214 protein-coding genes, 1 tRNA gene, 2 rRNA genes and 13 pseudogenes (2 of these 230 running past the window's edge) are annotated in these 230,686 nt (G+C 62.1%); 82 read left to right on the top strand and 148 right to left on the bottom strand.

What is annotated here, in order from left to right; translation table 11 throughout:
* A protein-coding gene (locus G7067_RS06560) for an agmatinase family protein (protein ID WP_166322912.1) crosses the window boundary here: on the top strand, positions 1-757 show its 3' portion. 260 nt of this gene lie to the left of the window's left edge; only the last 757 of its 1,017 coding nucleotides appear in the window; its start codon lies beyond the left edge, outside the window; the stop codon is at positions 755-757.
* Here the strand turns inward: G7067_RS06560 and G7067_RS06555 are convergent.
* From G7067_RS06555 to G7067_RS06545, 3 genes are all read right to left on the bottom strand, one after another.
* Entirely contained in the window at positions 754-2,049 is a 1,296-nt protein-coding gene (locus G7067_RS06555; protein ID WP_166322910.1) for an ATP-binding protein, read from the bottom strand. The two genes, G7067_RS06560 and G7067_RS06555, sit on opposite strands and share 4 nt — an antisense overlap.
* Positions 2,050-2,182: 133 nt before the next feature.
* Positions 2,183-2,887: a uracil-DNA glycosylase gene (locus tag G7067_RS06550; RefSeq protein WP_166322908.1), complete on the bottom strand. Its 705-nt coding sequence runs from the start codon at positions 2,885-2,887 to the stop codon at positions 2,183-2,185.
* 2 nt (positions 2,888-2,889) lie between these two features.
* Complete coding sequence (locus tag G7067_RS06545) at positions 2,890-3,660, bottom strand: SDR family oxidoreductase (protein ID WP_166322906.1); 771 nt, start codon at positions 3,658-3,660, stop codon at positions 2,890-2,892.
* 223 nt (positions 3,661-3,883) lie between these two features.
* Here G7067_RS06545 and G7067_RS06540 point away from each other — a divergent pair, with 223 nt between their 5' ends.
* Complete coding sequence (locus G7067_RS06540; protein WP_166322904.1) at positions 3,884-5,209, top strand: bifunctional o-acetylhomoserine/o-acetylserine sulfhydrylase; 1,326 nt, start codon at positions 3,884-3,886, stop codon at positions 5,207-5,209.
* 48 nt (positions 5,210-5,257) lie between these two features.
* Positions 5,258-6,463 (top strand): homoserine O-acetyltransferase MetX, encoded by a 1,206-nt coding sequence (gene metX, locus G7067_RS06535; RefSeq protein ID WP_166322902.1) that lies wholly within the window; start codon positions 5,258-5,260, stop codon positions 6,461-6,463.
* 218 nt (positions 6,464-6,681) lie between these two features.
* On the opposite strand, the gene G7067_RS06530 is transcribed toward metX, so the two are convergent.
* A complete protein-coding gene (locus tag G7067_RS06530; protein ID WP_166322900.1) occupies positions 6,682-7,665 on the bottom strand; it encodes a type IV toxin-antitoxin system AbiEi family antitoxin domain-containing protein in 984 nt (327 codons plus the stop codon).
* A 497-nt stretch (positions 7,666-8,162) separates the two neighbouring features.
* Between G7067_RS06530 and G7067_RS06525 the strand changes: the two genes are divergently transcribed.
* The 6 genes from G7067_RS06525 (at position 8,163) to G7067_RS06500 (ending at position 14,686) form a co-directional block, all read left to right on the top strand.
* Positions 8,163-9,071, top strand: a complete 909-nt coding sequence (locus G7067_RS06525) for a hypothetical protein (RefSeq protein WP_166322898.1) — start codon at positions 8,163-8,165, stop codon at positions 9,069-9,071.
* Between the two features lie 5 nt (positions 9,072-9,076).
* On the top strand, positions 9,077-10,549 hold the full coding sequence (locus G7067_RS06520; protein ID WP_244301307.1) for a peptidoglycan-binding domain-containing protein: 1,473 nt from the start codon (positions 9,077-9,079) through the stop codon (positions 10,547-10,549).
* A 5-nt stretch (positions 10,550-10,554) separates the two neighbouring features.
* Complete coding sequence (locus G7067_RS06515) at positions 10,555-11,247, top strand: ABC transporter ATP-binding protein (protein ID WP_166322896.1); 693 nt, start codon at positions 10,555-10,557, stop codon at positions 11,245-11,247.
* A complete protein-coding gene (locus tag G7067_RS06510) occupies positions 11,244-12,527 on the top strand; it encodes an ABC transporter permease (protein ID WP_244301306.1) in 1,284 nt (427 codons plus the stop codon). The genes G7067_RS06515 and G7067_RS06510 overlap by 4 nt, the downstream gene beginning before the upstream one ends.
* An 83-nt stretch (positions 12,528-12,610) precedes the next feature.
* Positions 12,611-13,198: a hypothetical protein gene (locus G7067_RS06505; RefSeq protein ID WP_166322894.1), complete on the top strand. Its 588-nt coding sequence runs from the start codon at positions 12,611-12,613 to the stop codon at positions 13,196-13,198.
* A gap of 279 nt (positions 13,199-13,477) precedes the next feature.
* Entirely contained in the window at positions 13,478-14,686 is a 1,209-nt protein-coding gene (locus tag G7067_RS06500; RefSeq protein ID WP_166325516.1) for an IS110 family RNA-guided transposase, read from the top strand.
* A gap of 42 nt (positions 14,687-14,728) precedes the next feature.
* Here G7067_RS06500 and G7067_RS06495 read toward each other — a convergent pair whose 3' ends face one another.
* The gene (locus tag G7067_RS06495) at positions 14,729-15,775 is read right to left on the bottom strand and encodes a hemolysin family protein (protein WP_166322892.1); all 1,047 of its coding nucleotides are present in this window, start codon (positions 15,773-15,775) and stop codon (positions 14,729-14,731) included.
* A complete protein-coding gene (locus G7067_RS06490; RefSeq protein ID WP_166322890.1) occupies positions 15,772-17,118 on the bottom strand; it encodes a hemolysin family protein in 1,347 nt (448 codons plus the stop codon). Before G7067_RS06490 ends, G7067_RS06495 begins: the two co-directional genes overlap by 4 nt.
* 330 nt (positions 17,119-17,448) lie before the next feature.
* Here G7067_RS06490 and G7067_RS06485 point away from each other — a divergent pair, with 330 nt between their 5' ends.
* The 3 genes from G7067_RS06485 to G7067_RS06475 are packed head-to-tail and all read left to right on the top strand — an operon-like array spanning position 17,449 to position 22,967.
* Positions 17,449-21,147 (top strand): multifunctional oxoglutarate decarboxylase/oxoglutarate dehydrogenase thiamine pyrophosphate-binding subunit/dihydrolipoyllysine-residue succinyltransferase subunit, encoded by a 3,699-nt coding sequence (locus G7067_RS06485; RefSeq protein WP_166322888.1) that lies wholly within the window; start codon positions 17,449-17,451, stop codon positions 21,145-21,147.
* A 21-nt stretch (positions 21,148-21,168) separates the two neighbouring features.
* Complete coding sequence (locus G7067_RS06480; RefSeq protein ID WP_166322886.1) at positions 21,169-22,476, top strand: FAD-dependent oxidoreductase; 1,308 nt, start codon at positions 21,169-21,171, stop codon at positions 22,474-22,476.
* Between the two features lie 20 nt (positions 22,477-22,496).
* Positions 22,497-22,967, top strand: a complete 471-nt coding sequence (locus G7067_RS06475; protein ID WP_166322884.1) for a flavodoxin domain-containing protein — start codon at positions 22,497-22,499, stop codon at positions 22,965-22,967.
* Positions 22,968-22,986: 19 nt separating this feature from the next.
* Here G7067_RS06475 and G7067_RS06470 read toward each other — a convergent pair whose 3' ends face one another.
* Positions 22,987-23,337 (bottom strand): nuclear transport factor 2 family protein, encoded by a 351-nt coding sequence (locus G7067_RS06470; protein ID WP_166322882.1) that lies wholly within the window; start codon positions 23,335-23,337, stop codon positions 22,987-22,989.
* A gap of 72 nt (positions 23,338-23,409) precedes the next feature.
* Here G7067_RS06470 and G7067_RS06465 point away from each other — a divergent pair, with 72 nt between their 5' ends.
* From G7067_RS06465 to G7067_RS06450, 4 genes are all read left to right on the top strand, one after another.
* Positions 23,410-24,381 carry an ornithine cyclodeaminase family protein gene (locus tag G7067_RS06465; RefSeq protein ID WP_166322880.1) on the top strand — a complete coding sequence of 324 codons (972 nt, stop codon included), beginning with the start codon at positions 23,410-23,412 and terminating at the stop codon, positions 24,379-24,381.
* An 11-nt stretch (positions 24,382-24,392) separates the two neighbouring features.
* Entirely contained in the window at positions 24,393-24,890 is a 498-nt protein-coding gene (locus G7067_RS06460) for a DUF2510 domain-containing protein (RefSeq protein ID WP_166322878.1), read from the top strand.
* Positions 24,891-24,976: 86 nt separating this feature from the next.
* Positions 24,977-26,011: an agmatine deiminase family protein gene (locus G7067_RS06455; RefSeq protein WP_166322876.1), complete on the top strand. Its 1,035-nt coding sequence runs from the start codon at positions 24,977-24,979 to the stop codon at positions 26,009-26,011.
* A gap of 33 nt (positions 26,012-26,044) precedes the next feature.
* Entirely contained in the window at positions 26,045-26,443 is a 399-nt protein-coding gene (locus G7067_RS06450) for an META domain-containing protein (RefSeq protein WP_166322874.1), read from the top strand.
* Positions 26,444-26,449: 6 nt separating this feature from the next.
* On the opposite strand, the gene G7067_RS06445 is transcribed toward G7067_RS06450, so the two are convergent.
* The 6 genes and pseudogenes from G7067_RS06445 to G7067_RS06420 all read right to left on the bottom strand — a co-directional run bounded on the left by G7067_RS06445 (position 26,450) and on the right by G7067_RS06420 (position 32,364).
* Complete coding sequence (locus tag G7067_RS06445) at positions 26,450-26,803, bottom strand: hypothetical protein (RefSeq protein ID WP_166322872.1); 354 nt, start codon at positions 26,801-26,803, stop codon at positions 26,450-26,452.
* A 171-nt stretch (positions 26,804-26,974) separates the two neighbouring features.
* Positions 26,975-28,637 (bottom strand): annotated as a pseudogene (purH, locus tag G7067_RS06440) (bifunctional phosphoribosylaminoimidazolecarboxamide formyltransferase/IMP cyclohydrolase).
* A 65-nt stretch (positions 28,638-28,702) separates the two neighbouring features.
* Entirely contained in the window at positions 28,703-29,308 is a 606-nt protein-coding gene (gene purN / locus G7067_RS06435; RefSeq protein ID WP_166322870.1) for a phosphoribosylglycinamide formyltransferase, read from the bottom strand.
* A 44-nt stretch (positions 29,309-29,352) separates the two neighbouring features.
* On the bottom strand, positions 29,353-29,874 hold the full coding sequence (locus G7067_RS06430; protein WP_166322868.1) for a nucleoside/nucleotide kinase family protein: 522 nt from the start codon (positions 29,872-29,874) through the stop codon (positions 29,353-29,355).
* Positions 29,871-31,430, bottom strand: coding sequence for a cell division protein PerM (locus G7067_RS06425; protein ID WP_166322866.1), 1,560 nt, complete (start codon positions 31,428-31,430; stop codon positions 29,871-29,873). Before G7067_RS06425 ends, G7067_RS06430 begins: the two co-directional genes overlap by 4 nt.
* Positions 31,431-31,441: 11 nt before the next feature.
* Positions 31,442-32,364 (bottom strand): annotated as a pseudogene (locus G7067_RS06420) (LysR family transcriptional regulator).
* 90 nt (positions 32,365-32,454) lie between these two features.
* Between G7067_RS06420 and G7067_RS06415 the strand changes: the two are divergent.
* Positions 32,455-36,034, top strand: a pseudogene (locus tag G7067_RS06415) (bifunctional proline dehydrogenase/L-glutamate gamma-semialdehyde dehydrogenase).
* On the opposite strand, the gene G7067_RS06410 reads toward G7067_RS06415, so the two are convergent.
* The 5 genes from G7067_RS06410 to G7067_RS06395 form a co-directional block, all read right to left on the bottom strand.
* Positions 36,031-37,305: an alpha/beta fold hydrolase gene (locus G7067_RS06410; protein ID WP_166322864.1), complete on the bottom strand. Its 1,275-nt coding sequence runs from the start codon at positions 37,303-37,305 to the stop codon at positions 36,031-36,033. The pseudogene G7067_RS06415 and the gene G7067_RS06410 overlap by 4 nt on opposite strands.
* Before the next feature lie 9 nt (positions 37,306-37,314).
* Positions 37,315-38,013: a uroporphyrinogen decarboxylase/cobalamine-independent methonine synthase family protein gene (locus G7067_RS06405; protein WP_244301305.1), complete on the bottom strand. Its 699-nt coding sequence runs from the start codon at positions 38,011-38,013 to the stop codon at positions 37,315-37,317.
* Positions 38,010-38,348 (bottom strand): hypothetical protein, encoded by a 339-nt coding sequence (locus G7067_RS14210; RefSeq protein ID WP_244301304.1) that lies wholly within the window; start codon positions 38,346-38,348, stop codon positions 38,010-38,012. The genes G7067_RS06405 and G7067_RS14210 overlap by 4 nt, the downstream gene beginning before the upstream one ends.
* Before the next feature lie 131 nt (positions 38,349-38,479).
* Positions 38,480-38,707, bottom strand: coding sequence for a hypothetical protein (locus G7067_RS06400; RefSeq protein WP_166321981.1), 228 nt, complete (start codon positions 38,705-38,707; stop codon positions 38,480-38,482).
* A 25-nt stretch (positions 38,708-38,732) separates the two neighbouring features.
* Positions 38,733-40,082, bottom strand: coding sequence for an IS256 family transposase (locus G7067_RS06395; RefSeq protein WP_166325648.1), 1,350 nt, complete (start codon positions 40,080-40,082; stop codon positions 38,733-38,735).
* Between the two features lie 52 nt (positions 40,083-40,134).
* Here G7067_RS06395 and G7067_RS06390 point away from each other — a divergent pair, with 52 nt between their 5' ends.
* Positions 40,135-40,437, top strand: coding sequence for a transposase (locus G7067_RS06390; protein WP_205881214.1), 303 nt, complete (start codon positions 40,135-40,137; stop codon positions 40,435-40,437).
* A gap of 13 nt (positions 40,438-40,450) precedes the next feature.
* Here the strand turns inward: G7067_RS06390 and G7067_RS06385 are convergent, their stop codons facing one another.
* The 11 genes from G7067_RS06385 to arsB form a co-directional block, all read right to left on the bottom strand.
* Positions 40,451-40,921, bottom strand: a complete 471-nt coding sequence (locus G7067_RS06385) for a hypothetical protein (protein ID WP_166322862.1) — start codon at positions 40,919-40,921, stop codon at positions 40,451-40,453.
* 71 nt (positions 40,922-40,992) lie between these two features.
* A complete protein-coding gene (locus G7067_RS06380; protein ID WP_166322860.1) occupies positions 40,993-41,283 on the bottom strand; it encodes an mAFB alternative in 291 nt (96 codons plus the stop codon).
* 788 nt (positions 41,284-42,071) lie between these two features.
* Positions 42,072-42,974 carry a succinate--CoA ligase subunit alpha gene (sucD, locus tag G7067_RS06375; protein ID WP_166322858.1) on the bottom strand — a complete coding sequence of 301 codons (903 nt, stop codon included), beginning with the start codon at positions 42,972-42,974 and terminating at the stop codon, positions 42,072-42,074.
* Positions 42,975-43,004: 30 nt separating this feature from the next.
* Complete coding sequence (sucC, locus tag G7067_RS06370) at positions 43,005-44,171, bottom strand: ADP-forming succinate--CoA ligase subunit beta (RefSeq protein WP_166322856.1); 1,167 nt, start codon at positions 44,169-44,171, stop codon at positions 43,005-43,007.
* Positions 44,134-45,288, bottom strand: a complete 1,155-nt coding sequence (locus G7067_RS06365) for a GGDEF domain-containing protein (protein WP_166322854.1) — start codon at positions 45,286-45,288, stop codon at positions 44,134-44,136. The genes sucC and G7067_RS06365 overlap by 38 nt, the downstream gene beginning before the upstream one ends.
* Positions 45,275-46,270, bottom strand: coding sequence for a GGDEF domain-containing protein (locus G7067_RS14665; protein WP_166322852.1), 996 nt, complete (start codon positions 46,268-46,270; stop codon positions 45,275-45,277). The genes G7067_RS06365 and G7067_RS14665 overlap by 14 nt, the downstream gene beginning before the upstream one ends.
* 59 nt (positions 46,271-46,329) lie before the next feature.
* Complete coding sequence (locus tag G7067_RS06355; protein ID WP_166322850.1) at positions 46,330-47,391, bottom strand: permease; 1,062 nt, start codon at positions 47,389-47,391, stop codon at positions 46,330-46,332.
* Between the two features lie 38 nt (positions 47,392-47,429).
* Positions 47,430-47,717, bottom strand: a complete 288-nt coding sequence (locus tag G7067_RS06350) for a thioredoxin family protein (RefSeq protein WP_166322848.1) — start codon at positions 47,715-47,717, stop codon at positions 47,430-47,432.
* Between the two features lie 110 nt (positions 47,718-47,827).
* Positions 47,828-48,229, bottom strand: coding sequence for an arsenate reductase ArsC (locus G7067_RS06345; protein ID WP_166322846.1), 402 nt, complete (start codon positions 48,227-48,229; stop codon positions 47,828-47,830).
* Positions 48,226-49,242 carry a metalloregulator ArsR/SmtB family transcription factor gene (locus G7067_RS06340; RefSeq protein WP_166322844.1) on the bottom strand — a complete coding sequence of 339 codons (1,017 nt, stop codon included), beginning with the start codon at positions 49,240-49,242 and terminating at the stop codon, positions 48,226-48,228. The genes G7067_RS06345 and G7067_RS06340 overlap by 4 nt, the downstream gene beginning before the upstream one ends.
* Positions 49,239-50,354: an ACR3 family arsenite efflux transporter gene (gene arsB, locus G7067_RS06335; protein ID WP_166322842.1), complete on the bottom strand. Its 1,116-nt coding sequence runs from the start codon at positions 50,352-50,354 to the stop codon at positions 49,239-49,241. Before arsB ends, G7067_RS06340 begins: the two co-directional genes overlap by 4 nt.
* 359 nt (positions 50,355-50,713) lie before the next feature.
* Here arsB and G7067_RS06330 point away from each other — a divergent pair, with 359 nt between their 5' ends.
* The 4 genes from G7067_RS06330 (at position 50,714) to G7067_RS06315 (ending at position 55,390) form a co-directional block, all read left to right on the top strand.
* Positions 50,714-51,766: an IS630 family transposase gene (locus G7067_RS06330; RefSeq protein WP_166325863.1), complete on the top strand. Its 1,053-nt coding sequence runs from the start codon at positions 50,714-50,716 to the stop codon at positions 51,764-51,766.
* Positions 51,767-51,855: 89 nt separating this feature from the next.
* Entirely contained in the window at positions 51,856-52,530 is a 675-nt protein-coding gene (locus G7067_RS06325) for an FHA domain-containing protein (RefSeq protein ID WP_166322840.1), read from the top strand.
* Between the two features lie 7 nt (positions 52,531-52,537).
* Complete coding sequence (locus tag G7067_RS06320) at positions 52,538-54,364, top strand: ATP-binding cassette domain-containing protein (RefSeq protein WP_205881213.1); 1,827 nt, start codon at positions 52,538-52,540, stop codon at positions 54,362-54,364.
* Positions 54,365-54,958: 594 nt separating this feature from the next.
* Positions 54,959-55,390, top strand: coding sequence for an Hsp20/alpha crystallin family protein (locus G7067_RS06315; protein ID WP_166322836.1), 432 nt, complete (start codon positions 54,959-54,961; stop codon positions 55,388-55,390).
* Between the two features lie 169 nt (positions 55,391-55,559).
* Here G7067_RS06315 and G7067_RS06310 read toward each other — a convergent pair.
* Positions 55,560-58,111, bottom strand: a pseudogene (locus G7067_RS06310) (ATP-dependent helicase).
* Between the two features lie 68 nt (positions 58,112-58,179).
* Between G7067_RS06310 and G7067_RS06305 the strand changes: the two are divergent.
* The 3 genes and pseudogenes from G7067_RS06305 (at position 58,180) to G7067_RS06295 (ending at position 60,959) form a co-directional block, all read left to right on the top strand.
* A complete protein-coding gene (locus G7067_RS06305) occupies positions 58,180-59,181 on the top strand; it encodes an asparaginase domain-containing protein (RefSeq protein ID WP_166322834.1) in 1,002 nt (333 codons plus the stop codon).
* 100 nt (positions 59,182-59,281) lie between these two features.
* Positions 59,282-60,114 (top strand): annotated as a pseudogene (locus G7067_RS15190) (Bax inhibitor-1/YccA family protein).
* Between the two features lie 128 nt (positions 60,115-60,242).
* Positions 60,243-60,959: an iron chaperone gene (locus G7067_RS06295; protein WP_166322832.1), complete on the top strand. Its 717-nt coding sequence runs from the start codon at positions 60,243-60,245 to the stop codon at positions 60,957-60,959.
* Positions 60,960-60,985: 26 nt separating this feature from the next.
* On the opposite strand, the gene guaA is transcribed toward G7067_RS06295, so the two are convergent.
* The 7 genes and pseudogenes from guaA to groES form a co-directional block, all read right to left on the bottom strand.
* A complete protein-coding gene (gene guaA / locus G7067_RS06290) occupies positions 60,986-62,569 on the bottom strand; it encodes a glutamine-hydrolyzing GMP synthase (RefSeq protein WP_166322830.1) in 1,584 nt (527 codons plus the stop codon).
* Positions 62,566-63,078, bottom strand: coding sequence for a DUF3817 domain-containing protein (locus G7067_RS06285; RefSeq protein ID WP_166322828.1), 513 nt, complete (start codon positions 63,076-63,078; stop codon positions 62,566-62,568). Before G7067_RS06285 ends, guaA begins: the two co-directional genes overlap by 4 nt.
* Before the next feature lie 21 nt (positions 63,079-63,099).
* On the bottom strand, positions 63,100-63,960 hold the full coding sequence (locus G7067_RS06280) for an SURF1 family cytochrome oxidase biogenesis protein (protein WP_244301303.1): 861 nt from the start codon (positions 63,958-63,960) through the stop codon (positions 63,100-63,102).
* Between the two features lie 8 nt (positions 63,961-63,968).
* Complete coding sequence (locus G7067_RS06275; RefSeq protein WP_166322826.1) at positions 63,969-65,090, bottom strand: GuaB3 family IMP dehydrogenase-related protein; 1,122 nt, start codon at positions 65,088-65,090, stop codon at positions 63,969-63,971.
* A gap of 53 nt (positions 65,091-65,143) precedes the next feature.
* Positions 65,144-66,645 (bottom strand): annotated as a pseudogene (gene guaB / locus G7067_RS06270) (IMP dehydrogenase).
* A gap of 71 nt (positions 66,646-66,716) precedes the next feature.
* On the bottom strand, positions 66,717-67,640 hold the full coding sequence (gene rarD, locus G7067_RS06265) for an EamA family transporter RarD (protein ID WP_166322824.1): 924 nt from the start codon (positions 67,638-67,640) through the stop codon (positions 66,717-66,719).
* Between the two features lie 96 nt (positions 67,641-67,736).
* Positions 67,737-68,033, bottom strand: coding sequence for a co-chaperone GroES (groES, locus tag G7067_RS06260; protein WP_166322822.1), 297 nt, complete (start codon positions 68,031-68,033; stop codon positions 67,737-67,739).
* Positions 68,034-68,230: 197 nt separating this feature from the next.
* On the opposite strand from groES, the gene G7067_RS06255 reads away from it, so the two are divergent.
* Both G7067_RS06255 and G7067_RS06250 read left to right on the top strand, forming a co-directional pair.
* On the top strand, positions 68,231-68,725 hold the full coding sequence (locus tag G7067_RS06255; RefSeq protein WP_166322820.1) for a DUF4190 domain-containing protein: 495 nt from the start codon (positions 68,231-68,233) through the stop codon (positions 68,723-68,725).
* A 4-nt stretch (positions 68,726-68,729) separates the two neighbouring features.
* Positions 68,730-69,953 carry a THUMP-like domain-containing protein gene (locus G7067_RS06250; protein ID WP_166322818.1) on the top strand — a complete coding sequence of 408 codons (1,224 nt, stop codon included), beginning with the start codon at positions 68,730-68,732 and terminating at the stop codon, positions 69,951-69,953.
* 53 nt (positions 69,954-70,006) lie between these two features.
* On the opposite strand, the gene G7067_RS06245 is transcribed toward G7067_RS06250, so the two are convergent.
* Positions 70,007-71,305: a dicarboxylate/amino acid:cation symporter gene (locus G7067_RS06245; protein ID WP_166325857.1), complete on the bottom strand. Its 1,299-nt coding sequence runs from the start codon at positions 71,303-71,305 to the stop codon at positions 70,007-70,009.
* Positions 71,306-71,740: 435 nt separating this feature from the next.
* On the opposite strand from G7067_RS06245, the gene G7067_RS06240 reads away from it, so the two are divergent.
* Positions 71,741-72,949 (top strand): IS110 family RNA-guided transposase, encoded by a 1,209-nt coding sequence (locus tag G7067_RS06240; protein ID WP_166325516.1) that lies wholly within the window; start codon positions 71,741-71,743, stop codon positions 72,947-72,949.
* Positions 72,950-73,013: 64 nt separating this feature from the next.
* Here the strand turns inward: G7067_RS06240 and G7067_RS06235 are convergent, their stop codons facing one another.
* The 12 genes from G7067_RS06235 to glmS form a co-directional block, all read right to left on the bottom strand.
* On the bottom strand, positions 73,014-73,241 hold the full coding sequence (locus tag G7067_RS06235; protein WP_205881212.1) for a hypothetical protein: 228 nt from the start codon (positions 73,239-73,241) through the stop codon (positions 73,014-73,016).
* A 137-nt stretch (positions 73,242-73,378) separates the two neighbouring features.
* Complete coding sequence (locus G7067_RS06230; RefSeq protein WP_166322816.1) at positions 73,379-73,840, bottom strand: YgdI/YgdR family lipoprotein; 462 nt, start codon at positions 73,838-73,840, stop codon at positions 73,379-73,381.
* 83 nt (positions 73,841-73,923) lie between these two features.
* A complete protein-coding gene (locus tag G7067_RS06225; RefSeq protein ID WP_166322814.1) occupies positions 73,924-75,534 on the bottom strand; it encodes an HNH endonuclease signature motif containing protein in 1,611 nt (536 codons plus the stop codon).
* 442 nt (positions 75,535-75,976) lie between these two features.
* Positions 75,977-76,396 carry a DUF4190 domain-containing protein gene (locus tag G7067_RS06220; protein WP_166322812.1) on the bottom strand — a complete coding sequence of 140 codons (420 nt, stop codon included), beginning with the start codon at positions 76,394-76,396 and terminating at the stop codon, positions 75,977-75,979.
* Positions 76,397-76,517: 121 nt separating this feature from the next.
* Entirely contained in the window at positions 76,518-77,609 is a 1,092-nt protein-coding gene (gene tsaD, locus G7067_RS06215; protein WP_166322810.1) for a tRNA (adenosine(37)-N6)-threonylcarbamoyltransferase complex transferase subunit TsaD, read from the bottom strand.
* Positions 77,606-77,800, bottom strand: a complete 195-nt coding sequence (locus tag G7067_RS14860; RefSeq protein WP_341872876.1) for a GNAT family N-acetyltransferase — start codon at positions 77,798-77,800, stop codon at positions 77,606-77,608. Before G7067_RS14860 ends, tsaD begins: the two co-directional genes overlap by 4 nt.
* Entirely contained in the window at positions 77,797-78,087 is a 291-nt protein-coding gene (locus G7067_RS14855; RefSeq protein WP_341872875.1) for a GNAT family protein, read from the bottom strand. The genes G7067_RS14860 and G7067_RS14855 overlap by 4 nt, the downstream gene beginning before the upstream one ends.
* Positions 78,084-78,809: a tRNA (adenosine(37)-N6)-threonylcarbamoyltransferase complex dimerization subunit type 1 TsaB gene (gene tsaB / locus G7067_RS06205; RefSeq protein ID WP_244301302.1), complete on the bottom strand. Its 726-nt coding sequence runs from the start codon at positions 78,807-78,809 to the stop codon at positions 78,084-78,086. Before tsaB ends, G7067_RS14855 begins: the two co-directional genes overlap by 4 nt.
* A complete protein-coding gene (gene tsaE / locus G7067_RS06200; RefSeq protein WP_425280699.1) occupies positions 78,806-79,339 on the bottom strand; it encodes a tRNA (adenosine(37)-N6)-threonylcarbamoyltransferase complex ATPase subunit type 1 TsaE in 534 nt (177 codons plus the stop codon). The genes tsaB and tsaE overlap by 4 nt, the downstream gene beginning before the upstream one ends.
* Positions 79,336-80,472 carry an alanine racemase gene (gene alr / locus G7067_RS06195; protein ID WP_166322806.1) on the bottom strand — a complete coding sequence of 379 codons (1,137 nt, stop codon included), beginning with the start codon at positions 80,470-80,472 and terminating at the stop codon, positions 79,336-79,338. The genes tsaE and alr overlap by 4 nt, the downstream gene beginning before the upstream one ends.
* The gene (locus G7067_RS06190) at positions 80,469-80,825 is read right to left on the bottom strand and encodes a holo-ACP synthase (protein ID WP_166322804.1); all 357 of its coding nucleotides are present in this window, start codon (positions 80,823-80,825) and stop codon (positions 80,469-80,471) included. Before G7067_RS06190 ends, alr begins: the two co-directional genes overlap by 4 nt.
* Positions 80,826-80,843: 18 nt before the next feature.
* The gene (gene glmS / locus G7067_RS06185) at positions 80,844-82,694 is read right to left on the bottom strand and encodes a glutamine--fructose-6-phosphate transaminase (isomerizing) (RefSeq protein WP_166322802.1); all 1,851 of its coding nucleotides are present in this window, start codon (positions 82,692-82,694) and stop codon (positions 80,844-80,846) included.
* Between the two features lie 32 nt (positions 82,695-82,726).
* Between glmS and coaA the strand changes: the two genes are divergently transcribed.
* Positions 82,727-83,710 (top strand): type I pantothenate kinase, encoded by a 984-nt coding sequence (coaA, locus tag G7067_RS06180; RefSeq protein ID WP_166322800.1) that lies wholly within the window; start codon positions 82,727-82,729, stop codon positions 83,708-83,710.
* A gap of 22 nt (positions 83,711-83,732) precedes the next feature.
* Here the strand turns inward: coaA and glmM are convergent, their stop codons facing one another.
* From glmM to truA, 4 genes and pseudogenes are all read right to left on the bottom strand, one after another.
* The gene (gene glmM, locus G7067_RS06175; RefSeq protein WP_166322798.1) at positions 83,733-85,082 is read right to left on the bottom strand and encodes a phosphoglucosamine mutase; all 1,350 of its coding nucleotides are present in this window, start codon (positions 85,080-85,082) and stop codon (positions 83,733-83,735) included.
* A gap of 20 nt (positions 85,083-85,102) precedes the next feature.
* On the bottom strand, positions 85,103-85,582 hold the full coding sequence (gene rpsI / locus G7067_RS06170; RefSeq protein WP_166322796.1) for a 30S ribosomal protein S9: 480 nt from the start codon (positions 85,580-85,582) through the stop codon (positions 85,103-85,105).
* Between the two features lie 35 nt (positions 85,583-85,617).
* Positions 85,618-86,064, bottom strand: coding sequence for a 50S ribosomal protein L13 (rplM, locus tag G7067_RS06165; RefSeq protein ID WP_166322794.1), 447 nt, complete (start codon positions 86,062-86,064; stop codon positions 85,618-85,620).
* Positions 86,065-86,188: 124 nt separating this feature from the next.
* Positions 86,189-87,048, bottom strand: a pseudogene (gene truA, locus G7067_RS06160) (tRNA pseudouridine(38-40) synthase TruA).
* 106 nt (positions 87,049-87,154) lie between these two features.
* Between truA and G7067_RS06155 the strand changes: the two are divergent.
* Positions 87,155-89,095, top strand: a complete 1,941-nt coding sequence (locus G7067_RS06155; RefSeq protein WP_166322792.1) for an acyltransferase family protein — start codon at positions 87,155-87,157, stop codon at positions 89,093-89,095.
* A gap of 149 nt (positions 89,096-89,244) precedes the next feature.
* Here the strand turns inward: G7067_RS06155 and G7067_RS06150 are convergent, their stop codons facing one another.
* The 42 genes and pseudogenes from G7067_RS06150 to rpoB all read right to left on the bottom strand — a co-directional run bounded on the left by G7067_RS06150 (position 89,245) and on the right by rpoB (position 124,602).
* Positions 89,245-90,339, bottom strand: coding sequence for a hypothetical protein (locus G7067_RS06150; protein ID WP_166322790.1), 1,095 nt, complete (start codon positions 90,337-90,339; stop codon positions 89,245-89,247).
* Between the two features lie 293 nt (positions 90,340-90,632).
* A complete protein-coding gene (gene rplQ / locus G7067_RS06145; protein WP_166322788.1) occupies positions 90,633-91,163 on the bottom strand; it encodes a 50S ribosomal protein L17 in 531 nt (176 codons plus the stop codon).
* A gap of 44 nt (positions 91,164-91,207) precedes the next feature.
* Positions 91,208-92,197 carry a DNA-directed RNA polymerase subunit alpha gene (locus G7067_RS06140; protein WP_166322786.1) on the bottom strand — a complete coding sequence of 330 codons (990 nt, stop codon included), beginning with the start codon at positions 92,195-92,197 and terminating at the stop codon, positions 91,208-91,210.
* A 146-nt stretch (positions 92,198-92,343) separates the two neighbouring features.
* Entirely contained in the window at positions 92,344-92,742 is a 399-nt protein-coding gene (rpsK, locus tag G7067_RS06135; protein ID WP_166322784.1) for a 30S ribosomal protein S11, read from the bottom strand.
* Positions 92,743-92,790: 48 nt separating this feature from the next.
* On the bottom strand, positions 92,791-93,159 hold the full coding sequence (rpsM, locus tag G7067_RS06130; protein ID WP_166322782.1) for a 30S ribosomal protein S13: 369 nt from the start codon (positions 93,157-93,159) through the stop codon (positions 92,791-92,793).
* 178 nt (positions 93,160-93,337) lie between these two features.
* On the bottom strand, positions 93,338-93,451 hold the full coding sequence (gene rpmJ / locus G7067_RS06125; protein ID WP_166322780.1) for a 50S ribosomal protein L36: 114 nt from the start codon (positions 93,449-93,451) through the stop codon (positions 93,338-93,340).
* A 69-nt stretch (positions 93,452-93,520) separates the two neighbouring features.
* A complete protein-coding gene (gene infA, locus G7067_RS06120) occupies positions 93,521-93,742 on the bottom strand; it encodes a translation initiation factor IF-1 (protein WP_166322778.1) in 222 nt (73 codons plus the stop codon).
* A gap of 132 nt (positions 93,743-93,874) precedes the next feature.
* Entirely contained in the window at positions 93,875-94,717 is an 843-nt protein-coding gene (gene map / locus G7067_RS06115) for a type I methionyl aminopeptidase (protein ID WP_166322776.1), read from the bottom strand.
* Positions 94,718-94,720: 3 nt separating this feature from the next.
* Complete coding sequence (locus G7067_RS06110; protein WP_166322774.1) at positions 94,721-95,323, bottom strand: adenylate kinase; 603 nt, start codon at positions 95,321-95,323, stop codon at positions 94,721-94,723.
* Entirely contained in the window at positions 95,320-96,639 is a 1,320-nt protein-coding gene (gene secY, locus G7067_RS06105; RefSeq protein ID WP_166322772.1) for a preprotein translocase subunit SecY, read from the bottom strand. Before secY ends, G7067_RS06110 begins: the two co-directional genes overlap by 4 nt.
* Positions 96,640-96,834: 195 nt before the next feature.
* A pseudogene (gene rplO / locus G7067_RS06100) lies at positions 96,835-97,295 on the bottom strand (50S ribosomal protein L15).
* Entirely contained in the window at positions 97,292-97,480 is a 189-nt protein-coding gene (rpmD, locus tag G7067_RS06095) for a 50S ribosomal protein L30 (RefSeq protein WP_166322770.1), read from the bottom strand. The pseudogene rplO and the gene rpmD overlap by 4 nt, the downstream one beginning before the upstream one ends.
* The gene (gene rpsE / locus G7067_RS06090; protein ID WP_166322768.1) at positions 97,480-98,199 is read right to left on the bottom strand and encodes a 30S ribosomal protein S5; all 720 of its coding nucleotides are present in this window, start codon (positions 98,197-98,199) and stop codon (positions 97,480-97,482) included. The genes rpmD and rpsE overlap by 1 nt, the downstream gene beginning before the upstream one ends.
* Entirely contained in the window at positions 98,196-98,570 is a 375-nt protein-coding gene (rplR, locus tag G7067_RS06085) for a 50S ribosomal protein L18 (protein ID WP_166322766.1), read from the bottom strand. The genes rpsE and rplR overlap by 4 nt, the downstream gene beginning before the upstream one ends.
* A 2-nt stretch (positions 98,571-98,572) precedes the next feature.
* On the bottom strand, positions 98,573-99,109 hold the full coding sequence (gene rplF / locus G7067_RS06080; RefSeq protein WP_166322764.1) for a 50S ribosomal protein L6: 537 nt from the start codon (positions 99,107-99,109) through the stop codon (positions 98,573-98,575).
* Between the two features lie 6 nt (positions 99,110-99,115).
* Positions 99,116-99,514: a 30S ribosomal protein S8 gene (gene rpsH / locus G7067_RS06075; RefSeq protein WP_166322762.1), complete on the bottom strand. Its 399-nt coding sequence runs from the start codon at positions 99,512-99,514 to the stop codon at positions 99,116-99,118.
* Positions 99,515-99,631: 117 nt separating this feature from the next.
* The gene (rplE, locus tag G7067_RS06070) at positions 99,632-100,192 is read right to left on the bottom strand and encodes a 50S ribosomal protein L5 (protein ID WP_166322760.1); all 561 of its coding nucleotides are present in this window, start codon (positions 100,190-100,192) and stop codon (positions 99,632-99,634) included.
* On the bottom strand, positions 100,192-100,554 hold the full coding sequence (gene rplX, locus G7067_RS06065) for a 50S ribosomal protein L24 (protein ID WP_166322758.1): 363 nt from the start codon (positions 100,552-100,554) through the stop codon (positions 100,192-100,194). Before rplX ends, rplE begins: the two co-directional genes overlap by 1 nt.
* Before the next feature lie 3 nt (positions 100,555-100,557).
* Positions 100,558-100,926, bottom strand: coding sequence for a 50S ribosomal protein L14 (gene rplN / locus G7067_RS06060; protein ID WP_166292561.1), 369 nt, complete (start codon positions 100,924-100,926; stop codon positions 100,558-100,560).
* A 31-nt stretch (positions 100,927-100,957) separates the two neighbouring features.
* Positions 100,958-101,230 carry a 30S ribosomal protein S17 gene (gene rpsQ, locus G7067_RS06055; protein WP_166322756.1) on the bottom strand — a complete coding sequence of 91 codons (273 nt, stop codon included), beginning with the start codon at positions 101,228-101,230 and terminating at the stop codon, positions 100,958-100,960.
* 2 nt (positions 101,231-101,232) lie between these two features.
* Positions 101,233-101,541: a 50S ribosomal protein L29 gene (gene rpmC, locus G7067_RS06050; RefSeq protein ID WP_166322754.1), complete on the bottom strand. Its 309-nt coding sequence runs from the start codon at positions 101,539-101,541 to the stop codon at positions 101,233-101,235.
* Entirely contained in the window at positions 101,541-101,960 is a 420-nt protein-coding gene (rplP, locus tag G7067_RS06045) for a 50S ribosomal protein L16 (protein ID WP_166322752.1), read from the bottom strand. Before rplP ends, rpmC begins: the two co-directional genes overlap by 1 nt.
* Before the next feature lie 2 nt (positions 101,961-101,962).
* Positions 101,963-102,721 (bottom strand): 30S ribosomal protein S3, encoded by a 759-nt coding sequence (gene rpsC, locus G7067_RS06040; RefSeq protein WP_166322750.1) that lies wholly within the window; start codon positions 102,719-102,721, stop codon positions 101,963-101,965.
* On the bottom strand, positions 102,722-103,102 hold the full coding sequence (gene rplV, locus G7067_RS06035; RefSeq protein ID WP_166322742.1) for a 50S ribosomal protein L22: 381 nt from the start codon (positions 103,100-103,102) through the stop codon (positions 102,722-102,724).
* 26 nt (positions 103,103-103,128) lie between these two features.
* Positions 103,129-103,410, bottom strand: coding sequence for a 30S ribosomal protein S19 (rpsS, locus tag G7067_RS06030; protein ID WP_166322740.1), 282 nt, complete (start codon positions 103,408-103,410; stop codon positions 103,129-103,131).
* A gap of 21 nt (positions 103,411-103,431) precedes the next feature.
* Positions 103,432-104,268, bottom strand: coding sequence for a 50S ribosomal protein L2 (rplB, locus tag G7067_RS06025; protein ID WP_166322738.1), 837 nt, complete (start codon positions 104,266-104,268; stop codon positions 103,432-103,434).
* Positions 104,269-104,289: 21 nt separating this feature from the next.
* The gene (gene rplW / locus G7067_RS06020) at positions 104,290-104,589 is read right to left on the bottom strand and encodes a 50S ribosomal protein L23 (RefSeq protein ID WP_166322736.1); all 300 of its coding nucleotides are present in this window, start codon (positions 104,587-104,589) and stop codon (positions 104,290-104,292) included.
* Positions 104,586-105,239: a 50S ribosomal protein L4 gene (gene rplD, locus G7067_RS06015; RefSeq protein ID WP_166322734.1), complete on the bottom strand. Its 654-nt coding sequence runs from the start codon at positions 105,237-105,239 to the stop codon at positions 104,586-104,588. The genes rplW and rplD overlap by 4 nt, the downstream gene beginning before the upstream one ends.
* A 3-nt stretch (positions 105,240-105,242) precedes the next feature.
* Complete coding sequence (gene rplC, locus G7067_RS06010) at positions 105,243-105,896, bottom strand: 50S ribosomal protein L3 (RefSeq protein ID WP_166322732.1); 654 nt, start codon at positions 105,894-105,896, stop codon at positions 105,243-105,245.
* A gap of 14 nt (positions 105,897-105,910) precedes the next feature.
* Positions 105,911-106,219, bottom strand: coding sequence for a 30S ribosomal protein S10 (rpsJ, locus tag G7067_RS06005; RefSeq protein ID WP_010156393.1), 309 nt, complete (start codon positions 106,217-106,219; stop codon positions 105,911-105,913).
* A gap of 579 nt (positions 106,220-106,798) precedes the next feature.
* The gene (locus G7067_RS06000) at positions 106,799-107,923 is read right to left on the bottom strand and encodes an MraY family glycosyltransferase (RefSeq protein ID WP_244301300.1); all 1,125 of its coding nucleotides are present in this window, start codon (positions 107,921-107,923) and stop codon (positions 106,799-106,801) included.
* Positions 107,920-109,719, bottom strand: coding sequence for a polysaccharide biosynthesis protein (locus G7067_RS05995; protein ID WP_244301299.1), 1,800 nt, complete (start codon positions 109,717-109,719; stop codon positions 107,920-107,922). The genes G7067_RS06000 and G7067_RS05995 overlap by 4 nt, the downstream gene beginning before the upstream one ends.
* Before the next feature lie 199 nt (positions 109,720-109,918).
* On the bottom strand, positions 109,919-111,112 hold the full coding sequence (tuf, locus tag G7067_RS05990; protein ID WP_166322728.1) for an elongation factor Tu: 1,194 nt from the start codon (positions 111,110-111,112) through the stop codon (positions 109,919-109,921).
* A gap of 162 nt (positions 111,113-111,274) precedes the next feature.
* Positions 111,275-113,395, bottom strand: a complete 2,121-nt coding sequence (fusA, locus tag G7067_RS05985; protein WP_166322726.1) for an elongation factor G — start codon at positions 113,393-113,395, stop codon at positions 111,275-111,277.
* Between the two features lie 116 nt (positions 113,396-113,511).
* Positions 113,512-113,982 carry a 30S ribosomal protein S7 gene (rpsG, locus tag G7067_RS05980; protein WP_166322724.1) on the bottom strand — a complete coding sequence of 157 codons (471 nt, stop codon included), beginning with the start codon at positions 113,980-113,982 and terminating at the stop codon, positions 113,512-113,514.
* Positions 113,982-114,353 (bottom strand): 30S ribosomal protein S12, encoded by a 372-nt coding sequence (gene rpsL / locus G7067_RS05975; RefSeq protein WP_166322722.1) that lies wholly within the window; start codon positions 114,351-114,353, stop codon positions 113,982-113,984. Before rpsL ends, rpsG begins: the two co-directional genes overlap by 1 nt.
* Before the next feature lie 384 nt (positions 114,354-114,737).
* Positions 114,738-115,262, bottom strand: coding sequence for a spermidine/putrescine ABC transporter substrate-binding protein (locus G7067_RS05970; protein ID WP_244301298.1), 525 nt, complete (start codon positions 115,260-115,262; stop codon positions 114,738-114,740).
* 112 nt (positions 115,263-115,374) lie between these two features.
* On the bottom strand, positions 115,375-115,533 hold the full coding sequence (locus G7067_RS14205) for a hypothetical protein (RefSeq protein WP_244301297.1): 159 nt from the start codon (positions 115,531-115,533) through the stop codon (positions 115,375-115,377).
* Between the two features lie 8 nt (positions 115,534-115,541).
* Complete coding sequence (locus G7067_RS14200) at positions 115,542-115,703, bottom strand: hypothetical protein (RefSeq protein ID WP_244301296.1); 162 nt, start codon at positions 115,701-115,703, stop codon at positions 115,542-115,544.
* Between the two features lie 149 nt (positions 115,704-115,852).
* Positions 115,853-116,824 (bottom strand): DMT family transporter, encoded by a 972-nt coding sequence (locus G7067_RS05960; protein WP_166322720.1) that lies wholly within the window; start codon positions 116,822-116,824, stop codon positions 115,853-115,855.
* 285 nt (positions 116,825-117,109) lie between these two features.
* On the bottom strand, positions 117,110-121,003 hold the full coding sequence (gene rpoC, locus G7067_RS05955) for a DNA-directed RNA polymerase subunit beta' (RefSeq protein ID WP_166322718.1): 3,894 nt from the start codon (positions 121,001-121,003) through the stop codon (positions 117,110-117,112).
* A gap of 101 nt (positions 121,004-121,104) precedes the next feature.
* A complete protein-coding gene (gene rpoB, locus G7067_RS05950; protein ID WP_166322716.1) occupies positions 121,105-124,602 on the bottom strand; it encodes a DNA-directed RNA polymerase subunit beta in 3,498 nt (1,165 codons plus the stop codon).
* Between the two features lie 248 nt (positions 124,603-124,850).
* On the opposite strand from rpoB, the gene G7067_RS05945 reads away from it, so the two are divergent.
* From G7067_RS05945 to G7067_RS05930, 4 genes are all read left to right on the top strand, one after another.
* A complete protein-coding gene (locus G7067_RS05945; protein ID WP_166322714.1) occupies positions 124,851-126,005 on the top strand; it encodes a hypothetical protein in 1,155 nt (384 codons plus the stop codon).
* 9 nt (positions 126,006-126,014) lie between these two features.
* The gene (locus G7067_RS05940) at positions 126,015-126,683 is read left to right on the top strand and encodes a phosphatase PAP2 family protein (protein WP_166322712.1); all 669 of its coding nucleotides are present in this window, start codon (positions 126,015-126,017) and stop codon (positions 126,681-126,683) included.
* Positions 126,680-127,534: a spermidine synthase gene (locus tag G7067_RS05935; protein WP_166322710.1), complete on the top strand. Its 855-nt coding sequence runs from the start codon at positions 126,680-126,682 to the stop codon at positions 127,532-127,534. The genes G7067_RS05940 and G7067_RS05935 overlap by 4 nt, the downstream gene beginning before the upstream one ends.
* A gap of 77 nt (positions 127,535-127,611) precedes the next feature.
* The gene (locus G7067_RS05930) at positions 127,612-128,067 is read left to right on the top strand and encodes a SprT-like domain-containing protein (protein WP_166322708.1); all 456 of its coding nucleotides are present in this window, start codon (positions 127,612-127,614) and stop codon (positions 128,065-128,067) included.
* 8 nt (positions 128,068-128,075) lie between these two features.
* Here G7067_RS05930 and G7067_RS05925 read toward each other — a convergent pair whose 3' ends face one another.
* A complete protein-coding gene (locus tag G7067_RS05925) occupies positions 128,076-128,651 on the bottom strand; it encodes an NUDIX hydrolase family protein (RefSeq protein WP_166322706.1) in 576 nt (191 codons plus the stop codon).
* Between the two features lie 74 nt (positions 128,652-128,725).
* Here G7067_RS05925 and G7067_RS05920 point away from each other — a divergent pair, with 74 nt between their 5' ends.
* The 3 genes from G7067_RS05920 to G7067_RS05910 are packed head-to-tail and all read left to right on the top strand — an operon-like array spanning position 128,726 to position 130,755.
* Positions 128,726-129,475 (top strand): sulfite exporter TauE/SafE family protein, encoded by a 750-nt coding sequence (locus G7067_RS05920; RefSeq protein WP_425280698.1) that lies wholly within the window; start codon positions 128,726-128,728, stop codon positions 129,473-129,475.
* Positions 129,476-129,484: 9 nt separating this feature from the next.
* On the top strand, positions 129,485-130,327 hold the full coding sequence (locus tag G7067_RS05915; RefSeq protein ID WP_244301295.1) for a nitrilase-related carbon-nitrogen hydrolase: 843 nt from the start codon (positions 129,485-129,487) through the stop codon (positions 130,325-130,327).
* Positions 130,324-130,755 carry an NUDIX hydrolase gene (locus G7067_RS05910; RefSeq protein WP_166322704.1) on the top strand — a complete coding sequence of 144 codons (432 nt, stop codon included), beginning with the start codon at positions 130,324-130,326 and terminating at the stop codon, positions 130,753-130,755. Before G7067_RS05915 ends, G7067_RS05910 begins: the two co-directional genes overlap by 4 nt.
* Here the strand turns inward: G7067_RS05910 and G7067_RS05905 are convergent.
* From G7067_RS05905 to G7067_RS05880, 6 genes and pseudogenes are all read right to left on the bottom strand, one after another.
* A complete protein-coding gene (locus tag G7067_RS05905; protein ID WP_166322702.1) occupies positions 130,745-131,083 on the bottom strand; it encodes a TfoX/Sxy family protein in 339 nt (112 codons plus the stop codon). The genes G7067_RS05910 and G7067_RS05905 overlap by 11 nt on opposite strands.
* A 154-nt stretch (positions 131,084-131,237) precedes the next feature.
* Positions 131,238-132,661 (bottom strand): annotated as a pseudogene (locus G7067_RS05900) (mycothione reductase).
* Between the two features lie 27 nt (positions 132,662-132,688).
* On the bottom strand, positions 132,689-133,633 hold the full coding sequence (locus G7067_RS05895; RefSeq protein WP_166322700.1) for an ABC transporter substrate-binding protein: 945 nt from the start codon (positions 133,631-133,633) through the stop codon (positions 132,689-132,691).
* 11 nt (positions 133,634-133,644) lie between these two features.
* Positions 133,645-134,394 (bottom strand): ABC transporter permease, encoded by a 750-nt coding sequence (locus G7067_RS05890; protein ID WP_341872874.1) that lies wholly within the window; start codon positions 134,392-134,394, stop codon positions 133,645-133,647.
* Positions 134,313-135,011 (bottom strand): ABC transporter permease, encoded by a 699-nt coding sequence (locus G7067_RS05885; protein ID WP_166322698.1) that lies wholly within the window; start codon positions 135,009-135,011, stop codon positions 134,313-134,315. The genes G7067_RS05890 and G7067_RS05885 overlap by 82 nt, the downstream gene beginning before the upstream one ends.
* Entirely contained in the window at positions 135,008-135,820 is an 813-nt protein-coding gene (locus tag G7067_RS05880; RefSeq protein WP_205881236.1) for an ABC transporter ATP-binding protein, read from the bottom strand. Before G7067_RS05880 ends, G7067_RS05885 begins: the two co-directional genes overlap by 4 nt.
* 290 nt (positions 135,821-136,110) lie before the next feature.
* Here G7067_RS05880 and G7067_RS05875 point away from each other — a divergent pair, with 290 nt between their 5' ends.
* From G7067_RS05875 to G7067_RS05850, 7 genes and pseudogenes are all read left to right on the top strand, one after another.
* Positions 136,111-136,341: a hypothetical protein gene (locus G7067_RS05875; RefSeq protein WP_166322694.1), complete on the top strand. Its 231-nt coding sequence runs from the start codon at positions 136,111-136,113 to the stop codon at positions 136,339-136,341.
* A 110-nt stretch (positions 136,342-136,451) separates the two neighbouring features.
* Positions 136,452-136,583, top strand: coding sequence for a hypothetical protein (locus tag G7067_RS14660; protein ID WP_280115764.1), 132 nt, complete (start codon positions 136,452-136,454; stop codon positions 136,581-136,583).
* Positions 136,584-136,594: 11 nt separating this feature from the next.
* Positions 136,595-137,422, top strand: coding sequence for an SDR family oxidoreductase (locus G7067_RS05870; protein ID WP_166322692.1), 828 nt, complete (start codon positions 136,595-136,597; stop codon positions 137,420-137,422).
* A gap of 237 nt (positions 137,423-137,659) precedes the next feature.
* Entirely contained in the window at positions 137,660-139,834 is a 2,175-nt protein-coding gene (locus tag G7067_RS05865; protein WP_166322690.1) for an MMPL family transporter, read from the top strand.
* A gap of 33 nt (positions 139,835-139,867) precedes the next feature.
* The gene (locus tag G7067_RS05860; RefSeq protein WP_166322688.1) at positions 139,868-140,773 is read left to right on the top strand and encodes a TIGR01777 family oxidoreductase; all 906 of its coding nucleotides are present in this window, start codon (positions 139,868-139,870) and stop codon (positions 140,771-140,773) included.
* 220 nt (positions 140,774-140,993) lie between these two features.
* Positions 140,994-142,513: pseudogene (locus tag G7067_RS05855) on the top strand (APC family permease).
* A gap of 30 nt (positions 142,514-142,543) precedes the next feature.
* On the top strand, positions 142,544-143,878 hold the full coding sequence (locus G7067_RS05850) for a flavin monoamine oxidase family protein (protein WP_166322686.1): 1,335 nt from the start codon (positions 142,544-142,546) through the stop codon (positions 143,876-143,878).
* On the opposite strand, the gene G7067_RS05845 is transcribed toward G7067_RS05850, so the two are convergent.
* The 5 genes from G7067_RS05845 to G7067_RS05825 all read right to left on the bottom strand — a co-directional run bounded on the left by G7067_RS05845 (position 143,847) and on the right by G7067_RS05825 (position 147,869).
* Positions 143,847-144,320 carry a MarR family winged helix-turn-helix transcriptional regulator gene (locus G7067_RS05845; protein ID WP_244301294.1) on the bottom strand — a complete coding sequence of 158 codons (474 nt, stop codon included), beginning with the start codon at positions 144,318-144,320 and terminating at the stop codon, positions 143,847-143,849. The two genes, G7067_RS05850 and G7067_RS05845, sit on opposite strands and share 32 nt — an antisense overlap.
* Before the next feature lie 127 nt (positions 144,321-144,447).
* On the bottom strand, positions 144,448-146,148 hold the full coding sequence (locus G7067_RS05840; RefSeq protein ID WP_244301293.1) for an ABC1 kinase family protein: 1,701 nt from the start codon (positions 146,146-146,148) through the stop codon (positions 144,448-144,450).
* Positions 146,149-146,188: 40 nt separating this feature from the next.
* Positions 146,189-146,734, bottom strand: a complete 546-nt coding sequence (locus G7067_RS05835) for a PadR family transcriptional regulator (RefSeq protein ID WP_166322682.1) — start codon at positions 146,732-146,734, stop codon at positions 146,189-146,191.
* 101 nt (positions 146,735-146,835) lie between these two features.
* A complete protein-coding gene (locus G7067_RS14195; RefSeq protein ID WP_244301292.1) occupies positions 146,836-146,991 on the bottom strand; it encodes an OST-HTH/LOTUS domain-containing protein in 156 nt (51 codons plus the stop codon).
* 77 nt (positions 146,992-147,068) lie between these two features.
* Positions 147,069-147,869: an NYN domain-containing protein gene (locus G7067_RS05825; protein ID WP_166322680.1), complete on the bottom strand. Its 801-nt coding sequence runs from the start codon at positions 147,867-147,869 to the stop codon at positions 147,069-147,071.
* Between the two features lie 176 nt (positions 147,870-148,045).
* On the opposite strand from G7067_RS05825, the gene G7067_RS14190 reads away from it, so the two are divergent.
* Positions 148,046-148,231 (top strand): hypothetical protein, encoded by a 186-nt coding sequence (locus G7067_RS14190; protein ID WP_244301291.1) that lies wholly within the window; start codon positions 148,046-148,048, stop codon positions 148,229-148,231.
* A gap of 24 nt (positions 148,232-148,255) precedes the next feature.
* The gene (gene trxA / locus G7067_RS05820) at positions 148,256-148,630 is read left to right on the top strand and encodes a thioredoxin (protein WP_166322678.1); all 375 of its coding nucleotides are present in this window, start codon (positions 148,256-148,258) and stop codon (positions 148,628-148,630) included.
* Between the two features lie 233 nt (positions 148,631-148,863).
* Here the strand turns inward: trxA and G7067_RS05815 are convergent, their stop codons facing one another.
* The gene (locus G7067_RS05815; protein ID WP_244301290.1) at positions 148,864-149,946 is read right to left on the bottom strand and encodes a GTP-binding protein; all 1,083 of its coding nucleotides are present in this window, start codon (positions 149,944-149,946) and stop codon (positions 148,864-148,866) included.
* A gap of 53 nt (positions 149,947-149,999) precedes the next feature.
* Between G7067_RS05815 and ykgO the strand changes: the two genes are divergently transcribed.
* The 3 genes from ykgO to G7067_RS05800 all read left to right on the top strand — a co-directional run bounded on the left by ykgO (position 150,000) and on the right by G7067_RS05800 (position 151,757).
* The gene (ykgO, locus tag G7067_RS05810) at positions 150,000-150,122 is read left to right on the top strand and encodes a type B 50S ribosomal protein L36 (RefSeq protein ID WP_166322676.1); all 123 of its coding nucleotides are present in this window, start codon (positions 150,000-150,002) and stop codon (positions 150,120-150,122) included.
* Positions 150,123-150,467: 345 nt separating this feature from the next.
* Entirely contained in the window at positions 150,468-150,749 is a 282-nt protein-coding gene (locus tag G7067_RS14185; protein WP_244301289.1) for a GNAT family N-acetyltransferase, read from the top strand.
* Positions 150,750-150,932: 183 nt separating this feature from the next.
* The gene (locus G7067_RS05800; protein ID WP_166322674.1) at positions 150,933-151,757 is read left to right on the top strand and encodes a hypothetical protein; all 825 of its coding nucleotides are present in this window, start codon (positions 150,933-150,935) and stop codon (positions 151,755-151,757) included.
* A 189-nt stretch (positions 151,758-151,946) separates the two neighbouring features.
* Here the strand turns inward: G7067_RS05800 and G7067_RS14180 are convergent, their stop codons facing one another.
* Complete coding sequence (locus tag G7067_RS14180) at positions 151,947-152,174, bottom strand: SDR family oxidoreductase (RefSeq protein ID WP_244301288.1); 228 nt, start codon at positions 152,172-152,174, stop codon at positions 151,947-151,949.
* Positions 152,175-152,403: 229 nt separating this feature from the next.
* Between G7067_RS14180 and G7067_RS05790 the strand changes: the two genes are divergently transcribed.
* From G7067_RS05790 to G7067_RS05770, 5 genes are all read left to right on the top strand, one after another.
* Positions 152,404-152,931, top strand: coding sequence for a P-loop nucleotide/nucleoside kinase family protein (locus G7067_RS05790; protein WP_166322672.1), 528 nt, complete (start codon positions 152,404-152,406; stop codon positions 152,929-152,931).
* A gap of 447 nt (positions 152,932-153,378) precedes the next feature.
* Complete coding sequence (gene istA, locus G7067_RS05785; RefSeq protein ID WP_166322670.1) at positions 153,379-154,959, top strand: IS21 family transposase; 1,581 nt, start codon at positions 153,379-153,381, stop codon at positions 154,957-154,959.
* 38 nt (positions 154,960-154,997) lie between these two features.
* The gene (locus G7067_RS05780; RefSeq protein ID WP_205881211.1) at positions 154,998-155,702 is read left to right on the top strand and encodes an ATP-binding protein; all 705 of its coding nucleotides are present in this window, start codon (positions 154,998-155,000) and stop codon (positions 155,700-155,702) included.
* 225 nt (positions 155,703-155,927) lie between these two features.
* A complete protein-coding gene (locus G7067_RS05775) occupies positions 155,928-156,530 on the top strand; it encodes a hypothetical protein (protein ID WP_166322668.1) in 603 nt (200 codons plus the stop codon).
* Positions 156,531-157,401: 871 nt separating this feature from the next.
* Positions 157,402-158,919 carry an IS1634 family transposase gene (locus tag G7067_RS05770; protein ID WP_166321685.1) on the top strand — a complete coding sequence of 506 codons (1,518 nt, stop codon included), beginning with the start codon at positions 157,402-157,404 and terminating at the stop codon, positions 158,917-158,919.
* Positions 158,920-159,220: 301 nt separating this feature from the next.
* On the opposite strand, the gene G7067_RS05765 is transcribed toward G7067_RS05770, so the two are convergent.
* From G7067_RS05765 to G7067_RS05750, 4 genes are all read right to left on the bottom strand, one after another.
* Positions 159,221-159,394: a helix-turn-helix domain-containing protein gene (locus G7067_RS05765; protein WP_166322666.1), complete on the bottom strand. Its 174-nt coding sequence runs from the start codon at positions 159,392-159,394 to the stop codon at positions 159,221-159,223.
* A 417-nt stretch (positions 159,395-159,811) separates the two neighbouring features.
* Complete coding sequence (locus tag G7067_RS05760; protein WP_205881210.1) at positions 159,812-160,585, bottom strand: hypothetical protein; 774 nt, start codon at positions 160,583-160,585, stop codon at positions 159,812-159,814.
* A gap of 272 nt (positions 160,586-160,857) precedes the next feature.
* Positions 160,858-163,176: a DEAD/DEAH box helicase gene (locus G7067_RS05755; protein WP_166322662.1), complete on the bottom strand. Its 2,319-nt coding sequence runs from the start codon at positions 163,174-163,176 to the stop codon at positions 160,858-160,860.
* On the bottom strand, positions 163,173-164,945 hold the full coding sequence (locus G7067_RS05750) for a site-specific DNA-methyltransferase (RefSeq protein WP_166322660.1): 1,773 nt from the start codon (positions 164,943-164,945) through the stop codon (positions 163,173-163,175). Before G7067_RS05750 ends, G7067_RS05755 begins: the two co-directional genes overlap by 4 nt.
* Positions 164,946-165,633: 688 nt before the next feature.
* Between G7067_RS05750 and G7067_RS05745 the strand changes: the two genes are divergently transcribed.
* Entirely contained in the window at positions 165,634-166,713 is a 1,080-nt protein-coding gene (locus tag G7067_RS05745; protein WP_166322658.1) for a hypothetical protein, read from the top strand.
* Positions 166,714-166,716: 3 nt separating this feature from the next.
* Here the strand turns inward: G7067_RS05745 and G7067_RS05740 are convergent, their stop codons facing one another.
* The 3 genes from G7067_RS05740 to G7067_RS05730 all read right to left on the bottom strand — a co-directional run bounded on the left by G7067_RS05740 (position 166,717) and on the right by G7067_RS05730 (position 169,732).
* Complete coding sequence (locus G7067_RS05740) at positions 166,717-167,637, bottom strand: hypothetical protein (protein WP_166322656.1); 921 nt, start codon at positions 167,635-167,637, stop codon at positions 166,717-166,719.
* Positions 167,638-168,015: 378 nt separating this feature from the next.
* Positions 168,016-168,600: a DUF6037 family protein gene (locus tag G7067_RS05735; protein WP_166322654.1), complete on the bottom strand. Its 585-nt coding sequence runs from the start codon at positions 168,598-168,600 to the stop codon at positions 168,016-168,018.
* 439 nt (positions 168,601-169,039) lie between these two features.
* Positions 169,040-169,732: a MerR family transcriptional regulator gene (locus G7067_RS05730; protein ID WP_166322652.1), complete on the bottom strand. Its 693-nt coding sequence runs from the start codon at positions 169,730-169,732 to the stop codon at positions 169,040-169,042.
* A gap of 605 nt (positions 169,733-170,337) precedes the next feature.
* Here G7067_RS05730 and G7067_RS05725 point away from each other — a divergent pair.
* On the top strand, positions 170,338-170,850 hold the full coding sequence (locus G7067_RS05725) for a hypothetical protein (protein ID WP_166322650.1): 513 nt from the start codon (positions 170,338-170,340) through the stop codon (positions 170,848-170,850).
* Between the two features lie 52 nt (positions 170,851-170,902).
* On the opposite strand, the gene G7067_RS05720 is transcribed toward G7067_RS05725, so the two are convergent.
* Entirely contained in the window at positions 170,903-171,235 is a 333-nt protein-coding gene (locus G7067_RS05720; RefSeq protein WP_244301287.1) for a sulfate permease, read from the bottom strand.
* A 441-nt stretch (positions 171,236-171,676) separates the two neighbouring features.
* On the opposite strand from G7067_RS05720, the gene G7067_RS05715 reads away from it, so the two are divergent.
* The gene (locus tag G7067_RS05715; protein WP_166322646.1) at positions 171,677-174,493 is read left to right on the top strand and encodes a hypothetical protein; all 2,817 of its coding nucleotides are present in this window, start codon (positions 171,677-171,679) and stop codon (positions 174,491-174,493) included.
* A 164-nt stretch (positions 174,494-174,657) separates the two neighbouring features.
* Here G7067_RS05715 and G7067_RS05710 read toward each other — a convergent pair whose 3' ends face one another.
* Positions 174,658-174,975 carry a DUF6907 domain-containing protein gene (locus G7067_RS05710; protein ID WP_166322644.1) on the bottom strand — a complete coding sequence of 106 codons (318 nt, stop codon included), beginning with the start codon at positions 174,973-174,975 and terminating at the stop codon, positions 174,658-174,660.
* A 482-nt stretch (positions 174,976-175,457) separates the two neighbouring features.
* On the opposite strand from G7067_RS05710, the gene G7067_RS05705 reads away from it, so the two are divergent.
* Complete coding sequence (locus G7067_RS05705) at positions 175,458-175,835, top strand: SOS response-associated peptidase (protein ID WP_166322642.1); 378 nt, start codon at positions 175,458-175,460, stop codon at positions 175,833-175,835.
* A gap of 422 nt (positions 175,836-176,257) precedes the next feature.
* Positions 176,258-177,010, top strand: coding sequence for a hypothetical protein (locus G7067_RS05700; protein WP_166322640.1), 753 nt, complete (start codon positions 176,258-176,260; stop codon positions 177,008-177,010).
* A gap of 161 nt (positions 177,011-177,171) precedes the next feature.
* On the opposite strand, the gene G7067_RS05695 is transcribed toward G7067_RS05700, so the two are convergent.
* From G7067_RS05695 to mobF, 3 genes are all read right to left on the bottom strand, one after another.
* On the bottom strand, positions 177,172-177,558 hold the full coding sequence (locus G7067_RS05695) for a hypothetical protein (protein WP_166322638.1): 387 nt from the start codon (positions 177,556-177,558) through the stop codon (positions 177,172-177,174).
* Between the two features lie 300 nt (positions 177,559-177,858).
* A complete protein-coding gene (locus G7067_RS05690) occupies positions 177,859-180,219 on the bottom strand; it encodes an ATP-dependent DNA helicase (RefSeq protein WP_244301286.1) in 2,361 nt (786 codons plus the stop codon).
* The gene (gene mobF / locus G7067_RS14175; protein WP_244301334.1) at positions 180,183-181,358 is read right to left on the bottom strand and encodes a MobF family relaxase; all 1,176 of its coding nucleotides are present in this window, start codon (positions 181,356-181,358) and stop codon (positions 180,183-180,185) included. The genes G7067_RS05690 and mobF overlap by 37 nt, the downstream gene beginning before the upstream one ends.
* 207 nt (positions 181,359-181,565) lie before the next feature.
* On the opposite strand from mobF, the gene G7067_RS15185 reads away from it, so the two are divergent.
* The 5 genes from G7067_RS15185 (at position 181,566) to G7067_RS05670 (ending at position 185,947) form a co-directional block, all read left to right on the top strand.
* Positions 181,566-181,682: a keywimysin-related RiPP gene (locus G7067_RS15185; protein WP_425280697.1), complete on the top strand. Its 117-nt coding sequence runs from the start codon at positions 181,566-181,568 to the stop codon at positions 181,680-181,682.
* An 18-nt stretch (positions 181,683-181,700) separates the two neighbouring features.
* Positions 181,701-183,515, top strand: a complete 1,815-nt coding sequence (locus G7067_RS05685; RefSeq protein WP_341872872.1) for an asparagine synthase-related protein — start codon at positions 181,701-181,703, stop codon at positions 183,513-183,515.
* An 8-nt stretch (positions 183,516-183,523) separates the two neighbouring features.
* Positions 183,524-183,760: a PqqD family peptide modification chaperone gene (locus tag G7067_RS05680; RefSeq protein WP_166322634.1), complete on the top strand. Its 237-nt coding sequence runs from the start codon at positions 183,524-183,526 to the stop codon at positions 183,758-183,760.
* A complete protein-coding gene (locus G7067_RS15180) occupies positions 183,750-184,178 on the top strand; it encodes a lasso peptide biosynthesis B2 protein (RefSeq protein ID WP_166322632.1) in 429 nt (142 codons plus the stop codon). The genes G7067_RS05680 and G7067_RS15180 overlap by 11 nt, the downstream gene beginning before the upstream one ends.
* Positions 184,179-184,273: 95 nt before the next feature.
* Positions 184,274-185,947, top strand: coding sequence for an ABC transporter ATP-binding protein (locus tag G7067_RS05670; protein ID WP_166322630.1), 1,674 nt, complete (start codon positions 184,274-184,276; stop codon positions 185,945-185,947).
* A 42-nt stretch (positions 185,948-185,989) separates the two neighbouring features.
* Here the strand turns inward: G7067_RS05670 and G7067_RS05665 are convergent, their stop codons facing one another.
* Entirely contained in the window at positions 185,990-186,601 is a 612-nt protein-coding gene (locus G7067_RS05665; protein WP_166322628.1) for a ScbR family autoregulator-binding transcription factor, read from the bottom strand.
* Between the two features lie 840 nt (positions 186,602-187,441).
* A protein-coding gene (locus G7067_RS05660; RefSeq protein ID WP_425280696.1) for an IS3 family transposase occupies positions 187,442-188,604 on the bottom strand; the annotation gives its coding sequence in 2 pieces (ribosomal slippage) (positions 187,442-188,337 and positions 188,337-188,604; 1,164 coding nt in all).
* A 494-nt stretch (positions 188,605-189,098) separates the two neighbouring features.
* Between G7067_RS05660 and G7067_RS05655 the strand changes: the two genes are divergently transcribed.
* The 10 genes from G7067_RS05655 (at position 189,099) to G7067_RS05610 (ending at position 201,143) form a co-directional block, all read left to right on the top strand.
* Positions 189,099-190,583 carry an ATP-binding protein gene (locus G7067_RS05655; RefSeq protein WP_166322626.1) on the top strand — a complete coding sequence of 495 codons (1,485 nt, stop codon included), beginning with the start codon at positions 189,099-189,101 and terminating at the stop codon, positions 190,581-190,583.
* Positions 190,584-190,747: 164 nt separating this feature from the next.
* A complete protein-coding gene (gene cmtR, locus G7067_RS05650; protein ID WP_166322624.1) occupies positions 190,748-191,107 on the top strand; it encodes a Cd(II)/Pb(II)-sensing metalloregulatory transcriptional regulator CmtR in 360 nt (119 codons plus the stop codon).
* On the top strand, positions 191,104-193,002 hold the full coding sequence (locus tag G7067_RS05645) for a heavy metal translocating P-type ATPase (RefSeq protein WP_205881209.1): 1,899 nt from the start codon (positions 191,104-191,106) through the stop codon (positions 193,000-193,002). Before cmtR ends, G7067_RS05645 begins: the two co-directional genes overlap by 4 nt.
* A 266-nt stretch (positions 193,003-193,268) precedes the next feature.
* Positions 193,269-196,232: a hypothetical protein gene (locus G7067_RS05640; RefSeq protein ID WP_166322622.1), complete on the top strand. Its 2,964-nt coding sequence runs from the start codon at positions 193,269-193,271 to the stop codon at positions 196,230-196,232.
* 121 nt (positions 196,233-196,353) lie between these two features.
* Positions 196,354-196,923, top strand: coding sequence for a hypothetical protein (locus G7067_RS05635; RefSeq protein ID WP_244301285.1), 570 nt, complete (start codon positions 196,354-196,356; stop codon positions 196,921-196,923).
* The gene (locus G7067_RS05630; protein ID WP_166322620.1) at positions 196,920-198,698 is read left to right on the top strand and encodes a type IV secretory system conjugative DNA transfer family protein; all 1,779 of its coding nucleotides are present in this window, start codon (positions 196,920-196,922) and stop codon (positions 198,696-198,698) included. Before G7067_RS05635 ends, G7067_RS05630 begins: the two co-directional genes overlap by 4 nt.
* 81 nt (positions 198,699-198,779) lie before the next feature.
* Positions 198,780-199,232: a single-stranded DNA-binding protein gene (locus G7067_RS05625; RefSeq protein ID WP_166322618.1), complete on the top strand. Its 453-nt coding sequence runs from the start codon at positions 198,780-198,782 to the stop codon at positions 199,230-199,232.
* 6 nt (positions 199,233-199,238) lie between these two features.
* On the top strand, positions 199,239-199,718 hold the full coding sequence (locus G7067_RS05620) for a hypothetical protein (RefSeq protein WP_166322616.1): 480 nt from the start codon (positions 199,239-199,241) through the stop codon (positions 199,716-199,718).
* Positions 199,715-199,930, top strand: a complete 216-nt coding sequence (locus G7067_RS05615) for a helix-turn-helix transcriptional regulator (RefSeq protein ID WP_166322614.1) — start codon at positions 199,715-199,717, stop codon at positions 199,928-199,930. The genes G7067_RS05620 and G7067_RS05615 overlap by 4 nt, the downstream gene beginning before the upstream one ends.
* Complete coding sequence (locus tag G7067_RS05610) at positions 199,914-201,143, top strand: tyrosine-type recombinase/integrase (RefSeq protein ID WP_166322612.1); 1,230 nt, start codon at positions 199,914-199,916, stop codon at positions 201,141-201,143. The genes G7067_RS05615 and G7067_RS05610 overlap by 17 nt, the downstream gene beginning before the upstream one ends.
* Positions 201,144-201,350: 207 nt before the next feature.
* Here G7067_RS05610 and G7067_RS05605 read toward each other — a convergent pair.
* Both G7067_RS05605 and G7067_RS05600 read right to left on the bottom strand, forming a co-directional pair.
* A tRNA-Pro gene (locus G7067_RS05605) sits at positions 201,351-201,424 on the bottom strand.
* Positions 201,425-201,634: 210 nt separating this feature from the next.
* Positions 201,635-202,075 (bottom strand): pyridoxamine 5'-phosphate oxidase family protein, encoded by a 441-nt coding sequence (locus G7067_RS05600; protein ID WP_166322610.1) that lies wholly within the window; start codon positions 202,073-202,075, stop codon positions 201,635-201,637.
* A 72-nt stretch (positions 202,076-202,147) separates the two neighbouring features.
* On the opposite strand from G7067_RS05600, the gene G7067_RS05595 reads away from it, so the two are divergent.
* Complete coding sequence (locus tag G7067_RS05595; RefSeq protein WP_166322608.1) at positions 202,148-202,501, top strand: zinc ribbon domain-containing protein YjdM; 354 nt, start codon at positions 202,148-202,150, stop codon at positions 202,499-202,501.
* A 49-nt stretch (positions 202,502-202,550) separates the two neighbouring features.
* Positions 202,551-203,459: an NUDIX domain-containing protein gene (locus G7067_RS05590; protein ID WP_166322606.1), complete on the top strand. Its 909-nt coding sequence runs from the start codon at positions 202,551-202,553 to the stop codon at positions 203,457-203,459.
* Here G7067_RS05590 and G7067_RS05585 read toward each other — a convergent pair.
* A complete protein-coding gene (locus tag G7067_RS05585; protein ID WP_244301284.1) occupies positions 203,413-204,105 on the bottom strand; it encodes a lysoplasmalogenase family protein in 693 nt (230 codons plus the stop codon). The two genes, G7067_RS05590 and G7067_RS05585, sit on opposite strands and share 47 nt — an antisense overlap.
* Before the next feature lie 45 nt (positions 204,106-204,150).
* Complete coding sequence (gene rraA, locus G7067_RS05580; protein WP_166322604.1) at positions 204,151-204,621, bottom strand: ribonuclease E activity regulator RraA; 471 nt, start codon at positions 204,619-204,621, stop codon at positions 204,151-204,153.
* 190 nt (positions 204,622-204,811) lie between these two features.
* Here rraA and G7067_RS05575 point away from each other — a divergent pair, with 190 nt between their 5' ends.
* From G7067_RS05575 to G7067_RS05555, 5 genes are all read left to right on the top strand, one after another.
* A complete protein-coding gene (locus tag G7067_RS05575) occupies positions 204,812-205,384 on the top strand; it encodes a TetR/AcrR family transcriptional regulator (protein WP_166322602.1) in 573 nt (190 codons plus the stop codon).
* Positions 205,385-205,473: 89 nt separating this feature from the next.
* Positions 205,474-207,000 carry an MFS transporter gene (locus G7067_RS05570; RefSeq protein ID WP_166322600.1) on the top strand — a complete coding sequence of 509 codons (1,527 nt, stop codon included), beginning with the start codon at positions 205,474-205,476 and terminating at the stop codon, positions 206,998-207,000.
* A 243-nt stretch (positions 207,001-207,243) separates the two neighbouring features.
* Positions 207,244-207,582: a DUF4190 domain-containing protein gene (locus G7067_RS05565; RefSeq protein WP_166322598.1), complete on the top strand. Its 339-nt coding sequence runs from the start codon at positions 207,244-207,246 to the stop codon at positions 207,580-207,582.
* A 31-nt stretch (positions 207,583-207,613) separates the two neighbouring features.
* On the top strand, positions 207,614-207,985 hold the full coding sequence (locus tag G7067_RS05560) for a hypothetical protein (RefSeq protein ID WP_166322596.1): 372 nt from the start codon (positions 207,614-207,616) through the stop codon (positions 207,983-207,985).
* Between the two features lie 31 nt (positions 207,986-208,016).
* The gene (locus tag G7067_RS05555) at positions 208,017-208,361 is read left to right on the top strand and encodes a TraR/DksA family transcriptional regulator (protein WP_166322594.1); all 345 of its coding nucleotides are present in this window, start codon (positions 208,017-208,019) and stop codon (positions 208,359-208,361) included.
* Positions 208,362-208,629: 268 nt separating this feature from the next.
* On the opposite strand, the gene der is transcribed toward G7067_RS05555, so the two are convergent.
* The 18 genes and pseudogenes from der to G7067_RS05465 all read right to left on the bottom strand — a co-directional run bounded on the left by der (position 208,630) and on the right by G7067_RS05465 (position 226,968).
* Positions 208,630-210,045 (bottom strand): ribosome biogenesis GTPase Der, encoded by a 1,416-nt coding sequence (der, locus tag G7067_RS05550; RefSeq protein ID WP_166325821.1) that lies wholly within the window; start codon positions 210,043-210,045, stop codon positions 208,630-208,632.
* Positions 210,046-210,223: 178 nt separating this feature from the next.
* Positions 210,224-210,975, bottom strand: a pseudogene (cmk, locus tag G7067_RS05545) ((d)CMP kinase).
* Positions 210,960-212,105, bottom strand: a complete 1,146-nt coding sequence (locus G7067_RS05540; protein WP_166322592.1) for a prephenate dehydrogenase — start codon at positions 212,103-212,105, stop codon at positions 210,960-210,962. Before G7067_RS05540 ends, cmk begins: the two are co-directional and overlap by 16 nt.
* 197 nt (positions 212,106-212,302) lie before the next feature.
* Positions 212,303-213,082: pseudogene (locus G7067_RS05535) on the bottom strand (pseudouridine synthase); the annotation flags it as partial.
* Positions 213,083-213,134: 52 nt separating this feature from the next.
* A complete protein-coding gene (scpB, locus tag G7067_RS05530; RefSeq protein WP_244301283.1) occupies positions 213,135-213,791 on the bottom strand; it encodes an SMC-Scp complex subunit ScpB in 657 nt (218 codons plus the stop codon).
* Positions 213,784-214,646: pseudogene (locus G7067_RS05525) on the bottom strand (segregation and condensation protein A). The gene scpB and the pseudogene G7067_RS05525 overlap by 8 nt, the downstream one beginning before the upstream one ends.
* A 6-nt stretch (positions 214,647-214,652) precedes the next feature.
* Positions 214,653-215,507: a ParA family protein gene (locus G7067_RS05520; protein WP_166322590.1), complete on the bottom strand. Its 855-nt coding sequence runs from the start codon at positions 215,505-215,507 to the stop codon at positions 214,653-214,655.
* A 255-nt stretch (positions 215,508-215,762) separates the two neighbouring features.
* Positions 215,763-216,278: a septum formation family protein gene (locus G7067_RS05515; protein ID WP_166322588.1), complete on the bottom strand. Its 516-nt coding sequence runs from the start codon at positions 216,276-216,278 to the stop codon at positions 215,763-215,765.
* Between the two features lie 96 nt (positions 216,279-216,374).
* On the bottom strand, positions 216,375-217,328 hold the full coding sequence (locus tag G7067_RS05510; protein ID WP_244301282.1) for a site-specific tyrosine recombinase XerD: 954 nt from the start codon (positions 217,326-217,328) through the stop codon (positions 216,375-216,377).
* A 13-nt stretch (positions 217,329-217,341) separates the two neighbouring features.
* Positions 217,342-217,995 (bottom strand): NUDIX domain-containing protein, encoded by a 654-nt coding sequence (locus G7067_RS05505; RefSeq protein ID WP_244301281.1) that lies wholly within the window; start codon positions 217,993-217,995, stop codon positions 217,342-217,344.
* Positions 217,985-219,676, bottom strand: coding sequence for a CTP synthase (locus tag G7067_RS05500; RefSeq protein ID WP_280115763.1), 1,692 nt, complete (start codon positions 219,674-219,676; stop codon positions 217,985-217,987). Before G7067_RS05500 ends, G7067_RS05505 begins: the two co-directional genes overlap by 11 nt.
* Before the next feature lie 48 nt (positions 219,677-219,724).
* Positions 219,725-221,011 (bottom strand): AI-2E family transporter, encoded by a 1,287-nt coding sequence (locus G7067_RS05495; RefSeq protein ID WP_166322584.1) that lies wholly within the window; start codon positions 221,009-221,011, stop codon positions 219,725-219,727.
* 143 nt (positions 221,012-221,154) lie between these two features.
* Positions 221,155-222,837, bottom strand: coding sequence for a DNA repair protein RecN (gene recN, locus G7067_RS05490; RefSeq protein ID WP_166322582.1), 1,683 nt, complete (start codon positions 222,835-222,837; stop codon positions 221,155-221,157).
* Positions 222,834-223,760 carry an NAD kinase gene (locus G7067_RS05485; RefSeq protein WP_166322580.1) on the bottom strand — a complete coding sequence of 309 codons (927 nt, stop codon included), beginning with the start codon at positions 223,758-223,760 and terminating at the stop codon, positions 222,834-222,836. The genes recN and G7067_RS05485 overlap by 4 nt, the downstream gene beginning before the upstream one ends.
* Before the next feature lie 15 nt (positions 223,761-223,775).
* The gene (locus tag G7067_RS05480; RefSeq protein ID WP_166325809.1) at positions 223,776-224,567 is read right to left on the bottom strand and encodes a TlyA family RNA methyltransferase; all 792 of its coding nucleotides are present in this window, start codon (positions 224,565-224,567) and stop codon (positions 223,776-223,778) included.
* Between the two features lie 130 nt (positions 224,568-224,697).
* The gene (locus G7067_RS05475) at positions 224,698-224,838 is read right to left on the bottom strand and encodes a hypothetical protein (RefSeq protein ID WP_166322578.1); all 141 of its coding nucleotides are present in this window, start codon (positions 224,836-224,838) and stop codon (positions 224,698-224,700) included.
* Positions 224,839-224,983: 145 nt separating this feature from the next.
* A complete protein-coding gene (locus G7067_RS05470; protein WP_166322576.1) occupies positions 224,984-226,015 on the bottom strand; it encodes an HAD-IIA family hydrolase in 1,032 nt (343 codons plus the stop codon).
* The gene (locus tag G7067_RS05465; protein ID WP_244301280.1) at positions 226,015-226,968 is read right to left on the bottom strand and encodes a hypothetical protein; all 954 of its coding nucleotides are present in this window, start codon (positions 226,966-226,968) and stop codon (positions 226,015-226,017) included. The genes G7067_RS05470 and G7067_RS05465 overlap by 1 nt, the downstream gene beginning before the upstream one ends.
* A 36-nt stretch (positions 226,969-227,004) precedes the next feature.
* Between G7067_RS05465 and G7067_RS05460 the strand changes: the two genes are divergently transcribed.
* Positions 227,005-227,847: a hypothetical protein gene (locus G7067_RS05460; protein WP_166321095.1), complete on the top strand. Its 843-nt coding sequence runs from the start codon at positions 227,005-227,007 to the stop codon at positions 227,845-227,847.
* A 142-nt stretch (positions 227,848-227,989) separates the two neighbouring features.
* Here the strand turns inward: G7067_RS05460 and rrf are convergent.
* Together rrf and G7067_RS05450 are read right to left on the bottom strand one after the other, a co-directional pair.
* A 5S ribosomal RNA gene (gene rrf / locus G7067_RS05455) occupies positions 227,990-228,106 on the bottom strand.
* Between the two features lie 120 nt (positions 228,107-228,226).
* Positions 228,227-230,686, bottom strand: a 23S ribosomal RNA gene (locus G7067_RS05450); it runs 643 nt beyond the window's last position.

Genomic DNA, 230,686 nt, shown 5'->3' with positions numbered 1-230,686 from the left:
CGACGAGGCACTGCGCATCGTCGACGCAGGCAACGTCACAGATCCCGATTCCGAAGCGGGCGAGATCACCGCAACAGCAAAGGTCGCTGAGCTCGCGCGCCTCTCTGAACTTGTTGTCGCTCTCGGCGGCGACAACGCGCTCACGGTGCCTGCAGCGCTCGGCGTCGCTGGCAAAAGCCTCAGCACCGCTGGCATCATCACCCTCGATGCGCACCACGACCTGCGTGACGGCCGCAGTAATGGCTCCCCCGTGCGCCGGCTTGTGGATGCGGGGCTCGATCCGCGGCGCATTGTGCAGATCGGGATCGCCGACTTTGCGAACTCCCGGGCGTATCGGCAGCGGGCCCGCGACTGGGGTATCACCGTGATCCACCGCGACGAATTGCACGAGCGGCCACTGCGCGAGATCACGGCCGAGGCGCTCGAGATCGCGGGCGCGGCGGGTGGACCCATCCACGTTGATCTCGATGTTGATGTGTGCGACCGATCCGTCGCTCCCGGCTGCCCGGCATCGATCCCGGGCGGGATCCAAGCCCACGAGCTGCGAGCCATCACCCGGCTACTCGCCACCGACCCCAGAGTCCGCGGCATCGATATCGCCGAGGTCGACGCGACCGCTGACGCCCCCGACGGCCGCACCGTGCGCCTCGCCGCCCTCTGCGTACTCGAGGCCGCGGCTGGCCTTGCACAACGACTGGGCCGCGCCACACCCTCCAGTCCGCCGCAGCAAGATCGCCCCGGCTCCATACATCGTTAGGGTCCCAGCAGCGCGAGAGGGATCACGGCGATGCCATCGGGCCTCCGGTACGCGTGTTTTCCTGTTGAAATCACGGCGAGTTCATGTGCTTGATCACCCAATTTCTCTCGGAGCCAAAGCAAGTGTTTAACGTCCGAATCCTCGACCACGGGCGCAAGTTTTACTTCGCATGCCATGACGGATCCGTCTGGTTTCTCCACGATAAGGTCTATTTCTTGAAGGCCGCGATGCGTGCGTAAGTGAAAAACTCGCGACTCGCTCGCCTGTGCATATACCCGAAGACACAGCGTGGCGAGAGATTCAAAGAGGGGACCCAGAAGGTTGAGGCCCCGTGTCCGTCGAGTAGTCAAATCTCCGCGAGTAGGAACACCAATGAGATCTTCTGCCCGAAGATCAAGCAAGTGAGCCGCAACGCCCGGGTCGAAGATATGGTGTTTGGGCGCCTGAGCGAGCTCATGCAGCCTACTCACGCTCGGACTCCAGGCCAGCAGCGGCTCGATCACACGAATTGCCTCGAGCGTATCCCGGTAGCTGGTAACTGTGCCCCGGGCAGGTTTGTTGCTTTGACCAGCCGTTGCGGCGTCAAGGAGATTATTGTACGAGGTCGTGGTCGAGGCCGCAGCAGCATAGGCGCGCAACCATGCCATCAACTGCACGGGATTCCTCAGCCTTACCCCAAACTGTTCAAACTCATGCTCCACAGTATTTGATACATACGAAGCCAGTGCGGCGCGGTGCGCGCGCGGGGAGAGCCCTTGCAGACCCGGCAATCCGGTCCTGCAAATCTCCTGGATGTACCCGTCAAACCCAAGGGGCGAAGTCCCCGAAATAGGAGTACCCGTCTGGGCAAGCATCTCCCCAAGGCTAACTGTCTGCATCCCGGCAAGCCCGGGCCGTTCCGCAAGCGACATGGGCCGCATACGCAGGCGAATAATCCTTCCAGCGCCCGAGTGGATCGGAGTGCCTGCTGGCGGCTCGCTCCCCGTCAATAGGAACTGACTCGCAGACTCATCTTCATCGACCGCCCGTCGCACTCGATCCCAGCTCTCGGGGATGCGCTGCCATTCATCAATCAGGATCGGCCTGGGCATGCGCGTAAGCAAAGCGGGATCTGCCCGAAACAGCGTTGCATCTTCCGTGTCATCGAACGAAATTTGTGTCGCGCAGAGTCGTTGAGCGGACGAGGTCTTCCCCACGCCTTTCGCACCGTCAAGAGCAATCGCGGGAAGCTCTTCAAAAATCTCGGCTAGCTCACGGTCTATGACTCGCGGAGTGTAAGCACTGACAGGCAAGACAGGTTCTCCAATCCGAAGCGGGGATTCCTAGAGCACCACCTCACCCCTCTAAACCATACCGTTTCGTAACGATAAATTGTACCATTTCGTAACCAAATACTGTACCGTTTCGTAAACCACAATATGGCCGCTAGACCCGCCAATCCACGGGGGCCGCCCCCTGAGCCTCAAGCGCCGCGTTGGCCCGGCTGAAGGGTCGCGAACCAAAGAAACCGCGCGACGCGGAAAGCGGGGACGGGTGGGGGCTCTCGATCCTCGGCACTTCCCTGCCAGTCACGGGATCCCGCAGCATCGGCGCGAGAGATCTCGCATCGTTCCCCCACAGGATCGCGACGAGCGGACCGCCGCGCGCCACGAGCGCCCTGATCGCCAGCTCGGTGAACGCTTCCCATCCCATACGGCGGTGCGAACCCGCGTCGCCCGCGCGCACGGTGAGTACCCGGTTGAGGAGCAGCACCCCCTGGTCCGCCCAGGCAGTTAGATCGCCGTGCGCGGCGGGCGCGATTCCAAGATCATCGTGCAACTCTCGATAGATGTTTTGCAGGCTGCGCGGGATCGGCCTCACGTCGGCCGAGGTCGCAAACGACAGTCCGATCGCGTGTCCGGGAGTGGGGTAGGGATCCTGGCCCACAATCAACACGCGCACATCTGCGAGCGGTCGCTGGAAGGCGGCGAGGATCCGGTCCCCCGCCGGAAGAATCTGTCGCCCCGCGGCGCGCTCCTCGTTCAAGAACTTGCCAAGATCCCCGAGCTGGGAACCCATCGGCTCAAGCGCCTCCGCCCAGTCTGCAGCAATGATCCCGTTCTCGGCCATCTCGCTCAGCGTCTTCGGCACGGCTACACTTTCGGCGCGAGGGGTCCGCGGTGCGTGTGAAAGACGCTCGATTGCGCCACGGGGCGGAGCACAATGAGATCCTGATTCACATACGGCGGCTGTTGGAAGGCACCCACGAGGACGCGGGCAACATCGTCAGCCGTCAGCGGCGTGACGTCAAGATACGGCTTCGCGGCCGCCTCGGCATCCCCGCGCAAACGATTGAGCGTGAACTCTTCCGTGTGCACAAGGCCCGGTGCGAGCTCCATCACCCGGATCGGCTCGCCGGCCAGTTCAAGCCGCAGTGCGCTCGTCACCGCGTGAGCCGCGAACTTTGCGGCGTTGTAGCCACCGCCACCCGGGTACGCATCGAGACCGGCGGTCGAGGTCAGATTCAGGATCGACGCCCAGCCTGTCTTCCTTGCCCCCTCTCGGAGCACCGGGAGCAGCGCGGCGGTCACCGAACGGAGGCCGATGACGTTGACCTCAAACATGGCGCGCCAATCGTCGTTGGAAGAATGCTCGACGGAGTCAGCGCCGAGCGCGCCACCCGCGTTATTGACGAGCGCCGTAGCCCCACCGCTGGCCGCAACCTCGGCTGCGAGTCGCGACACCTGCTCCTCATCGGTAACATCGCACACGATCACGTGTGCGCCCGTTTCTTCAGCGAGCGCCCGCAGGCGATCCTCTCGGCGCGCCACCGCAACCGTCTGCCACCCGAGCTCCGCAAAACGCCGGACGGTCGCCGCCCCAATTCCGGAACTCGCCCCGGTCACCACTACCCGCTTCAGCACGTTTTCTCTCCTTATTCGTCTTACACCAACGAGCTTATCCCTGCGCGAAGAATGCTCCTGCGCCACGTCCACCGCGCTGGTCAGGCGAAAGGCCTGAGGACAGGGCACCACGAAAGTTACGCCACATGTCCGCCTTCATTGTTTTTGCCAGGCTAGCTCCGTAGTGTCGTTCTCAGCACGCTATCGAGCAAATGGACGCCACTGAACCCGCCAAGGAGATACCATGACTGACCAGAACACCTGGGGATTTGAAACCAAGCAGATCCACTCCGGCCAAGAAGCCGATCCGACCACGGGTTCGCGTGCGCTCCCGATCCACCAGACCTCGTCGTTCGTGTTCGATGATGCGACGCAGGCCGCAAATCGTTTCGCCCTGACCGAGTTTGGCCCGATCTACACACGCATCACAAACCCAACCCAGGCTGTCGCCGAAGAACGAGTCTCCGCTCTCGAGGGTGGCACTGGCGCGCTGTTGCTCTCAAGCGGCCAGGCGGCCTCCACCATCGCCGTGCTCAACATCGCACAGGCAGGCGACCACATTGTGTCATCGAGTTCGATCTACGGTGGCACCTACAATCTCTTCAAGTACACCCTCGCAAAGCTGGGTGTCGAGGTCACGTTTGTCGAGGATCAGGATGATCCGGCAGCCTGGCAGCGGGCGGTGCGCCCCAACACCAAGCTGTTTTTTGCCGAGAGCATCGCGAACCCCCGCTCAAATGTTCTCGATATTCGGGCCGTCGCGGATGTCGCACATGAAAACGGTCTGCCGTTCTTCGTCGACAACACGGTCGCGAGCCCTTTCCTCGTGCGTCCGCTCGAGCATGGCGCCGACATCGTGATCCACTCAGCCACCAAATTCCTTGGCGGGCACGGCACCACGCTCGGCGGTGTGATCGTCGACGGAGGCAAGTTTGAGTGGTCGAAGAACGCCGAGAAGTTCCCCGGGCTCACCGATCCCGATCCCTCTTACAACGGGGTCAGCTATACGGGAGCGGTCGGAGACAGCCTGGCGTTTATCATCAAAGCGCGCGTGCAATTGCTACGCGATATCGGCGCCGCGATCGCTCCCTTCAGTGCGTGGTTGCTGCTGCAGGGCATCGAAACGCTCTCGCTACGCATGGAACGTCACGTTCAAAACGCGCAGGAAATTGCCGAATGGCTTGATGCTCACGAAGACGTTGCGACGGTGTACTACTCAGGACTGCCGACGAGCCCGTGGTATGCGGCCGCCAACACCTATGCCCCGAAGGGCGTCGGCGCGGTGCTCTCCTTCGAACTCAAGGGCGGCGTAGATGCGGGGCGCGCGGTCGTCGAAAATGTGGAGCTGTTCAGCCACGTCGCCAACATCGGCGATGTGCGCAGCCTCATCATTCACCCAGCCTCAACCACTCATTCGCAGCTCAGCCCTGAGCAGCAGCTCAGCGCCGGTGTCACCCCTGGCCTCATCAGGCTCTCGGTCGGTCTTGAGCACATCAACGACATCAAGGCCGATCTTGAGAAGGGCTTTGCTGCGGCCCGCGCGGTCGTGGCCGAGGCGGCAAGCGCGTAACCGTAACAAAGCCGCGACGGCCCGGCAAACCCGGCAGAATAGACAGTTATGGACTGGCAGACTCCCGAGGACTCGTTCCCCACCGATTTCATTACTGACGCGCAACTGCGTGCGCTCATGGGGCGTCCGCCAATCTCTGGTGGGTGGCGAGACGGCGATCCGGTGGGTGAACGTCGTTTCGTCTCTATCGGCGAACTCACTACGGAGTCGGGAGACACGATCCCGAACGCGCGGATCGCGTACGAGTCTTTCGGTGAGCTGAACGCTGATCGCAGCAACGCGATCCTCGTCTTCCACGCACTCACGGGCGATAGTCACCTCGTGGGCACCGCTGGTCCCGGGCATCAGACCGATGGCTGGTGGACGGAGATCGTCGGCGTCGGTAAACCTCTCGACACGAGTCGGTACTGCATCATCGCGCCGAATGTGCTGGGCGGCTGCCAGGGATCGACCGGGCCGGGGTCTCTCGACCCGACGGGCCACGAGTGGGGCGGCCGTTTTCCGTATCTCACGATTCGGGATCAGGTCGCGGCGACGGCACGTTTCGCCGACGCGCTCGGCATCGATCGTTTCCACACCGTGATCGGTGGCTCGATGGGCGGCATGCATGCTCTGGAGTGGGCGATCAGTCAACCGGATCGGCTTGAACGGCTCGCGGTCATCGCGGCTCCCCCGGTCACAACCGCCGACCAGATCGGCCTAAACCTCGTGCAGCTTGAGGCGATCCGATCCGATCCTTACTATCGCGGCGGCAACTACTACGACGCCCCTGACGGCATCGGCCCGCACCACGGCCTCGCCACTGCGAGACGCCTCGCCCTGCTGAACTATCGCAGCAATACGGAGCTCGACGAGCGATTCGGGCGCGCCTGGCAGTCCGCGGTCAGCCCGCTCGGCAAGGGCGGCCGCTTCGCCGTCGAGTCCTACCTTGACTTCCACGGCAATAAGTTCACGCGACGTTTCGATGCCAATAGCTACGTCACGCTCGTGCAGGCGATGAATTCTCACGACGTAGGTCGCGGGCGCGGCGGTGTGAGCGCAGCACTTGCGCACCTTGAGCTTCCAACGCTCGTGCTCGGTATTCCCAGCGACCGCCTCTTCACGCTCGAGGGGCAAGATGAGATCGCGCGCAACACTCCCGGCAGTCTCGATGGTGATCGTGCGACGCGGATCGACTCCCCCTTTGGCCACGACGCGTTTCTGATTGAGTTTGAACTCGTCGGTGCACAGTTGAGCAGGTTGCTCGCGCTGTAGCTGATCCTGATCCTGGTTGTGATCCTGATCCTGGTTGTGATCCTGATCCTGATCCTGATTCTGATCCTGGTTCTGATCCTGCACCCGCGCCCCGGCGCCGACCCACTCACGAGAATGCAGTATCTCGACGAGAAAGCACCACAACGACGCACGGGGAGTAGGTTCTCGTCGGGGGATTGCTTTCTCGTCGGGTCGACATGCTGGACTGCGTCCCCCAGCTACCTCCGAGGCAGGGGGATCCCAAAGTCGCGTAGCCACACGGCGAAGCTCGATTGGGTGCGCAATTCCGCCGCACCCAATCGGACGAGGCGTTTCTTGGTGCGGCCTTCGATCCTGTCGGCCCGCCGTTTCTCCTCGTAGACGATTTCCTCAGCACTTATGCCACGTCGAAGCGCGGCGTTCGTATACTTCACTTTTCCATCTACTTCGCACAAGATGTTCAGGCCGAGTAGCTCAAAGTCGACGTAGTATTTTTCTCCCGAAGGAAAAGCCACTTTGACCTGGGTTGCCACGTCGTATCCGGCGTTCGTGAATCGCAGCCTGGCAACACTCTCGAGCGGCGAATCAGCACTTCCATCTGCAAGTCGGATCACCTCCGCCGCCCGCTTGACGCCACGGCCGCGGTGCATGCGCGCCAGTTGCTCCAGCAGGCCTTGCTTCCAAACTTGCACGGCAGATGCCAGGTCATCGCCTCGGTCAGCAGGAAACTTCAACTGAATCGCTGCGTCCGCACAGGCCAGAGAACGCTCGGGCGCCTCGAAACGTGCCAAGTCGAGCACGGTACGTTCGAGGTTCGTGCAGCCCACCCCGCCTACGATGCTCAGTTCTGCGTCCTTGCAAGGGGCGACCCTGCGCGCAACGTACCTTGTATTTGCGGCGCTCTCTCTGTGCGTAACGAGCACTTGTGGCCGTGCTGAGGTGAAGCGGTACAGCGGCAAGCTGTGAAGCACTGCGGCCGAGTTGGAAGCGAATGGACCCTCGGCCCGCATCGTCCGGTTGATCGCGAATACATGAGCCAGGTGACGACCCTCCGGGTTGAGCTTTTCGAGCCCTTGTGCAGTCGCGTACAGCCCGCGTGCGAGTCGCAGGATCGATCCCTCTCGAACCAGGCGGGTGATCTCGCGCTCCGAAACACCTGTTCGAAGCAGTTCGTTCCGCGTGAAAACGAGGTCTCTGATCTCCTCAAAACTTCCAGGCTGCACACGAACAGGCTGCCACGATAAGCGAGCACATGGGCCACACACCAAAAATCCGTGGATAATTCTCGCAAGTTCCGCTCGCTGCGCGCACTGTGGACGCAGGATCACAGCCCTGCATTGCCAGCCCCCAGTGCCGCGCCCCGGCGCCCACCCACCCACGAGAATGCAGTATCTCGACGAGAAAGCACCACAACGACGCACGGGGAGTGGCTTCTCGTCGGGGATTGCTTTCTCGTCGGGGTAGGAGGACTCGACCACACCCCAACACACAAGCCAGAGCAGATAACAGGCAAGTGCGCTACTATTCCCAGAATCGCACCATCATACAAATCCCGTATACCGTACACTTCCGCTCGAACACACAGAGGTCTTGCCATGCAAAGTTCCCGCTTCCATTTCTTGCTACTCCCGGTCACCGCGGTGCTTGCAGCCCTCGCGCTTGCGGGCTGCAGCCCTTCAGAATCCGCGCCAAAGGACGAAGAAGGGCCCTCCAGAAGTACATGTCAGCTCTGTGGGGCGCAGACGATTTCTCACAGGAAAAGTTTGACAAGCAGCAGCAGCAAGTCGAAGAGCTGGTCGCCGAGTGCATGACGAAAGAGGGCTTTGAGTACAAGCCGAGCGTCCACAGCGGAATGGCCATCTTAGGTGGCGAGGAGGAGGACGGACCCGTTTGGGGATCTCCGGAATTCGCGGAGCAATACGGGTATGGCATCGTTGATTTTCCGGGTGCCGGGGGAGAAAGCCTGCAACCGGATCCCGACGAATACGTCGACCCCAATCAGACCTACCTTGACGGGCTCAGCGAGTCAGAGCAAGAGGCATACTGGGAGACTCTGCACGGGCCGGCCCCCACCGAAGAAGAAATGGCGGCCATGGAAGACAGCGAGGGCGGCTACTTCGAGTACGACTGGAAAAAACAGGGCTGCTATGGTGCGGCGCAGCACGAGGTTGACTCCAAAGAAAACCCCTCCTTCGGGGCAGCGGAGGATCCGGAGTTCAAAGACCTCTTCACTGCGATGCAGGATCTGTACGCTCCGTTGATGGGCGAAGGGGACAACAAGACGATTGCTGAGCTCGACCGGAAGTGGCTCGACTGCATGACGAAAGCTGGCTACACCGAGTACTCGTCCCCCAATCAGATCAGGCAAGCCCTGAATAACGAGTACTTCTCAGAGATGCAGGAGCCGGGCCCCGACGGTGATTACAAGGAGCCGGACGAAAAGGCGAAGAAGGAGTTTCAGAAGAAGGAGATCGCGGTCGCTACCGCTGATGCCCGCTGCAAGAAAGATCTCAACTACGACGCGAAGCAGCAAGAGGCGTTGTTCGAGATTGAGCAGAAGTTCGTTGATGAACACCGTGCAAAGCTCGACGCCCTGCTCGCGAAGTACGGCGCAGAGAAGAAGAAATAGTGCAGGTGGATAAGCTCTTCAGCGAGCCAGGGGACGGACCCGAGCACGACGCCCCCGAGCACGACGGCCCCGAACACGACGAGACCGCAGAAGACGCTCCGCCCGCCAAGCGCCCCCTCACCGGCCCACGCTTGGTGGGTCTTGTCGCGGGCGTTGCGGTGGTGTCGCTGCTGCTTGGAGTCGCGGTGATGCAGTTCATCGTCTCCCCTGCCGAACTTGCCGCTCGCACCACGCCGCCAAAGCCGGGTCCGGTAACGGCCCCGGCCGAGGAGCGGGTGATTGAGAACACGGTTGTCTCACGCGGTGAAATTGGCTACGCAGACGCAGTGGACGTGACGATCGATACCGCAGGCTCCGGCGAGCGCCCCGTCGTCACCGGGCACGTGCCCGAGGTCGGAACGGTTTTGAATGCGGGCAACATCGCGCTGGAAATCGCAGGTCGCCCGGCGATCGTGCTGCCCGGGGATCTTCCCGCGTATCGCACACTGAGCGTCGGCATGCGCGGCCCCGATGTGACCCAGTTGAAGGTCGCGCTGACCTCTATGGGCTACGCGGCGGGCGACACCAGCAGCGACGTGTTTGACTGGGACACCGCGAACGCACTCGGCACCATGTACGAACAGATTGGATACCCGGCACAAGCTGCCACGAGCGATGCGGCGCAGCAGGTACGCGGCGCGGAGCGGGAAGCGCGCGCCGCACGGGTCGCACTCGCTCAGGCCGAGGCAGCACTCGCGCAGGCCCAAGCGGCGGGCAACGCCAACGTCGCCGGCGAGCAGGCGACGCTCAGCGGAGCCAGGGATGCACTCTCTGACGCGCAAGAATCCCTCGCGAAAGCACAGGAAGCGGCGCTGCCGACACTGCCCGCGAGTGAAGCGGTGTTCCTTGCATCACTGCCGCGGCGGGTTGATAGCGTAAGTGCGAAGCGCGGCGATGTGCTTTCTGGCTCTCCGATGAGCGTGTCTGGGGCGACCCTGGCGATTACCGGTACAGTCTCCAAGCAGGATGCGGAACTCCTAAAGGAGGGAGAACCCGGGTACTTCGCTGGCCCGAACGGCGAAGAACTCGCGGCAACCCTGCAGAAGATTGAGGCTCCGGGAGCCGCAAAATCAGACGACAAGGGTAATGCCCCGGGCGGAGCGAAACCAGACCAGGGCGCAGGCGGCCGGTATACCGTCACCTTCGCACTCGGGGAGCTCACCTCTGAGCAGATCGATGCGCTACGCGGGACCAATGTGCGGCTGCGGATCCCCGTGGCTTCCACCGACGGCGAAGTGATCGCGGTACCCATTGCTGCACTCTCGGCCGGATCCGGGGGCGAGGATCGCATTGAACTACTCATCGACCCGCGCGACGGCCCGAACGCGGAGACCGAGTTTGTCAAGGTCACTGCGGGTCTCGCGGCTGACGGCTTCGTCGAGGTCTCCTCAGAGGACCCCCGGGTGAAGCCGGGCGCGCGGGTCGTGATCGGGCGGTGAGCGTGGTGAGGCAGGAGGACTCTTCAGCACCCATCATCGAGCTCAGCGAGGTAACGCGCTTGTTTGCGGGGCCGCCGCAGGTGTTCGCGCTGCGCGGGGTGGATCTCAGAGTGGAACGCGGCGACTATCTCGCGATCGTGGGTCCCTCTGGATCTGGGAAATCAACGATGCTCAACATTCTCGGCCTGCTTGACCGGCCAACAACCGGGAATTTCTTATTCGAGGGGGTCGATGTCTCCGAGCTTGACGACGACGGCCGCACGGCACTGCGCGGTCAGGCAATCGGCTTCGTGTTCCAATCGTTTCATCTGCTTGCTGCTCGAAGCGTACTCGCGAACGTGATGCTTGCCGCGGCCTACGCTGGGGTCCCACGGGATGAGCGCGAGGACCTTGCCCGCATAGCTCTCGACCGGGTCGGTCTTGGACACAGACTCAATTTCTCCCCCGCAACCCTCTCCGGCGGTGAACGGCAGCGTGTCGCCATCGCCCGGGCCGTGTGCACGTCACCTCGACTGTTGCTCGCCGATGAACCGACTGGCAACCTCGACCGCGAAAACTCAGAGGCCGTGATTTCGCTCTTTGACGAGCTCAGCGCCGACGGTCTCACCATCATCATGATCACCCACGACGAATCCGTTGCCGCTGCAGCAAAGCGCCGGGCCCGCATTTCCGACGGCGAACTCTTGGAGATAACGTGAGGGCGGCCTGGCGGAGGCTGCGCGCCGTCTTCACCCGCCGAGGCGAACAGCCCGGGCACGGCACGCACCGCACAGGCTTCACGGGCAAAGACCTACTGTTTGAGGCACTCGACGGGGTCGGCGCACGACCGGGCCGTCTCCTGATCACCCTGCTCGGCACGGTGCTCGGGATCGCTTCTCTCGTCGCCACGATTGGCTTTGCGCAGACGGCCGCGGGGCAGATCTCTCAGAAGTTTGATGCGCTCGCGGCGACGAGGGTGACGATTGAACCGGGAACTTCATCGGGGCCGGGCAACAAAGACCGGGCGACCTCGCGCATTCCGTGGGACTCCGTTGACCGCGTCACCCCACTCGCGGGTGTTGAACGGGCGGCGCTCTACGCGAAACTCGATGACCAGTTGCGGGTTGATGCAGTGCGGGTGCAGGACCCCTCGGCGACACCGGTCGCTCCGCCACCGGTCGTCGCCGCTTCTGCGGATCTCCAACACATCGTTGACGGTCGCATTCGGACGGGCAGATTCTTCGATATCGGCCACGAACGCCGCGGCGACCGCGTGGTGGTGCTCGGGGAGCGGGCCGCGGAAAAGCTCGGCATCAACCGAGTTGCCGGCCAGCCCGCCGTGTTTATCGAGGATCGCGCCTACACAGTGATCGGGATCCTCGACAAGGTGGGGGCGCGGGATTCGCTGCTGGATTCGGTGATTCTGCCGATCACCACCGCACGCAACGAGCTCAGTCTCAGTGCCCCAGCTAGCCTTGATATCTCGATCGCGGTGGGTGCGGGCCCCGTCGTCGCCAGGCAGGCGCCGATTGCGTTAAACCCCGAGGATCCGAAGGCCTACAAGGTTGCCGCACCACCTTCTTCGAGTGAGCTGCAATCCCAGCTCGAGGCGGACGTCAACGTGCTGTTCATCGCGATCGGGATCGTGGCGCTCATCGGTGGCGGCGTTGGGATCGCCAACGTCACGCTCCTTTCGGTCGGCGAGCGGAGAGGTGAAATCGGGCTGCGTCGCGCTCTCGGAGCGAGAACCCGCGACATCGCCAGACAATTTATGCTCGAGTCAATCACCACGGGCTTGCTCGGCGGGCTCATCGGTGTGGCCGTCGGGCTTTTCGGGCTCATTATTGTGTGCCTGACTCAGCAGTGGACCCCGGTGCTCGCGCCGTGGGCGGCCCCCGTCGGCGTTTTGGTCGGTGCGGCTGTCGGCCTTGCAGCGGGAGCCTACCCTGCACTGAAGGCGGCGCGCATCGAACCCGTTGATGCGCTGCGCGACGTGTGACGCGGCGTGCAGCCCGCTCCCACTTTGCTCACACGTTACGGGCGTAGGCTCAAAGGGTACGCCGACGCACAGGGAGTCACAGCTTGTCACGCATTCACGCTACGCGAACGGCCCGCAGTTTTGGCGTATTCGCGACGCTATCGATTGCTCTGCCATTCTGTATCAGCTCGTGTTCGGCAATCTCTGACGCAGAGACGCCCGCAGTAGAATTGCGGGCCGATTCAAGTTCGGATCTCCTCGCGGTGCAGCCCGATCAGTTTTACCAGGTGTCAGAAGTAGAGATCCTCTCCCCCGTTCATACCAACCAACTCGGCGACGACGTTGAAACTCAGGTTTCGCCCTCTGGTTTTATGGTGATGCACGATGGAGTGATCACCCAGGCGGAGCTCTCGATTTCCGTCGCCGGGCTCCCCGAAGCTTCGTTCGTACTGACCGAACCCGTGATCCTTCGCCGCGAAACACGAACCGAGGGTGTGGTCACCGCAGTGGGTACCTTCTCAGTTGACGGTTTTCAACAGCGCGGTGCCACCATCACCCTCGCCTCGAGCGTGATAACGGACCGCGCAGCAGAATTCGACATCACGTTTAAGGTGCCGAGCAGCCTGCTGTCGTACGTCGGTCGCGCGAACGTCAACGAGGTCTCGGCGCACATCGAACTCACCGCAGAGTAGTCACTCACAAGCCCCGTTACTTTGTTCGTAGCTCCTGATCCGCGAGGATGAGGAGTGAGGCAGCCAGCCGGGGCCGGCATGATTGTTGCCCCCTGTCGTACCAATGATCTGGGGGGTGTTGTCACCGACCTCCGGTCTGGCGGTCGGTGATCGCTGATAGGGGCAAGACCACAGCCGCGCATATCGGGGCAGGGTCGTTCGTAACGTGGATGCCGACGCCTACCGCCACCTGACTGCCGAACACATACAAGCAGGACGGAGGAACACCCCTTGAACAGCATTGAGCACTACGACGACGTCGCGGTCTTCATCGGCCTCGATGTCGGCAAGAGCGAGCATCACGCGGTCGCGCTCACCCGCGACGGGAAGAAGCTCTACGACAAGCCGCTCCCGAACACCGAAGCCAAGATCATATCGGTGCTAGATCAACTCGCTGAGCACGGCCCCGCTCTGCTGGTCGTTGACCAGCCCGCCACGATCGGGGCGCTCCCCGTCGCCGTCGCGCAAGCGCATGGTGTGCTCGTCGGGTATCTCCCCGGCCTCACGATGCGCCGCGTCGCTGACCTCCACCCCGGTGAAGCGAAGACCGACGCACGGGACGCGTTCATCATCGCGGAGACCGCCCGCACGATGCCCTCAACTCTGCGATCGATCAAAGTCGCCGATGAGCAGATCGCGGAACTCTCGATGCTGTGTGGCTTCGATGATGATCTTGCCGCGCAAATCACGCAAGTCTCCAACCGCGTTCGAGGTCTCCTCACCCAGATCCATCCCACCCTGGAACGGGTACTCGGGCCGCGTCTGGATCATCCCGCGATCCTCGATGTGCTGCAGCGTTACCCATCACCGGGTGAGTTGCGCCGAGCCGGGCAGAAGCGCGTCGCGGCCAGGCTCCTCAAGCGTGCCCCGCGCAAGGGCGGGGCATGGGCGCAGGAGATCTTCGACGCCCTCGATCAACAGACCGTGACGGTCACCGGCACGAACGCCGCGAGTATCGTGCTGCCACGGCTCGCGAAGCAACTCAGCGAACTCCGCCAGCAACGCACCGATATCGCGTCCGAGGTTGAGAAGATCGTGGAAGCGCACCCTCTTCACCCGGTCCTGACGAGTATGCCGGGAGTCGGCGTCAGGACCGCAGCCAGACTCCTCACCGAGATCGTCGGGAAACATTTCCCCACGGCCGGGCACCTCGCGTCTTACGCCGGGCTCGCGCCCGTCACCCGCCGATCCGGCACCTCGATCCGCGGCGAACACCCCTCAAAGCGCGGCAACAAGGTCCTGAAACGTGCAATGTTTCTTTCCGCGTTTGCAGCGCTCCGAGATCCCGAATCACGGGCCTACTACGACCGGAAGATCGCGCAAGGCAAACGCCATAACCAAGCACTCATCGCACTGGCGAGGCGCCGCTGCGACGTCCTCCACGCAATGATCAGAACCGGCAGCCTCTACCAGCCACGAACCCAATCAGAAACCGCCCTCGCCGCTTGACAAACAACATAGGGGCACCCTCCGTCGGTTGAGCGAGGCGTGTCACAAGAAGCGCCTCCGCCGAGTCGCGTCGTGCACCTCACCGACCAGTTCCTCGATGACATCCTCAAGGAAGACGACGCCGAGCTCGACACCCTCGCCATTCGAAATCCGCGCGAGATGGATCCCCCGCGCCTGCATGCGCGCGAGCACATCTTCCAGCTCGGTATCAGCGTGCAGCGTCACCATCTCACGAATCCGCTTTGCCGGGATCGGCTCAGCGATCCGATTTTCACCCAGGCGCACCAGATCCTTAATGTGCACGTAGCCGACAAGCTCGCCGCTCGCAGCCGCTACGAGGTACCTGGAGAAGCCGTGCCGCACGACCGCGGTTTCAACATCAAGCGGAGTAGCACCGGCGGGCAACACCACCAGTCGATCGAGCGGCACCAACAGGTCTTTCGCCTGTTTGGTAGTGAACTCAAACGCAGCAGTGAGGGCCCCGCTGCGGTCCTCCAGCACTCCTTCGCGGGTGGAGTGACTGACGATGCTCGCAACCTCTTCCAGCGTGAAGGTACTATTGGTCTCCGATTTTGGTTCGACTTTGAAGAGGCGCAGCACCCCGTTTGCGATCGCATTGAGTGCCGAAATGATGTGGCGCAACACATGCGACACCCACACGAGCGGCGGAGCGAGCAGCAGCACAGCCTGGTCTGGCATCGAGAACGCAGCGTTCTTCGGCACCATCTCACCAAACACAACGTGGAGATACGAGACACCGAGCAGCGTGATCACGAACGCCGTGACGTTGACCACCTCAGCAGACAGGCCCGTCCAAGCGAGTGGGCCCTCGAGCAGATGGTGGATCGCCGGTTCCGAGACGTTCAGGATCAGAAGTGAACATACCGTGATCCCGAGCTGCGCCGTCGCAAGCATCAGCGTCGCATGTTCCATGGCATAGAGCGCGGTCTTCGCACGCTTGGAGCCCGCTTCAGCCTTTGGCTCAATCTGGGATCGTCTCGCCGAGATCACCGCAAACTCAGCACCGACAAAGAATGCGTTGGCGATGAGCAACAGCACGAGCCAGAGGATTCCTAGCCAGTCACTCATGCGTCACTCCCTTCGCTGTGGTCTGTCACTTCACGGTCGTCGGTGGACCTCGGGATGCTTCTGAAACGCAGACGCGCGATCCGGCGGCCGTCCATTCGTTCCACACGCAGGGTGCCGACATCCGGCAGAGTCACCTCGTCACCGGTTTCCGGGATCCGGCCAAGTTCACGGAGCACGAACCCTGCGACGGTGTCGTACTCGTCGTCTTCTGGAATCACGATCCCTGTCTGTTCGAGCACCTCGTCTGGTCTCAGATCCGCTGGGAACAGCATGTCGTCGGCGGTTCCAATCACTCCAGCGGCTGCCCGGTCGTGCTCGTCGGAAACTTCTCCAATGATCTCTTCGACGAGATCTTCAAGCGTAACGATTCCGGCAGTGCCGCCGTATTCGTCGACGACAATCGCGAGCTGGAACCCGCTCGTGCGGAGCTCTTCAAGGAGTTGGTCGAGGCGCATGGTTTCTGGAACGCGCACCACGTCTTCTGCGAGCGCTGCAACCGGAACCTCAGCGCGTTTGTGGCGGGGCACAGCGACGGCCTGCTTCACGTGAACCACACCGATCACATCGTCACGATCCTCGTCGATCACGGGAAAACGTGACAGCCCGCTACGACCGGAAAGTTCCAGGATCGCCTGGGCGGGTTCGAGTCGCTGCAGGCTTTGAATCTTCAGACGCGGGGTCATCACGTCGGCGGCGGTACGCTCGGCAAAGCGCAGGGTGCGATCGAGGAGCGTCGCCGTATCGGCTTCGAGCAGCCCAGCACTCGCGGAGTGACGCACGAGAGAGGACAGCTCTTCGGCTGAGCGTGCACCGGAGAGCTCTTCTTTCGGCTCGATCCCCATGCTGCGCAGGATCCCGTTCGCGCTGCCGTTGAGCAGGGCGACGGCGGGCTTAAACGTCGCAGTAAATGCAGCCTGCGCCGGCATCACGAGCTTGGCAGTTGCAAGCGGCCGTGAAATAGCGAAATTCTTAGGGACGAGTTCGCCGATGATCATGGAAAATACCGTGGCAAACACGATCGCGAGCGGCGCGCTGATGGTTCGCCGCAGTTCATCAGGCACCCCCAGGGCGGCCAGCGGGGTATTGAGAAACCCGCTGATGGCGGGCTCAAAGGTGTACCCGGCGAGCAGCGTCGTGAGTGTGATGCCGAGCTGCGCGCTGGAGAGGTGCGTTGAGGTGCGGGAGAGCCCGCGGATAACTCTGTCGAGTCCGTTTTCTCCGCCTATGCGGCGGCGTTCAAGGTCCTGGCGATCAAGCGCAACGAGCGAGAACTCTGAGGCGACGAAGATTCCCGTACCAACGGTGAGAAGAATGCCGAGGCTAAACAGTATCCAGTCGTTCACTGAAGACCTCGAACGGATAGGGTCCGCGCGCAAGCGCGGTAGGTACTCGGGGGGTCCGAAGGTCTTCGAGAGTCTTGGTTCATGATCCCTTTAACCCTACACATTCGTTTCACCACACGCACCGAATCCCGGGCGAAGTCCCAGAATTCTGGCTGTGCACCTCCACCCAAAATCAACACTTCAGCACCCAAGTCTGCTCGCGACACACTTATCTGAGCAACAAGGAGGCATGTCGCGCGCGAAAGGCGTAGGCTTATGGACGGTGCGGATACAGGTGTCGCCACCTCTGGGTTTCATCGTGCCGCGGAATGACAACGAGAGGAAGTCGCTTTGGCTGAGCGCACGGAGGCCACCGAACAGGTCGGTCCCGCAGGAGATTTCGGTGCAAACGCTTGGCTTGTCGATGAGCTGTGGAAACAGTTTCAGCTCGACAAGAACTCAGTAGACAGGTCATGGTGGCCGGTGCTCGAGAAATACGCGAGTTCACCCGGTGCGCTTGAGCAGCAATCTCCGCCGGGCACCGCAGCCCAACCGACAACGATGCCGATCACGACGGTAGCCCAGCCTGCGCGCACCACCAACGTCGCGCCACGCACGGCCCCGATCCCGGCCGACGCGCCCAGAAAACCGCAGGCTGCCACCACAGGCGCGATCCCGCTTCCAGAAAAGGAAGCGCACATTACGCCACTTCGCGGCATGGCTCGCTCGCTCTCCAAGAACATGGATCAGAGCCTCACTGTGCCCACCGCGACGAGTGTGCGCACGGTGCCAGCGAAGCTGCTCATCGACAACCGCATCGTGATCAACAATCACCTGCGTCGCAGCCGCGGCGGCAAGGTCTCCTTCACCCACCTGATCGGCTGGGCGATCATCCAAACGCTGAAGGAATTCCCGAGCCAGAACGTCGCCTACGCGGAGGTCGACGGCAAGCCCTCGATCGTCGTCCCACCACATGTCGGCTTCGGCATCGCCATCGACGTTCCAAAACCCGACGGCACTCGCTCGTTGCTGGTTCCCTCGATCAAACGCGCCGACACCCTCGACTTCAACGAGTTTCTTGCGGCCTACGAGGATCTGGTGCAGCGCGCCCGCGCCAATGCGCTCGGCGCTGACGACTTCCAGGGCACCACGATCTCCCTCACGAACCCCGGCGGCATCGGCACCGTGCACTCCGTTCCACGCCTCATGCAAGGCCAGGGTTGCATCATCGGTGCCGGCGCACTCGAGTACCCTGCGCAGTTCCAGGGATCCTCGCCCGAGGTCCTCACGAATCTCGGTATCGGCAAGACGATTACGCTCACAAGCACCTACGATCACCGGGTGATTCAGGGAGCAGGATCCGGTGAATTCTTGAAGATCGTGCATGAGCGGTTGATCGGCGGTCACGATTTCTACGAAGACATCTTCGCGGCGCTGCGCATCCCTTACAAGCCTGTGCAGTGGGCTTCCGACATCCACGTCGACATCTCCGGCGCAATTGACAAGTCTGCGCGCGTGCAAGAGCTCATCAACGCCTTCCGCGTGCGCGGTCACTTGATGGCCGATACCGATCCGCTCGAATACCGCCAACGCACCCACCCCGACCTTGAGATCGAATCCCACGGCTTGACCTTCTGGGATCTCGACCGAGAGTTCGTCACTGGCGGTATTGGTGGCGCGCGCACCATGAAACTGCGCGACATCCTCGGGGTGCTGCGTGACTCCTACTGCCGCAAAATCGGCGTGGAATACATGCACATTCAGGATCCCGCGCAGCGTAAGTGGATGCGCGAGCAGCTTGAGGTGCCGTATCAGAAGCCAAGTCACGATGAGCAGCTGCGGATCCTCGACAAGCTCAACGAGGCCGAAGCCTTCGAAACGTTCCTGCAGACAAAGTACGTCGGCCAGAAACGCTTCAGCTTGGAGGGCGGCGAGTCAGTGATCCCGCTGCTCGATGCGATGCTCATCGACGCCGCAGAAGATGGTGTCGACAGCGTCGATATCGGCATGGCGCACCGGGGCCGGCTGAACGTGCTCTCAAATATCGCGGGCAAGACCTACGGTCAGATCTTCCGAGAGTTCGAAGGGGCGCAAGCAACGAAGACCGGTTCAGGAGACGTCAAGTACCATCTCGGCACCACCGGTGTCTTCACCGCTCCAAACGGCACACAGGTACCTGTTCACCTCGCAGCGAATCCTTCGCACCTTGAGACCGTTAATGGCGTACTCGAAGGCATCGTGCGCGCGAAACAAGACCTCAAGCCGATCGGCTCCTTTACCACGCTGCCGCTGCTGATCCACGGCGACGCGGCGATGGCGGGCCAGGGCGTCGTCTATGAGACGATGCAGATGTCGCAGCTGCGTGGCTACCGCACCGGCGGCACGATCCACATCATCATCAACAATCAGGTCGGCTTCACCACGTTGCCGTCCGATTCGCGATCCGCCGTCTATTCCTCGGACGTCGGCAAAGTGGTGCAAGCACCAATTTTCCACGTCAACGGCGATGACCCCGAATCGGTCGTGCGCGTCGCGAAGCTCGCCTACGAGTTCCGTCAGCGCTTCCACGTCGACGTCATCATCGACCTGATCTGCTACCGACGTCGCGGCCACAACGAGGGTGATGACCCCTCGATGACCCAGCCGCTGATGACGGACCTGATTGAGGCAAAACGCTCAACCAGGCGGATCTTCACGAGCGCGCTCGTGGGCCGCGGTGACATCACCGAAGAAGAGTATGAGAAGTCCAAGCAGGATTTCCAGGCTCGTCTCGAGATTGCGTTCCAGGAGACTCACGTTGCACAGACCGGGGCAATCCCGATCATCGACCAGAGCGGCATCGGTGAGGTGAAGGAACTTGGCGGTCCCGGCCCCGCGCCGCTGCAGACGGCAGTAGACAAGACGGTTGTTGAACGCATCGGCGACGCCTTCGCGAACAAGCCCGAGGGCTTTACCGTGCACCCGAAGCTGCAGCAGCTGTTGAACAAGCGCGTCGAGATGAGTCGCGAGGGCAACATCGACTGGGGCTTTGGCGAACTCATCGCACTCGGGTCACTCCTCATGGAGGGCACTGCCGTTCGTTTCGCGGGGCAAGACGCGCGCCGCGGCACCTTCGCGCAGCGCCACGCGGTCTTCCACGACCGCAAGAACGGTCAAGAGTGGATCCCGCTGCTGAACCTCTCCGAGGATCAGGCGCGATTCTGGATCTACGACTCGCTGCTCTCCGAATATGCTGCGCTCGCCTACGAGTACGGCTACTCGCTGCAGCGCGAGGATGCCCTGGTGGTGTGGGAAGCGCAGTTCGGCGACTTCGCTAACACTGCTCAGGCGGTCGTCGACGAGTACATCGCCGCCGCCGAGCAAAAGTGGGGCCAGCAGTCTTCGGTTGTGATGCTGCTGCCGCACGGCTACGAGGGCCAGGGGCCGGATCACTCCTCTGCACGCATTGAGCGTTTCCTGCAGATGTGCGCGGAAGACAACATGATCGTGGCGCGCCCTTCGACCCCAGCGAACTATTTCCACTTGCTCCGTCGCCAGGCCTACGCACGCCCGCGCAAGCCACTTATTGTGTTTACGCCAAAGTCGATGCTACGTTTGCGCGGCGCAACCTCAAGCGTCGAGGACTTCACAAACGGCACATTCCAGCCGGTGCTGGATGATCCGCAGGTACTCGATCAAGCTGCTGTTGAGCGCGTGATCCTGGTGTCGGGCAAGACATACTACGATCTGCGCGTCGCCCTCGACAAGAACCCCGATCCCCGTGTCGCGCTCGTTCGCGTCGAGCAGTTCTACCCGATTCCGGGTGCCCAGCTCGGCCGTGTGCTGGCACAGTACTCGGGCGCCGAGCTGGTGTGGGTACAAGACGAGCCAGAAAACCAGGGCGCCTGGCCGTTCATCTCGCTTGAGCTGTCGAAGCATCTCGCCAATGATCGGATCCGCGTGGTGTCACGGGCGGCCTCGGCTGCTCCCTCGACCGGATCGGCAAAGGTGCATGCGGTGGAGCAGGAGGCGCTCATCTCGAAGGCGCTGAGCTTCGACAGTGGCGAGTAGTACGATGCGGGTGGGAGCGCAATGACGACTGCGTTGCGCCCCCACTTCGCCATCGTAGGGAGTGGTCCTTCCGGCTGCTATCTGGCACAGAGTTTGCTGCGGGGTTTCCCCCACTCCGCAATCACCGTGTTTGACCGGCTTGTCTCCCCGTTCGGGCTGATCCGCTACGGGGTCGCTGCCGACCATCAACATACAAAGGCAATCACACGCCAGTTTGAACGGCTCTTTCAGAATCCGGCGGTGCGATTCGCGGGTAACGTCGAGGTGGGGCGTGACGTGTCGCTCGATGAATTGCGCGAATCCTATGACGCGGTAATTCTAGCGACCGGTTTGAGTGCTGATCGCGGCCTCGATCTTCCTGGGAGCACGCTCCCCGGCGTCATTGGGGCGGGCGCCATCACACGCGCGCTCAATGCGCACCCCGATGAGCCGGCTGCGCTTCCCCCGCTCGGCAGCGACGTGGTGCTTTTAGGAGCCGGCAACGTTGCACTCGATATTCTGCGGTTCCTGGTGAAAGGCCGCGACGGCTACATCGAGAGTGACATTGCGGATCCCACCCTCAACAGTTACCTCTCTGATCCGGCGCTGCGGATCACGATGGTGAGCCGATCCACCGCCCCTTTCACAAAGGGTGACCCGTTGATGATTCGCGAGCTTGCTGAGCTGCCACGAGCGAGCTACGTTGCTGACAGTCTTCTGACGCGCACCCCCCAAGCAGCCGCTCCCGAGCGAGAGCTCGATCGCGTCGAGGCCGCTCGGATCGCTGCGTGGGAGGCGCTTCTCTCGCCCGATCGCGGCGAGCACCCCGGCCCCCAGGTGTCGCTGACCTTTGGCGCAATTCCCTGCAGAATACTCGGCGACGCGCACGTCGAGGGTGTTGAAGTTCTGGTCGACGAAAAGCGTGTAACGATCCCCGCAAGCTCGGTTATTACGGCGGTAGGATTCGCGGCCAGCGGCCACCTCGCACATCTGCTATCCGCAAGTTCAGAAATCGGGCTGATCGACACCGGCCTGTACCGGACGGGCTGGGCGAAACGCGGTCCGCGGGGTGCGATCCCGGAAAACCGAGCCTGCGCAAAAGCTGTGGCCGCAGAAATCACCGCCGATATCGCATCGGGGAAGCTCCCGGTTTTGGCGAGTAGACTCGGCTTCTCCGGGCTCCCCGCCCGGGTCAGTACCGTGGCGATCAACTATGAGCAGTGGCTCACACTTGAGGCGCACGAACGCGAACATGCTCCCTCGGATCGCATCCGGCAAAAGATTTCAGAGCACGACCGCATGGTCGCCATTGCACGCGGTGAGGCGTCAGATCCCGCAAGCACCGCGTGACAGGAAAGGAAAACCGCCCAGTGAAATTCACCGTTCTCTTCGGCACTGAATCCGGTAACTCGGAACTCATCGCCGAGGACCTTGGCGCCAAACTTCTTGAGACCGAGTCAGATGTCATCGTCTCAGACATGCAGGATTTTGACCCCGCCGATCTCAGCCCCGAAAGATTCACCATCATCGTGTGCTCGAGCCATGGTGACGGAGGCCTTCCAGACACCGCCATCTCCTTCGCGGAGGCGTTTGACGCAGCTCCGCCGAACTTGAGAGGTTTGCGGTACGCGGTCTTTGGCCTGGGTGACAGCTTCTATAAGGACACCTACAGCCAGGGCAGCGAGAAAATCGATCGTCGCTTCCAGGCGCAGGGCGGGGAACGCCTTGGCGAGTATGGCCGCCACGACGCCTCATCTTGGGATCTCGGCAGTGATGTGGCGCTTGCTTGGCTGCCCGGCATACTTGAGGCCGCGCGCGCATCCGAGGGTGCCAGCGTATAGTTGCTGCCACCCATCTTCCCTAGACCGTGGTGAACACCTTGCTGGTGATCCGCCAGGTGCCATCCCGGCGCACGAGCCCGAAATAATTGCGGAAGTCGGCGCCTAAGAACTGCCGCTCGTCGAGTACGGCGTGGGCGACGTCTCCGGTCACCGTAATGCTGTGGATATTTGCCGCGTAGCTTTCTGCCGCGGGTGCCGCCGTCGCGATCACGTTCGCAGCGAATTCGGCACCGCTCATGGTCGCGTAGTCTGACCCCAGGTATCCCCACATGACAGCATGCTCATCGAACGCATCGCGCACCATCACAGGGTCGGCCGCAGCACAACCGTCGACGTATTTTTGGACCGCTGCTCTCACTTCGTCTTCCATGAGGCAATCGTAACCGGACGAATCACGGCCAGCTAGGACAGCAGCGCACACTCACGCCACTACGATGACAGCGTGAGCAGTATCCCCTACTTCGACGCCGCCGCGGTTCGCAGCGCCCTGCCCTTTGGTCAGGCCATCCATGCGATCGAGGAGAGCTTGCGCGCGGGACTCGATCCCGAAATCGATGCCCCCAGGATCTTTAGTCCCGCACCGGACGGCGAATTTCTCCTCATGCCCGCCCAGGGGGAACAGTTCAGCGGCTTGAAAGCACTGACCGTCGCCCCGGAGAACCCCGCACGGGGCTTGCCAAAGATTCAGGGACTCTACATCCTCATCGATTCAGACACTCTCTCCCCCGTTGCGATCTTTGAGGGAGCAAGCCTCACCGCGATCCGGACGCCCGCGGTCACCATCACCGCGGTCAAGCAACTCGCCGCCGCGGCTTCACCCGCGAATCGGCTTCCCGACGAGCCACGCGTGCTGGTGTTCGGTGCGGGAGTGCAAGCCGAGGGCCATGTGTTGGCGATGCAGTCGGCCTTTCCCGGGGCGCAGTTTCAACTCAGCGGCCGCAGCCCGGAGCGAGTCAGCGCCCTCGTGAATTCACTCACCGAGAGTACCAGGGGGCTCAGTATTCGCGCCGTGTCGGGCCCCGTGAACGAGGCGCTGAACGATGCCAACGTGATCCTCTGTACCACCAGCTCTGACACACCGATCTTTCATGGCTCCTCGGTCGCCTCCAACGCCATCGTTGCCGCCGTTGGCACTCACGGGCGCAATCGGCGCGAGGTTGACGACGCCCTCGTCCGCCGCGCCGACGTTCTCGTCGAGGGTCGCCGCTCGGCCGCGCGAGAAAACGGGAACCTTTCGACCGCGTTGTCCCCCGCTGATTGGGAAGGCCGAAATGCGCCCAAGAATCTGCGCGAGGCCGTCCTGGGGGGCTTCCGTCGCCGAGATGGGCACCCGGCCTTCTACTCAGGCGTCGGCATGTCCTGGCAGGATCTCGTGTGCGCGACCGAGATCTGGAGGCTGACTGCCGTGCGCTAGAGTTGACTCCCATGACTCACTCTCCCGCGCCGGGATGGTACCCCGATTCCAACGGCAGTTCACGCTACTGGGACGGTGTCGCCTGGACCAAGCACACTGCTGCTGCACCGCACGCAGCACCCGTCGCGGCATACGCCCCCGCCACGGCCCCGCAATATGCCGCGCAGTCGAACGCGGTCGCTCCCTATGTCCCGGCGGCGACTCAGATAGCGCACAGCGATCCAAATCTCGCGTATCAGCAGCACCTGGCGTATATGGCGGCCACTCGAATCACCGTGTCCCCGCCGCGCACAGGCGACAGCAACGGCCTCGCCACGGCAGGGTTTATTCTCGGGCTCGTGTCATTCGTGTTCATGCCGATCGTCCTCATCCCCTTTCTCGGCCTGCTTTTCTACGGGGCGCTTTCGATCACAGGGCTCGTGCTCTCGATCATGGGAATTGTTCGTTCGAATGTGACCGGCACCGGGCTTGGGCTGGCGATCGCCGGCCTCGTGCTGTCAGTTCTCTGACGCCGGGCACGCTCCCAAAGCTTTCAGCCCTTCATCTCGAGAGGCGATAGACTGGGTCTACTGAAAATACTTTCAAGGAGCACGATATGACCACTTGGCGTATGCCCATCGAAGGGCACGAGCAGGAACGACTGTGGCTGGCGTGGCCCACGACCGGCTACACCCTCGGCGACACCGAAGCCGAGGCCGAGGAAGCCAGGCGCACCTGGGCAGCAGTGGCGAATGCGGCAAGCGACTTCCAGCCCGTCACGGTGGTGCTGAACCCCGGCGACGAAGAGATCGCCACGAAGTACCTCTCTGGCCAGATCGACCGTCTTGTCGCGCCGCTCAACGACGCTTGGATGCGCGACATCGGCCCGAGCTTCGTCCTCGGCGAAAACGGTGAACTTGGCGCTGTCAATTTTGTCTTCAACGGCTGGGGCAGCCAGGACTGGGCCGAGTGGGACAAAGACCAACACATCGGCCGGATCGTCGCCGAGGCTGCGGGTGCCACGCTCATCGACTCCGAGATGACCAACGAGGGCGGTGGGATCCAGGTGGACGGAACCGGCCGCGTGATCCTCACCGAGACCGTGCAACTGGATCCGGGCCGGAATCCCGGCTGGAGCAAAGAGCAGGTCGAGGCGGAGCTTGCGCGGACCATCGGAACGACGAGCGCGATGTGGTTGCCGCGCGGCCTGACACGGGATCACGACACCTTCGGTACGCGCGGTCACTCAGATATTCTCGCGGCGTTCGCAAGCCCCGACATTCTACTCATGCACCGCCAGGACTCAGACGCGCACCCCGATCAGCAGATCGCGCGCGCCAATCGCGAGGTCGCGGAACGCTACCGCGACGATACCTCGGCTGATTTTGAGATCATCGACCTCCCCGCACCGACCACCCTCCGAGACGATGAGGGATTTGTTGACTATAGCTACATCAACCACCTGGTCATCAACGGCGCGGTGCTGGCGTGTGCGTTCGAGGACCGGGCGGACGAGCAAGCGATCCAGACGCTCCGCGAGGTGTATCCCGGACGCGAGGTGATCGGGATCGATGCCCGCCCACTCTTCGCTCGCGGCGGCGGTATTCACTGCATTACCCAGCAACAGCCCAAAGCTCACGCGAAGGCCTAGGCAGAGAGGCGCGCGGAGGAATATGCTGGTCCCATGACCAGTGCATTCCTCCGCAAAGCTCACGTTCGGGTCGGCGTCGCCGCAGCAGTTTCGGCGCTCTTGATCCTCACCTCTGGCTGCGCAAGCGGCGGGACTGATGCCTCGTTCGAGGGGGTGTGGGGAGACCCAGCCGCCGAGGGAAAGCCCTCGCTCGAGTTCTTCGCTGACGGCAGCTACGCGGGTACCGACGGCTGCAACCGCGTTGGTGGCGACTACGTTAAGGATGAAGACGGCATCGCTGATCTTGGAATGATGCGAACCACCATGATGTTCTGTGAGGGCGTGGACACCTGGCTGGGTCTCGCGCAGAAGGCCGAAATCTCTTCGGGTGAGTTGCTTCTACGCGACAGTAAGGGCGCCGAAGTCGGCACCCTTACTCGCCACGAAGACTAAGGCTCACTAGTGCCAAAGCACCGCGAGGCACACGTTCAGCGCAGACATTCCCGCGATCGCGCCGAGCACTCCGCCTGAGACGCGGTCCTTCTTGCGGTTCACAAGAATCAGCACGATGATCGCAATCAGCACGATCAGCTTCACGCCGATCTTCATGTTGTTCGGCGACGTGCCGAGCATGTAGAGCGATCCGACGAGCAGCAGACCCGTCGCCAGCAGCAGCCACGAGCCGTGGAGCATGCCGGCGGAGATCTTCGCCGCGCCCTTTTTGACCGCGGGAAGCTGCGCCAGCGCGCTTCCGAAGACCACACCAAATCCGATGATGTGCAAAACAACGAGAATACTCTTCACAATAAGCATGTCTTCCATTCTTCCCTAGATTCGAGCTACTTCTTGTATGCCCACGCGGCGCCCCTCCCGGATTCCGGCGTAGTGTGCGCACAGATTGTCGTTATGGGCCCGGATAAGAACAATCTGCGCACACACCGGGCTCTGCCCGCCTCTCGCAGCAGGGCACAAACCCGAGGCGCATCAGTGGAAGAAGTGACGCTCTCCTGTGAAGTACATGGTGACGCCCGCGGCCTTCGCGGCCTCGATCACCTCGGGATCGCGCACAGACCCTCCGGGCTGCACCACCGCACGCACGCCCGCGTCGAGCAACACCTGCAGTCCGTCAGCAAACGGGAAGAAGGCGTCTGAGGCAGCTACGGACCCGGCCGCCCGCTCCCCGCACGATCAACAGCGAGGCGGCAGGAATCGACGCGGTTCACCTGACCCATACCAACGCCCACCGAGGCGCCGCCGTTCGTGAGCAGGATCCCGTTTGACTTCACGGCACGGCAGGCGCGCCACGCGAACTCAAGCTCGGCGAGCGTCTCGGCATCGGCGGGCTCCCCTGCGGCCAATTGCCATGCGGACGCCGGGGCGAAGGCTCGATCCGTATCCTGCAGCAGGAATCCACCGGACACCTGACGCAGCTCCACTGGATTCTGGGCAAAATCGGCGGGTAGTACCAGCAGACGGACGTTCTTCTTCTGGGTCAGGATCGCGAGCGCCTCGGGCGCAAATCCCGGAGCGACGATGACTTCGGTGAAGATATCTGCGAGAGTTTGTGCCATCCCCTCAGAGACCTCGCGGTTTGCGGCAACAACCCCACCGTATGCGGACACGGGGTCGCAGGCGTGCGCGAGCTGGTGCGCTGCGGCGATCGGATCCGCCGCCCCTCGGGTGCTACCGCAATACCGCAGGGGTTTGCGTGCTTGATGATTGCCACGGCCGGACGCTCGTGATCAAAGGCGGCGCGCACCGCGGCGTCGGCATCGACGTAGTTGTTGTACGACATCTCTTTGCCGTGCAGCTGGGTCGCCTGCGCGATCCCCGCACCCTCGTTCTCGGTGAACAGCGCAGCGCGTTGGTGGCTGTTCTCGCCGTAGCGCAGCACCTGCTCGCGCAACCCAAACATCTCGTATCCGACATAGCCGTCGGTCGCCTCAAAGATGCTGTCTACGGAGGCGTCGGCAACCGCGTCTTCCTCGGCCTCAGCGATCGTGTCCGCCCAGGCGGCATCCTCCTGATCGAGGAACCAATTGGCGACCGCAGCATCGTACTGCGCGGTGTGCACGAACGCCTCCGTGGCGAGCGAACGCCGCAGCGCAAGCGAGGTGCCCCCCTCCTGCACAGCGGCAATGATTTCGTCGTAGCGCAGCGGGGAGACGACAATCGCGGCGTTGGCGTGGTTCTTCGCGGTCGCGCGCACCATCGCGGGACCACCGATATCTACGTTCTCGATGACGTCAGCAGCCGGCTTGCCGGATGCGACGGTCTGCTCGAAGGGGTAGAGATTCACGACCACCAGCTCGAAGGGCGCGAAGCCGAGCTCTTCAAGCTGTGCCCGGTGATCCGCAAGCCGCAGATCCGCAAGCAGGCCCGAGTGCACGGCGGGGTGCAGGGTCTTCACGCGGCCATCAAGCGCCTCAGCGAAGCCCGTCACCTCTGCCACATCCGTCACCGGGTGACCGGCCTCACGAATCGTGGCCGCGGTGGATCCCGTCGACACAATCTCCACACCGGCGGCGGCGAGCGCGGCCGCAAGGTCGAGGAGGCGGGTCTTGTCACTCACAGAGATGAGTGCGCGCCGCACGGCAATCTGGTCGCGGTGCTCGTAGAGGGCGGGATCGTGGCTCTGGACTGCCATGTGGTGAGGCTCCTTAGGTGTTGTCGTCGTGCTTCTCGGGTCAAAGTGGCGCGCTGGGGCCGGGGTCAAAGCTGGGAGAGCTGAATCTTGCCGAGGGCGATCTCGCGCACCGTCTCCACGAGGAGTGGGCGTTCAAGCTCTTTGATTCGCTCGTGCAGATCGGCTTCGTTTTCCCCCGGCAGCACCCGGACTCGCGCCTGCCGAATCACGGGACCGGTATCAACACCCTCGTCGATGACGTGCACCGTCACTCCGGTTTCTGTGGCACCCGCGGCGAGCGCGTCACGCACGGCATGGGCGCCGGGAAAGAGCGGCAGCAGGGCCGGGTGGGTGTTAATGAGATTGGGGGTAAACGTGCGCACAAACTCTGCGGGCAGGATCCGCATCAGCCCGGCGCTTACCACGAGGCTCTGCTCTTCCGGGTCTTCGCCGATCCCGTGTTCCCGGAGAGCTGCGGCGAGCGCCAGCCCCCACGCCTCCCGGTTCGTAAAGTCGCCGGGTCGCACGATGAAGCTCGGGATCCCCGCTGCGTGCGCGTGGGCGATCCCCGCGGCATCGGTGTCTGAGCCGACACACACAATCTGCGCCGGATATGCGGGATCAGCGGCCGCTGCGAGCAGTGCTTGCAGATTGCTGCCGCCACCAGAAATCAACACCGCGAGTTTCAGCACTGCCTTAGTCTACCGTGCCCGCAGGGTGTGTCTGAGCACCTGAGCTACCTCACAGGCATAATCTCGTCGGCGAGATCCATTGGCCGGGCTTCCGCAAAAAGCCGGTCTTCCTGCGCAGCCCAGCGAGCCCAGTGGGGGCGATACGTGTCTCCATCCCGGGCGAAGGCGCGGCTTTGTCGCAGTTCTTCGGAGCCCTCTAACCACACGCTATACACCCGAGCCTCCTCGCCGCCGGCCCAGCTGCGCGCCGCAGCAAGATTGTCAGCGGTGATCGCACCGCAGCCCTCAACGATCAGCGGGCGTTGGGAGCCCAGGGCGATCCGGGGTCCAAACTCGCCAGTCCCCCAGTTGTAGGCGCGATACCCGCGCTCAATGAGGGCACGTCCCGCCGCGTGGGATCCCTCCGCGAGTCCGTCCCAGCCCGGGTAGAGATCTTCGATGTGCAACACCTGCGCCGAGCCACCACAAGCGTGCACAAGCTCCTCGGCCAGCGAGGTCTTTCCGGATCCCGAGCGGCCATCGATCAGGATCACGTCAAAGGATCCGGGCTCCCGCAGAGCGCTCACTCGGTGTCCCTGCGAGGCCAGGGCCAAGCTTTGCGAGCGTCCACGGGGTCTTCGGGGGTCAGCTCGCTGGTGTCCCACTGGAACGCGCGCAGGAGCGCGTCGTTGGGTACCTCGGCAGCCGCCTCAGATTCAGGATCCGGTGCACCTTCAGCAGTCTCCGCCGCCTCAGTCAGCTCGACGGTTTCGGCAACCGCAGCCGTATCGGCATCGGCAAACACGTCGGCATCGGCAAACGCGTCAGCATCGGCGAACGCATCAGCATCAGCATCAGCATCTTTGCCCGGGCCAGAGAACTCCGCCGAGTCGCCTGCAATGCCAAAGTAGCTTCCGAGCCGGGCGACGTCGAGCTTGCCCGATGCAACTCCGAGCAGCGCACCGACACCCAGCTCGGCTGCGGCGAGCCCCGCCACGAGCCACGGCGCGGGCCCGGTCACCGCTAGGCGATCCGGCCCGATAGATCCGGTGGCGAGCGCGACGAGTCCGGCAAGCACAAGGCCGACAACCACGACAGCCCCGAGCGTCACGGCCACTGCCACCGTCAGGCTGCCGCGTCTCAATACCGGCCTGCGAATGAAGAGCGCCCCCATCACTACTCCGGCCGCAACGATCATTGCAGGCGCAATAATTCCAGCCCCACCCCAGCCCTCCGGGATCGCGCCGAACAGCGGCAGCGCGGGCATCGGACCAAGCAAAGTTTCAAACGGCGACACCGAGCTTCCCGCCCCCACAGAGAAGCCAGCTCCAGTGAGCCACGAAAGGCTCCAGATCAAGGCCGTGGGCAGCAGCACCAGATGCAGAAGGAACAGCAACAGCGCTCCCAGCGGATCAAGCTGCAAGCTTTGCGTCAGCGTCGTAATGGTGACGTAGCCGGCGATAATCGAAACCGTAAACCACAGGGCACCCAGGCCGAACAGCACCGCAAACAGTGATGCCGCGAGGCGCAGCATCTCGGCTAGGCGCGCTGGCAGCGCCGCGGTTCCAGGTGCGCCGAGCGCGTCAAGACCGCGCTGCTTCCAGCGCACAACCAAGGCCCACCACGGATGATCGTCATGTCCGGCCCGCACGAGAAACGCGAGAAGAGAGGGGATGAAATACACCAGCGCTGGCACCACGATTGCGAGTGGCCCCGTCCAGAGGATCCGGGGCCCCGCAAGCGACACGACAGCCGCCACAACTGCGACGAACCCGGCGGTTCCGCCCAGCACTCCCGCCACCCCGAGGCCGCCGCGCTTGCCGAATCGCCACCCGGAACGCGCCGCGAGCAGCGCCGTGATGAGCGTCAGGCCGAGCGGTGCGAGCGACAGCGTGAAGCTCAGCGCCTCGGGCGTAAGACCCAGCCCGAGCGCATCCTCCGGCGTCAGAGCGAACGTGAGCGGCACACAGTGGGCGAGCAGCCAGACAGCCGCGATGTCTGAGGCGACGTCCCCGGGTTCTGCGGCCAGCCCAAAGGTGATGATCCAGAGCAGCAGTGCCGGGATCGCGACGATCACGAGCCCTGCGAGAGCGACGGCAATCGCTTCAATCGCGGCGATTATGGCCGTCACTGTGGGTCTCATCGCCCTGCAGTCTATCGCGTTTCGCTCGCAGTGAGAGCTGCCGCTTCCTCGTGCAGCGCGTGTCTCACCGCTTCAAGCGCCGGGTGTCTGCCGCTTGACGCGCGCGCCGAGGTAAACACTGTCCGCTGCGGCTCCCCATCAAGTGACACCAACCGCAGACGGTGGTCTGCCCCGCGGTGCACCAGGTCCGGCAGCACGGCCACCGCGTTTCCCGTTGCGATCAGGCGCACATGGGTCTGTAGGTCGGCCGTCTCGTAGCGAACATCGGGTTCGAAGCCGGCGCTGCGACAGAGCTGCAGCGCCCAGTGCCGCGAGGCCGCCCCCTCCGGCTCCATCACCCAGGGCAACTCTGCGGCTGCCGCCAGGTGCGTGGCGGCATCAAACGCGGGATCCCCGACCCCGAGCGGCGGCAGACCGAGGCGCAGGTGATCCCGGATCAATGGCTCGCGATCCAGACCCTCAAAATGCGGGGCAGAGTGCCCCGGGTACTGTTCCGCGACCACGAGGTCGAAGGCTCTGGCGCGGGTTTCCTCGAGGCCGGATTCCGGCTCGTGCTGCACCATCTCGACCCGCAGTCGGGGTGGGAGCGTCTCAGGCGGGCGAGCACCTGGGGCAAGAGCGCGAGGAGGGCAGTTTGGAAGACAGCCAGTCTCACGGTGCCTGCCACCTCCGCGTGGGCACGGTGCAGCGCAGCTTCCGCCCGCTCGAGCCCTGCAAGCAGCTCCTGTGTTTCTGCGACAAGCACTTGCGCCGCGGCGGTCAATTCGAGCGTGCGTCCGACGCGCCGCAAGAGCGGCACTCCGGCCTCTCGCTCAAGCAGGGCAAGCTGCTGGGAGATCGCTGACGGGCTGTAGCGCAGCGCATCAGCGACTGCCGCGACCGTGCCGCGCGCATCAAGCTCCCACAGTAATCGCAGCCGTTTAATCTCCAGCACACCACACCTCGAATTCATGAAGTTTTACTTCACACTATTCCACATAAAGTATCGCTTTACTTCATTCTTTTGCTCGGTGAAACTGATGGAATGAACACGCACCCGAGCGACGCGACCGTCACCACTTCCTCCGTCCGCCCCCAGCAGCTCGCCGACGAAGCCGTCGCGCTCGTTCGCCGCTGGTTGGCTGAAGCCGCGAAGGTGCCCTCCGATCCCTCCGCCGAACGACTCGCCGGGCTGCTGCGCGATCCCAAGGGACTCGACTTCGCGGTTGGCTTCGTTGATGGCGTCGTGCGACCCGAGGATCTGCACGTCGCCGCGAACCGCCTCGGTGACCTGGTACCCCTCACCCCCGGATTCCTCCCCGCATACATGCGTGGCGGCCTGGCGCTTGGCGGCGCCTTCGCCAAACCACTCCCCGGCGTGGTGGTGCCGATCGCCCGCCGCGTGCTGCGCGAACTCGTCAGCCACCTGATCATCGACGCGAGCGACGCGAAGCTTGGCCCCGCGATCGCCAAGATCAAGCGTGACGGTGTGAACCTGAATATCAATCTGCTCGGTGAGGCGATTCTTGGCAACGCCGAAGCGGAGCGCCGCATCGCGGGCACCCACAAGCTACTCGCGCGCGACGATATCGACTACGTCTCCATCAAGGTGTCTTCGACCGTCGCGCCACACAATCACTGGGCCTTTGACGAGGCGGTGAGCGAAATCGAGCAGCAGCTCGTGCCCCTTTTTGAGCGGGCCGCCTCTGCCTCGCCGCGCAAGTTCATCAACCTCGACATGGAAGAGTACAAGGACCTCGACCTGACGCTCGCCGTGTTCACGCGGATCCTCGACCGCCCCGAGTTTCTGGGTCTCGAGGCCGGAATCGTGCTGCAGGCCTACCTGCCCGACGCCCTCAGCGCGATGATGCGCCTGCAGGAGTGGTCTGCCGCCCGCATCGCACGTGGTGGCGCGCCGATCAAGGTGCGCGTGGTGAAGGGCGCGAACCTGCCGATGGAGTTGGTTGAGGCGACGATCCACGGATGGGACGCGGCAACCTGGGGTTCCAAGCAAGAATCCGACACCGGATACAAGGCGGTGCTCGACTATGCGCTGCACCCTGAACGCGTCAAGAACGTCAGAATCGGCGTCGCCGGTCACAACCTCTTTGACGTGGCATTGGCCTGGCTGCTCGCGAAAGCCCGCGGAGCCGAGCACGGCATCGAGTTCGAAATGCTGCTCGGCATGGCGACCGGACAGGCCGAGGCGGTGCGCCGCGAGGTGGGCGGGCTTCTGCTCTACGTGCCCGTCGTGCACCCACAGGAATTCGACGTCGCGATCGCCTACCTGATCCGCCGCCTCGAAGAAGGTGCCAGCCAAGAGAACTTCATGTCCGCGGTCTTCGAACTGAATGACAACACCGCACTGTTCGAGCGCGAGAAGAATCGCTTCCTCGCTTCCCTCGCGGATCTTGAAGCGATCACCGCCGATGGCGAGGTCGCGCACTACCGCGTGCCCGCCCCGAGCCGTTCGCAAGATCGTCGTGTCTCCCCCGCAGACACGGCCCCGGATCGTGTGGCCGCGCGCGTCGCCGCCGGCATCACCGGGTTCGAGAACACACCAGACACCGATCCGGATCTCCCCGGCAACCGTGAATGGGGCAGGAGTATCGCAGGGCGCATGGTGTCTTCGCAGTTGGGCACCCACACCGTCGCCGCGTCCCTCATCACGAGCGAAGCTGAGCTTGAGACGGCAATTGAGCGCGGCCGTACAGCGGCGGCAGACTGGCAGGCACTCGGGGCTGCGGAGCGTGCACGGATCCTGCACCTCGCTGGCGAAAAGATGGAGGAACGCCGGGCAGAACTCCTCGAAGTGATGGGCTCAGAGTGCGGCAAGACCCTCGATCAGGGGGACCCCGAGGTATCAGAGGCTATCGACTTCGCACACTATTACGCCGCTCTCGGCCAGGCACTCGAGCAGGTCGACGGCGCAACCTTTGTGCCGCAGGATCTCACCGCCGTCATTCCACCCTGGAACTTCCCCGTCGCGATCCCCGCCGGCGGTACACTCGCCGCGCTCGCCACCGGATCCAGTGTCATCATCAAGCCAGCCACGCAGGCTGCCCGCTCGGGCGCCGTGATGGTCGAGGCACTGTGGGAGGCGGGGTCCCCGCGAGGTGCTGCAGATGGTGCAGTTCAAGGATCGCGCGCTCGGTTCAGCCCTCGTCGCGGATCCTCGTATCGACCGCCTGATCCTCACGGGAGCATACGAGACTGCCGAAACCTTCCGTGGCCTGCGCCAAGATCTGCCGATCCTCGCCGAAACCAGCGGCAAGAACGCGATCATCGTGACACCGAATGCCGACTTTGATCTCGCCGCTCGCGATGTCGCGCAGTCCGCATTTGGGCACGCCGGACAGAAGTGTTCAGCGGCCTCGCTCGTCATCCTGGTTGGTTCGGTTGCCAAGTCGCAGCGTTTCCGCGGCCAGTTGCTCGACGCAGTGCGCTCACTCAGCGTCGGCACCCCGGATCAGCTCACGAGCCAGATGGGGCCGATGATCCAGGCCCCCTCGGGCAAGCTGCAGCGTGGCCTCACATCCCTGGAACCGGGCCAAAGCTGGCTGGTAAAGCCGGGGCCGGTCGACAGCGACCACCCACTCGCCCGCGATGCGGACGGCGCTTCAAAACTGTGGACCCCCGGGGTCCGCGAGGGCGTCGCGCGCGGCAGCGAATATCACCTGACCGAATACTTCGGACCGATCCTCGGTGTCATGACAGCGCGGACGCTCGATGAAGCAATCGACATGGTCAACGAAATCGACTACGGTCTCACGAGCGGACTGCACTCTCTCGACCGCGACGAACTCGCGCTCTGGCTCTCTCGCATTGAGGCGGGCAACCTCTACGTCAACCGCGGCATCACCGGTGCGATCGTGCGCCGCCAGCCCTTCGGCGGGTGGAAGAAATCGGCTATCGGCGCGGGCACCAAGGCCGGTGGGCCCAGCTATCTCTTCGGTCTCGGCGACTGGGAAGACGCGCCGACTGCGGTCGCTGAGCGTGCCCCACTGCCCGCGGCCGCGCCGCTGCTGCGGGCAGCTCAGGCAGCCGCGCTGGATCACGAAGATCAGGAGTGGCTGCGCGCGGCCCTCGGCTCCGATGCCGCGGCGTGGCAGGAGGAGTTCGGTGTCAACCGCGATGCTTCGGGGCTCGGGATCGAGCGCAACGTGCTACGTTACCTGCCGTCGCGGGCGGTGATCCGTGCCGCTGCAGATGCGCCGACGGTTCAGGTGGTCCGTGCGGTCGCAGCGGCGGTAGGGGCGGGATCCCCGCCGGTGCTGAGCATCCCGACGGCACTCCCCCAGCCGATCCTTGAGGCGTTCGAGTCGGCCGGGGTAGCGATCCACTTTGAGGACGACCGTGCTTGGCTGGACCGCGTCGCGACGCTCGCGAAGCGGCAGGGTCCTGCCGCCGGCGCCCGCCTGCGGATCATCGCGGGCGAATCGCGCCAGGACCTGATCCGCGCCAGTTACGAAGCCTCGGGGGGCAAACCAGATATCGCCGTCTACGGCGGTCCGGTCGTGTCGGCTGGACGGGTGGAAATGCTGCCGCACCTGCGGGAACAGGCGGTATCGATCACGGCGCACCGCTTCGGTACCCCCAACCACCTGAGCGACGGGGTGATTTAGACCCGCCGCTCCAGCGCGGTGAAGAGGCGCTCGGCGACATCTCCGAGGCGGAGGCCGTCGTGCTCAAACTCGTTGGTCACCCAGGCGTGGAGGCCCGGGATCCGCTCAGCGGTTTGGAGCGACAGCTGCGCGTCGACGTACATGTCGTAGTAGTAGACGGCGGCCTCGATGGGCACCGTATTGCGGGCGAGCACGGCGGTGTCGTAGAGCTCGATGGGTTGCTCATGCGCGGCGAGGTGCTGCACGGCGGCTTCGAAACCGCGGAGAGCCTTGATCTCCGCAAACATCCACGGGAACACCGTCTCGCCGGTGAAGCTCAACGGCCGCGCCTCCTCGGCGAACTCGGGGTGTCGATCTCGCTCTCGCTGCGCCGCCCACGCAGAGGGACCGGGGCCGTAGATCGCCTCCTGCAGCGCGATGAACAGCGGGTTCGTCGCAAAGCCGGTCGCCGCTTCAACCTCTGCGAGAAACGTGTCACTCAGCCGCGTTTCCGCCGCGTCAGCGAAGGCCTCGTCAAAGATCCAGTGGACGCGGTCAAAGCCGGGTTTCATCCCCAAATCGAGGCCGAGAAGCTGCAAACGTCGCACCGTGAGCCGATCCCCGCCCGGCAAGCGCACCTCGTGCGCTGCGAGGTGATCCGCGACGCGATCAATGCGCGCGGTGAGCTGCGGATGCCGCTCGCGAAACAGCCGATTCTTCGCGGCGATGCGTGGGAAGGTGCGCGCATACACGACGGCGGGATCGGGATCCAGGCTCGGGATCCCGCCCGTGATGGCCGAGGCCACCACCGACTGCGGAAAGTGTGAGAGATACTGCAGCGTCAGGAATCCGCCATAGCTCTGCCCCAGCGTCCACCACTGTTGCCCCGGGAAGTGCCGCTCGCGCAGCGCCTCGAAGTCGCGCACGATCGAGTCGGCCCGGTGCAGCGCAAGCCGCCTGGCCCCCTCTTCGGCGGACAGCTCAGCAAAGTCCCGCTCCGACAGCGGCGTCGAGCGCCCGGTCCCCCGCTGATCCGGCAGGATCACCCGGAACCGCTTGACGGCGTCCGCGATCCACCCTTCGGCGTCGAGGGGACGCGGCGATTTTCCGCCCGGGCCACCCTGCAAGAACACGAGCAGCGGGAGATCCTCACGCCGTTTTGTCGCGTCCACCACCTCGCGCGCAAACACGCGAATCTGCTCGCCGCCGGGGTCATTCCAGTCGAGGGGCGTATCTACCCAGAGGTCGCGGGCCACCAGCTGCTGGCCGATCGGGTACCAGATATCACTCATTTTCCGACCCTACCAAGCTTCCGCAACCGCACGGTGCGTTTCGAAAAGTGGCAGCGTCGTGCCCTCGGGCGCACGTCCAAAACCGCACTCCGTCGCGACGCCGAAGCCGCGAGCGAGATGACGCTTGGCGGCCGCAATGCGCCGCTCGGCACCCGCGACGCCGTCCTCACGGTGCACGAGGCCGAGGTACAGCTCGGTCTCTTTATTCAGGGCAAGACCGGTGAGCGGCGCGAAGAACGCGTCATCATCGCGCTCGATCGGCACCGGCAGGTGTACCCAGTTCAGGCTGCGCGTCGTCTGCTTTGCCGAGAGGTTCGCAAATCGGGTCAGGATCGCGGCATCACTCGGCTCAACAAAGTGCTTCTCGGCGACATCGCCGTAACACAGGTGCACCCCAACCTCGACCGCTGCGGGCACCCGATCAATCTGCCGAGCAAGGCGCTCGGTCGTGCCCTCCCACACGTTGTGGAACCAGGCGTGGTTCGGTTTCCCGGCCTCAGCCTCCAGGATCGCGAACTCAACAGCGGCATCCCACTGCACAGCCAACTCCTCGTGCGGAATGACAGCGATGATCTCGTCGAGCTCCGCGGCGAGCGCCGACTCGTAGACCGGCTCAAACGCCTCGCGATCCTCCGCGCGCACGAAACTCCCCACCACCCCGAGCGGCGTCGGCAACGACACCTGGAACCTCGTCCCCGCCGGGATCACCCCTGCTGCTTCAGGTCCACAAACACTTTCCAAGACGCAAGAGCGGCCTCTGCGTAACCGAGAGGCGGCAGTTCGAGATCCGCGGCGTCCACGCCGTCAGCAATCCGGATCGAGCGGATATCGAGCATGCGCAGCGGGATCGGCGTGTCCCCCACTCGTTCAATGCCCTCCGCAGTGGCGAGGCGGCCCGGCTGAAAGGCGATCCAGTGAAAGCGCTCTCCGACCTCGCCGTCGGGGATCCGCTTCAGCACGTCCCCCAGATGGGTCGCGACGATTCGCATCGTCGTCTCTGCATCGTCCACGTTGATGCTGCCCACAAGGTGGACACCACGCACTGCGGGCCAGTAAGTGTCTTGGTCATGTGTGCCAGCTTAGTTTGCGAAGCAACAGAGCCGGGCCTCCATCACGATGTGTGACAAAACATGTCGACCCGGGCCTGTCAAGAGGTTTGTGTAAGCTGCGGGATTTAGTTTTCTGGGTTGATGTTGTTTGAGGTGGTCCGGGTTGTCGCAGCAAGCTCGTCCCAAGAGCTGTAGCGCCCCCCGATGTAGCCGAGCTGGTCCGTGATCTCTCGTTTCGCTTCCCGACTCAGTTTGGGCAGAAACTCGGCCAAGGTCCAGAGAACATCATCGGCAAGAATCAGCCAGGCTTCTTGCGCGGTGAGGCCTTCTTCAATATCGAGTGTGGCGGTCATGATAGGTGTCCTTTCGGGTGCAGTTTTAGAGGTAGGGCTCGATACGGTCGGGGTACGCGAGCGCGAGCTGCGCGAGCGCTGTCTTCCAGTTCGTAGTCACTGCGCCCTCGATCAGGCGAGGCTTCGCGTTGCGTTCTTTGGCAGGCTTTCCCCGTTCTTTCTGGCGTTCCCGGGCACGCTTGTCTTCGATGTTGCAGATCGCGAGCCACAATAGCTTCACCGCCGCAGCATCGTTGGGGAAATGACCACGGTTCTTCGTCACCTTCCGCAGCTGATAGTTCAACGATTCGATCGCGTTGGTGGTGTAGATCACCCGCCGAAGTTCCGGCGGGAACGCGAGGAACGGAATGAAACGATCCCACGCGTCTTGAAACGATTTCACCGCCGATGGATATTTCTTCCCCAACGTCGAGTTCGAGAACTCTTCGAGCGCTTCAAGCGCGGCATCCTCGTTGACGGCCTGGTAGATCGGTTTCAGGGCCGAGGCGACAGCTTTCCGGTCTTGGTAGTTCACGAACCGCATTGCGGCACGGATCAGGTGCACCACGCAGGTCTGTACCGTCGCTTCAGGCCAGGTCGCCTGGATCGCTTCGGGGAACCCGGTCAAACCGTCACACGCGACGATCAACACGTCACGCACGCCACGGTTCGCGAGCTCTGCACACACGGCTGCCCAAAACTTTGCCCCCTCGGTTGCTTGTACCCAAATCCCGAGGACGTGCTTGATGCCGTCCATATCGACGCCGACCGCGATATGTGCGGCCTTGTTTCGGACGTGCCCACCATCACGGATCTTCACGATGATCGCGTCGAGATAGATCACCGGGTACAACGGCTCCAAGGGGCGCGTCTGCCAGGCAAGGACCTCGTCTTGAATCTGGTCCGTGATCTTCGAGATCGTCTCGTGTGACAGGTCAGTGCCCAGCGTTGAGTACAGGTGATGCTGGATCTCACGGATCGTCATCCCGCCCGCATAGAGCGAGATGATCATGCCGTCTAATCCGTCGAGGCGGCGCTGGCCTTTCGGGACGAGCATCGGCGTGAATGACCCGTCACGGTCCCTGGGGATCGCAAGCTCAATATCACCGACCTCGGTCGATACGGTTTTCGCTGACGTCCCATTCCGGGAATTCGGGTAAATGTTTGCTTCGGGATCTCCTTTCTCATACCCGAGATGGTCACTCAGCTCCGTTTCCAGGCCGCGTTCGAGGGCGGCCTTCACAATCCCGCCGAGTAGCCCGTTGTCGCCGGTCAACGGGGCACCCGCGTCCATCTGCGCGAAGATGTCATCCAACGCGCCAGAGGCCCTCAGCTGGTCAGCGATCTCTTTCTGTGTACGACGCCTTTCGGCGCGTTCCTCGTCTTGATACGACATGGTCTCCATAGTGTTGCGTTCCTTCCGGGGATCCCCGGCTTACACAAACTATTTGACACCCTCCACCACCGGTTCTCTCTATGAAGCATTCGACCCGGAGACCGCTCGTGCGTTGACGGAACGTCTTGAGATTCACTACACCCCGAAACATGGTTCCTGGCTCAATATCGCCGAGATTGAACTTTCCGCCCTCACGAGGCAATGCCTCGGGCATCGCCTTGACCGCCTTGACACCCTCAACCATGAACTCGCGGCTTGGCAGCACGCAACGAACACCGACCGGCGGCAAGTGAACTGGCAATTCACGAGCGCGGACGCCCGCACCAAGCTCCGCCACCTATACCCAGAAAACTAGACACGACACACTACTAGTCTGGTGCCCGTCTTCCTTGATCCAGTAAACCCTCTAGATCCGCCACTGCCCGACGGGCCTCATCTGAAGTGAAACCGACCCTCATCTCGTATTCCCATTCTTCGAGAACGTCGAGCGTAGCGGCGCACATCGCAATATGGGCCTCAAGCTCATCCTTACTTGCAGCAAGAAGGAGACTCCCCTTCGAGAACGGCTCCGAAGGCTGAGAAGACTCTCCAGACAACACCCACGGGGTCACAGCAACAAAAAAGCTTCCATCAAATTCAGACAATTCGATTTGTCCAGTTGCGATCACTTCCGATATTGCCCGCAGAGAGTCTTGAAATTCAAGCGCAGTCTCCGGAGCGATTCCAATTCGTTCAACGAAGTCCGCACCTCGAAGTTCCTCATGCATTTCACGGATACCACTCCGGATCATACGGAGCCCCTCCGAAGTAGCGAAAAACAGGACCTCGCCCCTTTCCAAAGAGCCATTCTCCGGCAGCTGATGAAGCTCCGGAGTGGAAACGGAATGAATAAGAGTTACTAGGCGCATACTCACTTACCTTTGAGTTCTTCGAAGTAGTTGTATCCATCTATCGGGCGAAATGCAGTTCCTCCCTCTGGGCTCTTAGGGTCGAGGATCACGACGACTCCATCTTTCCAAAACGCAGAACGACCGCGCTCAGGCGAGACTTCTTCTCCGTTTTTTACCACGTCATCAATCAGTTTGGCGAATTGTTCAGGAGTCTTGACACCTGGAAACTCACCACGCTGGATTACATGCTTGTCAAAAGCATGACCTCGAGAGATTTGTTCGCCGATCCTGACCGCTGAGATGGCTTCCACGCTCCGCAGGCTCTTCAAACCCCGAACGAGCCCAAGACCACCAACGTACGTAAGGGCAACGTTGACAAATGCTCGTCCAGTGCCTTCACCAGCGCACTCGTCTCAATGGTCTGCAGCGATGAGATCTAAGAACATCGACCCCGCTGCTCCCCACGGGTCAGACACGATCGAGTCGATGATCCCGAAAATCCAACCCTGGAAAGCTGCTCCCATAACAAGGAATCGCAACTGGAGAATTATTGGAAATTTCTGAAAGCAGAGCTACAGCAATGAGACAAGGTACCCGGCCTAAGCTTTTGTCTTTTGTGCTGGCGGCGGTGAGTGGAACGATACTGATTGCCTGTGTGTTGGCTTGCAGCGATTTCTCGACGCAATATGAGGTTGCCTTCTTTCCAGGTCTAGAAAAGCACTGTGACCAAGTTGCTGCAGGCCTAGTCTCCCAAGAGATCAAAGCCCGTTGTGACGATAGTTTTCGCCTCGTTATTGAGAACAAGGGTGTGACATACACCTATTGGGAGACTGGAATTCTTGATATTGATAAGGGCCCTGTGTACATACGGGTGCCTAAAGCACCCGGTGACAGTGTGGAGATCAATGAGTTCACAGTGGACAACGGTGGCTGTTTCGATGCTGCCGAGGCCTTCTATTCGATGGACGACCTCGCGCACCCGAAGCCTGAGCAAGTTGGCACGAGTCAGGACTCAGTCAAACAAACAGAACCGGGTTCTCACCACGGTGAGTGGCGAGAACCCGGTTCGTTGTGGATCGAAGCGATCCCGCAGTGTTGGCTACAGCGCGGCGTACGCCTGGCGCAGCAGCACGGCGGTCTCAGACGGCGTCTTGCCGACCTTCACCCCTGCCGCCTCAAGCGCTTCCTTCTTCGCCTGCGCCGTACCCGCTGAACCGGAGACAATCGCGCCAGCGTGGCCCATCGTCTTGCCCTCGGGCGCGGTGAACCCCGCAACGTAGCCGACGACGGGCTTCGTCACGTTGTGCTTGATGAACTCCGCCGCGCGCTCCTCAGCATCGCCGCCGATCTCACCGATCATCACGATGGCTTTTGTCTCGGGATCAGCCTCGAATGCGGCAAGCGCATCGATGTGGGTGGTCCCGATGATGGGGTCGCCACCAATGCCGATTGCGGTGGAGAAGCCGAGATCCCGCAGCTCGTACATCATCTGATAGGTCAGCGTGCCCGACTTCGAGACGAGACCGATGGGGCCCTTCCCCGTGATCGTGGCGGGGGTGATCCCCGCGAGTGCTTCACCGGGAGTGATGATGCCGGGGCAGTTCGGGCCGATGATGCGTGTCGTGTTGCCGGTGGCCTTGGCGTGAGCCCACAGCTCAGCAGAGTCCTTCACCGGCACACCCTCGGTGATGATGACGAGCAGACCAATACCCGCGTCGATTGCTTCGATCGCCGCGTCTTTGGTGAAGGCCGGCGGCACGAAGGCAACGGACACGTCCGCACCGGTGGCGGCCATCGCCTCGGCGACCGAGGCGAACACGGGCAGCTCAACGCTCGCACCCGTCGCGTCGACGTGAGACACCGTGGTGCCCGCCTTGCGCGCATTGACGCCGCCAACGATCTGGGTGCCCGCAGCGAGCATCCGGGCGGTGTGCTTGGTGCCCTCGCCGCCGGTGATGCCCTGGACGATGACCTTGGAATCCTTATTCAGGAAGATCGACATAGTTTTCCTTACTTCTTCGTTCCGTGCGGGCTATCGTGCGTTGGCGAGTGCGGCGGCCTTGTCGGCGCCCTCGTCCATCGTCTCGGCGAGCGTGACGAGCGGGTGTGCGGCATCGTTCAGGATCTTGCGACCCTCTTCGACGTTGTTACCGTCGAGGCGCACGACGAGCGGCTTGTTCGCTGAGGCCCCCAGCGCGGCGAGCGCACCGACGATGCCATTGGCGACCGCGTCACACGCAGTGATGCCACCGAAGACGTTCACAAACACGGACTTTACCTGCGGGTCACCAAGGATGACGTCGAGGCCAGCGGCCATCACCTCGGCGGAGGCGCCACCACCGATGTCGAGGAAGTTCGCGGGCTTCACACCGCCGTGGTTCTCGCCGGCGTAGGCGACGACATCAAGCGTTGACATCACGAGCCCGGCACCGTTACCGATGACACCGACCTCACCGTCGAGCTTCACGTAGTTCAGATCCTGAGCCTTGGCTTTCGCCTCCAGCGGATCCTCAGCGGCTTTGTCCTCCAGGGCCTCGTGCGCGGGCTGACGGAAGCCAGCGTTCTCGTCAAGCGACACCTTGCCATCAAGCGCAATGATCTCTCCGGCGCCGGTCAGCACGAGCGGGTTGACCTCAACGAGGGTTGCATCCTCACCCGCATACACGGCATACAGCTTTTCGAACACCGCGGCAACCTTTGCCACGAGCTCTTCGGGGAACTTGGCCGCGCGGGCAATCTCGACCGCCTTTGCGGCATCGATACCGGCGATCGGATCCACCTCGATGCGCGCGAGCGCCTCCGGCTTCTCAACCGCAAGCTGCTCAATTTCCATACCGCCCTCAACGCTGCACAGCGACAGGTACGAGCGGTTCGCCCGGTCAAGAAGCACGGAGAAGTAAAACTCCTCAGCAATATCGGCGCCCGCGGCCACCATGACACGCTTGACCACGTGCCCCTTGATGTCCAGCCCCAGAATTGCCTCTGCAGCAGCAAACGCCTCGTCGGCGTTTTTCGCTACCTTCACGCCGCCGGCTTTGCCGCGGCCTCCAACCTTTACCTGCGCTTTGACGACGACCACGCCGCCAATCTTCTCTGCGGCAGCGCGAGCCTCTTCTGGCGTGTCCGCGGTGATACCGGCGAGAACCGGCACCCCATAACGCTCAAATAGGTCTCGTGCCTGGTACTCGTACAGATCCACGTACTGTCCTTTGCTTGGGATTTTGAGATGCCCGAGGCAGAAAATGTCTCGATGTCAAGATAAGTCGACCACGGGAAAGTCTACCACTGCGCGTTGATTCAGGAGGCCCCGCGAGCATCTCTGGATCGCTTTGCCGCGTACAGCTTCCTATCGGCCCGGGCAATCGCGTCTTCGAGAGGCTCTTCCCCCTGCAGTGGCACGGCCCCCAGGTCCAGGAATGTGAGGAGGCACGCTTCAATTCCCGAAGCAGGGAATCCACCGTTTCGACCTCACCTCGCAACAGCAGGGCGAACTCGTCGCCGCCCAGACGCGCGATGAGCCCGGATCGCCGACGTCCCAGAAGCTCCTGCCAGCTCGCCACCGCCCCACGGAGCGCATCGTCCCCGGCCCCGTGGCCGCCCTGCTCATTGACGCTGCGGAAGTCATCAAAGTCGATGGCCACGACCACGAGCGATTCGCCGGCACTTTCGGCCCCCCTGCGCAGACGGCGACTCGCGACTTCAAGTCCCCGACGATTCAGCGCCCCGGTGAGGGGATCCGTAATCGACTGCACATATCCCTGACGCCGCAGCGCCCGCGCACCCTCAAAGCAGAACACCGCGAAGAGCAGCGCGTACGCCACGGTCACCCGCACCGAGACGACCCCCTGCGCAAGCCCCGGATACGCGATCAGCAGCGCCACGTCACCGATCACACTGACCGCCATCAAGATCCGCCCCACCAGCGCCCGATAGAACCAGCCCAGATAGAGAGCGACCATCGGCAGTTCAAGCAAGGAGCTGATTTCGAGGTCACTCAGCCCGCCGCGCAGCAACGCGGCAATCGACCAGCTCTCAATCAGCGCCACCAAGAGGATCCCACCCCAGCGCGGAAAGCGACGCCCGAGCAACAGCGGCAGCAGCGCCGCCACGATGTACAGCAGCAGCCAAATGACCACCGGATATCCCTGCGTGCTCGAGGCGCCGAACAGAAGATCCGAAACGACCACCAAGGCGAGCACACAGGCGAGCATGCTGGTGACGACCGAGTACGGACTCTGCCAAGCGACCACGCGCGACCATAGCCCGCGCAGGGACGCGTCGGAGGCGCGCTGACTCATGCGCTCACGCGGTGCCATGATCGTGCCCCTTTCGCGTCCGCTTCTGCGCATACAGTTCCGCGTCGGCGCGCGCGAGCAGAGATGTCGCGTTGTCGTCCGGGCGAGACTCGGCGATGCCCCACGACCACCGATATTTCGCCGCCTTGCGGAGCCGGGCCACGATAACCTGCGCCTCCGCGACAGAGGTTCGCGGCAACAGCAGCACGAACTCGTCACCGCCGATTCTCGCGACCTCGTCCTGCCTGCGGACCCCGCTTCGCCACAGCGCAACCTCGGTGCGCAGCGCCGCATCACCAGCGGCGTGCCCTTCGAGGTCGTTCAACCGCTTAAAGTCGTCAAAGTCAATCACGACAAGACTCAACGCGCTGCTCAGCTTGCGAAGGCGAAGGTGATGCTCGATGCGATCGTGCAACCGTTGCCGGTTTATCGCCCCGGTGAGGGGATCGATGACTGCTCGGCGCTCTGCGCGACGCCACAGATACGCTCCGGCACTAAAGCAGAAAAAGAAACTGAGCATCCCGTGCACCGCCACCGAGACTCCGACCGCACCCTCTGGCCCAACCAGCGGGTTCGAACTCAGAGCAACGACGAACGCCGCCCCAAAGAGCGCCATCAGAACGTAGTCCATCCCGGGGCGCACAAACCAGCCAACGTAAAACGCGACCAGCGGGAGCGCCTGCACGGAGGACACGACAGATTGCGGATCATCCGGGAGGCTCATGTAATAGCTGAGCGCCGCCACAAGCAGGAAAGCCGCGACGAGGCCCGCGGCCTTCGATACTCGCGCACCGAGCACAAACGCGCACGCTGTCGCGACAAGGCTCACGCCGAGCAGCGCCCACAGCAGCCACTGGTTGTTGACATAGCGATGAAGGAGGAGATCAATCAAGAACGTCAAGCTAAAGACGAGCCCGGCGCTCGAGAGATAAAGAGAGTGCGCGTTGTGTCGCCTGAATAGCGATGAGGATCCCGTTATCCTCAGCCGTTGCAGCTCACTCACCTTTCCCAGGGTACACGCGATCTCGCGGCCGTTCCCCCTCTCTCATCGAGGCAGGCGCCCTACCCCGCAAACAGGTTGAAGCCAAAGCCAACGAGCATGATCGCGATGCTCACCGAGCCAAAGAAGATCAGAAGGAGCCGTGGCTTCAGCACCTGTTTCAGCAGCATGAATTCTGGGAGCGACAGCGCAACGGTTGCCATCATAAAACTCATCGCCGTGCCCAGTGCCATACCTTTTCCGTACATCGCTTCAACGATCGGGATCACACCCGCGGCGTTCGAATACAGCGGCGCCCCTGCGAGGGTCGCGATGACCACCGCGAAGGGGTTATCAGGCCCAGCATAGGTGGCAAAGAATTCGGTTGGCACCCAACCGTGAATCACCGCGCCAACACCGACCCCAAGAATGACCCATTTCCACACCCGCCCGAAGATGTCCCGGGTTTCCTCGGCCGCGGCGTCGACCCGCTGCTGCAGCGTGATCTTTCCTCCGCCCTCGTGTAGCGCCGAGGTGGGCGTGCCGAACACGAAGTCCTGGACGTGGTGGTCGAGCTTGAATCGAGACAGGATCGCACCAATCACGACCGCGATGCCGAGCCCCGCGAGCACGTACGCAATCGTCACCGGCCAACCGAACGCGTTTCCGAGCATCAGCACGGCGACCTCGTTGACGAGCGGCGATGCGATCAAGAAGGTCAGCGTCACCGACAGCGGCACTCCCGCCGCCACGAAACCGATGAACAGCGGGATGGAACTGCACGAGCAGAACGGCGTAATCGCGCCAAACAGCGCCGCGAGCAGCAGTGCGATGGGCAGCGACTTGCCGTCGAGCCAGGCGCGGATCCGCTCGGGCCGCAGCGCGGTGCGGAGCAGGCCGATACTGAAGATCATGCCCGCGAGCAGCAGCAGGATCTTCGAGGTGTCATAGACGAAAAACTCGATCGATCCCCACAGCCGCTCGCCAGTGTCGAGGCCCAGCGCGTCGCCGAACAGCCACGCCCAGACGTTTTCGTTCAGCACGTACAGCACGACCCACGCGGCGGCGAGCGCCGCCAGACGCCACACCAGTTGCCCGGTGCGCAGGTCTTTGCCGGTGAACGGCAGTTCAAGTTTCAGACTCATCAGCCTGGTGTCTTCCCGCTTCGTCTAGATTCGCGCGATCAGCATTCACCACCGCAGGCGCAGGCACCCTCTGGGGCCGCACTCGAAGCCTGGCCGGAGCTCAGGATCTCGACAATCTCGGCTTTCTTGGGCACGCGGCCGGATACGAGTACCTTTTCGTTGACCACGAGCGCGGGCGTAGACATGACCCCGTAGGCCGCGATGGCCGGATACTCGGTGACTTTTTCGATGGTGGCGTCGCTCCCCATATCGGCGAGGGCATCGCGGGTGGCGCGCTCGAGGTTCTTGCAGTTTGCGCAGCCGGGTCCGAGGATCTTGATGTTCATGGTGCACCGTTTCTCGCCTTGCCGGCGTCTATATCGACAACATTCGATATAAGGTTATCACGAGCTTCACCAAGACATCGACACCCATCGATACAGCTGTCCGGGTGCCGCTACACGAGCTCTGCGATCAACGACCGCACGCGATCCCGAATCTCGTCGCGGATCACCCGCACCGCCTCGATCCCCTGCCCCGCCGGGTCGTTGAGTTTCCAGTCTTCGTAGCGTTTGCCCGGGAAGAACGGGCACGCATCGCCGCAGCCCATGGTGATCACCACGTCTGACTCCTGCACTGCCTCGGGTGTGAGCACTTTCGGGGCCTCGGTTGCGATGTCGATGCCCACCTCAGCCATCGCCTCAATCGCGACCGGGTTGAGCTGATCCGCGGGCATCGACCCCGCCGAGCGCACCTCAATGCGTCCGGCTCCCAGCTCGCGCAGGAACCCGGCCGCCATTTGCGAACGGCCCGCATTGTGTACGCACACGAAGAGCACCGTGGGGGTTGCGTCGGTCATGAAGGTACCTTTCCTGTTATTTCAGTAGCCTGCGGCACGAGCAGCGTGTCGAGCAAGGTGCGCACGTGGGCGGCAATGTCGTCGCGAATGGCCGCGGTGCCCTCGGGCGACGCAAGCGCGGGATCTCCGACCGCCCAATCCTCATAGTTGACCCCGGGAATCACCGGGCACACATCTCCGCAGCCCATCGTCACGACCACATCGGCGGCACGCACGGCGTCGTCGGTGAGCGGCTTCGGGTACAGGGCGTCAACGTCATCACCCGCGATATCCTGAAGCAGCACCCGCACATCCGGATCGATACTCGCGGCGGGCCGTGATCCGGCGGATCGCGCAATCACCCGGCCGCCCGACAGCTGGTTCGTCAGCGCGGCAGCGAGCTGTGATCGCCCGGAGTTACCGACGCACACAAACAGCACCTGCGGGGGCGCAACCGCGCGATCCCGCACCAAATCAGCGAGGCGCTGCCGCGCGAAACGCTCGGTCAGCGGAATCAGATGCTGCGTCACCGTCGCGGTGCGCGCGAGGCCGGCATATGACTCACGCACGATCGTCATAATGACATCGGGGTGCAGATCACTGAGTTCTGCCGCGAGTTGCTCGGCGAGGCGCGTCACCCGCGCATCCATGGTGCGCAGCGCCTCGACGCGCGCGGTCTCATTCTCGGCGTCTACAGCTTCCTCGAGCGGGGTCACCGCGCTCAGTAGCGCCATCACCTCCGCCCGGCGCGCCGGCGCGATCTGGTAGTGCACCCAGGTACCCCGACGCTCAGACGTCAACAGCTCGGCATCCTTCAGCTTCTTGAGATGGTGTGACACGGTCGGCTGGGAGACATCGGCGATAGCCGTAAGGTCACACACACAGCAATCGCCATTGGAAGTGGCAGCGATCGCGGAGACGAGCCGCAGGCGCAGCGGATCGGCGAGGGCCTTCAGGGTGTCGGCGAGCGATGTCGCAATCTTTGGGCTAATGGCCCGAGCCGCAAGCGGGGTCTGTGGGCTTGGAGTGGTCATGCGTTCTGCTCCTGAACTGCGTAGGGGTCAACGTGGAACCACGCTCTTGCGGCCCACAGCGAGACGTATACGAGACCCACCAGCACCGGCACCTCGATCAGCGGACCGACGACGCCAGCGAGCGCCTGACCGGAGGCCGCACCGAAGGTGCCGATCGCGACCGCGATGGCGAGCTCAAAATTGTTGCCGGCGGCGGTGAAGGCGAGCGTGGTGGATCGCGCATACCCGAGCCCGAGCGCCCGCCCCGCGGCGAGGCCCGCACACCACATCAGTGCGAAGTAGGCGAGCAGCGGCAGGGCGATGCGGGCGACGTCCCACGGGCTGCGGGTGATCGCGTTACCCTGAAGGGCGAACAACAGCACGATCGTGAAGAGGAGTCCGTAGAGCGCCCACGGCCCGATCCGCGGCACAAATTTCTCTTCGTACCATTCGCGGCCCTTCCGCCGCTCGCCGATCCACCGCGATGCGAACCCCGCGATGAGTGGCACCCCCAAGAACACCAGCACGTTCATGGCGATCTGCCACACCGACACTTCAAGACCCTGCGTATCGAGCCCTAACCAGCCGGGCAGCACCGTCAGATAGAACCAGCCCAGCAGTGAGAACGCGAACACCTGGAACACCGAGTTGATCGCGACGAGCACCGCCGTCGCCTCGCGGTCGCCGCAGGCGAGATCGTTCCAGATCACGACCATTGCGATGCAGCGCGCGAGCCCCACGATGATCAGCCCGGTGCGGTACTCGGGCAGATCGGGCAGCAGCAGCCACGCGAGCGCAAACATGACGGCGGGGCCAATGATCCAGTTCAGCAGCAGGGAGGACAGCAGCAGTCGCTTGTCACCCGTGACCGCAGCGATCCTGTCGTAGCGCACCTTCGCGAGCACCGGATACATCATGACGAGGAGGCCGAGACCGATCGGCACCGAGACTCCCGCGATCTCTAGATGTGCGAGGGCGTCCGCAAGCGCAGGCACGAAGCGCCCGAGGGCGATACCCGCGAGCATCGCGAGGCCAATCCACAGCGGCAGCCACTTGTCGAGTGTGGAGAGGTGCGGTGGCGCTGTCGGCTTCTTTTGTTCCGAGGCGGCTGCAACGGAGACTTGTTTAGACATGCGTCTATGTTGACAGCTGTCAATACAAGGGTCAAATGAACGGTGGGGGTTGCGGGTTCGTGCGTTTGGGGAACACTCCTCGTTTCTAGCTGTCCACCCGGGCTACGCCCGTCGCCTGTGACGACCGAGAATTGTTCTTGGGAACCGTTCGACACCTCCCCCTTGATTCGCGCTGGCCTGGGGGTGCATGCTGGTGGTGTCGGTGACTGCTTCCGAAGTCGGTTTTCCTATGGTGCACACCTGCCGATGAGCCCGTTTCTAGTGGCGTATCTCCAAAATAACGTGTCTATTTTTGACAGAATGGAGCATGTCTCGAAAACCAGCCTCCCGCTAGCCTTCGCACCCCTGAACAGCGCCTCATTCTTGAACGGGTCGCAAAGTCAAAGATTGGCTCTCATCGCGCGGTACAACGCGCTACCGTGCTGTTGCGAGCTGCTAACGGCACCTCTCATGCCCGCATCTCTCGCGAGGTAGGAGTAAACACGAACACGGTACGGGACTGGCGGTCCCGTTTCCTTGAAGACGGCCTGAACGGAATCGAAACCATCCGCCAGGGGCGCGGACGCAAGCCCGTGATCTCGGACGAGAAGATCCAAGAAATCGTTGAACTGACCGAGCATTCTAAGCCGGAGAACGCGACGCACTGGTCAGTCCGATCGATGGCAGCACGCGTTGGGGTGTCTCCCACTCAAATGCAACGCATCTGGGCTGCTCGCGGACTGAAACCGCACCTGGTGAAAACATTCAAGGTATCCACGGACCCCAAATTTGAGGAGAAACTCATCGACGTGTGCGGCTTGTATCTCAGCCCACCCGAGAACGCGATCGTGCTGTGTGTTGACGAGAAGACCTCGATCCAGGCGTTGGATCGGCCACAGCCCTCACTGCCACTCACCAAGGGGCGTGCCAGCACCTGTACGCACGACTACAAACGCAACGGCACGACCACTCTCTTTGCAGCGCTCGAAGTCGCTACTGGAAAGGTGATCGGTTCGTGTGTGCCGAAGCATCGACACGACGAGTTCCTGGCGTTTTTGAACACCATCGAAAAGGAAGTGCCAGCTGGTCTCGAAGTGCATCTGATTGTTGACAACTATGCCACTCACAAGCACGCGAACGTTCAGAAGTGGCTCGAGAAGCATCCGCGATTCCTTTTCCACTTCACGCCCATGTCGTCATCGTGGCTGAACCTGATCGAGCGCTGGTTTCGCGATCTGAGCGAACGGACGCTACGCCGGGGAGTGTTTCGCTCAGCACCGGACCTTGTCGAGAAAATCGAGGACTACATTCGCCATAACAATGAACACCCGAAGCCGTTCGTCTGGACCCCGACCGCTGATTCAATCCTCGCGAAAGTCGCGCGAGGCGGGGTCGCCCTCAACAAGCAAAACAAAACTGAGACACACTACTAGAGCACATCGCCGATGCAATCACTTGGGACGAGAAAGATAGAATGAGGGGGAAAGCCGCAGTTGCAGCTAGATCTACAAGGGGACAGGACATGCTTGCTTCCGACCGACTCGAAGCTTCATTGACACCGATCCAGCTCCGCGAGATTCTGGTCTCTCAGCCACATCGACGAGTTGAGGTCGCGGTCCATCCAGAGATTGATGAGGCGTTGCGCCAGTGGCTCTGGGAGAACGGTGACGATGCGCTTCGGCGTGCCGTATATGCGCAGTATCTCCAGCAGCGTGAGCGGCTCCTAAAGTCCGGGGATCCGCTGCCCGCGGCCGCGGTCAGATACGACGCCGAAGTCACGCACCTCTCCGCGTTAGCGACGACACCACAAACAACTCCGCCGACACAGAAGAATACCTCGGAGGCCGTTCGCGTTCCGTCATCCAGAGAAACGAGGAAGCCACCGCGACTAGCACTCCCCGACGGAACAACCGTCGATATCATCTCGGAGCGCGTGGTCATTGGGCGCAGGCCCGCGGATCTCAACTCTCCCGGCGCGCAACTGGTGAAGCTTGAGGATCCCACCAAACACCTTTCGTCCTCTCATGCGCTCCTTGTGCGGGCGCACGACGGCTGGCGGATCACTGACCTTCATTCTGGCAACGGGACCCTGCTTGCTTCTGGCGAGAACTTCTTTCCTGCTCATCCCGGGATCGAGTATCTCCTACCACATCGGTTCCTACTTGCAGGGCACCCCATACAGTTCTTTGAAGCCTGACACCGCCGTGGATCCCCTCGCAACCGTGCTGCGGCGAATCGGCCCGCCGCCCATCATCCATATCCCCCACCCCATCGCCCTAGACAGGCCCGCCAAGGCTGCCTCACCATCGATCCCGATTGGGCCTCCACCGCGACTCCCCGTTCAGGAAGATGGCTTACGGGTGTGCGATGTTGATGCGACCGTGGCGAACAAAAAGAGACTTCTGCATGGCGTCTCGGTATCCGCATGGAACGGCACGCTCACGGCTGTTGTTGGGCCTTCTGGAGCAGGAAAATCGACCTTCGTTCGCACAATCTCTGGGCTTATGGAGCCAAGTCGCGGCACAGTCACCCTCTCCGGTATCAACGTTCATCGTTATTACGACCAAGTGAAGACGCTGCTGGGGATGGTGCCGCAGGAAGATGTCATTCATTCCCAGCTCACCCTCGTGCGCGCTTTGCGCTACGCCGCAAAACTTCGACTGAGCACCGAGATGAACGCGCGACAACGCGAGGCCCGAGTGCAGCAAGTCTTGGCGGAGCTTGATCTCGCACCACATCAAAGGACTCGAGTTGCTCGGCTTTCTGGCGGGCAACGCAAAAGAGCCTCGATCGCACTGGAGCTACTTACCGAGCCGAAGTTCCTGGTGCTCGACGAGCCAACTTCTGGGCTTGATCCAGCGCTCGACAGGAGACTGATGGAGCAGTTTCGTGCGCTCGCTGACGGGGGACGCACCGTTCTCGCTGTGACACACTCCGTCGCGTGCCTTGATATCTGCGACCAAGTAGTTGTGCTGGCCCCGGGCGGTGAAATCGCCTTTATTGGGAACGAACCCGAAGCGTGGCGCTATTTCGGCACAGAAGACTGGTCCGAGATTTTTGAGCAGCTCAAGATCAATCCACGCGAATCAGCTGGGCACTGGCAACAGTCTCTGGAGGCGTTCCTTCTTGCGACCGAGCCAATCACTGAACGCCCACCAAAGCCACACGAAGCGCCTACAAAGATTCCCCGCGTCCGACAGTTCTTTACGCTGGTGCAGCGACAGCTGGCGCTGATGCTCGCTGATCGCGGGTACACGCTGTTTCTGCTCGCGCTTCCGTTTGTGGTGGGGCTATTGCCAATCGTCGTGCCGGGTAATTCTGGCCTCACGCAGGTGACACAAGCCAAGTACTCGCAAGAACCGCAGATGATTCTCACCCTCCTCACTATCGGGTCAATCTTCATGGGAATATCCATGACCATTCGCGAGCTCATCGGGGAACGTCACATCTACCGCCGGGAGCGAGCGATGGGTCTCAGCACTTCGGCGTATCTCGCAGCCAAGATTCTCGTTTTTGGCGCGTTGGGCGCCGCGGGTGCGGTGATCATTGTCATGATTGCAACGACGGTAAAACAAGGCCCGAGCGGCGACGGCGTGCTCGGGCTAGGTGCATACCTTGAGCTGGGTATTGCAGTCACCGCCACGGTCTGGGGTGGCGTCTTTCTCGGGCTCCTCCTTTCTTCCCTCGTGACTTCGCAGAACCAGGTGATGCCAGTTCTGGTCGTCGTGTTGATGCTGCAGATGGTCCTGAATGGGGGCCTGATTCCACTTGTTGACAACGCAGCGCTGAACTGGGTCGCGAGTGGGATGCCGGCGCGTTGGTCATTTTCGCTGGGCGCGATCAGCATAGATCTGCATCATTTGCTCGAGCTCGCCGATGAGTCTGAGCGGATGGCATTACAAGGGTCCGGTGTCGATCCTGACCCCGCGTGGAATCCGAGTCTGCTGCGTTGGGGATTTTCAGCTGCGATTCTGACGGTGATGGCGGCCCTGATGAGCTGCGCGACCTGGGTCTTCGCTCGATCACGGTAGTTGACAGCGCGGGATCACTTATTGCGCAAGGTTCTGGTCAGTTGCGTGCCGTAAGCGGCCGGGAGAGGTCAACTTCGACGAGTTGAATCATGAGGCGTGGGGATCGGCGATGGTCTGCCAGTTGAAACCTGCACGCAGTGCGGCCTCGACCTGGCGCAGGTTGAGCGTCCATGCACCAAATTGTCGATATGCGCCAGTTCTCGGGCGGTGCGGTCATTGACCCTGTCGCCACGCAAGTTCGTAAGCCACGCGACGTCGCGTGATGCGTGGGCGATGTGGCATCACTGGGAAGCTATTTCTGAGACATACCACTAGTTTTGGGCACAGACCGAGCCCATCGGCGGCACAGCCCCTGGAATCCGCCACCCCATGCTTCCGATCCCACGTAGACCACTCCCGCGCGAACAGCAGCGCCGGGCATAGTCGCCAAACGCCGCGACACCCCAGAGCACGCCCACCAAGCAAACAGAACAAGCGCCCCCTTCGCCTTGAGCGAACCCGACTCAACTTTCATTGGCACTCTACCCCCGAGAGTGCTAAAAATGAATTACCGGGCCGTGATGGTCGGCCCCAGATACTCGAAGGAGTAGAAAGATGGCACGCAACTACGATCCTTTCCGTGAACTTGACCACCTGATGGGCCAAATGCTCAGCCCTGAGCGAGCTGGCGCCCAGATGCCGATGGACCTCTACCGCTCGGGTGACCACTACGTACTGAGCTTGGATGTTCCTGGCGTCAACCCTGATTCGATCGACGTCAATGTCGAAGACCGTACGCTGACGATCCGTGCCGAGCGCGCGCTGCCCGACGGCGAAGACATTCAGTGGCTCGCCAAGGAGCGCCCGACCGGAACCTACGCCCGTCAACTGACGGTGGGCCGAGGACTCGCCCTTGAGTCAATCAATGCGGCCTACACCGACGGCGTCCTCACGCTAACAATTCCGGTCGCAGAAGAAGCCAAGCCACGTCGCATCGAGGTTTCCCACGGAGGACGGACACCCGTCGAGATCACCGCTGACGCATAGAGACAGCTTTCCCTGCGGCACCCAACTGAGGGGCAGTTCAGCTCCAATGCGTGTGGGGTTCGGACAGCCAGTCCGAACGCCACACGCACCTCCCGCAACACCGAAGAGAACTCGCGTGGGCACCGCGCCTCACACAATCCCGACGGCGGACACCCGGTCGCGCGACTCCTCAGTCAAGCTTCTCGATCGGGGCAAGCTTCACGAGAAGCTTACGCTCGCCGACCGCGTCAAACACCGCGTGAGCGATGCGCTTCGATCCGACACCCGTGATCGCGCTCACGCGACCCTCACCGTACTCGTCGTGACGGATCCGATCCCCCGGGTTCAGTTCAAGGTCACCGTTGTCTCGCACCGAACCCATGATCGTGTTCGGGAATCCGCCTCCCGCGGCCTGCGCCTGTTTGGCAGCCTTCTTGCGCTCCCGCCACTTATCAAGCGCCGATTGCATGTTGCCGCTGGCCGGTTCACTCACCGCGGCAGAACCGCTGGAGTAGCCCCCGGAACCACCGGATGATCCGAAGGTCACATTCGAGTCAACGGGCCGCCGGGTGCGCACCGCACCCCCGCTGCCCCGGTTTGCGTTGAGCGCGCGGGACTCGGTGCCGCCGCGCCCGGTGACCTCGCCCGGCGACTGCCGCCAATCGATCAGCCCCTCGGGATCTCCTGCAGGAACCGCGACGGCATCGCCACAGAGACGTCACCAAACACGGCGCGAGTGCTCGCGAGCGTCAAATACAGCCGCTCGCGCGCACGCGTAATGCCGACATACATGAGCCGCCGCTCTTCATTGACACCACCCACCTCGTCAACGGACATCTGATGCGGCAAAAGCCCCTCTTCAACGCCCGTGATGAACACGGCCTTGAATTCGAGGCCCTTCGCGGTGTGCATCGTCATCAGAGACACGGTGCCGCTCGAATCGTCGAGGTCATCGGCCGCGGCGACCAGGCTGACCTCGGTGAGGAAGGCGAGAAGCCCCGCCCCCGGCTGCTTCGCATCAAACTCGCGCGCAACAGCAACGAGCTCTTCAAGGTTCTCCGCGCGCGCATCATCTTGCGGATCGCGCTTCTGGCGCAGCTTCTCAATCATTTCGGTTTCATCAAGAATGAGCTTCAGGAGATCCCCCACTGGCGCGGGTGCCTGTTCCAACTCCGGATTCCCCGCAGCCATCGCGGAGGCGCGCGTCAGCATCTCCGCGAGGCTAACAATGGCGTTCAGTACTTTCGGACCGAAGGAGAGCTCCCCCGCGCGCAGCATGGCCTCGTGGAAGGTGAGCCCGTGTTCCTCTTGAAAGTTCGCGAGGTGCGCCTCAGCCATCGGCCCGATGCCACGCTTCGGGGCGCCCAAGAGGCGCGACCACGCGATCGGATCGTAGGGGTTCGCGATGCTCGTAAGGTACGCCATCGCGTCCTTGATCTCAGCTCGCTCATAGAACTTGGTGCCGCCGAGCACCCGATACGGAATCGCGGAACGGATGAGCAATTCCTCAAGCGCACGCGTCTGCGAGTTCGTGCGGTAAAACACGGCAACGTCACCGTAGGCGAGGCCGCCACGGTGCAGATCCTCGATCTCTTCGGCCACAAATCGCGCCTCGTCGTGCTGCGAGTAGCCGGTGAAGCCGACGATGCGCTCGCCGTCCCCCTCCGCCGTCCAGAGATTCTTCTCCTGGCGGTCAAAGTTGTTGCCGATTACCGCGTTCGCCGCGCTCAGGATGTTTTGGGTCGAGCGGTAGTTCTGTTCAAGCTTCACGACCTCTGCGCCACGGAAGTCTCGCTCGAACTCCACGATGTTGCGAATGTCCGCGCCGCGGAACGCATAAATCGACTGGTCCGAATCACCGACAACGGTGAGGCTGGCACCCGGGATCTTGCCCGAGCCGTCGAGTTCGGCCGCGCGGATGGGCGGCACCAGTCGCTCCACTTCCTCTGGCTCAACCGGGCGGGTGAGCTCGCGAATCAGCGAATACTGCGCGTGGTTCGTGTCCTGATACTCGTCGACCAGGATGTGCCGGAAGCGGCGCTGATAGACGGCCGCCACCTCGGGATGCGCGCGGAAGAGGTGTACGGTCTGCCCGATCAGGTCATCGAAGTCGAACGCGTTTGCGCGGCGCAGTTCCTGCTCATACATCTTGAAGATCTCAACGAAGAGGCGGTCACGCGGGTCGCTCGCGTTCATCGTCGCCGCGTATCCGTCGGCGTCGGTGAGTTCGTTCTTCAGACGCGAGATCTTCGATCCCGAATTCGCGGGTGTGAACCCGTAGGTGTCCGCGTCCAGTTCCTTGATGATGCGCTTGAGTAGCGCGCGCGAATCAGCGGAGTCGTAGATGGTGAACCCGGAGACGTAACCAAAGCGCTCCGCCTCGCGGCGCAGGATCCTGACGCAGGCCGAGTGGAAGGTGGAGACCCACATACCCTCGGCACCCGAGCCGAGGAGACCATCGATGCGCTCCCTCATCTCAGACGCGGCCTTATTGGTGAAGGTGATCGCGAGGATCTGACTCGGCCATGCCTCGCGGTTCCGAATCAGGTGCGCGATCCGGTGGGTCAGCACGCGTGTCTTGCCGGATCCTGCACCAGCGACAATAAGCAGCGCTGGACCCCGAGCGACGACCGCACGCGCCTGCGCGGGATTCAGCCCGTCAAGCAGCGGATCCACGTCGGCCTCCTCCGGGGCCTGACTGTAGGGAAGCCCAGACGGGTCAAGAAGTTCAAAGTCACTCATCGTGTCACCAGTCTAGGTTGCACGTCTGACATTCGCGTCCCAGCTGCTCCTTCAGAGAGAATGGGAGGATGGCAGGATCTTCGACTTCGCGCCCCACCGTACTGGTGTTTGCGACAGGTGGCACCATTGGCATGCGTGAGACGGAGAAAGGGCTCGCGCCGGATCCCGACTTCCCCGAAGCACTCGAACAGCTGGTCAGCGGCATCGCGACGCCGCTCGGCATCGACTGGCGGATCAACCATCTCCTCCCCTCGATCGACAGCTCAAACGCTGACGCTTCGACCGCGCCGCGCATCGCCCGGGCGGTGCGCGCGAGAGCCCGCACGCAGCGCCCGCGCGGCGTTGTCATCACCCACGGCACCGACACCCTCGCATTCACAGCGGCGCGGCTCGCGTTCGAGCTCGCAGACCTTGGCGTGCCCGTGGTCATCACCGGCAGTCAGCTCCCGCACGGCGCCCCGGGATCCGACGTCATCGCAAACTTGACGCTCGCTCTGCGCACAGCCGTGCGGGCGGCTCCCGGATCCCCCGTTTCGATCGTGTTCGGCGGATCGATCCTGCCCGCGGTGCGCGCCGAGAAGCACAGCAGTGTGTCCCTCGGCGCGTTTCGGGCGGAGCTTTCTCTCGCGGCCGAGCCGCTGGGGCTCCCGACGATGCCAGCCGTGCGGGAATCCCGGGATTCGGCGCGCGTGATCTCCTTCCGCTTTGTGCCTGCCGTCACCGCCGCCGACCTTCGTGGAGCGGTCGCGGGCGCCCCCGATGGTCTCGTGCTGGAGTGCTACGGCAGCGGCAATGCCCCCATGAGTCGGCCCGGAATGCTCGGAGCACTCCGTGAAATCTGCGCCGAGATCCCCGTCGTGGCAATCACACAGTGCGACACCGGCGGCGTCGACCTTCAACGCTACGCCGTCGGGCACGAACTCGCCGCGGCCGGGGTCATCGACGGCAGCGACCTTACGATCGAGGCAGCCACCGCGAAGCTGAGCTACCTCATTGACGCGGGCTTCGCGGGCGAGGAGCTCGCGTCTCTCGTGTCGCGAAACCTCGTGGGAGAGTGCGTCGGACGCTAGCTGACCGCTAGGCCCCGAAACCCATTGAATCCACAGCCGCTGCCCGGCTGCACCCCGCTAGGCTTGACACAACACATACGCCTGGAAAGGAAACAGACGCATGAGCAACCCGGCTCTTAGCAACAACCCGGCTCTCAACGGTAAGACCTTGACCGCCGATGAGCTGCGCCGCATCTACGATCAGCCCGCGGCTCAGATGCAGCGGCCCGGAGTTGACGTTCCCGCAACCCCAGAGGCCTCGCAGCAGCCGCCGGTCATCGTGCCATCAGACAAGCCGATGACGTACGAAAACACCATCTCGAAGACGGTGATGCTGTTCCTCATCGTCCTCGCCTTTGGTGCCGTCGGCTGGTTTATGCCGATTCTCGCGCTCCCCGCAGCGATCATCGGCCTGGTGCTGGGCCTCGTCAACGCGTTCAAGAAGGAACCGAGCGTTCCGTTGATCGTGGCCTACGCCGTCTTCCAGGGAGTATTCCTCGGTGGCATCTCGGGCGTCTTCGAGGCCCGCTGGTCCGGGATCGTCTCCCAGGCCGTCATCGGCACGCTGGTGGTGTTTGCAGCCGTACTGCTGCTCTTCCGCAGCGGCAAGGTACGCACCAGCCCCGTATGAACAAGATTTTCATGGTCGCGATCATCAGTTACGCAGGCTTCTCCCTCGTGAACCTCGTCATGATGCTGACGGGGCTCAATTCCGACCCCTGGGGCATGCGTGGCGCGACGATCTTCGGCATCCCGCTGGGACTTGGAATCGGTGCGCTTGCGATCCTGCTCGCTTCGTACTCGCTCGTGATGGACTTCGAGCTGATCCAGAACGGCGTGAAGAACCGCGTCCCCGAAAAGTGGGCGTGGTCCGCGGCCTTCGGCCTCATGGTCACCCTGATCTGGCTCTACGTCGAGATCCTGCGGATCCTCGCGATCCTGCGCGGCGACTAAGCGCACTAGCTGAACAGTCACAGCACCTCAGCCGGTGCTCACCGTTCAGCCGGTTGAAATCAAGGGATTTTAACCGGCTGACGAGTGAGTACCGGCTGAACTGTTGTTGCGCATGTGACAATGGGGCTATGAGCACTCAAGTTAGCGACTACCTCGCCACGCTCCCGGAGGCGGAGCGCGAGCGGATCCTTGAGATCTACACGCGTGCACGCGAGGTCGTGCCCGAGGCCGAAGAGGGCCTCAGCTATGCCATGCCGTGCCTCATGTACAAGGGCAAAGGCCTCATCGCGGTCATGAACACGCGGAAGCACATTGGGGTGTATCCCTTCGGCAATCTGGGGACACTGGCTGACGCCGTCGCAGAGGCCGGACTCGACAGCACCAAGGGTCAATCCACCTCAAGCCGGGGCAGCGTCTTCCCACGGAACTGCTCGACCAATTCCTCGAGCGCCGGGTCGCACAGATCGACGGGTAGGCGCTCGTTACTCGGGATCAGGTTGAGAGTCGAGTTTAGTCTCGGCCTCGGGATCCCCCTTGGGCATGCCCATCACGAATCCGATGATCGCCCCGATCGCGAGGCCCACGCCGATGCCCGCGCCAATCGCGTTGCCGGTCGCACCGATCATTCCGCCGATGCCCCGCCGAGAACGATGCCGGCACTGATCCAGGCCGCTGACACCCCAAACGCCGGGTTCTTCTTCTCACTCATGGTTTCCATGCTACTCCGGTTGGTGCAGCCGCCAGACTCTTGTTGCACGCCGAGCCTTCGTTTCGCCGTCGAGCCTGCGGCTCGCTCATTCGGCGGGGTGCAGGGACGAGACCGAGACGGTCTCGGAGTGAGCTAAAAACGCCCAGAAATGGGCGCCTTTAGCTACTCCCACTCGATCGTTCCCGGGGGTTTGGAGGTGACGTCGAGCACGACACGATTCACCTCGGGCACCTGATTCGTAATCGCATTTGAAATGCGCGCCAGTACCTCGTAGGGCACGCGCGTCCAGTCGGCGGTCATCGCATCCTCCGACGACACCGGGCGCAGCACAATCGGGTGGCCATACGTACGCCCGTCACCCTGCACCCCCACGGAACGAACGTCAGCGAGCAGCACGACCGGGCACTGCCAGATCTCCGCGTCAAGGCCCGCAGCCGTCAGCTCGGCGCGCGCAATGGCGTCCGCCTCGCGCAGCGTCTCAAGGCGATCACGCGTGACCTCGCCCACGATCCGGATCCCGAGCCCGGGGCCAGGGAAGGGCTGCCGACCAACGATCGCCTCGGGGATCCCGAGCTCGCGACCGATCGCACGCACCTCATCCTTGAACAGCGTCCGCAGCGGCTCGATGAGTTCGAAGTCGAGGTCATCGGGCAAGCCACCGACGTTGTGGTGAGACTTAATGTTTGCGGTGCCGGATCCGCCACCCGACTCAACCACATCGGGGTAGAGCGTGCCCTGCACCAAAAACTTCACCTTCTCGCCCGACGCCGCAGCCTCGCTGACGAGATCTCGCTGTACCTGCTCAAACGCGCGAATAAACTCACGACCGATGATCTTGCGCTTCTGCTCGGGATCGGTGACCCCTTCGAGATGCCCGAGGAAGGTATCAGCGGCCTCGACGGTAATCAGCCGCACACCGGTCGACTCGACGTAGTCCTTCTCGACCTGCTCGCGCTCGCCCTTGCGGAGAAGCCCGTGATCCACAAACACGGCGGTCAACTGATCGCCGATGGCACGGTGCACAAGCGCCGTGGACACCGCGGAATCAACGCCCCCCGACAGCGCAGAGATCACGCGCGCGGAACCCACCTGCTCCCGGATCCGGGCGATCTGCTCCGCGATCACATTGCCCGCGTTCCAATCGTTCGCGATGCCCGCGACATGGTGCAGGAAGTTTTCGAGCAGCTTCTGGCCGTGATCCGAATGCTTCACCTCGGGGTGCCATTGCACGCCGTACATCCGCTTCTCGGCGCTGCCAAACGCTGCCACCGGTGTGACGGCGGTCTTTGCAAGCACCTCAAACCCCTCGGGGGCCTGCTGCACGGCATCGCCATGGCTCATCCAGACGTTCTGCGTCTCGGGTTGATCGCCCAGAATCGCGCCGCCGCCACCGAGCACGGACGCATCGGTCGCCCCGTATTCACGGTCACCAGTGTTTCCGACAACTCCGCCCAGCGCTCTGGCCATCACCTGGAAGCCGTAGCAGATCCCGAGAGTCGGGATCCCCAGCTCAAAAATCGTGTCGTCAAACTGCGGTGCCCCGTCCGCATATACCGAGGACGGTCCGCCTGAGAGCACGATGCCGAGCGGCTGCTTCGCGCGCACTTCCTCGGCCGTGATTGTGTGGGGCACAAGCTCCGAGTACACGCCGGCCTCGCGCACACGGCGCGCAATCAGCTGCGCGTACTGTGCACCGAAGTCAACGACGAGCACCGGGCGGTGCGCGGTGTGGGCGGATGAGGTCATGAACGGCCTTCCGGACTGTGAGCGGTCGATGCCGCAGTGGGTGGTTGGGAAACTTCTGGGGAGCCGCCAGTTTGCTCCGCTTCGCGCGCGGCGAGGAACGCGTTGACCTCGCGCACGACGCGCGCTTCAAGGATGAATGACATGAACGGGATCACGCCGCCCAGGGCGATCAACAGGAACCGCATGAACCCCCAGCGCATCGGACTCCACAGCATAAAGTCGGACACCAGGTACACAACGTAGAACCAGCCGTGTGCGATCAGGATCGCCTTGAACAGGTCAAAACCGCCCGGCTGAAAGTCGGCGTCGATCCCCTCGGGTGCGATGGGCTCAAACCGAGCGAATCCGTCGGGCCCGAACAAAAACAGCTGTACATGGAAGACGTACTTCATGACCATCACGGCGCACAGCAGCAGGAGCATCACGCCGGTGATGACCGAGGTCACCTTGTACACGCTGACCGCCTTGCGGATTCGCGGATAGTCGGCTGGTTTCGGCTGCAATTGCATGGCGTCCATTCTATTGCGTCGCTAGTGGGGGTCGCTGGGTTCGGGTTCAGCCTGAGACAGCAGTTTGAGTTCGTGTTCCTTTTCCCATGCGTCACGCGCGAGACGGAACCAGAAGAACACGGCGAAGCCGGCAAACACGACCCACTCAACCGCGTAGAAGACGTTTAGCCAGCTCACCTTCTCCGGGGGTGTGGGCGCCACCGAGTCGATCGGATCGAGCCCCAAGAGCAGTTCCGTTCCCCCCGCTTGTGAGTGCATCACCAGGTATCCCGCATAGACCGGAGAGTCAACGTCCGTCCACAGGTTTGCAAGGTGCGCGGGCAGCATGCTCTTCAGCGTCTGCGGGTCCTCGTCCTCGCGCGGAACCTGCGCCGCCTCGGCCGGCATATACCGGCCCTCAAGCAGGCGCGAGGATACAAATTCAGGATCGCGGTCGAACTCTTCGAGCGCGCGCTGCGCCGCCGCCGCATCCGGCGCCCACGCAATCGCCACGGCGAGGTTGGATCCGGGTTCACCCTCCGGAGCCTCCGTCACGAAGCGCCCGACGACCCAGGTGCCGGTCTCTCCGCCGTTTTGCCTCGGGGAGAGCAGCCGCGAGTCTCCCGGCACGAAGGACCCGCGGACCCTCACCACGACGCCAGCACCGGCTTCCGTCACACCAATCCCGGTGTCGGCCACCTCTGACAGCGGCTGTATCGCTTCGGTATCCACCACCGGATCCGAGCTGGAGCGAATCGCGTTACTCATCTGCCACTGCCCCAGCCAGGCGAATGCCGCCGCGACGAGCATGGCAAGCAGGAACGCGAGAACCCAGCGTGGCCGCCGCATGACCTGGCCAAGCGTGGGGTCACCCAAATACTCGGGCTTTCGCGACTGTTCCACAGGCGCGACTAGCGTTCGGCGTGAACGATATCGATGCGCTGGAAACTCTTGAGCTCCGAATAGCCGGTCGTCGCCATGGCGCGCTTCAGCGCACCCATCAGGTTGGCACTGCCGTCAGCGACGTGCGCCGGGCCATTCACGATCTCAGAGAGAGGAGCCACCGCATCGACCGCGATCCGGCGCCCGCGCGGCAGATCCTCGTGGTGCGCTTCCTGACCCCAGTGCCAGCCCTTGCCGGGCGCGTCTGAGGCCCGGGCGAGGGCCGTGCCGAGCATGACCGCATCGGCGCCGCACGCCATCGCCTTGATGAGGTCACCAGAGGTGCCGAGGCCGCCGTCTGCGATCACATGCACGTAACGTCCGCCCGACTCGTCAAGGTAGTCGGAACGTGCGCCCGCCACATCGGCGATCGCGCTCGCCATTGGTGCCCTGATGCCAAGCGTCGCGCGGGTCGTTGAGGAAGCACCGCCACCGAAGCCGACAAGCACGCCCGCGGCCCCCGTGCGCATGAGGTGGAGCGCCGACTGATATGTCGCTGCTCCCCCGACGATCACGGGTACATCCAGCTCGTAGATGAACTGCTTCAGGTTGAGGGGCTCGCGTCCCTCTTTCGCGACGTGCTCCGCCGACACCGTGTTGCCGCGGATCACGAATAGATCGACACCGGCGTTCACCACCGTCTCGGTGAACTCCGCGGTGCGGTGCGGTGACAGGGCGCCGGCAACGGTCACTCCGGCGTCGCGGATCTCACCGAGGCGCGCACGAATCAGTTCGGGCTGGATCGGAGCCGCATACAGTTCGCGCATCCGTTTCACGGCTGCGACCTCGTCAGTGATCGTCGAGAGCTCGGCGAGCAGGGGTTCGGGATCCGTGTGGCGCGTCCACAGTCCCTCGAGATTCATAACCCCGAGGCCCCCAAGCCGCCCAAGCTCGATCGCCTTCGCGGGCGACATCACCGAGTCCATAGGTGCTCCGAGCACGGGGATCTCAAATTGGAACGCGTCAATCGACCAGGCGGTCGAGACAAGCTCGGGATCGCGTGTGCGCCGCGTCGGCACAATCCCGATTTCGTCGAAGGTGTATACGCGTCTCGCACGCTTGCCGCGGCCAATTTCGATCTGGTTGCTCACTAGCCCAGTCTATCTATTCGGTATGACACTGTCTGAGTAGCCAATCTTCGGCCCTACCGCCTGTAGTTCGGGGCTTCCACGACCATCTGCACGTCGTGCGGGTGTGACTCTTTGAGTCCGGCCGAGGTGATGCGCACGAACTGCCCGCGTTCCTTCAGCTCAGTCACCGTGCGCGCACCGACGTAGAACATCGACTGCCGCAGCCCGCCGATCATCTGGTGCGCAACTGCCCCAAGCGGGCCGCGATACGGCACCTGACCTTCGATGCCCTCGGGGATCAGCTTCTCGTCGCTCGGCACATCGGCCTGGAAGTAGCGATCCTTCGAATACGAGGTGCGCTCCCCCGCGTCTGCAAGGCACCAAGCGAACCCATGCCGCGGTAATTCTTGAACTGCTTCCCGCCCACGAACACGAGGTCCCCGGGGCTCTCATCGGTGCCTGCGAGCAGTGAGCCCATCATCACCGAAGAAGCACCCGCGACGAGCGCCTTCGCAATATCGCCCGAGTGCTGCAAGCCGCCATCTGCGATCACCGGCACCCCGGCCGGTGTCGCAGCACGCGCCGCCTCGTAGACGGCGGTCACCTGCGGAACTCCAACGCCAGCGATCACCCGAGTGGTGCAGATGGATCCTGGACCAACACCGACCTTGATTGCGTCCGCACCGGCATCAACAATGGCTTTGGCGCCAGCGTAGGTGGCGACGTTCCCGCCGATCACGTCGACGGCCGCGAACGCGGGGTCACCCTTAATCTTCGCGATGATGTCGAGCACACCCTTGCTGTCACCGTTCGCGGTGTCAACCACCAACACGTCAACACCGGCCTCAAGCAGCGAGCTCGCGCGCTTCCAAGCGTCGCCGAAGAAACCAACGGCAGCACCAACGCGGAGCCGGCCGGAGTCGTCCTTCGTGGAATCCGGGTACTGTTCTTCTTTGTCGAAGTCCTTGACTGTGATGAGCCCGGTCAGGCGCCCCTCACCGTCGACGAGCGGGAGCTTTTCGATCTTGTGCGTGGCGAAGATCTGCCAGGCGTCATCGCGTGAGATGCCGGTCCGTGCGGTAATCAGCGGCATCTTGGTCATGGCATCTGCCACCCGCACCTGCGCGCGATCCTTCGGATCGATGAAGCGCATGTCGCGGTTCGTGATGATCCCGAGGAGCACACCGGCCGAGTCGACCACGGGCAGCCCGGAGACGCGGTATTCACCGCAGAGCGCATCGACCTCGGCCACAGTCGCATCAATGGTGGTGGTTACGGGATTCGTAATCATGCCGGCTTCTGAACGCTTCACCCGGTCGACCATTTCCGCCTGATCCTGGATCGAAAGATTGCGGTGCAGGATCCCGAGGCCGCCGTTGCGCGCCATCGCGACCGCCATTCGCGTCTCAGTCACCGTGTCCATCGCGGCGGAGATGAGCGGGATGCTCAGGCGGATGCGGCGCGTGAGCTGCGTCGACGTGTCGGCTTCACTCGGAATGACGTCGGTGTGTGCGGGCAAGAGCAGCACATCGTCGTAGGTGAGTCCGGTAAATCCGAATGGGTCGCGCTGTTCCATGAGTCCTCGCTTGGTTAAAGATGGGAGGGTGTGCCTATAAAGGAGGGTGCGGATCGCGCTCCCCGTGCAGATCAGTCTAAGGGAATCGGCCCAGTTGAAAGCTGTGCTCCGGGCGAACGTCGCAGCTGAAGAATCATGTCAACGATCAGCAGCACCAGCGCGATCCACACCGTGATAAAGCCGATCCAGCGCCCGAGTGACACTTCTTCGTGCAGCACAAAATAGCCGTACAGGAACCCGAGAATCGGTGTCAAGAACTGGATGAAGCCGATGTAGGACAGGGGCAGACGCCGCGCCGACTCACCGAAAAGAATGAGCGGGATCGCCGTGACAACACCGCTTCCTAAGACGAGAAGCAGGATCCCGGGCCCGAAGGTGTGGGCGGTGAGCCCTGCCGTGGTCGCGATAATGATCATCTGGACGATACCGACCGGCACAGAGATCAAGGTCTCAACGGTCAGCCCCGTCAGCCCATCAATCGTCTCTCCAACGTGCTTGTGCACGGCGCCGTAGACACCAAAGGTGAGCGCAAGGCCGATCGAAATCCAGGGGAACGCACCATACGCAATCGCGACCGTCAAGACTCCAACGGCGGCAATGCCGACAGCCATCCACTGCAGCCGTGAAAGGCTCTCTTTCCGCACCACCACACCAATGAGAATGGTGAAAAGCGGGTTAATGAAGTAGCCGAGCGAGGTCTCAATGACGTGCCCGGTCATCACCCCGATCACGAAGATCTGCCAGTTTGCGTACAGAAGCAGCGATGACAGCGCGAACCAGCCCAAGAGTCGGGGCTTTCGCAGGATCGCGGCCACCTGGGACCAACGACCCGTGATGGTCACAAGAACCGCGCTGAATACGAGGGTCGCGGTGACCCGCCAGGGCACCACCTCGAGCGCGCTCACCATAGAGATGAGGCCGAAATAGGCGGGGAATGCGCCCCACAGGAGATAGGCGGAGAGCCCGTACCCTAGTCCCGCGCGAAATTTTCTCACCAAGTTAGTTTAGTCACGCCTCTGAGATCTCCGTAGATACGCCGTGGGGCCGCAGATCCGAAGATCCACGGCCCCACCAGAACGCTGTCTGAGGCTTTAGCGCTCGACGATTGCGAGAATGTCGCGAGCCGAAAGCACGAGGTAATCTTCGCCACCGACCTTGACCTCAGTACCGCCGAACTTCGAGTAGATCACAAGGTTACCGACCTCAACGTCGAGGGGAATGCGGGTTCCGTTGTCAGACACGCGACCGGGTCCCACAGCGACGACCTCGCCCTCCTGGGGCTTCTCCTTGGCGCTCTCGGGAATGACCAGACCGGATGCGGTGGTCTGCTCTGCCTCGACCTGCTTGATAACGATACGATCTTCGAGCGGCTTAATAGCGACCGACACAGTTGACCTCTTTCCAATTGCGAAGTGGATCTCACGCCCGCCCACTGCGAACGCGCTACCCAAGAGTCTACGGCTCAAGTTGGCACTCTCGCAAGGGGAGTGCCAACTCCTAGGCATCGGATCGCCAAGAGCGAACGCCACAATCTTCCTCCGGTTGCACAGGGCATTTCCCTGGCGGGAGGCCTGCCACCCATAGAATGGAGATTACGCCGGATCGCATATCTGAAAGAAGAGTAAATGTCTACGCCCAACCCCCACAGCAGCCCGTTCCCCCGCAGTACCCTGCGCCACAAACGCCGGCTCCGCAGCAGGCCGCTCCCCAGCAGAGCTTCCCGGGCCAGCAGGCCCCACAGGCCTATCCGCAACAGGCAGCGCAGTACCCGCAGCCGAACCATCCGGCGCCCTCAACAGCGACGACGCTCGACAAGACCAACACCTTCGCGCTGCTCTCAATCATCCTCGCATTCATCGCACCGCTCGCCGGCATCGTGTTCGGTCACATGGGCCTCAGCCAGATCAAGAAGAAGGGCGACGCTGGTCGCGGCATCGCGCTCACGGGCCTCATCATCAGCTACGCCTACTTCGTCTTCGTCGCGGTCTTCTTTTTCGTGTGGATCGGATTCGTTGTCACGTTGTTCAGCAGCCTGGGCGGTCTGATGAACGGCTACAGCGACTACGGCTACTACAACTAGGGAATTGCCGAACTCCCAGATCCTCCCCGGCTGGGACGCGCTCAGCACCGAGCGGGGGCTCACTGTACTCGAGTGGGCCTCCGCTCAGCGCATTGAGGGCCGTTCAATGGCCGAGCTCAACTCCGCGCTTCGCCGCCAAGAGCTTTCGCCAGACGAGGTCGCCGCGATCCTGACCCAGGTGGGACTGCGAAATAAGGCCGCGGCGAAGTTTGGCGCGCTGGCTTCGCAGCTCCTGTTCACGCAGGCCGGACTCGAGCAGGCGAGCCGCGCTCGGGTGTCAGCGCACCACGCTGAGCGGTTTCGCGCGGCCGGTTGTGCGCGGGTCGCGGATCTCGGCTGCGGGCTAGGATCCGAATCGATCGCGCTGCTGGAGGCCGGGATCACCCCCTTGCCCGTCGAGCTCGATCCGCTCACCGCGCGCTTTGCCGCACACAATTTGCGCGTTGCGTCGGGCCAGGCTGGACTCCCCGCCCCCTCCGTGCGCGTGGGAGACGCAGAGTTACTCGGGGCCGCCAATGCCGACGGCGTGTTTCTCGATCCGGCCAGGCGCACTGCCGGGCACCGCGACACGCGGAGGGTCACTTCGCCCGACGACTACTCCCCCTCTCTCACCTTCGCCTTCGGTTTTGCTTCGCTGCTGCCAACCGGAATCAAGCTCGGCCCCGGCTTCGACCGCGAACTCATCCCAGACTCCGCCGAGGCACAGTGGGTGTCGGTCGACGGCCAGGTGGTCGAAATGGGACTGTGGTTTGGGGCTGCGGCTCGCGAGGGGATCCGTCGCTCAGCGTTGGTGTTGCGTGGGGAAAGCGATAGTTTTGAACTCACCGCGCCGGGCGACACAGCCGACGTCGAGGTTCAAGCGCTGGGCGAGTACCTCTACGAGCCTGACGGTGCGGTGATCCGCGCGCGCCTCATCGGCGAACTCGCGCGCCGAATCGATGCGGGGATGCTCAGCGAGGGCATCGCCTACATGACCTCGAATCGCCACGTCTGGACCCCGTTTGCACAGGCCTTTCGGATCCTGGAGGTGCTGCCAGCTAAGGAGAAGGAACTGCGCCGTGCCCTTTCTGACCGCGGCATCGGCTCGCTGGAGATCAAGAAGCGCGGCGCCAACGTGGATCCGGCGGCGCTCCGCACCCGACTCAAGCTGCGGGGCGAGAACCACGCCACGCTGTTCCTCACCCGTGTGGGAGACGCCCACACGGCACTACTCGCGGAGCGGTGCTGAGACATGCTCCCGGCTGACTAGAGACTGGCGGTTGAGCAAGCACCGCGTCGACTCTACGCCGTCGGCGCAGCAGTATCGGCCGAGTGACCACGATCGACCGTGCCATCAGCGAGCTCAACAACCTCGTCTGATTCGTCTTGCGATTGGTCACCCAGGCGTCCGCGAGTGATCGTATTCATGATCATCGCGATTGCACCGTCGCCAGTCACGTTGGTCGCGGTGCCGAAACTGTCGAGGGCAATGTAGGCAGCAAACATGATGCCCACCTCAGCCTCACCAAACCCGAGCATCTGCACGAGAAGACCGGCCGCGGCTGCAATCGCGCCACCGGGCACGCCCGGCGCGGCAATCATCATGATGCCAAGCATCAAGATGAACGGGAAGTACGAACCGAAGGACACGTCGCCGCCTGTGAGCAGAAGTACCGCGATCGAGAACGCCGTGATCTTGACCATCGAGCCTGACAGGTGAATCGTCGCGCACAGCGGCACCACGAACCCTGCAACCGCGTCACTGACCCCGTTCTTCTTCGTTGACGCTAGCGTCACCGGAATCGTCGCTGCCGACGACGACGTGCCGAGCGCCGTGAAGTATGCATCGCGCATGTTCCACAGCGCGCGCAACGGGTTCGTACGCGCCATCGCCCCGGCGATGCTGTACTGAATCAGCAGAACGACCAGCGTCAACGCGAACGACACGACGACGACGAGCAGGAACTTCGACACCACCGTGACCGCTGACCCGCTCGCGGACAGGTCCAGGAAGATCCCGAAAATGAACAGTGGCAGCGCGGGCACCAGGATACGCCGAATCAGCGACTCGATAATGGTGCGAAACTCAACGGCACCGCGAAACACAACGCGGCTGCGAAAGGCCGTAAGCCCGATCCCGACTACAAACGCCAGCACCAGCGCACTCATTACGTCAATCACCGGTTTCAGCACGATCGATGTCGGCGAATCACCTGCGGCCGTCACGAGCGTAAAGTACGGTGCAAAGCCTGAGCCACCGTCTTCGGTGATCGACCCGAGCTCGCCACCCGCCATCGCGCCGCGAAACAGCCACATGCTAACCCAGTAGGCGAGCAAGCCGGCGAGCAACGTCGACCCGTAAGCAATCGCGGCAGTCAGCCCTAACCATTTGCCTGCACCGCGGCCGAGCTCGGCGATCGCGGGCGTCACCAGGCCCAGGATGATCAGCGGAACCGCAAAGCCCAGAAAGCCCGAAAAGATGGAGTTGTAGGTCAGGAACACTCCGCCGAGCCAGACAGGCACAATTGGGCCGAGCAAAATACCAAGCACAATGGCGACGATGATCCAGCCGAGCAGGGGAAACTTACGGAGCAGGTCCACGTAATCCTTCATTGGGTGAGGGCGGCATGCCGGTTCGGACACGACCCCCTCGTACTTCCGCGGGTCGCGCACAGACAAAACACAAGTTTAGGGGCTCTTCGTAATTGAGGGTGTAGCCGATGTAAAACAGATAACGATGCACGCTCCCCCACCGCCAGCTCACCAGCCCCCCGTTACTTTGTTCGTAGCTCCTGATCCGCGAGGATGAGGAGTGAGGCAGCCAGCCGGGGCCGGCATGATTGTTGCCCCCTGTCGTACCAATGATCTGGGGGTGTTGTCACCGACCTCCGGTCTGGCGGTCGGTGATCGCTGATAGGGGCAAGACCACAGCCGCGCATATCGGGGCAGGGTCGTTCGTAACGTGGATGCCGACGCCTACCGCCACCTGACTGCCGAACACATACAAGCAGGACGGAGGAACACCCCTTGAACAGCATTGAGCACTACGACGACGTCGCGGTCTTCATCGGCCTCGATGTCGGCAAGAGCGAGCATCACGCGGTCGCGCTCACCCGCGACGGGAAGAAGCTCTACGACAAGCCGCTCCCGAACACCGAAGCCAAGATCATATCGGTGCTAGATCAACTCGCTGAGCACGGCCCCGCTCTGCTGGTCGTTGACCAGCCCGCCACGATCGGGGCGCTCCCCGTCGCCGTCGCGCAAGCGCATGGTGTGCTCGTCGGGTATCTCCCCGGCCTCACGATGCGCCGCGTCGCTGACCTCCACCCCGGTGAAGCGAAGACCGACGCACGGGACGCGTTCATCATCGCGGAGACCGCCCGCACGATGCCCTCAACTCTGCGATCGATCAAAGTCGCCGATGAGCAGATCGCGGAACTCTCGATGCTGTGTGGCTTCGATGATGATCTTGCCGCGCAAATCACGCAAGTCTCCAACCGCGTTCGAGGTCTCCTCACCCAGATCCATCCCACCCTGGAACGGGTACTCGGGCCGCGTCTGGATCATCCCGCGATCCTCGATGTGCTGCAGCGTTACCCATCACCGGGTGAGTTGCGCCGAGCCGGGCAGAAGCGCGTCGCGGCCAGGCTCCTCAAGCGTGCCCCGCGCAAGGGCGGGGCATGGGCGCAGGAGATCTTCGACGCCCTCGATCAACAGACCGTGACGGTCACCGGCACGAACGCCGCGAGTATCGTGCTGCCACGGCTCGCGAAGCAACTCAGCGAACTCCGCCAGCAACGCACCGATATCGCGTCCGAGGTTGAGAAGATCGTGGAAGCGCACCCTCTTCACCCGGTCCTGACGAGTATGCCGGGAGTCGGCGTCAGGACCGCAGCCAGACTCCTCACCGAGATCGTCGGGAAACATTTCCCCACGGCCGGGCACCTCGCGTCTTACGCCGGGCTCGCGCCCGTCACCCGCCGATCCGGCACCTCGATCCGCGGCGAACACCCCTCAAAGCGCGGCAACAAGGTCCTGAAACGTGCAATGTTTCTTTCCGCGTTTGCAGCGCTCCGAGATCCCGAATCACGGGCCTACTACGACCGGAAGATCGCGCAAGGCAAACGCCATAACCAAGCACTCATCGCACTGGCGAGGCGCCGCTGCGACGTCCTCCACGCAATGATCAGAACCGGCAGCCTCTACCAGCCACGAACCCAATCAGAAACCGCCCTCGCCGCTTGACAAACAACATAGGGGCACCCCCAAAAAAAACGGGCACCTCTCTGCCGCTGCAACAACGAGGTGCTCACCGCGCGACCGGTATCTTGCGGGCGAAGGATGATTCTCTGCACTTCTGACCGACCTTCAAATGGCCACGGCCAGGGTTCGTAATATGCGCCGCATCCGTGGTCTTCAGCAACTCGTTCGAGTCCTGCTCACTCGCCATCTTGAGTGCGATCTTCGACGTCGAGTTCGCCTCAATCTGATCATTCACCACACCAGCCGGCTTCTGCGTCGCCAAAATCAGATGCACACCCAAGCTCCGCCCAATACGCGCAACACCAGCGACCACGACACACCGCAAATCAGCACTTCGGGATCGCGGCACGTCACACCATCACAGCCTTGCAAAGCCTGTCAAGCCTCGCCAAAAACGCCATGACATCCATGTCATTCAGTTTCACGAAAAAACGAAGCGGTACTGACACCTTCATCTTGGGGACCCAGATAGAAATACAGTTTCTCTTTACACTGAAATACAACATAGTCACATTCCCGGCCAGGATATCCAAGAAAAAAGAACCGCTGTTCTTCATTAGAAGCCCAAAAGTCCACACCCACCGAGTAAAGCTTTGCTTCAGTGTCGTCTAGTTTGCCTGAAAAGGACAGTCGTTCTTCCCAGTTAAGGTCATTCTCCCTTAGTGTCTTATCCCTTCCGCCGATTTGAAGGTTGTTTGGCCATCCACTGATCGCAAACGCGCCATCACGCTGAATGCTGATTCGTGCAGCACCATCACCTGAAGGGTTCTCGTACACCCACTCACCAACCAGATCCACCTGCTGACTCGCACAACCCGTGAGCCCCAGCAGAAGACCGAAGGCGCACAGCATCCCGAGCCACCGTTTCACCATATTTGAGTGTCCTCTCACCGGCTTCTTTTCCCAAGTTACACACGCAAGTCATAGGGAAAGAAACAACTGGTAGCCCAGGCGGACTATGCCGCGAGTTTGAGTTTGCCGGGCGGATGGTGAGGTCGCCACCGCTGCTCGGGATCCAGCCATCTCGGTGCCCGTATTTCTGGGACGCCGTCGCTCATGCGGACCCGCCAGCCGCTGGTATCGAGGCTGCGATGGTGATACCAGCACAGCAGCACCCCGTTATCGGTGTGGGTCGGCCCACCCTGGGCGTGTTCGGTGACGTGGTGGATCTCGCACCACGATGCCGGAGTATTACAGCCCGGGATCACGCAGCCACCGTCTCGGAGAGTGATCGCGCGCCGCTGATGCGGCGTAAACACCCGACTCGGCGATTCAAGGCCCAGTATCCTGCCACGAGCGTCTTGAGTGATGCGCTGGGTCGCTCCCGCGCAGGCCGCGTGGCGTGCGGCACTCATCGAGACGGGGACAAGGAAACCGTTGTGGTCGTGCAGCCGGGCACTGCGCGCTGTGCCGGTGTCGTTGCGGGTGCTGCCTGCGGCAAGGTCCGTGTCGGTGACCTGCACCAGCACCGTCACCGGAGCACCACCCAACAGCGGGGTCTCGGGATGCCGGGCGGCGGTTTGCAGGAGGATCGCGAGGGCGTCGTGACGTTTCTGATCCGGGGTACGAGCCGTGTCAGTGGGCGCAGCATCACTGTCGGTGTCGGTGTCGATGCTTTCGGGGACCGGGACAAACCGCACCGAGCTACCTGAATGACCCGAACTACCCGAACCTGTCTCACCATTCGTGGCACTGTTGTTGGTAGCGGTGCTGTTGATCGAATTGTCGTTGATCGCGGTCCTGGGCGAGTTCACACTGTCAAACAGTCTCGCAAGCAGCGCCGCAGCCTCCGGCACCAACGCCCCAGACACCGGCACAAGTCCGCCACGTTCTTTCCCGAACCGGAACCCCCGCCTCATGAACGCGGCCTCTTCGTCGGGCAGAGTGCCATCGGGGTCAAGGAACTGTTCCCACACCCCACACTGCACCCGCGTCTGATCCGCATGCAACGGCAACACAGGCTCGGTGGCGGCAGTAACGAGTTCACGCTCGGCAATATCGAGCGCTTCAGGGGAACTCCCGGGGCGTTTACCCGTCCGGTCGAGCATCCCCGCGATCGATACCGCAGACTCGATACCGAGAGCACCGTCTTCAAGGGCCGCAGCGAGATGCGGGTGCTGGGGTGGCAGCATGCCGAGGCTGTACCCGTTCCGTGGTACCACGGTCTGGCCGACCCGGATCCGCTGTCTTGCGGTGCTGGCAGACACGAGCGTGGTGCGCTGCAACAGTTCGACCGCGTTCTTGCATCCGTACACGGACGCGAGCGCCAGATCAGGCACCCGGTCACGGCTACGGGCATCTGCGGCCGCGGCGAGCGTGAGCTGCAGCGCGGCAAGCTTCCGCTGCAACGATTCGACCGCGATCAAACCCGACACGATCTCAGCATCAGACAGGCCAGGAACCTCGCCCGGGGCGAGTGCCCCGTCGAGTTGATCGGCGACCGCAGCGAACACGGCCTCAAGACCAGCAGAACGGCCAACACCAACGCCGCCTGAATCACCAAAATCGGCGCTCCCTGCGCGCTCGCCGGGGGCGAGCGGTGTGAGGGTGATCGTCGGTGATTCCATGCTTCTATTATCGCATGTTTCGAAGATTTGTTCTAGGGAATTTGGCGGAATATCAACGATATTTTGGGGCCAAGGGGCCGAGGTTACCTTTCCAATGCCGAGGTTGCATCTCACCGTCGAAAGTGCAGTTCCTTACCGCAACCTCGGCGATGAAATGCAACCTCTGCAGGGGGGATTAGGCCTCGCTCTTACCGAGCCCGCATTTCACCTTCGAGCCTGCGGTTCCTGACGGCAAGGTCGACGGTGAAAGGTAAGCTCGCTGAAGACCCGCGGCTACACCCTCGCTTGCGATGAGCCAGTAATCCAGCGAGGAATCTGCGATTCGCAAACGAACGCAGAATGACGACGAAGAGAGGTAACGATGAAAAGGCCCCGACACAGTGTGCCGGGGCCTCGCATCAGGTAGCTATGACAAGTTCATGCTGTCCTGGAGCTGCTGAACTTACTGCAGGAAGGTCGGGTCATTCAGCGCCGCACCAATAATGGCGAGCGCGATGATGAGGAGAATAGTCCCGATCACAAACCCCAGCGCACCGGTGATGATGCCGGTGATAGCCATCCCCTTTGCCTGCCCTTTCTTGAGCGCCACGATACCAAGGACCACGGCAACAATTCCGCCGATAATCCCGATAAAGGTCACGATGAAGGACAACACAAAACTCGCGATCCCAACGATGAGTGACGAGAGAGCAAGACCCTTGGGCTGCTGAGCCGGAACACCGGCATAGCCCGGAGCCGCGTTGTAAGCCGGGGCTGCGGGGGCTGCCGGGGCTGCGGGTGCAGCGGGTGCAGGCGGCACCGCGGGAGCACCGGGAGCGGGGTACGCAGGCGGTGTGTTTTCAGGCAGGTTTTCAGACATCATGTCTCCTCGTTCGTGGGTCCCTCATGCAGGATCACCCAATTTCGTTTTTCCAAGATACCGTCCAAGCCCGCCTGTTGTCTCTTCCCACACCCGGCAATCCAAAACAAATCGCAGATAAACGTCACCTGACTTGTATCTGCTGCACGGGCAACGTCGAGTCGGCCCCAAACTCCAGGCCAGAGGGCACACAGCCGGCCATCACGAGCTGTGCGCCGAGCGACGCGATCATTGCGCCGTTGTCGGTGCAGAGAGACAGCGGCGGCACCCGCAGCTCCACCCCTGCGGCGAGCGCCCGATCCTGAGCCAACTCACGCACCCGGGCGTTCGCAGCGACCCCGCCCCCGAGCAACAGCCGGGGCACCCCGAGATCCGCACAGGCATTGAGCGCTTTCGTCACCAGCACGTCGGCGACGGCCTCCCGAAAACTCGCGGCGACATCGGCTACCGGGATCGCAGCCCCCGTCTCCACATGCTTTTCGACCCACCGCGCGACGGAGGTTTTGAGGCCCGAGAACGAGAAGTCGTAGCGGTGCTTTGCTTGATCTTTGGGGAGCGAGAGGCCCCGCGGAAATCGGATCGCGGCGGGATCGCCGTCTGCAGCCGCCCGGTCGATCTGCGGCCCGCCCGGGTACGGCAGCCCGAGCAGGCGCGCGACCTTGTCGAAGGCCTCCCCCGCCGCGTCATCGATCGTCTCCCCCAGCAGCTCGACGTCGCCGACGAGATCCCGCACGAGCAGCAGCGAGGTGTGCCCGCCGGAGACGAGCAGCGCGACCGTGGGCAATTCCAGTTCGCCGATCTCACCAACAGTGCCTCGCAGACCTTCCCCCTGCAGCAGATCAGCTCCGACGTGCCCGACAAGATGGTTGACGGCGTAGAGGGGTTTGTCGAGGGCGACCGCGAGCGCTTTGGCGGCGGAGACTCCCACCATCAGGGCGCCGGCCAGGCCGGGACCACACGTGACGGCGATCGCATCGACCTCGTCGAGCGTGACGTTGGCGTCGGCGAGCGCCCGCTCAATCGTCGGGTTCATTTCTTCGAGGTGGGCGCGCGCCGCGACCTCGGGAATGACGCCGCCAAACCGCGCGTGTTCGTCCATCGACGAGGCGATCGCGTTTGCGAGGAGCGTGCGCCCGCGCACGATGCCAACTCCGGTCTCGTCGCAGCTTGTTTCGATGCCGAGGACCAGAGGCTCTCTGGCCGTCTGTTCAGTCATGCGCGGTGCTCCATGTCCAGTTTCATCACGAAGGCGTCGACGTTGTCGGGTTGATAGTAGCGCGGCCGCACCCCGATTTCGGTAAACCCGAGTGACGCGTAGAGCGACTGTGCGACGGGGTTATCAGCGCGCACTTCCAGAAAAACTTCTCGCACTCCGCGAGTTGCGGCTTCGTCGAGCAACGCGTTCATGATGCGACGTCCCTGCCCGCCGCCGCGCACCTCGGGGCGACAGCAATTGTCTGGATGTCTCCCTCTGTACCGAGGGCCAGCAGTCCACCGTAGCCGCGCAGTTCGCCGTCCTGAGTCTCGAGCACGAGGTAGCAGCGGTGATCCGCGCACAGCTCCTCATGCATCATGTCGCGGCTCCAGGCCTCCCCAGCGAACACTGCGGTCTCGAGCGCCCAAATGCCATCGAGATCGTTGAGCGTTGCGGGCCGCAGACTGAGCGGCGTCGGGGTGGGGATCGTGGCGCTCACCCGCTCACCCGTTTCGGCGCACCGGGCTGTTTCACGTCGGGCGCACGCATGTAGAGGGCCTGATCGGGTTCGAAGCTGTGCCCCGCGGCCAGCCTGCGCCCCGCAAGCTCAACGAGGCGTGCGGCGGGAATGCGCTCCGGCCACACTTCGTGGCTCGCGGCAACATAGTCCGCGCGCGGAACCAATTGCACCTCGCCATCGCGCACGGGTACCCCGGCCCAGTCAAGCCCGCGGTACTCGGTCGCGAAGAGTTCGCGACGGCGCGCATCCTGCACCACCCGGACCGCGCTCGCGGCACCCTGCTCGAGGACCGCAAGCGCGACCGCCTCGTGTCCCTGCAGCGGCAGCAACGGCACCCGGCGCGCGAGCGCGAATGCGTGCGCGGCGGCGATCCCGACCCGCAAACCGGTGAAGGGCCCCGGGCCGATCCCGACCACCACACCGCGCACCGCGTCTGGTGCCGAGCCCGCTTGCTCGAGCACTCGATCGATCAGGCCGCCGATGCGTTCTGCGTGGCCGAGGGCGTCGTCACTTGCGACCCAATAGATGCGGGATCCCGCGCCGAACGCGACGCCAGAACCCATCGCGGTGTCGATCGCAAGCAAACCGTCAATCCGCCCGTCCGCGACCTCAATGCCGCCAACAGAACCGCCGGCGCGCAACTCCGCGGGCAACTCCACGGGGAGATCGCCCGGGTATGACCTGATTTCGGACCCGTTCAAAGCACGCCCTCGCTCCATCGCTCACCGAAACCCAACAGGGTGATATGCCGCGGCTCAACCGGCGCTTCGGACCAGTCGACAGAATCGTCGGTACTCTCCGCCGCGGGGCCATCCACCGCGTCACCCGCGCCGGTCGGCCGCGCGATGACGATCTCCAGCCACGACTCCCGCTCAAGATCAAACCCGGCACCCCACTCGGCCACCACCACCGAGCGATCAACGTCAATATCGAGGTCGTCAAGCTCGGCCGCGTCCGCGAGACGGTATGCGTCGACGTGCACGAGCGGTGCGCCACCAATCAACGAGGGGTGCGTGCGTGCGATCACAAACGTCGGGCTTTGCACCGGTCCGCGCACCCCGAGGCCCTCGCCGATACCGCGCGTCAGCGTCGTCTTGCCAGCGCCGAGAGGCCCGGTCAAAATGACGATGTCGCCCGCGCGCAGCACCCGCCCTAGCCGCTTGCCCAGTTCGTGCATCTCGTCAGGGGTCGTCGCGGTGAGTTCTGCGCGGGTCTGTGGTGTGCCGGTCACACGGCACTCCCGTCTACGGGTCTGCGCTGCACACGGGGCCCGATCCCCACGATGATCTCGTAGTTGATCGTGCGCATGAGGCCGGCCCAGATTTCTACGGGAGGGTAGCCCTTCGCCGGATCCCCAAACAGCACCACCGGATCGCCAAGCTGCAGGCGACCTGCGAGCGGTCCGACATCGACGATGAACTGATCCATGCCGATGCGCCCCACAATTGGCCGCGGCTCCCCCGCGATCGACACCCACGCACCCGCGCCATTCAGGGCACGCGGCATACCGTCCGCGTAGCCAATCGGTACGAGCGCGAGTGTGGTCGCGGTCTCGCAGACGTGATTGAAACCGTAAGACACTCCCGCCCCCGCCGGCACCCCGCGCAGGGCAACAATCTCCGAGCGCAGTGCCATCGCCGGAATCAATCCGAAATGCGCGGAGGTTTTATCTGCAAACGGGCTCAACCCATACGCGACGATCCCAACCCGCACCGTGTTGTAGTGCAGGTGGGGCGAGGTCAGCGTCGCCGCACTGGCCGCGAGGTGGATCATCTCGGGATCAATCCCGACCCCCCGCAGCATCTCAACCCCTTCGTCAAAGCGTGCCGCCTGGGCGCGGTCGTTTTCGTCACCGGCGTTTGCGAGATGGCTGAAGATTCCGCGCACGTGGATTCTGCCGTCTCGCACCAGCTCCGCTGCTCTCGCGAACAGCGCGCTCCACTCGCTGGGGGCGGCACCATTTCGGCTGAGCCCCGTGTCGAGCTTGAACTGCACGGTCGCCACCTTGCCCGTCGCCTCGGCCGCGACAGCCACGGCTTCAAGCTGTTGCAGGTAGCTGACACCAATCTCGATGTCGGCCCTCACCGCCTCGGTGAAATCTACGCGAGCGCCGTGCAGCCAGCACAGGATCGGCCCCGCAATCCCCTGCTCTCGCAGACACAAGGCTTCTTCGAGATCGGCCGTCGCGATCATCGTCGCTCCCCCAGCGAGTGCCGCCTGAGCTGCGATCGCGGCACCGTGGCCATAACCATCAGCCTTCACCACCACGATGACGGCGCCGCCCGTGAGTTCGCGCACGCGGGCAACGTTGTGTTTGATCGCCGAAACCGAGATTTCTGCGACGCGAATCGATCCTGTTCTCATGCGCTCGCCTCCACGATCACAAACGCGGTCGCGGTGCCCGCGTCGTGCGTCATCGACAGGTGTGCCCGGTCAGCTCCCCGTGCCGCGAGTGCGTCCGTCAGCGCGGCACCACCAACAAAGAACGGGGCGCGATCATCACCACGCGCGACAGCCATATCGTGCCAGCCCAACGATCCCGAGCCGCCGAGTGCCTTGATCAGTGCCTCGCGGGCAGCAAATCTCGCCGCGAGAGAGGCGAGCGAGAGCCCCTGCTCCGCGGGAGCGAACAGGCGAGCACGCAGCGCCGGCGTGCGCTCAAGCTGTCGCTCAAAGCGAGAAATGTCGACCGTGTCAACACCGATCCCTCGAATCATGCTGTGTCGTTCGCCAGATCATTCAACCGTGACAGACTTCGCCAGGTTGCGAGGCTGATCGACATCGAGCCCCTTCGCAGTTGAAAGCTCCAGCGCAAACCACTGCAGCGGAATCACCTGCAGCAGCGGCTCGAAGAACACATCTGCAAGCGGGAGCCGAATCACATCGTCAGCGTAGGGCAACACCGAGGTGTCACCCTTCTCAACGACGGCGATGACCCGCGCCCCACGCGCACGAATCTCCTGAATATTGGAGACAACCTTCGAGTGCATGAGCGGCGCCGTGCGCGGGCTCGGCACGAGCACAAACACCGGCTGGCCGTGATCGATCAGCGCGATCGGGCCGTGCTTCAGCTCGCCGGCCGCAAATCCTTCGGCGTGGATGTAGGCGATCTCCTTGAGCTTTAGCGCACCCTCGAGCGCCGTCGGGTAACCAACGTGGCGACCGAGGAACAGCACCGAGCGGCTATCGGCCATCCAGTGCGCAAGCTGAGCGATCTGATCGTGAGACTCGACCGCTTCGCGCAGCTTTTCGGGAAGCAACTCAAATTGTTGGACCGCGTCGGCCTGAGTCTGGGCATCAATCGTGCCCCTGACGCGGCCGAGGTGCAGGCCAATGAGGTACAGCGCGGTGATCTGGGCAGTAAAGGCCTTCGTCGAGGCCACGGCGACCTCCGGGCCGGCATGGGTGTAGACGGCGGCATCGGACTCGCGCGGGATCGTCGCGCTCTGGCTATTACAGACCGAGACGGTTACCGCGCCGTGCTCGATTGCATATTTCACCGCCATGAGCGTGTCCATGGTCTCGCCGGACTGACTCACGGAAATGACCATGGTGCGGTCTGTGAGCACTGGATCCCGGTAGCGGAACTCGTGGCTGAGCTGCACCTCGACCGGGATCCTCGCCCACTGCTCGATCGCATAGGCGCCGATCATGCCAGCGTAGGAGGCGGTGCCGCAACCGATAATGATGACGCGGTCGATGGTCTGCAGACGCTCCGCACCGAGTGCGGCGAGTTCCGGGATTTCGACAGTGCCTGCCGAGACTCTGCCACGCACGGTGTTTGCGACGGCTTCCGGCTGCTCGGTGATCTCCTTTGCCATGAACGATGACCAGCCGCCCTTGTCCGCAGCGTCAGCGTCCCACTCCACCTCATACTCGGAGAATTCGACCGAATTGCCCTCGAAGTCTGTGATCCGCACCTCATCGGGGGTGATGATCGCGATGTTGTTTTCGTCGACTGCAACCGCGCGGCGAGTTGCCGAGACAAAGGCCGCAACATCGGAACCGAGGAAGTTCTCGCCCTCCCCCAGACCCACAACGAGCGGGGAGTGGTGGCGCGCCGAAACGATCTTGCCGGGCTCGTCCTGATGCATTGCGAGCAACGTGAAGGTTCCGCGCAATCTCGCGACAATCGTGCGGAACGCCGCCTCCAGATCACCCTGGCGAGCAACCTCGCGGCCAAGCAACACCGCGACAACCTCGGTGTCGGTCTCGCCGATGAGTTCAAGGCCTTCAGCCTCGGCCTCGGCACGCAGCTCGGCAAAGTTTTCGACGATCCCGTTGTGGATCAGCGCAAGCTTGCCGTCGTCTCCCAGGTGCGGGTGCGCGTTCTCGTCTGTTGGACCACCGTGGGTTGCCCAACGGGTGTGCCCGATCCCGGTGCCTCGCGCCTGGAGCGGGTTCTGCTCAAGCAGCGCCTCGAGACGCGCAAGCTTGCCCGAACGCTTCCGCACGCCAACGCTTCCCTGTTCATCAAGAACAGCAATCCCGGCTGAATCGTATCCCCGATATTCCAAGCGACGCAGACCGCTCAGCAGGGCCTCGACCGTATTATTTGGTCCAACATATCCAACGATTCCACACATGCGCCCTAGTTTAGTGGCACGATAGATGAACGATGCCCGATATCAAGACGGTCCCAGTTTCAATTGACACTCAAGCGCTCGTGCGCCCGGAGTTCACCTCACCCTTCACCGAAATCGGAAGGGCAGACTGGGCGCGCCTCGCTGGCGAGAGTCCCATGCCACTCACCGAAACCGAAGTCGCGGCTTTTCGAGGGCTCGGAGAACCCCTGGACCTTGCGGAAGTCGAAGCCGTGTATCTCCCGCTCAGCAGGCTTATCAATCAGTACGCGATCGCGGCACGGGAGATGCACAAGCGTACCCGCGGGTTCTTGCGCCGAGACGAAGAGAAGCAAAGCCCCTTTGTGATCGGGATCGCCGGATCTGTCGCCGTCGGCAAGTCGACCGTGGCGCGCATCCTGCGCGACCTCCTCGCTCGTTGGCCGGAAACCCCGAACGTCGAACTCATCACCACCGATGGGTTTCTCTACCCAAACGCAGAGCTACACAAGCGCGGCATCGCCTCGCGCAAGGGATTTCCCGAGTCCTACGATCGACGCGCGCTGCTGCGCTTCGTCTCTCAGGTCAAGGCGGGGGTCGCCGAGGTGCGTGCCCCGCACTACAGCCACCTCATCTACGACATTGTGCCCGGCGAATACACCGTCGTGCACCAACCCGACATCCTCATTGTCGAGGGCCTCAACGTGTTGCAGCCTGCGTCTATGCAGCATCCCCTCGCTGTAAGCGACCTCTTTGACTTCTCGGTGTACGTTGATGCTCGCACCGGCGACATTCAACGCTGGTATCGGGAGCGCTTCCTACGGCTGCGCCAGAGCGCGTTCGCGAACCCAGAATCCTACTTTCGCCGTTTCGCATCGGTCAATGACGAGGCCGCGGAGGCGTTGGCTGACGAGTTCTGGAACAACATCAACGAGCCGAACCTTGTGGAAAACATCCGCCCGACCCGCGCCCGAGCAACCCTGGTGCTGCGCAAGGAGGCCGATCACCGCGTGCAGAAGGTGCTGCTGCGCAAGCTATGATGTGCGAGATTGTTGCGGGACATTAGACCGCGAGCCGGTCCTTCACGATCGCGGCGAGGTCTTCAGCGAGCTGGTTGGCCTGCTCCTCGTACTCCGCTTCCACCATCACACGCACCACCGGCTCCGTGCCTGATGGTCGGAGAAGCACGCGACCCTTACCGCCGAGTGCGACCTCTGCCTGATGCACCGCCTGCTGCAGCACATCGTCGCTCGCAACACCAGCGCGATCCACACCGCGCACGTTCACGAGCACCTGCGGATACACCGTCATGCAGCTAGCGAGCTCCGCGAGAGACTTGCCGCTGCGAATGACCTCGGCGGCGAGATGCAAGCCGGTCAGGATCCCGTCACCAGTGGTCGCGAATTCGCTCATGATGACATGGCCGGACTGCTCACCCCCGAGCGAATAGCCGTGCTCGTTGATGGCTTCAAGCACGTAGCGATCACCGACGCCCGTCTCGACCACGTCGATGCCGTTGTCTGCCATCGCGAGTTTGAGGCCCAGATTCGACATGACCGTGGCCACGAGCGTGTTTTGTTCAAGCTTCCCGCGGCGCGACATCGAGAGCGCAAGAATCGCCATGATCTTGTCACCGTCGACAACGTTGCCATCGCCATCGACCGCCAAACAGCGGTCCGCATCCCCGTCGTGGGCAATACCGAAATCGGCACCGTGCTCTTTCACTGCGGCAATAAGCGGGTCAAGATAGGTGGATCCGACACCGTCGTTGATATTGAAACCGTCGGGATCATTTCCGATGATTGTGAGCTTTGCGCCGGCGTCCGAAAATGCGTCGGGAGAGATCCCCGCCGCCGCACCGTGTGCGCAGTCGAGGACGACGTGTAGGCCCTCAAGCCGCACACCCTCGAGCGTGCCGAGCAGGTGGACCAAATAGCGGTCTTCGGCGTCGGCGAAGCGGCGGATCCTGCCCACTTCTCGGCCGGTGACCGCAATGGCGGGCTCTTGCATTGCGGCCTGGATCTTGTCTTCGATATCGTCGGCGAGCTTACGCCCGCCTTCCGCAAAAAACTTGATGCCATTGTCTGCCGCCGGATTATGGGAGGCGGAAACCATCACACCAAAGTCGGCTTCAGTATCTGCGACGAGGTAGGCGGCGGCAGGGGTCGGCAGCACGCCAGCGTCAAGCACATCAACACCCGCCGAGGCCAGCCCCGCGGCCACGGCAGAGGCGATAAACTCGCCGGAAACCCGTGGATCACGAGCGACCACGGCAACAGCACGACGGCTCTCGCCCCGGGCTGAACGCCCGAGAACAAGAGCCGCCGCTTGAGCGAGGCTGAGGGCCAGTTCGGCGGTCACGTCGACCCCGGCTAGACCCCGAACCCCATCGGTGCCAAAAAGGCGTCCCATAACTGGGTACTCCGTGCGGACTAGCGCTTCGAGTACTGGGGAGCCTTGCGGGCCTTCTTGAGACCTGCCTTCTTGCGCTCCTTGATACGAGCGTCGCGGCTCAGGAAGCCGGCCTTCTTCAGTGTCGGACGGTTGTGCTCAGCGTCAATCTCGTTGAGTGCACGAGCAATTGCGAGACGGAGTGCCCCAGCCTGACCCGAGGGGCCGCCACCGACGATGCGTGCGATGACGTCGTAGGCACCACCGAGCTCAAGCACGGTGAAGGGATCGGTGATGAGCTGCTGGTGCAGCTTGTTCGGGAAGTACTCGGCAAGCTCGCGACCATTGACGGTCATGGTTCCGGTGCCGGGAACGAGGCGCACACGTGCGATAGCCTGCTTGCGGCGGCCGACGGCTGCACCGGGAACGGTGAGCGCGGGGCGGGGCGCCGCTGCAGGTGCCTGCGATGCTGGCGTCTCGGTGGTGTAGCTCTCGGTGGCCACGGTCTGTTCTTCAGTCACTGTGAAGTCTCTTCTCTTAAATCTCGTTGGCGCGACTACTGCGCGACCTGGCCGAAGGTGTAGGGGGTGGGCTGCTGAGCAGCGTGCGGGTGCTCGGCACCCTTGTACACCTTCAGCTTGCGGAACATATCTGCTCCGAGTGAGTTCTTCGGGAGCATGCCGCGAACGGCCTTCTCAACTGCGCGATCAGAGTTCTTGCCAAGCAGCTCGGTGTAGTTGACCGAGCGCATGCCGCCCGGGTAACCGGAGTGGCGGTAGGCGCGCTTCTGCTCTGCCTTGTTGGCGGTCAGAACCACCTTGTCAGAGTTAATGATGATCACGTAATCGCCCATATCCATGTGGGGGGCGAAGGTGGTCTTGTGCTTGCCGCGGAGCAGGGCTGCCGCGTGCGAGGCGAGGCGTCCAAGCACCACGTCGGTTGCGTCAATGACGATCCAATCGTGCTTCTGCTCAGAGGCCTTCGGCGAATATGTGCGAGTCACTGTCGTGCTGCTTTCTGTCGAAATGGAGGTGTTCGTGAATCCCGCTCCGTTGTTCGGTCCCTTGCGGGTGCTCGAACTGGTGGAGGGCTCAACAAATCGGATGCTTACGCACCAAAGGTCTACCCTAGCACAGACTCCTCTGCCGCTCCCCCAGGGGAGTTCGCCTGGCCCGCGTCAGTGTGGCCCGCGCCGCGAGCTGATCGTCCTCCGGATAGACGATCTCTTCCAAACTTAGGCCGCGCGCCGGCATAACCGCGAACCGACTTGTCCGCTCACGGGCGTCCCGTAGCTCACGGAGTTCCGCCTCGGCGATCCTGCCCGAGCCCACCGCGACCACTGCCCCGACGAGCGCGCGCACCATCGAGTGACAAAAAGCATCTGCCTCGATCCTCGCGGCGTATGCCCCGTCCTCGGTTTCCCGCCACTCGAAGCAGAGCAGATCCCGCACCGCCGTTGCCCCTCGCGTGCTTTGCAGAAGGTGGTGAAGTCGTTCAAGCCAAGCAGTTCGTCTGACGCCCGCTGCATCGCCGCAAGATCGAGCGCACTCGACACATCGGCAGTGAAGCGCGCCGTAAGGGGATCCCGTCGACCACCGGCCGGGCGCAAGCGATACTCATAGCGGCGGCGGACCGCAGAAAATCGCGCGTCAAACGCACTCGGCACACTGCGCACCGTGTGCACCGCAATGTCGGGAGCTCGCCGCTTCAAGACTCCGTTGACTCTGCGCGCAGTGACCCGCCCCTGCGCCATTTGCTCCTGTGTGACATCGAGGTGAGCGACTTGGCCGCGGGCGTGCACCCCGGCGTCCGTGCGCCCACCAACCGTGAGCCTCGCCTCATCAACGCGCAGCAGGATCGACAGGGCCGCCTCCAGCTCACCCTGTACCGTGCGCAGACCAGGCTGTGTCGCCCAGCCCGAGAAATCGGTTCCGTCATAGGCGAGGTCGAGGCGCAGCCTGGCTCCGGTCGTTATATCTGAACTCACCCTACGATCCTGCCAGATCGCGCCCCGGGCCCGCGCTCTCACCGTTGGCTGACGTAGACTGGATCTGTTGCGTCGCCGATCGTACGCGAGCCCTGAAAACCTCTCTATGCCTGCACCCACTTCTCCCATCGCTGCGCCCGCGCGTTTCTCCGGCCTCGATGGTCTTCGTGCGATTGCAGTCGCGTTGGTGCTGGTCTACCACTTGTTTCCTGGCGTGCTCTCCGGAGGTTTTCTCGGCGTCGATATGTTCTTTGTGATCAGCGGGTTCCTCATCACCTCACTGCTGCTTCGCGAATTGCAGTCAAGAGGAAAGGTCAACCTCATCGGGTTCTGGCGTCGCCGCGCGCGCCGCCTCCTTCCGGCTCTGGCGCTTGTGCTGCTCGTCTGCTCCTCCCTGGCGTTACTCATCAACCGAGACCTTCTCGTCAACATCGGGGCGCAGCTCTTGGGCGCCGCGTTCTTCGTCAGCAACTGGGTGTTCATCGGTACGGGAGCAAACTATTTCGCCCGCGATACTCCAGAACTCTTCCGCAACACCTGGTCACTCTCGATCGAAGAGCAGTTCTACATCCTGCTCCCCTTGTTCATCCTGCTCCTGTGGCGGCTGCGATCTCGCGTGACGCGTGCGATCCCTCTCCTCGCCCTGGGTGTGTTCTCTGCCGTGAGTATGTATCAGATGTCGGTCGCGGACGTAGACCCCACGCGCATCTACTTTGGCTCTGACACCCACACCTTCGGACTGCTGCTCGGGGCGGCCGCGGCGGCGCTTTTACACCGCTCCGCATCACCCCCGTCGCGCACCCCCGATCGCACTAGCTCTGCGCTGCGCGAGGCAACAACGACGATCCTCGCCCTCACCGGGCTCGCCGTGATCGTTTGGCTCTCAGTGACACTCGTGGAAGGAAGCCCCGCAAGTTTCCAGGGTGGTTTCCAGCTCGCCACGCTCGCAGCGCTCACCGTCGTGATCGCCGTCACGCGCCGCGGGGTCTGGATCGGCCGTGCGCTTGACGTGCAGCCGCTGCGCTGGATCGGCGAACGTTCCTACGGCATTTATCTCTGGCACTGGCCGCTCATGCTGCTCATCGCAGCCTCCGAGAGTCCTTGGAAGTCACAGCCATCCGCGCCGTGGATCGTTGGCGCTATCACCCTCATATTCACGGTCGGGATCGCCGCCCTCTCCTACCGCTACCTGGAACAGCCGATTCGCAAACTCGGGATCCGGCGCTCCGTGAGACTACTCTGGTCGGCACGAGGGGCCATAAATCTCAGAGCACGGCCACCGCGGCAGCGCGCGATCCTGGTCACGCTCACAACCGCGTTGCTCGTCACCGTCCCGGCCACCGGTTTCGCTGTCGCCTTGGCACCGCGTCAAAGCTCTGCAGCCGACGCGATCGCCCGCGGCCAGGCTGCACTTGACGCGCGAGCGAACGAGGTCGCAAGTGCCAACGCTCAGGCCGCTGCGGACGAGACGTCCGACAGCCCTTCTGCCTCAGCAAGCCCGAAAAAACCCGATGCGACTGTTGTCCCGATTATGCCTGAGGGCCGAGACATTAGCGCGCTCGGTGACTCGGTAATGCTCGCGAGCTTGCCCGAGCTTGCCGAAGCTTTTCCGAACATCGATGTCGATGCGGCTGTCAGCCGCGGGTTGGGTGCCGGACTCGAGATCGCAAACGAGTTTTCTGCCGAGGGCAGGCTCCGCAGCGTTCTCGTTGTCGGGCTGGGTACCAACGGCCCTATCGACGTCGATGATCTTGAAGCACTCCGCCAGCTCGCAGTGCATCGCCCCCTGGTGCTCGTGAACGCTCACGGTGAGCGCGACTGGATCCCGGGAGTCAATCAACTACTCGCCGAGTTTGCGAATTCGTACCGCGGCGTGGTTGTCGCTGACTGGGATAGTGCGGTCGCCGGTGATCCCGACGCGCTCGCCTACGACGGCATCCACCCGAACCCGAGCGGTGGGGAGATTTACGCGAGAAGTGTGCAGCGCGCGCTCGAGGAGCTGCAACGTCCCGAGGAGCGACTCGGCTTCGAGATTCCCCGGCGTTAGCCACCGTGTCCGTCCAAGGACCGCCCATTCACCGCTGGACCGCAATTTGCGCCTCACCTCCCGCCAAATAGGCGGTCCCTCCGCGAATAGGCGGTCCATTGAGGCGCAAAGCACTGCGGGCAGGGAGTCGGCGGGGAGGGCACGGGCGGCTACAAGGCACCGTACAGACCTCCCAGAAACCTTGCGGTGTCGGGGCCGTAGCTCGTGGTCGGACGTCCGGGCACGTCGATGCCAAACGCGACCATCCGTTTCAGAAAGTGCGCAGCGGTCTCCACTTCGGGAGCTCCCCAGCGCACACCACGCATCCCGCTGACACCAGAGATCAGTTCGTGGCGACGCTTTTCAAGGTACACAATCTCTTCCGCGGTCAACCCCTTCGCAAGGTCTTTGTCCGTGTACTTCGCTTTGCCGTCAGCCTCACCAAAAATTCCACGCCCAAGGAAGACGAAATCAAGATATGCGCTGCTGCTGTCTGGCAAGAGAATCCGAGTTTGTAAGTCGACATCGATCCCAAGCTGCAGCAGCCTGAGCCTACTCATTGTTTCAAGCGGCGATTCAGACCGCGGATCGGCAATCCTCGACACCGTTCGGACGGCGGGCATCCCCGGAGCACCCGGGTGACGCTCCGCGTAGTGAAGCATCGCTTGCCTCCAAGCTTCGAGGCCTTCCGCATCAACCGTTCGCCGCACGAGGAAGTCTCTCTGTAACAGTATGTCAGCGCAAACGAGGAGAATCCCGAAGGGTTCGGTGCGGGCGAGGTCGATGAGTGTGCGGTCACGGGAGGTGATCCGCAATCCATCAAGAGCGTCAATCTCACTTGCAGGGAGATCCGTGCAATGCCGCCGCAGCAAACGGGAAGAGGAGGTTGTGGCATTCTTCCGTGTTGTTATGTCAACAATTCTGGGTAGCACGGGATCTCCGCGCTGCGCATCGTTTCTGCCATTGATGCGACGTAGCCAGTCCGACCAAACCGGGAGTCCCAGGAGTGTGGCAGCTGAAACGTGCGAGAAAACGGGCACTGCTTGTGCCTCGGCACGTGCAGCAGCGATCGCGAGCAACTGCTGCGAAGAGGCAGGCATTCCCTCCCAAACTTCATGAGCAACGTACCAGCCCTGGCGCAGGCGAAGAAGCTGACGACCCTTGATCCGCGCGGAAATATCGCGATAATCGAGACCTTCGCGACGGAGGTCACGGATACTAATCAGGAGATCAGCGGCCGCGTGGATATCTGTCGGATTACTCATGGGACGATCCTGCCGCGAAAGCAAACCCCGAAACGGTGGATCAGAAATCTGTGGACAATTTCGCCGCAGAACGGTCGAGGAACGGCCTGTGCGCGGAGGTTGAAAGACCGTCCATTGACGCGAGGACCGCTAACTGGCACCCACTCGCAGCAGAGGAAGCGGTCCCCGCGTCAAACTGCGGTCCAAGGCCGGAATAATGTGAGGGTGGCACAAGACAAACAAAGCGTCAACACGCAGAAGCGCCCCGCCGAAATGGCGGGGCGCTCCTTAACTCTGCAGGATCGAAGTGAGGGTTACTCAGCCTTCTCTTCAGCAGGTGCTTCAGTCTCAGTCGCCTCAGCTGTCTCGACAGCCTCAGTCTCCTCGACGACTTCTTCCGCAACAATCTCTTCAGCTGCGGGCTCGGCGGCAGCTTTCTCCTTTGCGGGAGCAGCGGCCTTCTTTGCAGCCTTCGGCTTCGGGTTCACCGGCTCGAGAACGAGCTCGATGACGGCCAGCGGTGCGCGGTCTCCCTTACGGAAGCCAGTCTTGATGATGCGGGTGTAGCCACCCTCACGGTTCTCGACAAGCGGCGCGATCTCGGTGAAGAGCTCGTGCACAACAGCCTTGTCGAGGATCTGACGCATCACGCGACGGCGTGCGTGCAGGTCACCGCGCTTGGCGAAAGTAACCAGACGTTCGGCTACAGGCTGCAGACGCTTCGCCTTCGTCTCAGTGGTCTGGATGCGCTTGTGCTCAAACAGCTGTGACGCCATCTGGTTGAGCATCAGACGCTCGTGTGCGGGGCCGCCTCCGAGGCGGGCGCCCTTCGTGGGCTTCGGCATTGTTTACTCCGTTGAATTTGCGATCGTGCCGGGAAGGCGGATCGTTAGTTGTTGTTGTCGTCTTCGTAGCTGTAGAACTGTGCACCGTCGAAGCCGGGCACTGCGTCCTTCAGCGAGAGCCCCATCTCGGTGAGCTTGTCGCGCACCTCGAAGACGGACTTCTGACCAAAGTTGCGGATGTTCATGAGCTGCGCCTCGGAGAGCGCAACAAGCTCGCTCACCGTATTAATGCCTTCACGCTTCAGGCAGTTGTAGCTGCGCACCGAAAGGTCGAGGTCTTCGATCGGGATCGAAAGCTCACCCTCGGTCACAACCTCAACCGGTGCGGGTCCGATCTCGACGCCTTCAGCAGCGCTGTTCAGCTCACGGGCAAGGCCGAAGAGCTCGACGAGCGTTGAACCGGCGGATGCGATCGCGTCACGCGGGCTGATAGCGGGCTTGGTCTCGACGTCAACGACCAGGCGATCGAAGTCGGTGCGTTCACCGGCACGAGTTGCCTCGACACGGTAGGTGACCTTCAAAACCGGCGAGTAGATGGAGTCAACCGGGATCCGGCCGACCTCTGCATCTTCGTTGCGATTCTGGGCAGCCGAAACGTAGCCGCGGCCACGCTCGATTGTGAGCTCAAGCTCGAACTGCGCGGAATCGCTCAGCGTCGCGATGACGAGCTCTGGGTTGTGCACCTCAACACCCGCGGGAGCCGAGATATCTGCAGCAGTCACTTCGCCGGCACCTGTCTTACGCAGGTAGGCGGTGATGGGTTCATCGTGCTCGCTCGAAACAACGAGAGCCTTGATGTTGAGGATGATCTCGGTGACATCTTCGGTGACACCGGGGATCGTGGTGAACTCGTGCGCAACACCCTCGAAACGAACGCTGGTGACAGCTGCGCCCGGAATCGAGGACAGCAGGGTACGACGCAGCGAGTTGCCGAGCGTGTAGCCAAAGCCGGGCTCAAGCGGCTCGATGGCGAAGCGCGAACGGTACTCGGAGAGTGACTCTTCAGTCAGAGTGGGTCGCTGTGCAATCAGCAATGTGTGTGGTCCTTTCGCTGGAGTCCGCTATATGACTCATGCGGGTTCGGGATGTAAGAAGGGTCTGAACTTCGGTAAAATCTGGTCTTACGTACGCGGCCGGAGGCCGCCAGCGTTCGCCGACCGCGGTCGGCGAAGCCATAAATTCAGACGCGGCGGCGCTTGGGCGGGCGGCATCCGTTGTGAGTCTGCGGGGTCACGTCGTTGATCGAGCCGACCTCGAGACCAGCGGCCTGGAGTGAGCGGATCGCGGTCTCGCGGCCGGATCCGGGACCCTTCACGAAGACATCAACCTTCTTCATGCCGTGCTCCTGCGCCTTGCGAGCGGCAGACTCCGCGGCGAGCTGCGCCGCGAACGGGGTCGACTTACGCGATCCCTTGAAGCCGACGCCACCCGAGGAGGCCCAGCTGATCACAGCACCGGAGGGGTCAGTGATCGAAACGATGGTGTTGTTGAACGTCGACTTGATGTGGGCCTGGCCCACTGCAACGTTCTTCTTATCCTTGCGACGCGGCTTGCGTGCCGCAGTCTTTGGTGCAGCCATTTAGTGTTCTCCTGAAAAGCTCTGTGTGATGGTCAATCGAACCGGTGATTACTTCTTCTTGCCGGCGACGGTGCGCTTCGGGCCCTTGCGGGTGCGAGCGTTCGTCTTGGTGCGCTGACCATGCACAGGCAGGCCCTTGCGGTGACGGATGCCCTGGTAGCTACCGATCTCTACCTTGCGGCGAATATCAGCTGCGACCTCGCGGCGGAGATCACCCTCGACCTTGAAGTTACCCTCAATGTAGTCGCGGAGCTGCACAAGCTGCTCATCGCTGAGATCTTTGACGCGAATGTTGCCATCGATGCCTGTGTCGGCGAGGGTCTTCAGCGCGCTGGTGCGGCCGACCCCATAGATGTATGTGAGTGCAATCTCAACGCGCTTATCGCGTGGGATATCTACTCCAGCTAGACGTGCCATTCTGGCTCTCCTTGCGGATTATGGAGGTGTGGAGCGCACTGGGGGATCGGGCCTCCGCCCGAGGTGTCCTTCGCGAATACTCGCAAATTCTTCAATACGCTTATTTCGTATCCCGCTTTCCGTGTTGGATATCGGGAGGTTATTCAGTTGCGGTGTTCTGCTTGCCGAACAGCTGGGACTAGCCCTGGCGCTGCTTGTGGCGGGGGTTCTCGCAGATCACCATGATGCGGCCGTGGCGGCGGATGACCTTGCACTTATCGCAGATCTTCTTAACGCTGGGCTTTACCTTCATGATGCTTTCCTTTTATGGTTCGCTGTCCTCGTACTCACGGGATGCCGCAAGTCGTTACTTTCCAGCGACCTACTTGTAACGGTAAACGATGCGGCCGCGGGTCAGATCGTAAGGGGTCAGCTCAACAATCACGCGGTCTCCGGGGAGAATGCGGATGTAGTGCTGGCGCATTTTGCCCGAAATATGGGCAAGCACCTTGTGTCCGTTGGTCAACTCAACTCGAAACTGTGCGTTCGGAAGAGCCTCGGCAACTGCACCTTCGATCTCGATGACGCCGTCTTTTTTCGCCATAGCCTCACTAATCGCTCACGTAGGTTTACTGGTCATGCGAATGCTCAGCGACTGATTTCACGAACGCGAAAGCAGGCGCAAAGCACCAAAGAACAACCCTACTCCCCAGGGTGTAGTTTGTAAAGCCGAACATTAGGGGATCGGCACGGGCGTTACGCCGAGCGGTGCGAGACCAGCGGCTCCGCCATCCTCAGCCGTCAACACCCAGATCCCGCCCGCATGCACTGCGACCGAGTGTTCCCACTGTGCGCTCATCGAGCCGTCTGCGATCGTCACGGTCCAGTCATCGTCTTCCACGAAGGTGTCGATCCCACCCGCGGAGATAATCGGCTCGATCGCAACCACCAGCCCCGGCTTCACCTCGGGCCCGCGGCGGTTTACCGGAACGTTGAACACGGGTGGATCCTCGTGCATGCTCCGACCGATACCGTGACCGATATAGTCTTCGAGCACCCCGAAGTCGCTGTTCGCGCGAACGTACTTTGAGACGGCTTCGCCAACCTCATTCAGGTGTTTTGCGGTTGCGAGTCGGGCGATCCCACGCCACATCGCCTGCTCGGTGACAGCGCTCAGCTTCTCGTTTGCCGCCGTCACCTCAGGGCGGGCAGGATCCGGCAACACCGCAGTGATCGCTGCGTCACCGTGCCAGCCAGCCACTACCGCACCGGCGTCAAGCGCAACGATATCCCCGGGTTCAAGCGGGCGATCGTTCGGGATAGCGTGAACCACGTGTTCGTTGACATTCGCGCAGATGGTGTGCCGGTAGCCGGGCTCCAGCATAAAATTAGGCTCTCCCCCGCGGGCGCGAATTGCCGCCTCGGCGAGCGCGTCAAGCTCAAGGGTGGTGATCCCAGGTCGGACCGCCTCACGCATCGCCGCAAGTGCCGCGGCGGTCGCAAGCCCGGGCTCGACCATCAGCCGCAGCTGGGCTGGCGACTTGTAGATCGAACGGCGAAGGATACCCCGACGTGCCACTGTCTATCGGCTCGCTACGGCGTCGCTGTTCAGCTGCGCATCAAGCCCAGAGGCGATGCGATCAGCTACCTCTTCAACGCTGCCCAGCCCATCGACGGAAACCAAGATGCCGCGCTCAGAGAACAGCGCAATGAGCGGCGCCGTCTGCTCCGTGTAGACGTTCTGACGGTGACGGATCACGTCTTCCGTGTCGTCGGCGCGCCCCTCGAGCTCCGCGCGCTTCAGCAGTCTAGCGACCACCACGTCGGCGTCGGCCTCGAGCAGGATCACCGCGTCGAGCGCCGCGTTCTTCGGCGCGAGCATCGCGTCGAGCGCGCGAACCTGTTCCACGGTGCGCGGGTAGCCGTCCAGAAGGAAGCCATTCTCTGCATCAGCCTGCGTCAGGCGATCCGCAACGATTTCGTTGGTCAGCGAATCTGGTACGAGTTCGCCGCGTTCGATAATCTGCTGCACCTTGACCCCAAGCTCGGTGCCGCCCTTGATATTCGAACGGAAGATATCTCCCGTCGAGATCGCGGGAACGCCGTAGCGCTCGGCTACCTTCGAGGCCTGTGTGCCCTTGCCCGCTCCAGGCGGGCCGATGATGAGGAGTCGTGCACCGCTCACTTGAGCAACCCTTCGTAGTGGCGCTGCTGCAGCTGCGCGTCAATCTGCTTAACGGTCTCAAGGCCAACACCCACGATAATCAGGATCGAGGCACCGCCGAACGGGAAGTTCTGGTTCGCCCCAAAGAACGACAAGGCGATGAGGGGAAGCATGGCGATCACGCCGAGGTACAGCGAGCCTGCGCTCGTGATCCGGGTGAGCACGTAATTCAGGTACTCGGCAGTCGGTCGACCCGCGCGGATGCCGGGAATGAAGCCACCGTACTGCTTCATGTTGTCGGAAACCTCTTCGGGGTTGAAGGTGATCTGCACATAGAAGAAGGTGAACCCGATGATCAGCAGGAAGAACACCAGCATATAGAGCGGCTGGTCACCCGAGATGAGGTTGTTCTGCACCCACACAACCCAGGCCTTCGGCTCCTCATTGATCCCGGGCTGATTGAACTGCGTAATCAGCATCGGCAGGTACAGGATCGCAGACGCAAAGATTACGGGAATCACGCCGGCCATATTGACCTTAATCGGGATGTAAGTGCTACTTCCACCGTAGGTGCGGCGCCCGACCACGCGCTTCGCGTACTGCACAGGGATTCGGCGCTGTGATTGTTCAACGAAGACGACTGCGCCAACGACAACCAAGCCGACCGCGAGCACGAGGAAGAAGGTCTCCCAGCCCTGCGCTTCCTTGATGACCCACAGGCCGCTGGGGAAGGTTGCCGAGATCGAGGTGAAGATCAGCAAGGACATACCGTTGCCGATGCCGCGCTCGGTGATGAGCTCACCGAACCACATGATGAGGCCGGTTCCCGCGGTCATAGTGAGGATCATGATGAGGATCGCCCACCACTCCTGCGACACGAGGTTCTGGCAGGCCTGGTTCGCCGTGGCGCCAAAGAGCTGGCCCGAACGAGCGACCGTGATGAGCGTCGTCGACTGCAACACCGCGAGAGCAATGGTGAGGTAACGCGTGTACTGCGTCAGCTTCGCCTGCCCGGCCTGGCCCTCCTTATGGAGCACCTCAAAGTGCGGGATAACCACGCGCAACAGCTGCGTGATAATCGACGCGGTGATGTAGGGCATGATCCCCAGCGCGAAGATCGACAGCTGCAGGAGCGCTCCGCCGCTGAAGAGGTTGATCATGTCGTAGAGACCAGAGGTTCCCTTGTTGGCAGCAAGACACGCCTCCACATTGTTGAAGTCAACAAACGGTGCGGGGATGAACGAGCCGAGCCGGAACAGGGACACGATCGCGAGGGAGAAGAGGATCTTCCGCCGCAGATCGGGGGTCCGAAAGATCCGTCCGATGGCACTGAACAAAATCTGCCTCCTGGAGAACGTCGTATAGGGCAATCGCCTTACGACGAGAACCAATACCCCAGCTTACACTCAGATGGGGCGTGGGAATGAAAGACCGCGCACTTTAGGCGGCCAAAGACTAAAAAACGGGGGTGGGTGGGGCGGCACACGTGCCAACCCCACCTGCCCCCGCATCTCGAGCGGAGCTCGAGGTTACTACTTAATCGCTCCGCCGGCGGCAACGATCTTCTGCTCAGCAGAGCCGGAGACCTTGTCCACCTGAACGGTGAGCTTCACCTGGATGTCGCCGTCGCCCAGCACCTTAACGGGCTGGTTCTTGCGGACAGCACCCTTGGCGACGAGATCCTCGACGGTGACGTCGCCCCCTTGGGGTACAGCTCCTGGAGCTTGGCAACGTTCACCACCTGGTACTCGGTGCGGAACGGGTTCTTGAACCCGCGCAGCTTCGGGGTGCGCATGTGCAGGGGCATCTGCCCACCCTCAAAACCGGCCTTCACCTGGTAACGGGCCTTGGTGCCCTTGGTGCCGCGACCCGCGGTTTTACCCTTGGATGCCTCACCGCGACCCACGCGGGTCTTTGCCTTCTTGGATCCGGGAGCCGGGCGAAGGTGGTGAGCCTTCAGCACCTGCTCACGCTCCTCATTCTTCTCGCTCATGCGTCGATCTCCTCAACCTCTACCAGGTGAGCGACGGTACGCACGTAGCCGCGATTCGCCTTCGTGTCCTCACGAACGACCGACTGGCCGATCTTGCGAAGACCCAGGCTACGCAGCGTGTCGCGCTGGTTCTGCTTCTCACTGATAACGGACTTCTTCTGCGTAATCTTCAAGCTCTTAGCCATTACGCACCTGCCTTTGCTTTCGCAGCATCGGCCGCGGCCTTCGCCTCAGCACGCACGAGGCGGGCCGGAGCGACACGGTCGAAGTCGAGGCCGCGGCGAGCTGCGACGGCACGGGGGTCCTCGAGCTGCTGCAGCGCTTCAACGGTCGCGTGCACGATGTTCAAAGTGTTCGACGAGCCGAGCGACTTGCTCAGCACATCGTGGATGCCCGCGCACTCGAGTACGGCGCGAACGGGGCCACCAGCGATAACGCCGGTACCGGCTGCAGCGGGGCGAAGCAGAACGACGCCTGCTGCGGCCTCACCCTGGACCGGGTGCGGGATCGTGTTAGCGACGCGCGGAACACGGAAGAAGTTCTTCTTCGCTTCTTCAACGCCCTTCGCGATAGCGAGGGGAACTTCCTTCGCCTTGCCGTAACCGACTCCAACGGTGCCGTTGCCATCGCCCACCACAACGAGTGCGGTAAAGCTAAAGCGACGACCACCCTTGACAACCTTTGACACGCGGTTGATGGTGACGACGCGCTCGAGGAACTGACTCTCGTTGCGCTCGCGCCCACCACGCTCGCCGCGGGTGCCACGGTCGCGGCTTCCACGACGCTGTTCGCGAGGTTCGTTGCGGTGATCCTGAGCGGGGGCCGAAGCTTCCGCGGCCTCAGTGGCCGGAGCCTCAGCCTGTGCCTCTGCGTTCACTTCCTGCTCCTTCGTTTCCTTACTCACAGGGTCAGACCCCCTTCGCGAGCGCCATCGGCGATCGCAGCGACACGGCCTGCATACTTGCTGCCGCCGCGGTCGAAAACGACCGCCTCAACACCAGCACCCTTGGCGCGCTCGGCGATCAGCTCGCCAACCTTGCGGGCTTTCGCTGTCTTGTCGCCCTCGAAGGAGCGCAGATCGGCTTCCATTGTCGATGCCGAAGCGAGCGTAAAGCCCTTGGAGTCGTCGATGACCTGCACGAACACGTGACGGGCCGAGCGGTTGACGACGAGACGGGGACGAAGCTCCGTGCCGACGATCTTCTTGCGCAGACGAGTGTGGCGGCGGATTCGCGCAGCCGTACGTCCCTTTGCGCGTGTAATTGAACCGGCCATGGTTACTTACCAGCCTTTCCAGCCTTGCGACGGACAACCTCGCCCGCGTAGCGAATGCCCTTGCCCTTGTAGGGCTCCGGCTTCTTCAGCTTGCGGATGTTCGCCGCGGCCTCTCCGACCGCCTGCTTCGAGATCCCGCTAACGGTGATCTTAGTGTTGCCCTCGACGGAGAGCGTGATGCCCTCGGGGGCTTCAACGTTGACCGGGTGCGAGAAGCCAAGGGCGAGCTCGAGGCCCTTGCCCTTCTGCTGCACGCGGTAACCGGTGCCGACAACCTCGAGCTGCTTAGAGTAGCCCTCGGTCACGCCGATGATGTTGTTGTTGATGAGCGTACGGGTCAGACCGTGCAGCGACCGCGAATCGCGCTCGTCGTTCGGGCGGGTGACGAGCACCTGACCGTCTTCGAGAGCAACACGGATGGGCTCAGCGACAACAAGCGAAAGCTCGCCCTTCGAACCCTTGACCGTGACCTGCTGGCCATTGATCTTGACGTCTACACCACCGGGAACGGTGATGGGAAGTTTTCCAATACGTGACATGACGAGTTACCACACGTAGGCGAGAACTTCTCCGCCCACGCCCTTCTGCTCAGCCTCGCGGTCGGTCAAAAGACCGGAGGAGGTGGACAGGATCGCAATGCCGAGGCCACCGAGCACGCTCGGGATCTCAGTCGATCGTGCGTAGACGCGAAGACCGGGCTTGGAGACCCGCTTCAGGCCCTCGATCGAACGTTCGCGGTTGGGGCCATACTTCAGCGACATGGTGATGCTGGTGCCAACGCGCGCCGGCTCCACCTTCCAGTCGGCGATGTAACCTTCTCGCTTGAGGATCTCGGCGATCCGCTCCTTCAGCTTTGAGCCGGGAAGCGAAACGTCGTCATGATGTGCGCTATTAGCGTTGCGCAACCGGGTCAGCATATCTGCGACCGGATCAGTCATCGTCATGAGTGACTCTTTCTATTTCGCCTGGTTTCACACGGCGTTACGCACCGTGAGACCTAGGTGACACGCGGATGGGGTGCCCGGGAAATCCCGGACACCCTCTCCGCTTGGACTATTCAGTTATTCGGACTTGAACGGGAATCCGAGCGCCTTCAACAGCGCGCGGCCCTCGTCGTCATTCTTTGCGGTGGTCACAACAGTGATGTCGAAGCCACGCACGCGGTCAATCTTATCCTGATCGATCTCGTGGAACACACTCTGCTCGGTCAAACCGAAGGTGTAGTTGCCATTTCCGTCAAACTGCTTGGGCGAAAGCCCACGGAAATCGCGGATACGAGGCAGCGCGAGATTCACCAGACGGTCAAGGAATTCCCAGGCGCGATCGCCACGGAGGGTGACGTGCGCACCAATCGCCTGACCCTCACGCAGCTTGAACTGCGCGATGGACTTACGTGCCTTGGTGACCATCGGCTTCTGGCCGGTGATCTTCACGAGGTCAGCGATTGCTCCCTCGATAACCTTGCTGTCACGAGCCGCTTCACCGACACCGGTGTTCACAACGACCTTCACGATGCCGGGAACCTGCATCACGTTGGCGTAGCTGAACTCTTCGGTCAGCTGGGGAACGATCTCAGCACGGTACTTCTGCTTCAGACGGGGCAGAACCTTCGTCTCAGTCATCACAGATCCTTCCCGGACTTCTTGGCGTAGCGGACGCGGACGGTCTTCATCTTGCCGTCCTTCTTGACCTCTTCGACGCGGAAACCAACGCGAGTCGGCTTCTTGGTCGAGGGATCAACAACCGCAACGTTCGACACGTGGATCGGGGCCTCGACGGTCTCGATGCCACCCTCGCGGGTGCCACGGTCCGACTGTCCAACACGCACGTGCTTGGTGACGTAGTTCACGCCCTCCACAACAACGCGGTCAGTCTCGGTCAGCACGTCGATGACTCGACCCTGCTTCCCGCGATAGCCACCGCGCTCCTGGGTCGGGCCAGAGATAACCTCTACGAGGTCACCCTTCTTGATCTTGCTAGCCATGGACTAGATCACCTCCGGTGCGAGCGAGACGATCTTCATGAAGCGCTTGTCACGCAGCTCACGACCGACCGGCCCGAAGATACGGGTGCCACGGGGCTCCCCATCGGCCTTCAAAATGACGGCGGCGTTCTCGTCGAAGCTGATGTACGAGCCATCTGCGCGACGAGTCGACTTGCGCGTCCGAACGACGACGGCCTTGACGACCTCGCCCTTCTTCACGTTGCCGCCGGGGATTGCGTCCTTCACGGTCGCGACGATCGTGTCACCGAGACCGGCGTAACGACGTCCCGATCCACCGAGAACACGAATCGTAAGCAACTCCTTGGCGCCGGTGTTATCGGCAACCTTGAGTCGGGATTCCTGCTGAATCACTTGATTACTCCTTACTCAGTAAGCCGAGGGCTTACTTCGCCTTCTCGAGAATCTCGACCAGGCGCCAGCGCTTCGAAGCGCTCAGCGGACGGGTCTCGTGGATGAGAACGAGATCGCCGATGCCGGCGGTGTTCTGCTCGTCATGAGCCTTCACCTTCGACGAGCGACGCAGGACCTTGCCGTAGAGGGGGTGCTTGACGCGATCCTCAACCTCGACAACGACGGTCTTGTCCATCTTGTCGCTCACGACATAGCCACGGCGAGCCTTGCGGTATCCGCGCTGTTCAGTTTCGACCTCAGCCATCTTTAGGCCTCCTTCGTGTCAGCGGCGGCGTCCGCCTGCTCGGTCTTCTTGCTGCTCTTCTTCTTAGCGGGAGCAGGAGCGGCAGCCGGGGTCAACCGAATGCCGAGCTCACGCTCGCGCAGCACGGTGTAGATGCGAGCAATGTCGCGCTTCACCTGGCGTACGCGGCCGTGGCTCTCCAGCTGGCCGGTGGCCGACTGGAAACGAAGATTGAAGAGTTCAGCCTTGGCCTTCTTCAGTTCTTCAGCCAAACGCTCATCCTCGAAGGTATCGAGCTCAGTGATGGCCAGTTCTTTAGTTCCGATCGCCATTACGCGTCGCCCTCCTCGCGCTTAATAATGCGGGCCTTGAGGGGCAGCTTGTGAATAGCGCGTGTCAGCGCCTCACGAGCGAGCTGCTCATCAACACCGGCGACCTCAAAGAGGACGCGGCCCGGCTTGACATTGGCAACCCACCACTCCGGTGAACCCTTACCCGAACCCATGCGGGTTTCCGCGGGCTTCTTGGTCAGCGGGCGGTCCGGGTAGATGTTGATCCACACCTTTCCACCACGCTTGATGTGACGGGTCATCGCGATACGAGCGGACTCGATCTGACGGTTCGTCACATACGCAGGGGTCAGCGCCTGGATCCCGAAATCACCGAACGCGACGGTGTTGCCACCCTTCGACTGGCCGGTGCGGCTCGGGTGGTGCTGCTTGCGGTACTTGACTCGACGGGGAATCAGCATGCTTACTTCTCCGCTCCTGCTGCAGCGGGTGCAGCCTCGGCCTGAGCGCCACGAGGCGCCCGGCGGCGGTCGTCGCGACCGCGTGCGGGCTTCTGAGAAGCCTGCTCGCGAGCGAGTTCCTTATTCGTCATGTCGCCCTTGTAGATCCAAACCTTCACGCCGATGCGGCCGAAGGTGGTCTTTGCCTCGTAGAAGCCGTAGTCGATGTTCGCGCGCAGGGTGTGCAGCGGCACACGACCTTCTCGGTAGAACTCCGAGCGGCTCATCTCGGCGCCGCCAAGGCGGCCGGAGACCTGGATACGGACGCCCTTAGCGCCAGCGCGCTGCGCACCCTGGAGACCCTTACGCATCGCACGACGGAACGCAACACGAGCAGCGAGCTGCTCGGCAATGCCCTGTGCGACGAGCTGAGCGTCAGCCTCGGGGTTCTTCACCTCGAGGATGTTCAGCTGGATCTGCTTGCCGGTGAGCTTCTCGAGGTCGGCGCGGATGCGCTCAGCCTCGGCGCCGCGGCGACCAATCACAATACCGGGGCGTGCCGAGTGGATATCCACGCGAACACGATCACGGGTGCGCTCGATCTCAACGCGGGAAACACCCGCGCGATCAAGCTGCTTGGTCAGGTGCTGACGGATCCGGATATCTTCCGCGAGGTAGTCAGCGTAACGCTGACCCTTCTTGGTCGAGTCCGAGAACCAGCGCGACACGTGGTCAGTGGTGATCCCGAGGCGGAAGCCATAGGGATGAATCTTCTGGCCCATTTATTTGGCTCCCTTCGATGCCGCGAACTCATCAGCGGACTGCAGAACAACCGTGATGTGGCTCGTCCGCTTGTTGATACGGAATGCGCGGCCCTGTGCACGGGGGCGGAAACGCTTCAGCGTCGTGCCCTCGTCGACGTAGGCGCGAGCGATGACCAGCTCGTCCTCGTTGAGACGCAGGTTTTCCTTGTCAGCCTTCACACGCGCATTGGCGATTGCTGAGGCGACAAGCTTGAAAATCGGTTCCGCCGCTGCCTGCGGGGCGAACTTCAGGATGGCGAGTGCCTCCTGAGCGTTCTTACCGCGGACCAGGTCAATGACACGACGGGCCTTCTGGGGGGTGATGCGGATTTGACGCACGCGTGCGATCGACTCCACCATTTCTCTTCCTCCTTCACGTCACCGCGCTAGCGGCGACGGCCCTTCTTGTCGTCCTTCACGTGGCCACGGAAGGTGCGCGTTGGGGCGAACTCGCCCAGCTTGTGCCCGACCATGGTTTCGGTGACGAAAACCGGGATGTGCTTGCGACCGTCGTGCACCGCGATGGTGTGTCCCAGCATTGCGGGGATAATCATCGACCGGCGCGACCAGGTCTTGATAACGTGCTTGGTGCCAGCTTCGTTTTGGACAACCACCTTGTTCAGCAGGTGATTATCGACGAAGGGGCCCTTCTTGAGACTACGAGGCATCTTCTACTCTCTCCCTGCCGACTAGCGCTTCTTGCCAACGGTGCGGCGACGAACAATGAGCTTGTCGCTTTCCTTATTCGGATGGCGCGTGCGGCCTTCCTTCTGGCCCCAGGGGCTCACCGGGTGACGGCCACCCGAGGTGCGGCCTTCGCCACCACCGTGGGGGTGATCCACCGGGTTCATGACAACACCGCGCACGGTCGGGCGAACGCCCTTCCAGCGCATGCGGCCAGCTTTACCCCAGTTGATGTTCGACTGCTCGGCGTTGCCGACCTCACCGATGGTCGCGCGGCAGCGCGCATCGACGTTGCGGATCTCGCCCGAGGGCAGACGCAGCTGAGCGTAGGGGCCATCCTTCGCCACGAGGCGAACCGAAGAACCAGCGGAACGAGCGAGCTTCGCTCCCCCACCCGGCTTCAGCTCAATCGCGTGGATAACGGTACCCGTCGGGATGTTACGCAGCGGCAGGTTGTTGCCAGGCTTGATGTCAGAGCCGGCACCCGACTCGACAATGTCACCCTGCTTCAACTTGTTCGGCGCAATGATGTAACGCTTCGTGCCGTCCTCGAAGTGCAGCAGCGCGATGCGCGCGGTGCGGTTCGGGTCGTACTCGATGTGTGCAACCTTGGCGTTCACGCCGTCCTTGTCATTGCGACGGAAGTCGATGACACGGTACTGGCGCTTGTGGCCACCACCGATGTGACGGGTGGTGATACGGCCCTGGTTGTTACGGCCGCCGGTCTTCGGCAGCGGGCGGAGCAGCGACTTCTCGGGAGTCGACCGCGTGATCTCAGCGAAGTCAGCAACGCTCGATCCGCGACGACCCGGAGTCGTCGGCTTGTACTTACGAATAGCCATGTTTGTTCCTCTTCGCCCCTTCTACAGCGCAGCCGTGAAGATGTCGATGGAGCCAGACTTCAGGGTGACAATCGCGCGCTTGGTGTCCTTGCGCTTGCCAGCACCAAACTTGGTGCGGCGTGTCTTGCCCTTGCGGTTCAGCGTGTTGATCTTTCCGACCTTAACCCCGAAGACCTGTTCGATCGCGAGCTTGATCTCGGTCTTCGAAGCGTCAGGCTGTACCTCAAAGGTGTACTGGCCGTTCGCATCGATCAGGCCGTAGCTCTTCTCGGAAACGATGGGTCGGATGATGACGTCGTGTGCGGACTTGTTCAAGCTCACTTCGTTTCCTCCTTGGCAGCGCGGCCAGCGACGAATGCGTCGAAGGCGGCCTTGGTGAAGACGAGATCGTCACTGACGACCACGTCGTAGGCGTTGAGCTGATCCTGGAACAGCACGTGAACCTGCGGGAGGTTACGAACGCTCAGTGCCGTCAGTTCGTCCTCGCGGTCGACAACCACGAGCACCCGATTGCCCGGAGCCACGGTCGCGAGGAACTCGCGTGCGGTCTTCGTGCTCGGCTTCTCGCCAATGCCAAAGCCTTCAACAACGTGCAGGCGGTTCGCGCGAGCACGATCCGAAAGCAGGCCGCGAAGAGCAGCAGCGATCATCTTCTTGGGGGTGCGCTGCGAGTAGTCACGCGGCACCGGGCCGTGGACTACGCCGCCGCCGCGGTGCTCAGGCTGACGAATCGAACCTTGACGGGCGCGACCGGTGCCCTTCTGCTTGAACGGCTTGACACCTGACCCGGACACTTCGCCGCGGGTCTTGGTCTTGTGGGTTCCCTGACGCGCAGCAGCGAGCTGAGCGGTGACCACCTGGTGGATCAGGGGAACATTGGTCTCGGCGGCGAAAATGGCCTCTGGCAGGTCAACAGACCCGGCCTTCTTGCCCTTCGCGTCGAGAACGTCGAGCTTGGTAGCGGTAGCCATGAACTACGCCCCCTTCACTGCGTTGCGAACGAATACGAGACGACCGCGAGCACCGGGAACCGCACCCTTCACCAGGATGAGACCCTTTTCAGCGTCAATCGCCTGCACGGTGAGGTTCTGCAGAGTGACACGATCGCCACCCATGCGGCCCGGCATACGCTGGCCCCTAAACACACGGCCGGGAGTCGCGGCGCCGCCGATTGAACCCGGCTTACGGTGGTTGCGGTGCGCACCGTGCGAAGCCGAAACGCCCTTGAAGTTGTGACGCTTCATGGCGCCGGCGAAGCCCTTGCCCTTTGAGGTGCCCACGACGTCGATCTTCTGACCGGCTTCGAAGGTGCCCTCTACGGTGAGCTCCTGGCCGAGGCTGTACTTGCCAGCATCGGAGGTGCGAACCTCGGTGAGGTGACGGCGCGGGGTAACCCCGGCCTTCTCAAAGTGACCCGCGGTCGGCTTGTTGACCTTGCGGGGATCGATCTGACCCGCTGCGATCTGCACGGCGCTGTAGCCGTCCACCTCGGCGGTGCGGATCTGGGTGACCACGTTGGGTGCCACCTCGATCACGGTAACGGGAACGACATTGCCGTCCTCGTCCCAAACCTGCGTCATACCGAGCTTGGTGCCCAGAAGACCCTTAACGTTGCGTTCTGCTGACATGATCCGGATCCCCCTTAGAGCTTGATCTCGATGTTGACATCGGCCGGCAAATCGAGACGCATCAGCGAATCAACGGCCTTCGGGGTGGGATCGACGATGTCGATCAGACGCTTGTGCGTGCGCTTTTCAAAGTGCTCGCGGCTGTCCTTGTACTTGTGCGGCGAACGGATCACTGCGATCACGTTCTTCTCCGTGGGAAGCGGCACTGGGCCGATCACGGTAGCGCCTGCACGGGTGACCGTATCAACGATCTTCCGGGCTGAGCTGTCGATAACCTCGTGGTCATACGACTTCAGCCGGATGCGGATCTTCTGTCCCGCCATGTGACTCTCTACTTTCTACTTGCGTCTTACCTCACGGGCTTGGCCCGCGCAGCATTGGACGACTTGCGTATCAGCGCCCTGGCAAGAGTCGTTTGTAAACGCACGTGCTGGGTCTCTGTTCACCTGTCAATACCCGCACGCAAAAAGGGCCGGACCTAGGGTCTGGCCGCTCAGTAAAACGTGCGAGTCGTGTTCGCTACCCGTGGCCTAATGCCCCGGCGAACCTGGGCGATTATGCACAACCTGGCAGTGATCCCCGCTAAGGCAGGGAGTACTGAACCTGTCTATTCTGACACAGGGGCAGGGGCGCGTGCAACCCGGGCGTGTCGCGGTCGGATTTTGATCCGTGCGCTTAAACAGGGGACCCCGCCGTGTCGCGTTGCGCCACGCCGACCCTGATGCGCGCACAGATCAAAATCCTCCCTTGAGGAGGGCCGATCGAATACCGTTCCACTCGTCATTCTGCCGCCGTGCAAGGGGACGAGTGACGAGAACGCAATATCTCGACGAGAGGCCACCAATAGTGCGCCGTTTCACTGGCTTCTCGTCGAGATAGTGCTTTCTCGTCGCACGAGGACGCTAGCTCGTGCGGATGGGGAGGAGCTTGGGGAGGCGGAGGTAGAAGACCACTACCCCGAGGCCCGCGACGAGGAGGGCCAGCGTGCCCCAGAGACCCGTGAAACAGGAGGCGAGGCCCAAGATTGAAGTCAGCAGCGTGCAGGCCGCGGTGATGGCGGAGGCCTGCACATGGGAGTAGCCGAGCTGTTGGATGCGCTGGTAGGCGTGCTCCTTGTGTGGCTCGTCCCATTTGTGGCCCGCACGGACGCGCTTCACGAGCGTCACACCGACGTCCCCAAAGTAGATCACCATTGGGCCGATCGCCGCGAGCAGCGGCACACCTGACACCCACGCGGCAAAGCTCGTGATCGCGACAGCGCCGCCGAGCAGGTAGCTTCCCACATCTCCGAGAAACCCTCCCGGTTTCGAGAGGTTCCACGGGAGGAACCCCGCGAACCCGGCAGCAAGCACAGCACCAGCGGCCACGAGCCAGCTCAGCCCGGTAAGCCAGCCCGCAGCGGCAAAAGCAAGCCCGGCAATCACACCGTGGAACCCGCTGATCCCGTTCAGGCCGTCCATGAAGTTCGCAACATTGATGTAGCCAGAAACAAACAGGATCCCGTAACCCCCAAGCAGCACGAGCCACACAAGAGGGAGTTCAGCCGTGTCGATCCCGAGTTGCCACGGCACACCCCCCGCGCTCTCCCCCGCCCGCACGATCCAGATCAGTCCGATCGAGGCAGCAGCGGAGATGAGCAGCAGAAACACGCTCCGCACCGGCACACTGAGCCCGCGCAGATCTTCCCCGAAGCCGAGCAACCCACACAGCAAGACCGCACCAGCCAGTACGCTGAGCATCACCACTGAAGTGTCACCCGCGGCGATGGCTCTCACCAAGCCACCGAGACCTGGGCGTTCGCGGGACAGCGCCAAATCAATGTTGAGCGCCAGCCAATATCCCAGAGACATCGCGACGAGCACCGCGAGGCCGAGGCCGCGCAGCACCGGGCGATCGTGTGAGGAGCGCTCGTTCGGCACATCCATGATCCCGAGCCGGACGAGCAATAGTTTGATGATTAGCGGCGACGCGAGGCTCAGCGCCAGCGTCACGCCACCAACGATCAAGGCAAGATGAAGCTCGCTCACTGCACGCGCTCCTCAGCCTCTTCGGTGAGATCGAGGCGTGCGATCCAGCCTTCGTGATCCAACACGTCGGGGGAGATGGTGTCGACATGTGCGTGAGCGATCTTCGGATGGAACGGGCGCTCGTCCCCTTCCCCGTCGCCGACGAGTTCCTCGTGCAGCTTCTCGCCGTGTCGCAGCCCAGTGAAGAGGATCTCAATATCCTTGCCCGACTGCGCCACCATCCGGCGCGCAACATCGAGGATCGAGACCGGTTCCCCCATGTCTAGAATGAGCACCTCTCCAGGGCGGCCGATGCCACCTGCCTGGACCACGAGCTGGCAGGCCTCGGGAATCGTCATGAAGAAGCGAGTGACCTCAGGGTGGGTGACGGTGACCGGACCGCCAGCCTCAATCAGCTTACGGAACGTCGGGAGCATGGATCCGCGACTCCCAATAACGTTGCCAAAACGCACCGAGAGATATCGCTGGCCGGTTTGCTCCGCCATCCAGGCCGTCAGCTTCTCCGCCACCCGCTTGGAATGGCCAAGTACACTCGTCGGGTTGGCGGCTTTGTCGGTCGAAATGTTCACGAAGGTACCGACACCAGCGGCCTGTGCGGCCCGCAGTACATTCAGCGTGCCCTGCACATTGGTCTTCCATGCCTCATCTGGATACTGTTCGAGCATTGGCAGATGCTTCAGAGCTGCGGCGTGGAACACCACTTCGGGCCGCCGCTCGGTAAAAATGCGTTCCAGGGTGCTGTGGTCACGAATATCTGCAAGCACCACGTCGTTGGTGTCGAGAAGTCCGTGACCGCTGATCGACAGCTGGCTCTCCTGCAGTGCCGTCTCATCGCGGTCAAGCATGATGAGCTCACGCGGAGCGAACCTTGCGAGCTGCCTGCACAGCTCCGAACCGATAGATCCACCGGCACCCGTCACCAGCACGCACTTGTCTTGCAAGTATTCGGCGATCGAGTCAGTTTCGAGTCGGACCGGGTTCCGTCCGATGAGATCCTCAATTGAGAGTTCCCTCACGTCCGAGATCGCGGAGGAGTTCTGCAGGATCTGCTCGAGCGGCGGCAGTACCATCGCGGTCATGCCTGCGCGATCGGCGGCCGCATCCACACGGCGCATCATTACCGAGTCCGCATCACCGATGCAGACAATGAGACGGGTAGCGCGGGTCTCACGTGCGATCCTGGCAATGTCATCAAGACCACCGAGCACCCGAACACCGCGAACTTCCTGGTTACGCTTTTGCGGATCATCATCAAGAAATCCAACCGGGAGCGCAAATCCTTTTGCATCGGTAAGCAAGCGTTTCGCGGTCTGCACGCCGAGGTAACCGGCCCCGTAGAGCAGCGTACGTTCCGCCTCCAGCCCCGGCTTGAGCCGCCTCTCGCCGTAGAGACGAAAGATGTATCGCGTAACGCCCATCAGGCTGAACGTGATCGGCGCCGCAATGATCAAGGTGCTGCGCGGGATCCCGTTGCCGTAACCCACGAGGTAGGCGATTCCCCATGCCACGACCATCACCCCGGTGATATCGAGCACGAGCGCCCGTACCTCGTCGAAGCTGCCTGTCTCGTAGCGATTGCGATAGAGCCAGGAAACCCAGCCGCCGATGAGCTGAAGCAGTACCGTGACGCCAATGATTACAGCGGTCCAGCCCAAATGAATCCGCGCGAGGTTGAAATCAAATCGAAGCACCAAAGCGGCAATGATTCCGATGGTCCAGGCGATGGCGTCGCAAGCGAACAGCAGCCCGTACTGTCTTGCAAAGTGCGCGCTGCGCCGATTTGCATTGATCGACACGAACTCTCCGTTTCCCTCATGGCCCATCCGTGGCACCCCCGCAGTTCTCCTCCCCGAGGATACCCCGCGCCTGGAAGGCTTGCTGCGAGGTTCCGGGGTGCGCCGTCAATGTGGCTCGGATACGGGGGCCAAAAAACGCACGACCCCGAGATTGCTCTCGGGGTCGTGCGTGCCGCAAGCGGCGTGTTGCAGTCAGAGACTAGGCAATCACCTTGGTCACCGTGCCGGCGCCGACGGTGCGGCCACCCTCACGGATAGCGAAGCCGAGGCCATCTTCCATAGCGATCGGCTGGATCAGCTCGACCGTCATGTCGGTGGTGTCGCCGGGCATAACCATCGGCTTGTCCTCGGGCAGGGTGATAACACCGGTCACGTCAGTCGTACGGAAGTAGAACTGCGGACGGTAGTTGGTCTCGAACGGGTTGTGGCGGCCACCCTCATCCTTCTTGAGGATGTAGGCGGTGCCCTCGAACTTGGTGTGCGGGGTGATCGAGCCGGGCTCGACAATCACCTGACCGCGCTCTACGTCTTCGCGCTTGGTGCCGCGGAGAAGCAGACCACAGTTCTCGCCTGCCCACGCCTCGTCGAGCTGCTTGTGGAACATCTCGATACCGGTGACGGTGGTCTTCTGCGTCGGACGCAGGCCCACGATCTCGATTTCCGAGTTGATCTTCAGCGTGCCGCGCTCGGCGCGACCCGTCACAACGGTTCCACGACCGGTGATCGTGAAGACGTCCTCAACGGGCATCAGGAAGGGCTTGTCCTTGTCACGCACCGGATCGGGGATCGAGGAGTCGACTGCTTCCATGAGCTCGATAATGGAGTTGACCCACTTCTCTTCGCCCTGGAGAGCCTGGTAGCCCGAGACACGAACAACAGGAGCGTTGTCGCCATCAAAGCCGTTCTTGGTGAGCTCCTCGCGGACCTCCATCTCAACGAGCTCGAGGATCTCTTCGTCGTCAACCTGGTCGCACTTGTTCAGCGCCACCATCAGGTAAGGAACGCCAACCTGCTTTGCGAGCAGGATGTGCTCCTTCGACTGAGCCATGAGACCGTCGGTCGCTGCAACCACGAGGATCGCGCCGTCCATCTGCGCAGCACCAGTGATCATGTTCTTGATGTAGTCAGCGTGGCCGGGTGCGTCGACGTGCGCGTAGTGGCGCTTGTCGGTCTCGTACTCAACGTGCGAGATGTTGATGGTAATGCCGCGCTGGCGCTCCTCAGGAGCCGAATCGATGGTGTCGAAGTCGCGCTGCACGTTCACATCAGACGGGAACTTGTCCGCCAGAGTCTTCGAGATTGCCGCAGTAAGAGTGGTCTTACCGTGGTCAACGTGACCGATCGTTCCGATGTTTACGTGCGGCTTGGTCCGCTCGAACTTGGCCTTCGCCACTGTGGTCCTCCTCAGGACATCGAGTACTGTAACCCCTTCGACGGTTTCGAAGGGCACGCGTACGGGTGTGTGTATTTATGTTACAAGCTCCGGGCCGTGTTCGCGACCTGAGCCGGGAGGTCGGTGGCGAGAAACTACCTCGCCACCGACCGTCGGGCAGTATTACTCGCCCTTGGCCTTCTGAACGATCTCTTCGGCCACAGCCTTCGGAACCTCAGCATAGGAATCGAAGGTCATCGAGAACACGGCGCGTCCACTGGTCTTCGACCGGAGATCACCAATGTACCCGAACATTTCAGAAAGGGGAACAAGAGCGCGAACAACCTTCACGCCACTCGCATCCTCCATCGACTGGATCTGCCCACGACGGGAGTTCAGATCGCCGATAACGTCGCCCATGTATTCCTCGGGCGTACGCACCTCAACGGCCATCATGGGCTCGAGCAGCACTGGCTGAGCCAGGCGCGCGGCCTCCTTGAACGCCATAGAGCCAGCAATCTTAAACGCCATTTCCGAAGAGTCAACGTCGTGGTACTGGCCATCAAGCAGTGAGGCCTTCACGTTGACCATCGGGAACCCGGCAAGGATGCCATACTGCATTGCATCCTGGATACCGGCGTTCACGGACGGAATGTACTCGCGAGGCACGCGACCACCGGTCACCTTGTCCTCGAACTCGTAAATCTTGTCGCCACCCTCGCTGTCGGTGAGCGGAGCAAGCGCGATCTGCACCTTCGCGAACTGACCGGATCCGCCGGTCTGCTTCTTGTGGGTGTAGTCATACTTCGGCACCTCGCGGCGAATCGTCTCGCGGTACGCAACCTGGGGCTTACCAACGTTCGCCTCAACCTTGAACTCACGCTTCATGCGATCGACAAGGATGTCAAGGTGCAGCTCACCCATACCAGCGATAACAGTCTGACCCGTTTCTTCGTTCTGGCTGACGCGGAAGGTTGGATCCTCTTCGGCAAGCTTCTGGATCGCGGTGCCAAGCTTCTCCTGGTCACCCTTGGTCTTCGGCTCGATGGCCACCTCGATCACGGGCTCGGGGAAGGTCATCGACTCAAGTACAACCTGATTGTTGGGATCGCACAGGGTGTCACCAGTGGTGGTGTCCTTGAGGCCGATCACGGCGTAAATGTTGCCCGCGGTGAGCTCGTCAACAGGGTTCTCTTTGTTGGCGTGCATCTGGAAGATCTTCCCGATGCGCTCTTTCTTGCCCTTGGTTGAGTTCACAACCTGGGTGCCAGACTCGGCACGACCCGAATACACGCGCACGTAGGTGAGTCGACCAAAGAACGGGTGCACAGCAACCTTGAACGCGAGAGCAGAGAAAGGCTCGTCCGACTTGGGCAGACGCTCAATGACGATGTCTTCATCGCGGGGATCGTGCGCCTCAATTGCACCAACGTCAAGCGGGTTGGGAAGGAAATCCACAACCGCGTCAAGCATGGGCTGAATGCCGCGGTTCTTGAACGCCGAGCCGCAGTAAACCGGGTAGATCTCGTTGTTGACAACGAGCTTGCGGATGCCGCCCTTGATCTCCTCGATCGACAGCTCCTCGCCACCGAAGAACTTCTCGAGCAGCGCATCGTCAGTTTCGGCGACGGTCTCGACAAGCTTTGCGCGGTATTCCTCTGCGCGCGCCTGCAGATCCGCGGGGATCTCCTGGACCTCGTAGTTTGCACCGAGGGTCACATCGCCCTTTGCGTCACCCTCCCAGACAAAGGCCTTCATAGTGAGCAGGTCGACCACACCGAGGAAGTCGGACTCTGAGCCAATGGGGAGCTGCATCACGAGAGGCTTTGCGCCGAGACGATTGATAATGGTGTCAACCGTGAAGTAGAAGTCAGCGCCCATCTTGTCCATCTTGTTGACGAAGCAGATGCGGGGAACGCCGTACTTATCGGCCTGACGCCAGACAGTCTCGGACTGGGGCTCAACGCCCTCCTTGCCGTCGAACACAGCGACCGCGCCGTCGAGCACGCGGAGCGAGCGCTCCACCTCAACAGTAAAGTCGACGTGTCCGGGGGTGTCGATGATGTTGATCTGGTTCTTGTTCCAGAAGCAGGTCACCGCGGCACTGGTGATCGTGATGCCGCGCTCTTTCTCCTGCTCCATCCAGTCGGTCGTAGCGCCGCCGTCGTGGGTCTCGCCCAACTTGTGGTTGACACCCGTGTAGAACAGGATGCGCTCGGTCGTGGTGGTCTTGCCGGCATCGATGTGCGCCATGATGCCGATGTTGCGGACCTTACTCAGGTCGGTGAGCACGTCTTGTGCCACGGGGGTCTCCTCCGTATAGGGGGTGAAAGTTCGAAATTAGCGGGTGTCTGTGGCCCCGCTGACGACGGGTTGGCGCAGCAATTGCGAACCAACCCGCCGTCTGAGTTACCGGTGGTTTACCAGCGGTAGTGCGCGAATGCCCTGTTGGACTCAGCCATCTTGTGCGTGTCTTCGCGGCGCTTCACAGCGGCACCGAGGCCGTTGGATGCGTCGAGAATCTCGTTGGTGAGACGGTCGGTCATCGAGTTTTCGCGACGAGCCTTGGCGTAGTTGGTCAACCAGCGCAGTGCGAGCGTATTCGCACGGTGCGGCTTCACTTCGATGGGCACCTGGTAGGTGCTACCGCCGACGCGACGCGAACGAACCTCAAGCGTGGGACGCACGTTGTCGAGCGCCTTCTTGAGAACCGCCACGGGATCCTGACCGGACTTCTCAGCCACGTTCTCGAGTGCACCATAAACGATACGCTCTGCGAGGCCTTTCTTTCCGTCGAGCAGGATCTTGTTTACCAACTGGCTGACAATGGGAGCGCCGTATACCGGATCGGCAACGACGGGACGCTTCGGAGCAGGACCTTTACGAGGCATTACTTCACCTTCTTTGCACCGTAGCGGCTCCGAGCCTGCTGACGGTCCTTGACCGCCTGCGTATCGAGAGCGCCGCGCACGATCTTGTAACGAACACCGGGAAGGTCCTTTACACGACCTCCGCGCACGAGCACCATGGAGTGCTCCTGCAGGTTGTGGCCCTCACCGGGGATGTAGGCCGTAACCTCGGTTCCGTTCGAAAGCTTCACACGAGCGACTTTACGCATCGCCGAGTTCGGCTTCTTCGGGGTGGTGGTGTACACACGGGTGCACACACCGCGCTGCTGGGGGTTCGCCTTCAGTGCGGGAGCTTTGGTCTTGGAGACCTTCGGCTTCCGCCCCTTGCGAACCAGCTGCTGAATAGTAGGCACTGATTCTCCTAGTTGGTCCTGCACGGTGACAGGAGTGCTTCTTTTGGTCAAGCATGTGCTCGCTTGCGCGGGCACGGAGCTGCTGTTGCTTTTGCACCGCGTGAGCGGGCTTGGTAACCGAGTGCAGCTATGCCGTGGGGGTATCAGCCTCGGATGAGACGAGTGACCCTTATGTGGGGGCTCCTCCGTAAGCTTGCCGAGCCGAGGCACAACAAACCGGCGGGTGGAACACCCCAACGAACCACTATATGGGCTAAGCACCTTCGAGCGCAATCCGCCTTCCGCCAATTGAGCAATGAGCGAAGCGCGGAGTCGAAATCAAGCGGGCAGTCACCTGGGTTTCGACTCACTACATTCGCTCAACCGGCGGATGATGCGCAGCCGCTACTGCGGGGGCTCAAGGCTGCGACTGAGGTCGTCAATGATTGTCTGGATCTGAGGATCCACAAAGCGGTGAACGGCGGACACAATCCTGGGCCGGTGCTCCACCAGCGCGAAACACACCTCCGCGCCGGCATTTTCCGCGCACGCGTCCGCCAGCTGGATCTCATGCCGCAGCTGCTGCTTCTCTTCGGCGCTGAGTGGCGGTCGCGGCAACGGCGGCTCAGGTTTCACTTCCTCAGCCAGCCCGCTCAGAGTAAACAGAAACGGTTGCTCACCCTCATCGGGTTCGGGATCAGGATCCAGCCCGTCATACTCGGGCTCGAGCCCAGCGACAGGATCATACCCCTTCGCCTTCCACAACTCCTCCCCCGTAAGCTCGGCGTGCAGCGCGGGCAAAGAGGTCGCCGTATACTCCTCAACCCACCTGTCAATGATGCGCTGCATACGTGAGACGAGCGCGTGCGTGACCTGGTGCGGCGTGCCGGGGGCATGCCGGCTGCTGCGAGAAACGGAGATCCCGTACACCGACGACACAGTTTTGCGCGGCCCCGATGCGTGCCGGGGCTCCAGCTCGGCACCCACCTTAACCAGCTATCAACCGCGACACTGACCCGCTCTTCGATCGCGCTCGTCACGATTACTCGTCCCCCTCGGCACGCTCCCACGGCCACTTCGGAGTGGGCCGATCGGTGTATACACGCCTCGCAAGTATCGCCCAAAAGAGCAGCGCAGCGACGGCCCAAATCGGTGCCAATACCGCCGCAAAGGGACTCAGCCAGGTTTCGTCAATACGCATGCCGCTCATCATGCCCCCGACACACCAAAACAGGTACGCGCCGAGCGATACTGAAATAATGACACCCCACGAGGGGACTTCTTACCCCGCAAGAGAACCAACGCCTGTTTCCAGAGCGTCCAGCCGAGGATCCCGAGCAACGCGGTGATGCGCACCGGGGCCGCTGCCATGGAAATATGCTCACTGGTTACTGGAGCGCGATCCAGAGCAAGTGACAGTAGCCCCCAACTCGCAATCAACAACGCTGCCGCAACCACCACGGCCGCAAACAGCAAACTCCCCACATACCCACGAGTTACTTTGGGACGGGAGCCGGGAGTCATAGGGATTTCGACTGCGACTCGGCCAGCGCCACGTCATACTCAGCGAGGGCCTCAGCGTTCTTGAGCTTGATCTTGCGACCCCGCGCACCGATCCAGGCGCCGAACCATACCGCAGACTCGCGCGCCACTATCGCCGCAGCAATCGTGGTGATCGAGAGGCCAAATTTCTCAATGGTCTGAAACGGCGAACGATCGAAGAGTGCACGGACACCATCAGCATCAACGGCGCCCCCCACGGTCGCCGCAAGCCACACGACGACACCAACGAAAAAGCCACCAAGTACGTACGCCCACCAGCCTGCGCGACCAAAGATGAGTACCAGCACAATCATTCCGACGAGGAACGCAACCGCTGAGGCGATAAAGCCCCAGGAGAGCAGCTGCTCAAGCATGCCATCAACAAACTGCGAGGGCGGGGTGCTGGGCGCGATCGTGGCCGCGAGCACGCCTGCGTAGACCAGCGCAAAGCCGATCGTAGCGAGAACCGCAATCAAGGTTCCAGCGCCACGGTTACCGCGAATGTCCGGTGGCATTGGCGTTTGCACGTAGAACGCCGCCATCGGGTGATCACTGCTGATCCGAATCTCGCCGTCGCGGGCGAGCGGATCCTCTTCGAAGGGAGTCGCAGCGGCGCTTGGCAGCTCGTCAAGCGCGGCCACTCGGCTCGAATCGACCGGGCTCGGCTCGACGGCGGTGACGGCCTCCATGTTCAGCTCGGTGTCTACGGAAGCGATCTGCTCACGGCGCAGGCGCTCAGCTTCCGCTGCAGCCTCAGCGAGTTCTGCTGCGGTATCGGTGTCCTCAACCACAGTGACCTCGGCTTCGAGTTCGTCGCTGCTGGTTGCTCTGGCAACGGCGTCTTGCACCTGAGTGTTCGTTGCCTCCGTCTCCTCAATAGCAGCCCCCGGGTTCGTCGATTCCGGGTTCTCCGCTGCCCTAGAAGGGGGTGTTTCGCGGTTCTCGTTCATCGCTATGCCTCTCGTAGCAGCCCGGTCTGTTCGGGATGCCGATTCCCGAAACACGAACGTTGTGCCGCTACAGTACAAGCCCGGAGCTACTTTCTTGCGACCACGCGCGGCACGGCGCAAAAAACAGCGGACCCCCACCTGTGACAGGTGGCGGTCCGCTGTTCTTGGTGCCGGTTGAGCGTGCAGCCCTTGATTTCGACTCGCTTCGCTCGCTCAATCAGCGGGAAGCAAACCGCTTCGCTCGCTCAATCAGCGGGAAGCAACTCGCTCAATCAGCGGGAGGCACTAGCTGTAGTTGCCCGGGTTAAATTCGTCAGCGGTGAAGCTTTCGAAGTCAACGAACGAGAGATCGTTTTCGTCGAAGGTGCCCTCGGTAGCGAAGAGACGGTTCGGGTAACGCTCCGCCTTCGCTTCCTCGGTCGCCTGCACATCGACGTCACGGTAAACGCCCAGACCGGTACCGGCCGGGATGAGCTTACCGATGATGACATTCTCCTTGAGACCGATGAGCGGATCCTTCGATCCCTCCATCGCGGCCTGGGTGAGTACACGGGTCGTCTCCTGGAAGGAGGCGGCCGACAGCCAGGATTCGGTCGCGAGCGACGCCTTCGTGATCCCCATCACCTCGGCACGAGCCGTTGCGACCCGCTTGCCCTCGAGCAGCGCCTCACGGTTGATGCGCTGGTACTTCGCGCGGTCAACCAGCTCGCCCGGAAGCAGCTCGGTCTCGCCATGGTCAACGACGGTGACCTTGCGGAGCATCTGGCGAACGATGACCTCGATGTGTTTGTCGTGGATCGGCACGCCCTGCGATCGGTACACATTCTGCACGCCCTCAACGAGGTAGCGCTGCACGGCACGCTCACCGGGGATGTGCTTGTCGCCGCGGGTGGAACCGACCTGCAGGATGTCCTTCGGATCGAGAGTGCCCTGCAAGAACGGCTGTCCGAGCTCAACGTGATCGCCGTCTTCAACAATCAGGGTGGCACGCTTTAGCACCGGGTACGCTTTCTCCTCGGTCCCGTCGTCCGGCGTCAGGAGAATAACGCGGCCCTTAGGCGTGTCTTCAATGGTGACGCGACCGGCAGCTTCCGCGATCGGCGATGCGCCCTTGGGCGTACGCGCTTCGAAGAGCTCCTGCACGCGGGGCAGACCTTGCGTGATGTCGTCGGCTGAGGCCGATCCACCGGTGTGGAAGGTACGCATCGTCAGCTGGGTTCCCGGCTCACCAATCGACTGTGCGGCGATAATGCCGACGGCCTCGCCGATGTCGACGCGCTGGCCGGTAGCAAGCGAGCGGCCGTAGCAGGTCGCGCACACGCCAACAGCGGACTCGCAGGTCAGGACCGAACGGACCTTGATCTCCGTGATGCCGGCAGCAAACAGCTTCTCGATGAGCACGTCACCCACGTCTTCACCGGCCTGCGCGATGGTGACGCCGTTGGCGTCCACCGCGTCAGAGGAAAGCGTACGTGCGTACACCGAGTTCTCGACATTCTCGTCGCCGACAAGCACGCCATTGGCGTCAATCTCGGCAATCGGCAGGTCTAGTCCGCGCTTCGTGCCACAGTCTTCCTCGCGGATGATGACATCCTGCGACACGTCAACCAGACGACGGGTCAGGTACCCCGAGTCGGCCGTACGCAGAGCGGTATCGGCGAGACCCTTACGGGCACCGTGGGTCGCGATGAAGTACTCCGCCACCGACAGGCCCTCGCGGTACGAGTTGATGATCGGACGCGGGATGATCTCACCCTTCGGGTTCGACACCAGGCCTCGCATGCCCGCAATATTGCGGATCTGCAGCCAGTTACCTCGAGCACCCGAGGAGACCATCCGGTGGATGGTGTTCTCGTCGGTGAACGACTCGCGCATCGCAGCAGCAACCTCGTCGGTCGCCTCGGTCCAGATCTCGACAAGCGCCTTATGCCGCTCGCTATCCTGGATCATGCCGCGATCATAGTCACGCTGCACCTTGGTGGCGCGCTTCTCGTGCTCAGCGATGATCTCTGCCTTGTTGGGCGGGGTGACCACATCTGACAGCGCAACCGTAATACCGGAGCGTGATGCCCAGTAGAAGCCTGCGTCCTTGATCCGGTCAAGGGTCGCGGCGACTTCGACCTTCGGGTAGCGTTCAGCGAGGTCATTGACCAAGCTCGACAGACTGTTCTTGTCTGCCACACGCTCGAAGTAGGCGTAGTCGTTCGGCAGCGTCTCATTGAAGAGCGCGCGTCCGAGTGTCGTCTCCACAAGCACGGGCTTCTCCGAGGTGACACCCTCAGCATTGGTGTAGCCCTCGAGGCGGATCTTGACTTTGGAGCCGAGATCCAGCGTGCCCTCGTCCATAGCGAGGATGGCTTCAGCGACAGATCCGAAGGCGCGGCCAGTGCCGATGCCATCAGGCTTCACCGTGGTGATGAAGTGCAGACCAATGATCATGTCCTGTGAAGGCAGGGTCACCGGGCGACCGTCAGACGGCTTCAGAATGTTGTTCGAAGCAAGCATCAGCACACGCGCTTCAGCCTGAGCCTCAACCGATAGCGGCAGGTGAACTGCCATCTGGTCACCGTCGAAGTCAGCGTTGAACGCCGTGCAGACGAGCGGGTGCAGCTGGATAGCCTTACCCTCAACGAGCTGCGGTTCAAACGCCTGGATGCCGAGGCGGTGGAGCGTCGGTGCACGGTTGAGCAGCACGGGGCGCTCGCGGATGATCTCCTCCAGCACGTCCCACACCTCTGAGCGTGCGCGCTCAACCATACGCTTTGCGGCCTTGACGTTCTGCGCGTGCGACAGATCCATGAGGCGCTTGATCACAAACGGCTTAAAGAGCTCAAGCGCCATCTGCTTGGGCAGACCACACTGGTGCAGCTTCAGCTGCGGACCGACCACAATCACTGAACGGCCCGAGTAGTCAACACGCTTACCGAGCAGGTTCTGACGGAAACGGCCCTGCTTGCCCTTGAGCATGTCGCTCAATGACTTCAGAGCCCGGTTACCGGTGCCCGTGACTGGGCGACCACGACGGCCGTTGTCGAACAGCGCGTCGACGGCCTCCTGCAGCATGCGCTTCTCGTTGTTCACGATGATCTCAGGCGCCCCGAGATCAAGCAGACGACGCAGACGGTTGTTTCGGTTGATCACACGGCGGTAGAGATCGTTGAGATCGGAGGTCGCGAAGCGGCCACCGTCGAGCTGCACCATCGGGCGCAGTTCCGGCGGGATCACCGGCACGACGTCGAGCACCATCGCGGCTGGGCTTGCGCCGGTCTGCAGGAAGGAACTGACGACCTTCAGGCGCTTAATCGCGCGGATCTTCTTCTGGCCCTTACCCTCAGAGATCTGATGGTGCAGGATTTCGCTCTCTGCCTCAAGGTCGAAGGCCTCGAGGCGACGCTTAATCGCCTCCGCGCCCATGTAGGCCTCGAAGTAATCGCCGTAGCGGTCCATGAGATCCGCGAAGACAGCGTCTTCGGGCTTCAGGTCGCCCACCTTCAGGTTGCGGAAATCTTCCCAGACGCGCTGGAGACGGGCGATTTCCTCGTCCTTCTCCTTGCGGATCGCGGCCATCTCCTTTTCGGCGGAGGCTTCGGCACGACGGCGCTGATCCGCCTTCGCACCCTCAGCCTCAAGCGCGGCTAGGTCGGCTTCTGCCTGCTGCTGGCGCTTCGCGATACCGAGGTCGCGCTGCTCCTCGAGAGCCTTCAGCTCGAGACGAAGCTCGGCTTCCAACTCGGCGAGGTCCTCGTGACGTCCCTCTTCATCAATGTCAATGATCATGTAGGCGGCGAAGTAGATGACCTTTTCGAGGTCCTTCGGTGCCATGTCGAGCAGGTAGCCCAGGCGTGACGGCACGCCCTTGAAGTACCAGATGTGCGTGACGGGTGCGGCGAGCTCGATGTGGCCCATCCGCTCACGACGTACAGAGGACTTGGTGACCTCGACGCCGCAGCGCTCGCACACGATGCCCTTGTAACGGACGCGCTTGTATTTGCCGCACGCGCACTCCCAGTCGCGGCTCGGTCCGAAGATCTGTTCGCCGAACAGGCCGTCCTTTTCTGGCTTCAGGGTGCGGTAGTTGATGGTCTCCGGCTTCTTAACCTCGCCGAACGACCAGCTGCGGATGTCTTCGGCCGTAGCCAGACGGATCTGCAACTCGTTGAAATCTGTGCCCTCGAGCAATGTTTCTCCTTGGTAACTAAAAAGTCTGATTCGGTGTGATCTCACCGTTGGGTGTAATCACATAGTTGCGAATCCCATCTTGAAATGAGATCCGCCTAGACTCAGATTTCGTCGATAGACGAGGTCTCGAAACGGGATGACAGGTTAATGCCGAGCTCTTCCGCTGTGCGGTGAGCCTCGTCATCGTTGTCACGCAGGTTGACGGCCTGACCGTCAGCACCGAGTACCTCAACATTCAGGCACAGCGACTGCATTTCCTTCATGAGAACGCGGAACGACTCGGGGACACCGGGCTCAGGGATGTTCTCCCCGCGCACGATCGCCTCGTAGACCTTCACACGTCCGAGGATGTCATCGGACTTCACCGTGAGTAGTTCCTGCAGCGCATATGCTGCACCGTAGGCCTCGAGCGCCCACACTTCCATCTCACCAAAGCGCTGGCCACCAAACTGGGCCTTACCGCCGAGCGGCTGCTGCGTGATCATGGAGTAGGGACCCGTTGACCGCGCGTGGATCTTGTCATCGACAAGGTGGTGCAGCTTCAGGATGTACATGTAGCCGACCGACACAGGGTAGGGGTAGGGCTCGCCGGAACGACCGTCAAACAGGCGCGTCTTGCCGCTCGAATCGATCAAACGCTCGCCGTCACGCGTCTCGAGCGTGGAGTCGAGGAGCCCTGCAATTTCAGCCTCTGACGCACCGTCAAACACCGGGGTCGCAACCTTGGTGCCGGGGGCGGCCGAGAGCGCTTCCTTGGACAGCTTCGCCGCCCACTCGGGGTTGCCCTCGACATTCCAGCCCTGCTTGGCGATCCAGCCGAGGTGAATCTCCAACACCTGGCCGAAGTTCATGCGGCCGGGAATACCGAGCGGGTTCAGGATCACGTCGACGGGCGTGCCATCCGCGAGGAAGGGCATGTCTTCGACCGGGAGGATCTTCGAGATGACGCCCTTGTTGCCGTGGCGACCCGCGAGCTTGTCGCCCTCGGTGATCTTACGCTTCTGCGCAATGTACACGACAACGCGCTGATTGACGCCAGAGCCGAGTTCGTCGTCGTTGTCATTCTCCGCGTCGAATACCTTGACCGAGGTCACCGTGCCAGAGACACCGTGCGGCACCTTGAGGGAGGTGTCGCGCACCTCACGGCTCTTCTCGTTGAAGATCGCGCGGAGCAGACGCTCCTCGGCTGAAAGCTCGGTCTCGCCCTTCGGCGTGACCTTGCCGACGAGGATGTCGCCGGGGGTAACCTCAGCGCCGATGCGGATGATGCCGCGCTCGTCGAGATCCTTCAGCGCCTCCATGCTGGCGTTCGGGAGATCACGGGTGATCTCTTCCTTGCCCAGCTTGGTGTCGCGAGCATCGACGTCGTACTCCTCAATGTGGATCGACGAGAGCGTGTCGTCCTTCACCAGGTTCTGGCTCAGGATGATCGCGTCCTCGAAGTTGTGTCCCTCCCACGACATGAACGCGACGAGCAGGTTCTTGCCGAGCGCGAGCTCACCATTCTCGGTTGCGGGGCCGTCAGCGATGACCTCGCCTGCCTCGATGCGCTCGCCAGCCTTCACGATCACACGATGGTTGTAGTTCGTGCCCTGGTTCGAGCGGTCGAACTTGCGCATGTAGTAGCTCTTCGTGCCGCCCTCATCTTGCTGCACGGTGACGACGTCAGCGGAAACGTCGGCGATCACGCCGGACTTCTCAGCGGTCACAACGTCACCGGCGTCGATGGCTGCGTAGCCCTCCATGCCGGTTCCGACGAGCGGTGAAGAGCTGCGCACGAGCGGCACAGCCTGACGCTGCATGTTCGCGCCCATGAGCGCGCGGTTTGCATCGTCGTGCTCGAGGAACGGGATCAGCGAGGTCGCTACCGACACCATCTGGCGGGGCGAAACGTCCATGTACTCAACACGGTCTGCATCAACCAGCACAACCTCGGAGCCGCGGGGGCGAGCAAGAACCTGCTTCTCAATGAACTTGCCGTTCTTATCGAGCGGAGCCCCAGCCTGCGCGATAAGGAACTCGTCCTCTTCGTGAGCGGTCAGGTAGTCAACTTGATCGGTTGCCTTGCCGTCGATCACGCGACGATACGGCGTCTCGATGAACCCGAAGGCGTTGATCCGCGCGAACGTTGCAAGTGCACCGATCAGGCCAATGTTCGGGCCTTCCGGGGTCTCGATGGGGCACATGCGGCCGTAGTGGGAGGGGTGAACGTCTCGAACCTCAACACCAGCACGGTCACGCGACAGGCCACCGGGACCGAGCGCGGACAGACGGCGCTTGTTGGTCAGGCCCGCGAGCGGGTTGTTCTGATCCATGAACTGCGACAGCTGCGAAGTGCCGAAGAACTCCTTGATCGCCGCGAGCACGGGGCGCGTGTTGATCAGGGTGTTCGGCGTGATCGCCTCAATGTCCTGCGTAGTCATGCGTTCGCGAACGACACGTTCCATACGGCTGAGGCCGGTGCGCACCTGGTTCTGGATGAGCTCACCCACCGCGCGGATGCGGCGGTTACCAAAGTGATCGATGTCGTCGGTGTCAAGGCGAATGTCGACAGCCTTGCCGTCGCGGATACCGGGAAGCTTCTCGGTGCCAGCGTGCAGGCCAACGAGGTACTTGATCGTCGCGACGATGTCTTCGAGAGAGAGCACCGAATCGGTAATGGGGGCGTCGAGACCGAGCTTGCGGTTGATCTTGTAGCGACCAACTTTAGCGAGGTCGTAGCGCTTCTCATTGAAGTAGCTGTTATCGAGGAGCGCACGCGCGGCCTCGATCGCAACCTGCTCGCCCGGACGCTGCTTGCGGTAGATGTCCTTCAGCGCCTCTTCCTGAGTGACAATCGCGTCTTTCTCAAGAGTCAGCGCGATGGACTCGTAGCCGGCGAACTCTTCGAGGATCTCCTCGCTGGTCATGCCGAGAGCCTTCAGGAAGACGGTGACCGACTGCTTACGCTTGCGGTCGATACGCACACCAACCTGGTCACGCTTGTCGACCTCAAACTCAAGCCATGCGCCGCGGCTCGGGATCACGCGAGCGGTAAAGACGTCTTTATCGCTCGTCTTCTCCTGCGTGCGCTCGAAGTAGACACCGGGGCTACGCACGAGTTGCGAAACAATGACGCGCTCGGTGCCGTTAATGATGAAGGTGCCCTTGGGGGTCATGATGGGGAAATCACCCATGTAGACCGTCTGGCTCTTCAGTACCTGCGTCTCGGTGTTGTAGAACGCCGCCTCAACATAGAGCGGTGCCGAATAGGTCTTACCGCGCTCCTTGCACTCCTCGATGGTGAACTTCTGCTCATCAAGGATCGGGTTCTCGAACGACAGCTGCATGGTGCCAGCGTTGTCTTCGATCGGAGAGATCTCGTCAAAGATCTCCTCCAGACCGCTCTTCAGCGCGATGTCATCGCGCCCCTGAGCCTGTGCTTCAATGACGCGTTCCTTCCACGCGTCATTGCCGACGAGCCAGTCGAAACTCTCAAGCTGCAGCGCCAACAGGTTTGGCACCGACAGCGTGTCGGAAATTTTGGCGAAGGAGAGCCGCTGATGATCGCGACCGTTCTTCGGTTGGGTGGTTGACGATGCGTTGGGCGCAGCAGCCAAGGAAACTACCTCCGTGGGCCCCGTCGGGCCGATTGACTTAGTCTTGCGGGAGTTGCTTTAGGATCACGGGGTGAGGCTCATCTGCGCTTTCGCGCCAGCTCCCGAGGGCCTACCAATATATGCAGGCACAGTGGTGTCCGTAGTGCAACTCTCAACTATAACACCGCAATCTGGGCTTCACAAGAGCATCTTGCGCGTTCTCTGATTCGGCTTGGGGATCGGGCTCGAAGCTGCCAGGCTTATCTCTTATGAGCTATTCACAGCCGCAGCCTCCGCAGCCCTATCCTGCGCCACCCCGCGGCGTGATCCCGCCCTACCCCGTGGGCTTCGGAGAGATCTTCAGCGCATCATTCTCCATGATTCGCCGCAGCCCTGGCGTGGTGTTTGGGGCGTCGATCCTGATCCCATTGCTCGCAGCAATAGCGGGCTGCGTGGCCTTTATGATCCTTTTGATTATTACTGCACCCATGGCAACCGGTGGCGGCACCGCGCCCTATTCCTTCGGCTGGGTCGACATTGTGCTGATGATCGCACTGCTGGGGCTTCTGTTTGTTGTTGCCGTCGCCGGAGCCGCGGCGCAAAGTATCGTGATCGAAAATGCCCGCGATGCGGTGCTCGGCAGAAAAGCGCGCGTTGCGCAGCTGTGGCAGCGGGCACGCCCCTCCCTCTGGCGGCTCGTCGGGCTGCTCTTCGTGCAGGCAGCGCTCGCCCTCGGCGCCATCGCGATCCTCACGCTCCTCTTTATCCTGGTAATTTTTGCCGGATCGGGCGGAGGCACCGCAGGCCTGGTGCTCACAGTGATTCTTGGGATCACACTCCTGTGTGCAATATTCCCTCTCTCGGCATGGGCGGGCACCAAGATGGCGCTGGCACCGAGCATCGTCGTCATCGAGGGCGCGGGCCCCACCTCTTCGATCCTGCGCTCCTGGCGACTGACGCGAGGTCGCTTTTGGGTGACCTTCGGCGTGATCTTTGTGCTCGGTCTTATCGCATACATGGCCGCCTATTTGCTTTCACTTCCGGGCGCTTTCGCACCGTTGTTTGGATCGCTCGGCTCTGCAGGCGCGGCTTCAAGCGCAGACCCCGGCTCGGCATTCGCGGGCATGGCAATCGGCTCGCTAATCGTGATGCTGATCTTTAGCCTGATCTCCACCGCCGTGCAATACGCCGGATACGCGATCCAATCAACCGCCGCAACGCTGCTCTACGTCGACGCGCGAATGCGCCACGAGGGGCTCCACTTCCGGCTCCAAGCGCACCTGCAGTCACTCTGGAACGGCGTGCCCAAACAACAGCTCGGCGATCCCTTTACGCTCGCGCCTGTGAGCTATGCGCCGCCCGGCCCACCGGTACCGCCTACCCAACAGCCGGGTAACCCGGAAACGCCCATCCCGCCCGGGTAGGGTAATCGGATGCGCACTCCCTCCGCTCCCATCTACACACCCCAGGGCCTCGCACGATTGCGCACCGCAACAGCCTGGGCCATCGTCGGGCTGGTAGTTGTCGCCGCTGTTGGGGCTTACTTTCGCTTCGTAAATTCAGGCCCCCTCGGCATCGACGAGTGGTGGCACGGGGTTGCAACGGTGAGCCACGGATCCGCCCCCTACGCGGTCGCCGTGTTCATGGCGAATATCGGCGACCGGATTGGGGTGCTCGCCTCGGCCGCGATCCTGGTCGCTTTACTGCTCGCGCTTCGCCGGTTCAGAGACGCGGTCACCGTCGCAACGACGATGCTGCTCGGACTCATCGGATCCGAGGCGCTGAAGTCTCTCGTGTCTCGGCCGCGGCCCTGGGATCAGCTCTACGCATCCCACGGCCACTCTTTCCCCTCGGGGCACTCGATGGGGGCTGCGGCCCTTGCCGTGTCAATCGCGCTCGTGGTGACGTACAGCGGCTCGTTCTCCCGCAACGCCACCCGCTGGGTGTGGGCGGTGAGCGTGTGCTGGATCCTGGTCATGATGTGGAGCCGCACGGCGGTGCATGTGCACTGGCTTTCCGACACTCTCGCTGGCGCCATTCTCGGAGCGAGCGTTGCGATTATCGCGCGCCGGCTCTGCCTTCCGAAAGAAGTCACCAGATGAAGCTTCCGGATCCGATCACACTAAGCTCGGGGCTCACTGCCGAAATTGAAGAGGATCAGTGGGTTCCCGGATCGATCCAGCTGGTGGTAGATGGCACCCCGCAGTCGCACGTCAACCTCCGCGATCCGGGCGAGCTGTTTTTCGAGTATGTGCGCCGTATCGGCCACGTCATCGATCTGTTTCGCATGCCGGGCGCGCCGATTTCGGCGCTGCACCTCGGCGGCGGAGCATTCACGCTCCCCCGCTACATCGAGGCCACACGGCCGGGCAGCCGTCAACAGGTGATCGAAATCGAGGGTGCGCTCGTCGATCTCGTGCGTGAGGCTGCTCCGCTACCCAAACGGGCAAGTATTCGCGTTCGCCGCGGCGACGCACGCGAGGTACTGGCGCGGCTGCCCGCGGGCATGCACGGGGCGATGGATCTCGTGGTGGTCGATATCTTTGCGGGGGCGCAGACCCCCGCGCACGTCTCGAGCGTCGAATTCTACGAACTCGTACAGCCGCTGCTTAGCTCCGGCGGCATGGTGGTTGTGAACGCTGCCGACGGCAAAGGACTCCCCTTTGTCCGCGGCCAGGCGGCAACGCTCGCGAGCCTTTTTGATTCGGTCGCCGCGATCGCCGAGCCGCAGGTACTCAAGGGCCGCAGGTTCGGCAACGTCGTGCTTCTGGCGTGGGACGCGGAGCAGGCGGGAGACGGGCTTGACTGGCTGCCGCGGCTACTCGCGGGAGGCCCCCATCCAGCTCGCCTGCTTGCGGGCCGCGAATTCGCAGACTTCGCCCGCGGAGCAAAACCCGTGACCGACGCGACCGCCGTCACTTCTCCGGCGCCCGCCCGCGAGCTCTTCGACTGACGTCAATGTCCGAGCCAACGCGTACTGTCTCTTGTATGATCGCAGCGGCGAAATCATTGCACGTCTGGGGGGGCACTATGGCTGAACTTGCGCGGGTGCGGGTGTGGGCCGAGGCGCTGATCCGCATGCACCTCGATCCGCATGAGTGGAGCTTTGGCTTCGACCACGCCAAACGGCGGGCAGGGCTGTGCAACTTCACCGAGCGGAAGATCACGGTGTCGCGGTACCTCAGCGAGAAGTTCGACGATGACGAGATCCACCAGGTACTTCTCCACGAGGTCGCCCACGCGCTCGCTGGCCCCGAGGCCGGCCACGGAGCCCATTGGAAACGCATTGCTGATGAGCTGGGCTACGTCGGCGGGCGCACCCACGATGGCGAGATTGCTCACGAGCGCGCACCGTGGATCGGATCCTGCCCCGCGGGCCACGAACACTACCGGTTTCGCAAGCCCACCAGGATCACCTCCTGCGGCAGTTGCACCCGGGGATTCTCACGCGATCACCTGATTGAGTGGCGCAAACGCGCGGGCTAGGACGCCTCTCAGCAGCCCACGGCGGCGAGCGCCTGGCGCAGCAACACCCCACGACCGCCTGGCAACTCAAGCTGGGTCGAAGCGGAGAGAGCCTCTTCGGGTGACATCCATGTCACCTCGAGCGCGTCCTGGCGCGGATTGCAGGTACCCGTGACCGGCACGACGTACACGAGCGAGATCGCGTGCTGCCGAGGGTCAACAAACTGCGAGATTCCCGGCATCGGAAAGTACTCTGCGACCTGGGTCGGTACGAGCGCCGCGGGCATCTGCGGGAAGGCCATCGGGCCAAGGTCGTTTTCGAGGTGCCGAAAGAGTGCCTCGCGAAGTGTCTCGCCGTAGCGCACCCGGCCGGAAACGAACGAGCGGGTCATTTCTCCCTCGGGGGTGCCTCGCAGCAGAATCCCGACCTCACTGACCTGACCGAGTCCGTTGAGGCGCACGGGCACCGCTTCGACGTAGACGATGGGGATTCGTCCACGCACAAAGCTCAACTCGTCCTCGTTGAGCCACCCCGGGTTGCCCGCGGGAGTCGGGCGATCCTCGGGGCCGTCGGGGTCTGGCAGCTCAGCCGTATCGATAGTCATGGGCCATTCTGCCGTACCATCTTGTGCTCGTCCGTGCGCGCGGCGGCGTGACGGAATAGGCCTACAGTTGAGGGATGCTTGAGATGCTGCCGATGCTCCCCGTGTGGGGGTGGACGTTGCTCGTTGTTTCGGGCCTCATTGTCGGGCTCTCGAAGGCCGCACTGCCCGGCGCAAACACGATCGCGGTCGCGGTGTTTGCCACGGTCCTTCCGGCGAAAGCATCAACGGGCGCGCTTCTGCTGCTTCTCATTGTCGGCGACGTGTTTGCGCTCTGGGCGTACCGGAAACACGCTGATTGGCCGACGATCCTGCGCCTCTTCCCCACCGTGGTTGTCGGGGTGCTCCTGGGAGTCGTGTTTCTTGCGGTGTCGAGCGACGGCGGTGTGCGCCGCGTCATCGGGGTGATCCTGCTATTGCTTGTGGGTATTTCACTGTGGCGACGCTTCGGGACCCCGAAGGCAGACGTGGGAAAGCTCACCCGTCTGAGTTACGGTGCTCTCGCTGGATTTACGACGATGGTGGCGAACGCGGGCGGACCCGTCATGTCGATGTACTTTCTCGCGGCGAAGTTTCCTGTGCGCGCTTTTCTGGGCACGGCGGCCTGGTTTTTTGCGCTGGTGAACCTGGGGAAGGTGCCGTTCTCCCTCGGATTGGGCCTCATTACGCCCGCAACACTGCTGCTGTCACTCGTCCTTGTTCCCGCTGTCGTGGCTGGTGGGTTCGTGGGGCGCGGGATCGTCAAGCACATTCCGCAACGGGCGTTCGAATGGATCGTGCTGCTCCTCTCAACGCTCGGTGCGCTATACCTGGTGATTGTTCCGTAGTCTTGAGGCATGAATTCCAGCCCAGCTTTGTCAGTGCGTGTTGCCCTCGTGCAGGTGGCAAGCCCCGACGACGAATCGCAGCCCGAACGCATCGAGCGAGTCGAGGCGCTTCTCAGACAGCACCCGGACGTTGACCTCTTCGTATTGCCTGAGCTGTGGAGCGCCGGATACTTCTCGTTCACGCGGTACGAGGAACTGGCTGAGAGCCTTGACGGACCGACGGTGCAGATGGGCAAGCGCGTCGCTCAGGATCTCGGCGCGACGATACACCTGGGCAGCATCGTCGAACGCGGAACAGACGGCGCGCTGCACAACACCGCGGTGGTGATTGATTCCTCGGGCCGCATCACGCAGACCTACCGGAAGATCCACGTGTTCGGATATCAGTCGCTCGAAGCGGCGCTGCTCACTCCCGGCACCACCCTGAACGTGCAGGCGAGCCCGCTTGGGTCGCTCGCGAGCACGACTTGCTACGACCTGCGGTTTCCGGGTCTGTGGCAGGAGCTGAGCGCGCGCGGCGCGGAAACCGTGGTGGTGCCGGCGGCATGGCCCGCAGCGAGGCGAGAGCACTGGCGCATCCTCACCCAGGCGCGTGCGGTGGAGCATCAACTGTGGATCCTCGCGTGTAACGCCTGCGGCACCCAGGACGGCGTCGAACTTGGCGGCTTCAGCCGCGTGGTCGACCCCTCGGGACGCGTGCTTGGAGAGTGCGGCGCCGGCGAGGAAGTGTTGATCGTGGACGTTGATCCCGCCCAGGCACACACGGTGCGCGCTGAGTTTCCAGTGATCGCGGACCGTCTGAACCCAGAGAGCTATGCGGCGCTGTCGCACGAGTCAGGAGCCGAGGCATGAGTGGGGATGCGAGACGCATCATCCGCGTGAGCGCCGTCGTCATGCGCGACGAACAGGGCCGCGTACTCAATGTGCGCAAGCGCGGTACGAGCTCACTGATGCTGCCCGGCGGGAAGCATGAAGCGGGTGAGGATCCGCGAGACACGGCGGTCCGCGAATTTGCGGAGGAGCTCGGAGTGCCCCTCGACGCCAGCAGGCTGCGCCCACTTGGAGTGTTTCGCGCGAGCGCCGCGAACGAGCCTGGCCACACGGTGGAGGCGGCGGTGTTCGAGCACCCCTTCGTCGCGCCTGCGGCGAGGGCTGTTCCCCGCGCCGAGATCGAGTATCTCGAGTGGGTGGATCCCGCGATCGCCCGCCCGGACATGGCACCGCTGAACACGGACTACATTTTTCCGGTGCTCCCCAGACAGGAGCCCGCTAAGCCTTAGGCTTCCGCGGCTTCTTGGGCTTTGGCAGCGGCAGGGCCGCGGCGGTCGTATCGATCAGGCCGGTCAACCACTCCCGATCTTCCCAGCGGTCGCCGCTCACCCGGTAGTACAGCTTCGAACCGGGATACGCTGGCGCTTCCTCCGGTTCACCGATGTAGGCGCGACCCTCCTCCGTCGGTTTAATGAAGAGCTCATCGTCGCACACAAACGCGACCACCTTCTCGTCGCAGTACAGGGCATACTCGCCAAACATCTGTTTCGAGCGAATGTTGGGAAGTGCGCTCAACTGGTCGGTGAGGAACTCAATGGTTTCGGCTCGCGTGCTCATACCTCCAGCGTAGCCCTGCCGCAGAGCACAGGGTCGATGATCCCAACTGTTCCAGCGAGCCGCCATCAAGCCGCCGAGCCGCCATCAAAATCGCGCCGAAACGGTGGCGGGTCGCCGAGACCATATGTTCTCGACGGGCATTGTTGGGACAGGGCTAGAGGGGCGGGCGAGGCCCCACGGGCACCTCGAGGCCGAGCAGCGCGTTCTCCACGACCTCCATCAGCGCCGGGTGGACCCAGTACTGGCCGCGGGCGAAGGTGTGAGCATCGATCCCGAAGCTCATCGCGGTGATGATCGGCTGAATCAGGTTCGACGCCTGATAGCCGAAAATGTGCGCACCCAGGATCCGGCCGTCGCGACGATCTGCGATGACTTTGCAGATGCCCGCCTCCTCAGCCATCGCCCAGCCGTAGGCGACATCACCGTAATGCTGGATCTTGGTGGTGACGTGAGCAGCACCGATCTCCGCGCGGGCCTCCGCCTCCGTCAGCCCAACCTGGGCGAGCTCGGGGTAGCTGAACACCGCCGCGGGCACGGCGTCCTGCCGCGAGCTGCGCAAATCGGTGGGATGTTCCAGATTGTGCGCGACCACCCGGGCCTCGTGATTGGCGACGTGCTTCAGCTGATGCGGCGAAGAAATATCCCCGAGCGCATACAGCCCGGGCACGGCCTCGCCACCCGAGAGCACCCGCTGAAACTCGTCGACCACAATGCGGCCGTCGTCGTGCAGATCAAGCCCGGCCTCGGCGGCGCCCACCAGATCAGAGTTGGGGCGTCTGCCAATCGCGATCAGGATCACGTCGGCCTGCCACGACTCCACCCCCGCGGGCCCGGTGAGTTCGGCAGTGACGCGGTTGCCGGGTCCGGGCCGCACTGCGGCGAGTTCACTCTGTCGACGTATCTGCCAGTGCTGCTCAGCTTCCGTCGTGAACCGTGCCGAGATGTCATGATCCAGGTGCCGCATGAGTTGCTCGCCGCGGATCACCTGCAGCACCTCGGATCCGAGCCCGGAGAAGATCCCCGCGAATTCGCTCGCGATGTATCCACCCCCACGACCAGTACTCGCGCGGGCAGCTCGTCGAGCCGCATCACCGAATCGGACGTGTGAACCTGCGGCAGATCGATGCCCGGCACGTCGAGTGTGAGCGGGCGGGATCCGGCAGCGATCACCAGCTGCGCAGCCTCGACACGGGTGCCGCCGTCCGCCACAAACGCGTGCGTCCCCGAGAGCCGCACCCGCTCCGACACGAGTGTGACATTGTCGAGTTCGTCCCTGCGATAGCGCTCGCCCGCCTCCGAGATCGCGTCGATCCGGGAGAACACGCGGTCGCGGAGCGCGGGCCAATCGACCCCGTCGGTGTGCTGCGTCACGTTCACGCGCGCGGCTTCCTCGGGCGCGCGCGCAAGCGTTGCGGGCCGCACAAACATCTTGGTCGGGATGCACCCGACGTTGAGACAGGTCCCCCCAAACGTGCTTTTCTCGGCCAGCACCACATTCTTGTCATCCCAGAACGGGGTGATCAACGAATTGCCTGAACCTGAGCCAATGATCGCGAGATCTGCAGTGAGCGTGTGCATACGGGCCATCCTATTGTTCACGGCGGATCACCGCAGCAGGCCCTTCTCCGTGAGCCACTGTGCGGCGATGTCTGCCGCCGCGCGCTGTTCGTTGACGCTCTGGGAACCGAGCGCGACCAGGTCCTCCGGCGACATGGCGGCGCTGATGTCATTCACGATCTTCGCGGCCGCAGCGTCCACCCGGTCACTCGCGAGCGGAACGACGTGGGAGGCAAGAAATACACCCTTGGTGTCTTCGAGCGTGACGAGACCGTTTTCAAGCACGCTGGGATCCGCGGTGTACATGATTGCGAACTGGACGGTGCCGTCCTTCAGCGCCTTCACGGTTAGCGGCCCGCCGCTGTCTTCAATCGGCGTAAACGCCACGCCGTCGATACCGTACACCTCGGCCAGGCCTGCTGTACCGTGGGGCCTGGCCTCTGACGCGGACGTGGATCCCAGCGTCAGGGGCACCGTCACGTTCTTCAGATCCGCAATGGTTTTCAGTTTCCAGGTGTCTGCAAATTTACGGGTCACCATGTACGCGTCTTGGTCGGTTGCGGGAGACTGATCCAACACCCGCAGCCCCTTCGGGGTGTTTGCGGCCAGCTCGGCATAGACATCATCGCTGAGGCGCGCCTCGGTGTCTGGCACCCAGTACTGCAGCAGATTCCCGCTGTACTCGGGGATCAGGTCGATAGCCCCGTTTTCGACCTCGGTGAGGTACACCTCCCGCTGCCCGATCCGGTACTGTCGATCGACCGAGTAGCCAGCAGCTTCCAACGCCTGCGCGTACGCTTCGGCAATGATCTCGTTGGAATAGTAGGTCTGAGAAGCGATCACGATCGTGTCACGCGAGGCATCACCGCCACCGTTGTCTCCGGCGAGCGGGTCGCTCGCCGCGCAGCCCGCGAGCGCGAGCGCACCCACAAGCGACACTGCGGCGAGAATCTTGGCTGCGGTGCGCGGTGTGCGCGGTGTCTGGTCAGTCATGACGGGGCCTTTCACGCGGTGGATCGGTTCAGATAGGCAGACTTTGCCGCGCGGTGGCAGGCGGCGAGCACCAGTTCCAGCGCAAGGGTGAGGAGAATTACCAGCAACGCCCCCGCGAGCATCTGCGGGTAGTCACGAGTCAGCAGTCCGGTGAAGATGTAGCGCCCGAGCCCAAAATCTGCGGTGTACGCGGCAAGCGTCGCCGTCGACACCACCTGCAGCGTTGCGGCGCGGATCCCGCCGATCATCACAGGCAGAGAGAGCGGCAGCTCAACGCGCAAAATCACCTGGCGGGCGCTGAAGCCAATCGCTTTCGCGGCGGCCGGCACATCGGGATCGATGGCCTGTACCCCGGCGTAGGCCCCTGCGAGTAGTGACGGGATCGCGAGAACAATCAGAGCGAACAACGGCCCGGTGAGCCCGATCCCGAAGGCCAACCCGAAGAGCGTCAGAAGCCCGAGGGTCGGCAACGCGCGCGCGGCACCGCTGAGGCCACCAATGAACCCGGAGCCGCGCCGCGTGTGTCCGATCAAGACCCCCGTCGGCAGCGCGATCACGGAGGCGATGACGAGTGTCAGTGCAGTAATCGCGAGATGCTGCAGCGTGCGTGACGGGATCCCCGCCGCACCCTGCCAGTGCAGCGGGTCGAAGAGCCAGGCGAGCGCGTCGCTCAAGAGATTCACGACTCGGCCCTCGGTGAGGCGGGCGTGGCTGGCAAGGGAGACCGGAGTGATCGCCCGGATCGCCGCAGCCGCGCCCACGGCGTCAGGAGGCGTCCGATCAGCACCACGATCCCATCAATCGCGAGAGCGAGCAGAGCCGTCACGATGACGCCCGTCCAGATTTCTGCGGCGATCCCGCGCTGAAACCCGTCGGTGAGGAGCCTTCCGAGGCTCGATACCCCGATGAGCGCCCCCAAGGTGACGAGGCTGACGGTCGAGACGGAGACGACGCGGACCCCCGAGATAATGACCGGGATCGCCAGCGGCAGGTCGACCCGCCAAAACAGTCCCCGCGGCGAGAAGCCCTCCGCAACAGCAGCGTCGCGCAGTTCAGCGTCGACGGAGGCGAAGGCATCCGCGGTGGTGCGCACCAGCAGCGCGATGCCGTAAATCGTGAGCACCACGACCATGTTTTGCCAGGACCGCAGAGGAACACCGAGGATCGCGGGCACAATGACCAATAGCGGTAGCGCCGGGATCGCATACGCCAGGGTCGCGACCGACAACAGCGGGCCACCGACGCGGGGCCGCCTGAAGGCAAAGCGGCCGATGGGGATCGAGATCAGGACGGCCAGTAGGATCGCGGGAAGGCTGAGCAACAGGTGATCGACAGCGAGGTCAATCACCTGTTGCCAATTGGCAAGCAGCCAGGTCACGGCGCGAGTACCCCCACCGGGCGGCCATCGCCATCCATCACGAGCCTGCGGCCGTCTACCTCGACAGTGTTCAGTTCACGCTCCGCACGATCCGCGCCGACGAAACTGCGGACGAAGTCGTCGGCCGGAGAAGCCATGATTTCCGAGGGCGTACCCTGCTGTGCGATGCGGCCGCCCTCCCGCAGCACCAGCACCTCGTCGCCGAGCAGGAACGCTTCCTCAATATCGTGCGTCACAAAGACGATCGTCTTGCTGAGCTCGGCCTGCAGGCGAATCAGCTCCCGCTGCAGATCCCGCCGGACGATGGGGTCAACGGCTCCGAACGGCTCATCCATGAGCAGGATATTCGGGTCTGCGGCGAGCGCACGGGCCACCCCCACGCGCTGTTGTTGCCCGCCGGAGAGTTGGCCCGGGTAGCGCTTGCCGAGCGCGGGATCGAGTCCCACCCGTTCGAGGAGCCCGAGCGCATTGCTGCGGGCGGTCGCCCGAGACACTCCGCGGAGCACGGGCACCGTCGCGACGTTGTCGAGCACGGTGCGATGCGGGAGAAGGCCCCCCTGCTGCAGCACATAGCCGATTGAGCGACGCAGTTCGACAGGGTTGCGTGATCGCACGTCCTCACCGTCGATCATCACCCGTCCGGAGGTTGGATCGACCATGCGGTTGACCATGCGCAAGAGTGTGGTCTTGCCGGATCCCGATGAACCGACGAACACCACGGTTCGACGCGACGGGATCACGCACGAAAAATCGCCGACGGCCTCTGAGCCACCGGGGTACACCTTTGATACGTGTTCAAACTCGATCACGTCACACCCCCACGGGTCGCTCATTCGGCTACCAGCGGTAACAACACTATCTGGATGGGGCGGTGTTCCTCGCATTCGCACTCAAAAACAGGACCCAGAGCACTACGTAGACAAGGCAGACCAATGGAAAAGCCAAATCAAGGCGGATCACTCGATTCTCCGCCTACCAGCTTGGATATCCCCGCCTTGCGGCCTGCGCGACCGCCATCAGGATGGGCTGCGAGGCTCGCCCTGATGCTCACCTAGGGTAAATAGTTGCCTGAAGCAACTATTTACCCTAGGGTCAGTACATGGCCGAACCACACGCCACACAGCATGAACCGCTACTCATTTCCCTGACCGGGCTCATGTCACGCTGGTCTTCTTTCGATTTCCAACGCCGCATCACCGCGGGGTGCGGGGTCACACTCGACCCCGTTGCCGTGAACGCGCTGTACGCTCTCGGCCTCTTGGGCGGCACCGCGCGCCCAAGCGCACTCGCCGATGGGCTCCACCTCAGCCGCCCTCAACGTCGAAACTGATCGCGCGCCTTGAACAGGCCGCGCTCGTCACCCGCGCCACACCCGAGGGCGATCGCCGCTCAGTCACCGTCACCCTTACCCCGCATGGAACGGACACCTACCGCCGCCTCGTGCAGGCAGGCGTCGAGATGGTCGCGGAGGCCACGGCGACCTGGGATCCCACAGAGGTCGCCACCCTCACGGCGCTTATGCAGCGCTTTCTCGGCAATATCAGCACCGAGACGACCCCATCCCCACACTGAAAGGACACACCATGTCACGCACATATGTCATCACCGGCGCAGGATCCGGAATCGGCAAGACCACCGCCCAGATACTTGTCGAGCAAGGCAACACCGTCATTGGCGTTGACCTCAAGGGCACAGAGGTGGTCGGCGACCTCTCGAGCCGCGAAGGCCGCCTCGCTGCCGCCGCCGAAGCAACACGGATCGCCGGCGGTACGGTCGACGCGGTCATCGCTTGCGCCGGACTCGCGATCCCCAAACGCATCACGGCCGCCGTCAATTTCTTTGGCATGACGGAGTTCCTGGAGGCGATGCAGCCCGCACTCACCCTCTCCCCCGCGCCACGAGTCGCTCTCATTTCTTCGATCGCATCGACGCAGCCAACAGCACCACCACTCGTGGAGGCAATGCTGTCTGGCGACGAGACGATGAGCATGAGCATCGCATCCACCCTCGAAGCCGATCCGGCGACCGCCAACCTCATCTACTCGGCTTCCAAGCAAGCCATTTCACGCTGGGTGCGACGCGAGGCACCGACCGCTCGGTGGGCAGGGGCGGGGATCCCACTGAACGCGGTCGGCCCCGGCACCGTCCTCACCCCAATGACAGCCGATCTCCTGACCACCCCGGAAGGCGTCGCCATGGTTGACGCGGCAGTGCCAATGCCCCTGAACTCGCATCAGGGGCCCGAGAGTATCGCACATCTGTTGATCTGGTTGACGTCCGTTGAGAACACGCACTGCTGCGGCCAGACGATCTACTGCGACGGCGGCGCCGATGTGGTGTTGCGCGGGGATGACGTGTGGTCATGGAACGAGGAGGGCATTCGGGCGAAGTTTGCCGCGCTCGCTGGCTAGGCCAGAACGCCGCCGAGCCTGCGTTTCACTGCCGAGCCTGCAGGTACTGACCGCAGGTTCGGTACTGAAATGCAGGCTCGGTAAAGCACGGCACTGGAGCGACATGTTCAGCCCGAATATAACGACTGTATGACGCCGCCGAAAAAGACTCGAAGAGGAATAGCACATCGGTCACCTGTGGTGGTAACTTTAACTAGCTTATCTAGCTATATGTGATCATCGTGATAGGGGTAGACCATGAACCAGCCGCAGAACGGCAAATCTGGCCGTACCAAATTCCGCTGGCTGCGCGTGTTTCTTCCCGCAGTGCTGATCCTGATCTGGTTCGTCGGAGCCGGACTTGGCGGACCGCTCTTTGGCAAGATCGAAGAGGTCTCTTCAAACGATCAGACCGCTTACCTACCCGAATCAGCGGAGGCCACCGAGGTCCAGAAAGTGCTCGGCGACTACCTTGGCGAGGGCACGATCCCCGCCGTCATCGTTTTCGAGTCGAGCGACAGACTGACCACCGCGCAGAGCTCCGGGATTGCGGAAGCCGCCAAGGATCTTGAGTCAATCGAGAGCGTTCGCAGCGGAGTCTCCCCCGTCCTCCCTTCTGAGGACGGCAAAGCAGCCCAGGTTTTTGTGCCGATCGATGCGGACTCCGAAGTCGCGGAAGTGGTTAATCAGGTCGGCGAGACCCTCCGCGAGGAAGTCCCCGAGGGCGTCAGCGTCTACGTGACAGGCCCTGCGGGATTCACCGCCGACCTTGTAGCTGGGTTCGCAGGTATCGACGGCATTCTGCTGCTTGTCGCGCTGTGCGCGGTGTTCATCATCTTGATCGTCGTCTACCGTTCACTCCTCCTCCCCGTGGTGGTGCTCTTTACGAGCCTCTTCGCGCTGTGTGTCGCGCTGCTCGTTGTCTGGAATCTCGCCAAGGCGGGTGTGCTGCTCCTCAGCGGGCAGACACAGGGCATCCTCTTTATTCTCGTGATCGGTGCCGCCACCGACTACTCCCTGCTCGTTGTGGCGCGGTTCCGAGAAGAGCTGCGCAAAGTGCAAGACAAGGGAGCCGCAATCAAGGGCGCAATCAAAGGCTCGTTTGAACCGATCCTCGCTTCCGGCGGCACCGTGATCGCGGGCCTTTTGTGCCTGCTGCTCAGCGACCTGAAGTCCAACAGCACTCTCGGCCCGGTTGCCGCGTTCGGCATCCTGTTTGCGATGCTCTCGGCACTGACCCTGCTCCCGGCGCTCCTGTTTACCTTTGGCCGTGCCGCTTACTGGCCGCGCCGCCCACACTTTGAGCCCGAGGTCGTCACCGCAGAAAACGGCATGCCCTCCAAGGGGCTGTGGCACTGGGTCGCCGGCTTCATTACGAAGAAGCCGCGCGCCATCTGGATCATCACGACGATTGTCCTTGCGGTGGGCGCGCTGGGCCTGACCCAGCTCAAGGCCGACGGCGTGCCCCAGTCTGATCTGGTGCTCGGTAGCTCTGAAGCCCGAGATGGTCAAGCGGCCCTCGGTGAGCACTTCCCTGGCGGATCAGGCAGCCCGGCCTATGTCCTCGTGAACGCGGATGAACTGCAGCAGGCCGCAGACACCATGCTCGCGACCAAGGGCATCGACTCGGTGGCGGTCACGAGCGCCGATTCCCCGAGCGGAAGCGCGCCGGTCACGGCCGACGGCATCCAGGCATTTGGCCCTCCGGGTACCCCGGCCCCGGCTCCCACGGAAATTGACGGCAGGGTCCTGCTCCAGGGCACACTGACCGACGCCGCAGACTCAGATGCGGCCTCCGCTACGGTCGCTGATCTCCGTGCTGAGTTCACCGGATCGAGTGCGATCGTCGGTGGCGTCACCGCGACAGCGGTCGACACGAAGCAGGCGTCGATCCACGATCGAAACCTTATCATCCCGGTGATTCTGGTGGTCATCCTGTTCATCTTGATGCTGCTCCTACGCTCGATCCTCGCGCCGGTTCTACTGATCTTGACGACGGTGCTGTCCTTCGGCACCGCGCTCGGGGTCTCCGCGCTCGTGTTCAACGGGATCTTCCAGTTCCCGGGAGCCGACCCCGTGGTGCCGCTCTACGGCTTCGTGTTCCTTGTCGCGCTCGGGATCGACTACAACATCTTCCTGATGACCCGAGTTCGAGAAGAATCTCAGAAGCATGGCACCCGCGAGGGCATTCTCCGCGGTCTGACCATCACCGGCGGCGTGATCACCTCGGCGGGCCTCGTGCTCGCAGCGACCTTCGCGGCGCTGTCGGTGATCCCGATCCTGTTCCTGGTGCAACTCGCGTTCATCGTCGCGTTTGGCGTGCTGCTCGACACCTTCGTTGTGCGCTCCATGCTCGTGCCCGCGCTTGCGACGGATATCGGTAAGAAGATCTGGTGGCCGTCAAAGCTCAGCAGGAAGGACGCGCCGGAGTAGACTCTGACGCACCGTGGCAGACAGGAGCGCAGCATGAGCACGACCCAGGTGGTGATCGCCGGAGGATCGGGGCTCATCGGCGCTGCGCTCGCACGCTCGCTCCGCGCTGACGGCATCGGCGTCACAACGCTCGTGCGGCGACCACCGCGCACCAGCGACGAGGTCGAGTGGCTCACCGGCAAGGGACCGCTCGACCCGGCGCACCTTGCGGGCGCGGACGCCGTGGTCGGACTCAATGGCGCGAGCATTGGGCGCCTCCCATGGACTCCCGCGTACCGAACGACGCTTCGTGAATCCCGACTCACTCCCACCCGCGAACTTGCGGGAGCGCTGCGGCAGCTCGGGGCTGACGCTCCGGCGTTTTTGTCGGCCTCAGCCACGGGTTTCTACGGGACACGGCCCGGCCAGCCTCTCACCGAACAGGATGACGCGGGGAGGACGTTTCTCGCGGGTCTGTGCGTTGATTGGGAACGGACCGCACTGCAGGCGGGTCCGGAGACACGTGTGGTGCTGCTTCGGACGGCGCCTCTGCTGCATCCGCGCGGAGTCTTGAAACCCATGATGGCGCTCACCAAACTCGGGATCAGCGGACCGCTCGGCACGGGCACTCAGATCTGGCCCTGGATTTCGCTCGAGGACGAAGTGCGCGCGATCCGGCACCTCATCGATTCGGACGTTGCCGGTCCCGTGAATCTCTGCGGTCCGACCCCCGCGACCGCAACCGACATCGGCGCGGAACTCGCGCGAACGCTGCGTCGCCCGTTCTTGCTTCCCGCACCCGCGTGGGCGCTTCGCCTGGGTCTCGGCAGAGACACCGCCGAGTCCCTTCTCCTCACGGATGCAAACACCGCACCCCGGGTGCTGGAGGCAGCCGGATTCACCTTTGCGCACCCCCGCGCGGCGGACGCCATTACCGCAGCGATGTCGCATCGCTCCTGAGTGCGAGGGCCACACCCAGCCAACTTGAAGGGCATACCAGCGCTTCGAGACGGCCCCGGCACCACCTCTGCGCAGTGCCGGGGTCTTCCCGTATGTCGTTTGCAATGATCCTCAGTGATGGGTTTCTACAAGCCGTTCAGGGCTTCGCCAATTCTTCAGTAGGATGGGCTCGGCTCAGCATCGAGCCCACCGAAATCGAACAGCATGAAAGCAGACGCGTATGTCGAAGAAGACGCTGGATAACGCCACCGAAACTGGCCACATTCATGTTGGCAAGGGTCTCAGTGAAGGCACCCTTGGCGTGGTCGGCTCGACCGTCATCGGCCTCGCTTCAACCGCTCCGCTCTACTCGCTCGCAGCGACACTTGGCTATGTGATCATTGCGGTGGGTGCCCAAGCTCCGCTCGTGTTCATCGTCGCGTGTATCCCGATGGTCTTCGCGGCTTTCGCCTACCAAGAATTGAATCGTGAGATGCCGGACTGCGGCACGACGTTTGTATGGGGTGCCAAGGCGTTTGGCCCGTTACCGGCTGGATCGGCGGCTGGTCGGTCGCGGTCGCCTCCGTGATGGTGCTCGCCAACGTCGGCGAGATTACCGGACAGTACTTCTGGCTCCTCCTCGGCAATGAAGAGTTCGCCGCGAACCGCACCATCGTCATCATCACCTCGGTGGTCTTTATGGCGATCATGACCTTCGTGAGCACGGTCGGTGTGCAGATCGGTGAGCGCCTGCAGATGGTGCTCATGACGATCCAGATCGTCGCTATGGCACTCTTCGGCGGCCTCGCGCTCTTCCACTCACTGAGCGGAAGCAACCCCGGCTCTATCGACTTTGACTGGAACTGGTTCAACCCCGCACAGCTCACCTCCTGGTCTGGCTTCATGGAGGCCGTGCTGCTTGCACTCTTCATCTACTGGGGCTGGGACACGTGCCTCGCGCTCAACGAGGAGACCAAGAACCCGCGTAAGACTCCAGGTCGTGCCGCCCTGTCAAGCATCGCGGTACTCATTGTGCTCTACGTCGGCATCTCAGTGGCAGTCATGATGTTCGCCGGTTTCAAATCCGAAGGCTTGGGTCTCACTAACCCGGAGAACATCGATGACGTGTTCACCGTGCTCGGCGGCGCGCTCTTTGGCCCGTGGGGCTGGTTCCTGCTGCTCGGTGTGATGCTGTCTGCTGCTTCATCGACACAGACCACGATCCTGCCCACCGCCCGCGGCACGCTCTCGATGGCGGTCTACCGCGCGCTGCCCGCAAAGTTCGCGGAATTGCACCCCAAGTTCAAGACGCCGTGGTTCTCGACGACCGTGATGGGTGCGGCCGCCATCGTCTACTATGTCGGGATGTCGATCCTCTCCGAAGACATGCTTGCTGATTCCCTCACTTCTATGGGCCTCGCTGTTGCGCTTTACTACTCCATTACCTCGTTCGCGTGTGTCTGGTACTTCCGCGACACTCTCGGCAAGAGCGCCCGCAATCTGTGGATGCGCGGGATCCTGCCCACCCTCGGCGGCCTGATGCTCGGATACGCCTTCGTGCAATCGGCGATCGACATGATCAGTGTCGAGTACAGCTACACCGTGCTCTTCGGGGTCGGCGGCGCGTTTGTCATCGGCGTCGGCGCGATCCTGATCGGCTTCGTGCTTATGGGTCTGTGGTGGCTGCGACCCAATTCCAAGGCATATTTCCGCGGGGAAAGCCTGAACCGCGACACACCTGTATTGGTGCCCGATGAGTAAACACAGAATCAGCATGATGGAGAAGACTGCATGAACACCATCGATACCGTCGTCATTGGTGGGGGAGTCTCTGGGCTCACCGCTGCACGACTCCTCACTCAGGCCGGACAGAACGTGGTGGTGCTCGAAGCGCGCACCCGCCTCGGGGGCCGTCTCTGGACAGATCGCACCGACGGCACGATTACCGACCGCGGGGCCTCCTGGATCCACGGCATCAATAACAGCCCGCTCGCGGATCTTGTGCATCAGCTCGGCATGAAGACCGTTGAGTTCACCGTTGGCGGTTATCAAGCGGACAGCCGCCCCATTGCTCACTACTCCCCCGACGGCATCCGGTTGAGTGATACTGAGGCCGCTGCCTACGTCGCTGATATTCACGCTGTGGACGCGCAGCTCGCCGAGCTGATCGCGGTGTCTGCTCCGGGAACCTCGTATGGTGAAGCCGTCGAGGCAACACTCGCCCAGCAGGGGTGGGATCCCGAGCGGACTATGCGGGTGCGCGAATACCTGCGGCACCGCAGCGAAGAGCAGTACGGGGTGTGGATCGATGACCTCGACGCACACGGCCTCGATGACGACTCGATCGACGGCGACGAGGTCGTGTTTCCGGACGGCTATGACGTGCTGTCTACTCGCCTCGGTGACGGGCTCGATGTGCGTCTCGGCCACAAGGTATCGCAAGTGGCGTGGGCCGACGGCGGCGTCACCGTTACCACCGATCATGGTGACTTCACCGCGGCCCAAGCCGTGGTCACCGTCCCCGTCGGGGTGCTCAAGTCCGCTGATTTCAAGATTACGCCCGCGCTTCCTGAACCGGTGGCTGGTGCGCTCGACCGGCTCGAAATGAACAACTTCGAGAAGGTGTTTCTCCGTTTCCCCCGGAAGTTTTGGGACGATGGCGTGTACGCGATTCGGCAGCAGGGAAAAGCTGGCGAGTGGTGGCACTCTTGGTACGACCTGACGGCACTGCACGGCGAACCGACACTCCTCACCTTCGCAGCCGGCCCCTGCGCGGTCGCGACCCGGAAGTGGGACGAGTCGGCAATCGTTACCTCCATCATGGAGGCGCTGCAGCGGCTCTATGGGGATCGGGTACCTCAGCCGATCCAGGTAGACATTACCGACTGGCAGGATGATCCTTTCGCCCGCGGCTCCTACGCATACATGAAGGTGGGATCGACACCCGAGGACCACGACCTGCTTGCCACCCCGGTCGGGGGCGTGCTGCACATTGCTGGCGAGGCCACCTGGACGGACGATCCCGCCACCGTGACCGCGGCGCTGCTCTCAGGCCACAGGGCCGCCCGAAACATCCTTGGTCGCGAGGTGTCGCTTAGCCAGCTTCCGGATCGATTGCCGCGCTAACGGCCGCGATCACACGGGATGCGGCGGCGAGTTCATCGTCCGAAAACCCGCTGAGGGCGTCGCGCATGGCCGAGAGTTGCGGGCCGAACAGTCTAAAGAATTCGGTGCGAGCTGTGTCGGTGAGTTCGATCACTCGTGCACGGCGATCCGTTGCGTGCGCAACCCGCCGCACGTGGCCTGAGTCGGTTAAGCGGTCCAACAATTTGGTCGTCGATGCGGTCGAAATGCGCAGATGAGTTGCGATCTCGCGCGGAGTTACCGTGCGCTGCTGCTCCTCGCGAATGATGATGAGCCTCAGCGCTGCGAGGTCAGAAGCGTTCATGTCCATGCCGTGCTTCATGCCGCCGTGCATGCGATCCTGAGCATCACCAAAACCGCGGATTGCGCGCAACATTTCCATCTCCTGGAGTGCACGCTCAGCAGAGGGAGCCGTCTGCGTCACGTCTCGCTCCTTCCCTGACGCCATACTCCATTATCCCCCGAAATGGCCTTCGTTGATCCATTTCGTTACGGTTCGCGCAGGGTGAGGAGGCGGACGCCGGCAGGCGCAGAGGACGAACCGCGCAGCTTCAGCGGCGGGCGAATAGGGCGTGTGACAGAGGTAACGCAGACACCGACATCAGCACGATCCCGAACGCCGCATCGTTTGCAGTGAGCACGGCGCCCGCAATGAGCAGTGTGCCGAAGATGACGGCCGAGACGACGCGCCGCCCCAAACGCTCAAGTCTGGCGAGTTTGCGATCAAGCTGAGGCGTGGACACCGCGACCGAGCCGTCTTCGATCCGATCGATGAGCGCGTCCAACCGTTTCGGAAGCCGCCACGCGATCCCAGCGATCTGCACCGCCTCATTCGCGAAATCCTTTACGAAGTTGCCACCTTCGTCCTTCAGCAGCTGCTGCGCATACGGCTCCACCGAATCCCACAGGTTAAACTCGGGCTCAAGCGCGCTGCACACGCCCGAGGTGAGCGAGATGGCGCGCACGAGCAGCAAGAAGTTCTCTGGGAGCTGGAACGGCAGTGCGCGCACCGTCTCACCAAACTCGACAGCAAAATCGTGGAATTCGCGGGGATCAACATCCCGTAGCTCAGCGAACCCCATGCCACCGAACCGCGCGAAAAGCTGGGTCATCGCACGCTCAAGCTCGGTCGTTTCGGCCGATGGCATCAGCACCCCGATATCGCGGATCGCGGCGACGAGCGCTTTGCCGTCACGAGAGGCCGCGGCGATCAAGAGTTTGCGAAGCCCGCTGCGCGTCGTGGCCGTAACCTCCCCCATCATGCCGAAATCGATGAAAGTGAGCCGCCACGGCGGTGTTTCTGAGCCCGGGCTAGAATCCGGGCCAGGATCCACGCCGGCAACACCCGTGGGCGTTACAAAGATATTGCCGGGGTGCGGATCGGCGTGGAAGAAGCCGTGGCTGAAGAACTGGTCAAACATGACGTCGGCAAAGACCGCCGCGACCGCCGCCGGGTCAATCCCCGCGGCTCTCAGCCCCGCCGCATCGGTGATCTTAATCGCGGTGACATCTTCGAGGGTCAACACTCGCCGCGTGCTGCGTTCCCACACCACCTCGGGCACCGCGATCCGAGAGTCCGCCGCAAAGTCACCCCTGAACCGCTCGGCGCTTGCCGCCTCGTGGAGATAGTCGATTTCTTCGTGGGTTGTCTCCGCGAACTCTTCGACCAGCGCCGGCATATCCACCCGCTTCGACACCATCTTGACGCGACTCAACCAGCCAGCGACCCTGCGCAGCGCCGCCAGATCCACCTCGACAATGAGGTCGATATCGGGCCGCTGCACCTTCATCACGACCGTATCGAGACCGGTGTCTGCGGCGTCGGAGGGCGTCAAGCGGGCGCGGTACGCCTGGCCCAGCGATGCGGCCGCGATCGGTGTCTCGTCGACCGAGGCAAATGCCCGTTCAAGCGGCATGCCGAGTTCTGATTCGGCGCGCTCCCGGATCGCGGCGAAGGGCACAGCCGGAACCTCGTCTTGCAGCCCCTCGAGCTCGTCGGTGATCTCGGGAGGCAACACGTCCAGGCGCGACGACATGAACTGCCCGACCTTGATCATGAGCCCACCGAACTCGACCGCCAGCCCGTGGAACCGCCTGGCGAACCGCTGCATCCGCTGCGAGCGTGTGCGCTCGGCCAGCCGCGCGAGGCCGATCCGGGGCAGCACCAGCTCGAACCACCACGTCACCGCGAGGTTCCAGCCGGCGAAGCGCAGGATTCTGCGGTATCGCGCTTTGCCCTCTCGGGATGGCACAGTCGTTGTGGACGACTCTGGCCGAACCTCGGGCACCGCGTTAGTCCTGGGCGAGGATTGCGTAGAGGCGCTTGCGGGCCTCGTCAAGCACCGTTACCGCCTGCTCGATCTGCTCGGGCGAACCCGAGCGGCCCACCTGCGTGGCCGCCTGCGCAAGCTCCATGCCAGACTTTGGCAGGGCACCATGCCGACCCCAATCGTGAGGCTCAGGATCAGCCCAGGGCAGCGATCCTGCGTCTTCAGCGGCAACCTCGCGGCCACTCTCCGTGAGCGCATAGGTCTTGCGGCCGCCCTCTTCGGTCGCCTCGATGAGGCCCTCGTCTGCGAGCAGCTGCAGCGTCGGGTACACGGATCCGGCACTCGGTTTCCAGCTTCCGCCGCTGCGCTCGTCGATCTCGCGGATGATCTGGTAGCCATGCATCGGCGCCTCCGCGAGCAGCGCGAGCACGGCCGAGCGCACGTCGCCGCGGCCAACCCGTGAACCCGCGCGCTTCTCAAACCTTGCCCGCAGCTGATCGAGTGCCTGCCACATGCTGTCGGTGTGAACACCCGCGCCAAAGCCGCCTGTAGGGAATGAATTACTCATGATGCTCTCCTTCGCTGATCCTTAGCGATATAGCTAACGATACTCAACGATATATCGCTTAAGCTGTGAACAATAGGGGTCTACACTCAGCTTCGCGCCACCTAGGGCGCTTGATCCCGCAAACGCACCAGCCGCTCGTGCCCCGTTTCCTCAAGCTCAGCAATATCGGAACGGGATTTGAGAAAGTCGGAAAAGGAACGAAACCCGAGCGCCTTCTCGTTAAACGAGGGATCCATGCGGCGCATCTGCTGCTTCACGGCGGAACTGTGTAGCCAGCCCGAGTCATCCTTCTCTTGCCCAAGCCAGAGCGCGCGGATCAACAAACCCGTGACCGCTATTTCGGAATCGTCTTCAACATCCTCGCTCGCGAGATGCTCCGACCCGTCGCCGGCATCGTGAAGTTCAAACGGCGCAAGATCCCCGTTCCTCGAAAACTCGCGAGATCAGTGAGATCCGCAAGCACCCCCCGCTCCGCGGGATCTAGCTCTTCCACCGGCTTCAATGCCGGCTTCTCGGCGGGCTGGATCTTCGCCCGCTTCTGCTGCTTCGCTGACTGCTCGCGCTTCGGCAACTCGACGCCAGGCAACGAATCATAGGAGGCGAACTCGTCACACGCGGCGGTGAGTGCTTTCGCGGTGGATCCGGCAACGCCAATCCCCACCACGTACCGGCCGAGCCGCTTGCAGCGCTGCGCGAGCGGCACATAGTCGGAGTCACCCGCAACGATCACCACGTGGGTGAGATCCTGCAGTCGAAACATGTCTTCCACGGTGTCCACGGCGAGGCGAATATCAGCGCCATTTTTGGCGTATGCGGCGGCCGGAAACAGTTGCACGAGGTCGATCGCGCGCGCGACCAGCTGCGAGCGGTAGTCGGCGTTCACCGGGGCCGACCAGTCGGCGTACGCACGAGTCAACACGAGCGTGCCGAACGACGAAGCGTAGTCGATGATCGCACCAACATCGACACGCGCAGCCTCCAGGCGGGCCGAAATCTCAGGGTTCGTCGCATCCTCGGCGATGCGCTGCCGATCCCGCGCATAGGAGTTTCGTCCGTGCACCCGGTCATACCAGGAGAGCACAATGTTATCGAAGTCGAGGTAGACCGCGACGCGGCCGTTTTGAGTGTCAGTCACGCCCCCAGTCTGGCAGCTATCCTCGCCCGTGTCAGTGTGAAAGTTGCCGGGGCGATTCCTGGCCACTGCGCCACAGGATTCAGTTTGACAACCAAGACATCCGGGGAGGTATAGTCTTACATAACACACGATACCCTGGGGTATTGTTTGAGTTTTGAGAGATTGAGGATCACAGCATGTGCAGAGCAGTCAAGTGTCGTACCTGCGGCAAAACGACCTGGGCGGGCTGCGGACAGCACGTAGCAATGGTGAAAATGAGTGTTCCATCATCCGACTGGTGTGGGGGCAAGCATTCGCAAGCCCAGATCGACGCGGCGAAGACGGAGCGAGGCGGGTTCTTCGCGCGCCTGTTCGGACGCTGAGCAACGAGAAAGGAACCCCAGGCCATGGCAACCAAAGACCTCACGCACGAGGAGTTCGCACCCGCCGTTGAGGGCGAAGGGATCGTCTTCGTTGACTTCTGGGCTGCATGGTGTGGCCCCTGCCGAGCATTTGCGCCCGTCTTCGAGCAGGCCTCAGAGCAGCACCCCGACATTCTCTTCACGAAAGTCGATACCGAGGCCGAGCAGCAACTCGCCGCCGAGTTCCAGATCACGTCCATTCCCACGCTCATGGTTTTCCGTGACGGGATCTTGGTCTATGCTCAGCCTGGTGCTCTCCGCGCGCAGCAACTTGACCAACTCATCCAGGGAGCCCGCGAGCTCGATATGGATGACGTGCGCAGGCAAATTGCTGAGCACGAGACAGAGCCCAGCTCCTAACCCCACATCCGTGCCCGTAGAAAGGACCCCCCATGTGCGCACGAATCACCTGCTCAACCTGCGATAAGCCGACCTGGACCGGCTGCGGCCAGCATATCGAGGACGCACTCTACGGCGTGCCCGAGGCTGATCGCTGCGACTGCCGCTGACCGAGGTTCACGAACCACACGCAGCGCGAATCCCGCGTCGCGCGCTCACTTCGCTGAACCCTCCACCCACCACATTCGGGATCGCTACTCAGAGTGTTCCGCGATCCCCTGCCAAGCGGGAAATGGGTCATGGTACTGCGCCCAGGCAGCGGGGCCAGCAGCAACCTCATCGTCGCTGAGCGCTGCGTCGTCAAGCGCCTCGGATAGTGCGGTCGCATCGAGGTCGAGTCCGATGAACGCGAGATCCTGCCCGAGCGCGAGGATATCGCGCCCACTGTCCTGGCTGCCCTCGTCAAGATCCGCGAGCATCGCCACATCAGCCTCAAGCGGCTCGAGCGAGAACACCTGTCCCACATGCTCCCACTCGCCGACGACGCCGGGCCGGGTCGCGAGCCTACACATGCCGGCCGAACGCACCACGGTACCAAACTCCCCCGGCGCGATCCGCTCGTTCAGCAGCACCTGCAACCGCTCGGGGTGCAATGGCTTGAGCTGCTCGTAGCGGAAGCCAGTAACCCGCAGATCGGTCATGTGCGGATCATGCTCGCCGTTCAGGATCGAGACCCAGCCGGGACGATCCTGTGAAGCTTCATACTGCTGACGCGTGTCGGGCAGCTCGACACCGCCGTGATCCAGCCGCAGACGTGCCTGCGGACTGAGGTGACTCACAAGAGCCATCACGGTCGAAAGATCCGGCGTTGAGAGACCTTCCCAGTTCACGAGGACAACCATCGAGGCAAACTCAAGCTGCGTCACGGTCAGCATCGCCTGGGCTCTGTACTCAGTAACCACGCCGTCTGGCAAAACCTCGGTGCGGGTCAGATACTGGTCGCGCTGCAGATCGCTGAGAAGATGCATCGCATCGGCCACGCAGACGATACCGCGCAGGCTCACGCGCGTCGGCTCATCCGCGAATGCCCCGATAATCTCGGTCGGATGGGTCGCGGTCGGAAATTCACACACCGCGCCCGCGGGTCGATCGGTCCAGGGGATGAGAGCGAGCGCTTCCTGGATCGGATCGGCGGCGAGCCCCAAACGCTGTGCAGGAAAGAAAACCCGCCCCGCCGCGGAGGCGAGCCGAGCCGCATGGCGGAAGCGCTCGGGCGCGCAGCTTCCCACGACGGCAAGCACATTTATTTCGTCCACGATCCCCCTCGTCAACCCCATCAGACTCCAGCCTATAGTATAAATGATAACCGTTATCAATTAGGAGGCAGGTCGTGAAAGTTCGCGCGTCAATCAAGTCACTGAAGAAACAGCCTGGCGCCCAGGTCGTGCGCCGCCGCGGCCGCGTCTATGTCATCAACAAACTGAACCCGCGCTTCAAGGGACGACAGGGGTAGAGGGTCCACGGGAGACCCCGCTGCGCGGGCATCGGCGCAGGAGAAAATGGTATCTTCCTTGGCACGACTACCCACAAGGAAGTGACCCGTTATGCCCCACACACAGCCGGAACTCATCGGGCCCCGCGTCACACTTCGCGACCCACAGGAACAGGACGCCACGCCCCTGCTGGAGATCTTGCGGGAACGCGAGGTGTCGCAGTGGTGGGTCGATTTTAATGCGGAGCGCGTGCTGCACGACTTCATAGAGCAACCGGAAACGACCCGCGTCATCCAGGTCGCCGGTGAGGTCGCGGGCGCGGTGGTGGTGCTCCGCGGATCCGACCCGAGTACCCCACCACTGTCATGCACATTTTCATCGGCACGCGCTTTCGCGGGCAGCGGCTCGGCGAGGAAAGCCTCGCGCTCGCGATTCGACACGAGTTCAGCGAGGGGATAACCAGGATCACACTTGATCCGAATGTCCACAACACCGGTGCGATCCGTAGCTACGAACGGCTCGGCTTTAAGACCATCGGCGTGCTCCGTGACTACCAGGTGCGACCCGGTGGCGCGCTGGAAGACGCGCTCTTCATGGACCTGACCCGATCAGATTTTCCCGACGGGCCTCCGGTACCAACAGCTTGAGCAGCCCCCTCGCGGCGATCGTGCCGCTTTCCGTGCGGGTCACTTCGACACATGGTGTGCCCGGAAGAGCCCTGCACCGCCCAGGCTGGTCGAAACCTGCGACTAGCGCGGCGTGTCCACCCCATTGAGGGAAAGCCCTGGTGAGAGGCTACAACCAGGAAACGCTTTTGGAGGAGGAATTCGGTGGGCACTGGCAGAAGAAAGGGCCTCACTCTCGTCACGGCGCTTGGGATCGCTGGAATGCTGGCAACGGGCCTCACGGGCTGCGCAGGAGACAAGGACACGACCCCAACGCCGCCCAGCAGCGCTTCACCATCTCCCAGCAAGGACAGTTCTTCGCAAAGCACCCGTGTCGTACCGAAATCCTGCTCCAGTCTCGACTTGGACCTCGGCGCTGAGTTCGCAGGAGAGCCGTTGAGCCAGTGTGTCGCCGAGGCTCTTCGCAGCTTCGGCTCCGGCAAAGAGCAAGTGATCGGCAGCAACCTCGACGGAACCTCCGGCGATCTCTTCGGCGAGATCGAGTTTAGCTACGATCCGGATTTTGCGATGAAAGGCACCCTCAACCCCGACACCGAGGCGGTGTCACTCACCTACATTGATGGCGTGATGTGGATCGACTCCGGGCAGGGGTTGGTCAAGGGAGACGTGGGTTCCAGCGATCCCATGGAGATGATCACCGGCCAGACGGCGGAACTCTACCGGCTCTTCTCAGATCCCAGCATGACGCGGGATCTGATCGCCGCGAACCCCAGCTGGGTCGTCGACGACGCCATGGCGTTGAAGGACCTTCCCGACGGCACTCAGGTCGAGGCCTATCGAATCGAAAACGCCGCACCGTTCACGTGGCAGGGCATCCAGGTCAAGGAGTACATCCTCTGGTACGCCGCGGATTGGATCCCCGTCGGCAATTTGGGCGGGCTCGAGTTCGAAGGGCTCTACAGCGGCACGACCACTCAGACGTACTACGATCTCGGGCAGCCGGTCACGATCGAGCCGCCGGTCAAGTAAGAGCGCGTGCGGATCTGAACGCCCGGGCAGCCGTTGCGCGCGCAGCACGAGGTCAAGATCTCCACCCAGAGCCCCGTCTTCCCGCGAAATCAGGTGGAACGAGGAACGCTAGAAGTGCGTACCGCCGTCGGTCATGCCTGACTTGATCGAGCCGGGCTGTACTGAGTTGAAGCGAATGCCGTCTGCCGCTTACTCTGCTGCGACCGCGTGAGTCATCGACTGAATGCCACCCTTACTTGCAGCGTATGCGGCCACATATGGGTGCGCGAACTGCGCGGAAGTCGAGCTGAAGTTCACCACGGCGGGGCCGTGGCCCTGTCGGAGCGCAGGCACCGCCTCGCGAATCATGAGGAACGTCCCAATGAGGTTGACGCGGATCACCTGTTCGAACGACTCGAGGATGGTCTCCTTGGACACAAGTATGCCGAGACTACTCGAGGCTACCTCCACCCTGACCAACGCCGCCTCGCTGCAGCCGTCGTCCAGGCGAGCGTTTCCTCCGAGGTGAGAACACACGAGGACCAAGGATCCCTGAGCCGCAAAACCAAATCACCAAACTCGCGGGCCGCAGCGACAATGCGCCACAGCCCCCGTGACGCCACCAGGCCCCGCGCCCATTAGGCTGGCGTCAGACTATCCTGAAGAGATGCCCCGCCCTTTGCTCATCATCCTTGGCGGCCTACCTGCCGTCGGCAAATCCACAGTTGCATCGATGCTCAACGAAACCGGCAGATTCTCCTACGTGCGCATCGATAGCATCGAACAAGCACTCCGCACTTCCGGGGAAATGGGGCCGCGCGGAGTCGAAGCTGCAGGTTACATCGTGGGATACGCGGTCGCTAGCGACCTCCTCAACGGCGGCAATAACGTTCTCGTTGAGTGCGTGAATCCGATAGAAATCACCAGGGCCGCCTGGCGCAAGGTCGCCGAAACATCCGGAGCCGCGCTGCTCGAGGTCGAACTGTATTGCGGCGACCCTCACACGCATCGACAGCGAGCGGAGAGCAGGATCGTAGACATACCCGGGCTGCGGCTTCCCGACTGGCAGGCGATCAAGGCTCGCGAGTACGAAGCTTGGAACACCGCGGACCTTCACATCGACACCAGCACGACTTCCCCACCCGACGCGGCTTCACTCATCCTCGCCGCCGCGCAGAAGTCCGCTCAACCCTAACCGAGCACCCGCCACGGAAACGACAAAGCCCAGATGAGAAACCTGCTCTCACCTGGGCATTTTGGTCGGGCTGACAGGATTCGAACCTGCGACCCCTTGACCCCCAGGTAGACAGTTCAACCCGGATCCTCGATCTTCCGGGTTTCTCTGTCCCTCAAACGGCTCTGTTTCACGTCATAGATTGCATGGTTTGCATGCATCAGGTCCCGGCCAGGTCCCGGTTCTTGGTAGTCGACCGCTGATCCGTCAGGGATTTACGTGGGGTTTATGCAAGGGTCGCGCGCGTGAGTATTTGGCCTTCTGAGCAACACCGTTATTGCGGTTGAGCAACACGCGGGGTTGTGGGCGTTCTTCCTGAATAGCAACACTGAGTATCTTCACTCGGCAACGGTGTGGGAAGCTCCTCCTGGCGCGCGCCGTAATCGCGTGCCAGAAGGAGCCATTCTGATGGTACGAAAAATCAACGCAAAATTGGTGCTCAAACTCCGAGCTGAGGGCTTGTCGATACGACAAATCGAGGCCCAAGGTATTTCAGGGCATAGCGTCATCAAGGTCGAACGGGCAGCCGCGGCCGAAGGCCTGTCGTGGGTGACCGCTGCCGGGATGACTGAAAGTGACGTGTACGAGCGGCTCTTCCCCGGGCGCGGTCAGCACGAGAGCGTGTACACGCAACCCGAGTGGGGTTCGTTACACAAGGAACTCGCGAAAGTGGGAGTGACGTTGAAACTCCTCCATGCCGAGTACGTTGATTCCTGCCAAGCTGTGGGAAGCCCGTTCATGGGGTACGACCGGTTCTGCAAGACCTACGCGCAGTACGTTCGCGTTCTCGGGGTAACTTCCCGAGTAGGACACAAGGCTGGACAGACCGTTGAGGTTGACTGGTCGGGGCCCACGATGCAGCTCACGAGCCCGGCAACGGGCGAGACAACCCGAGTGTATTTGTTTGTGGGCTGTCTGCCGTTTAGTCGATATGGGTTCGTGGAGCCCACGCTTGATATGCGACAAGATACGTGGCTTCGCTGCCATGTCGCCATGTTTGACGGGTTTGGTGGGAGTGTCCCTCGGATCGTGCCCGACAACCTGAAGACCGGTGTGATCCAGAATCCTCCCGAGGGGGAGGTGGTGTTGAATGAGGCATACCGTGAACTCGCGGCCCACTATTCGGCGGCAGTGATCCCCGCCCGCATTCGGCACCCCAAAGACAAAGCCAGCGTGGAGAACACGGTGTGGAGCGTCGCGACCTGGGTGATCGCTCAGCTGCGCCACCAGACGTTTTCGTCGTTGGGAGAGTTACGGGCGGCAATCTATGCGCAAATGGCCGCGTTCAACCAGGAAGCGTTCCAGAAACGTGCCGGGTCAAGGCTTCGCGTGTTCCAAAGCGAGGAGCAGCCTCTGCTTCGCCCGCTCCCGCAAACCCAATATGAGATCAGTCAGTGGGTGTATGGGCGCAGAGTGGGCCGCGACGGGCATGTGGTGTGGGAAAAGAACCGTTACTCCGTCCCGTATACGCAGGTCGGAGCGTTCGCTGATCTGCGCGTCACCGACCAAACGCTTGAGGTGTTCATGGGCAGCGACCGAATCGCTTCGCACCTCCTCGCTCCCGTCGGGATGGTGAACGAGTATCGGACCCGCGATGGTGATCTGCCCGACGGGCCAGGCTACCGGGAATGGGATGCCGTCAGGATCCGTGACTGGGCGGCCAGGATCGGCGAGCATACGACAACGGTAGTGAATCGAGTCTTCGAGTCGGTGCCGGTTGAAGAACAGGGCCTGGACGCGGCGTTAGCGGTCCTGCGGCTCACCCGCCGATATTCGTCTGCGCGAGTCGAACACGCCTGCCAGATCGCGCTTGCCAGCCGGGTCCGTTCCCCTCGATATGCGCACCTTCGCCCCATCTTGGAGAGCAGACAAGATGAGACAGGGAAACGTCCCTCCCGGTTCGAACCCGTCGGCGAGCAGACCGCTACAAATGAGGCTCCAGCTGGGTATGTGCGCGGAGCCTCGTATTACGGGGGTGAAAGCAAGTGACCGTGATCGATATTGAGACGTAACGTAAACTCCGTGAGATGGGAGTCGGCGTGCTTGTTGACGCGCTCGACGCGCAAGACGATACCCTCACAGTTGGGATCCCGTTTGGTGAACGAGTGAAACTGGGTGTTGATGACGCGTATGCGTCGTTCAGTCAACAGAAGATCGAAGGCCTCATCCGTCGGGCTGGGCTGCGCTACCCTGGCGCTGAGCTGCGCAGTCTCGACCGTGTCGAGGAACGCCGCATCGATCGGGGCGTGATTGCCGAGTTGGGAGCGTGTGGTTTCATTGCCAGGCACGAGAACGTCGTGTTTCAAGGGTTCACCGGGTCAGGGAAAACGTATCTCGGGTCAGCGCTCGCGAAAGCTGCCTGCCAGCATCGATATCGAGCACACTACATACGGATGCCCGATCTTGAAGAAGGCTGGTTGAACGCGATCGATAAGCCAGGAGGGAAGGAGAAGTTCTTACGGAAGTACACGGCGTATCAGATGATGGTCGTCGACGAGTGGCTACTCGACCCGCCCAGCGAACAGGCTCGGGGGATGCTCCTGGAATTGTTCGAGCGGCGCTACGATACCGCGGCGACCGTGTTTTGCACGCAGTATGCGCGAAAGGACTGGCATCAGCGTTTGGGCGGTGACGTTCACGCGGACGCGATCATGGACCGGATCGTGCATCGCGCTATCTGGGTCGAGACCGGGGAGCTGAATATGCGCGAACACGCCGCCCGGCAGGTGTAAAGACCGTGTCGGTGAGTGGCGAGTCTATGAGGGCGCGTTGCTCACCGACACGATCGGGTGTTGCTCGCTCGCAATAGTAGGTGTTACTCAACCGCAATAACGGTGTTGCTCAAGCCTCCAAATACTCAGCCCGTTTGAACTGTCAGCACAAATTAAGCCTTTTGAGCTACATTTGTTGACGTTGTTGGGGGTGGGGTACATGACACCGACAATGAAAGTAGATCAATGATGATGAATTTCAGTAAGACCTTGATAGCAGTCGGGTTGAGTTTCGGTCTGACACTTGCACCGATGGCCGCACACGCCGATGCACTAAACGCAAGCCCCATGTTGGCAACTGGCGAAGCAGCCGTTTCGAATGAAGGATTGACAATTGTCGGCTTGGATGGAGAACAACGCTCCATCGTTCCAGATGATCTCAATACAACGTCCTACCAAGGGTTGAGCGCCACCGTGAACATGGCTCCCACTGATCAAATCGTTCTTCTGGACGATGACCGCACATTTTTGCTACAGGATGCCAGCGGCGGTGTGCTTCTGAACTCCGTCAACCCGACACTTGGGGACTCTGAAAATCCTGTTGACGCGAAGTTTGTAGTCGAAGGGGACAAATTGATCGTCACTCCGGTCAATAGCACGGGCGGGCCGCGAATCACCAAGCGGTCTGCATGTGCTTCGTCGTTCTGGGGAAATCTGATCTTTAACGTAGGGATGAGCGGAGTTTGCGCGATGCTCGGCATCGGAACTGGCGGCGTAGGCGGTGTCGCCTGCAGCATGGCATTGATTGGTGCAAATCTCGGAATCAACTGGGACAAGCCTTGTAAGTGAGGTAAAAATGTCCCACAAGAAATCATCACTGAACAAAAAGATCGACTGGAAAAACCCAAAACAACTAGGCCGGTATTTAGGGCTTATTTGGTCGTTAATTGTCTTCGGAACATTTATCGGCTTTCTAATCCAAGCGGCAGCTGGGGGAGAGCTTGGGAGAGCGTTCCTGCCGCAATTCTTCCAGTGTTTCTTGGTTCAACGATTGGGTCCATCCTGGTCTGGGTAGCGTGCATGACATTTGCCCGCATTCTCAGCCGGTCAACTCATTCGCCCTGATTTAATGCGTAAATGGCCGGTACGGGTGATGCTATCGGGCCATCACCCGTACCGGCCATTTACGCATTAACGGCGTTTCCACCAACGCCGGCGGGGATCCGGTTTCTTAGCTTCTATCGGAGCAGCGTCTGGTGTGGGGGTTGTGCCGGCTTCGATCATCCGCATGGCGGTTCTGAGGTCTTCTACGTTGCGTTCGGCGGCTTCTCGGAGACGTCGTTCTGTTTCGAGCTGCTGTTGCGTGTCGTGAAGGATGGCGCGCAGTGACGCGACTTCTGGCGCGGGTGGCGCATCATTTGGCGCACTGTTTGGCGCGCCATGGCGCGCGCCAAAACCGAGTGCATGGAGCGCTTCAACTGGGATAGACCAATGCCCAGCATCGTCTTTACTTGCGCCTTCGAGATCGCCAGCTGCAAGACGACGTTGCAGAGTGCGACGAGTCACGTCGAATGCTGCGACTGCCTGAGCTACGGTCAGTCTCGGACCTGAGTTGACCGCTTTGGGGTGGTTTTGTGGGATTTGAACGCGAGAACGTTGATTTTATGCGGGTCTCTGCGGAGAATGTGGTTACTAACGTGCCCCTATGTAGGCTGAACGCATGTCAGTATTCGTTCGGAAAGTTCAGACGAAATCTGGTGCGACCGCGGTTCAGATCGTCACCAAAACGGGGCGACAGGTCACCGGAATCGATCACATCGGGTCCGCGCACACTGACACCGACTTGGCACTCCTGACCGATATCGCGAGACAACGCATCCGTGAACGTGAGCGCGATGCCGGGCAAGGTGAGTTCGACTTCGGTCTTGCCCCGTCTCCCGCGTCGACTGCGCTGCTGGCACGCGCATACTCGCGACTGCTCTACGACACCCTCGCGGGCGTATATGCGCAGCTCGGGTTCGCTTCCGCCGTCGATGACGCCGTGTTCCGTGACCTGGTGATCGCACGCATCATCGAACCCGCCTCAAAGCTCGACACCATCCGAATCCTTGACGAACTCGGGCTCACCCCGCCTTCGAACACAGGCATTCACCGTTCCCTCAATCGTGCTGCCGATGAGAACTATCGTGACCAGTTCTCGAAGGCGTGTGTCGAGTTTCGTGGCACCAAGCAACTCACCCTCGTGTTGTATGACGTTACGACATTGTTCTTCCAGGTTGAACAAGAAGACGACTACCGTATCCCGGGGCTCTCCAAAGAACGCCGGTTGGAACCCCAAATTGTGGTTGGTCTTCTCGTTGATGAGCGGGGGTTCCCCCTGCAATTGCACTCCTTCGAGGGGAACAAAGCAGAGACGCTCACCCTGGTGCCGGTGCTTGACGCGTTCAGAGCACAGCACCCCGACGTGGCAGTAAGTGTGGCGTGTGATGCGGGCATGCTTTCTGCCGCGAACCTCCTCGCGTTAGAGGACGCCGGCTACTCATTCATTGTAGGGTCGAGGATCGCGAAAACTCCATACGATATTGCCGAATTCCAGAACGATGGCGGGATCCTGAACGATGGTCAAATCTTTGAATCACAGCAGTGGTTTGGTCGAGGTGAGACCCGCAGACAACGTCGGGTGGTGTACCAGTATCGCGAGAAGCGTGCCCGTCTCGATCTGCGCAACATTGAGAAGCAAGTCGAGAAGGCCCGCAACGTGGTTGCGGGGACGAGTGCCGTAAAGAAGGGCCGATTCTTGAAGATCACGGATGCCAAGAAGAGTATTGATGAGGCGCTCGTGGAATCAGCGAAGCAGCGAGCCGGGGTGAAGGGGTATGTGACAAATCTGCCGATATTGACAGCCTCAGCAACGACAGTAATTGATGCGTATCATCAGCTCTTCAACGTGGAAGCGTCGTTTCGGATGGCGAAGACTGATCTACGGGCTCGCCCAATTTTTCATCGACAGCGGGAAAAGATCGAGGCGCATCTCACGGTCGTGTTTTGTGCAATCGCGGTATCGCGGCATATCCAGGAAGTCACCGGGGTCTCGATTAAGCGGTTCGTAAAGGTGTTGGCTCCGGTGAAAGACGCGGTGATCGTGGTTGAGGGCATCGAGCACACAATTCCCGCGGCTATCACTGACGAAGTTGCATTGCTACTGAAGGGTCTGACTGTCATGGGTGGTGGTCACTAAACCGGTCAACTCAGGAGACGTCGTTCTGTTTCGAGCTGCTGTTGCGTGTCGTGAAGGATGGCGCGCAGTGACGCGACTTCTGGCGCGGGTGGCGCATCATTTGGCGCACTGTTTGGCGCGCCATGGCGCGCGCCAAAACCGAGTGCATGGAGCGCTTCAACTGGGATAGACCAATGCCCAGCATCGTCTTTACTTGCGCCTTCGAGATCGCCAGCTGCAAGACGACGTTGCAGAGTGCGACGAGTCACGTCGAATGCTGCGACTGCCTGAGCTACGGTCAGTCTCGGACGGACGGCCACACTTACGCCGCGACCTTATTGAGCGCGTAGTGAACCGTCCCAACGGAGACATCGAGCTCCGCAGCGATTGCACGCATCGAGAGCCCGTCAGCACGGAGCTCGCGGATACGCTCGTGACGCGCAGCGATGCGAGCTTCGTATTCGTCACGCGGTTCAGCGATCAGCCGCTTAACCATGCGCAGTCAAGTGGGTTAGTGGGTCCAAATTCGGGTCCAGATACCCCTTTAGAGCTACAAACCACTCAAATAATCGACCGAGAAAAGTCCCTCTGATCAGGAACTTTTCTCTTGGTCGGGCTGACAGGATTTGAACCTGCGACCCCTTGACCCCCAGGTAGACGGTTCAGCCCAGATCCTTGACTTTCCGGGGTTCCCTGCCCCTCAAACGGCACCATTTCACGTCATGGATTGCATGGTTTGCATGCATCAGGTCCCGGCCAGGTCCCGGCTCTTTACAATCGGCGACGATTTGGTCGGGAGTTTATGGAAGCGCCCGAAGCACCTATGCCTTCTCTTCAAGGTGCGCCCAACACACGTATCGAAGCAACGTCGTGCGGTGGGTCCAACCGAACGTGGCCACACCGGGCTGACGGCTCAGAAGCGGTAGTCAGCCAGGTAGTCCATCACGCGGTGCATCGCACGGATCGCCTGTATCGCGTCCGGCTGCTCGACTCGCGTGTCGCCCTCATGAACAGCGACGTTACGCTTCCCGTAAAGGGCATCACCAGCCTTCTTGACTTCCGCGGGGGCATCGGCGAGTCGGCGCTTCACATCGGCCCCCCGTCCGCCACACGCCGTCTCGAAAGCGAGTCGCGCGGAGAGTATGGCCTCGCGGTAAAGGCCCCTATCGAAGTGCGTCTGCGCAGTACGCGCGTGTGCCTTAGGCGCTGACTCCTCCGTCAGCGCTCGGAACGCGTCCCGGTATGCGGTATCAGGAGTTGGGCCAAGCAAGTAGGTGAGTTCGGCGCTATCCATATACAGCACAACGTCGTAGGAATCTGTGGCTGTGCCTCCAGAGACAAGGACGTAGTCGTCGAAGCCGTCCTTCTGGTAAAGGTTCGCCATAAGTGTTTGGGCACCAATGAAGCGCGGGCTGCTAAGGAATGTGAGCAAATGGTCCTGGTTCTTGCCGTACATCTCGATTTTCCGGCCGGTGATCTTTTCCCGAAGACGCAGTCCGAGGCCACCTTCCTCGGCGGTGTACTCCTCGATGTAGGCCCACACGGACGTCGGAGGAGCCGTGATGTCCGCGGTTACGATGTGGACATGCACCGATAAGCAGTCGAACGCCACAGCGATCTCCCGAGCATTTTGCGTCACGATTGGCGCGGAGATGGCAATGTGCTCCGCACGACTCCACGGCTCCACAAGGCCGCCCCATGCTCATAACAGTCCCGCAGCAGGTTTGACAATGGCGCGAATGACCTGACCAGTTCATTGCTCGTCAGGACCCTCACGAGCCGTTGGGTTGACTTCTCGCGAAGACGGAGGTCGGGAGCGCCAGCGGCGTTCTTGAACCGTTCGATGTAGCACTTGACGATGCTGGAGCTCTGGGCGCTGCGAGCTGTCACCTTCGCTGACTGCGCAGCTCGTCGCGCCTTTGAACTTGGTGAGCTCATTGCCATTCCCCGCTCTCGGTTTTAGCTGGTTTCAAGAGTGGGATCGGGAGCAAGTCGGAGTAGCGCGTCCGAAATCGTTGAAAAATATTCCGGAGCCGCACTGCGGTTTTTTCTAGGGCGCACCAGCGTGTATCCGTCAGTGTCCGAAAGAGAGTGGAAGTCCCTGCTCACCTTGCCTCGGGTGAGCAGAGCAATTCTTGGCCGGTCAATCGTCAGCAACTTTCCACGAACCTTCTCTTCGAGAATGTGCTTACCTGTCGGATCGATTGCGAAGCACTCACCGTCAACCCACCACAGGAAATCTGGGTAAAAGGTGTTGGAGCTTCCAACCTTGACGGGAAGCAGCACCCCATATCCGTCGCCGCGTGTCGGGTTCCGCATCCACACCCCCCGTCCGAGGGAGTCCAAAGCCTTCGCGAACTCAAGCTCCTCGGTGTTGAATTGATTCTGGGCGTATCGCGAGTGTATTGCGTTCTCGAACGAGTAGTACTTGTCGACGCTGGGCGTGTGTGCCGCAGGCGTCCAGGTTTCCTCGCCATGGATCTTGTTGATGACAAGCTCCACTGTGTTCTCAAACGCCTCTGCAATCGCGTCCGCACGGTCAGATAGCAGAGACTGCGCTGCGGACCCGGAACAGGCCCACTGATCGAATGCGGGCCCGGTGAAGAGCTCGGGCTCGAGCAGGTGAGCGCAGTGGCGAGCGCGAAGCTGAACTCGGCGTCGGAGGTACTCGCCGTTCTTGCGACGCATGCTCGCAGCGATCTGTTCGTAGCGTGTGGAATCATCCTCACCGCGCAAGGAGATCTTCTGAATGCTCTTTCGCCCTCTCGCGAGGAGATGTTCCTCTGCGAACATCTGGCGCGACATTGCTTGGATCTTCGTCTTTTCACCCTCGAGCTCCGCTTCGCCCAGCACATACTGCGGCAACGAAAGGACGACCGGCAGGTCTGTCTTCAGAGGCACATCAGGCAACGGTTGCTTGCGTGTCTTTATGCGGATGGACGGGTTTGCGCCTGGGTTCGTCTCATCAATGGCATAGAGCGCAAGCTCGGCCTTCAACCCGTCAACAATGCCTTCGAAGGTACGGTTCGGCACGCGGACGAATAATGTTGAGGTGTTGAGTCGGTCGTCCTCGTAATGACGCGCACCAGGCTGGCGCAGTGCACGCCCGATGACCTGCGCGATGCGGATATAGGAGTTGGACTCGTCGTCGAAGTACTCGATGTACGCTTCCGGATCGTCCCAGCCTTCCTGCAATGCGCGATTACAGATGATGTGCGTGTGGTGAGGCTGGAGCTCTGCCAAGGATGAGACGCGAACAGCATCGTCTGGGACGATCTTCGTCTGCGTATAGATTGCGATCTCTTCGGCCGGAACACCTCTGGCGCGCAGGTGTTCCCAGATAGCAACCGGGCGGGAGATGACCTCGTCTTTGGTCGGGTTAGAGCGCTCGACTATGTATAGCGCCTTCGGCGTGATGCTTGCGCCTTCGGCTGTGGCGGCCTGAGTGAGTTCCTTGTGCAGCGCCACCGCGGAGTCGAGTAGTTGATCGGGGTCGGAATCAAAGTTCTCGACCATGATCGTGTGTTTGAGCAGCTCGTTCTCAACCACATCGCGTGTGCTCACGTGGTAGCGCGCGCGGGCGGCGATCTCCCGAGCACGGTCGTCCCCTTCAACGACCTCGGCGAATCGATCGAACTGTCCGCCACTCGGAGGTGTTGCGGACGCAAGCAGAAAGCCCACAGGTCGCAGTCCGATCAGCTGCTCGAGCTGAGTCGAGGTTTGATTGTGGCTTTCATCGTAGACAATCCAGAGAGGCCGCTGCGGTTCGTTGCGAAGCTGATCCCATGGCGATCGATCACCACCCCAGTCGGTGTGGGGGCGATGCATATTGAGTCGCGCAGTCTCACTACCTTCGGAGGCCGCGTACTCGACCTCATTCCAAGAGCCTACCGTCGTAACCCAAATCGTCAGGCCCGTCGTCGCCTCGAGGAGTTCTTCCCATTCCGATTTGCTGGGTCGCTCGCGAACAATCCTCGTTCCGGCCGGAAGCAGATGGGCATATTTGCCTTGGAGGTTGCGGTAGGTCTGATCTGCGACGGCACTCGACTTTGAGGTCCAGAGCACGATGCTTGGGCCGAGGTCAGCAACAATTTTGGCGAGGATCGGAGTCTTTCCCGCACCGGTGACTGCTTTCAGATGCCCAATGAAGGGAATCGGGGTCTTACCTAAGATGAGTGGTCCATCTTCGGCGTAGTAATGAACCCAGTCCGCCGCAGCCTCGACAATCTGATTCGCAGCGTTCTCCTGAAACTCAAACAGGCGCATCGTGCTACTCACGCGTTGCTCGCTTCCAGCTCGGCTTCGATGTCTTCAGGAATTACGTCCTCGATCTGCAATGCGGCCAGAATCTCATCCGGAATCTGGCAAAAGACGAAGGACTTCGTCTCGCTGATGTTGCATGTCGTGCCGTAGATGCGGATCGGAGTCTTAAGCCCAAGCGCCTTCGTCTCCGAGAGCGCCTCGTTGATAACGTCAGCGTTGACCTGGCTGTTAGTAGCGCCGCGCCACACAAGGGCGAGAGCCTCGCCCCGTTGATTCGCCCCGATGACCCATTTCCTGCCGTCGATCTGTCGGATGCCGGAACGCGTACCAGATCTGTCGGTCTGACAGATCACGGCCGTAATCTTGTCTTTTTCAAGTGTCAGGATGGCTTCGCGGTCGAGCTGAGCACCAGTTGTCAGGAAGGTGAACCCTGCATCGAAGCCGTCCGTTTCGATGGCGGACCGAAGGCGACGCGCTACAAGGGTTCTTGCGTACGGGTCTTCCTCGCTACCTTCCTCAATCATGACGAACCGGCGGCGACCGCCGTCTTTGTCGTTGAGGCTCATCACGGCATCGCCGGTCGTACCGCTGCCGGCAAAGGCATCCAGGACCAGAGCGTCCTTTGAACCAGCGGCACCTACGAGAAGTTCAATCAGTTCGACCGGTTTCGCGTATCGAAATCCGTCGAAGTCCTTGCCAAAGAGCTGTTTGAGTCGGTAGCTTCCTGCACGCGCATCTAGGTCTATGACACTTCGGAGCGTGCCTCGGAAGTCCTTCAGGTAGTCCTTCATTTGAACGATCTGTTCAAGACGAGCCGGAAAAACGATACGACCTTCGTCGATGTAACGCTGCATGGTCTGTGCAGGAAAGCGATAGCCGTTGGCTGGCACCCGATAGGTGCCGCGCGCTTTCGTGTCTTCAACTACCCCCTTCTTGGTAACGCCGTACTGGTAGCCGCCCTTCTTCGGGTTGTGCACTCGCCGCGCGCTTTGATAGGGGCCGTGCTCATCGACCAGTGAGTATGCCTTGAGGCGCCCCAACGATTCACCGTTCGCGCGCACCAACGATGCCCACGCTTTAGCGCGTTTTTTGACGTCGGGCTCAGATTCGAGGAGCTCCTCGAACTGCTCAAGCAATGTCTCTTTCATCTCGTCGGCCGGTGTGGTCCAGGCTTTTGGGACCTGAGTTACGTTTTTGGCATAGCAGATGACGTACTCATGTTCGATCTGAATTCGCGAAGGGTTGTTGTCTGCTGATCCGCGCCAGGTGATCACGCCGATACGGTTCTTTTCATCAAAAATCTCGTCCATTAGCATGAGCAAGCGCCCGAGCTCGATGTCGTTAATCGAGACGAAAATTACGCCATTTTCGGACATAAGCGACTTCATTGCGACCAAACGAGGAGCCATGTAGTTAAGCCACTTGGTGTGTCGCCCGCCATCAACGTTCGAAACATACTCCGAATCGCTTCCGTCGGCATCTGGGTCTTGAAATCGAGCGTCACTATAACGGAAGTCATTGCCGCCACGGTTATAGGGCGGATCTATGTAGATCACATCCACGGACTCAGCGTATTGCGTTCGCAGGGAGACCATCACCTGCAGGTTGTCACCCTCGATCACAAGGTTGCTGCCACGGTCCGACTGGAACGAGAGTTCATCGTCACGTTCAAGGACGCGAGGCACCGGGATGAGCGACTTGTACGATCGACGCCCCTGCCAATGCAGGTGCAATCCGGCTTCTTCGCGCACGGACTCTGTCTCCGGCATAGCGTGGTCAGTCATGGCTCGATTCTCTCATTCACCACCGACATTCGCGAAGACGCGTGTCGGACAGGCGAGTCGAGCTCAGGTCTCCGGACCCTGGAAGAACAGTCTGCAGTCAGGGAGTTTCAGGACCTGACGGCTGAGGCCAGCTCGCGAGTGACAGCGAAGTCCTGACACCTGCGCGGACGAGTCGAGCAAGTGCTTCGTGCACAAGGGACGGTTGCGGGTTGACGTCTTGGTCGAGCTCAGCGAACTTGCCTCCAGAGCACGCCAATCCAACTACACATCGACCGCACTCTGCCAAGCTGCTGCCGCGTGGTTTCTGGTGCGGCACGCCCCTGGGATGATGGGGCATGAGCAGTCGCGAGGTTCCAATCAACTCGATCCAGTTGGAAGTGCTGAAGTGGGTGCACAACGGCTGCCCTGCCGGTGTGTATAGCGATTGGTCGCATCGAGTCTCTGCTCGAGCACTCCACAACCGGGGCCTTCTGAAAGTGAGTGGTCATGGCGACGGTTGGTCTGCGTCGCTCACTGACGCCGGTCTCTACTACGTTGAGCACGGCGCACACCCAGACGACGGTCAAGAACGCGAGGCCAGTCCCCGCGAGCGGCATTGGGTGTGGATGCCGTTCCTCCAGACGAGTCGCGTACCGGGGAGACTACCTCGGCGTCAGTGTCACAAAAGGGTGCCGTATCTACAGCGCGGGTGAAGCAGCCGGTTAAGACCGTGCAGCTGATGCTCACTCTTGATGCTGCTGAAGATCATCGGCTTGTAGTGCCCAGAAGCGAAGAAGCTAGCTACAGTCGTCTTGCTGCACTGGCGAGACGACGCGGGCTCGTCCCCGAGGGGATGCAGATCACGATCTTGCGGCTCTCCGGCAACGAGTTGTCGGTGTGTCTTGAGCCGCTCCCGGAGTGGCAGACCCGGGTGCTCGACCCAATCCTTGTGCCCGGTCGCCTACATGATCCGAGTGATGTCACTACAGCGCTCTCCGAAAGCAAGACTTTTCAGGTTGTTGGCGGTCCTCGCAAACGCGCCTTACGCATAGTCGAGGCTTTGACTGCTGCAGCTCGTGATCGCGGGATGTTTGTCAAGGCAGTCCTGAACCAGCCGCTGAACCCGGGCTACTCCTACCGCGACGCGACGCGCCGGGACGAGATCGTGTTCACGATCGAACGCGACAGCTTCCGGTTGTGGTTTACCCAGCAGATGCTCATGGAGCCGCACGAACCAACGCGCCGGGAGATCGAACGAGTGCAGCAAGGGTTCTTGTTCCCTGACTTCGACGATGTCCCTGCAAAGCATCTCGGGCTGGTGCTTGAGGGTGAGGGCGGAAAGTTCTGGGCGAGCAGCTGGCATGACACCGACGAGCATGCGATGGAAGATGATTTGGCCCAGGTGCTGGAGGAGATGAGCCTGCGTCGTGAACGCTGTGTCCAGCTTCGTCAAGCGGTAGAAGAACGCGAGATCGCTCGACGCCAGCAGGAGGACAACGACCGGATGGTCGCAGTAGCCGCGTACCGGAAGCGGTTCGTTGCTGATGCTATGAAGGCTCAGGCGAAGAGGTGGGAGGAAGCGGGTCGTCTGCGCCGGTACGCGGCGGCTATCCACGAGGTCGCCGCGGCATGCGAGGGGCAGCAACGAGAAGAAGCTCTGGAGTGGGCACGACATGTTGAAGCTGAAGCCTGCAGGATCGATCCGCTTCCGCAGGAGGCAAAGTTCCCGGCGATTCCCAAGCCTTCCAGAAGCGACCTGTCTCCCTCCAGGCCCTACCACAGGCAGTGATGTTCAGTATCCCCAGCGCCGCGGTGCCTTGACGTAGCGGACTGGGATCTCGGAAGGTTTGAGCGGACGATCGACGACAGGCCGGTAATTGGCAGGGGTAATCCGGTCCTCCTCGTATGTACGGATGAGGTGCTCAACAGCTTGCGTGTGACCGAGCCGCTTGAGTTCATCGAAGATGCGGGTCATGAGCTCATCCAGGCGCCGATTCTCAGCTTCGGCAGCGCCAAGCCGTTCTTGAAGGGTTGCAGCTCGCTGCCCGCACCAAGAGCGCAACAGTTCGTGAACTGGACGTCCATGCTCGAGATACCACTGGTACTCCCACTCAGGGGAGGTCGTGTAGGCGCGTTTGTCGTAGCTGACGGCCGGGCGGCCGTTCTTGCTGTTGTCTCGATGTTCTTTCTCGTCTTCCAGGACCCAGTCGAGCACCGGCATGGGGTTGATACGACAGGCGTACTCGGCGACTGCGAGGGTTCCGTCTACGGAGAGCATGACGTCACCATCGAGCTCGAAGCCCTCTGCTTGAGCAAGAAGGTCATCAACGGTGATACCGATCAGCGCCTGCAGTTCCTCTCGCTTGTGGATGCGCGTCGAGTCCCGGACGGGTGACCATTCGCACTCAGCGACGTCTTCGGGGATCAGTAGCTCGAAGACCTGGGCGACCGCCGACTGTTCTGGATCAGTCAGCTCCGTCTGATCGATCCGCTCCCAGTTCGCCATAAGCTCGTCGTAAGCCACGACATCTGACCATGGCCCGCGAAGTCGACCCCGGGGCACGTTCTCTTGCACCCCTGCTTTGTCACTGGCCAAGAACTCAACGACGTATCGCGGAGTCTTCTTGCGAGAGTCGATCTCGATGACCCGAACATGTTCCGACGTCGAGTAGTCCCGCAACCGGTAGATCAGCTCATCTCCAATATCTGGCATATCTACCCCTTACTCCTGCTTCGACCTCTCTCATCTTCGCATCTCCGCGCGCTGAAATCCTAAGCTTCCTTTTCGGACTACGCCCAGTTGCACGTTAACGCCAGATCACGGTGGGTGCTGTGTGTTCGAGCGCGGTGATCAGGCCTAGGCGTGCTGCTGCTCAACGGACCGTCATATGCGTCAGCGCGGATGCAATGGACACGTCTAGTGCGCGATTTGCCTCACCGACATCCGCGCCGGAGGCTCGTGTGTGCTGTAGTAACTGAAGTGAGGCCATGCAGTCGGGAATACGCCTCTTGGATTTGGTATGAGGCTTAAGTGAGCAGCGTTTCGATTGCGTTCTTCATCGTCAACCTCCTAGGTTCGCTGCTCGATGCATTACCTTGGGTCAGGGACTGGACCAATGGCCGAACGGTCTGCCGCGACGGCGCTCCATCGGGTACTCACGTTGCTGCGCTGGCATCGGTCTGCGGTTGCAGCGCCCAAGATCCGGCGCGTTTTGTCAAGGTTCTTCGGGCTGACGTTCCGCCCGTCATTGTGTGCAATCCATCCGACGAAGTAGATCTTGTCGGCCTCTTCCACGTTGGATGCTGCGATTCGACGAGAGAGCATGTCAGTCGGTAGGTCGCGCGCGTTTACGAAGTCTGGGATGTGCTCATTGAGGTCTTTGAGGAACAGGCTCGTTCGGAAGGGAGAATCAGGGTTTGGGCGCACACCGAGGGCGTCCATCAAAGGCTTCAATCGCTCATTGAACAGTAACGGTACTCGGTAACCCGGCAGGACGGGAAGTTCGAAGGAGTAAGGGGCCTCGCTGCGAGCACCGATGAGGAGGACATATGGGTTTTCATCAACAAGGAAGACCACATCCAGGCGGGCTCGATTGTTGCGATAGCTGAAAGTCGTGCGGTCCACACTCTCTTGTCTCATGCGCTGGTGCAGCAGACGGAGTGCGGGCAGTTCCATCGTCGGTTTACTCCCGCCCACAGGACGTCTAACTGCAGCGGTCCTCGCGGGGCGTTGACCCATGGTGTCCTCCAAGCCTGAAGATGACTCTTGTGTGGCTGTCACCACACTTAATCATCTCATTCCTCAGGAACCATCCTCGCCCTAGCTTCAACTCACTTGCCGGGGTCTGCCTACTCCAGGAGCTGCCACGTCTGCGCCCCACGCCAGCACATCTCAGATCATCCGAGCACTAGCCAAGGGTGCTGGTGAGGGCTTTCGCGGAGTGTGTCCACAACAGTGCGCCGCCGACTTGCGGTATCACGTCACGGACGGCACCGGGAATTCGTTGACTCAGTGTCTCGCCGTGGTTCGGAGAAAGGAGAGCGGTCGTCGGCCCCGAAGAGTATGTGCACCTTGCTGCGCACCCGTGTGAGGTCGAGCTTCCAGGGACGCATGGCTAGGAGTGTGGCTGAATGTATCCGGCTCCGTCTGAGGCCAGTTGCTCGGCGTAATTGTGTAGCTCGGCGGCTCCGTTGAGCGCCTGGCGTGAACGGGCGCTGAGGGAGCGAGAGCGCTCGTCGAGCGCGCGTTCCAGTGCTGCTAGCGATCCTGCGCTGCTTATGACCACCACGATAGGGCTGATGCGTTCGAAAAGATACCCTCCTTGTCGCAGCAGGCGGATGATCCGGGCGATGTGCATTTGAGGCTCTGTGTAGGAGCGGCGCTGGGTATGCGGATCGCGTTCTGCGCTGAGTAGCCCCGCGTCTTCCCAGACGCGAAGCGTGGATGTCTTCACGCCGAGCATCTTCGCCAGTTCGCCGATACTGACCCGATCTACGGTCGGGGCGGGAAGGGGTGCGTCGTCGAGCACCGAGTGCAGCGCTACCGATAGGTCGTGCAGTTCCCGGCGTTGACAATGCAGCACCGCGTGGCTGGCGTCGAGCCGAGCCAACGCTTCGTCGAAGCCTCCAGCTGTAGCCAGGGTCATGACCTCGTGAGCGATTGCTGGGCCGTGGCCCGCTGACAAAGCTCGGTACGCGCGAGCGGCTCGCACATGGTTCTCGTCGTATCGCCGATATCCACTCGTGGTGCGTTCCGCGCGTGGCAATGCACCATCAGCTTCCCAGTTGCGGATGGTCTGCGGGGTCACCCCCACCTCCCGAGCCACGTCCACCGGCCTCACAAGGCTACCTCTCTCACAACTCTTCACCCGTTCCCCGCCTGACGAGTTCCCCAAAGTTTATAACAGCACTTGAATGTCACACTTGAACTACCGATTCGACAGGGAAGGACGTGACATGAAGTTTCGACTCGAGGTGGATCTCGAACAGCTCGATGGCACAGTGCAGGAGGAACTGGGGCGCATCTTGCGGTACTGGGCCGGGAACCTCAAGCACTACACGCTGGAGCCGGGGCCGGAGAGACCATCAGCGACTCCCGGTATGAGGCGGTCGGCGAGTGGCGGATCCAGTAGCAGAGCGGTCGCTGACGCTCAGCGTCAGAAGCTGGCTTTTGCGATGAACCCGCCGGGTCCGGTGTCCACAATTCATACTTGTTTGTGGAGTACGAGATACTACACAGGCCAGCTTCAATGGGGAGGGGGACCCGCTCATGGAACGTTCTCTAAGCGGCGATCGGCAGATCGGCCCACAAGGTCAAGATCGGTTTGAGGACATCGTTGAGTGGGCTTCGGGAAGAGCTGGACTTGCGCGACCTCCAAGAAATCCCATTCGTCCAGGGGTGAGTTGGGAGGCGTTGTCTGCACGTATCGGTCGCAATGAGAAGCCGGAGCTGCTTTTCTCGGCGGTTGTCGCGGGGGCACTAAGCGATCGTGAGCTGCGTAAAGGGCTTGAAGATGCGTGGACGACGTGTGAGTGGCCGGGCCGGATGGCCGATCAGGAGTCGTGGCTGACGCTGTACGCGATGGCAGGCGTGGATGAAGGCCACTATCTCAGAGAGACGGAGCTTCGTGCTCGACTTTTGTTGCCCGAGACTGTTCATCTGTATCGGGCAGCTACAGAGGGGCATCAGGCTGACCTGTCGTGGACGAGTAGTTTTCCGAAGGCACACTGGTTTGCGACGCGGTTCGACGGTTTCGGGAGTCGTCCCCTCAGGATCTATGAGATCGATGCACCACGGGTGGCAGTGTTGGCTACGTTCAATAAGGCTCGTGGTGAGCACGAGTACGTCATCGATACGGGTTTGCTTAGTCAACCTGTCTCTGACATCGTCGCCCCTGAGGCGTGGGAGGACCTTCTCGAGCCCTGAGCGGCATCCGTGGTGAACGACTGACTACGCCTGGGGAATTGCTGCGCGGTGTTCATACCCGGGTGAACTTCTTTTCTCGGCGGTGTGCGATGACTTCTCGTGTGCGTGCGCGGGCGAGGAGTATGAGGCTGATGGGTCCCATGAGGATGAGCTTCATGCCGTTGTAGGCGAAGAGCAGGAAGGGCAGGTAGAGCCATGTGCTCCAGCCCCCGTCGATGAGCGTCGTGCAGATGGCTGCGGCGAGGAAGTAGACGAGGCCGAGCGTCATAGCGGGCACGCCCCACTTGAGTCCTTGACGGGTGCGGATCTTGTCGAGGAGCCGGTTGACTGGGGTGCGGCGCAGGAGCAGGAACGTGCGGGTGGACAGGTTCCACAAAGTAGTCATGAGCATGGCCAGGTTCTCGCTTTCAGGCGCAGGGGCGAACGTCAGTGTTTGCGGCTGGTCCTGTGTGGTGGGATTCCCCTGGCGGAGAGGTCTGCATTGCCAGGCTATTGGCCTGGCTCGGCGTTTGGTCTTTCCAGCTACTGACCATTTTACCCCTGATCGTGGGGAAACGACAGGTCGGTTTCGTGGTGGAGGTGGTATCCGTACCTGTCTTTTGGCGGTGCCTCGGCATGGGTGCATCGCGTCAGCTCAGGCGACCACATTGGCTGTTGTGCGATGTGGTGCGGAAACGAGGTAGATCATGCGTCCCCAGTCAACTCATCCACCAATCGCTGCCGCGTCTCCACCGGGGTGAGATCTCTGCGTCGGGGGCTGCGACGTTTGCTAAGTGTTGTGGCGGTTAGCGCGGTGCTTGCGACCAGTGGCGTGTTGGGTCTGGGTATGAGTGCGCAGGCGGCGCTCTTGGGGCCAGGACACGGTGATCTCAATGGTGCCGGGACCGTGGGCGCGTTCGTTGCAGAGTCGGACGGTCGTCAGGTGTACTGCCTGGACTCAGGTGCGCCATCACCGTTGAACTCACCCACTTCAGGACCAACGACAGTCACTGATATCACCAATCACACAGGCGGGCAGCTGTCCAAGACGGCGTTAGCGAAGCTCAACTACGTCTTGTCTCGGTGGGGTGACTCCCAAGACCCGAACATCACTGCAGCGGTCCAACTCTTCGTGTGGGATATCGGCGACCCTGACACGTATCACTCGCATGGGATGCACGGTGATGCGTGGTTCATTCGCCGGGTTCCTACGGCCTACCGTGACGCAGTTCTGGCGAATCTAGGCGCGATGCGAGCGGAGGCAGAAGCCAATCACGCGGTGGATCCGACGGTGAGTTTGTCGATTGCGATGCAAGACCAGTTCAACGGGTCATTGACCGTTGCTCTCTCAACGCCAGCGTTGAGCGGGAACGTGGTTTTGACAGACGCGGTGTTCCTAGATGGGACGAGTTCGAGGGCGCTGGGCAGCGGCACGTATCCGATTGTCGGCAAGCCTGCTGTTGGGGCTCCGCAGTACCAGATTGAAGCCTCTGCTTCATATAGTGGGGCGGGACTCGGCGCTCGCGTGAACCTGTACGAGACCCCGGGGGCGCAACGGTTGCTGGCCAATGGAACACCGGCCGCGGTGACGGCTGCCGCACAAACGCCCTGGATCGCACTGGACTTTCAACCCGTCATCGGCACCACCGTGGCGGCGAAGTTCGTTGCTGATGGTGAGCCCTTCGTTGATCTTTTGACCGTCTCGACAGTGGGCACCGGGGCATGGATCAACGTCGACGGTCACCCCGTGCCGCTGACTGCGAAGGGCACACTGTACGGGCCTTTCGATGAACAGCCTGCACAGTCAGAAAAGGTCCCCGATGGTGCTCCTGTGGTGGGATCGGAGACGGTGCTGCTCGATCGTGGGACGGGCGAATACCGGTCACCGGGAACGCTTCGAGCGCCGGGGTCAGGGTTCTACACGTGGGTGTGGCAGATCGACAAAGCCGCGCAGGGGCAGAATGGGAAGTACATTCGTGCCTCGTTCATCGACCATTTCGGACGGGTGACCGAGACACATGTGGGTCCGTTCCAACCAGAGGCAGTGTCGAAAGCGGATGCACGCTTGGCGGTTCCTGGTGATGAGGTCACTGACACGATCACGGTGTCGTCAACCAATGGGGCATGGCTCAAGATCGCGGGCGTCTACATTCCGGTAGTGCTCGATGGCACGGCCTACCAAGTCGCCGGATCTTTGCCACCGATTGAGCAAACAGGGGTCCCTTCGGATGCGAAAGTGTTGGGCCGGGTGCAGGTGACGGCGACAGGTCCCGGGATCTACACCTCCCCGCCCGTGCTCCACCCAGATGCTGGGTTTGTGACATGGGTGTGGGAGGTTAAGCTCTCAAGCCAGCCCGCACAGTATCGGGACTACATTGCTGACAACTGGGCCGACAACTTCGGGATCCCAGTTGAGTCAACGTCGGTGCGATGGCCCGGCCGGGTGACCTCAGAGGTGCGTGAGTACAACGTGCACCCGGGAGGTCGCGCCTTCGACACCATCACGGTGTCTGGGTTCCCCGACAACCACGGCGACTTTACCGGAGACGGATACTGGGGCTCCGACGTCGACGTGATCACCCACACCGTCTACGGGCCATTCGAGAGCGATACGGTCTTGACCGACGACATCGAGCTGGAAGGCGCACCGGTGCTGATGGAGCTGTCCACTCCGGCACGCAACGGCACCTACAAGTTGGGCTACACAGACTCCGACGAGATACGCCCCACAGATCCCGGGTACTATGTGGTCGTCTCAGACTTCGTTGGTGATGACCGGGTGCAACCGTACCGGTCCTCACCGGGTGACATCCTCGAACGTTTCTACGTCCCGCCGCCCCCGCCGTCACCTGTGTCAGTGGTGACTCAGGCGACCCCGGACGCGTTGGTGGGCGACCCGATCCGTGACCATGCGATCGTCACCGGCACGGTCCCGGCAGGGTCGACCTTGGTGTTCCGCGCCTACGGTCCCTTCCCGGAGCAGCCAGCAGCAGCCGATGAGCCGGAGCCCTTCTACACATCTGAGCCGGTACCGGTGAATGGGCCGGGCACCTACGACTCAGGAAAGACGAAAGTCGACAAGCCGGGGCTGGTGTTCTGGATCGAGACGCTCTACGGCCCGGACGGACAAGTGCTCGCGGAGGGCTTCTTCGGGGCACCAGGCGAGACCACGATCATCTCCGCAAGACCAGCGGAGTTCACGGTATCGACGGGAGCCGTCCCTGAGGTGACTTTGGGTCAGCCTGCCCACGACGTCGCAACGGTCACCGGCGACGTGCCTAAGGGTGCGGTGTTGGCGTTCCAGGCCTACCGGCAGACCGGGAAGACACCGGTCTGTGAGGCGAAGAACCTCGCGTTTGACACCCATGACACACTCACTCCTGTCACTGGTCCCGGGGACTACACCTCCGCCGAGACGGTCTTTGAGCAGGCTGGCACCTACTTCTGGATCGAGACGCTCTACACCGCCGATGGGACGATGCTGCACCGCGGCACCTGCGGAGCTGACAACGAAACAACCACAGTCCTTGACACACCACCACCGTCCCCGAGCGAGCCTCTCGCGCGGACCGGAGCTGGCCGCGAGGCGTGGGCTGCAGCTGGTCTCGCTCTCGCACTGATCGCTGCTGGCGGCACGGCACTGTGGGCGCGTCGTGCACGTTAGCAACGCGCGAAGGTAGGGGACGGTGAGGCGCAGCTGGTAAGCGGGGCGGAGGAAGCGTAGCCGTTCCTGGAGTGGAGGCGTGGAGAACCAAGCCGGTTCTCCACGCCTCCACGAGCTTACGGCTTGGTCGCTTGACGATACGGCCTACAGGCTCGGGCTTGTGGTCATTGTCGGAGTTGCTGCATCACGTCCTCGAGCGCTCGTTGGAGCCGCGGGATACCGTCAACCGTTGTTTCGATCGCACCGTTGTCGTGGGCGATTGTCACCCAGATTTCCTCTGTCCCGAAGGGAGAGGATGCCTCGACATGGAATTCGGCGGCTTCGCTCTCTGGCCGGAACCGGCCCTCTGCGTAGACTCGGCGGCGAGTCACGGCCGGAAACTGCGCCCCATCGCTTCGATGTATCTGGTCATCGGGAAGTTCGTCCGCCGGGTGGTCGGCCGTGCACCACGGTGGGCAGTGTGCTGGAGTCGGTTGTGTCATGTGAATATCCGTTCTACCCGCGATGACGTGTGCCGCGGGCGACACAAGACACTGCCACATTCCAGCGCAAACTTCGTACACCACGACGAGCCGAAATCTGCAGACGGTCGTCGACGGGAAGCGGGCAGCTGAGAGGGGCCTGGGCGTCGAATCGCGATTGGGGTAGACCAGATCTTTGGCGGTTCTTACGCTGAGGATATGTGCGCAAGCTATGGTCTGGGCGGAGGCCCATACGACAGGTCCGCCCAGACGCTATCTGGGCTGGAACCACTTGATGTGCACGAAGGTCCAGCGGCGCTGGACGAGTGGATGCATGACTGGGGCGGGAAAGCGATCACCACCCGAGAGCAAAAACGAGGCACCAACCGCAACCCCTGATCCTGGTTGAGAACGGTGCAGCGAGGGTGCAGCTCGCCTGGTGGTGGCTCCATATCGATGGTCGGCCAGCGAGGTTCACGGCGTTCAACTCCCGAGACGACGCATTGGTCAAGCGGTGGAGTGCCGCATTCCAGCACAGGGCACTCATCCCGGCGATCTGGTACTCCGAAGGCAAGAAACAGTGGGCGCTGCCAGGAGGCGAACTGTTCACGATCGCAGCAATCACCGCACCCCGGGTTGAAGACGACGGCACCGAGAGTACGAGCTACTCGATGGTCACCCGACACGGAGTCGGCGAAGCCTCAACCGTCGTCTCCTCCCGTGGGGAGTCCCGCATGCCCCTGCTGATTCCGGCTGACCTCCGCACCGAATGGCCAAATCCTGACCAAGCAGGCGACCTAGATTTGGTTACGCGAGCGCAACATGCCTCTAAGGAGGAATCGCTGGCTATGGCTGCAACGAGGGCAGCAGGACCGGTCTAGCGTGCATTGACTCGTACTAGAAGTAACCCCTCTCAGGCATTTGCATCACCTCTAGATGCACTTTGGAGTTCTCGATATGCGCGGACCGCCTCTCCCAATCACCGGTAATGAGTTGGGCGAAAACGCCCCAACCCCGGCCGCATCACGTGCAGTTAACTTCTACCGAACGAGGGCGGTACTCAGATCGGCGCCAAACCTGCGCATCGTTTCCACCGCACAGGCGATTCTCTCGAACACTAGCTGGTCGTTCGGTGACACGCAACGATCAACGCGAGGCTAGACGCCGCCATAGGCCAGCAGATCAGGCCCAATTGCTGCAGCGAGCTACTTTACATTTGTAGTAAATATCTGTTACTGTCAGAGAAAGGCGTCGTGCTCTATTGCGGGGTCTTGTTCGAAATCTTCAAAGGAGCAGATCGAATATGAAAACCAAACGCCGCAAAAGTGCTGTAGTAGCAGTAGGTGCATGTATTTCTTTGGCGCTAGCCCTGACGCCTTCTATTGCCCAGGCAACCTCTTCGTCTCCAGACGTGGAAGACGAGCTGGAGACGATACTCCCTGAGTTACAGGAGGAGCCGCCCGATCAGTCAGAGGAGGGGCCGGTAGAGAGCAATGGGGCCACGGTAGGAGAAATTGAGATAGTGATGCTAGCGGCTGATGGCACTTGGGTCCCAGCTGCTGACCCGGTTGAGGCCCCGGCGAGTAGCGACATTTCACCGTACCTTCTTGATCTTTATCAGTGGAATCAATGCTACTCGTTTAACAACTCGAACTTCGTTATCAGAGAATTTCAATACAGAGGCGAGTTTGATTGGTATAAGGCATCGTTCACCTTTGGCAACAGCAGCATGGGGTACAAACACATTTCAGAAACCCATGGTGAGCACTGGTCTAAAGTTTTCGACAACGCAAAGGCACAAGGGTGGATCCCCAGTACCTACGCTATGAGTTCTTGGGATGACCTGATGTGGCTATCGGCAAATAACGCTCTGACCGGGTTCGAGATGAATTACAGCAATGTTTCACAGAAGGCGTGTGGCTCAGTAACGCTTGGCCTCTACAATACGAAAACAAACAAAATCGTGTATAGCTTCAGATCAGAAGCCGTAGTCTCCATGAATAATAAGAGACTGATTACTGCATTCCCATCAAGGCGTCAAAACTGCAACACGTAGACGCCTCCAACACGGTCTACAAGGTGGCTTGATAGTGGCGTAGGAGATCACGCCGCGATCAAGCCACCTGTTAGAGAAGTACCTATTGGGTGTTGCTTCTTTGCGATCGGACGAGCTTTTCAAAGGAGGGGTGCATGCTTGCTCGAATAGGGTGGATCTTCTCAAAAAAAACGCCGAAATTCCGGGTAGACATCCGCAGTATTCCACACCTCAATGGCGATCTCCCGAGTGATCTCGTCGCCCAGATCGAACCAGCTTGAACTCACCTTTGCTCCCTCGTACTGGTCGTCAGAACGCAAAGCAGCATTTGCCAGCGCTATCCATTCGTCCATCCAGAGTCGTAGCCGATCGGTTAACTGAGCAGACAATCCATAGTCGCTAGGACATACTGTGTATTGCTCAGAATCGTCCCACAGTGGCCAGTCACGACCGTGATCCGGAAAGACTCGTAGTTTGCGGAGACGCGCACTTCGGATCATTTCCGCACGCTCACACGCTTGCTTGGTTGTAGCAAAGGGAGGGACGGAAATTCGGTCACCGGTGCTCACATCGATCACCGTCGGCCATGACGGCTCATCTGCAAACGAATAGGGCTTGGACGGCTCGTTTGGACATGGGGTGAACATTATTCCTCACAATCACAGCGACAGTCCTCAAATTAGCTATGCACCGATAGACTAGCCGAACACGCTCGTAGTATGACTTTTTCCATTTGAGCCGCCATTGAGATCACCGTTTTGGTTCCGAAAGTCCGTGCCGTGCCGAGTTTCTCACGCAAAAATGCAGAACTGGGACTAGTGCGCCTGCATAACACCAAGTAAGAAATTGAGTAGGCATACGAGATGATACTAGAAGGCGCGTTGAGAGATCCGTGACTGACTTTGTTTGGCGCGCTCAACGGGTGCTTTCTGTGTGCTCGATGTTTTCAGGTGCACTTGGGCTCGTTTGTAGTCGATGCGTTGGGCGTCGTCATCGGGGATCGTTCCGAGGGGGCTTGTTGCAGTGATACCCCAGCGGTCGCGGTAGGCAACGATGAGTTCCATCTGAGCTAGCAGCTCCGGAGGCGATAGTCGGGGGTTCAGTGTCTCGATCCAGGGCTCGCGTTGCTCGAGGGCGAGCCGGGTTTGGGCTGCGGCACGTTTGGTGATGAGTTCCTCTCGTCCGGTGAGGGCACGTGCCATGTCGTCGTCGGTGATTCCGATAGCCCTGGGGATGAGCCCTGCGATGAGACCGGCTTCAGGTGACTTCACTGGCGGGTACGCGGCTGCCACTGTGGTGACCCGGTATCGCAGCAATGACCCAAGGTCTTCTACCTCATTCAGGCGGCCTGCCCGGATGACCCTCGGCAGGAGGGCGTCGATGCGGTGCCCGGCTGCTTCTAGGCGGCGTAGTTCTGTGGCGAGGATCCCGAAGGATTCAGAATCGATGAGGTCATCGATCTGTTCGGCGGTGAGGCCGCCTTCTTCGCAGAGCGTGATCCAGCGTTGTTGTTGGGCTTCGTTGGCGATTGTTTCGTGCTCAGCAGCGAGCTGCCACAGTGAACCCCACGTATCTTGCTCTGCGCGGATGGTCTCGTGTGCTGACTTCTCTGCACCTTCGTGTTGGAGGATTCCGTACAGGATGCTGCGTGCGGTCATGGTGAGGTCGTCGCGATGTTGGTGTTCCTCGAGGTGGTGTTGGTCGGTAGCGACGTAGATGTGGTTGGCTTCCCGTCCGCGGGTGCCTGAGACGTAGAGGGCTTCTCGAGTCATCTCTGGGGAATGGACGATGGCGTGACCGGTGTCGAGGGTTGAGCCCTCGGCACGGTGTGTGGTGATGGCGTAGCCGAGTTCCAGGTCGGTGGCGACATAGGCAGCGGGGAGGGTGATGGTAGTGCGCCATTTGGACTTTTCTCGGCGGGCGGTGAGGGATCCGTCGTTGTTGGTGGCGGTGACGATCCAGCGGTCACCGTTCTTGACCCAGCCGCGCCCGAGCGAGAGGCGCCGGTCGTTGCGGCGAGTGATGACGATGTCACCGGCGGAGGCTTCGTTGCCGTCGTGAAGGCGCAGGCCGTCGGGGGCGACTTCTCCTGCGACGATCCGGTCGGTGCGGGCACGAGCGTTGAGATCTGCGACCGTGTCTAGGGTTTCTGCGATGAGCACGGACGTGAGACCTGCCGCACGGTCGGTGAGCCAGGCTCCGTAGGATTGGTCGAGGATCGTCTCGTAGGCACCGTGGATGATGCGGTCATTGTTAATGTAGGTGTCGATGACGTCGGTGTCACCGATGCGCAGGGCGAGCGAAGCCTGCTTTTCCCAGTCGTTGCGGAACCGGCGCACATCCATCAGTTGCGGGGCGTCGCCGCGGTCGCGCACCAGCATCCCGAACGCGCCGCCCGCGTCCACCGCGGTCAACTGGCCCCAGTCACCGACCAGCAGCACCTTCGCCCCGGCCTCTGCGGCGTGGGCGGTGATGGCGTCGAGTGCGAGGGTGCCGGCTAGCGAGGCCTCGTCAATGATGACGAGCTGATTGGCGGTGAGGTTCCATCGGCCGTGATGGTGCTCGTGTAGCCATTTCGCGGTGTTCTCAGTGCTGATCCCGAGGTCTGTTGCGAGCACCTCAGCGGCCACGGCCGACGGGGCCAGGCCAATCACCGATCCGCGTCCATGTGCGCGTTCCCAAGCTCGGTGCAGTCCGCTCATAGTGGTGGTCTTTCCTGTGCCTGCCGGACCGACGAGGAGATCGAGGGTTCGTCCGGAGACGGCGATCTTCGCGACCGCCTGCTGCTGTTCTGTAGACAGGGTGTGCCCGCTGGGGCCAGGCTTCTGTGCGACATGGTCGACGAGCGCGATCGGAAGGGTTGGGGCGGTTCGCTGCGATGAGGCAGCAAGGAGGCGGTCCTCGGCGGCCAGCATCTTCTCCGAGGTGTAGACAAGCGATGCCTTGGGACGAAACGCGCTGGAACCGTCGCGCTGGAGGAACACTGCTGGGGTGGATGCGAGTTCGCCGGGCGTGAGCTGGAGCGAGGCTCGTTCGGCAGCGTCAACGATCATGCCCACTACCGCGTCCCGGTCAGCGGTCGAAGCGAACCGAAGCCCCATCGTTTGCCTGACGGCTTCGGCGTGCAGATTCCATCGCTTCCACGTCGCACGACGACCTCCCACAACCTCCACCACTACCTCTGCGACATCGGTCAAGTCGTCGAGAGCGAGGTCGTCGGCGCGCAGCATCGGCTCCTGTGTGCTCTCTGAGATGAGCGTGCGAGCCCAGGTCGAAGCATCTTGGTGAAGAAGCCCTCGGCGCGGCTGCGCCACATGGTGGTGAGGTCATTGAGTGAATGGTGCTGTTTGGCTGGCCGAGTCTCTAGGGTCGCCTGTTGACGCAACTTCCACAGCACTTTCGAGGACGGCTCCCGCCCATGCTTTTCGCGGTACTCCGCGACCAGTCGCTCCTTGACTAGCTCAAGATCACGAGTGCGGGAGGAGAACTCATCCATCAACGCTTGTGGCACCCCGGCGATCTCCCACGCGGTCGACCTCCCTGGGCCACGTTCCCGGGCTTCCCAACTAACACCGACCAGCGCCGCTAGGTGGTCGGAGAGAACTGCGTTGTAGTGCTCGGACAGCCCCGTGATTGCACCGTGCAGCGCGCGCGAGTCCAAGGTCCGCCACTTCCCGTCGCGTACTGCTTGTACCCGGTTCGCAACAACGACGTGGGTGTGTAGCTGAGGATCTGCAGAGCGAGAGTCGTAATGGTCATAGGCGGTCGCCACCACACCGTGCACCTCAACTTGTGCAACAGCACCGCGCGGTCCAGCTGCACCGACACGGGTCATCGCAACATCGCGCTCGAGCAGCCCGATCACATCCTGGATCGCAGCGTGGTGTGCTTGCGCGATCAACGCCTGCATCCCAGCATCAGCGACCGCCCACAGCGTGGACACCGACTTCGGCACCGAAAACGTCAGATCGAAGCCTGCCACAGGAGCAGCAGTAGGCTTCTTAGCCTCCTCCGTCTCGATCAATGCGACCTGATCGTCCCTCTCGTCTCGGGAGAGACCCTTTGGAAGTCTGTCGATCCGACGCTCGACCCGCTGCGCTGCGGTGGCGAACTGCCGATAGGGACGTCCAAGCAACTCACCAGTGGTGGGATCCTTACCAGCCCCCATGAGCAACCGAAGCTGCTGCTCGCTCACCTCATCATTGCTCGAGATTCGACCGGCGAGACCGGCGAGACCTGCACCCTGCCAGCGCCCCGGCGGGGTTCCAGTCTCGGTGTAATACCTTGTCAACGTGGACACGGAGCCTAAGTCCCCATCATTGACCGCAACTGAACTGAGTAAGTACCGGTACCCCTGACCAGCGCTCATCACTCTGATCGACACCGTCATGTCATGCAGGTACGGCAGATCTGGCGGCATCCGATCTGGGTTCACCTATGGCTACTCCTTTGTCAGTTGAGCGGCTGAGGGACGCGTGAGTTCAACGAGGCAATTCTGACGAACCTCTTGTGCAGAGCGTCATCATGTGCGATTATTTACTGACTAGCCGTACGGTATGTGAGGAGGTGAAGTGAGATGAAGAAGACGTATATCCAGCCTTGGCTGATTCGAGTGGGATCATTCGAGAAGGACACAGGGTTCCTTCGGCGCGGTATCCCCGAGCCCCGCATCCGGGTCCCTCTCGGGCTCTAGTTCAACACAGGAGTTGAAATGACCAGAAGACATGGCGAGAGCTGGTTTGTGGCGCTACCCGACATTGAGTCGGCTCCCGCCATGCCTTCACCCCGGCCGCCTGGAGGCTTTAAGGCGCAAAGCAGCAGAATTTCATATCAATCCGGGCGCACATGGCTAGTCGGCAGCTGGGACCAGGATGAAGTCATCCATGCGACCACTAGCGACCGGTCGATAGTTCTACTCGGCTCGATCAGCGCCAGCCCCCAGGCGATACGCGACAGCTTGCACGGCGCTTCTAGCGTCAGGGCGCTTGACCCACTCATGGCAGGCGGAAGTTTTCATTCCTTGGCGCATGATGAAGAGTTCGTCCGAGTGGAGGGAACCCGAAGCGGCACCAAGCGCGTATATGTCACCCAAACCGGAAACGGCTGGATCATCGCAAGCCACGCTCAGTTGCTTGCGTGGGTATTGAACGAAACATATTCAAAGTCCCGCCTTGCATCGCGCCTCCTCGGTGTCCACGCGGGATCACGTCAGAACACCATGTGGCCCTCAGTGAGCACCGTTCCTCCCGGCTCATTCATCATCGCGAATCGAGGCGCTCCATTTGCAACAGAACTGGCTCGGAGCCCTCAGGAGTCGATTTCTCTATCCTTCTCAAGTGGAAGCGAAGTGATACGAGAGGAACTTCGCCAGTCCGTGAAAGCCCACTCCTCAAATGCAAGCCTCGTTAGCGCCGACGTATCGGGAATAGACTCTGCTTGCGTTGCCTCAATCGGATTGGAGTGCGTGGGTCAACTTGAAGCACTAACCATGGCGAGTCGCGACCCCGGGGACGATGATCTCACCTGGTCAAGGCAGGTTGTCGGAGAACTAGGTTCAGCAGTGAGGCATACCGTAATAGAACCAGCGGAGTTGCCATTCTTCTACGACCACATTGACATCTCTGATTCTGGCTTGTTGTTCGATGAGCCAACTCCCACCATCCTAGATATACCTCGGCAAGTTGCTGGGTACCTTGACATGGCGAAACTAGGATCAAGGACCCATTTCACTGGAATGGGAGGCGATCATCTGTTTACTCCATTGCCACAGCATTACCTCGGCGATCCAGTTATGTGGTGGAAAGAGCGAAGGGAAGCTCGTACCTCAATAGGAGTCGGCCTCTCAGGGATCATACGTGGGGCCTTTAGTCGTCGCACCTACTCCAATTGGCTGAGACACTCCGCGCACGCCATCAGCTCAGATCAGACTGTGCCAGATGCTCTTATGTGGGAGTTCTTGCCATCCGTGCCATCATGGGTGACGACCGATGCGCGTGCTCAGGTTGCCGCCGAACTCCTCGAGGAGGGGCATGATCTTAGGGCTGGAAAACTATTGGATCACCTCCAGTGGAATTCAGTCCAATCAGGAACCGAAGCCCTTCGCCCGCTTGAGCAAGCAACTGCGGCTCTCGGCGTTCATCTTGCTTCCCCATACTTTGATGATCGTGTCGCCCGAGCAGCCTTTGGGCTGTCTCCGCGCCTTCGGTATTCGCTTAGGCGATACAAGCCGTTATTAGCGGAAGTCGCATCCCCGTTCCTTTCAGACAAAACAACATCACGGAACACCAAAGGCATGGCGGTGAGTGACGAATACCGCGGACTCGAGCAAAATGCAGAAAAACTCATTCAAGTCTTCACAAACTCTGTCCTCAGCAGAGAAGGGTTGATCGACGAACCTCTACTTCGTCGCCTGATTCAATGGCCTACCGATCCGAGGATGGATTTGGGGATGTTTGACCAAACACTTGCCGTGGAAATGTGGGCAAGAGCACAAAGGGAGGAGGAGGTTCAATGGGGACGAGTCTGAAGGAGTCGGTGTCGATTGCACCAACCGAGTATGGTGCGATCTTACTTGACAAGAAAACCGGGACCTACTGGAACCTAACTGAGACAGGCTTGCAACTGATAACCATGCTCCGACAAGGAATGTCGGTGAGCGAGGTCGCGATTGCACTCGGCCAAGAATACGAGGCCCCCGTCGAGCTAATCGAGCAAGACCTGTTGGCGCTTCTAAAAGAACTTGAAAAGGCCGGTCTTACCCATGAGCTATGAAGTGACGATATCTCAGCCGAAGAGTCCGATGAGCGTTCTCCGTAGGATAAAAGTACGCACTGCAATTGGGGTCGCATTTCTGCTCTGCAAACTCAAGCCTCGACGAATCATTTGGTTTTTGAAGCTCCTCAACACCAGCAGAAAGCCCTCAAGCTTGGATGATGCAAAACAAGCGAGGGCTCAAGTGATCGCATTAAGCGTGCGCTGTGCCCATCGTGAAGGATGCGTCCCGCGGTCAATAGCAGTCGCCCTACTCTGCCGCGCAGAAGGCGGCTTTGCTGACTGGTGTGTTGGTGTGCGAACTACTGCGCCATTTGGTGCGCACGCATGGGTCGAAGTCAACGGTCATCCCGTGGCGGAAGGGATCGAACCGGGTCAATTTGCTGTCCTTGACAGCGTCCGATGGAAGGAAGAATGATGCGCTCCTCCAAGCCCACGAGCCTTGAAAACGAAGAGCCGCGCGCTAACATATGGTCAGCGGTTCGGCTGTTTCGAGGTCACAGAACGGCACTCGTGTTCGCGCTCGCACTGACGGCTGTCGGTGCGGTGGTGGCACTTACGCAACCCTGGCTGACAAAGACGCTCATTGATAAGGTTAGCAATGAAGGTAGAATTGGCGGGCTTATCGTAGCTCTTGCCGGGCTGTTTGTAGTTGGTGCCGTGATTGACGCGCTCTCCCAATATCTACTTGAACGCGTTAGCGAAAACGTGGCCCGCGATCTTCGTAAATCCATCGGAAAGCGCATACTCAGCGCGCCGTTGAAGGCTCTCTCTCGATTCAGATCCGGTGACTTGCTGGCGAGGGCTACTAGTGACACCACCGTAGTGAGACAAATGCTCTCGACGAGTCTGGTGCAGTTGTTCTCCGTTGCCATTTATGGTGTAGGTACACTGATCTTAATGCTCAGCCTTGACAAGACTCTTCTTTTGGTAATGGTCGTCACTATCGTTGTCGCTGCGCTACTTGTTGTAACTGTTCTTGCTGGTATTCGAGTCGCCACTGAGCGTGCCCAAGGAGCCGTTGGACAGTATGCTGCTGATCTTGAACGTATTCTCGGCTCGATTCGCACAGTCAAAGCATTTTCGGCGGAAGAAGATGAGCGAACTCGCCTCGACGCCTCTACCGATGAGGCCTATAACGGTGGTCTTCGTGCGGCACGCCTAGGTGCCTTGGTGAGTCCCGCGATCGAGCTCGCAGTCAATGGTGCTTTGCTCATTGTGTTATTGCTCGGTGGAATCCGAGTAGCGAAGGGGGAAATGGATATCGGTGACCTTGTCGCTTTCCTGCTCTACGCCACTTATCTCGTGATGCCTCTTGCTGGACTATTCGGCGCTTTGGCCACGTTGCAGCAGGGCCTCGCGGGGCTCCAGCGAATTGAGGATACGAAGATGCTCGGTTCCGAAAGGAGACGGGACTACGAAGATAGAGGCGCAGCGAACTACAACCTCCACGCACCGACGTCCATTGAGTTTAAGGGCGTCACCGCAAGCTATGACGATGAAAGGAACGCGATAGACAATGTGACGTTTAGTCTTCAAGGCCCAGGAATTGCCGCAATTGTCGGTCCGTCGGGCGCTGGCAAGTCCACCATTATCAATCTGCTTGAACAATTCATGACTCCTTCTTCTGGTCGCATACTTGTGAATGGAGCGAGTATCCTGGATTTGGATCCGTTTGATCATCGCCGCATGCTCACCTTGGTTGATCAGGATTCGCCGCTTCTTGATGGAACGCTTCGTGAGAACTTGCTCTATGGAAGGATTGCCAGTGAACTTGCTGCTGGAGATGAACGGCTTGTTGAGGCACTTGTTCAAAGTGGGCTCGGTCAGTTCATCTCGGAATTGCCGAACGGCCTAGATTCGAGGGTTGGGGAGCGTGGCCATGCATTATCAGGCGGTGAAAGACAACGTGTCGCGCTAGCCCGCGCACTTCTAACACCTTCACCCATTTATCTCTTTGACGAACCTAGTTCAAGTCTCGACGTCGAGAACGAACGTCTCGTTGCGGAAGCAATTCGCCGTTTGGCCAAGGCGCACCTAGTCCTCGTGATAACTCACCGTGCGGCGCTAATTCAATCGGCTGACTCGATCGTAGTTCTCGAAGGTGGAAAAGTGGCCGGATCGGGGCCGATTGAGCAACTGAGTGACAACGATACCCTTGTCCGTGCGATGAAAGGTGCATCATAGCCAATGGGAGCTGGCTCGATAAGCGCGAGAAAATTACCCTGTTCAGGCCTTGGTTTCATTTCCAGATTCGATGCCCTTTAGTAGTAGCGACCAGATCGTCGCATTTTTCGACGCTAGTTGAGCGCATTCGCCTAGTCGACTCGCGACTTCCTGGATACCGTGAAAAACCGCAACAATATGCCAGGCCGCGTCCTCGAGATCGAGTCCGTCCCTAAGCTCGCCAGCATCTCGCGCCTGGATGAGCCAGCGATGGGTGTTCTCCATCCAGTCAACGAAAGGCGTTGGCATTTCTGCATCTATCAGTGAGGCTTCACGCATAAGCCGCACCGACGCTCTAATAGTTGCATTATCGCGATAGCTTGCGGCTGCCTGCTCGCTAACCCATCTAATTGCTGTGAGTCCACTCAATCCGCGCGATTCGACCTCCTCCAGCATTGGTACCCACGCAGAAAAGTATCTGTCTACGATCTCGATGGCGAGTAGGGCTTTCGACGGAAAATGAAAGTAAACGGAGCCTTTCGTTAGGTCTAGCCGGTTTGCGATGTCGCTGATGGCAGTACCTGCGTAGCCTCGCGCGTCAAACTCTTCGCTGGCGGCTTGGAGAATGGCGGCCTTAGTGGCGCCCCTTTGGGCTTCGCGCTTGTTAAGGGTCATGATGCAGCTCTTCACCTTCGTTGACTGACCGGACAGTATGCAAGAGTCTATCGAACACGCTCACGGGAGGTCGCATTATGCTGACGAGTGAAGTCAACATTGACCGGAGTGTCGATAGACGTCTGGTGTATCGCTCGTCAGTGGCGAAGGCTTTCCTTCAAGTGGAGAGTGTCGCGCAGATAACGAAGACTGGGTGTTTGGGTTCAGATCCCTAGGAGCGAGAGCACCAACCGATCGTTGGGACTTAGGGGCTCCGATATCGCCTGGTGCCTTCAACCTGTCGGCTCCTTGACCCGAGGCGAAGAAACGCTTGGGCATCCTCCCACCGTGTATCAGCCGACTGGCAAGTCAGAGTTACCTCGGGGCCTTGGTCGTTGATTGCCGATCGTGTGGACTGCTCTTAAACTCAGGTGAGCAGGACAACCTGGCTGGCCCGCGAAGATCACTGAGGGGCCACGGCTCGCGTGCATCGGTAGAACGGTTTCATCTCAGGGCTCAATTATTTCTCTTTTGGCACGTACCTGGTGGTTAACGAGGGTCGTCGCGCGCTGCGTCGACCCGCCACCCTTTCAGGAGTTGCCCATGCCCCAGCCCGACCCTGTCCCGTCTCCGTCGTCCGGTGACCTACCGGCCGCTGTGCTCAGCGAAGCGGGCTTGGCCTTGCATCACGGGAATGCTCTTGAGCTGCTCGGTCTCATACCCGCGGACTCTGTGGACGCTCTGGTTACGGACCCGCCCTATGGCCTGAGTCTCGGTGCCCAGGGCTGGGACGATGCCTCAGGGTTTCGTGAGTCGCTGATCGGGATGGGTCTGCTGAGGGTTTGGTTGAGTCAGAGGTTGTTATGCCGCCAACGCGACAGCATCCATCATAACCACTTCGAACTCGACCGGCGTCAGCTTCCCAAGCCGGCGCTGTCTGCGTTTACGGTGGTACTTCGCTTCAATCCAGTGCACAATCGCGAGCCGCAACTCTTGCCGAGTACGCCAGGCTTTACGATCGAGCACGTTCTTCTGCAGCAGACTGAAGAAGGATTCCATCGCAGCGTTATCCCCACACGCCCCCACCCTGCCCATCGACCCTCTCAACCTGTACCGTTTCAGGGCCTTCTGGAACTTCCTTGACCTGAATTGACTTCCGCGATCCGAATGCACAATCACGCCTTCAGGGTAGCCGCGCTGCTGGACCGCGTTCGTAAGCGCCTGAACCGCGAGCCTGGCCTTCATGCGCGGCCCCATTGACTGGCCGACGATCTTGTTCGACCAGAGGTCCTTGATCGCGCACAGGTACAGCTTCCCCTCACCTGTCCAGTGCTCCGTGATGTCGGTCAGCCACACTTGGTTCGGGCCAGTAGCGGTGAACTCACGCTTCACGAGGTCATCACCCACGGGCGGGCCAGCCTGCTGGTAGCGGCGCTTACGCTGCGTAATGACTGAACTGATGCCTGCAACATGACACAATCGCCACACCCTGCGTTCGCTCACCTGGTAGCCGAGGTCATGGAGTTCGTCAGCGAGGAACCGGTACCCGAGTTCGGGGTCGTCCTCGTGGAGTTCACGCAGCACGCTAATGAGGTGTTCTTCCTCAATCTCGCGCGCAGATTTCGGGCATTTCAGCCACTGGTAGTAGGCCTGTTCACTGAAACCCAACACCCGGCACGCCACCGCGACCGGCACCCTGACAGGGGCACCTGGCGCAGCCATCTCTTGGACGAGCGGGGAGATCATTTTGGGGGTGTGATGTGTATCTGTGACAGGTATGCTGCCGCGCGACGGAGCACTTCGGTTTCCATCGCAAGCTCACGAATCCGTTTCACGGCCTTCGCCATCTCGGCCCGCTCGACAGGATCAGCTGACGGGGTCATTCCGTGGGACTGGAACCTCGCGTCGCGCACCCATGACTGCAACGCGGACTTCGAGACGCCAAGATCTTTACACACCGTCTTCTGCGAGATGCCCGACTCGACCAGCGCGACAGCGTCTCGCTTGAACTCATCACTAAACACATTCTTTGGCAGGGTTGTTATCCTTCCAGCACAGCCTCAAAGCTATGCAATCTTAGACTCAACCAAACCCTCAGCAGACCCGTGTTCCTCCAGGGTGAAGATGCAGACCGCGTGCTGAGGCTCATCGAAGAACAAGGCACCAATGCGGCAATCAACCATCTGGCCAGATACGACTTCGGAGACGAAACCGAGCAAGCAGCACTTGCCCACGGGTACGTCTACGACCAACCTCCAGCCGGTCCCGATGACCATACAGCGACAAAGGGTATCTACTCGCTAACTTTCAGCCCTTTATTCGGGCACGTCTCTCTGTTACGCCGCTACGACAGAACACCCGACCCTGCGTTGCTCGAACTTGACGCGCGTGCTGTCTCAGCCGAGCACGACGAACTCGTCCCGGCTCGTGGAGCTCGCGCGCCGCGCGCGGCCCAGATCGGGGGAAGCCGACTTGGGCAACGTCCGGGTGCCGCTTCCTCATCGCGTGGGCTAGCCCTATGACTACCCCTGACGGGGAGCGCTTGCACACCTCGACGCTCATCGACCCCGAAGGTGAACGTCGCCGCAACCGTAAAGCTCGCCGTCGTGCTGCTGCCCAAATCGAGACCGCAGCACGCAACACCCGCAAGGCCGCCGCGAAGGAAAAGCGGGAGTCCGAACAAACCGAGAAGCGCGCCACCACGTACCTACCCGCCGCCGGCGATCTGGGACCGGCGATGCTCCGAACACCGGGAAGGCTCAGGCTCCCCAGGCACCAAGACACCTCGGCAACGTTGGCTGGGCAATATCCGTTCCTCGCCGAAGGGGGCCTGGGCTCAGCCGGTGTGTTTGTTGGCCAGGACCTCTACTCGGGCGGCAGCTTCGTGTATGACCCGTGGGTGCTCTACCAACGAGGGCTCATCACCGCGCCCAACGTTGTGCTCGCGGGCATCGTCGGCTCCGGGAAATCGTCACTGGCGAAGTCGCTGTACACGAGGTCGTTGCCCTTTGGGCGGCGCGTTTATGTTCCTGGCGATCCCAAAGGGGAACACACCGCCGTGGCCGAAGCCGTCGGCGGACGCGCAATCGTCCTCGGTCACGGGCTGTCCAACCGGCTCAACCCGATCGATGAAGGGCACCGTCCCGCAGGCATCTCGGACGCGGAGTGGGCCATGCAAGTGACTTCGCGTCGCCGTGACCTGATCGGCGCGCTCGCGGAGACGGTACTTGACCGGGTGTTGTCGCCGTTGGAGCACACCGCGATCGATCTGGCGTTGGCGGATGCGGTGCGATCAGCAGAGGTACCGATTCTGCCGATGATCGTAGACCGCATCCTCGCCCCTGATCCGATGACAGGCGAGGACGGACGACTTGCGGAAGACGGTCGGCTCGTCGGCCACGCCCTCCGCCGGCTCGTTGCAGGCGATCTCCAAGGCTTGTTCGATGGCCCGTCGACGGTGAAGTTCGATCCTTCGTTACCAATGGTGTCGCTCGACCTGTCGCGGGTGGCCGAGAACTCGATGCTTATCTCCGTACTGATGACCTGCTCATCCGCGTGGATGGAATCGGCGCTCTCAGACCCGGCGGGTGGGCAACGGTGGGTGATCTACGACGAAGCCTGGCGGCTTATGCAATACCCCGCTCTGCTCCGGCGCATGGATGCGCAGTGGCGCCTTGCACGGCACTTCGGCATTGCGAATATGCTGATCTTCCACAAGCTCACCGATCTCGACAACGTGGGCGACCAGGGTTCGGCCATGCGCGCCCTTGCTTCTTCTCTCCTTGCCAATGCGGAGACGCGGATCGTCTACCGCCAGGAACCCGACCAGCTCGGTTCGACCGCGACAGCCCTCGGACTGACTGGCACAGAACAGAAACTGCTCCCCACACTCGGCACCGGTCAGGGTCTCTGGCGGATCAAGGATCGCTCCTTCGTCGTGCAGCATCAGCTCCACCCGGCGGAGCTCGCCGCGTTCGATACCACTGGACGCATGAACGGATAAGTTCACGGGTTGCCCAGACACCGTTCGTGAATCTCAGAAACTGAAGTGCTCACTACCCAGACTCAAGCGCAGTTGATTGCCTAAATTCTTAGAACCCGAGCTTTCACGCTGGGGCAGAAGGGTGCACGCTCGCCACGATTCAGCGAATGCTGTATAGTCATCGCATGCTGACTATTGCTTCTCGTCTAGACGTGATGAACCGATTGGGTCGGGCAATGGCTGACCCGACTCGGTCGAGGATTCTGATGAGCTTGCTGGAAGAGCCAAGCTATCCGGCGGTGCTGTCGCGTAGCTTGGACTTGACGCGCTCGAACGTGTCGAACCACCTGACGTGTTTGCGGGATTGCGGGATCGTGGTGGCCGAGCCTGAGGGGCGACAGACTCGCTATGAGATCGCGGACCCACATTTGGCAGCTGCACTTAATGCGCTGGTTGAGGTCACTTTGGCGGTTGATGAGCACGCCCCGTGTATCGACCCAGCCTGCCAAGTCGCGGGTTGCTGCGAGCTGGGAGCGGGCGCATGAGCACGGTGACGGGTCCGCAGGTCGAGGACGTCGACCTGGACGGCGATGACGATGATCACGATGTGCCATGGTGGAGGGACCGGGAGATTCTGCTACCGGTGTTCTCGGGTCTGGCGTTTTTTGCTGGCCTGATCGTTGAGTGGTCCGGGGCGGAAACTCCTGCACTGGTGTTGTTCTGGGCGGGCCTAGTGGCGGGCGCATCGACGTTTACGCCCGGTGCCATCCGCAAGCTACTCAAGGGCAAGCTCGGAATCGGTTTACTCATGACGATTAGCGCGATCGGTGCCGTGATCCTCGGGTATGTCGAAGAAGCCGCTGCGCTGGCGTTTCTCTACTCGATCGCTGAAGCTTTAGAGGACAAGGCGATGGACCGAGCCCGCGGCGGCCTGCGGGCTCTGCTAAAGCTCGTGCCCGAGACCGCCACGATTCGTATTGACGGAACGCCGGTTGAGGTTGCTGCGAAAGAACTCACGGTCGGCCAAATCATGCTGGTGCGTCCAGGGGAACGGATCGCGACGGACGGGCTCGTTCGCGTTGGGCGCAGCAGCCTGGACACCTCAGCGATCACCGGAGAGTCGATCCCGGTCGAGGTCCAGCCCGGCGACACGGTTTCGGCCGGAGCGATCAACACCGCCGGTGTGCTGGAGGTTGAGACATCAGCTGCAGGGACGGACAACTCACTAACGACAATCGTTGAACTGGTCGAGCAGGCCCAGGCCGAGAAGGGTGACCGCGCCCGCCTCGCGGACAGGATTGCCCGCCCACTTGTGCCCGGCATCCTCATCCTTGCCGTCCTGGTTGCATTGATCGGGTCACTGTTGGGTGACCCGGAGCTGTGGATCACCCGCGCCCTGGTGGTGCTCGTCGCAGCGTCTCCCTGTGCGTTAGCGATTTCAGTGCCCATCACCGTAGTTGCCGCCATCGGATCGGCGAGCAAGTTCGGTGTGATTATCAAGTCCGGCGCGATCTTCGAACGCTTCGGCGGAATCCGTCGCGTTGCCGTCGATAAGACAGGGACGCTGACCCGAAATCAGCCCACCGTCACCGCTGTCCTGACCGCAGGAACCGCGACTGAGGCCGACGTGCTCGAGTGGGCAGCCGGGCTGGAGCAGCACAGCACTCACCCGCTGGCGGACGCGATCACCCAGAAAGCCGCTGACGCGCCTGCTGCCGCTGAGGTGTCTGAACAGGCCGGACACGGCATCACCGGCTTCGTTGACGGCGCAACGGTCACCGTTGGCAGCCCTCGCTGGTTGGACACCGGAGCCCTCGCCGGTCAAGTTGCAGCGTTGGAGGGGCAGGGCATGACTGTCGTGGTCGTACACCGAAACCAACAACCAGTCGGTGCGATTGGAGTGCGCGATGAGCTGCGACCCGAGGTACCGGAAGTGATCCGCACACTCGCCGATCAGGGAATCGGGGTGACGATGCTCACCGGCGACAACGCCCGCACCGCTCACGCTCTCGCCAGCCAAGCTGGCATCGAGGACGTGCGTGCTGAGCTGCGGCCAGAGGACAAGGCTATCGCGATCAACGAGCTTGCTGCGACTGGGTCGGTGGCGATGATCGGGGACGGCATCAATGACGCCCCCGCACTTGCTGCCGCAGATGTCGGCATCGCGATGGGTGCGACTGGTTCGGACGCGGCGATCGAGTCCGCCGATGTCGCGTTCACCGGCCACGACTTGCGCCTGATTCCGCGAGCGTTGGCGCATGCACGACGTGGCAGGCGCATCATCAACCAGAACATCATCTTGTCACTGTTGATCATCGTCGCACTGCTTCCGTTGGCGCTGTTTGGTGTCCTCGGGCTCGCCGTTGTCGTGCTGGTCCACGAAATTGCTGAGGTTATCGTCATCCTCAACGGGCTCCGCGCCGCGCGTACACGGTCTTGACAGCCTGCCTTTGACATTCGGGATCTGACGCCCCTTAGTTGCGTGTGATTCCTGACCTGGCAAGCTGATTCATCGATCATCTTGCAAGCGAAGATGGGTCCGATGCCTTCAAATTTCTGGCGACTCGCTAACTATGGCTCCCACACGTCTTCGATCACCCCCTGTTCCGACGGGTAGGCGAGAGAAGGCCGAGCGTTGCTGTGCGCACCTGAGAGTTGGGCGTCGTCATTCCTGTCGGCGGCCGTCTGCTGCTCTCAGGAGGAATCATGGCTCGACCTATCACCCGCCCACCCCACGACGGGGCCACCCACCCGCCAGAGAGACGCGGCCCGTCCGCTCGGCTGGTGTCGGTTCTGCTCGCCCTGTTCGTAATGTTGGGTGGCCTGATTCTGAGCCCGTCCGTGGCGCAGGCGGCAACGTTGGGTACCGGGTATGGCGACGAAAACCTGTTCATCGGTGCCTACAGTTCACATGGTCGGCAGGCGTACTGCATGGACCTCGGTGCGTCGAGCCCGTGGGGATCAACGAATCCGCCGTCACTGGAAACCGCGCTGGACGGCCTGACCCGTCAGCAGCTTGCTGAGCTGAACTACGTGATGGGACGGTGGGGCGAGTCGCGTGACCCGAACATCACCTCAGCGGTAGCAATGTTCGTGTGGGACGTCGCGGACCACGACCCGTATGTCGCCTACGGTGGCGACGCGAGACTGCTCACGCGAGTCCCTGCCAGCCAGCAGGCAATCGTGATGGCGAACCTTGGCGCGATTCGTGAGGCAGCCCGCACGGAAGCAGTGGCGGACCCGTCGTTGGCTCTGGCGGTCACCATGGCAGACCAGTACCAGGGCACGCTCACCATCGGGACCACACCGGGGTCGCTGACCGGGCCGGTGACGCTCACGGACGCGACCTTCGCCGATGGCTCACGCACCAAGGCGCTCGGAGCCGGAACCTACCCGATCATCGGCACTCCTGCGGTGGGGGTACCGGAGTACCGGATCAGCGCGGTCATGTCGTCGCAGGCTGCTGGGTTCGGAGCCGGTGTGGACTTGTTCTATACGCCCGGCGCTCAACGCATCCTCGCCACCGCATCGTTCCAGCCGCTGACCGCCCAGGCATCCTCCCCGGTAATCCCACTGGACTTCCAACCCGAAATTGGAACCCAGGTGGTAACGAAGTTCGTACAGCAGGGTGACCAGCTCACCGACCGACTCGCCGTCACTGTCACGAAGGGCACCTGGATTGTCGTGAACGGCAAGCCCGTGCCCGTTGTAGCGGATGGCACCTTGTATGGGCCGCTGGATGAGCAGCCTTCCGAAGCGGACGCACCTCCGGTGGGTACTCCGGTCGCGGGTCGGGTGCAGGCCACTCTCACCGGAGCAGGCACGGTCGTTTCTCCCGGTATCACGGCACCGGAGTCGGGTTTCTACACGTGGGTGTGGCAGATCGATAAGAAAAAGCAGGGCAGCAATGCGAAGTACCTGGCTGATTTCTTCACCGACCGGTATGGGCGTGTGGCCGAGACCAACGTCGTGCCGTTCCAGCCGGAAGCAGTATCGAAGGCAAATGGGAAGCTCGTGAAGCCGGGCGATGAGGTCACCGACACCATCACTGTCTCCTCAACGAATGGGGCTTGGCTCAAGCAGGGCGGCACGCACATCCCGGTCGTGTTCGAGGGCACCGCTTACCAGGTGCCCGGCACCCTCCCACCTGTCGAAGGCACGCAAATTCCTGTGGATGCCGTTGCTCTGGGCACCGTGCAGGTGACCGCAACCGGCCCAGGCACCTACACATCCCCGAAAGCGACTGTCCTGTCTGGCGGATTCGTGACGTGGGTCTGGCAGGTGCGCAAGAGCGCGCAGCCGGAATGGGTGCGCCCGTTCCTCGCCGCCGACTGGCAAGACCAGTACGGCATCAACGTGGAAACACATTCGGTGCGTTGGCCGTTGACGATCACTTCGGAAATGCGTGAGTACAACGTGCACGAGGGAGGTCGGGCGTTCGACAAAATCACGGTCACGGGGTTCCCTGATAACCATCCTGACTTCACCGGTGACGGCTACTGGCAGCCGGATACGAAGACCCTCACCCACACCGTCTACGGGCCGTTCGCATCCGACACAGAGTTGACTACGGACCTCGACCTGGCCTCGGCTCCTGTGCTGACGAGCATAGAGACCCCGGCAAAGAACGGCGTCTACAACATCGGCTACGACGACACCGAACGGATCGAGCCGACCGAGCCCGGCTATTACGTCATCGTTACCAGCTTCGCTGGCGACGACCGGGTACAGCCTTACATCAGTTCACCGGGCGACATCTGGGAGCGGTTCTTCGTCCCGGGCGCTAAACAGCCTGTGTCGGTCATTACGCAAGCCACCCCGACCGCGCTGGTGGGTGAGGAGTTCGAGGATACAGCGCTCGTGCAAGGTACCACGATCCCCGACGGCTCCTACCTCGTGTTCCGTGCCTACGGTCCCCAGTCAGGGGATGCCGCCCCGGTGTGCGAGAGCCCATTCTTCACCTCGAAGAGAGTCCCTGTCACCCAAGCAGGTCTCTATCGCTCCGGCAGCACGAGCGTCGACCAGCCAGGCAACGTGTACTGGGTTGAGACGCTGTACGACAAGGCCGGATCGGTGCTGTCACAAGGCAGGTGTGGGGCACCGGGTGAGACAACCGTCGTGACCGAGCAGCCAGAACAGGTAACCGTCTCGACCAAGGCCGTCCCGACGGTACAGCTCGGTGATCCCGCGCACGATACGGCCATCATCACAGGGAAACCTCCGGCAGGAGCAACCCTTACTTTCGAGGCCTACCGCCAGGACGGCCAGACACCTGTCTGCACCACCGACACACGCGTGTTCGCGACCGACCCCGTGACGGTTGAAGGGCCGGGCGAGGTCACCTCAGTCCCGGTCATATTTGAGAAGGTCGGCACTTACTACTGGACCGAAACACTGAAAGACCGCGACGGCACCGTGATCCACCGGGGCCTGTGCGGGGCACCGGGCGAAACCACAACCGTCACCACCATTCCACCGTCGACCCGCCTTGCTCAGACCGGTGCAGGCGGCTGGATCATGCCGCTCGGGATCGGTGCCGGACTGGCCGCGCTCGCCGGTGCGATCGCCTTGCTGGTCGGTCGCAGGCTTGCACCCGCCCGCGGACTCAAGAACGAGGAGGGCGAAGAACCTTCTTCCATCCACGACCTCTTCGACGAAACGGAGGCCTGAACCGCATAGGTAGGACCACCCACCGGGGCGCGCATCTTTCGAGGTGCGCGCCCCTGCTTTTATGCGCCCGGGTTTCGTTCGTGCACCTGTCCTGTGCCCGAGCGAATGGAGAGAACCACCGATGAGCCGCAACCGCGCTAAGCGCACTCCCGATCACCAGCCTGCGCACCGCGAGCCGAACGTGCCGGTCGTGCCGGTCGTGCTCCCACACGTCGTCATGACGGTCGCATCCGACGGGACAATGACCGTCACCGTCGATGGGCAGACCTACCAGCCAGAGCCGTTCGCGCCGCAGTGGCGGCGCGAGTCGTTCCCGAGTCTCATTGACCGACTCACGAATGACCGGCAATGCCCTATCCGTGTTGAGGTTCGTGAAGCCGACGGCACCGTGTTCACCGACATCGTCGCCCCCACCCGAAACCGCAGGCCTGCGCCTCCGCAGGAGGCTCAACAGTCCACTCCGGCCAACGCCACCGCACCAGCCGCGCCGCCACTGATCGCAGTCCACGGTGAAGGATTCGTCCCCGGAGAAGACATCGCAGTTGCGGTCATCGTGGCCCGGACCGATGCCGCTCCAATGGGAACCGCTCGCGCGCTCGTCACCGCCGAGCAGATAGCCCAGTCACCAACCGGGGAAGTCATACTGCTCGGGCGCATCTCCGGCGCACTCGCGCTCGGCAGGCCCGTGTGAGTACCCCGCGGTCGAGCGGATCGCTCGGTGACGAGCTGACAAACCTCGGCATCGGTGCCCTCATCGTCGGAGCTGTCCTGGCCCTGATCTTGCGCGGGGCCGGCTCAGCCGCCGCATGGATCACCGGCCTCGACCAACCCGCCGCTGGTATCAGCGCTGGACTGGGTGTGATCCTCCGCCCTGACGATCCCGCGACACCTTTGGATGCGCCAGGGCTTAACCCGGTTGCCTTCTGGGTCACGGCAGCTCTCTTGATCGTGGCAGCAGGCACCGCGGGATGGTGGGTTTCGCACCTGATTCTCAATCACAACCGACAGGTCAAAACCGACCCGTACCGAATCACAGGCATCGCTACTCGCCCCGAGATCGCAACGACGGCATCCGAGACGGCGCTCCTACGCAGGGCAGGACACCTGCGGCCGTCGCTCGAAAAACCGAGGCCAGAAGATGTGGGCTATCGGATCGGGATCTCACGGGGCAAGAGCGTATGGGCGTCGGTCGAGGACTCGATACTTCTCATTGGGCCACCGCGTTCCGGCAAGGGTGCGCATATCGTCATCAACGCCATTCTCGATGCACCCGGTGCGGTCGTGACCACCAGCACTCGACCAGATAACCTCACCGCCACGTTGAGAGCCCGGCAGAAAATCGGGCCGACCGCGGTGTTCGACCCCCAGCATCTTGCCGAAGGCATCCCGTCAGGGCTGCGATGGTCGCCAATCCGTGGCTGCGAAGACCCGTTGACTGCGATGATTCGCGCCACTGGTCTTGCTGCGGGCACCGGCCTGTCATCGGGCGGTGTCGAAGGCGGTGGGTTCTGGGAAGCGAAAACTCGCACCGCGCTCCAAGCACTGCTTCATGCTGCCGCCCTCGACCATCGACCACCAGCCGAACTCTTCCGTTGGACCCTCGACCCCTCAGCCGCCGCCGACGCCGTTGCGATCCTCACCGCGAACCCCAGGGCCGCGACAGGATGGGCCGATTCGTTGCAGTCCATGATCGATTCCGATCCGCGAACCCGCGACTCCATCTGGCAAGGCGTCTCTCTGGCGCTCGCGGCCCTGGCCGACCCGCGCGTACTCGATGCCGTCTCCCCACAAGACGGCGAAGACTTCGATCCCGAAGCGTTCCTCCGCGCAAAGGGCACCTTGTATCTGTTGGCGACCGGTGCGGGCGCCAACAATTCCACTGCTCTGGTCGCAGCGTTCGTGGAAGACCTCGTGGAAGCAGGACGGCGGATCGCCGCCACTAGCCCCGGCGCGCGTCTTGACCCTCCCGTGCTGCTCGCGCTCGATGAAGTCGGCAATCTCGCCCCGTTGCCCTCGCTCCCGACGCTGATGGCCGAAGGTGGCGGTACAGGAATCACGACCATGCCCGTACTCCAGTCGCTCGCGCAGGCACGAGAGAAGTGGTCTGAGAACGCCGCCAGTGCCATCTGGGATGCCTCCATCGTGAAAATCATCCTCGGTGGAGCATCCAACAGCCGAGACCTGGGTGACCTCTCCACGCTCATCGGTGAGCGCGACGAGATCACCGATTCCACAACGGTCGGCGACCAGGGCTCACGTTCAGCGCAACGCTCGATCCGCCGTGTGCCGATCATGCCTCCCGACACCATCCGCACCTTGCCGTTCGGGACCGCCCTCGTGCTGCTTCGGGCGGCACCACCCATCGTCACGCGGATGCGTACCTGGACCAAGCGGGCCGACGCCGCACAGCTCCGGGCTGACCGGAAAGACATCGGGGCAGAGCTGCTGCGTGCTGCTGGGCATTGAGGCCGCCTGGTCCGAGTTGCGCACCTCCTGAGTGGGCAACAGACCAAGTGGCCGCCCAACGAACACGAACAGGAGAGCGTGATGAGTATCGAGACTGAGCAGGCTGTGGCGGGGTTCATCGCCACGGTCCCAACTTTGACCCGCACCGAGGACGGTGCGGCACGGTTCTACACCCGTATCGGGATCGAGCACTCCCGACAAGAGCCAGACGGATCGTGGACGAAGCTCGAACCGACGTTTCACGACATGACTGCGTTCCGGCGGGCCGCCGAGGAGGGCTTCACCCGATTCCGAAAGGGTGACAAGTTCGTCGCCACCGGTCGTGTGCACGAGTACACCCGTCAGAAGGACGGTGAGCAGGCTGAGGAGTTCATCGTCAGCCGGTTCGGTCACGATGTTGCTCGCACCCAGTACGTCGTCCACCGCGCCCCGCGCCAATCCGCACCCGAGCAGAATGCACCGTCTCGGAGCGCAGGATTCGAGACTCAAGCCCGCGCCCCGCAGGCGGCACGTGCCCCTCAGATGGGGATGTGAGCGACGATGAGTGACTTCGTTCCTGAGCCTGACCCTAACGAAACCGAGAGCACGTTCATTGATCCGGTGATGGCAGAACCGCCGCATCCGATCAACTGGAATCTCCTGACCGCTGAGGATGCCGAGGTCGAATGGCTTGAACTCAACCGGTGGGTGAACTGGCTCCGCAAGACCTACGGGTTACCTGCCTCCGTCATCCCGCCAGCGTGGTTCAACCATCCCGAACTCGTCTGGGAGCTCAGCGCCCTTCACCTGCATTGGCTGTGCGCCTACGACCCCGAGCAGGACGGCTCCGCGCCGCTGGGCTGGCACCGCGATTTCGCCGACGCGCGCGAACGCCTACGTGACTGGGTTGCAACCAGTGGCACGCGCCTCGACCGCGACGCCGAGTTCGTGGATTTCATCATGGCCGATGTCGCCAGCCGCCGCGAAGCCGAGGACGCTTTCTACGCCAACGCCGCCTCAGACAGCGGAGAGATGTCGTGAGTGACGAGGCACGGGAGACGGTGGTGTCACCGTTATTGGACAGTCGTGAGGTCGCCGCCTATCTGAAGGTATCGGAGTCCACTCTGTCCCGATGGCGTTCCGCGCAGAGCGGACCCCCGTTTCTCCGGCTGGGCGGCATCGCGAGGTACAGACTCGACGCTGTGGACCAGTGGCTAGCCAGCATGGAAGACGACCATGCCGCGCAAGGCTAAGCCTCTCCCGACAGCCGAACCCAAGCCCGTTCCTCCCATCGGGGTGAAGGTCTCCACCGACATGGAACGCCGCTCCTATGGCATCCGTGCCCGAGCCCGGTGGACTGACCCGATCACCAAGCGCCGCGTCATCCGCTCTGAGATCGTCCCGGACGAAGCTGCCGCCCACAACTTCTTCGATCAGCTCCGCAACTCCTCCGTCAAGGGCATGGATACGGCGATGACGCTGACAGAGTTCGTTACCGCTATTGGCGAGCGATGGGCACGTGGGCTCGACCCGACTTCGACGGGTGAGACCTACGGCTTCGGATTGAAGCTGCGCGTCCTACCCGCGCTCGGGCATTTGCCTGTCACCCAGATCACCGCCGGCATCATCGACCGCACCATTGACGAGTGGGAACAACGGTACGGCGCATCCACGATCAAGAACTCCATCGCCCCGCTCGTGCGCGTCCTCGATGAGGCAGTGCGCGATGGGCTCCTCACCATCAACCCTGCTAAGAACCGCGCCAAACGAAGCCTGAACCGCAACGCCTTCAGAACCCAGTCCGCCGAGCAGTCTTCGCCCAGGGCGCATGCAATCCCAGATTTGAAGACCCTCAACAAGCTGGCGAAGGCGTGCGGGAGGGTCCACCAGTCCTACAGCGACTTCGTGATGCTTGCGGCGCTTCTTGCTGCACGTTCTTCTGAGGTGTCCGGGTTGCAGGTCGGAGACGTGCGGTTTGACGCGAACCTCGTCGTGATCTCCCGGCAGATTTTCCCAGGCAAAGGCGGGTTGGTTACCAAGCCGACGAAGAGCCGCAAGGAACGGCGCGTGCCGATCCTTGAACCGCTCCGGCCCGTTCTCGAACGGCTTACCGCAGACAAAGAGCCGGAAGACCAGCTCCTGGTGGGACCCAAGGGCGGGGTACTCACGACCGCGACAGTTAGGGACGCCACGGACTGGGACACGATCGTCGCGGGGCTCGGGCTGCCTGATCTGACTCGTCAGGGGCTCCGGCATACCGGGGCTACTTGGATGGCCGACGCCGGCGTGCCCCTCCACGTGCTTCAAGAGATTCTTGGACACGCATCGATGGAGACCACACGTGGGTACATCCACCCCGACGACCGCCACCTTGCCTCGGCCGCGGAGCAAGCCAATGCGTTCCTGTCGCCCGACGGACAGCGCAAGCAAACTCGACGCGGCAGCGCCTCGTCCAAGAGCCTGTGATGCACACCCACGTCAGCGAGAAGGTTCTCCGGAATGGTTCTGGTCCCCTTTTGGTCCCCTTATCCACAGGGATGAGCTTCGAGGTGGCCCGGCTGTCCACGGTCAGGCCGGATGCGCGACGCCAGGGGACCAGTGGGGGACCACGAAAAGCGATCTCAGGAACGACGAAGCCCTGACGAGAAACCTACTCTCATCAGGGCTTTTCTGTCGGGCTGACAGGATTTGAACCTGCGACCCCCTGACCCCCAGTCAGGTGCGCTACCAAGCTGCGCCACAGCCCGTGGCTTAGATATTCAGTTGTTCGGGCCGACCGGGGCGGGATAAACCCCTTAACCCCAGTCAAGTGCGCCACCAAGCTGCGCCACAGCCCGCTGCAACTCCGAGAAGATTCCGCCGAAACGGATTCCGCCGCCGAAGCAACCCCTCTATCTTACCCATACTCCACGCACACAAATGACCAACCGGCAACACGCACCCGCGGGGCCGCAGAATTACCCGTCCTGCAGCGCCGCGTCGAGATCCGGCTCGGGCCCAAATACGAAGGATCTGCCACTCAGCGACGCAATCTCGATGCGCACGAACGTCGGTTTCACGGTCGACACGAAAGGTCTGAGCGGCAGCGCCGCCGCCGCAAGCACCTCATCTCCCCCCTCAAGCACCCGCGCAGTCCCGCGCAGCACCACGCTCCATCCGTCAGCGCCGCCGTAGGAATCAACCTGAAACACCACGGCATCGTTGATCGTCAGCTCCGAGAGTTTCGATCCCGCCGCGGTCCGAAACACGAGGCTCGAACCGTCAACAACGAAATTGATCGGTGCGATGTCAACAACTTCGCCCACCCGAGTCACGAGGCGACCGACGCGCTGCGTGCGCACCAGCTCCCAGCTTTCTTGCTCGGACAGGACGGTGACGGCGCTCGTGTACTCATTCATGGTTCAATTCTCCCGCGATCGGGACGGCTTGGATACCACCTCACCGCTCAGCAATCCCATAGGCTTACAGCTATGAGTGAAGAACTACCCCCGTGTCCCGAGTGCGGCAGCATCTACAGCTACGAGATGGGCGCCCTGCTGGTCTGCCCGGAGTGCGCACACGAGTGGGCCCCGGCAGACGAGGCGAGCGAAACCGCCGCACAAGAAGACGACGTGATCCGCGACGCGGTCGGCAACATTCTGCAGGACGGCGATGCCGTCACGGTCGTGAAGGATCTGAAGGTCAAGGGCGGCGGCACGATAAAGTCCGGTACGAAGGTGAAAAGCATCCGCCTTGTTGACGGTGTCGGCGATCACGATATCGATTGCAAGATCGACGGATTCGGCCCGATGCAGCTGAAGTCAAGCGTCGTCAAGAAGGCGTAACGCCCGTCATCTTCGGCCCGAGGCCAGCAAGCCCAGATACGCTACATTCATGAGCGATCTGAGAAACCCGGGCGATGCTTGGGTCACGGCAGACGACGGCGGTCACTATTGGGGCCGCTTCGGCGCTGCCGGTCTCCTCGCCTACGACCGCTCCCGAGACGCGATACTGATGCAGCATCGTGTCACCTGGAGCGACCACGGTGACACGTGGGGGATCCCGGGCGGTGCACGCCACGAACACGAATCCGCCATCGATGCCGCGATCCGCGAGTCCCAAGAAGAAGCGGGCGTGCCCGACAACTCCGTGACGCCGCACTACACGCACGTCTTGGATCGCGGTGGCTGGCAGTACACCACGCTCATTGCCGACGTCGCGATACCGTTCGAACCGGAGATTACGGATCCTGAGAGCCACGCGCTCGCCTGGGTTCCGCTCGACGAGGTTGAGAACCTCCCCCTGCACCCGGCGTTCGCGACGAGCTTTCCGCTCCTGCGCCCCCTCCTCGGGACGTCCCCGACAGTGGTGGTCGACGCGGCGAACGTCATCGGCAGCGTCCCCAACGGTTGGTGGAAGGATCGTCGCGCCGCCGCCGAAGGCCTACGCGACCGTATCGACGCCCTGATTGCAGGCGAATTCGGGATCCGGCCAGGCTTTTTCGACCTCGCCGAGACCGTCATTCCCGGCATCGATCGCGCCCACCCAGCTTGGGTGATGGTGGTCGAGGGCGTCTCGCGCGGGATCGGCAACGGTGTTCATGTGCGTGTGGTTGACGCCCAGGGCCTCGGGGATGACGAGATTGTCGCGCAGGTCTCACTCTTGGCAGAAGCCAACGCCACCGCCACGGTGGTCACGAGCGACGCTGAACTTAAGGCGCGCGTTCTCGCCGCCGGGGCCACGGCCACTCGCGGCGCTAGGATCCTGCTGCAGCACCTTCCCGCTGTTCCAGCGCGCGAATAATCCCGCACACGATCAACCCCTGGCCAAGCGTGTAGGTGAGCATCACCAAGCCACTCGTCCAGTCGGGCATCAACTCGGGCGTGAAGATCCGAAAGGCCAGGATCCCGTCTGACACCAGAAACCAGGCGCCACCCCAGGCTACGACGGGCCCGCAGCGCGAGGCCATCGCCGCGGTACCCACAAGCAGCAGGCCGTAGATCGCGACCGGAACGCTCAGTGTGCCCGTGCGCGGCAGCAACAACACCAGCAACACGACATAGGCGGCCAGGTAGATGAGCGCCCACAGCGGGAACCCCCGCACCGCAACCCCTCGCGCCCGCCACATCAGCACGAGATACCCTACATGCGCGAGTCCGAAGCAGAGCAGCATCATCGGCAGTTCGTCCTCGAACATCGGGAAGAACGCCGCCGCCCCGTCGCCGAGCCACGAGAACACCACGGCACCGAGCAGCAGGGCCATCGCCCCGCGCGGCCACGGCCGGATCGTTGCCGAGGCCCACACCGCGGCGAGCGCGAGCGCCGGCATCAGCCAAAGCTTTGTGGGTTCCGCGATCGGATGCTCAAGAAACCGAGCGCACACGTGCAGGATCGACACCAGCGAGTAGGGAAGGAATGGGGTGAGTAGCCGTCCCGGTGTTTGCATCATTGCAGCTCCGCTTTCTTTCCCGCGTCGTGTCAGAGACGCTTTCCCCTAGGCCTCGACGAGCACCCCGTCGTCGTCGCACCACACCCGCGCACCGGGCACAAACCGGACGCCCCCAATTTCGACAGGCACATCGACCTCACCCGCGCCGGTCTTGGTGGACTTCGCAGGGTTGGACCCGAGCGCTTTCACACCGAGAGGGAGCGTGCCGAGTGCGATGCGATCCCGCACTGCACCATTGACCAGCAGCCCCGACCAACCGTTGTCAACAGCGAGCGCGGCAATCACATCGCCAACGAGCGCGGTCTCGAGCGATCCACCGCCGTCGATCACCAGCACGGCCCCGTCGCCGGGCGATGACAGCAAACTCTTCAACAGCGCATTGTCTTGGAAGCATCGCACCGTGCGCACGGGACCGGTGAAGCCGCTCATGCCACCGAGATTCAAAAACTGAAGGGGAACCGAGTGAAGCTCGTCTCCGCGCTCGTCATATAGGTCTGCGGTGCTGATCTGAGACATGTTTCGATTTCTCCCCCTGTGCCCGGCAGGGTGCCGAGGACGGTTTCTACGCTACCGGCATCCTCTGACAAACGGAAAGGATCCGCAACCAAAAGACAACTTGCGTCACATTCGACAATAATGTACAAAAGTACATGTACATACGTACAGAATCCCCGATGTTACTCGCCCCGCCCTCGAAAGGATCACCGTGCCAGAGGTCGCACCCACACGCCGCCGCCGCGATCCCGAGGCCAGGCGCCGCGAGATTCTGCACGCCGCCGCGGAGCTTATCGTGGAGAACGGTGCCGCCACGCTCACGCACCGCGCGGTTGCGGCGCGCGCCGGAGTCCCCCTCGGCTCGACCACGCAATACTTCACCTCCATCGATGATCTGCGCGAGTCAGCTCTGCAGCAACTTGCCGACGAGATCGATCGCGAACTTGAGGAAGTGCACGAATACATCGCAGACATCAAGACGGCACCCGAGAGAGCCGTCGCGAGCCTGTCAGAGTTCCTCGCCGACCCTCGCGCCGTGCACGCTGAGATCGCGCTCATCATGGCAGGCACCACCGATCCGCGCATGCGCGAACTCGCACTGCGCTGGAGCGACAGCTTCGCCGACATGCTGGCTGAGCACCTTGGACGCACCCGCGCGGTCGCGATCGCGGTGTATCTCGACGGGGCCACGATCCACGCCGGCCTCCACGATCACCCACTGCAGGCCGCTGAAATCACGGCTGCTCTGCGGGCGCTCGCGATGATGCCGGTGGCCGACGCGTAGCGCGCGTCTCGCACCCCTCACCGCCTCCGCATGCCGGCCGCCCGGCGCAGCGTTCACCCACCCCACTGATCTCTCATGAAAGGCACGACATGTCCACCCCATCATCATTTAGCCGCGGACGACGCTGGGCAGCACTCGCGGTGCTGACAGCCAGCCTGCTGGTCATCATGATGGACATGACGATCCTGAACATCGCTCTCCCCGAGATGTCAGCCGAACTCCATCCGACCTCCGACCAGCAGCTGTGGATCATCGACATCTACTCACTGGTGCTCGCGGGCCTGCTGATCTCATTCGCAGCAATCGCGGACCGCTGGGGTCGCAAGAAGATGCTGCTGCTCGGATACACGATCTTCGGCGTCTCCTCATTGCTCGTGCTCTTCACCAACAGCGCAGAGGCCGTCATCACCATCCGCGGTGTGCTCGGGATCGGCGGCGCGATGATCATGCCGATCACGCTGTCGCTGATCCGCGTCATCTTTACCGACCCGAAAGAGCGCGCGACGGCGCTCGGCATCTGGGCGGCCGTCTCCGGCCTCGGGGCGGCAGCCGGTCCGCTCGTTGGGGGCCTGCTGCTGGAATACTTCTCCTGGCACGCGGCCTTTCTCATCAACGTGCCGCTCATGCTCGCTGCGGTGATCGCGGGCGTCCTCATTCTGCCCGAATCAAGGGTGCAGCATCCGGGCCGCTGGGATGCGTTCGCCGCGCTCCTCTCCCTCGCAGGCATGACCCTCGTGGTGTGGGCGATCAAGACCTTCGGCAAGGAAGCCACGTTTGCCTCCCCAGCCGCGCTGATCGCATTCGCGGCCGGCAGCGCCCTGCTTGCCTGGTTCATCGTGCGCTGCCTCCGCAGCCCCTCGCCGCTGCTCGAACTGCGACTTTTCCGCAGTCGTGAGTTCTCGGCCGGCACCATCGCGGCGCTCGGCTCGATGTTTGCAATGGCGGCAGCCCTCCTCCTCATCGCACAGTGGATGCAGCTCGTCGACGGTGCCTCCCCCGTCGAGGCGGGGATCCGGCTCTTCCCGATCGCCATCGCCGGCGCGGTTGCTTCGGCGCTCGCACCACCGCTCGCGCGGATCATCGGCACCCGCGCGGTGCTCGGCGGCGGCGTCGCCCTCGCCGGGCTCGGCATGCTGCTGATCGGGCTGCAGCCCGGGACCCTCACGAACCTGACCGTGCTCATCGCCCTCACTCTGATCGGCGCGGGCACCGGATCCCTGGCAATCGCTTCAGCCATGATTATGCATGCTTCCCCGGTCGAAAAAGCGGGGACCGCCGGGGCCATCGAAGAGACCTCTTACGAGCTCGGTTCGGTGCTGGGGATCGCGATCCTGGGCAGCATCTCGGCGCTTATGTACCGAGCGCAGCTCAGGGCCTCCGAAGTGCTGCAGGCGGTTGATCCTGCGACCGCAACGCAGGCGCAGGAATCGCTCGGCGCTGCGGTGTCCCTCGCGGAGCAGACCCACCGTCCAGAGCTGGCACTCGAGGCCGGGGTCGCGTTCACCGATGCCCTGCAGGTTACCGGGATCGCGGGCGGGCTGATGCTACTTGCCGTCGCGGCCCTGGCCTTCTTCCTCACCCCCAAGGGCACCGACGTTACCGCCGCCGCACACTAACGCCCCACGCCTTCCTCCCGCATCCTTCCTCCCTCCTTCCCGCGGTTCAGGTGTCACGGATCTGGTCTTCAGAGCGCTTTTGTACATATCCGTGACACCTGAGTTGGAAGCGGGTGCGATGAGCGCAGTACCTCGGTACTAGGGGGACGATACTCAGGCAGGATCCGGCGGGCGCGCGAGCCGCGTAGCTTAGAAGTATCAAGATACGGACCGCATCGGGCGGTCAACCGGAAGGAAAACATCATGGCCCCCACCGCATCCGCTCAGTTCGAAACCGGAACCGAGACCGGCGCGCCCTTCGCCCCCGCAAGCTCAGGCGTCAACGAGGGCAACCGCGCCTACGCCATCACCAGCTTCGTGCTCGGCATCGCGTCGATCGTCGCGGGCTGGACTTTCATCGCCCCGATCATCGGCTTCACCCTCGGCATGATCGCGCTCCGCCGCGGCACCACGGAGCGCACGCTCGCACTGTGGGGCACCTGGATGAACGGCATCATCCTCGCGTTCGCCGCGATCGGTGTGCTCATCGTCGCCGCGCTCGTTGGAGCCGGGATCCTCACCCTCCCGTTCTTCCTGATGTAGCACGCACGCAAGCCACGAGAGGAAAGAACCGATGCACATCTCCCTCGCACGGTGGACGCTCCTCGGAGGAACCGCCGCAAGCGCGCTCTTCCTCGCCGGGTGTGGCGCACTCCACCCGCAAGACTTCCCTCTCGATGACCCCGAACACACAACGACCGAAAGCGCGGGCAACGTCAGCCGGGAACTCCTCGGCAGCAGTTGGCCCCTTGACGTCGAAAGCGGTGACGTTGCCTGCGAGCAGAAGGGCGACGACGTGGCACTAACATTCACCAGCCCTGCAGGAGAGGTGTACGCGCTCAATCTCATCGCGGCAGCGGATCATCCCAAGGCCACTCCGGTGACCGGCAAGACTCTCGGGGTGCTCGTCAGCAAGGCATTCGAGGCGTGTGACACCAAGGAATAGCGGCAGAATCTTCGTCCTCTAAGCTAAAGCCATGAGCCGGGAAACGAGTATTCGCGCGCTGCTGGTCGAGGAGCGGGAGCAGTTGCTCGCACGATTCAATAAGCGCGCGGCGGATCTCGAGGCCCTTGTGCGTGCGCGCCGGAACGAATCCGATGATGACGAGCACGATCCAGAAGGCGAAACGCTCTCCGCCCAGTGGTCGATGCGAGCGGGGCTGCTCGAATCCGCCCGCGAAGACCTGCAGCAGGCCGACAATGCGCTCAAGCGTCTCGATGCCGGGCAATACGGGGAATGCGCGGCATGCAATCACCCCATTCCGGCTGGCCAACTTGAGGTGCGGCCGTTCCGGGAACGCTGCGTGGCCTGCACACCGTAAGGATCAAGAAGCCCGATCACCGAGAGTGCATCTCACCGTCGAGGTTGCATGCAGGAACTGCAACCTCGACGGTGGAATGCAACCTCGACGAAAAGAGCCGCGTGAAGGTTGAGCGCGAGGATCCTGCGATTCGCTGCGCGAACGCAGGATGACAGGTGGGGCGCTTCTCGCGGGGAACCAGAGAGAACGGCTACGCCGTGCTCAGCGCGCGGGCAGAGCCGCGCGCCGCATCCTCTTGGAGGCCAGAAATGGCCTCCAAGGAGAAGCGTCAGCGACGCTGACGCTTCTCACGGATGCGCATGTTCAGCACGATGGGGGTGCCTTCGAAACCGTAGTTCTCGCGGAGGCGACGCGTAATGAAGCGACGGTAGCCGGGATCCAGGAACCCGGAAGTGAAGAGCACAAACGTCGGCGGGCGATTCTGCACCTGCGTCCCAAACAGGATGCGCGGCTGCTTGCCACCGCGCAGCGGGTGCGGGTACTCCTGCACCAACTCGGCGAGGAACCCGTTGAACTTGCCGGTCGGAATGCGCGTATCCCACGAGTCAAGCGCCGTTTCCAGCGCGGGCACGAGCTTCTCCAGGTGACGTCCAGTGCGCGCAGAAATATTCACGCGCGGCGCCCAGGCGACGTGGGCAAGATCCTGCTCGATCTCCCGCTCAAGGTAGCGCCTGCGATCATCATCGAGCAGATCCCACTTGTTGAACGCCAACACCAGCGCACGCCCGGACTCGAGCACGAGATCGATGATGCGCAGATCCTGATCGCTGATCGATTCCGTGACGTCGAGGATCACCACCGCGACTTCAGCCTTCTCAAGCGCCGCAGTGGTGCGCAGTGAGGCGTAGAAGTCGGCACCCTTCTGCAGGTGCACACGACGCCGAATTCCGGCAGTGTCGACGAAGGTCCACACCCGCCCGGCAATCTCGACCTGCTCATCGACGGGATCACGGGTGGTGCCAGCGAGATCGTTCACCACGACCCGCTCCTCCCCCGCCGCCTTGTTCAGCAGGCTCGACTTGCCGACGTTCGGGCGGCCCAGGATCGCGACCCGGCGCGGCCCCAACAGCTTCGGCTGCGCCACGGCGGACTCGTCCGGAAGCACCTTCAGCACGTCGTCGAGCAGGTCGGCGACGCCGCGCCCGTGCAGCGCCGAAACCGAGTACGGTTCGCCGAGGCCGAGCGACCACAGCTGCGCCACCTCGGGTTCGAGCACAGCGTCATCCACCTTGTTCGCAACGAGGAACACAGGCTTGTTCGTGCGGCGCAGCATCTGCACCACGCGCTCATCGGTTGCCGTCGGCCCGACCCGGGAGTCGACCACAAACATCACGACGTCACACAGCTCGATCGCCACCTCGGCCTGCAGCGCCACCGACGCGTCGATTCCGCGCGCGTCGGGCTCCCAGCCACCCGTATCAACGAGTGAGAACCGCTTACCGTTCCAATCCGCCGGGTACGTCACACGGTCACGGGTGACCCCGGGCACATCCTCGACCACGGCCTCGCGGCGACCCAGGATCCGGTTCACAAGCGCCGACTTGCCCACATTCGGGCGTCCCACGATCGCGACCACCGGCAGCGCCTCCGAGGACGGCTCCGCGAAGCCCAAGAACTCCCCGTCGTCGCCGAGGATGACGAGGTCCTCGTCTTCAAGCTCAAAGCCTTCGAGGTTTGAACGCATCGCGCGCAGGCGCTCTTCCTCTGTCACTTCGATACCGGCACCGTCTGGATCGAATCCCTCGCCGACGATCACCTCACGCTCGTCGTAGTCGAGTCCGCTGACCGTCTCGGCCGCGCCGTACCCTTCCGCGACATCGAACACCTCTGGTTCGCTCTCGGGCTTAGGTTCTCTTTGGTCATCACACGCTCTCTTCCGCGGCAGCGGATTGCGCCGCCTCAACAACATCAACCACAGCCCGTACCGACTGCTCGAAATCTAGCTCACTCGTGTCGACGAGCGTCACCCCTGGCGCGGGATTCATGAAGTCAACGACGAGCGCGTCCTTCGCGTCGCGCGCCGTAATGTCCGCGAGCACCTGCGCGCGATCCGCGCCTGCAAGTTCACCGGCACGGCGCGCGGCCCGCACCTCGGGTGAGGCCGTCATCAGGATCCGCACCGGCGCGTCGGGCGCAACCACGGTCGTGATGTCGCGCCCCTCGATCACCACGCCAGGCAGCCCTGACTCTGCGACGATCCGACGAAACATCTCGTTCAATCGCTCCCGCACCACCGGGTGCTTCGACACTCGGGATACCTGCCCGCTGATCTCGGGATCGCGGATCTCTTCCGTCACGTCATACGTCGCGTAGCCGCGTTCCTGCGCAAGGAGCACACCGATGGCGGGTGCCCCTCGCAGCGTGCTCGAATACTTCCAGCCGGCCACGACGTCGAGGATCGCGGGCTCGCTGTCGAGGTCGGCACCGGTCTCTCGCGCGGCCCACGCTAGCGCGCGGTACGCGGCCCCGTGTCGAGGATCCCGAAGCCGAGCCGCTCAGCCACCGCCCGCGACACGCTCGATTTGCCGCTCCCCGCGGGACCGTCGATCGCAACCAGGATCGGCGCAGCAGAGTCAGCGACAGCACTCACAGCCTCGCTCATAGCGTTCTCCATCCGAGTTCGACGAGATCGGTCACGGCGCGTTCAGCGACCTCGGGCAGCACCGCGATCTCCGCGAAACCTATCTGCGCGCCAGGAGAGTGTTCCAAGCGCAGATCTTCCATGTTAATGCCCAGTTCTCCAAGATCGGTGAGCAGACGCCCCAATTGGCCCGGAGTATCGTCAATCAGCACCTGAATTGTGCTGAATCGCTCCGAGGAGCCGTGTTTGCCCGGGATCCTGGCAACGCCGCTATTCCCCGAGGAGAGCAAATCAGCAATGCGCCGCCGCGCCCCTGTTTGCGCGGGATCACGCAGCGCGTCGGTGAAGCTGGCAAGGTCTTGCGCGAAGGCATCAAGCAACTCGACGACGGGTTCACGGTTCGCCCCGAGGATCTGCACCCACAGCTCGGGATCGCTCGACGCGATCCGCGTCGTGTCGCGGAGCCCCCCGCCCGCGAGTCCAATCGCCTGCTCGGTCGCGGAGAGAAGTCGTGCGGCGAGCAGGCTCGACACCACCTGGGGCAGATGCGATACGAGACCAACCGAGCGGTCGTGCTCCTCGGGGGTCATTTCGAGAAGGGTGGCGCCAAGGTCAAGCGCCACTGATTCCACGAGCGCAAGCGCCTCGGCGGGGGTTTCGTGATCGCGGCAGATCACCCAGGGTCGGGCGACAAAGAGGTCGGCGCGGGCCATGATCGCACCCCCGCGCTCGCGCCCTGCCATCGGATGCGAGCCAACATAGTTGGTGAGGTCGAGGCCGCGCCGCTGCAGCTCGAGGTAGGGCGCCAGCTTCACGCTCGCCACGTCGGTGACGACCGCGCTGGGGTACGAGGCGAGCGCCCGCGCCACCACATCGGCGGTGACGTCGGGCGGGGTCGCGACCACAACGAGGGATGGTTCGGGATCCTGCGCCGTGCGGAGCCGCCCGGCGCCGTAGTCTGCGGCGAGCGCCACCGTTGTCGGCGACTGATCCTCGAGGGTGACATCGACGCCGCGATCGCGGAGCCCGAGCCCTACGCTCGCGCCGAGCAGTCCCGCGCCGATGACGTGGACGGTGCCGCGGACGCGCGCGGTGAGAGCGCTACTGCTTTCTTCAAGGGCGCTGCCCTGGGCCTTGAGAAACTGGCTTCCTGCCGCGCTCATCGTGATCCGTTCTTTCCTCTGCCGTTGTGCGGGTTTCCCTTGGCGGCGATCCCGCGCATGCCGCGGGCGCCTTTGCCGTCGCCGGGCCTGCCGCCGGTGACGGGGACGCGTCCACGACTTGCCGAGCCGCGATCCCGCGCGGGATCCTGCCCGCTCTCACCGGCAGCGCCGCCTGACCCGCCTGCCCCGCCATCATCGGCAGCCGAAAGCAGCGCCCCGCGCTCGCCCGGAGACAACTCGCGCATTTCACCCACGCGCAGTGTGCCGAGATTCAGCGGGCCGAACTGGCGCCGCACGAGCTCCTCGACGGGGTGACCCACCTCTGCCAGCATGCGGCGGACGATACGGTTGCGGCCCGAGTGCAGCGTGACCTCGATCAGCGAATGGCTCGCGCCGGCGCCGCCGGGCAGGAGCTTCGCGCGATCCACCCGGATCGGCCCGTCTTTCAGCTCCACCCCGTCACGCAGGCGCTGAATAGTCTGGGGGGTCATTCGCCCGCGCACCTTCGCGACATAGGTTTTCTGTACACCGAAACTCGGGTGCGCAAGCTTGTGCGCGAGCTCGCCGTCGTTTGTGAGGATCAGCAGCCCGCTCGTATCGGTGTCGAGCCGGCCCACGTTGTACAGCCGGTCTTCGACCTGCTCCGTGAACTCGCGGAGGTCGGGCCTGCCGTCTTCGTCGTGCATGGTAGAGACCACGCCGCGCGGCTTATTGAGCACAAAGTAGCGCTTCGAGACGTCCATCTGCACGACGACGCCGTCGACACGCACGGTGTCGGTGTCGGGGTTGATGCGGGATCCGAGCTCCCGCTGTACCTTCCCGTTGACCTCGACCCGCCCGCTCGTGATGAGCGTTTCGCAGGCGCGACGCGAAGCGACACCCGCGGTAGCGAGGGCCTTCTGCAGGCGGACGCGGCCGTCGTCGTTGAAGACGGGCGTGGTTTCTGACACTTCCCGATGCCACCCGTAGGCGGCCATGTCTACCTCAACGTTCTCGCCATCAACGGAGAACGATCCCCCGAAGCCGTCTTTAGAACTGTTCATGATCAAAGCCCTCCGATCCGTCGTCGAGCAAGGGTGCAATTGGCGGCAACTCCGATACATCGCTGATTCCAAGATGCCCCAGCAGCGTGTCGGAAGTGCCATAGAGTGTGGCGGTTGTTTCGGGATCGTGCCCGACTTCGGTGATCAACCCGCGTCCGAGCAGCGTACGCACCACCGAGTCAACGTTGACCGCGCGAATCGATGCGATCGCGCCGCGGGAGATCGGCTGCCGGTACGCGATCACCGCGAGAGTTTCGAGCGCGGCCTGCGAAAGCTTCGAAGGAGTCTGCTGCTGCACGAAGTCGGCGACGAGCGGGTCCAGACTTTCACGCACATAAAAGCGGTAGCCGCCAGCGACCTCGCGCAGTTCGAACCCGCGCGGAGATCCGGATCCGACACCATCAAAATCAGCGACGAGGGCATTGATCGCCGCGCGCACCTCGCGCACCGGCCGGTCGGTCGCGGTCGCGAGCGCCACAACGCTAAGCGGCTCGTCTGCGACAATGAGCAGCGCTTCCAGCTGTTGGGCGAGCGTATGAGCCTCGCGGACGCGGACAAGCTCGCTCGCTTCGGAATCAGCTTCACCGTCGACGTCTTCCACCGATACGGCGCTGTCTACTTCAGCCACGGACATTTCAGTCATAGTCACTCCCCAGTGTCGCGAGTTCGTCGTCTGACCAGCTCTGGCCGACCCATTGCACGCTCAATTCTCCCAATGGTTCAGCCTGTTCGAAGCTCACAGCGGCCCGCCGATACAGCTCCAGAATCGCGAGGAACCTCGCGACGATCACGCCGCGCTCGGTGACCCCTGCGATCAGTTCGCGAAAGCGCCGTACTCCCCCGGTCCGGAGCGTTGACACCACAATCGCGGCCTGCTCACGAATCGAGACGAGTGGCGCGTGCAAGTGGTCGAGTCCCACCGTCGGGATCTCTCGCGGTGCGAACGCCAACATTGCTATGGCCGCGAAGTCGTCAGCGGAGAGCGTCCAGACGAGTTCGGGCGTCCGCTCGCGATACTTCGCGTCAAGCGGCACCAGACGGGGGTGGCGCGCGCCCTCCGATTCCAGTTGTTGCCGAAACCACACGCTGGCCTGCTTGAAAGCCCGGTACTGCAGGAGCCGCGCAAACAGCAGGTCACGAGCTTCGAGCAGTGCGATGTCTTCGGCATCGACCACCTCGCCCTGCGGCAGCAGGCTCGCGATTTTCAGGTCGAGTAGCGTGGCGGCAACGACCAAGAATTCCGAGGCCCGATCAAGCTGGGCGATCCCTTCCCCTCGAATGCAGCGAGGTACGCAATGAATTCGTCGGTGACCAGACTCAGCGAAATCTCGGTGATGTCGAGCTCGTGCTTGCCGATGAGGTTGAGCAACAGGTCGAAAGGGCCGTCAAAGACCTCGAGCGACACGCGAAACGCGTCACTCTCCTCGTTTTCGGGCGCAGCTAGTTCTCCAGGCGCGCCTTGCGCGACCGGCTCAGGATCCGGACCCGGCGCGTTCATAGCGAGTTAGGCGACAACGCCGCGCTGTACCACTTCGCGCGCGAGCTTCAGATATGCCTCCGAAGCCGGGTTCGTGGGGGCGTAATCGAGGATGGACTTGGCGGCAACCGAGGCATCAGGAAGCTTTACGGTGCGTGCGATCACCGTGTCGAACACCTTGTCGTCGAAGGTGTCGACAACGCGCTCCAGCACCTCGCGGGCGTGCAGCGTGCGCGCGTCGTACATCGTAGCGATGATGCCATCGAGTTCGATTTGCGGGTTCAGGCGATCCTTCACCTTCTCGATCGTCTCGATCAAGAGGGCCACGCCTCGCAGCGCGAAGAATTCGCAGGCGAGCGGGATCAGTACGCCGTGGCTCGCGGTCAACGCATTCACTGTCAGCAAGCCCAGCGAGGGCTGGCAATCGATCAGGATCACGTCGTACTCGGAGGAGATCTTGCGGAGCACCCCGGCGAGGATCTGCTCGCGCGCAACCTCGGTCACGAGATGCACCTCGGCGGCCGAGAGATCAATGTTTGCGGGGATCACATCAAGGTGATTGGTGTCAGTGTGCTGGATCACCTCGCGGGGATCCTTCACTTTGCTGAGCATGAGGTCGTAGATGGTGGGCACGTCGTGCGCCTGCACCCCGAGACCGGCGGTCGCGGCACCCTGCGGATCAAAATCCACGATCAGTACGCGCCGACCGTAGCGGGCGAGGGCCGCCCCCAAGTTGATCGTGGTGGTGGTCTTGCCGACCCCGCCCTTCTGGTTGCACATCGCGATGATGCGGGCCGGGCCGTGTTGGCTGAGCTTTTGCGGGGCAGGAATCACCAGGTCGGGTCGCCCAGTTGGTCCGAGTGCAACCTGATTCTTCGCCATTGCGGCCCCTTTCGCGGTGGTGCTGGTCCCGCACGGTTCCTAGCGCTTCATCCTATCGCGAAGAGCGAAGCGTGCGGGGCCAGCGCGCGATCTAGTGTCCTGCGCCGTAAATTCGCTTCACATATCCCGTCACTCCCGCGGCGCAGCGCGTCGTTGTCGTCATTCGACGATGCAGACGGCATCGCCTCATTCCTCCGCCTCGCGCTGCATCCACGGAAGCACCGGTCTATGCAAAGCAACTTACGGCGCAGGACACTAGCGTGCAGCGCCCTTCAGGCTGCCGGTCACTTTGCCCGCGGGATCCCATGCAACACAGAGAACCTCGCGGTCACCTTCTCCCCAGGACCCAGCGGTCGGGGTGAACGGATACCAGTCAAGCGTAGACTCATCGTACGAGATACCAATGAAGGATTCGAACTCAGGCGTGCAGACCTTCTCAGACTCAGCGGTGATAGCGGAATCACCGGGAAAATCTCCGTCCTTCATCATGAATGAATGGTAGATCTCCTCATCATGTGCCTCAGCGCAGGGCACTGTTGGGACCGAGGAAACCTCCGTCGATCCCGTACTCTCATTCATGCAGTCGCCCACGCGCAGCGCGAAAACATCCGCTTTATCGTTGCCCTCGGTGATCTCACCTGTCTGAGAATCGCGCACCGGCGCGGAAGGGGTCCCGAACACGGAATCGAGGACCGAGCAGCTGCTCATAGAGAACGCAAGAGCCGCAGCAAGAATGGGCGCGGCAACAAGCCGGATGGAGCGAGATGACAAAATAGTTTCCTTTCGGGACAACGTAGCAAAGTCTCCCCGCATTTAGCATAAAACCCTCAGTTCATGGTGGGCAAATTGAGGGAATACGCTGTGTGATTATTTGGCTCGCGGGTGCGCGTCGAGATAGTGTTCGCGCAGTGTATCCGCGGTGACCTGAGTGTAAATCTGCGTGGTCGTGACGGAGGCGTGGCCGAGCATCTCCTGCACCGTCCGCACGTCAGCTCCCCCGGCAAGCAGGTGCGTCGCGAAGGAGTGGCGGAGGGTGTGCGGCGAGACCTCGACCTGAATCCCAGCGCGCTCGGCCGCGGCGCGGATCACAAGCCACGCGCTCTGCCGCGACATCCGCGCTCCGCGAGGTCCCACGAACAGCGCTGGCGTACCCACCCCCCTCGCCACCATCGCCGGGCGTGCCCGCACCAGGTAGGCGGCGAGCGCCTTCCCCGCATAGCTGCCGTACGGCACGATCCGCTGCTTCGATCCTTTGCCCGTGACCCGCAGGAAGCCGCCGTCAGATAGCGCCCGCTCCGGATCCCCCCAGGTATCACCGTGGTGGGGAGCCGCGATCACGTCATCAACGTCGAGGGCGGCCACCTCGCTCACCCGCGCCCCACTCGCGTAGAGCAGTTCGAGGAGCGCGCGATCCCGCAGCGCTACCGGTTCGTCGCCACCGACGGCCGCGAGCAACGCCTCGACCTCTTCAACGGGCAGCGCCTTCGGGAGCCGCTGCGCCCGCTTCGGAGTGCGTACGCCGCTTCCCGCATTCGTTTCGAGTAGCCCCTCTTCGAAGAGAAAGCGGTGCATCCCCCGCACCGTCGACAGCCTGCGGGTGATCGAGGCGGGGGCGAGATCCTGAGCAGCGAGGTCGGCGACATACGCCGCGAGAGTATCCGGCGCCACGTTCTCAAGGTCGATCACCCCGCGCGCTTCAAGCCACTCGGAATAGGCGGTGAGATCACGGCGGTACGCGGCCTGGCTGTTCGCCGAAAGCCCGAGTTCGAGTGCAACGTGGCGCAGATATCTCTCGGAGCCCTGGATCGCGTTGGTTGCCACTAGAGACCCGCCGTCACTTGGAGCGTTCACCCCGCGACGCTTCGCGAGTCGTCCACGGCAGCTCGGGATCGCGGAGAGCCTGCCACCCTTCAGCCTGGGCGACCCGCGCGGCGAGCACCGCACTGACTGTGACCGCATTCTGGATCCGGCCGGCGAGGGCTGCCTCCACCGCTTCGTCGAGTGGCACCCAAACGGGCACCATTTCGGCTTCTTCGCCCTCGCGCACGAAACCATGCTCCACCGGCCGCAGATCGCGCGCGAGGAAGATCCGCATCGCTTCACTCGTAGCGCCCGGGGACAGGAAAAGATCAAGCAGCAGATCCCAGCGCCCCGCTTGGAGGTCCGCTTCTTCGGCAAGCTCGCGCTGAGCGGTCGCGAGCCCTGATTCGCCGGGAGCATCCATTAAGCCGGCAGGAATCTCCCAGTCGCGGTGCGCGACGGGATGCCGATACTGCTGCACGAGCAAAACTCGGCCCTGCTCGTCGATAGCGAGCACCGCCACCGCACCCGTGTGATCGATGTAGTCACGCGAGAGCACGGCGCAATCCTCGCCACCACCGAATTCGAAGCTGTCACGGCGCACATCCCAGACGTGGCCGCGCACCAGCAGCTCGCTACTCAGGATGCGCACCTCGGCTGGGTCGTCTGCGAGCGGGCTAGTTGTCACTCTCAACCTCGAAGAGGCGGGTAGCCTCGCGGCGGTCGATGGCGGCCTCCACAAGCCCCGCGAAGAGCGGGTGGGGGCGGCCCGGGCGCGAACGCAGCTCGGGGTGAGCCTGGGTCGCGATATAGAAGGGGTGCGCAGTCTGCGGCAGCTCAACGTACTCCACAAGCTGGCCGTCAGGGCTCGTACCTGAGAACCACAGGCCGGCCTCGCCAATATGCTCGCGGAAGCGGTTGTTCACCTCGTAGCGGTGGCGATGGCGTTCGCGCGAAGTATTGGATCCGTAGAGCTTCGCTGCGAGGGATCCCTCGGCCAGATCCGCCTCGTAGAGCCCGAGTCGCATGGTGCCGCCCAGGTCGCCGCCCTCGATAATGTCGACCTGTTCCGCCATTGTCGCGATGACCGGCACCGCCGTTTCCGGATCAAACTCGGTCGAAGAAGCGCCGTCAAGACCCGCAACGTTTCGCGCGTACTCGATGACCATGCACTGCAACCCAAGGCAGAGACCCAGGGTCGGGATCCCGTTCTCACGAGCAAAGCGCAGCGCGCCGAGCTTGCCTTCGATGCCGCGCACGCCAAAACCGCCGGGCACGCAGATGCCGTTAACGTCTCCCAGCGCTTCGAGTGCGCCCTCGGGCGTCTCGCAGTCGTCAGACGCGACCCACTTCAGGTTGACCTTGGTCGAGTGCGCGAAGCCGCCAGCCCGCAGCGCCTCGGTAACCGAGAGGTACGCGTCGGGAAGATCGATGTATTTGCCGACGAGCGCAAGGGTGACCTCACCCTTCGGCTGGTGAACGGCGTCGAGCACCGGCTGCCAGCCGGACCAGTCGACCGGGGTCGCCTTGTCGAGACGCAGCTCGTCGACGATCGTCTGGTCAAGTCCCTGATCGCTCAGCAGCTTCGGCAGATCATAGATACTCTTCACGTCGATCGCGTTCACCACGGCGTCCTCAGCGACATCACACATGAGGGCAATTTTGCGCAGGTTGTCGCTCGTGACCGGTCGATCGCTGCGAAGCACGAGAGCGTCGGGTTGGATCCCGATGGAACGCAGCGCGGCAACAGAGTGCTGCGTCGGCTTCGTCTTTTGTTCCCCAGAGGCGCCCATGAATGGCACCAGTGAAACGTGCACAAAGAACACGTTCTGGCGGCCGAGTTCGTGGCGCACCTGGCGGGCCGCCTCAAGAAACGGCTGCGATTCGATGTCACCCACGGTGCCGCCGACCTCGGTGATGATGACGTCTGGCTGCGGGGATTCGGAGGCCTGCAGCCGCATGCGGCGCTTGATCTCGTTAGTGATGTGCGGGATCACCTGCACGGTGTCGCCAAGGTACTCACCGCGGCGCTCTTTGGCAATCACCGTCGAGTAGATTTGCCCGGTCGTGACGTTCGCCGCCTGCGACAGATTGATGCCGAGGAATCGCTCGTAGTGCCCGATGTCGAGATCAGTTTCTGCGCCGTCGTCGGTGACGAACACCTCGCCGTGCTGGAACGGATTCATCGTCCCAGGATCGACGTTGAGATAGGGATCGAGCTTCTGCATCACGACCCGCAAACCGCGCGCAGTCAGAAGATTTCCGAGACTTGCAGCGGTAAGACCCTTGCCGAGCGAGGAGACAACACCCCCAGTCACAAAGATGTGTTTGGTGATGCCTGCCTGGTCAGCGCTATTGTGTACTCCCACGGGCTTCGATCCTATCAGTTGTATCGGGGTAGCGTACGGAATATGTGCTTATCTCATCTCTTGCCGGGGTACCCACACCTGTTTGATGATCATCAGCACCATCGCCGTCACCGGGATCGAGATCAGCGCCCCGAGCAGGCCAAGCAGCGTACCGCCCGCGAGTGCGCCAATCACTACGAGCGAGCCAGGCACCGACACCACTCGACTCATCACGCGGGGGGTGAGCAGATACGACTCGAGTTGCATGTAAATGAGGTAGTAGATCGCCGCGATGAGCGCCGTCGTCGGCGAGTCAAAGAGGGCAACAACGGTCACGAGCACCGTCGCCACCACCGACCCGATGAGCGGGATCAGCGCGAGGAAGAACACCCCCACCGCAACGAGGCCCGCAAACGGCACCCCGACGATCGTCATCATGACAAAACCGAGCACGGCATTGATAAACGCGAGGGTCACCATGCCGCTGATGTAGCCACCGACGGACTTGGTGACCTGCTCGGTAATATCCATCACCTTTGAGCGGCCAGACTTCGGCACAAGCGAGTAGAAAGCGCGCTTAATCGCTTGCAACGACGCCAGGAAGTAGAGCGTCAGGATCAGCACGATAAGTGCCGAGGTCAGACCGTTGGCGATACCGATACCCGCCTGCCACACCCCGCCGGCGAACTGGGCCCAGTTTTGGGGATCGCTCACCAGATCCTGGCCCATCTTCAGGAGCCCATCGAAGTCGATAAACTTGCCGAAGTTCTGGTTCAGATCTTCAAACCACTGCTGGTTCGTGACGTCGCGAAAGAGGGTCGGCGCCTTGTCCACCAGCTGAGTGATCTGAGTGGCGATCATCGGGATGATGATCCCGAGCAAGCCGCCGATGACGAGCACAAAGCCGCCAAACACAATGCCGATCCCAAGCGGGCGCTTCAGGCCTTTTCGTTCGAGCCAGCGAACTACCGGATCGAGCCCCAGTGCCACGAAAAGTGCGGCCACCACGTACATGATGATGGTGCTGAGCTCGCCGACGATTGAACCGAAAAGCAGCGCAACGAGCACGCCCAGTGTGATGGTAAAGCCAAGCTGGAAGGGGCTGCGCACTACGAACTCACGCGCCGTGGTCCTGGCGGGATCCTGCTGTGCGTCGGCAGCGGCTTCGCGCGCCTCCCGCGCCTCGCGATACATCGCGCGGGTTTCAGAGTCGAGCTGTTCGAGATCAACGTGCACAACGTCGGGATGCGTGTCGAGATAATCGGCTCTTGCGGCGCCGGAGTCTGCGCCAGGCTCAGCACCAGCCGCTGCATCGGGCTTCACTCGTTTCGCGCCCCGTCCCCACAACTTCATCATGGATGGAGCGTACCAGCGTCTCATCTCCCTATCGAGAACACACGCGCTCGACGAGAAGCCAGTATCTCGACGAGAAGCCAGTCTCCCGACGCACGGGCAATGCTTTCTCGTCGAGATAATGCATTCTCGTTAGGCGCAGGGCACTAGCGCAGCGCGAGCAGTTCGGCGGCGTGTTCGAGCGCACTCGAGGAGTCTGCGAGACCCGAGAGCAGCCTGGCCATCTCACCGAGCCGCTCCTCCCCCTCAAGCACCCGGCTGCTGCTCTGCGTGAATCCTCCGGCGGAATCCTTCACCACCTGCACGTGATTGTTCGCAAACGCAGCCACCTGCGCCAGGTGGGTCACCACGATCACCTGCGAGGTGCGCGCGAGCCGGGCAAGGCGCCGTCCGATCTCGATCGCCGCGGCACCACCGACCCCCGCATCGACCTCGTCAAACACAAACGTTGGCACAGGATCAACCCCTGCAACCACCACCTCGAGCGCGAGCATCACCCGCGAAAGCTCGCCACCCGATGCGCTCTTCGCGAGCGGCCTCGGCTCGGCCCCGGGGTGCGGCGCGAGCAAAAACTGCACCTCATCGCCGCCGGATCCGCCCAGCGCCTCAAGTGGGTTCACCGTCGCAACAAAGCGCGCGTCAGGCAGCGCGAGCTGTTGGAGTTCAACGGTGACGAGTTCCGACAGCCTCTCGGCAGCCTCCCGGCGCAGCGCCGAAAGTTGCTTGGCGAGCGTGGCCTCACGATCCTGAGCTGCCTCGAGAGCGATGTCAAGCTCCCGGATGAGGTCATCGTCGCCGTCGAGATCCGTGAGCCTGGCGGCAGCCCGCCCCGAGTACTCAATAACCTCGGCCGAATCGGCGCCGTACAGGCGGAAGAGTGTGTTCAGCGCGGCAAGGCGCTCGTTCGCCCGGGCGAGCTCCCCCGGGCCTTCTTCGTCAAGATCCCCGGCATAGGCCGCGAGCTCCGTCGCGGCATCCGCGATCTGAAAGCTCACCCCGCGCAGGGTCTCGAGCACTGCGCCGAGGCGTTTGTCGTAGGCCGCGGCCCGCTCAAGCTCGCGCACCGCCGCATCAACGAGGCTGCCGGCATCGCGGCTGGCAGGATCATCAGACTCGGTCGCCAGCGCCTCGTGCGCGGCAGAGGTCGCCGCCCGCAGCGCTTCCACGTTGCTGAGCAGCTCGATCCGCTCGCTCAGTTCCGTTTCCTCACCGGGCTGCGGATCCACCCCCGCGATCTCATCAAGTTCTGCCCGCAGCCGGGCCGCCTCGGCGACCCGCTCCTCTCGGTCCTCCCGTAGTGCTTCGACGCGTATGGCAAGATCCTGCCGTTCCCGGTGGGTTGCGACGTAGCTGCGCAGCACCGCGGCAAGCTCATCACCTCCGAAACGGTCGAGCGTGTCACGCTGGGCTGCGAGCGAACGCAGCCGCAGCTGCTCCGACTGGCCGTGCACCACGAAGAGTCGATCCGCGAGCCTGGCAAGGCTACCGACGGGCGCAGTCGCACCGCCGACACTCGCGCGGCTCCGCCCCTCGGCGCTGACTGTGCGGCTCATCACAAGCTCACCGTCTTCGATATCGCCGCCCAGTTCATCGATGATCTCCACCACCTCGGGATCGGTCGTATGCACGATCCCACTCACCCGCGCCTGGCTCGCGCCGCTGCGCACCGCCCCGGCATCTGAACGCGCGCCCATCAACAGGCCGAGCGCGCTCACCACCATGGTCTTGCCCGCGCCAGTCTCACCTGTGATCGCAGTGAAGCCCGGGCCAAGCGTCAGTGTCGTGTCGACGATGACTCCGAGATCCCGGATCCGAAGCTCCTCAATCATGCAGCACCACCCTTCCGCGCACCCCGCCAGCCCTCGACCGGGAGATGGAATTTACGTACGAGTCGATCCGAGAACACAGCCTCGTTGAGCCGGGCAAGACGCACCGAATCCGGGGACCGGCGCACACTTACGACGGCACCGGCTGGAAGCTCCGTCCGCCTTCTACCATCGCACCACAGCACACCCGGGCCAATATTCTCGGGCAGGATCCGCACCGTGAGTTCGGAGTCCGGGCCGGTGACCAACGGCTTATTGAACAGCGCGTGCGCGGCGATCGGCACCAACAGCATCGCTTGCACCCCGGGCCACACCACCGGCCCTCCAGCGGAGAACGCGTACGCCGTCGACCCCGTCGGGGTCGCGAGCACCACACCATCGCAGGCAAAGGAAGACAGCGGGCGGTTGTCCACTCCCACGGCAACCTCGAGCATACGGCGGCGCTTCTCAACGCTCGCCTCATTCAGGGCCCAGGTATCCGCGATGACTTCGCCGTCGAGAGTAGCGCGCACCTCGATCGTCAGGCGTTCCTCGACCGTATAGTCGCGGCGGAGCACCCGATCAATCGTGGAGGCGAGATCGTAGCTCTCCATCTCAGCAAGAAACCCGACGTGCCCCAGGTTGACACCGACAATCGGGCACTCCGAACCGCGCAACGTCTCGGCAGCGCGCAGGATCGTGCCATCGCCACCCAGCACCAGCGCAACTTCAAGCTCGTCGACGCTGACGCCTTGGCCGAGTTCGGCGGTCACGGAGGTATCGAAGTGCGAACCGAACTCGATCCGATCCTGAGCCTCAAAAACAGGCACGACCCCGGCCGCTCGCAGCGCCGACACCACCTCGATCGTCGCTGCAATTGCCTCGTCACGGTGCGTGTGAGAGACGACGAGGATACTCCGTGCACCCTCGATTTGCGCGTTGGTCATGCCACTTCCGTTCACCTAGGAATCCACCGGCACACTGCGCGGAGCAGCGAGCGTTTCGATGCGATCCTCCCATTCTGCCGGATCCGCCACCTGGCCGCGCGTGAAATGACCGAGGAACTCACGGTTTCCCTGTCCCCCAACAACGGGAGACGGGGTCAGCGCACGTGCAACGAAACCGTGCTCGGCGGCGGAACGCACCACAATGCGCAAGGCTTCTGCATGCAGGCGGGGGTCGGTGACCACTCCGTCACGCACCCGCCCGACCTCAAACTGTGGCTTGATCAGCAGGATCACACTGGCATCAGGAGCCGCGACCCGGGCAATCGCCGGCAGGATCAGGCTGAGCGAGATGAATGAGAGGTCCGCCACAACGAGGCTTGGCGGGGTCGCGATCCCGGTGTCTGCTGCCAGCCCCTCCGCCGTTAGGTCGCGGGCGTTGCAGCCCTCGACCAGGCGCACCCTGGGGTCATCTCGAAGTTCAGCTGCGAGCTGGCCGTGGCCAACATCGATCGCCTGCACCAGACTCGCGCCGCGTTCCAGGAGCACCTGCGTAAAGCCGCCCGTCGAGGCACCAAGGTCAAGCGCCTGTTGCTGCGCAGGGTCAACCTCGAAGGCGTCAAGCGCGGCGAACAGCTTATGGGCGGCGCGGCCAACGTAGTGGTCGCTGAGTGTGACAGCGATGCGGGATCCGGTGCCCACTTTGACGCCCGCCTTCGGGGCGACGGCACCGTCAAGCTGCACATGCCCCGCGTGGATCAACTCCGCCGCTTGGCTGCGTGATCTGGCGAGCCCGAGTTCGGGAAGCACCCGGTCGAGCCGTTCCGCCTCGCCCTGCCAGAGGGCTTGCTTGGCGCGGTTCTGCTCAGCGCGATTCTGCCCGGCTTGATCTTGCTCAGCTTGATCTTGCTCAGCGCGATCCTGCTCAGCTTGATCCTGCTCAGCTTGCACCGTGGTCGCCTCGTTGCAGCTCGGCAAGGAGTTCGTCGTGCAGCTGCTCGAAACCCGCGGCCCGCTGGCTCAACGGCTGCGCTTCGATGAGTTCGATCCGTCCCAGCAGCCCGTCTTCTGTTTCGCTCATGTTCCCAGCCTAGTCATCCAATCTACCAACTGCGGTGAGCGCCCACCTTAGCGACGAGTGCCCACCTTACCCGCGTGCAGGCTTGGTGGGCACTCGAGGGATTGGTGGGCACTCACCGAATGGCGGGGGCGGGATCCGGGGCGGATCAGCGCCAGTGATCCCGGTACAGGATCTCTGGCACCTCAAGACCGTAGATTGCAAGGCCCGAGGCCCAGATCGCGGCGCAGCCAGCGCGCAGTAGATTGATCGGCGAATCACCCTCGTTAACAACAACCGCAATGTGGCCATTCATGCGAACCCTGGCATTGCCAACCTGCACCGAGCCATCACGCAGCGTCTCGGTGGCGGGATACGGCTCATGCAGTTCGGCGAGCGAGGCGACGATATAGTCGGGCTGCATATCGCGGGAGGCGGCGACGAGCTGCTTCGGGCGGTCCACCCCGGTGAGCACGTGCAGCGACGGGATCCCCGCGGCGATCGCGCCCTTCATGTCGGTGTCGAGACGGTCACCAATCATGAGCGCGTTTCGCGTGCCGAAGCGTTCAAACGCGGCCTCAAAAATCGGAGTTTCGGGCTTGCCGGCGAAGACGGGAAGCCGCTGCACCGCTGTGTGCACTGCCGAAACGAGCGTGCCGTTGCCGGGCGCGAGCCCGCGGGCGACCGGAATCGTCCAGTCGGTGTTGGTCGCGATCCAGGGCAGCGGATCCTGACCCGGCACCTCGGCTAGCGCGAACGCGGCCTCCGCCAGGTCCTTCCATCCAACCTCGGGATCGAAGCCTTGCACCACCGCGGCGGGTGAATCCTCTGCGCTCCGCGTATACCGAAACCCAGCCTTTTCGAGTTCGTCGGTCAGCCCGTCGCCGCCAACGACCAGCACGAGGGAGCCCTGGGGAAGCGTTTTGGCCAGTAGCGCGACCGCGGCCTGTGGCGAGGTCACCACGTCGGCGGGCTCGGCCCGCAGACCGAGACTCTGCAGCTGTTCGGCCACGACGCGGTCGGTGCGGGAGGCGTTGTTGGTGATGTAGCCAACGGGAACCTCAGAACGGTTCAACTGCTCGACGGCGCCCGGGATCGCTCCCGGGCCTCGATACACCACCCCGTCGAGGTCAGCGAGCAGCAGTTCGCGCCCACTCACGGGTGAGGGATCAAACAGCGGCTTCTTGCTCCAGAGCGCCACTACTTCGCCTCCCGTTCGTTACCGTCCTGCTCCGTGGTGGTGGGCACGGTATCGGCATCTACACTGTCGGCGATGCCTGCTTCGGCGAGAAGTTCGTCGACCTCGTCTTCGATGGACTGGGCCGCGTCCGAGTCTTCGGCGGTATCCTGCGCAGATTTTTCGGGGGAGAAAGCATCACTTTCTCCCAATTCTGCGCTGGCGCCACCGCGCCAGCGCTCGCGAGTCGCAGGATCCTCGTGTTCCGAATCGGTCACCTCATCAGCGGGTGCGTGCTCCTCCTCCGGCTCAGTCTCGAAGATCTCAAAAACCTCGAGTTCGTCGAGGGAGCCGACGTGATCCTGCACCGCGTTTGCGGCTTGCTCAGAACGCTGCTGCCACTCGGCGGCCTCCCGCGTGCGCCCAAGATCCTCGAGCACGGCAGAGTAGGCACCAAACAGATGAGAACTCCAGGAGAACGCCTTCGCGGGGTTCAGTTCCGGGATCTCCAACTCGAAGAGTGCCTGCTGAGTCTGTCCGAGGTCAAGGCGTGCGCCAGACATCGCGATCGCGAGGTGCACACGCTGCTCCGTATCGAGCGCTGAGGTGTCAGCCGCGAGGCCCGTCTCGATGCCCTTTTCAGGGCGCCCCAAACCGCGCTCGCAGTCGACCATCAACGCGACGTGGTTGTCGAGGCCGCTCAGGCGACGGTAGGTGCGCAGCTCCCGCAGTGCAAGCGCGAAGTCGCCCGTACGGTACGCGGTGATCGCGAGTGTTTCGCGAGTCACCGGGATCCTGCCTGCGCGGCGACTCGCGGAGAGCGCGTGCTGGTGAGCGAGTTCGGGATCCTCGTCGATAAGGAACGCGACCATCGCGAGGTGCCTCGCAACACGCTCCTGCACGTCAACCTGCAGGGTCTTCAGTTCGTTGCGCGCTGCGGGGTGCAGATCGCGCGGCTGGACCTCTTCCGGGAGCACCGGATCGTCATGCTCGGCGCGGACTGGGCGTAGTTCGTGCTGCAGTCGCTCCGCCTCGGTGAATTCGCGCGCCGCGCCGCCGCGGTCGCTGCGGCCGCCGCCGCGCGTGCCGCCGCGACCGTAGGGGGCTTGGCTGCTCCGGTTGCGTGCTCCGTCACGGCGCTCCGGGCGTCCGCCCTCGCGGTGCGGCCGATCACTGCGGTCGCTGCGGTCGCTGCGGTCGAAGGAGCGCTTCGGACGGTCGTCACGATCGAAGGAGCGCTGAGGCCGGTCGTTACGGTCATTACCGTGGTTACGGTCGAAAGACCGCTTCGGACGATCGTCACGGTCATAAGCGCGCTGAGGCCGATCACTACGGTCGTACCCGCCGCGCTGACCGCCGCGGTCCTCACGCTGCGGCCGATCGTTGCGATCGTAGGAGCGCGCCGAACCACCGCTACGATTATTGCGATCAGACGAGCGCGGTGGGCGGTTATTCCATTCGTATCCATCTCGCTGACCGCCGCGATCGTCACGCTGCGGGCGGCCGTTACGGTCGTAAGACCGCTTCTGCCTGTCGCTTCGATCGTTACGGTCGTAAGATCGCTGGGGTCGATCGTTACGGTCGTACGAGCGCTGCGGCCGATCATCGCGGTCGTACGAGCGCTGCGGCCGATCATCGCGGTCGTACGAGCGCTGCGGCCGATCATCGCGGTCGTACGAGCGCTGCGGCCGATCGTTGCGGTCCTGGCCGCCACGTCTGCCGCCACGGTCGTAACGCTGGGCGCGATCGTTGCGATCATAACGATCATTCGAGCGCTGCGGCCGATCACCGCGTCCGCCGCCGCCAAAACTCTTCCGCGCTCCTCGCTCGTTTCGGTCTCGGGGGTCGCGTTCTGAGCGGTCGTTCCGCTGTGGACGGTCGTTCATGTGGTGTCTCCCGAGCTGTAGCTGTATAGATAAAGGGTCGTAAAATGCGAAAAGGGGCTGCGCAGTAAGTACCAGCAATGGTATCTACTACACAACCCCTTTTCTAAAGGTTGTCCGGCGGTGTCCTACTCTCCCACAAGGTCCCCCTTGCAGTACCATCGGCGCTGTCAGTCTTAGCTTCCGGGTTCGGAATGTGACCGGGCGTTTCCCTGACGCTATAACCACCGTAACTCTATTGACATGTCCCCGACCCACAGGCCGGAAAGCCCGTACGTCAAGAACCACAAAGTGGACGCGAATACATCGTTACACAACAATCTATGCTTACATTCCCCACTACAAGTGGGGTGAAGTCAAGTCTTCAGCTTATTAGTACCAGTCAGCTCCACACCTTACAGCGCTTCCACATCTGGCCTATCAACCCAGTCATCTACTGGGAGCTTCACACGATCAAGTCGTAAGGAAATCTCATCTCGAGGCCGGCTTCCCGCTTAGATGCTTTCAGCGGTTATCCATCCCGAACGTAGCCAACCAGCCATGCCCTTGGCAGAACAACTGGCACACCAGAGGTTCGTCCAACCCGGTCCTCTCGTACTAGGGTCAGATCCTCTCAAATTTCCAACGCGCGCAGAGGATAGGGACCGAACTGTCTCACGACGTTCTAAACCCAGCTCGCGTACCGCTTTAATGGGCGAACAGCCCAACCCTTGGGACCAACTCCAGCCCCAGGATGCGACGAGCCGACATCGAGGTGCCAAACCATGCCGTCGATATGGACTCTTGGGCAAGATCAGCCTGTTATCCCCGAGGTACCTTTTATCCGTTGAGCGACAGCGCTTCCACAAGCCACTGCCGGATCACTAGTCCCGACTTTCGTCCCTGCTCGACCTGTCAGTCTCACAGTCAAGCTCCCTTGTGCACTTACACTCGCCACCTGATTGCCAACCAGGTTGAGGGAACCTTTGGGCGCCTCCGTTACTTTTTAGGAGGCAACCGCCCCAGTTAAACTACCCACCAGGCACTGTCCCAGAACCCGATCAGGGTCCGTAGTTAGATATCCAATATGACCAGAGTGGTATTTCAACAACGACTCCACACAAACTAGCGTCCATGCTTCACAGTCTCCCACCTATCCTACACAAGCCACACCGAACACCAATACCAAGCTGTAGTAAAGGTCACGGGGTCTTTCCGTCCTTCTGCGCGTAACGAGCATCTTTACTCGTACTGCAATTTCGCCGAGTTCACGGTGGAGACAGCTGGGAAGTCGTTACGCCATTCGTGCAGGTCGGAACTTACCCGACAAGGAATTTCGCTACCTTAGGATGGTTATAGTTACCACCGCCGTTTACTGGGGCTTAAATTCAAAGCTTCACCCCGAAGGGTTGACCTCTCCTCTTAACCTTCCAGCACCGGGCAGGCGTCAGTCCGTATACGTCCACTTGCGTGTTAGCACGGACCTGTGTTTTTAGTAAACAGTCGCTTCCCACTGGTCTCTGCGGCCACCACACCCTTTCCGGAGTAAATCCGTATAAGTGGATGGCCCCCCTTCTCCCGAAGTTACGGGGGCATTTTGCCGAGTTCCTTCACCATGATTATCTCGATCTCCTGAGTATTCTCTACCTGACCACCTGAGTCGGTTTGGGGTACGGGCAACAGCAAACCTCACGCCGATGCTTTTCTTGGCAGCATAGGATCACCTGCTTCCCCTTAACGGGTCCGCATCGTATCTCACCCAAAGCCGAAAACTATTCATAAACGACGGGCTACATACTTACACCGGGACAACCATCGCCCGGCACAGGCTACCTTCCTGCGTCACACCTCACGCTCACCACCCGAGTCCGGGTTCGCAGCCGCCACCCCACATCACCCGAAGGATCCATGAAGTCTTGGATTGCTTAGCACTACTCGTTAGGTCTTTGACGGTTTACCGCCGGTACGGGAATATCAACCCGTTGTCCATCGACTACGCCTGTCGGCCTCGCCTTAGGTCCCGACTTACCCAGGGAAGATTAGCTTGACCCTGGAACCCTTGGTCTTCCGGAGGACGGGTTTCTCACCCGTCTTTCGCTACTCATGCCTGCATTCTCACTCGTGTAGCATCCACGGCTGGTTCACACCGCCGCTTCACTCGCCACACGACGCTCTCCTACCCATCCATACGGCTGGACCACGAAGGCCTACCTGATATATGAATGCCACAACTTCGGTGGCGTGCTTGAGCCCCGTTACATTGTCGGCGCGGAATCACTTGACCAGTGAGCTATTACGCACTCTTTCAAGGGTGGCTGCTTCTAAGCCAACCTCCTGGTTGTCACAGCAACTCCACATCCTTTTCCACTTAGCACGCGCTTTGGGACCTTAGATGGTGATCTGGGTTGTTTCCCTCTCGACAATGAAGCTTATCCCCCACTGTCTCACTGCTGCGCTCTCACTTACCGGCATTCGGAGTTTAGCTGACGTCAGTAACCTTGTAGGGCCCATCGGCCATCCAGTAGCTCTACCTCCGGCAAGAAACACGCAACGCTGCACCTAAATGCATTTCGGAGAGAACCAGCTATCACGAAGTTTGATTGGCCTTTCACCCCTATCCACAGCTCATCCCCTCAGTTTTCAACCTAAGTGGGTTCGGTCCTCCACGCGCTCTTACACGCGCTTCAACCTGGCCATGGATAGATCACTTCGCTTCGGGTCTAGGACATGCGACTCAATCGCCCTATTCAGACTCGCTTTCGCTACGGCTACCCCACACGGGTTAACCTCGCCACATATCGCTAACTCGCAGGCTCATTCTTCAAAAGGCACG

This window comes from Leucobacter insecticola (assembly GCF_011382965.1).
GTDB lineage: Bacteria > Actinomycetota > Actinomycetes > Actinomycetales > Microbacteriaceae > Leucobacter > Leucobacter insecticola.
Note: the sequence above shows the minus strand (reverse complement) of the source record. Positions and strands in the feature narration are given on the sequence as shown.

Bases quoted from the DNA above. Each gene is read 5' to 3' on its own strand.
- G7067_RS05475 (WP_166322578.1), bottom strand. From the start codon at position 224,838: ATGAGCGAAACAGAAGACGGGCTGCTGGGACGGATCGAACTCATCGAA.
- rplQ (WP_166322788.1), bottom strand. From the start codon at position 91,163: ATGCCGAAGCCCACGAAGGGCGCCCGCCTCGGAGGCGGCCCCGCACAC.
- istA (WP_166322670.1), top strand. From the start codon at position 153,379: ATGGTACGAAAAATCAACGCAAAATTGGTGCTCAAACTCCGAGCTGAG.
- rpmJ (WP_166322780.1), bottom strand. From the start codon at position 93,451: ATGAAGGTAAAGCCCAGCGTTAAGAAGATCTGCGATAAGTGCAAGGTC.
- G7067_RS06365 (WP_166322854.1), bottom strand. From the start codon at position 45,288: ATGGCACCGCGTGAGCGCATGAGTCAGCGCGCCTCCGACGCGTCCCTG.
- G7067_RS06295 (WP_166322832.1), top strand. From the start codon at position 60,243: ATGAGCACTCAAGTTAGCGACTACCTCGCCACGCTCCCGGAGGCGGAG.
- G7067_RS05495 (WP_166322584.1), bottom strand. From the start codon at position 221,011: ATGATGAAGTTGTGGGGACGGGGCGCGAAACGAGTGAAGCCCGATGCA.
- G7067_RS06150 (WP_166322790.1), bottom strand. From the start codon at position 90,339: ATGAGTAATCCGACAGATATCCACGCGGCCGCTGATCTCCTGATTAGT.
- G7067_RS05865 (WP_166322690.1), top strand. From the start codon at position 137,660: ATGAACCAGCCGCAGAACGGCAAATCTGGCCGTACCAAATTCCGCTGG.
- G7067_RS06305 (WP_166322834.1), top strand. From the start codon at position 58,180: ATGGCAGGATCTTCGACTTCGCGCCCCACCGTACTGGTGTTTGCGACA.
- G7067_RS05960 (WP_166322720.1), bottom strand. From the start codon at position 116,824: ATGAACGAGAACCGCGAAACACCCCCTTCTAGGGCAGCGGAGAACCCG.
- G7067_RS06470 (WP_166322882.1), bottom strand. From the start codon at position 23,337: ATGGAAGACGAAGTGAGAGCAGCGGTCCAAAAATACGTCGACGGTTGT.
- G7067_RS05595 (WP_166322608.1), top strand. From the start codon at position 202,148: ATGAGTGAAGAACTACCCCCGTGTCCCGAGTGCGGCAGCATCTACAGC.
- G7067_RS05775 (WP_166322668.1), top strand. From the start codon at position 155,928: ATGATGATGAATTTCAGTAAGACCTTGATAGCAGTCGGGTTGAGTTTC.
- G7067_RS06255 (WP_166322820.1), top strand. From the start codon at position 68,231: ATGGAGATTACGCCGGATCGCATATCTGAAAGAAGAGTAAATGTCTAC.
- G7067_RS05590 (WP_166322606.1), top strand. From the start codon at position 202,551: ATGAGCGATCTGAGAAACCCGGGCGATGCTTGGGTCACGGCAGACGAC.
- G7067_RS06355 (WP_166322850.1), bottom strand. From the start codon at position 47,391: ATGAGTCTGAAACTTGAACTGCCGTTCACCGGCAAAGACCTGCGCACC.
- G7067_RS05925 (WP_166322706.1), bottom strand. From the start codon at position 128,651: ATGACTATCGATACGGCTGAGCTGCCAGACCCCGACGGCCCCGAGGAT.
- G7067_RS14200 (WP_244301296.1), bottom strand. From the start codon at position 115,703: ATGGCAGCGGCCCCGGTGCGCATCACCGCGTTGCTCGGGATCCTCGGC.
- rpsH (WP_166322762.1), bottom strand. From the start codon at position 99,514: ATGACGATGACTGATCCGGTCGCAGATATGCTGACCCGGTTGCGCAAC.
- G7067_RS05875 (WP_166322694.1), top strand. From the start codon at position 136,111: ATGGCCGAACCACACGCCACACAGCATGAACCGCTACTCATTTCCCTG.
- tsaD (WP_166322810.1), bottom strand. From the start codon at position 77,609: ATGACTGAACAGACGGCCAGAGAGCCTCTGGTCCTCGGCATCGAAACA.
- G7067_RS05750 (WP_166322660.1), bottom strand. From the start codon at position 164,945: ATGACTGACCACGCTATGCCGGAGACAGAGTCCGTGCGCGAAGAAGCC.
- guaA (WP_166322830.1), bottom strand. From the start codon at position 62,569: ATGACCTCATCCGCCCACACCGCGCACCGCCCGGTGCTCGTCGTTGAC.
- G7067_RS05770 (WP_166321685.1), top strand. From the start codon at position 157,402: ATGTCAGTATTCGTTCGGAAAGTTCAGACGAAATCTGGTGCGACCGCG.
- mobF (WP_244301334.1), bottom strand. From the start codon at position 181,358: ATGAGCGCTGGTCAGGGGTACCGGTACTTACTCAGTTCAGTTGCGGTC.
- rraA (WP_166322604.1), bottom strand. From the start codon at position 204,621: ATGTCTCAGATCAGCACCGCAGACCTATATGACGAGCGCGGAGACGAG.
- metX (WP_166322902.1), top strand. From the start codon at position 5,258: ATGGACTGGCAGACTCCCGAGGACTCGTTCCCCACCGATTTCATTACT.
- rplD (WP_166322734.1), bottom strand. From the start codon at position 105,239: ATGGCTACCGCTACCAAGCTCGACGTTCTCGACGCGAAGGGCAAGAAG.
- G7067_RS05735 (WP_166322654.1), bottom strand. From the start codon at position 168,600: ATGGAACTGCCCGCACTCCGTCTGCTGCACCAGCGCATGAGACAAGAG.
- G7067_RS06285 (WP_166322828.1), bottom strand. From the start codon at position 63,078: ATGCAATTGCAGCCGAAACCAGCCGACTATCCGCGAATCCGCAAGGCG.
- rplF (WP_166322764.1), bottom strand. From the start codon at position 99,109: ATGTCACGTATTGGAAAACTTCCCATCACCGTTCCCGGTGGTGTAGAC.
- rpsQ (WP_166322756.1), bottom strand. From the start codon at position 101,230: ATGGCTGAGGTCGAAACTGAACAGCGCGGATACCGCAAGGCTCGCCGT.
- G7067_RS05685 (WP_341872872.1), top strand. From the start codon at position 181,701: ATGACCAGAAGACATGGCGAGAGCTGGTTTGTGGCGCTACCCGACATT.
- G7067_RS14860 (WP_341872876.1), bottom strand. From the start codon at position 77,800: ATGAACGCGTTGCTCGACGAAGCCGCAACTCGCGGAGTGCGAGAAGTT.
- rpsM (WP_166322782.1), bottom strand. From the start codon at position 93,159: ATGGCACGTCTAGCTGGAGTAGATATCCCACGCGATAAGCGCGTTGAG.
- G7067_RS05945 (WP_166322714.1), top strand. From the start codon at position 124,851: ATGAGCTATTCACAGCCGCAGCCTCCGCAGCCCTATCCTGCGCCACCC.
- G7067_RS05520 (WP_166322590.1), bottom strand. From the start codon at position 215,507: ATGGCGAAGAATCAGGTTGCACTCGGACCAACTGGGCGACCCGACCTG.
- G7067_RS05895 (WP_166322700.1), bottom strand. From the start codon at position 133,633: ATGACTGACCAGACACCGCGCACACCGCGCACCGCAGCCAAGATTCTC.
- G7067_RS06450 (WP_166322874.1), top strand. From the start codon at position 26,045: ATGACCAGTGCATTCCTCCGCAAAGCTCACGTTCGGGTCGGCGTCGCC.
- G7067_RS05585 (WP_244301284.1), bottom strand. From the start codon at position 204,105: ATGATGCAAACACCGGGACGGCTACTCACCCCATTCCTTCCCTACTCG.
- recN (WP_166322582.1), bottom strand. From the start codon at position 222,837: ATGATTGAGGAGCTTCGGATCCGGGATCTCGGAGTCATCGTCGACACG.
- G7067_RS05540 (WP_166322592.1), bottom strand. From the start codon at position 212,105: ATGAGCGCGGCAGGAAGCCAGTTTCTCAAGGCCCAGGGCAGCGCCCTT.
- rpsK (WP_166322784.1), bottom strand. From the start codon at position 92,742: ATGGCTGCACCAAAGACTGCGGCACGCAAGCCGCGTCGCAAGGATAAG.
- G7067_RS05640 (WP_166322622.1), top strand. From the start codon at position 193,269: ATGGCTCGACCTATCACCCGCCCACCCCACGACGGGGCCACCCACCCG.
- rplV (WP_166322742.1), bottom strand. From the start codon at position 103,102: ATGGTGGAGTCGATCGCACGCGTGCGTCAAATCCGCATCACCCCCCAG.
- rpsG (WP_166322724.1), bottom strand. From the start codon at position 113,982: ATGCCTCGTAAAGGTCCTGCTCCGAAGCGTCCCGTCGTTGCCGATCCG.
- G7067_RS06400 (WP_166321981.1), bottom strand. From the start codon at position 38,707: ATGACCGCCACACTCGATATTGAAGAAGGCCTCACCGCGCAAGAAGCC.
- G7067_RS06455 (WP_166322876.1), top strand. From the start codon at position 24,977: ATGACCACTTGGCGTATGCCCATCGAAGGGCACGAGCAGGAACGACTG.
- G7067_RS05710 (WP_166322644.1), bottom strand. From the start codon at position 174,975: ATGACACAACCGACTCCAGCACACTGCCCACCGTGGTGCACGGCCGAC.
- rplX (WP_166322758.1), bottom strand. From the start codon at position 100,554: ATGGCTAGCAAGATCAAGAAGGGTGACCTCGTAGAGGTTATCTCTGGC.
- G7067_RS05910 (WP_166322704.1), top strand. From the start codon at position 130,324: ATGAGTGGGGATGCGAGACGCATCATCCGCGTGAGCGCCGTCGTCATG.
- G7067_RS06220 (WP_166322812.1), bottom strand. From the start codon at position 76,396: ATGATGTCTGAAAACCTGCCTGAAAACACACCGCCTGCGTACCCCGCT.
- rpmC (WP_166322754.1), bottom strand. From the start codon at position 101,541: ATGGCGATCGGAACTAAAGAACTGGCCATCACTGAGCTCGATACCTTC.
- G7067_RS05905 (WP_166322702.1), bottom strand. From the start codon at position 131,083: ATGAGCACGCGAGCCGAAACCATTGAGTTCCTCACCGACCAGTTGAGC.
- rpsS (WP_166322740.1), bottom strand. From the start codon at position 103,410: ATGCCTCGTAGTCTCAAGAAGGGCCCCTTCGTCGATAATCACCTGCTG.
- G7067_RS06410 (WP_166322864.1), bottom strand. From the start codon at position 37,305: ATGAGTGATATCTGGTACCCGATCGGCCAGCAGCTGGTGGCCCGCGAC.
- G7067_RS05620 (WP_166322616.1), top strand. From the start codon at position 199,239: ATGAGTGACTTCGTTCCTGAGCCTGACCCTAACGAAACCGAGAGCACG.
- G7067_RS05720 (WP_244301287.1), bottom strand. From the start codon at position 171,235: ATGACTACTTTGTGGAACCTGTCCACCCGCACGTTCCTGCTCCTGCGC.
- G7067_RS06540 (WP_166322904.1), top strand. From the start codon at position 3,884: ATGACTGACCAGAACACCTGGGGATTTGAAACCAAGCAGATCCACTCC.
- G7067_RS14190 (WP_244301291.1), top strand. From the start codon at position 148,046: ATGTGCAGAGCAGTCAAGTGTCGTACCTGCGGCAAAACGACCTGGGCG.
- sucD (WP_166322858.1), bottom strand. From the start codon at position 42,974: ATGTCGATCTTCCTGAATAAGGATTCCAAGGTCATCGTCCAGGGCATC.
- G7067_RS05690 (WP_244301286.1), bottom strand. From the start codon at position 180,219: ATGCTGCGCGCCGACGACCTCGCTCTCGACGACTTGACCGATGTCGCA.
- G7067_RS15180 (WP_166322632.1), top strand. From the start codon at position 183,750: ATGAGCTATGAAGTGACGATATCTCAGCCGAAGAGTCCGATGAGCGTT.
- G7067_RS05850 (WP_166322686.1), top strand. From the start codon at position 142,544: ATGAACACCATCGATACCGTCGTCATTGGTGGGGGAGTCTCTGGGCTC.
- G7067_RS05570 (WP_166322600.1), top strand. From the start codon at position 205,474: ATGTCCACCCCATCATCATTTAGCCGCGGACGACGCTGGGCAGCACTC.
- rplB (WP_166322738.1), bottom strand. From the start codon at position 104,268: ATGGCTATTCGTAAGTACAAGCCGACGACTCCGGGTCGTCGCGGATCG.
- rpsC (WP_166322750.1), bottom strand. From the start codon at position 102,721: ATGGGCCAGAAGATTCATCCCTATGGCTTCCGCCTCGGGATCACCACT.
- G7067_RS05555 (WP_166322594.1), top strand. From the start codon at position 208,017: ATGAGCCGGGAAACGAGTATTCGCGCGCTGCTGGTCGAGGAGCGGGAG.
- G7067_RS06395 (WP_166325648.1), bottom strand. From the start codon at position 40,082: ATGTCGTATCAAGACGAGGAACGCGCCGAAAGGCGTCGTACACAGAAA.
- G7067_RS05860 (WP_166322688.1), top strand. From the start codon at position 139,868: ATGAGCACGACCCAGGTGGTGATCGCCGGAGGATCGGGGCTCATCGGC.
- G7067_RS05835 (WP_166322682.1), bottom strand. From the start codon at position 146,734: ATGAGTAATTCATTCCCTACAGGCGGCTTTGGCGCGGGTGTTCACACC.
- G7067_RS06315 (WP_166322836.1), top strand. From the start codon at position 54,959: ATGGCACGCAACTACGATCCTTTCCGTGAACTTGACCACCTGATGGGC.
- trxA (WP_166322678.1), top strand. From the start codon at position 148,256: ATGGCAACCAAAGACCTCACGCACGAGGAGTTCGCACCCGCCGTTGAG.
- arsB (WP_166322842.1), bottom strand. From the start codon at position 50,354: ATGTCTAAACAAGTCTCCGTTGCAGCCGCCTCGGAACAAAAGAAGCCG.
- rplC (WP_166322732.1), bottom strand. From the start codon at position 105,896: ATGTCAGCAGAACGCAACGTTAAGGGTCTTCTGGGCACCAAGCTCGGT.
- cmtR (WP_166322624.1), top strand. From the start codon at position 190,748: ATGCTGACTATTGCTTCTCGTCTAGACGTGATGAACCGATTGGGTCGG.
- G7067_RS06225 (WP_166322814.1), bottom strand. From the start codon at position 75,534: ATGGAATCACCGACGATCACCCTCACACCGCTCGCCCCCGGCGAGCGC.
- G7067_RS06495 (WP_166322892.1), bottom strand. From the start codon at position 15,775: ATGAGTGACTGGCTAGGAATCCTCTGGCTCGTGCTGTTGCTCATCGCC.
- G7067_RS05565 (WP_166322598.1), top strand. From the start codon at position 207,244: ATGGCCCCCACCGCATCCGCTCAGTTCGAAACCGGAACCGAGACCGGC.
- G7067_RS05485 (WP_166322580.1), bottom strand. From the start codon at position 223,760: ATGACCAACGCGCAAATCGAGGGTGCACGGAGTATCCTCGTCGTCTCT.
- G7067_RS05940 (WP_166322712.1), top strand. From the start codon at position 126,015: ATGCGCACTCCCTCCGCTCCCATCTACACACCCCAGGGCCTCGCACGA.
- G7067_RS06325 (WP_166322840.1), top strand. From the start codon at position 51,856: ATGCTTGCTTCCGACCGACTCGAAGCTTCATTGACACCGATCCAGCTC.
- G7067_RS05740 (WP_166322656.1), bottom strand. From the start codon at position 167,637: ATGCCAGATATTGGAGATGAGCTGATCTACCGGTTGCGGGACTACTCG.
- rplE (WP_166322760.1), bottom strand. From the start codon at position 100,192: ATGACTGAGACGAAGGTTCTGCCCCGTCTGAAGCAGAAGTACCGTGCT.
- G7067_RS06425 (WP_166322866.1), bottom strand. From the start codon at position 31,430: ATGAGACCCACAGTGACGGCCATAATCGCCGCGATTGAAGCGATTGCC.
- rpmD (WP_166322770.1), bottom strand. From the start codon at position 97,480: ATGGCTAAGAGCTTGAAGATTACGCAGAAGAAGTCCGTTATCAGTGAG.
- scpB (WP_244301283.1), bottom strand. From the start codon at position 213,791: ATGACTGAAATGTCCGTGGCTGAAGTAGACAGCGCCGTATCGGTGGAA.
- G7067_RS06230 (WP_166322816.1), bottom strand. From the start codon at position 73,840: ATGGTGAAACGGTGGCTCGGGATGCTGTGCGCCTTCGGTCTTCTGCTG.
- G7067_RS05560 (WP_166322596.1), top strand. From the start codon at position 207,614: ATGCACATCTCCCTCGCACGGTGGACGCTCCTCGGAGGAACCGCCGCA.
- G7067_RS05790 (WP_166322672.1), top strand. From the start codon at position 152,404: ATGCCCCGCCCTTTGCTCATCATCCTTGGCGGCCTACCTGCCGTCGGC.
- G7067_RS05645 (WP_205881209.1), top strand. From the start codon at position 191,104: ATGAGCACGGTGACGGGTCCGCAGGTCGAGGACGTCGACCTGGACGGC.
- glmM (WP_166322798.1), bottom strand. From the start codon at position 85,082: ATGGGACGCCTTTTTGGCACCGATGGGGTTCGGGGTCTAGCCGGGGTC.
- G7067_RS06190 (WP_166322804.1), bottom strand. From the start codon at position 80,825: ATGATTCGAGGGATCGGTGTTGACACGGTCGACATTTCTCGCTTTGAG.
- G7067_RS06480 (WP_166322886.1), top strand. From the start codon at position 21,169: ATGACGACTGCGTTGCGCCCCCACTTCGCCATCGTAGGGAGTGGTCCT.
- G7067_RS06460 (WP_166322878.1), top strand. From the start codon at position 24,393: ATGACTCACTCTCCCGCGCCGGGATGGTACCCCGATTCCAACGGCAGT.
- G7067_RS06350 (WP_166322848.1), bottom strand. From the start codon at position 47,717: ATGAACATCAAGATCCTCGGACCCGGCTGCGCAAACTGCAAGAACCTC.
- infA (WP_166322778.1), bottom strand. From the start codon at position 93,742: ATGGCGAAAAAAGACGGCGTCATCGAGATCGAAGGTGCAGTTGCCGAG.
- G7067_RS14205 (WP_244301297.1), bottom strand. From the start codon at position 115,533: ATGCGTATTGACGAAACCTGGCTGAGTCCCTTTGCGGCGGTATTGGCA.
- G7067_RS06345 (WP_166322846.1), bottom strand. From the start codon at position 48,229: ATGACCGACGCAACCCCCACGGTGCTCTTCGTGTGCGTACACAATGCG.
- rplP (WP_166322752.1), bottom strand. From the start codon at position 101,960: ATGCTGATTCCCCGTCGAGTCAAGTACCGCAAGCAGCACCACCCGAGC.
- der (WP_166325821.1), bottom strand. From the start codon at position 210,045: ATGCGTTCAAACCTCGAAGGCTTTGAGCTTGAAGACGAGGACCTCGTC.
- G7067_RS06525 (WP_166322898.1), top strand. From the start codon at position 8,163: ATGTCAGCTCTGTGGGGCGCAGACGATTTCTCACAGGAAAAGTTTGAC.
- alr (WP_166322806.1), bottom strand. From the start codon at position 80,472: ATGAGAACAGGATCGATTCGCGTCGCAGAAATCTCGGTTTCGGCGATC.
- G7067_RS05715 (WP_166322646.1), top strand. From the start codon at position 171,677: ATGAGTGCGCAGGCGGCGCTCTTGGGGCCAGGACACGGTGATCTCAAT.
- G7067_RS05935 (WP_166322710.1), top strand. From the start codon at position 126,680: ATGAAGCTTCCGGATCCGATCACACTAAGCTCGGGGCTCACTGCCGAA.
- G7067_RS05780 (WP_205881211.1), top strand. From the start codon at position 154,998: ATGGGAGTCGGCGTGCTTGTTGACGCGCTCGACGCGCAAGACGATACC.
- G7067_RS14185 (WP_244301289.1), top strand. From the start codon at position 150,468: ATGCACATTTTCATCGGCACGCGCTTTCGCGGGCAGCGGCTCGGCGAG.
- glmS (WP_166322802.1), bottom strand. From the start codon at position 82,694: ATGTGTGGAATCGTTGGATATGTTGGACCAAATAATACGGTCGAGGCC.
- G7067_RS05665 (WP_166322628.1), bottom strand. From the start codon at position 186,601: ATGACCCTTAACAAGCGCGAAGCCCAAAGGGGCGCCACTAAGGCCGCC.
- G7067_RS05635 (WP_244301285.1), top strand. From the start codon at position 196,354: ATGAGCCGCAACCGCGCTAAGCGCACTCCCGATCACCAGCCTGCGCAC.
- G7067_RS05920 (WP_425280698.1), top strand. From the start codon at position 128,726: ATGCTTGAGATGCTGCCGATGCTCCCCGTGTGGGGGTGGACGTTGCTC.
- G7067_RS05610 (WP_166322612.1), top strand. From the start codon at position 199,914: ATGCCGCGCAAGGCTAAGCCTCTCCCGACAGCCGAACCCAAGCCCGTT.
- rpsJ (WP_010156393.1), bottom strand. From the start codon at position 106,219: ATGGCGGGACAGAAGATCCGCATCCGGCTGAAGTCGTATGACCACGAG.
- coaA (WP_166322800.1), top strand. From the start codon at position 82,727: ATGCCCGATATCAAGACGGTCCCAGTTTCAATTGACACTCAAGCGCTC.
- G7067_RS05655 (WP_166322626.1), top strand. From the start codon at position 189,099: ATGACTACCCCTGACGGGGAGCGCTTGCACACCTCGACGCTCATCGAC.
- G7067_RS15185 (WP_425280697.1), top strand. From the start codon at position 181,566: ATGAAGAAGACGTATATCCAGCCTTGGCTGATTCGAGTGGGATCATTC.
- G7067_RS05930 (WP_166322708.1), top strand. From the start codon at position 127,612: ATGGCTGAACTTGCGCGGGTGCGGGTGTGGGCCGAGGCGCTGATCCGC.
- G7067_RS06155 (WP_166322792.1), top strand. From the start codon at position 87,155: ATGCCTGCACCCACTTCTCCCATCGCTGCGCCCGCGCGTTTCTCCGGC.
- G7067_RS05815 (WP_244301290.1), bottom strand. From the start codon at position 149,946: ATGGGGTTGACGAGGGGGATCGTGGACGAAATAAATGTGCTTGCCGTC.
- G7067_RS06445 (WP_166322872.1), bottom strand. From the start codon at position 26,803: ATGCTTATTGTGAAGAGTATTCTCGTTGTTTTGCACATCATCGGATTT.
- rplR (WP_166322766.1), bottom strand. From the start codon at position 98,570: ATGGCCGGTTCAATTACACGCGCAAAGGGACGTACGGCTGCGCGAATC.
- G7067_RS05870 (WP_166322692.1), top strand. From the start codon at position 136,595: ATGTCACGCACATATGTCATCACCGGCGCAGGATCCGGAATCGGCAAG.
- G7067_RS05915 (WP_244301295.1), top strand. From the start codon at position 129,485: ATGAATTCCAGCCCAGCTTTGTCAGTGCGTGTTGCCCTCGTGCAGGTG.
- G7067_RS05625 (WP_166322618.1), top strand. From the start codon at position 198,780: ATGAGTATCGAGACTGAGCAGGCTGTGGCGGGGTTCATCGCCACGGTC.
- G7067_RS05600 (WP_166322610.1), bottom strand. From the start codon at position 202,075: ATGAATGAGTACACGAGCGCCGTCACCGTCCTGTCCGAGCAAGAAAGC.
- G7067_RS06340 (WP_166322844.1), bottom strand. From the start codon at position 49,242: ATGACCACTCCAAGCCCACAGACCCCGCTTGCGGCTCGGGCCATTAGC.
- G7067_RS05700 (WP_166322640.1), top strand. From the start codon at position 176,258: ATGAAAACCAAACGCCGCAAAAGTGCTGTAGTAGCAGTAGGTGCATGT.
- G7067_RS05765 (WP_166322666.1), bottom strand. From the start codon at position 159,394: ATGGTTAAGCGGCTGATCGCTGAACCGCGTGACGAATACGAAGCTCGC.